171 protein-coding genes, 1 tRNA gene, 1 pseudogene and 1 riboswitch (1 of these 174 only partly in view) are annotated in these 177,229 nt (G+C 64.1%); of the genes and pseudogenes, 90 read left to right on the top strand and 83 right to left on the bottom strand.

The window, feature by feature from the left end:
• The 3 genes from ACLI1C_RS18720 to ACLI1C_RS18710 all read left to right on the top strand — a co-directional run.
• Positions 1-397, top strand: a 397-nt coding sequence (locus ACLI1C_RS18720) for a TOBE domain-containing protein (protein ID WP_411399066.1), incomplete at its 5' end; no start/stop codon positions are given.
• Between the two features lie 3 nt (positions 398-400).
• A complete protein-coding gene (locus ACLI1C_RS18715) occupies positions 401-1,684 on the top strand; it encodes a Gfo/Idh/MocA family protein (RefSeq protein ID WP_411399065.1) in 1,284 nt (427 codons plus the stop codon).
• A 48-nt stretch (positions 1,685-1,732) separates the two neighbouring features.
• Positions 1,733-2,455, top strand: a complete 723-nt coding sequence (locus ACLI1C_RS18710; RefSeq protein WP_411399064.1) for a GntR family transcriptional regulator — start codon at positions 1,733-1,735, stop codon at positions 2,453-2,455.
• Here ACLI1C_RS18710 and ACLI1C_RS18705 read toward each other — a convergent pair.
• The 5 genes from ACLI1C_RS18705 to ACLI1C_RS18685 are packed head-to-tail and all read right to left on the bottom strand — an operon-like array spanning position 2,435 to position 7,620.
• Positions 2,435-3,175, bottom strand: coding sequence for an ABC transporter ATP-binding protein (locus ACLI1C_RS18705; protein WP_411399063.1), 741 nt, complete (start codon positions 3,173-3,175; stop codon positions 2,435-2,437). The two genes, ACLI1C_RS18710 and ACLI1C_RS18705, sit on opposite strands and share 21 nt — an antisense overlap.
• Complete coding sequence (locus ACLI1C_RS18700) at positions 3,172-4,026, bottom strand: ABC transporter ATP-binding protein (RefSeq protein ID WP_411399062.1); 855 nt, start codon at positions 4,024-4,026, stop codon at positions 3,172-3,174. Before ACLI1C_RS18700 ends, ACLI1C_RS18705 begins: the two co-directional genes overlap by 4 nt.
• A complete protein-coding gene (locus tag ACLI1C_RS18695) occupies positions 4,019-4,939 on the bottom strand; it encodes an ABC transporter permease (protein ID WP_411399060.1) in 921 nt (306 codons plus the stop codon). The genes ACLI1C_RS18700 and ACLI1C_RS18695 overlap by 8 nt, the downstream gene beginning before the upstream one ends.
• The gene (locus tag ACLI1C_RS18690) at positions 4,939-5,985 is read right to left on the bottom strand and encodes an ABC transporter permease (RefSeq protein WP_411399059.1); all 1,047 of its coding nucleotides are present in this window, start codon (positions 5,983-5,985) and stop codon (positions 4,939-4,941) included. Before ACLI1C_RS18690 ends, ACLI1C_RS18695 begins: the two co-directional genes overlap by 1 nt.
• A gap of 33 nt (positions 5,986-6,018) precedes the next feature.
• On the bottom strand, positions 6,019-7,620 hold the full coding sequence (locus ACLI1C_RS18685) for an ABC transporter substrate-binding protein (protein ID WP_411399058.1): 1,602 nt from the start codon (positions 7,618-7,620) through the stop codon (positions 6,019-6,021).
• Positions 7,621-7,768: 148 nt separating this feature from the next.
• On the opposite strand from ACLI1C_RS18685, the gene ACLI1C_RS18680 reads away from it, so the two are divergent.
• Together ACLI1C_RS18680 and ACLI1C_RS18675 are read left to right on the top strand one after the other, a co-directional pair.
• On the top strand, positions 7,769-8,704 hold the full coding sequence (locus ACLI1C_RS18680; protein WP_411399057.1) for a dihydrodipicolinate synthase family protein: 936 nt from the start codon (positions 7,769-7,771) through the stop codon (positions 8,702-8,704).
• Positions 8,701-9,840: a mandelate racemase/muconate lactonizing enzyme family protein gene (locus ACLI1C_RS18675; RefSeq protein ID WP_411399056.1), complete on the top strand. Its 1,140-nt coding sequence runs from the start codon at positions 8,701-8,703 to the stop codon at positions 9,838-9,840. Before ACLI1C_RS18680 ends, ACLI1C_RS18675 begins: the two co-directional genes overlap by 4 nt.
• A gap of 292 nt (positions 9,841-10,132) precedes the next feature.
• On the opposite strand, the gene ACLI1C_RS18670 is transcribed toward ACLI1C_RS18675, so the two are convergent.
• Genes ACLI1C_RS18670 through ACLI1C_RS18645 form a run of 6 tightly spaced genes read right to left on the bottom strand, consistent with a single transcriptional unit; the run spans position 10,133 to position 17,539 of the window.
• On the bottom strand, positions 10,133-12,019 hold the full coding sequence (locus ACLI1C_RS18670) for a CocE/NonD family hydrolase (protein ID WP_411399055.1): 1,887 nt from the start codon (positions 12,017-12,019) through the stop codon (positions 10,133-10,135).
• A gap of 34 nt (positions 12,020-12,053) precedes the next feature.
• Positions 12,054-13,628: an ABC transporter substrate-binding protein gene (locus ACLI1C_RS18665; RefSeq protein WP_411399054.1), complete on the bottom strand. Its 1,575-nt coding sequence runs from the start codon at positions 13,626-13,628 to the stop codon at positions 12,054-12,056.
• Between the two features lie 15 nt (positions 13,629-13,643).
• Positions 13,644-14,681 (bottom strand): ABC transporter ATP-binding protein, encoded by a 1,038-nt coding sequence (locus ACLI1C_RS18660; protein ID WP_411399053.1) that lies wholly within the window; start codon positions 14,679-14,681, stop codon positions 13,644-13,646.
• On the bottom strand, positions 14,678-15,646 hold the full coding sequence (locus tag ACLI1C_RS18655; RefSeq protein WP_411399052.1) for an ABC transporter ATP-binding protein: 969 nt from the start codon (positions 15,644-15,646) through the stop codon (positions 14,678-14,680). Before ACLI1C_RS18655 ends, ACLI1C_RS18660 begins: the two co-directional genes overlap by 4 nt.
• Before the next feature lies 1 nt (position 15,647).
• Positions 15,648-16,568 (bottom strand): ABC transporter permease, encoded by a 921-nt coding sequence (locus tag ACLI1C_RS18650; protein WP_411399051.1) that lies wholly within the window; start codon positions 16,566-16,568, stop codon positions 15,648-15,650.
• Positions 16,565-17,539 (bottom strand): ABC transporter permease, encoded by a 975-nt coding sequence (locus tag ACLI1C_RS18645; RefSeq protein ID WP_411399049.1) that lies wholly within the window; start codon positions 17,537-17,539, stop codon positions 16,565-16,567. Before ACLI1C_RS18645 ends, ACLI1C_RS18650 begins: the two co-directional genes overlap by 4 nt.
• Positions 17,540-17,733: 194 nt before the next feature.
• On the opposite strand from ACLI1C_RS18645, the gene ACLI1C_RS18640 reads away from it, so the two are divergent.
• Entirely contained in the window at positions 17,734-18,666 is a 933-nt protein-coding gene (locus ACLI1C_RS18640) for a LysR family transcriptional regulator (protein ID WP_411399048.1), read from the top strand.
• A 138-nt stretch (positions 18,667-18,804) separates the two neighbouring features.
• On the opposite strand, the gene ACLI1C_RS18635 is transcribed toward ACLI1C_RS18640, so the two are convergent.
• Complete coding sequence (locus ACLI1C_RS18635; RefSeq protein WP_411399047.1) at positions 18,805-19,437, bottom strand: tyrosine-type recombinase/integrase; 633 nt, start codon at positions 19,435-19,437, stop codon at positions 18,805-18,807.
• 409 nt (positions 19,438-19,846) lie between these two features.
• Positions 19,847-20,485 (bottom strand): alpha/beta fold hydrolase, encoded by a 639-nt coding sequence (locus ACLI1C_RS18630; RefSeq protein ID WP_411399046.1) that lies wholly within the window; start codon positions 20,483-20,485, stop codon positions 19,847-19,849.
• Between the two features lie 415 nt (positions 20,486-20,900).
• Here ACLI1C_RS18630 and ACLI1C_RS18625 point away from each other — a divergent pair, with 415 nt between their 5' ends.
• The 4 genes from ACLI1C_RS18625 (at position 20,901) to ACLI1C_RS18610 (ending at position 25,320) form a co-directional block, all read left to right on the top strand.
• On the top strand, positions 20,901-22,511 hold the full coding sequence (locus ACLI1C_RS18625) for an ABC transporter substrate-binding protein (protein ID WP_411399045.1): 1,611 nt from the start codon (positions 20,901-20,903) through the stop codon (positions 22,509-22,511).
• Positions 22,512-22,578: 67 nt separating this feature from the next.
• The gene (locus tag ACLI1C_RS18620; RefSeq protein ID WP_411399044.1) at positions 22,579-23,316 is read left to right on the top strand and encodes an HpcH/HpaI aldolase family protein; all 738 of its coding nucleotides are present in this window, start codon (positions 22,579-22,581) and stop codon (positions 23,314-23,316) included.
• Entirely contained in the window at positions 23,313-24,173 is an 861-nt protein-coding gene (locus ACLI1C_RS18615) for an amidohydrolase family protein (RefSeq protein ID WP_411399043.1), read from the top strand. Before ACLI1C_RS18620 ends, ACLI1C_RS18615 begins: the two co-directional genes overlap by 4 nt.
• Before the next feature lie 418 nt (positions 24,174-24,591).
• Positions 24,592-25,320: an MFS transporter gene (locus tag ACLI1C_RS18610; RefSeq protein ID WP_411399042.1), complete on the top strand. Its 729-nt coding sequence runs from the start codon at positions 24,592-24,594 to the stop codon at positions 25,318-25,320.
• Here ACLI1C_RS18610 and ACLI1C_RS18605 read toward each other — a convergent pair.
• On the bottom strand, positions 25,315-26,217 hold the full coding sequence (locus tag ACLI1C_RS18605; protein WP_411399041.1) for a LysR family transcriptional regulator: 903 nt from the start codon (positions 26,215-26,217) through the stop codon (positions 25,315-25,317). The two genes, ACLI1C_RS18610 and ACLI1C_RS18605, sit on opposite strands and share 6 nt — an antisense overlap.
• Positions 26,218-26,321: 104 nt before the next feature.
• Here ACLI1C_RS18605 and ACLI1C_RS18600 point away from each other — a divergent pair, with 104 nt between their 5' ends.
• From ACLI1C_RS18600 to ACLI1C_RS18590, 3 genes are read left to right on the top strand one after another with little or no spacing between them, the layout of a single operon-like run.
• Positions 26,322-26,903 carry an RraA family protein gene (locus ACLI1C_RS18600; protein ID WP_411399040.1) on the top strand — a complete coding sequence of 194 codons (582 nt, stop codon included), beginning with the start codon at positions 26,322-26,324 and terminating at the stop codon, positions 26,901-26,903.
• On the top strand, positions 26,900-27,763 hold the full coding sequence (locus tag ACLI1C_RS18595; RefSeq protein ID WP_411399039.1) for an amidohydrolase family protein: 864 nt from the start codon (positions 26,900-26,902) through the stop codon (positions 27,761-27,763). The genes ACLI1C_RS18600 and ACLI1C_RS18595 overlap by 4 nt, the downstream gene beginning before the upstream one ends.
• Positions 27,763-28,194 carry an HIT family protein gene (locus ACLI1C_RS18590; protein ID WP_411399038.1) on the top strand — a complete coding sequence of 144 codons (432 nt, stop codon included), beginning with the start codon at positions 27,763-27,765 and terminating at the stop codon, positions 28,192-28,194. The genes ACLI1C_RS18595 and ACLI1C_RS18590 overlap by 1 nt, the downstream gene beginning before the upstream one ends.
• A 447-nt stretch (positions 28,195-28,641) precedes the next feature.
• On the opposite strand, the gene ACLI1C_RS18585 is transcribed toward ACLI1C_RS18590, so the two are convergent.
• Positions 28,642-30,249, bottom strand: coding sequence for an ABC transporter substrate-binding protein (locus tag ACLI1C_RS18585; protein WP_411399037.1), 1,608 nt, complete (start codon positions 30,247-30,249; stop codon positions 28,642-28,644).
• A 277-nt stretch (positions 30,250-30,526) separates the two neighbouring features.
• Here ACLI1C_RS18585 and ACLI1C_RS18580 point away from each other — a divergent pair, with 277 nt between their 5' ends.
• Both ACLI1C_RS18580 and ACLI1C_RS18575 read left to right on the top strand, forming a co-directional pair.
• Positions 30,527-31,558: an amidohydrolase family protein gene (locus ACLI1C_RS18580; RefSeq protein ID WP_411399036.1), complete on the top strand. Its 1,032-nt coding sequence runs from the start codon at positions 30,527-30,529 to the stop codon at positions 31,556-31,558.
• Positions 31,555-32,439, top strand: coding sequence for a hypothetical protein (locus ACLI1C_RS18575; RefSeq protein WP_411399035.1), 885 nt, complete (start codon positions 31,555-31,557; stop codon positions 32,437-32,439). Before ACLI1C_RS18580 ends, ACLI1C_RS18575 begins: the two co-directional genes overlap by 4 nt.
• Here ACLI1C_RS18575 and ACLI1C_RS18570 read toward each other — a convergent pair.
• The 6 genes from ACLI1C_RS18570 to ACLI1C_RS18545 form a co-directional block, all read right to left on the bottom strand.
• Complete coding sequence (locus ACLI1C_RS18570) at positions 32,436-33,119, bottom strand: RraA family protein (RefSeq protein WP_411399034.1); 684 nt, start codon at positions 33,117-33,119, stop codon at positions 32,436-32,438. The genes ACLI1C_RS18575 and ACLI1C_RS18570 overlap by 4 nt on opposite strands.
• A gap of 5 nt (positions 33,120-33,124) precedes the next feature.
• Positions 33,125-33,508: a VOC family protein gene (locus tag ACLI1C_RS18565; protein WP_411399033.1), complete on the bottom strand. Its 384-nt coding sequence runs from the start codon at positions 33,506-33,508 to the stop codon at positions 33,125-33,127.
• Positions 33,509-33,594: 86 nt separating this feature from the next.
• The gene (locus ACLI1C_RS18560; RefSeq protein ID WP_411399032.1) at positions 33,595-35,490 is read right to left on the bottom strand and encodes an ABC transporter ATP-binding protein; all 1,896 of its coding nucleotides are present in this window, start codon (positions 35,488-35,490) and stop codon (positions 33,595-33,597) included.
• A 152-nt stretch (positions 35,491-35,642) separates the two neighbouring features.
• A complete protein-coding gene (locus ACLI1C_RS18555; RefSeq protein WP_411399031.1) occupies positions 35,643-36,542 on the bottom strand; it encodes a LysR family transcriptional regulator in 900 nt (299 codons plus the stop codon).
• An 83-nt stretch (positions 36,543-36,625) separates the two neighbouring features.
• Positions 36,626-37,009: a VOC family protein gene (locus tag ACLI1C_RS18550; RefSeq protein ID WP_411399030.1), complete on the bottom strand. Its 384-nt coding sequence runs from the start codon at positions 37,007-37,009 to the stop codon at positions 36,626-36,628.
• Complete coding sequence (locus ACLI1C_RS18545) at positions 37,006-37,671, bottom strand: RraA family protein (RefSeq protein ID WP_411399029.1); 666 nt, start codon at positions 37,669-37,671, stop codon at positions 37,006-37,008. The genes ACLI1C_RS18550 and ACLI1C_RS18545 overlap by 4 nt, the downstream gene beginning before the upstream one ends.
• Positions 37,672-38,057: 386 nt before the next feature.
• Between ACLI1C_RS18545 and ACLI1C_RS18540 the strand changes: the two genes are divergently transcribed.
• From ACLI1C_RS18540 to ACLI1C_RS18520, 5 genes are all read left to right on the top strand, one after another.
• The gene (locus ACLI1C_RS18540) at positions 38,058-39,020 is read left to right on the top strand and encodes an ABC transporter permease (protein WP_411399028.1); all 963 of its coding nucleotides are present in this window, start codon (positions 38,058-38,060) and stop codon (positions 39,018-39,020) included.
• Between the two features lie 19 nt (positions 39,021-39,039).
• A complete protein-coding gene (locus ACLI1C_RS18535; RefSeq protein ID WP_411399027.1) occupies positions 39,040-39,936 on the top strand; it encodes an ABC transporter permease in 897 nt (298 codons plus the stop codon).
• Between the two features lie 209 nt (positions 39,937-40,145).
• Positions 40,146-41,414: an MFS transporter gene (locus tag ACLI1C_RS18530; RefSeq protein ID WP_411399026.1), complete on the top strand. Its 1,269-nt coding sequence runs from the start codon at positions 40,146-40,148 to the stop codon at positions 41,412-41,414.
• A 205-nt stretch (positions 41,415-41,619) separates the two neighbouring features.
• A complete protein-coding gene (locus tag ACLI1C_RS18525) occupies positions 41,620-43,221 on the top strand; it encodes an ABC transporter substrate-binding protein (protein ID WP_411399025.1) in 1,602 nt (533 codons plus the stop codon).
• Positions 43,222-43,351: 130 nt separating this feature from the next.
• Complete coding sequence (locus ACLI1C_RS18520; RefSeq protein WP_411399024.1) at positions 43,352-44,779, top strand: IS1182 family transposase; 1,428 nt, start codon at positions 43,352-43,354, stop codon at positions 44,777-44,779.
• A 305-nt stretch (positions 44,780-45,084) separates the two neighbouring features.
• On the opposite strand, the gene ACLI1C_RS18515 is transcribed toward ACLI1C_RS18520, so the two are convergent.
• The 3 genes from ACLI1C_RS18515 to ACLI1C_RS18505 form a co-directional block, all read right to left on the bottom strand.
• A tRNA-Met gene (locus tag ACLI1C_RS18515) sits at positions 45,085-45,161 on the bottom strand.
• 82 nt (positions 45,162-45,243) lie between these two features.
• Positions 45,244-46,692 (bottom strand): UdgX family uracil-DNA binding protein, encoded by a 1,449-nt coding sequence (locus ACLI1C_RS18510; protein WP_411399023.1) that lies wholly within the window; start codon positions 46,690-46,692, stop codon positions 45,244-45,246.
• Positions 46,692-47,927, bottom strand: a complete 1,236-nt coding sequence (locus tag ACLI1C_RS18505; RefSeq protein WP_411399022.1) for a putative DNA modification/repair radical SAM protein — start codon at positions 47,925-47,927, stop codon at positions 46,692-46,694. The genes ACLI1C_RS18510 and ACLI1C_RS18505 overlap by 1 nt, the downstream gene beginning before the upstream one ends.
• A 285-nt stretch (positions 47,928-48,212) precedes the next feature.
• Between ACLI1C_RS18505 and ACLI1C_RS18500 the strand changes: the two genes are divergently transcribed.
• Positions 48,213-49,163 (top strand): ring-cleaving dioxygenase, encoded by a 951-nt coding sequence (locus ACLI1C_RS18500; RefSeq protein ID WP_411399021.1) that lies wholly within the window; start codon positions 48,213-48,215, stop codon positions 49,161-49,163.
• 117 nt (positions 49,164-49,280) lie between these two features.
• Here the strand turns inward: ACLI1C_RS18500 and ACLI1C_RS18495 are convergent, their stop codons facing one another.
• Together ACLI1C_RS18495 and ACLI1C_RS18490 are read right to left on the bottom strand one after the other, a co-directional pair.
• Positions 49,281-51,122, bottom strand: a complete 1,842-nt coding sequence (locus ACLI1C_RS18495; RefSeq protein WP_411399020.1) for a vWA domain-containing protein — start codon at positions 51,120-51,122, stop codon at positions 49,281-49,283.
• Between the two features lie 200 nt (positions 51,123-51,322).
• Positions 51,323-51,835 (bottom strand): RNA polymerase sigma factor, encoded by a 513-nt coding sequence (locus ACLI1C_RS18490; protein WP_411399084.1) that lies wholly within the window; start codon positions 51,833-51,835, stop codon positions 51,323-51,325.
• Between the two features lie 147 nt (positions 51,836-51,982).
• Between ACLI1C_RS18490 and ACLI1C_RS18485 the strand changes: the two genes are divergently transcribed.
• Positions 51,983-52,183, top strand: coding sequence for a hypothetical protein (locus tag ACLI1C_RS18485; RefSeq protein WP_411399019.1), 201 nt, complete (start codon positions 51,983-51,985; stop codon positions 52,181-52,183).
• Positions 52,184-52,198: 15 nt separating this feature from the next.
• On the opposite strand, the gene mnmA is transcribed toward ACLI1C_RS18485, so the two are convergent.
• On the bottom strand, positions 52,199-53,350 hold the full coding sequence (mnmA, locus tag ACLI1C_RS18480; RefSeq protein ID WP_411399018.1) for a tRNA 2-thiouridine(34) synthase MnmA: 1,152 nt from the start codon (positions 53,348-53,350) through the stop codon (positions 52,199-52,201).
• A 245-nt stretch (positions 53,351-53,595) separates the two neighbouring features.
• Between mnmA and ACLI1C_RS18475 the strand changes: the two genes are divergently transcribed.
• The 3 genes from ACLI1C_RS18475 to ACLI1C_RS18465 all read left to right on the top strand — a co-directional run bounded on the left by ACLI1C_RS18475 (position 53,596) and on the right by ACLI1C_RS18465 (position 56,307).
• Positions 53,596-55,125 (top strand): flagellar hook-length control protein FliK, encoded by a 1,530-nt coding sequence (locus tag ACLI1C_RS18475; RefSeq protein WP_411399017.1) that lies wholly within the window; start codon positions 53,596-53,598, stop codon positions 55,123-55,125.
• A 12-nt stretch (positions 55,126-55,137) separates the two neighbouring features.
• Entirely contained in the window at positions 55,138-55,839 is a 702-nt protein-coding gene (locus ACLI1C_RS18470) for a flagellar hook assembly protein FlgD (protein WP_411399016.1), read from the top strand.
• 189 nt (positions 55,840-56,028) lie between these two features.
• Positions 56,029-56,307, top strand: coding sequence for a DUF1153 domain-containing protein (locus ACLI1C_RS18465; protein ID WP_035102845.1), 279 nt, complete (start codon positions 56,029-56,031; stop codon positions 56,305-56,307).
• Positions 56,308-56,462: 155 nt separating this feature from the next.
• Here the strand turns inward: ACLI1C_RS18465 and ACLI1C_RS18460 are convergent, their stop codons facing one another.
• Positions 56,463-56,996, bottom strand: coding sequence for a dihydrofolate reductase family protein (locus ACLI1C_RS18460; RefSeq protein ID WP_411399015.1), 534 nt, complete (start codon positions 56,994-56,996; stop codon positions 56,463-56,465).
• Positions 56,997-57,117: 121 nt separating this feature from the next.
• Between ACLI1C_RS18460 and ACLI1C_RS18455 the strand changes: the two genes are divergently transcribed.
• Complete coding sequence (locus ACLI1C_RS18455) at positions 57,118-57,603, top strand: winged helix-turn-helix transcriptional regulator (protein ID WP_411399013.1); 486 nt, start codon at positions 57,118-57,120, stop codon at positions 57,601-57,603.
• Positions 57,604-57,632: 29 nt separating this feature from the next.
• Here ACLI1C_RS18455 and ACLI1C_RS18450 read toward each other — a convergent pair whose 3' ends face one another.
• Entirely contained in the window at positions 57,633-58,250 is a 618-nt protein-coding gene (locus ACLI1C_RS18450) for a glutathione S-transferase family protein (protein ID WP_411399012.1), read from the bottom strand.
• Positions 58,251-58,412: 162 nt separating this feature from the next.
• On the opposite strand from ACLI1C_RS18450, the gene fliF reads away from it, so the two are divergent.
• The 6 genes from fliF to flhA all read left to right on the top strand — a co-directional run bounded on the left by fliF (position 58,413) and on the right by flhA (position 65,802).
• Positions 58,413-60,047 (top strand): flagellar basal-body MS-ring/collar protein FliF, encoded by a 1,635-nt coding sequence (gene fliF, locus ACLI1C_RS18445; protein WP_411399011.1) that lies wholly within the window; start codon positions 58,413-58,415, stop codon positions 60,045-60,047.
• Positions 60,048-60,052: 5 nt separating this feature from the next.
• A complete protein-coding gene (fliG, locus tag ACLI1C_RS18440; protein ID WP_411399010.1) occupies positions 60,053-61,129 on the top strand; it encodes a flagellar motor switch protein FliG in 1,077 nt (358 codons plus the stop codon).
• A gap of 3 nt (positions 61,130-61,132) precedes the next feature.
• A complete protein-coding gene (locus tag ACLI1C_RS18435; protein WP_411399009.1) occupies positions 61,133-61,795 on the top strand; it encodes a hypothetical protein in 663 nt (220 codons plus the stop codon).
• A 53-nt stretch (positions 61,796-61,848) separates the two neighbouring features.
• A complete protein-coding gene (gene fliN, locus ACLI1C_RS18430; RefSeq protein WP_411399083.1) occupies positions 61,849-62,139 on the top strand; it encodes a flagellar motor switch protein FliN in 291 nt (96 codons plus the stop codon).
• A gap of 11 nt (positions 62,140-62,150) precedes the next feature.
• On the top strand, positions 62,151-63,518 hold the full coding sequence (locus ACLI1C_RS18425) for a sigma 54-interacting transcriptional regulator (protein WP_411399008.1): 1,368 nt from the start codon (positions 62,151-62,153) through the stop codon (positions 63,516-63,518).
• Positions 63,519-63,660: 142 nt separating this feature from the next.
• Positions 63,661-65,802, top strand: a complete 2,142-nt coding sequence (gene flhA / locus ACLI1C_RS18420; protein ID WP_411399007.1) for a flagellar biosynthesis protein FlhA — start codon at positions 63,661-63,663, stop codon at positions 65,800-65,802.
• Positions 65,803-65,828: 26 nt separating this feature from the next.
• Here the strand turns inward: flhA and ACLI1C_RS18415 are convergent, their stop codons facing one another.
• Positions 65,829-66,026 (bottom strand): DUF2934 domain-containing protein, encoded by a 198-nt coding sequence (locus ACLI1C_RS18415; RefSeq protein WP_411399006.1) that lies wholly within the window; start codon positions 66,024-66,026, stop codon positions 65,829-65,831.
• A gap of 184 nt (positions 66,027-66,210) precedes the next feature.
• Here ACLI1C_RS18415 and ACLI1C_RS18410 point away from each other — a divergent pair, with 184 nt between their 5' ends.
• The 4 genes from ACLI1C_RS18410 (at position 66,211) to ACLI1C_RS18395 (ending at position 70,138) form a co-directional block, all read left to right on the top strand.
• Entirely contained in the window at positions 66,211-67,269 is a 1,059-nt protein-coding gene (locus ACLI1C_RS18410) for a putative zinc-binding metallopeptidase (RefSeq protein ID WP_411399005.1), read from the top strand.
• Between the two features lie 33 nt (positions 67,270-67,302).
• A complete protein-coding gene (locus tag ACLI1C_RS18405; protein ID WP_411399004.1) occupies positions 67,303-67,737 on the top strand; it encodes a GNAT family N-acetyltransferase in 435 nt (144 codons plus the stop codon).
• Positions 67,738-68,063: 326 nt separating this feature from the next.
• Positions 68,064-69,116, top strand: coding sequence for a PRC-barrel domain-containing protein (locus ACLI1C_RS18400; RefSeq protein WP_411399003.1), 1,053 nt, complete (start codon positions 68,064-68,066; stop codon positions 69,114-69,116).
• Between the two features lie 98 nt (positions 69,117-69,214).
• Positions 69,215-70,138 (top strand): PRC-barrel domain-containing protein, encoded by a 924-nt coding sequence (locus ACLI1C_RS18395; protein ID WP_411399002.1) that lies wholly within the window; start codon positions 69,215-69,217, stop codon positions 70,136-70,138.
• Between the two features lie 82 nt (positions 70,139-70,220).
• Here the strand turns inward: ACLI1C_RS18395 and fliJ are convergent, their stop codons facing one another.
• On the bottom strand, positions 70,221-70,634 hold the full coding sequence (fliJ, locus tag ACLI1C_RS18390; RefSeq protein ID WP_411399001.1) for a flagellar export protein FliJ: 414 nt from the start codon (positions 70,632-70,634) through the stop codon (positions 70,221-70,223).
• A 52-nt stretch (positions 70,635-70,686) separates the two neighbouring features.
• A complete protein-coding gene (gene fliI, locus ACLI1C_RS18385; RefSeq protein WP_411399000.1) occupies positions 70,687-72,015 on the bottom strand; it encodes a flagellar protein export ATPase FliI in 1,329 nt (442 codons plus the stop codon).
• A 435-nt stretch (positions 72,016-72,450) separates the two neighbouring features.
• Between fliI and ctrA the strand changes: the two genes are divergently transcribed.
• From ctrA to ACLI1C_RS18370, 3 genes are all read left to right on the top strand, one after another.
• A complete protein-coding gene (ctrA, locus tag ACLI1C_RS18380) occupies positions 72,451-73,158 on the top strand; it encodes a response regulator transcription factor CtrA (protein WP_332687627.1) in 708 nt (235 codons plus the stop codon).
• A gap of 178 nt (positions 73,159-73,336) precedes the next feature.
• Complete coding sequence (locus ACLI1C_RS18375; protein WP_411398999.1) at positions 73,337-74,203, top strand: alpha/beta fold hydrolase; 867 nt, start codon at positions 73,337-73,339, stop codon at positions 74,201-74,203.
• Positions 74,204-74,289: 86 nt separating this feature from the next.
• Entirely contained in the window at positions 74,290-75,561 is a 1,272-nt protein-coding gene (locus ACLI1C_RS18370) for an RNA polymerase sigma factor (RefSeq protein ID WP_411398998.1), read from the top strand.
• On the opposite strand, the gene ACLI1C_RS18365 is transcribed toward ACLI1C_RS18370, so the two are convergent.
• The 4 genes from ACLI1C_RS18365 to ACLI1C_RS18350 form a co-directional block, all read right to left on the bottom strand.
• Positions 75,558-75,701: a DUF2256 domain-containing protein gene (locus tag ACLI1C_RS18365; RefSeq protein ID WP_411398997.1), complete on the bottom strand. Its 144-nt coding sequence runs from the start codon at positions 75,699-75,701 to the stop codon at positions 75,558-75,560. The two genes, ACLI1C_RS18370 and ACLI1C_RS18365, sit on opposite strands and share 4 nt — an antisense overlap.
• 40 nt (positions 75,702-75,741) lie before the next feature.
• Positions 75,742-76,110 carry a response regulator gene (locus ACLI1C_RS18360; protein WP_411398996.1) on the bottom strand — a complete coding sequence of 123 codons (369 nt, stop codon included), beginning with the start codon at positions 76,108-76,110 and terminating at the stop codon, positions 75,742-75,744.
• 78 nt (positions 76,111-76,188) lie between these two features.
• The gene (gene chpT / locus ACLI1C_RS18355) at positions 76,189-76,866 is read right to left on the bottom strand and encodes a histidine phosphotransferase ChpT (RefSeq protein ID WP_411398995.1); all 678 of its coding nucleotides are present in this window, start codon (positions 76,864-76,866) and stop codon (positions 76,189-76,191) included.
• A 98-nt stretch (positions 76,867-76,964) separates the two neighbouring features.
• Entirely contained in the window at positions 76,965-77,432 is a 468-nt protein-coding gene (locus ACLI1C_RS18350) for a YHS domain-containing (seleno)protein (protein ID WP_411398994.1), read from the bottom strand.
• 137 nt (positions 77,433-77,569) lie between these two features.
• Between ACLI1C_RS18350 and ACLI1C_RS18345 the strand changes: the two genes are divergently transcribed.
• The gene (locus ACLI1C_RS18345) at positions 77,570-78,139 is read left to right on the top strand and encodes a DUF1134 domain-containing protein (protein ID WP_411398993.1); all 570 of its coding nucleotides are present in this window, start codon (positions 77,570-77,572) and stop codon (positions 78,137-78,139) included.
• 191 nt (positions 78,140-78,330) lie between these two features.
• Positions 78,331-79,278, top strand: coding sequence for a hypothetical protein (locus ACLI1C_RS18340; protein WP_411398992.1), 948 nt, complete (start codon positions 78,331-78,333; stop codon positions 79,276-79,278).
• 28 nt (positions 79,279-79,306) lie between these two features.
• Here ACLI1C_RS18340 and ACLI1C_RS18335 read toward each other — a convergent pair whose 3' ends face one another.
• A complete protein-coding gene (locus tag ACLI1C_RS18335; protein ID WP_411398991.1) occupies positions 79,307-79,657 on the bottom strand; it encodes a DUF6476 family protein in 351 nt (116 codons plus the stop codon).
• Here ACLI1C_RS18335 and ACLI1C_RS18330 point away from each other — a divergent pair.
• Positions 79,656-80,684 (top strand): RluA family pseudouridine synthase, encoded by a 1,029-nt coding sequence (locus tag ACLI1C_RS18330; protein ID WP_411398990.1) that lies wholly within the window; start codon positions 79,656-79,658, stop codon positions 80,682-80,684. The two genes, ACLI1C_RS18335 and ACLI1C_RS18330, sit on opposite strands and share 2 nt — an antisense overlap.
• Before the next feature lie 207 nt (positions 80,685-80,891).
• Positions 80,892-81,761, top strand: coding sequence for an RNA polymerase sigma factor RpoH (rpoH, locus tag ACLI1C_RS18325; RefSeq protein WP_411398989.1), 870 nt, complete (start codon positions 80,892-80,894; stop codon positions 81,759-81,761).
• Positions 81,762-82,285: 524 nt separating this feature from the next.
• Here the strand turns inward: rpoH and ACLI1C_RS18320 are convergent.
• Entirely contained in the window at positions 82,286-82,948 is a 663-nt protein-coding gene (locus tag ACLI1C_RS18320; RefSeq protein WP_411398988.1) for a thiamine diphosphokinase, read from the bottom strand.
• 62 nt (positions 82,949-83,010) lie between these two features.
• A riboswitch (TPP riboswitch) is annotated at positions 83,011-83,109 on the top strand.
• Between the two features lie 68 nt (positions 83,110-83,177).
• On the opposite strand from ACLI1C_RS18320, the gene thiB reads away from it, so the two are divergent.
• From thiB to ACLI1C_RS18305, 3 genes are all read left to right on the top strand, one after another.
• Positions 83,178-84,185, top strand: coding sequence for a thiamine ABC transporter substrate binding subunit (gene thiB, locus ACLI1C_RS18315; protein ID WP_411398987.1), 1,008 nt, complete (start codon positions 83,178-83,180; stop codon positions 84,183-84,185).
• Between the two features lie 169 nt (positions 84,186-84,354).
• Complete coding sequence (locus tag ACLI1C_RS18310; protein ID WP_411398986.1) at positions 84,355-85,947, top strand: hypothetical protein; 1,593 nt, start codon at positions 84,355-84,357, stop codon at positions 85,945-85,947.
• Complete coding sequence (locus tag ACLI1C_RS18305) at positions 85,934-86,587, top strand: ATP-binding cassette domain-containing protein (RefSeq protein ID WP_411398985.1); 654 nt, start codon at positions 85,934-85,936, stop codon at positions 86,585-86,587. The genes ACLI1C_RS18310 and ACLI1C_RS18305 overlap by 14 nt, the downstream gene beginning before the upstream one ends.
• Positions 86,588-86,631: 44 nt before the next feature.
• Here ACLI1C_RS18305 and ACLI1C_RS18300 read toward each other — a convergent pair whose 3' ends face one another.
• Positions 86,632-88,650, bottom strand: coding sequence for a hypothetical protein (locus ACLI1C_RS18300; RefSeq protein ID WP_411398984.1), 2,019 nt, complete (start codon positions 88,648-88,650; stop codon positions 86,632-86,634).
• A gap of 48 nt (positions 88,651-88,698) precedes the next feature.
• Positions 88,699-89,988, bottom strand: a complete 1,290-nt coding sequence (locus tag ACLI1C_RS18295) for an adenylosuccinate synthase (RefSeq protein WP_411398983.1) — start codon at positions 89,986-89,988, stop codon at positions 88,699-88,701.
• Positions 89,989-90,147: 159 nt separating this feature from the next.
• Between ACLI1C_RS18295 and ACLI1C_RS18290 the strand changes: the two genes are divergently transcribed.
• Positions 90,148-91,092, top strand: coding sequence for a DMT family transporter (locus ACLI1C_RS18290; RefSeq protein WP_411398982.1), 945 nt, complete (start codon positions 90,148-90,150; stop codon positions 91,090-91,092).
• A gap of 57 nt (positions 91,093-91,149) precedes the next feature.
• Here the strand turns inward: ACLI1C_RS18290 and serA are convergent, their stop codons facing one another.
• From serA to ACLI1C_RS18265, 5 genes are all read right to left on the bottom strand, one after another.
• Positions 91,150-92,733 carry a phosphoglycerate dehydrogenase gene (gene serA / locus ACLI1C_RS18285; protein WP_411398981.1) on the bottom strand — a complete coding sequence of 528 codons (1,584 nt, stop codon included), beginning with the start codon at positions 92,731-92,733 and terminating at the stop codon, positions 91,150-91,152.
• 69 nt (positions 92,734-92,802) lie between these two features.
• Positions 92,803-93,978, bottom strand: coding sequence for a phosphoserine transaminase (locus tag ACLI1C_RS18280; protein WP_411399082.1), 1,176 nt, complete (start codon positions 93,976-93,978; stop codon positions 92,803-92,805).
• Positions 93,979-94,186: 208 nt separating this feature from the next.
• Entirely contained in the window at positions 94,187-95,179 is a 993-nt protein-coding gene (locus tag ACLI1C_RS18275) for a squalene cyclase (protein ID WP_411399081.1), read from the bottom strand.
• A 72-nt stretch (positions 95,180-95,251) separates the two neighbouring features.
• On the bottom strand, positions 95,252-95,653 hold the full coding sequence (locus ACLI1C_RS18270) for an OsmC family protein (RefSeq protein WP_411398980.1): 402 nt from the start codon (positions 95,651-95,653) through the stop codon (positions 95,252-95,254).
• A 118-nt stretch (positions 95,654-95,771) separates the two neighbouring features.
• Positions 95,772-96,740, bottom strand: coding sequence for a LysR family transcriptional regulator (locus ACLI1C_RS18265; protein ID WP_411398979.1), 969 nt, complete (start codon positions 96,738-96,740; stop codon positions 95,772-95,774).
• 138 nt (positions 96,741-96,878) lie between these two features.
• Between ACLI1C_RS18265 and ACLI1C_RS18260 the strand changes: the two genes are divergently transcribed.
• From ACLI1C_RS18260 to ACLI1C_RS18240, 5 genes are all read left to right on the top strand, one after another.
• Positions 96,879-97,391 (top strand): TRAP transporter small permease, encoded by a 513-nt coding sequence (locus ACLI1C_RS18260; protein WP_411398978.1) that lies wholly within the window; start codon positions 96,879-96,881, stop codon positions 97,389-97,391.
• Positions 97,388-98,665 (top strand): TRAP transporter large permease, encoded by a 1,278-nt coding sequence (locus ACLI1C_RS18255; protein ID WP_411398977.1) that lies wholly within the window; start codon positions 97,388-97,390, stop codon positions 98,663-98,665. The genes ACLI1C_RS18260 and ACLI1C_RS18255 overlap by 4 nt, the downstream gene beginning before the upstream one ends.
• Before the next feature lie 26 nt (positions 98,666-98,691).
• On the top strand, positions 98,692-99,681 hold the full coding sequence (locus ACLI1C_RS18250) for a TRAP transporter substrate-binding protein (RefSeq protein ID WP_411398976.1): 990 nt from the start codon (positions 98,692-98,694) through the stop codon (positions 99,679-99,681).
• 89 nt (positions 99,682-99,770) lie between these two features.
• Positions 99,771-100,766 carry an AraD1 family protein gene (araD1, locus tag ACLI1C_RS18245; protein WP_411398975.1) on the top strand — a complete coding sequence of 332 codons (996 nt, stop codon included), beginning with the start codon at positions 99,771-99,773 and terminating at the stop codon, positions 100,764-100,766.
• A 152-nt stretch (positions 100,767-100,918) separates the two neighbouring features.
• Positions 100,919-102,049: an iron-containing alcohol dehydrogenase gene (locus tag ACLI1C_RS18240; RefSeq protein ID WP_411398974.1), complete on the top strand. Its 1,131-nt coding sequence runs from the start codon at positions 100,919-100,921 to the stop codon at positions 102,047-102,049.
• Between the two features lie 26 nt (positions 102,050-102,075).
• Here ACLI1C_RS18240 and ACLI1C_RS18235 read toward each other — a convergent pair whose 3' ends face one another.
• The 8 genes from ACLI1C_RS18235 to ACLI1C_RS18200 all read right to left on the bottom strand — a co-directional run bounded on the left by ACLI1C_RS18235 (position 102,076) and on the right by ACLI1C_RS18200 (position 112,720).
• Positions 102,076-104,289: a glycosyl hydrolase family 95 catalytic domain-containing protein gene (locus ACLI1C_RS18235; protein ID WP_411398973.1), complete on the bottom strand. Its 2,214-nt coding sequence runs from the start codon at positions 104,287-104,289 to the stop codon at positions 102,076-102,078.
• Positions 104,290-104,291: 2 nt separating this feature from the next.
• On the bottom strand, positions 104,292-105,350 hold the full coding sequence (locus tag ACLI1C_RS18230) for an ABC transporter ATP-binding protein (protein ID WP_411398972.1): 1,059 nt from the start codon (positions 105,348-105,350) through the stop codon (positions 104,292-104,294).
• 26 nt (positions 105,351-105,376) lie between these two features.
• Positions 105,377-106,420: a LacI family DNA-binding transcriptional regulator gene (locus ACLI1C_RS18225; RefSeq protein ID WP_411398971.1), complete on the bottom strand. Its 1,044-nt coding sequence runs from the start codon at positions 106,418-106,420 to the stop codon at positions 105,377-105,379.
• Between the two features lie 110 nt (positions 106,421-106,530).
• Positions 106,531-108,558 (bottom strand): alpha-amylase family protein, encoded by a 2,028-nt coding sequence (locus ACLI1C_RS18220; RefSeq protein WP_411398970.1) that lies wholly within the window; start codon positions 108,556-108,558, stop codon positions 106,531-106,533.
• 2 nt (positions 108,559-108,560) lie between these two features.
• A complete protein-coding gene (locus ACLI1C_RS18215) occupies positions 108,561-109,382 on the bottom strand; it encodes a carbohydrate ABC transporter permease (protein WP_411398969.1) in 822 nt (273 codons plus the stop codon).
• A complete protein-coding gene (locus ACLI1C_RS18210) occupies positions 109,379-110,344 on the bottom strand; it encodes a carbohydrate ABC transporter permease (RefSeq protein ID WP_411398968.1) in 966 nt (321 codons plus the stop codon). The genes ACLI1C_RS18215 and ACLI1C_RS18210 overlap by 4 nt, the downstream gene beginning before the upstream one ends.
• Positions 110,344-111,645 carry an ABC transporter substrate-binding protein gene (locus ACLI1C_RS18205; protein ID WP_411398967.1) on the bottom strand — a complete coding sequence of 434 codons (1,302 nt, stop codon included), beginning with the start codon at positions 111,643-111,645 and terminating at the stop codon, positions 110,344-110,346. The genes ACLI1C_RS18210 and ACLI1C_RS18205 overlap by 1 nt, the downstream gene beginning before the upstream one ends.
• A 172-nt stretch (positions 111,646-111,817) precedes the next feature.
• Positions 111,818-112,720, bottom strand: coding sequence for an AraC family transcriptional regulator N-terminal domain-containing protein (locus ACLI1C_RS18200; protein ID WP_411398966.1), 903 nt, complete (start codon positions 112,718-112,720; stop codon positions 111,818-111,820).
• A 184-nt stretch (positions 112,721-112,904) separates the two neighbouring features.
• On the opposite strand from ACLI1C_RS18200, the gene ACLI1C_RS18195 reads away from it, so the two are divergent.
• From ACLI1C_RS18195 to ACLI1C_RS18180, 4 genes are all read left to right on the top strand, one after another.
• Positions 112,905-113,213, top strand: a complete 309-nt coding sequence (locus ACLI1C_RS18195; protein ID WP_411398965.1) for a putative quinol monooxygenase — start codon at positions 112,905-112,907, stop codon at positions 113,211-113,213.
• Positions 113,214-113,295: 82 nt separating this feature from the next.
• Positions 113,296-114,246: an alpha/beta hydrolase gene (locus tag ACLI1C_RS18190; RefSeq protein WP_411398964.1), complete on the top strand. Its 951-nt coding sequence runs from the start codon at positions 113,296-113,298 to the stop codon at positions 114,244-114,246.
• 38 nt (positions 114,247-114,284) lie between these two features.
• A complete protein-coding gene (locus tag ACLI1C_RS18185) occupies positions 114,285-115,031 on the top strand; it encodes an SDR family oxidoreductase (RefSeq protein WP_411398963.1) in 747 nt (248 codons plus the stop codon).
• Complete coding sequence (locus ACLI1C_RS18180) at positions 115,028-115,162, top strand: hypothetical protein (protein WP_411398962.1); 135 nt, start codon at positions 115,028-115,030, stop codon at positions 115,160-115,162. Before ACLI1C_RS18185 ends, ACLI1C_RS18180 begins: the two co-directional genes overlap by 4 nt.
• A gap of 44 nt (positions 115,163-115,206) precedes the next feature.
• On the opposite strand, the gene denD is transcribed toward ACLI1C_RS18180, so the two are convergent.
• From denD to ACLI1C_RS18135, 9 genes are all read right to left on the bottom strand, one after another.
• The gene (denD, locus tag ACLI1C_RS18175; protein ID WP_411398961.1) at positions 115,207-116,190 is read right to left on the bottom strand and encodes a D-erythronate dehydrogenase; all 984 of its coding nucleotides are present in this window, start codon (positions 116,188-116,190) and stop codon (positions 115,207-115,209) included.
• A gap of 126 nt (positions 116,191-116,316) precedes the next feature.
• Entirely contained in the window at positions 116,317-117,054 is a 738-nt protein-coding gene (locus tag ACLI1C_RS18170) for a hypothetical protein (protein ID WP_411398960.1), read from the bottom strand.
• A gap of 140 nt (positions 117,055-117,194) precedes the next feature.
• The gene (gene glmM / locus ACLI1C_RS18165; protein WP_411398959.1) at positions 117,195-118,538 is read right to left on the bottom strand and encodes a phosphoglucosamine mutase; all 1,344 of its coding nucleotides are present in this window, start codon (positions 118,536-118,538) and stop codon (positions 117,195-117,197) included.
• Between the two features lie 127 nt (positions 118,539-118,665).
• Positions 118,666-120,597 (bottom strand): ATP-dependent zinc metalloprotease FtsH, encoded by a 1,932-nt coding sequence (ftsH, locus tag ACLI1C_RS18160; RefSeq protein ID WP_411398958.1) that lies wholly within the window; start codon positions 120,595-120,597, stop codon positions 118,666-118,668.
• Between the two features lie 327 nt (positions 120,598-120,924).
• The gene (gene tilS / locus ACLI1C_RS18155; RefSeq protein WP_411398957.1) at positions 120,925-122,199 is read right to left on the bottom strand and encodes a tRNA lysidine(34) synthetase TilS; all 1,275 of its coding nucleotides are present in this window, start codon (positions 122,197-122,199) and stop codon (positions 120,925-120,927) included.
• Complete coding sequence (ybgF, locus tag ACLI1C_RS18150) at positions 122,184-123,236, bottom strand: tol-pal system protein YbgF (RefSeq protein ID WP_411398956.1); 1,053 nt, start codon at positions 123,234-123,236, stop codon at positions 122,184-122,186. Before ybgF ends, tilS begins: the two co-directional genes overlap by 16 nt.
• Positions 123,237-123,419: 183 nt before the next feature.
• Positions 123,420-123,869, bottom strand: coding sequence for a peptidoglycan-associated lipoprotein Pal (gene pal, locus ACLI1C_RS18145; RefSeq protein ID WP_411399080.1), 450 nt, complete (start codon positions 123,867-123,869; stop codon positions 123,420-123,422).
• A gap of 425 nt (positions 123,870-124,294) precedes the next feature.
• Complete coding sequence (locus ACLI1C_RS18140; RefSeq protein ID WP_411398955.1) at positions 124,295-125,071, bottom strand: class I SAM-dependent methyltransferase; 777 nt, start codon at positions 125,069-125,071, stop codon at positions 124,295-124,297.
• A gap of 83 nt (positions 125,072-125,154) precedes the next feature.
• The gene (locus tag ACLI1C_RS18135; protein WP_411398954.1) at positions 125,155-126,522 is read right to left on the bottom strand and encodes an MFS transporter; all 1,368 of its coding nucleotides are present in this window, start codon (positions 126,520-126,522) and stop codon (positions 125,155-125,157) included.
• A 234-nt stretch (positions 126,523-126,756) separates the two neighbouring features.
• On the opposite strand from ACLI1C_RS18135, the gene ACLI1C_RS18130 reads away from it, so the two are divergent.
• From ACLI1C_RS18130 to ACLI1C_RS18105, 6 genes are all read left to right on the top strand, one after another.
• The gene (locus tag ACLI1C_RS18130) at positions 126,757-127,653 is read left to right on the top strand and encodes a LysR family transcriptional regulator (protein WP_411399079.1); all 897 of its coding nucleotides are present in this window, start codon (positions 126,757-126,759) and stop codon (positions 127,651-127,653) included.
• 134 nt (positions 127,654-127,787) lie between these two features.
• Positions 127,788-128,582, top strand: coding sequence for a DUF4386 domain-containing protein (locus tag ACLI1C_RS18125; protein WP_411398953.1), 795 nt, complete (start codon positions 127,788-127,790; stop codon positions 128,580-128,582).
• A gap of 168 nt (positions 128,583-128,750) precedes the next feature.
• On the top strand, positions 128,751-131,417 hold the full coding sequence (locus ACLI1C_RS18120; RefSeq protein WP_411398952.1) for a LuxR C-terminal-related transcriptional regulator: 2,667 nt from the start codon (positions 128,751-128,753) through the stop codon (positions 131,415-131,417).
• A 124-nt stretch (positions 131,418-131,541) separates the two neighbouring features.
• On the top strand, positions 131,542-131,787 hold the full coding sequence (locus ACLI1C_RS18115; RefSeq protein ID WP_411398951.1) for a hypothetical protein: 246 nt from the start codon (positions 131,542-131,544) through the stop codon (positions 131,785-131,787).
• Positions 131,788-131,810: 23 nt separating this feature from the next.
• Positions 131,811-132,500, top strand: coding sequence for a hypothetical protein (locus ACLI1C_RS18110; RefSeq protein WP_411398950.1), 690 nt, complete (start codon positions 131,811-131,813; stop codon positions 132,498-132,500).
• A gap of 155 nt (positions 132,501-132,655) precedes the next feature.
• The gene (locus tag ACLI1C_RS18105; protein ID WP_411399078.1) at positions 132,656-133,570 is read left to right on the top strand and encodes an acetamidase/formamidase family protein; all 915 of its coding nucleotides are present in this window, start codon (positions 132,656-132,658) and stop codon (positions 133,568-133,570) included.
• Between the two features lie 242 nt (positions 133,571-133,812).
• On the opposite strand, the gene ACLI1C_RS18100 is transcribed toward ACLI1C_RS18105, so the two are convergent.
• Positions 133,813-136,113 carry a Tex family protein gene (locus ACLI1C_RS18100; RefSeq protein WP_411398949.1) on the bottom strand — a complete coding sequence of 767 codons (2,301 nt, stop codon included), beginning with the start codon at positions 136,111-136,113 and terminating at the stop codon, positions 133,813-133,815.
• 595 nt (positions 136,114-136,708) lie between these two features.
• Between ACLI1C_RS18100 and ACLI1C_RS18095 the strand changes: the two genes are divergently transcribed.
• The 5 genes and pseudogenes from ACLI1C_RS18095 to ACLI1C_RS18075 form a co-directional block, all read left to right on the top strand.
• On the top strand, positions 136,709-137,716 hold the full coding sequence (locus ACLI1C_RS18095) for an ABC transporter substrate-binding protein (RefSeq protein WP_411398948.1): 1,008 nt from the start codon (positions 136,709-136,711) through the stop codon (positions 137,714-137,716).
• 20 nt (positions 137,717-137,736) lie between these two features.
• Positions 137,737-139,200: a sugar ABC transporter ATP-binding protein gene (locus ACLI1C_RS18090; protein WP_411398947.1), complete on the top strand. Its 1,464-nt coding sequence runs from the start codon at positions 137,737-137,739 to the stop codon at positions 139,198-139,200.
• Complete coding sequence (locus ACLI1C_RS18085; RefSeq protein WP_411398946.1) at positions 139,197-140,138, top strand: ABC transporter permease; 942 nt, start codon at positions 139,197-139,199, stop codon at positions 140,136-140,138. The genes ACLI1C_RS18090 and ACLI1C_RS18085 overlap by 4 nt, the downstream gene beginning before the upstream one ends.
• Positions 140,135-141,079 (top strand): ABC transporter permease, encoded by a 945-nt coding sequence (locus tag ACLI1C_RS18080; protein ID WP_411398945.1) that lies wholly within the window; start codon positions 140,135-140,137, stop codon positions 141,077-141,079. The genes ACLI1C_RS18085 and ACLI1C_RS18080 overlap by 4 nt, the downstream gene beginning before the upstream one ends.
• 94 nt (positions 141,080-141,173) lie before the next feature.
• Positions 141,174-141,392, top strand: a pseudogene (locus ACLI1C_RS18075) (GNAT family N-acetyltransferase); the annotation flags it as partial.
• 56 nt (positions 141,393-141,448) lie between these two features.
• Here the strand turns inward: ACLI1C_RS18075 and tolB are convergent.
• The 4 genes from tolB to tolQ all read right to left on the bottom strand — a co-directional run bounded on the left by tolB (position 141,449) and on the right by tolQ (position 145,104).
• Positions 141,449-142,759: a Tol-Pal system beta propeller repeat protein TolB gene (gene tolB, locus ACLI1C_RS18070; RefSeq protein WP_411398944.1), complete on the bottom strand. Its 1,311-nt coding sequence runs from the start codon at positions 142,757-142,759 to the stop codon at positions 141,449-141,451.
• 61 nt (positions 142,760-142,820) lie between these two features.
• Positions 142,821-143,948, bottom strand: a complete 1,128-nt coding sequence (locus tag ACLI1C_RS18065; protein WP_411398943.1) for a hypothetical protein — start codon at positions 143,946-143,948, stop codon at positions 142,821-142,823.
• Positions 143,949-143,957: 9 nt separating this feature from the next.
• Positions 143,958-144,401 (bottom strand): ExbD/TolR family protein, encoded by a 444-nt coding sequence (locus tag ACLI1C_RS18060; protein WP_411398942.1) that lies wholly within the window; start codon positions 144,399-144,401, stop codon positions 143,958-143,960.
• A gap of 1 nt (position 144,402) precedes the next feature.
• A complete protein-coding gene (gene tolQ / locus ACLI1C_RS18055; protein WP_411399077.1) occupies positions 144,403-145,104 on the bottom strand; it encodes a protein TolQ in 702 nt (233 codons plus the stop codon).
• Positions 145,105-145,476: 372 nt separating this feature from the next.
• Between tolQ and ACLI1C_RS18050 the strand changes: the two genes are divergently transcribed.
• Positions 145,477-146,778, top strand: coding sequence for an NAD(P)/FAD-dependent oxidoreductase (locus ACLI1C_RS18050; RefSeq protein WP_411398941.1), 1,302 nt, complete (start codon positions 145,477-145,479; stop codon positions 146,776-146,778).
• 6 nt (positions 146,779-146,784) lie between these two features.
• On the opposite strand, the gene ybgC is transcribed toward ACLI1C_RS18050, so the two are convergent.
• The 5 genes from ybgC to ruvC are packed head-to-tail and all read right to left on the bottom strand — an operon-like array spanning position 146,785 to position 149,840.
• On the bottom strand, positions 146,785-147,183 hold the full coding sequence (gene ybgC, locus ACLI1C_RS18045) for a tol-pal system-associated acyl-CoA thioesterase (RefSeq protein ID WP_411398940.1): 399 nt from the start codon (positions 147,181-147,183) through the stop codon (positions 146,785-146,787).
• Entirely contained in the window at positions 147,180-147,689 is a 510-nt protein-coding gene (locus ACLI1C_RS18040; RefSeq protein WP_411398939.1) for an NUDIX hydrolase, read from the bottom strand. The genes ybgC and ACLI1C_RS18040 overlap by 4 nt, the downstream gene beginning before the upstream one ends.
• Positions 147,686-148,723 carry a Holliday junction branch migration DNA helicase RuvB gene (ruvB, locus tag ACLI1C_RS18035; RefSeq protein WP_411398938.1) on the bottom strand — a complete coding sequence of 346 codons (1,038 nt, stop codon included), beginning with the start codon at positions 148,721-148,723 and terminating at the stop codon, positions 147,686-147,688. Before ruvB ends, ACLI1C_RS18040 begins: the two co-directional genes overlap by 4 nt.
• Positions 148,720-149,337: a Holliday junction branch migration protein RuvA gene (gene ruvA, locus ACLI1C_RS18030; RefSeq protein ID WP_411398937.1), complete on the bottom strand. Its 618-nt coding sequence runs from the start codon at positions 149,335-149,337 to the stop codon at positions 148,720-148,722. The genes ruvB and ruvA overlap by 4 nt, the downstream gene beginning before the upstream one ends.
• Positions 149,334-149,840, bottom strand: a complete 507-nt coding sequence (ruvC, locus tag ACLI1C_RS18025; RefSeq protein ID WP_411398936.1) for a crossover junction endodeoxyribonuclease RuvC — start codon at positions 149,838-149,840, stop codon at positions 149,334-149,336. Before ruvC ends, ruvA begins: the two co-directional genes overlap by 4 nt.
• Positions 149,841-150,173: 333 nt before the next feature.
• On the opposite strand from ruvC, the gene ACLI1C_RS18020 reads away from it, so the two are divergent.
• Entirely contained in the window at positions 150,174-151,055 is an 882-nt protein-coding gene (locus tag ACLI1C_RS18020) for a GGDEF domain-containing protein (RefSeq protein WP_411398935.1), read from the top strand.
• Between the two features lie 51 nt (positions 151,056-151,106).
• Here the strand turns inward: ACLI1C_RS18020 and ACLI1C_RS18015 are convergent, their stop codons facing one another.
• Together ACLI1C_RS18015 and ACLI1C_RS18010 are read right to left on the bottom strand one after the other, a co-directional pair.
• Positions 151,107-151,853 (bottom strand): YebC/PmpR family DNA-binding transcriptional regulator, encoded by a 747-nt coding sequence (locus ACLI1C_RS18015; protein ID WP_411398934.1) that lies wholly within the window; start codon positions 151,851-151,853, stop codon positions 151,107-151,109.
• A gap of 76 nt (positions 151,854-151,929) precedes the next feature.
• Positions 151,930-152,352 carry an Lrp/AsnC family transcriptional regulator gene (locus ACLI1C_RS18010; RefSeq protein WP_411398933.1) on the bottom strand — a complete coding sequence of 141 codons (423 nt, stop codon included), beginning with the start codon at positions 152,350-152,352 and terminating at the stop codon, positions 151,930-151,932.
• Positions 152,353-152,451: 99 nt separating this feature from the next.
• Here ACLI1C_RS18010 and ACLI1C_RS18005 point away from each other — a divergent pair, with 99 nt between their 5' ends.
• Positions 152,452-152,760: a DUF1272 domain-containing protein gene (locus ACLI1C_RS18005; RefSeq protein WP_411398932.1), complete on the top strand. Its 309-nt coding sequence runs from the start codon at positions 152,452-152,454 to the stop codon at positions 152,758-152,760.
• On the opposite strand, the gene ACLI1C_RS18000 is transcribed toward ACLI1C_RS18005, so the two are convergent.
• The 6 genes from ACLI1C_RS18000 to ACLI1C_RS17975 form a co-directional block, all read right to left on the bottom strand.
• Complete coding sequence (locus ACLI1C_RS18000; RefSeq protein WP_411398931.1) at positions 152,757-153,575, bottom strand: TIGR00282 family metallophosphoesterase; 819 nt, start codon at positions 153,573-153,575, stop codon at positions 152,757-152,759. The two genes, ACLI1C_RS18005 and ACLI1C_RS18000, sit on opposite strands and share 4 nt — an antisense overlap.
• Positions 153,572-154,159: a 5-formyltetrahydrofolate cyclo-ligase gene (locus tag ACLI1C_RS17995; RefSeq protein ID WP_411398930.1), complete on the bottom strand. Its 588-nt coding sequence runs from the start codon at positions 154,157-154,159 to the stop codon at positions 153,572-153,574. Before ACLI1C_RS17995 ends, ACLI1C_RS18000 begins: the two co-directional genes overlap by 4 nt.
• Before the next feature lie 224 nt (positions 154,160-154,383).
• Positions 154,384-154,671, bottom strand: a complete 288-nt coding sequence (locus ACLI1C_RS17990; protein ID WP_411398929.1) for a type II toxin-antitoxin system RelE/ParE family toxin — start codon at positions 154,669-154,671, stop codon at positions 154,384-154,386.
• Positions 154,671-154,928, bottom strand: coding sequence for a type II toxin-antitoxin system ParD family antitoxin (locus tag ACLI1C_RS17985; protein ID WP_411398928.1), 258 nt, complete (start codon positions 154,926-154,928; stop codon positions 154,671-154,673). The genes ACLI1C_RS17990 and ACLI1C_RS17985 overlap by 1 nt, the downstream gene beginning before the upstream one ends.
• Positions 154,929-154,988: 60 nt before the next feature.
• Positions 154,989-155,366: a cell division protein ZapA gene (locus tag ACLI1C_RS17980; RefSeq protein ID WP_411398927.1), complete on the bottom strand. Its 378-nt coding sequence runs from the start codon at positions 155,364-155,366 to the stop codon at positions 154,989-154,991.
• A 4-nt stretch (positions 155,367-155,370) separates the two neighbouring features.
• Complete coding sequence (locus ACLI1C_RS17975) at positions 155,371-155,658, bottom strand: DUF4164 family protein (RefSeq protein WP_411398926.1); 288 nt, start codon at positions 155,656-155,658, stop codon at positions 155,371-155,373.
• 206 nt (positions 155,659-155,864) lie between these two features.
• On the opposite strand from ACLI1C_RS17975, the gene tkt reads away from it, so the two are divergent.
• From tkt to ACLI1C_RS17905, 14 genes are all read left to right on the top strand, one after another.
• Complete coding sequence (gene tkt / locus ACLI1C_RS17970) at positions 155,865-157,838, top strand: transketolase (protein ID WP_411398925.1); 1,974 nt, start codon at positions 155,865-155,867, stop codon at positions 157,836-157,838.
• A gap of 47 nt (positions 157,839-157,885) precedes the next feature.
• Entirely contained in the window at positions 157,886-158,893 is a 1,008-nt protein-coding gene (gap, locus tag ACLI1C_RS17965; RefSeq protein WP_411398924.1) for a type I glyceraldehyde-3-phosphate dehydrogenase, read from the top strand.
• A 138-nt stretch (positions 158,894-159,031) separates the two neighbouring features.
• Complete coding sequence (locus ACLI1C_RS17960) at positions 159,032-159,571, top strand: putative glycolipid-binding domain-containing protein (protein WP_411398923.1); 540 nt, start codon at positions 159,032-159,034, stop codon at positions 159,569-159,571.
• 95 nt (positions 159,572-159,666) lie between these two features.
• Entirely contained in the window at positions 159,667-160,869 is a 1,203-nt protein-coding gene (locus ACLI1C_RS17955; protein WP_411398922.1) for a phosphoglycerate kinase, read from the top strand.
• Positions 160,870-160,955: 86 nt separating this feature from the next.
• On the top strand, positions 160,956-161,636 hold the full coding sequence (locus ACLI1C_RS17950; RefSeq protein WP_411398921.1) for a glutathione S-transferase family protein: 681 nt from the start codon (positions 160,956-160,958) through the stop codon (positions 161,634-161,636).
• Between the two features lie 78 nt (positions 161,637-161,714).
• Positions 161,715-161,990 (top strand): ArsR/SmtB family transcription factor, encoded by a 276-nt coding sequence (locus tag ACLI1C_RS17945; RefSeq protein WP_411398920.1) that lies wholly within the window; start codon positions 161,715-161,717, stop codon positions 161,988-161,990.
• A complete protein-coding gene (locus ACLI1C_RS17940; RefSeq protein ID WP_411398919.1) occupies positions 161,987-162,451 on the top strand; it encodes an SRPBCC family protein in 465 nt (154 codons plus the stop codon). The genes ACLI1C_RS17945 and ACLI1C_RS17940 overlap by 4 nt, the downstream gene beginning before the upstream one ends.
• 136 nt (positions 162,452-162,587) lie before the next feature.
• Positions 162,588-163,616: a class I fructose-bisphosphate aldolase gene (locus ACLI1C_RS17935; protein ID WP_411398918.1), complete on the top strand. Its 1,029-nt coding sequence runs from the start codon at positions 162,588-162,590 to the stop codon at positions 163,614-163,616.
• A 164-nt stretch (positions 163,617-163,780) separates the two neighbouring features.
• Positions 163,781-164,383 (top strand): thiamine phosphate synthase, encoded by a 603-nt coding sequence (locus ACLI1C_RS17930; RefSeq protein ID WP_411398917.1) that lies wholly within the window; start codon positions 163,781-163,783, stop codon positions 164,381-164,383.
• On the top strand, positions 164,380-165,474 hold the full coding sequence (locus ACLI1C_RS17925; protein WP_411398916.1) for a tetratricopeptide repeat protein: 1,095 nt from the start codon (positions 164,380-164,382) through the stop codon (positions 165,472-165,474). Before ACLI1C_RS17930 ends, ACLI1C_RS17925 begins: the two co-directional genes overlap by 4 nt.
• A gap of 122 nt (positions 165,475-165,596) precedes the next feature.
• Complete coding sequence (efp, locus tag ACLI1C_RS17920; RefSeq protein ID WP_411398915.1) at positions 165,597-166,163, top strand: elongation factor P; 567 nt, start codon at positions 165,597-165,599, stop codon at positions 166,161-166,163.
• A 2-nt stretch (positions 166,164-166,165) separates the two neighbouring features.
• Positions 166,166-166,960, top strand: coding sequence for an inositol monophosphatase family protein (locus ACLI1C_RS17915; RefSeq protein WP_411398914.1), 795 nt, complete (start codon positions 166,166-166,168; stop codon positions 166,958-166,960).
• 175 nt (positions 166,961-167,135) lie between these two features.
• Positions 167,136-168,122 (top strand): flagellar motor protein MotA, encoded by a 987-nt coding sequence (locus ACLI1C_RS17910; RefSeq protein ID WP_411398913.1) that lies wholly within the window; start codon positions 167,136-167,138, stop codon positions 168,120-168,122.
• A gap of 3 nt (positions 168,123-168,125) precedes the next feature.
• Complete coding sequence (locus ACLI1C_RS17905) at positions 168,126-169,151, top strand: peptidoglycan -binding protein (protein WP_411398912.1); 1,026 nt, start codon at positions 168,126-168,128, stop codon at positions 169,149-169,151.
• A gap of 145 nt (positions 169,152-169,296) precedes the next feature.
• Here ACLI1C_RS17905 and ACLI1C_RS17900 read toward each other — a convergent pair whose 3' ends face one another.
• Positions 169,297-171,111: an ABC transporter ATP-binding protein gene (locus tag ACLI1C_RS17900; RefSeq protein WP_411398911.1), complete on the bottom strand. Its 1,815-nt coding sequence runs from the start codon at positions 171,109-171,111 to the stop codon at positions 169,297-169,299.
• A 219-nt stretch (positions 171,112-171,330) separates the two neighbouring features.
• Here ACLI1C_RS17900 and rpmE point away from each other — a divergent pair, with 219 nt between their 5' ends.
• Positions 171,331-171,552, top strand: coding sequence for a 50S ribosomal protein L31 (gene rpmE, locus ACLI1C_RS17895; protein ID WP_411398910.1), 222 nt, complete (start codon positions 171,331-171,333; stop codon positions 171,550-171,552).
• Between the two features lie 151 nt (positions 171,553-171,703).
• On the opposite strand, the gene ACLI1C_RS17890 is transcribed toward rpmE, so the two are convergent.
• Positions 171,704-172,210, bottom strand: a complete 507-nt coding sequence (locus ACLI1C_RS17890) for a DUF1465 family protein (protein WP_411399076.1) — start codon at positions 172,208-172,210, stop codon at positions 171,704-171,706.
• Between the two features lie 452 nt (positions 172,211-172,662).
• Here ACLI1C_RS17890 and ACLI1C_RS17885 point away from each other — a divergent pair, with 452 nt between their 5' ends.
• The gene (locus ACLI1C_RS17885) at positions 172,663-172,851 is read left to right on the top strand and encodes a hypothetical protein (RefSeq protein ID WP_411398909.1); all 189 of its coding nucleotides are present in this window, start codon (positions 172,663-172,665) and stop codon (positions 172,849-172,851) included.
• Here the strand turns inward: ACLI1C_RS17885 and ACLI1C_RS17880 are convergent.
• Positions 172,848-173,030 carry a DUF1192 domain-containing protein gene (locus tag ACLI1C_RS17880; protein ID WP_411398908.1) on the bottom strand — a complete coding sequence of 61 codons (183 nt, stop codon included), beginning with the start codon at positions 173,028-173,030 and terminating at the stop codon, positions 172,848-172,850. The genes ACLI1C_RS17885 and ACLI1C_RS17880 overlap by 4 nt on opposite strands.
• Positions 173,031-173,112: 82 nt before the next feature.
• Between ACLI1C_RS17880 and ACLI1C_RS17875 the strand changes: the two genes are divergently transcribed.
• From ACLI1C_RS17875 to ACLI1C_RS17860, 4 genes are all read left to right on the top strand, one after another.
• Entirely contained in the window at positions 173,113-174,126 is a 1,014-nt protein-coding gene (locus ACLI1C_RS17875; RefSeq protein WP_411398907.1) for an NAD(P)H-quinone oxidoreductase, read from the top strand.
• A gap of 144 nt (positions 174,127-174,270) precedes the next feature.
• Positions 174,271-174,999 carry a DUF1013 domain-containing protein gene (locus ACLI1C_RS17870; RefSeq protein ID WP_411398906.1) on the top strand — a complete coding sequence of 243 codons (729 nt, stop codon included), beginning with the start codon at positions 174,271-174,273 and terminating at the stop codon, positions 174,997-174,999.
• 24 nt (positions 175,000-175,023) lie between these two features.
• Positions 175,024-176,868, top strand: a complete 1,845-nt coding sequence (locus ACLI1C_RS17865; RefSeq protein WP_411398905.1) for a monovalent cation:proton antiporter-2 (CPA2) family protein — start codon at positions 175,024-175,026, stop codon at positions 176,866-176,868.
• Positions 176,869-176,891: 23 nt separating this feature from the next.
• Positions 176,892-177,229, top strand: the start of a protein-coding gene (locus ACLI1C_RS17860) for a sulfite exporter TauE/SafE family protein (protein WP_411398904.1). Its footprint extends 430 nt past the window's final position; the window shows 338 of its 768 coding nt (coding positions 1-338); the start codon lies at positions 176,892-176,894; its stop codon lies off the right edge, out of view.

Raw genomic sequence — 177,229 nt, 5'->3', positions numbered from 1 at the left:
ACTCGAGCTCTACAACAATCCCAAGAACCTGTTCGTGGCCGGCTTTATCGGCTCCCCCAAGATGAATTTCCTGACCGCCGCCGAGGATGGCGCTGGGCTCAAGGTGGCGGGCAATATGCTGCAGCTGCCGCGCGCCGTGGCCGGGGCAACCACGCTGGGCGTGCGTCCCGAGCACATCACGCTGCTTGAAGGCCACGGCATCAAGCTCGCCGATGTGCGGGTGGACCTCGTCGAAAACCTGGGCGGACAGACCGTGGTCTATGCCACGACGGCCGACAACCAGCCGATCAATATCGTGCTGGAAGGCCAGCGCGCGGTGGAGCTTGGCTCGACCGTTGCCGCCTATATCGACCCGGCACGCATCCATCTGTTCGATGCACAGGGACAGGCGATCTAGGCCATGAGATACGCAATCGTGGGGACCGGTGGACGCCACCGCATGTTCCGCAAGGCGATCACCGAGACCTATGCGGCGGAGAACGAACTGGTGGCGCTCTGCGACATCGATGCGCATCGCCTGCAACTGTCGGCCTCGACCATCGCCAATTCAGAGGGCATTGCGCTTTACGGGGCCGACGAATTCGACACCATGATCGAGCGGCACCGCCCCGACTGCGTGGTGGTGACGACGCCGGACTTTCTGCATCACGTCTATATCGCCAAGGCGCTGCGGGCGGGCTGCAATGCGATGACTGAAAAGCCGATGACGACCGACCTTGAACGGCTCAAGACAATCGTCGAGGCGCAGGCCGAGACGGGAAAATCCGTCGCCGTCACCTTCAACTATCGCTACTCGCCCGCCCGTACCCAGCTCAAGGAATTGCTACTGTCGGGAGCTATCGGCGAGATCACCGCGGTGGATTTCCGCTGGCATCTCGACCGCGTGCACGGGGCCGACTATTTCCGCCGCTGGCACCGCGAAAAGTCCAAATCCGGCGGACTCCTGGTACACAAGGCGACGCACCATTTCGACCTGATGAACTGGTGGGTCGGCTCGCACCCCACCAAGGTTCATGCCACTGGGCGCCGCGCTTTCTATACGCCGCAGACCGCCGACAGCCTCGGTCTGACGCGACGCGGCGATCGTTGCCGCACCTGCCCGCAATTTGATGAATGCGACTATCATCTCGATATCGCGGCGGACGAAGCGCTGAGCGCGCTCTATCTCGATGCTGAAAATGCCAGCGGCTATATCCGCGACCGCTGCGTTTTCGCCGAGGACATCGACATCGAAGACACCATGCAGGTGCAGATCCAATACGACAATGCCGTCACGTGCAACTATACGCTCAATGCCTATAGCCCCTGGGAAGGCCTTGAGATCAAATTCTATGGCACCAAAGGCGAGCTCAACCACCGCCATATCGAGGTGCACGGCGTCTTTGCTGGCGAGCGCAACCGGGCGGTGGACGACAACGTGACAACCGAGCTGCACCTCTTCGGCCAGCATCCCGAGCGCTTGCCGGTCTGGGAAGGAAAGGGCGTGCATGGCGGGGCGGACCCGATCATGCTCGGCTATCTCTTCGCGCCGCACACCATGCCGCCGGACAAGTATAATCGCAGTTCGGACCAAGTGGCTGGCGCCTGGTCGATTTTGACAGGGATTGCCGCGAACCGGTCGATCGAGACGGGGCAATCGATTGATATTGGCGCGATGCTCGCCGAACGTGGCCTTGTGCTTTGAACCCAGCCGGTTGAAATAGATCGATTGCGCCGTTCCGGAGACTTAGACATGCAGGACCACGCTGTAGCCCGACTTGAACGGTTGGACCCCAAGCTGACGATCACCCTGCGGGACCACGTTCACAAAGCCCTGCGGCTTGCGATCCTCTCCGGCCGCTATGCCCCGCAGGAACGACTGAACGAACGGCAGCTGGCCGAGGAACTGGGGGTCAGCACCACGCCGCTCAAGGAGGCGATGCGGCAGCTGGAAAGCGAAGGCCTGATCGCCACACTCCCGCGGCGCGGCGTCATCGTGCTCTATAGCCGGACCTGGGCCGAGGAAATGATCCTCGCGCGAGCCGCGCTGGAATCCATGATTGCCCACCTCGCTGCGCGCCGCATCGACGACGCCGCGCGACGGAGCCTTGAGGTCACCATGGCTGCCATGACCGAGGCAACCGAGGAGCTGGACCCCGACCGTCTGATCGCGCTCAACGAGCAGTTTCACGACCAGATCCACAAGGCGTCCGAATGCCTATATCTGGGCAAGTTGATCGAGCGGCAGCGCTTCTACGATGCTGGGACGCGACGCATCATCCATTCGGACCCTGAGGAAAAGGCCCGTGCTCTGGCCGAACACAATGCCATCGGCAGGGCGATCATCGAGCGCGACATCGAGGGCGCTGAGCGCGCCATGCGCGACCATGTCGTGCGCTCGGGCGATCATTATCTCCGCCTCGTATTCCGCAACAGCGACCGGCCGAGTTCGGCGCTAAGCCCCGTCGCGGAGTAGTTTTGTATAGTCGTTTTCGACCGTGCCGGCGATCAGCCGGTCGCGGTCGGTAACCTCGACAAACCGCCCCTCGCGCATCACGGCGATGTCGCTGCACATATGTGCGATGACCGCCATGTCATGACTGACCAGAAGATAGGTCAGCCCTTGGTCGCGCTGTAGTGCCTTGAGCAGGTTGAGGATTTCGGCTTGCACCGAAACGTCGAGGGCAGAAGTGGGCTCGTCGAGCAGCAAGAGCCTGGGCGAGAGGATCAGCGCCCGTGCAATGGCAACACGCTGGCGCTGGCCGCCCGACAGCTGGTGCGGATAGCGATAGCGGAAACGCTGCGGCAGACCGACCTGGTCGATCACGTCGGCAATGCGCTTGTCGCGATCCCCAAGGCCGTGGATTTCCAATGGCTCAAGGAGCGTCCGCTCGACCGTGTGGCGCGGATGGAGCGACCCATAGGGGTCCTGGAACACCATCTGCACCTGGGCTCTTTGCGCGAGGGTGCGCTTCGGGGAAAGCGGCGTGCCGTCGATGGTGATCTTGCCCGTCCAGTTGCCGACGCGGCCGGCAATGGTCCCCATGGCGGTCGACTTGCCGCAACCGCTTTCACCGACAAGGCCAAAGGCCGAGCCCGCCGGAATATCGAACGAGATGCCGTCCACGGCACGAAAGGCGCCAGCATGCTGGCCGAAGGTGACGACGAGATCCCTGACGGAAACCGAGGCGGTCATGGGCGGAGCTCCAGCCAGGCCGGGTCGCGCTTGAGCACCTGGAGCAGGTCGCGCGGGGCGTCCATGCGCGGCAAAGCATGCAGCAGGCCTTTGGTATAGGGATGGGTCGCCGCGTCGAGCTCGGCGGCTTTGATGGTTTCAACGATCTGGCCGGAATACATGATCAGAGCGCGATCGCAAAAGCGGCGAACCATGTTGAGATCATGCGAGATGAACATGAGCCCGATGCCGCGCGAAACGATCAGTTCGTCGAGCAGATCAAGGATCTGGCCGCGCACCGAGACATCGAGCGCCGACGTGGGTTCGTCGGCGATGATCAGGGTTGGGGAGGCGACCAGCATCATGGCGATCATGATGCGCTGGCCCATGCCGCCCGACACTTCGTGCGGATAAAGACCATAAACCCGCTGCGGATCACGGATACGGACCTGTTCGAGCATGCTGAAGGTCCGCGCGCGGGCAGCGGACTTGCCTTCGCGCAAATGCAGACGCGCCATTTCGGCGATCTGGTCTCCCACGCTCATCACTGGATTGAGCGAATATTTCGGATCCTGGAGGATCAGGCCGATGCGCCGCCCACGCACCGTCTGCATCTGCTTTTCGCTGGCGCGCAACAGGTCGACATCCTCGAACTGCAACCTATCCGCAGCGATGGTGGCGCTCGGCCCGAGCAGGCGCATAATGGCGCGGCCGGTCATGGACTTGCCCGACCCGGACTCACCGATTACGCCGACCTTTTCCCGACCGATGGTGAAGGATACACCGCGAACCGCCTCGATTGGACCGGCCAATGTGCTGAATTGCACACGCAGGTTCTGCGCTATCAGCAAAGGCGAAGTCTGGTCATGCATTGCGGGGATCCAGGATATCGCGGAGGCCATCGCCCAGAAGGTTGAAGGCAAGGCTGACGAGTAGAATTGACAGACCCGGAATGGTGGTAAGCCACCAGGCATCGAGCAGGTATTGGCGGCCCGAAGCGGCCATCTGGCCCCATTCCGCCGTTGGTGGCTGAACGCCAAGACCCAAAAAGCCCAGGCCCGCGGCGGTGAGGATGATGCTGGCCATATTGAGCGTCAGGCGCACGACGATGGACGGCGCGCAGATTGGCACGATATGGCGCCAGAGAATGCGCAGGAGCTTGGCGCCCTGCAGTTCGGCGGCGGTCACATAGTCGGCGTGGCGGACGGTCATGGTTTCGGCGCGTGCCAGGCGGGCAATGGGTGGCCACACGGTCAGGGCGATGGCGATCACTGCATTTTCGATGCCAGGACCAAGCGCAGCCGAGAACGCGAGGGCAAGCACAAGGCCGGGGAACGCGAGGAAAATATCGGTGATGCGCATCAGGACGATATCGACCCAGCCACCGAGATACCCGGCAGTGGCGCCGACGATAAAGCCAATGGGCGCCACGATGACGGTTACGAGGACGGTCGTGTAAAGCGTGGTGCGCGCGCCAAAAAGGATGCGGGAATAAACGTCGCGGCCATAGACGTCCGTGCCGAACCAATGGGTGCCCGAGGGGGGCTGCAGGGCCTGCGACAAGTCCTGCGCGTTGGGACTATAGGGCGCGAGGAGCGGTGCAAAAATGGCTATGAGTACGAGGAGGAGGATAACGATGGCACCAGCCAGGGCCAGTGGATTGGCAAGCAGCGACAGCCAGAACCGATAGGCGCCGCCAAGGCGGGCCTGCCGGGTGGATGTCACGTCGTCACTGACCAGCCAGTCATGCAGGCTCTGGCCCGGGGCGGAAGTTTCGGCAGACATCAGCGGGTCCTCGGATCGACGAAGCGATAGACGACGTCGGACAAGAGATTGATCACAATGGAAAAGAGCCCGATCACCAGTACTGCGCCGAGGACGGCGTTCATGTCCGCATAGAGCAGCGCCGTGGTCAGGTACTGCCCAAGGCCGGGCCAGGCGAACACGGTCTCGATCAGCACAGTGCCTTCGAGTAGGCCGCAAAAAGCCAGGGTGACGATCGTCAGCAATTGCACGCGGATATTGCGGAAGGCATGGCCCCAGACGACACTGCGCCTGGGCAGGCCCTTGGCGCGGGCGGTCAGCACATATTCCTGGCCCAACTGTTCGAGCATGAAGGAACGGCTCATGCGGCTGATATAGGCCATCGAGGCATAACCCAGGATCAGGGCTGGGGTGATGAGGTGGTGGAGGGCGCTCCAGAACACCTCCCATTCGCCGGCAAGGATGGAGTCGAGCAGCAGAGACCGCGTGGGGCCTTCGACGAGGCCCTCATTGTAGATGTCGATCCGACCGCTGCCCGGTATCCAGCCCAGTTGCGCATAGAACAGCAGCAAGACCAGCGTGCCGAGCCAGAAGATTGGCGTCGAATAACCGACAAGGCCAACGACGCGGGCAACCTGGTCGATCCACTTGCCCTTCTGCGTGGCGGCAACGATGCCCAGCGGAATGCCCAGACCGGCACCGATGAGAATGGAGAGCCCGGCCAGCTCGATGGTCGCGGGCAGGACGCGCGCCAGATCGAGGATCACGGGGTTCTTGGTGAGGTGCGATTGGCCGAAATTGAGGGTCACGACGTCGCGCAGGTAGTTGAAGAACTGCATGTATATGGGCTGATCGAGTCCCATCATGACATAGACGCGCTGATAGGTTTCCCGGTCGGCCTGGTCGCCGATGACGGCGATGACCGGGTCGGCCGGGACGAGCCGGCCGACCACGAAGGTGATGACGAGGAGACCGAACAGGGTCGTGGCGATGATAGCCAGTGACGCAGCCAGCTTGCGGGAGGCAGAAACAAGCCCCGGCATGGCACTCGATGGGAAGTTCGACATCGCTGGACCCTGTTCGATAGGAGGTGTTGCTCGTTAGGACTTGGTAACCGTGTCCCAGCGCGTCAGCCAGGTTGAGTGACCGACATAGCCCTGCACATTGTTGCGGATGGCCTTGGCATCGGTGCGCTGGAACGACGTGATCAGCGCTGGCGAAGCGGCTAGATAGGCCTCGTTGATCGAGGTGTAGATCGCTTCGCGCTTGGCCTGGTCCGGCTCGTGCGCTGCGGCGATCACCTGCTCCTGGATTTCGGCGGGAACATCCCAGGCCGTGCGCCAGGCATTGATACCGGTAAGCTGGGCTTCGTCCGAATTGTCGGCATTGGTCGCATAGGACTGCAGCACGGCATGCGGATCGGGCAGACGATCACCGGAACGGGCCGAGAAAACCTCGAACTCGCGGCCGCGGAACTTGCCGATATGGTCCCCGATCTGCAGATCGAGCGTGATGCCGGCTTCGGCGGCATTGGCCTGCAGCGACTGGGCGACTTCGGCTTCGGGCGTCGCGGGGCTGGCATAATAAGTGAGCGAGAAGCCATCGGCGTGACCGGCTTCTGCGAGCAGTTCCTTGGCCTTGGCGATGTCGAGCTTATAGGGATTGTTGTCGATGGCGCCGACAAGGCCAGCGGGCACGATGGTCTGCTGCAGGTTGCCATAATATTTCATGACGCCATTAGCCAGCCCCTCATAATCGATGAGGTAGCGGAAGGCCTCGCGCACCTGCGGCTTGGCGAGTATCTCGTTTTTCTGGTTGAGGGCGAGATAGTAAAAGCCAAAACCGGGCGTACGCTGGACGGTGGCGACATCGCCATTGTCGAGCGAGGCAAGGTCGGTCGATGACAGGCGCGAGGCGATGTCGATGTCGCCCGCTTCGATCTGGAGGCGCTGGCCGGACGATTCGGGCAGGTGACGCAGCAATACGCGCTTCATGGCCGGAGCGCCCTGCCAGTAGCCGTCAAAGGCTTCGGCGATCAACAGGTCATTGGCGCGCCAGGTGCGCAGGGAATAGGGGCCGGAACCGGCGTCGCTGGTCTGAAGAAATTCGCCACCCATATCGCCGTCCTTGTCCTTGTCGGCAAGGAAGACGCTATCGACGATCGAGGTCGAGAAGCTGGCCAGCGCGTAAAGGATGAGGTTGGCGTTCCACAGCTCGGGCGTCTGAAGCACCAGCGTCGTGTCGTCGGTCGCGGTAATGAGGCCATCGACGTTTTCAGGGGTAAAACCCCACTGCTTTAAGTCGACGGCAGGCGCCAAGCCGCGCTTGACGAGGCGTCGCAGCGACCATTCGACGTCCTTGGCCGTCAGCGGATTGCCCGAATGGAAGGTGACGCCGGAACGAATTTTGAACGTGAAGGTCAGACTGTCCTCGCTAATGGTCCAGCTTTCGGCCAGTCCAGGCTGCGGGTCTGCGAGGTTGTCGGCCGGCAGGACGATCAGGCGTTCATAGAGGTTGGCGACGACCTCGGCCGCTTCGAGCTGGTTCAATTCATGCGGGTCGAGACCGCGCATGGACGACATGTCGAGGCCGATCACCAGTTGATCGGGGGGCGTTGCGGCGAGGGCCGCAGCCGAATGGGCAACAACTGCGGCGGCAACGCCGGCCATCAGGGCGCCCTTGAGCATAGTACGACGATCCATACGAACCTCCTCGTTCGCGGCCCAGTCTGCTGAATTGCATCTGAAGCCCCTTGAAATCTGATATTTCAATGTTCATAGATTGGGTCAGCCGTCAATGAGGTTCGTACATCACGAGTCCAAGTCGGGTTTCAGTAATTGAGGAGCGGTCATGTCGGACGCCATAATTAAAGTACGCGCTGCGCTCGGAGGTGTTTCGGGTGTTCCGGTGACTCCCTACCTGGCAGACGGTGCGATCGATCCACACGGGCTGGCGAGCCTGATCAGGCGGCTGTCGCGCCGTGGCGTGCATAACCTGATGGCCGCGGGCAATACGGGTGAGTTCTTCGCACTGTCGCTAGACGAGATTCGCGAGGTCCATGCGGTGACCATTGAGGCAGCCAGGCAGGGCACCAGCATTGTCAGCGCCGCTGTCGGCCGCTCGCTGGTCGAGGCCAAGGCACTAGCTCGCGACGCCATCGCCGCCGGCGCCGACGCCATCATGGGCCATCATCCGATGGACCCGTTTGCTGCTCCTGCGGCGCAGGCGCGCTACTTTCTGGAATTGGCCGAGACATCGACCATACCGGTCATCGCCTATGTCCGATCCGACACTTTGTCCGTCAGCGATTTCAAGTTGCTGGCCGGGCACGCCAATATCGCAGGGATCAAATTCGCCTCGGCCAATCTGATGCTGCTGGCCGAGGCCATCCGAGCCACGGCCGACCTGCCCGCCATATGGGTCTGCGGGCTGGCCGAAGGCTGGGCTCCAGCATTCTATGCCATGGGCGCCCGGGGATTCACGTCGGGTCTGGTCAATGTGTTCCCCGATCTGTCGCTGTCGATCCTTGCTGCGCTCGAAGAAGGTGATTTTGCCAGAGCGCGCGAGCTGATCGCACCGATCGCCGGGTTCGAAGCCCTACGCACCAAGTATCTCAATGGCGCCAACGTCACTGTGGTCAAAGAGGCCTTGGGCATACTCGGCGAAAGCGTCGGTCCAGTGCGCACGCCCGGTATGGAGGCGCTCAACGAAGACGAGCGAAGTGCGCTTCGCGAGATTGTTTCGCGGGTTAAGGCGAGCGAGCCTCTGCGCGGGTCCTTGTCATGAAGATCACCGCCATTAAGTCCTACATGCAGCGCGTCGACGACCGGCCGCGGCTCCTGGTCAAGATCGAAACCGATGAGGGCGTATCGGGTTGGGGCGAGGCCTATAATCATGGTCCTGATTGGGCGTTGCCACCCATCCTTGACTACATGTTCAACTACCTCGTCGGCGAAGACCCGCGCCGCGTGGAGTATCTGGTTCTCAAGCTCAATCAGCAGTGTCGGTTCCCGCCCGGTGCGCTCGGCCTGGCGGCAATTTCTGTCATCGACCATGCGCTTTGGGACATCGCGGGTAAGGCCGCGGGCCTGCCGGTCTATATGCTGTTGGGGGGCAATGTGCGCGACCGGGTGAAGGTCTATTGCGGCGTCTACACCGCGCCCGACCCTGAGCGTGCGCTCGACCAGACAACCGAACTCAACGAAAAATACGGCTACACCGCTTTCAAGTTGAGCCCTTACCGACGCGACCTGCACAGCAGCCGCTGGGGTGAACTGGTCAAGGAAACTGGCGACTATTTCGGTCGTGTGCGGGAACTGACGCCGAGTCACTTCGAATTTGCCTTCGACGCCCACGCCAAAATTTTCGAGCCCTACCAAGCGGTGCAGCTTGCGCAAGCCATCGCTTCTTATGATCCCTATTTCTATGAGGAGCCAATCCGTCCGGAACACATTCCTGCCTGGAAGGAGCTCAAGTCCAAGGTTGCGGTGCCCTTGGCAACTGGCGAGTCTCTGTACAACCGCTTCGAGTTTTTGGCACTCCTGTCCGCGCAAGGCGTCGACATTATTCAGCCTGACATCTGCGTGGTCGGCGGCGTCAGCGAAATGCGCCGTATCGCTACTCTGGCGGAAGCGCACTACGTGACAGTCGCGCCGCACAATCCTATGGGTCCGCTTGCGACAGCGGTGAACATCCACTTCTGCGCAGCCCAGCCCAACTTCAAAGTGCTGGAATTCAAGCCGCATATCCATGCGCCTTGGGCCATTGACCCCTATATTCCCGTCGATGGGCACATGGAATTGCGTCCCGACCGCCCCGGCTGGGGAATTGAGATCGACGAGAAGGTTCTCGAGAAGGACGATTATGTTCATTGGGAGCGCAAGGTGACGCGCAAGCCCGACGGGTCTACCGCTTATCCCTAGACATCTCTCGGCAGGTCGCCGAAGCGCGTCTCGGGCTCCAGGACTTCGCGCGATCGCTTTGCGCATGGTATCACCCCCAACGCTAACGGCTCCGTGGCACAGGCGGCGAATTGTGGCTTCGTCCCAGTAGTATGAGCCGCCGACATTGGCAGCCAAGCGACGTCTGCTTACGGGCAGTCGCCAATGTTGCAGTAATGGCCGAAATGGGGCGCGAAACCGCCTCGCCTATTGAGGGGATAAGCAGCCTGGTCGGAGCGTTCCAGATGCTGCCCAGCTTGGTACCCTTGATCAATCATCCATTTTGGCGGATGACCGACAGACTGACGTGAGAGGAATGGGTCGCATTCACCAGTACGGCATTGCGGGCGACCCGCTGTGTTCGGCCCATGCCTTCGGGAGCGCCGGTGTTTGGATTGACGTCATATTTCGGGAAGTTCGACGAGGAAATTTCGAGCCGGATGCGATGTCCGGCCTTGAACAGGTTCGCCGTGGCAAACGGCTCGATGGTAATCTCCATGATCTCGCCGGGCAGGCATGGCTCCGGCTGTTCGAACGATTTCCGATAACGGCAGCGGAAAATGCCGTCAGTGAGGATCAGCGCAAAACCGGTGGGATAGTCGGCGCTCGGCGGATGCACGTCGATCAGCTTGGCGGTGAAATCGGTATCGGGGCCATCGGTGGTTACATGCAGCGTCACAGTAACGGGACCGACAATCGCCGTGTCTTCGGCCAGCGGGTCGGTCTCAAAGCTGAGCACGTCCCGTCGCGCCGATAGCGGCAGGCCTGGACGCGTGCAGCCATAGAAGCGCGGCGCCTCGCGCTGGTCGAAGCCGCCCCCCTCAAAGATTGGTTGACCGCTGGTGAGCGCGCCGCCAATGGTCGGCACTGGGTTTGATGGGTCAAAATCATAGACGAGTGGTGGTACATCGGCAGCCGGTGGGGCTGCCGTCAGCCGCCCATCGGTATGCAGGTACAATCGCAAGGTCTCTGCCTCGGGCACCGGCCAGGCAGCGGCGCTGATCCAGCGCCCGCCATGGTCGAGGCGGCCATCGGCGGTCTTGCGGCCCGAGCCGCCACCCATCAGGAACAGGCGTACCGCCGGGTCGGCGTCAATGCCATTGTCGCGCCCCAACAGCCAGCGGTCGAACCAGTGCCGGCGATATTCCAGCCAGCTCGGCGCCACATTACCGCCAATCGGGGCATTGTCGCCGAACGAGACATCGCCGGCGAAGGTGGTGTTGCGATTGCCGTGCAACCCCGGCCCCATCATCAGGCTGAGGTGGCGCGTGCCCGGCAGCGACAGGCCTTCGTAGTTCTCGAAAGTGGTCCTTACGTAAGCGTCGTACCAGCTCGACAGCAGGGCCACGGGAATGTCGGGCAGCGTGTCATAATGACCGGCGGCATAGAGGCCGATCTGCTTCCAATAGTCGTCGAACGTGCCGCGGCGCCACTGGTCGAGCAAGTAGCTCTCATATTCGGGAATCCAGCGGACCGGGGAACGTCCTTCGGCCCAGGGCATGGCCTTGAACCAGGCGTGCAAATCCTCCGCCTCCAGCGCCGAGCGCAGCAGGGGATCGCTCTGCGCCTGGGCGCTTTCATGGGCATTGTTATAGGCCCAGGTGGCCTGCTTGAGCTCGAATGCCCCGCCCTGGCGGATGCCGCAGGTGAAGGCGTTGGAGAAGCCTCCCGAATCCAGGACCATCGTGGCCAGTCCGGGCGGGTTCAGACAAGCCAGCGCCATTTGCGTGTGCGCAGCATAGGACAGGCCCATGGTGCCGATCTTGCCGTTGCACCAGGGCTGTTCGACGATCCAGGCCAGGGTATCAAACCCGTCCGGTCCCTCGGCCAGATATTTGGTGAACTCGCCTTCCGAGCCATATCGGCCCCGACAATCCTGGTAAATCACGACATAGCCATGCCGCACGAAGTGGCTGGCCACCTCGCTGCGGGTCATCGGTCGGTCCATGCCAACCTCGATTTCCGAACGTGAACGCTCGGACTTGCCATAGGCTGTCCGCTCCAGAATGACCGGGAGCGGACCTGCCAATGGGGTGCCGGCTTTGGCGGGACGATAGATGTCGGAAGCCAGACGAATTCCGTCCCGCATCGCGACCATCACGTCGCGATGCACGAAGACACCATCGCCCACCAATTCGGGCTCGGGAAGGTTCGTCGTCATGGCCTTGTCCATCATCGCCTCGGCACCTTCCAGCCTATTCGGTCACGCTGGCATACATGGCGAGCGTGTCCTCGAGCTTGTTGGCGACAAAGCCGATGCCATCGCGGCTGGCCCAGGTGACCTCGGGCCAGTAGAGCGGCAGGATGGCGTGCTCGCCAAAGGCGATGTCGGCTGCCTCGGCCAGTAGAGTGTTGCGCTTGTCGGGATCGAATTCCGCCAGGGCCTCACGCATCTTGGCGTCATAGTCCGGGTTGGAGTAGCGCATGCGGTTGAACGAGCCGGTGCCGGCATCGGCGTCGTTGGTCATCAACACATTGGTCATGCCAGGCGCCGAAGTGGGCGTCGTGGTACCGAACGAGAAGATGAAGGCGCTGAACTCCTGGTTGCCGGCGGCCGTGGCATAGACGTTATAGGGCTGGGTGACGATGCCGTTGACCGTCAACCCGCCGCGCGCGAACAACTGACCGATAGCCTGGGCGATATCGCCATCGCCAGCGAAACGATCATTGGAGGAATGCACGGTTATGCCAAATCCGTCCGGGAAACCCGCCTCGGTCAGCAGGGCCTTGGCCCCTTCGAGGTCGATGGTGTCGATTGGCAGATTGGTCGAATGCCCACCAATGCCCGCGGGAACCAGTTGGCCCGCCGGCTCGCCTGCGCCAGTCAGGATGCGGTCGATCAGCAGTTGGCGATCGATCATCTTGGACAGAGCCTGACGCACGCGCGCATCCTTGAGTGGGTTAGGATTGAGCGGGGCACCATCGGCGCCCACGATCCACGGGCTTTCGTCGCGCGCGCTGTCGAGACCAAGATAGATGATGCGGGCCGAGGCTGTGGAATGCAGTGCAATGCCATCCACCCCTTCGAGGGTCGCCTTGTCGGCTGGCGGCACGGCATCGATCAGGTCGACGTCGCCGGCCCGCAGCGCAGCGACCCGCGCTGCGGCGTTGGAAATCAGGCGGAAGGTTACATTCTCGAATTCCGGAGCATCGCCCCAGTAGCTCTCGTTGGCGGCAAGGGTTAGCCGGTCCCCCGGCACCCATTCCACGAACTTGTATGGCCCCGTGCCAACCGCCGCCGCACCGCTGTTGAAGTCGTCAATGGTCGCCGTCTCTGCCGCGGCCCTGGAGACGATGTAAACCAGGCCAGCCAGTTCCATGAATTGCGGCGTCGGCTTGGTGGTGGTGAACCGCACCGTCAGCGGATCGATCACTTCCATCGACTCAAGCGGCGCCACATTGGCGGTGAAGGGCGCGGGGCTATTGGGGATATCGCCGGCGCGTTCGAGCGAGAACACCACGTCTTCGGCGGTAAAGGGCGAGCCGTCATGGAAGGTTACGCCTTCGCGAAGCTTCACCTCCCAAGTCAGTTCATCGACGTTTTCCCAGGACACGGCCAGCGAGGGCTGGATAGCCAGGTTCTCGTCCGGCTCGACCAGCCGGTTGAAGACGTGCTGGGCGGCTTGCTGGCTGTTGCCAGTGCGCGAGAAATGCGGGTCGATGGCTGCCGGTTCGGTGGACAGGCCCACCGTGAGGTCGATGGCAAAGGCGGCGGAGCTGAGGCTCGTCGACAGGACGAGGGCGGCAAGTGCGGAGCGCAGTCGATTCATTGGTCGTTCCCTTCCTTAGGTGGTTTCGTGCAAGGCACTGGTGTTGCGCGCCGTTGGCGGCGCGTCGTTGAGGTGGCAGGCGCTGACATGGCCTGGTGCGATCTCGCGCAGCACCGGCCGCTCGACGCGGCAGCGCTCGAAGGCGTGCGGGCAGCGGGGATGAAAGTGGCAGCCGCTGGGCGGATGCAGCGGTGACGGGATCTCGCCCTTGACCGGCCGGAACACCCGCCGCCGCTGCTTGACGGTCGGCATCTCGGCCAATAGCGCCTGGGTATAGGGATGGTTGGGACGGGCGAAGAACTCGTCCGCATCGGCGCTCTCTACGATACGGCCGAGATACATGATCGCGACGCGGTCGGAGATGTGCTTGACCACACCCAGATCGTGACTGATGAACAGATAGGTCAGCCCCAGCTCTGTCCGCAGATCCATGAACAGGTTGAGGATCTGCGCCTGGATCGAGACGTCCAGCGCTGAAACCGACTCGTCGCAGATCAGGAAGCGCGGCCGTACCGCCAGCGCCCGGGCAATGCCGATGCGCTGCCGTTGACCGCCAGAAAACTGGTGTGGATAGCGGCTGGCATAGGATGGATCGAGCCCGACGCGCCCCATCAGTTCGGCAACCATGGCGGCGACATCGCCGCGCCGCACCATGCCATGGGCAAGTGGTGCCTCGCCGATGGCCTGCGCCACGGTCTTGCGCGGATTGAGCGAGGACATCGGGTCCTGGAAGATCATCTGCGCGGCGAGTTGGGCCTGCCGGGTCTCGGCGGCCGAAAGCTCGGCCACGTTACGGCCCTCCCAGAAGACATCGCCCGACGAGCCGGGATGGATTCCCGCGAGGACACGGCCCAGCGTGGACTTGCCGCAACCGGATTCGCCCACCAGCCCGAGGACTTCGCCCGGCCGGATCGCCAGGGAGACGCCATCCACGGCGTGAACGGTGCGTTCCTCGAGCCCGGCGCCAAACAGGTTAGCGACACGCTCGGCGACATCGAGCCTGGTCGTGAAGCGCTTGGACAGGTCTCTGGCTTCGATCAGGGGCTGGGTCATGGTGCGGCCTCTGCCTGGGGGTGGAAGCAGCGCCAGGCATGGTCTCCGGCAATAGTTTCAGCCGGCTCGGTGGCGCAGATTTCGGTGGCCGCAAAGCAGCGCAGGCGGAAGGGGCAGCCCGATGGCCGGTTGACCGGGGACGGCGCCATGCCGGGTATGGTTGCCAGCGGCTCGCCGCGCTCAAGATTGGCGGGAACCGAGCGCATCAGGCCAATAGTGTAGGGATGGACAGGGTTATCGAGCACGGTATCGACCGAGCCGGATTCGACGATGCGGCCGGCGTACATGACGGCGATCTTGTGAGCGAGGCCAGCGACGACGCCGAGATCGTGGCTGATCCAGATCAGTGACATGCCGAAGCTCTGCGACAGTTTCTGGATTTCGAACAGGATCTGGGACTGGATGGTGACGTCGAGCGCGGTGGTCGGCTCGTCGGCGATGATGAGATCAGGTCGGTGCAGCAGGGCGATGGCGATCGCGACGCGCTGGCGCATGCCGCCCGAAAACTGGTGCGGATAGGCGGCCAGCCGCTCCTCGGGCGACGGGATGCCGACAAGGCCGAGGGCCTCGACGGCACGGCGCCGCGCCTCCGCCTTGTCCACCCTGTCATGCGCACGCACGGTCTCGACCATCTGGGTCTCGATCGAGAGCACGGGGTTGAGCGTCATCATCGGGTCCTGGAAGATCATGGCGATCTTCTTGCCGCGAATGGCTCGCATCTCGCGCTCAGAGCGACCGACAAGGTCCTCACCCTGGAACAGGATGCGGCCATTGGTGATGCGGCCGGGCGGATCGACTAGGCCGAGGATGGAGAACCCGGTGATTGACTTGCCGGAGCCGGACTCCCCAACGAGGCCAAGGATTTCTCCGCGCTCGACGGAGAGGGAGACGCCATCCACGGCCTTGGCGATGCCGGCGTCGCTGAAGAACTGCGTCGAAAGATTTTCGATGGTGAGCGTTGTCATCTCAGCGCCCCACGAAGCGGGGATTGAGCACTTCGCGTAGGCGATCCCCGACGATGTTGATGGAAAAGACCAGCACCAGCAGCAAAAGGCCCGGATAGACGCTGATCCAGTACTGGCCCGATAGCAGCGTCTGGTAGCCATTGGAAATCAGCAGGCCCAGCGACGGCTCGGTGATCGGCAGCCCGATGCCCAGAAAGGATAGGGTTGCCTCGGCCGAGATGGCGCTTGCCACCTGCAGCGTGCCGACCACGATGATCGGCGCCATGCAATTGGGCAGCATGTGGCCGAACAGGATACGGCGTTTGGAGAGCCCCAGCGATACCGCCGCCTCGATATATTCCTTGCCGCGTTCGATCAGCGCGGCGGCGCGGACGGCGCGGGCAAACTGGGCCCACTGCACCAAAACCAGCGCCAGTACGACCTTCCACATGCCTTGCCCCAGCGTCGCCAGCAGCATCAGCGCGACCAGGATAGCCGGCAGGCCCAGCATCAGATCGACGACGCGCATGATTAGGGCATCGATGCGCCCGCCGAAATAAGCGGCGACCAGGCCCAGCGCCGTGCCGATCAACAGCGCAACCACGCCCGAAAGCAGGCCGACGACAAGGCTGGTCCGCAACCCGTAGATCATGGCGGAGAGCATGTCCCGCCCCTGCCCATCGGTGCCCAGCAGATAGACCGAGCCGGTCATGGATGGAGACATTGGCGGCAGTCTTGCATCGAAGAAATCGATCGCCGCCAGGTCATAAGGGTTCTGTGGCGCCAGCCAGGGGCCGAAGGTGGCGATCAGCACAAGGGCGATGCACAGCACGGCCGCGACCAGCGCCTTTGGGCTGGTGACAGTGCCGTTGAAGGCCCGTCCCATGAGGGTGTCGGAGGATGGCAGGCGCCAGGCGCGCCGTGTGATCGGCTGGTCGGTCATTGTGCGTCCCTCAGCCGGATACGGGGATCGAGCAGCGAGTAGACGATGTCGACCAGGAGGTTGATCAGAATGAACATTGCCACCACGACCAGCAGGTAGGAGACGACCACCGGCCGGTCGAGCACCATGATGGAGTCGATCAGCAGCTTGCCGATGCCCGGCCAGGCGAAGATGGTTTCGGTCACAACGGCGAAGGCGATGACCGAGCCGAACTCCATGCCCACCACCGTCACAACCGGGATCATGATGTTCTTGAGCACATGCACCAGCACGACGCGGCGTTCGCTCAACCCCTTGGCCCGGGCAAACTTGATGAAATCGAGCGGCATGGTTTCGCGCACGCCGGTGCGGGTCAGCCGGATCACCAGGGCCAGCTGGAACAAGGCCAGATTGACCGCCGGCAGGATGAGGTGGGTTACGCCATCCCAGGTGGCCAGGCTGGTGGTGATACCCAGTATCTGCCCGGTGTCGCCACGCCCGCTGGCGGGCAGCCAACCGAGCCCGACTGAAAAGATCATGATCAGCATCATGCCCTGCCAGAAATTGGGTAGGCTGAAGCCGAGAATGGAGCCGGTCATGATGGTTTCGTCTGTGATCGAGCGCGGCTTGAGGCCGGCGATCAGGCCGAGCGGAATGCCCAGGACCAGCGCAATGCCAAGGGCGAGGAAGGCAAGTTCTAGCGTGGCCGGCAGCCGGGCGAAGATCAGCCCGATGGCCGGCTGGTTGAAGACAAAGGAGCGGCCGAAATCACCCTGCAACGCATTGGACAAGAACACCCAGTACTGCTCGGGCAGCGAGCGATCGAGCCCCAGGGCCACAATGGCTGCCTGCCGTTCCGCCTGCGTCGCGTCGGAGGCGATCAGGATGTCGATGGGGTTGCCAATGGCATAGACGCCCAGAAAGACGATGAGCGAGGTGGCCAGCAGGACGCCAAGGCTCTGCAGGATGCGGCGGATGATGAAGACCGTCATCCTCGTCCCTCCGCCGTCGCATCAAACCCGAACCTACCCATCACAGTCCCCTTGGTCGCGCGGCGCACCCGAAACGCGACAACTGGATGACAGCTAAGGAGCTTTGGCGGGAGCGCGCAATCTTATGAAGTTTGCGCATTGCCCAATGCATAAATGGGCTAGGGTCGGAACCGTCCCGCACTCCAGGTCCCGCAATGACGCCAAAGCAACTCGACGTGTTTCGCGCCGTAATGTCCACGGGTTCGACAATTGGTGCGTCGACAGTGCTCAAGCTGTCGCAATCAGCCATCAGCCGGCAGCTCTCCGGGCTTGAGGCCGAGATCGGGTTTGACCTGTTTCATCGCGACCGCGGCAGACTGGTGGCCACGCCGGAGGCTCACCTGCTGTCTCAGGAAGTTGGAGAACTCGCCGATGTGTTGGCCCGACTCAAACGGCGCACCGACGAGCTGGGTGCCGGCCGGTTCGGCAAATCCTTGATAAAGATGGGGTTTCCTCATTCGATGACGACCACCGTGCTGCCACGGCTTATCCGCGACTTTTTGGGTGAAGCCAAGGAGATCAGCGTCGAACTGGTGGCCGGACCGTATGACTATATTGAGCGTGCCGTGATGGGTCGCACCGCCGATTTCGGCTTCGTGCGTCTGCCCACCGAGGATCTGGGATTCGAAGTGATGCCCTTGCTGTCCAGCGGCATGCTGTGCGCCGTGCCTGCGGACCATCACCTGGCCGCGCAGGAGCGGATCGGGGCCGAGGATCTGGTGCGCACGGATCTCGTGCTGCTCGGCCGGCTTCGGCATAACCGCCAGGAGATCGAGGAACGCCTGCGCAACGCTCAAGGCAATGTGCAATGCCGGGTGGAAACCCATTCGGTGGAATCGAGCATTGCCATGGTCGCCGAGGGCGTGGGCATTTCAATCGTCCCCTCGCTGATCGGCAGCTTCATCAATTCGGATAGGGTTCGACTGATCCCGCTTGAGCCCGAATCGTGGAGCGACTACGGCATAATCACCCTGCGGGACTCGCCTCTTTCGCGACCGATGCGCCGCTTTATCGACATGCTTCGGGAAACGCTTCTGAGCCAGGCCCGCCTGACGAGGCCAATCACCGTCGCGCCTGGTGGCCAATAGCAGAGGTTGGCCGCTGGCTGCCTCTGGCGGCGTACTTCTGTTAGGTCCGCTTCTAGGAGCGAGCCACTCCCTATTGAGCGACCGATAAGGGGCGCTTCGCCGACTCCACCGGGATCTTCGTCGGCGAAGTCCCCGAGGTCAGATTTCAGTGGCCTCTGCCAACGAAAGAGCGTCGTCAACGTCCACACCTAGATATCGAACGGTGTTCTCGATCTTGCTGTGGCCGAGCAGTATCTGGATGGCTCGCAGGTTTCCGGTGGCCTTATAGATGAGTGATGCTTTGGTTCTGCGTAGCGAGTGGGTGCCATACTCTTCAGGCGTCAGGCCGATAGCCGTCACCCACTCGTCGACAAGCCTCGCATATTGGCGGGTGCTCAAGTGACCGTTCGAAATAACCCGGCTCGGAAAGGCGAAGTCGTCCAATGTGCCGCCGCGTCGTTCGAGCCAAGCAAGCAGGCTGGCCCGGGTGTCAGGGGATATCTCGAACTGGACCGGTCTTCCCGTCTTTTGCTGAATCACCATGGATCGAGTGCGGATCGCCGCACCAGCCACGAGCGTGCCGATCTTGATCTTCACCAGGTCGCAGCCTCGTAGCTTGCTGTCCACAGCGAGGTCGAAGAGTGCCCGGTCCCTCATCCTGCCTTCGCGGTCGAGAAAGAAGCGGATCGACCAGATCTGTCTGACTTTCAAGGCGCGTTTCGCGCCAACCTGTCTGCCGGCATTCCAGGCAGGCCTACCTGCCGCAGCAGGGTCGTATTGTGAGATACCCATAACCTTTCTCCTTCGGCCAAAGCGGCCGCTGGATGAACGATTATGGCAACCTGACTGGCGGCGAGCGACCCCACTTCAGTCATTACACATATCAAGACCTTACCTGAAAAGCGGACCTCTGCTTGTGATGGGTGTTAGTGGCTGCGGTAGCCAAAAGATCGACCTAGCTTCGCATTTGCTGCTGCCCAACAAATGATGATCCAGCATATCTGCTCTTCGAAGCGAAATTGATTGTGTAAAGGATGGCAAGATACCCCGACGTGTTGCTAACGACCGTTGGTAATGACTGTCTATGAATTGGTAACCATAGGTCACGCGAACATCTTGCCCACGATACAAACTTCGGCGTCCAGCGAATGACCAAGAGCAACGTCCATTAGAACCAACAGCTCTTCCGCTGATAATTGCCTTAAACACCGAGATCGCACAGCCATCGACGCAAGACGAAGGTGGCTTCCTGGGGGCGTTCGAGTACTGGCAGATGGCCGCAGTTGCGCATGACCAGGAATGATGAACGACGCACGCCGAGGTGGATTTCCAGGGCGTCACTGGGCGGCGTCAAGACGTCATTCTCGCCCACCACCACCAGCGTCGGCACGTTGATGTAGGGCAGGAGTGGACGAGAATCGACGCGATCGAGGATAGCTTGTTGCTGCCGCAGGAACGCTTCGCCGCCGACGCGTCCGGCCATGGCCTTGAGGCTTTGGGCTACCGGGCCCTTGGAATGGCTTGGATCGACGAGGGTTTTGAGGATCCTGTTGGTCACCCCGACAAAGCGGCCTTGCTGCAGCGAGGCCATGGCGTCCCGGCGCCTGGCGGCCCTTTCGGGCGTGTCGGGCGCGGCGCTGGTGCTGAATAGGGCCAATGCTTTTACCCGCTTTGGTGCGCGACGCATGATTTCGAGCGCGACATAGCCGCCCATCGACAGCGACACCAGCACGAACTCGTCGGGTGCCATGGCCAGGGCGCGCTCGGCCATGGCGCCGATGCTGTCGTCAAGGGTGAGGTTGGCGATGTTGGGCGAGATGACGTCGGCCAGGTTTGCCACCTGATCGGACCAGAGGGCGTCATCGCAGAGCAGGCCCGGAAGCATCAACGTAGGCAGGCGCGATGGAAACGCGGGGTGTGTCACTTGTCGTGCCTTAATGCGCTGTCAGACTGCAAAGCCTCACGCTTCGGCCCACCCTGCAATTGGACCTTGGTAGATTTGCCGGCAAGCCAGCCCAACGCATGGACGGAATATATTCGTAGTCCAATAAATCGTTTTTTCTGAAGCAGATCCAGGTCTAGCATTTTCCCATGCGCCGAATGGCCGTGGAGGAAGACCTGAAAGTCGACGACTGGGACTGACCCCGCCAGGCACATCCAAGCGCTCGCACCGCAACCTTCAAACAACACCGCTCTCCGCCAGGCATTGGCGAAGACCGCATTCTTTTAGCTTGCTGCAGACCCTGGGAGGGGAAATGACCGATCACTTGCTCATGTCGCCATATACGCGACGAAACTTTATTCGCGACATCGCCATCTACGGCATCGGCGCTGGCGCCGTGCTCGGAATGCCCGGCATCGCTCTTGGCCAGGAAGAGCCAAAGCGGGGCGGCATCCTCAATCTCGTTACCTCCGGTGACCCACCGAACTTTGACCCCTTTGCCAGCACCACATCCTTCGTGCTCCATGTCGTGGCAGCTTGCTACAACAGCCTGATCATGATGGACCCCGACCATCCGGACCAGATCATCGGCGACCTGGCCACCGACTGGGTGCAAGCGGACGATGGCCTCAGTTACACATTCACCATCGTGCAGAATGCCAAGTTCCATGATGGCACGCCGCTGACGTCGGCCGACGTCAAGCACACTTTCGACATCGTGCGCGATCCGCCCGAGGGCATCATCAGCGCCCGCAAGTCCCTGCTTGCAGCCGTCTCCAGCATTGATGCCGTAGACGCCTATACGGTGCGCTTCAACCTGTCGCGGCCAAGTCCTGGCCTACTGGCAAGCCTGGCCACCGGCTGGTTCATCGTCGCGCCCAAGCATGTGCTCGAAGCCAAGGGCACCATGAGCGAGGACGTCATCGGCTCGGGCCCGTTCAAGTTCAAGGAATACATCCGCGGCGTCAGCTACGAGATGGAGCGCAACCCCGACTACCACGTGGCGGATCGCCCATTCATCGATGGACTCAAATACTACATCGTGCCCGATGAATCGACGCGTTTCGCCTATCTGCGATCCGGCCAGATCGATTTCTACGACGGGCTGGCCGGCAAGGATGCTCGCGCCGCCGAACGCGATTTCCCCGATAGTGTGACGATCTATTCGGCGACCTCCTATGTCGGCGACCCCTTCACCATGAATGCCGCGCGGGCGCCGTTCGACGATATCCGCGTGCGCAAGGCCATCGCCTTCTCGGTCAATCACGACGAAGCCCTCAAGGTGCTGATGGATGGCGACGGCCAGGTCGGCGGCCACCTCATTCCCGGCCAATGGTCGATCGGCGCCGAGGAACTGGCGACCTTTCCGGGCTATGGCAAGGATGTCGAGGCCAATCGCGCCGAGGCGAAACGCCTGCTGGCAGAGGCCGGCTACCCCGATGGTTTCGAGACCACGCTCAAGGCGCGCAAGGCGGCCGGCACCCATGAAGCGCGGGCGCTGTTCCTGGCGGACCAGTTCGCCAAGATCGGCATCAAGGCCACCCTCGCCATCCAAGAAAGTGCCGAGTATTTCGAGACAATGAAAAATCGCAATTTCGACATTGCGACCAATGTCATCTCGGCCCTGAGCAGCGATCCGGACTTCATGTTCGGCGCCTTCCACACCAGTGATGGGGCGCTCAACTATTCGGGGCTGCGCTCGCCGGAGATCGACGCGCTGTTTCTAGCCCAGTCCCAGGAAACCGATCCGGCCAAGCGGGTCGAGCTGGCGCGGGAGCTCGAACGCGCAACCCTCAATGTGATTGGCACCGTGGTGCTCTACTTCAAGGGCAAGTTCATCGCCACGTCCAAGCGCGTCAACGGCTACACCATGCATCCCGAGCCGGACAACAATCGCCGCTACCAGAATGTCTGGTTGTCCTGATCACCTCCGTTGAGACGGTCGACCGATGTCGGCCGTCGCCTTCTTGTTAGAAAGCAAATTTCACTCGATGCGAAATCCGGTTCGAGACAGCGCCATCACCCGTGCCATCGCCACCGGCATTCCGGCTCGCGGCTTTCACATGAACGTTGCCGTGCCCCTGCAGATCGAATTGCTCGGCGGGCTGGGCTTCGACTTCGTGTTCCTCGACGCTGAGCACGGGACCTTTTCCCTGCCCGACATTGAGGAATGCTGCCGCGCCGCCGAATTATACGCGCTGACGGTCGTGGCGCGGGTACCGGCGGCGGACGGCAATGGCATTTCCCAATTCCTCAATGCCGGCGTGCAGGGAATCGTCGTGCCGCACGTCGATACGATCGCCGAAGCGCGGCTGGCGACGCAGAGCTGTCGCTATGCGCCGCAGGGTCTGCGCCCCAGTGGCGGATCGCGTGCCTCCAGCTTCTGGCGCGGCGTTGACGACATGAGCGAGGCTCTGGTCCGGGCCAATGCCAATATCACCCTTTCGGTGCAGATCGAGAGCCGCGAGGCGCTGGCGCTGCTCCCCGACATGCTGGCAATGGGCGGCATCGACTACTTCACCATCGGCAAGCAGGATTTGTCGCAAAGCATGGGCTATGCGCGCCTGGCCGATGGCTTCCCCGACGAAGTCCTGGAGGCCGTCGATGCCGCCACGACCCTCATCCACGCTCAGGGCGGCAAGCTCAAGGACGATGTGATGAGCCTCTGCCGGGTCAACAAGCTGCTGCTCGACGGCGCGCGCCAGTTCCTGCGCAAGGCACAGCAATGAGCAAGACCGACCGTTTCTCCCAGGAGCCGCCGGCCGTCGTGCAATCGAGCTGGGTCCTGCCTTCCGGCGCCTGCGACAGCCACGGCCACATCTTTCCGGCCCGCAAGCTCTATCCGACCGACAACGAAACCATGCCGCTGTCGCCTATCGAATTTTATCTCGATGTCCACGCCCAACTTGGTTTCGAGCGTGGCGTGATCGTGCAGGGCGGCGCCTACAAGTTCGACAATTCCGCCATGCTCGATGCGCTGGACCAGCACCGCGATAGCCTGCGTGGCGTGGCCCTTCTCCCTGCCGACACCGCCGAGACGCAACTGGCCGATTATCGATCTCGCAATGTGCGCGCCCTGCGCTTCACGAGCGGCGGCGCCAGCCGGATCGACAATTTTCCTGCCATCGCACCGAAATTGGCCAATCTGGGCCTTCATGCCGAAATGTATATCGGGCTCACCGGCTTTCTCGATCGCGCGACGGCGCTGCTGGGGCAGGTCGTCCCTCTGGTGCTCGATCACCTGGCCGGTCCGTTCGACAGTGCCATCGGCACCGACGATCCGGGCTTCCAGCGTCTGCTTGCGCTGCTGCGGCACGAGGACATCTGGATCAAGCTGACGCCACAGCGCAACTCCGCGCAGTTCCCCCGCTATGCCGACGTGCGGCCGTTTCAGGATGCGCTGATCACCGCCCGGCCGGACCGGCTGGTCTGGGGATCGGACTGGCCTTTCCCCAACATGAGCGAGCAGACGCCGGACCTGGGCGCACTGGTCACCCTGTTCGGCGAATGGGTGACGGACGACACGCTGCGACAGTCCATCCTCGTCGACAATGCCGCTGCCCTTTACGGCTTTTCGCAAAAGTAGATGGCCCGCAAGCTGATCAAGATGCAGGGGGTCCTGCCCCTGCTCGCCGCCAGTCTTTTGGCCCAGGCGGTCGTGCCGCTTGCCCGGGTGCACACCAGTTACCAGGCGCTTGACCTCGGGCTTGGTGCCGAAATCGTCGGTGTGCTCTCGGCGACCTTTGCGATTCTGCCGATCCTGCTGACCATCCTGGTCGGCCGCTTCAACGATGGCGGCTCCGTAGCCCCGGATGAGCCTGGCGGGGCGGTGTGCACCTTGCTGGCTTGTCTGGTGCTGTGGCTGCCGACCCCCTCGTTGCCATCCTTGCTTTTGGGCACCGCCATCCTTGGCATCGGGCAGGTCAAGCTCTTGTCCTCGCTACAGGTCATCACCTCGCTCAGTGCCACCCGCCAGCATCACGATACCGTGCTGGGGCAACTACATGGTCGCCATGTCGCTCGGCCAGGCCGTCGGGCCGCTGTTTTTCGGGCTGCCAAGCGATGGCTGGCTGCTGCCGGCGATCCCGGTCATTGGCAGCGCGCTGCTCATCGTGGCAACGCTTGTGCTGCTGCACGTGGTGCATGTCCGCAAGAGCGCGCGCAAACCGACCAAAGTGCCGTTGCGCGAGATCGCCGCAACGCCCGGGCTGTTGTGGATCGTGCTGACCGGCAGCATCTGCGTGGCGTCGCTCGACTTGCTTTTGGCCTTCCTCCCCGTGCTCGGCGAGGAGCGCGGCATTGCCCCCGCGACCATCGGCCTGCTGCTCAGCATTCGCGCCGCCGCCTCGCTGATTCCCAGGCTGGTCTTCGGCCAGGCGGTCCGGCGGTTCGGCCGCATGCCCCTCATGCTAGCCTCCTCGGGCATGGGCGGCGCAGGGCAGTTGCTGATCGCCCTGCCATTGCCGGTCCGGGAAATGGCCCTGGCGCTCGTCTTGATCGGAACCGGGCTGGGCATCGCCCTCACCAGTTCCGTCGGGCTGACCATCGACATTGCACCTGCCAGGGCCCGCGGCACCGCGCTTTCGATGCGGCTCACGGCGCACCGGCTGGCGCAGTTTTTCCTGCCGCTGGCGGCCGGACTGATCGCGGCGCCGCTTGGTGTCGCCGGTATTTTCGGCGTCACCGGCGCAACCCTGCTGACCGCGCTGTTCGCCCGGCCGCGCGCCCTATGACGGTGTCGTATGGCTTCTAAAATCGCACAGCGCCACCGCGCGCGCCGCGACCAGTGCCGCCACCGGGCTGATCACATCGTCCCGATGCGCCGCCACATAGGTCACCGGCGGTATCTCGAAGTCGGTCTTGATCACCTTGAGCCGACCTGCCGCGATTTCGGCGGCAAACACATCCTGATGCAGATAGGTGATGCCGATGCCATCGATCGCCATGCGGGCCAGCGCGCTCATGCTGGTGCAGGACGTAACGATCCGCAGGTTGATGCCGCGGTCGCGCAGGTGCTGGATAACCAGGTTATTCTGAAACGAGCTGTCACCGTGCCCCAGCATCGGCAATTCCCCCATTTCCGCAGCCGTGAGGATTCGGTCATGCTCGATCAGGCTTGGGCTGGCGACCCACACCCGCTCGGCATCGGCGAGCCTGATGCGCACCAGCGCCTTGTCGAGGTTTCGTTCGGTGCCGATCGCGAGGTCGATCTTGCGCTCGAGCAGCAGCGTGTTGAGATTGATCGATGTATCCACAGTGGAGATGGGCACCAGTCCGGCAAAAGCGTTCTGGATGTCGAGCGAGAACCGCGCCAGCCACGTCAGGGCGACCGCTTCGGTGACGCCGAAACGGAACGGCCCGGCCAGTGCCAGTTCGCTGTTGCCCACCTGCCGCAGGTTCATGTGCACCCGCAACAACTGGTCGCTGATGGCCATGACCTCAACGCCTTTGGCCGTCACTTTGATGGCGCGCTTGGAGCGGTCGAACAATTCCACCCCCAGTGTACTCTCCAGTTCCTGGATGCGTTTGGAAATATTGGATTGGGTGGTGTTGAGGCGGTCTGCTGCGGCGACGAAGCTGCCAAGCTGGCCGCTCCAGTAAAAGGCTTCGACTTGTTTGATGCTGGGCATCGCGACCTCCGCTTTTCATCGCTTATAGCGATTATCGATCCATCCGTTAATTCACTTTTTTACGCGCTTTGGCAACCCTACTCTGGCGATGGGAGGATGCCGATATGACTTTAGACGATAAGGCCCGGGCGCATCTGGCAAAGGCGCGACCAGCCGCGATCAGTGATGCGATGGAACGGCTGGGCATGCCCCGGACCGTCATCGTCGGCTTTGGCGGCACGCGGCCGCAAGGCGGTGCCGTGGTGGGCACCGCCTATACGATAAGGCAGGTGCCCAAGCACTTTCCCGCTCAACACGACCAGCGCCTCACGCGTCACAAGGAGGCAAGCACGTCGCTGGCACAGCCTGGCGATTTCGTGGTGGTCGATGCCAACGCCCGCATGGACATCGCCTCATGGGGCGGCAACCACTCGGCCCGCTGCCACGGGCGCGGCGTCGCTGGAGTGCTGATCAACGGCTGCACGCGCGACAGCGACGAAATCCGCGCAATGGGCTTTCCAGCCTTCTACCTCGGCACCTCGCCCATCGCTTCGCAGTGGAACCAGGAGACCGCCGAACTCAACGGCATCGTTGTGGTCGGCGGCGTGCAGATCCGGCCTGGCGACATCATTGTCGGTGACGGCGACGGGCTGGTGGTGCTCGCTCCCGAGCAGCTCCCCGCAATCCTGACGGAACTCAAGCCATGAGCCAGACCATGCTGCGGCCAGTGCCCAATTCGAGCGGCGTCGAGCCCCCCGTGCTCCCGGTGCCCGCCGGCGCCGTCGACTGCCACCACCATATCTTTGATCCGCGCTTTCCCAAGCTGGGCAAGCCGATGCGGGCCGTCGGCACCGTCGATGACTATGCCCTGCTAAAGCGGCGCCTGGGGATCACCAGGTCGGTCGTCGTCGCGCCAAACAGCTATGGCATCGACAACGCCTGCCTGCTCGACGCACTCGATCGCTTCGGCGACGACAGCCGTGGCGTCGCCATCGTGGCGACCGACGCTCCGCTGGCACAGATGCAGGAACTCGATCGCCAGCGCGTCCGCGGCGGCCGGTTTTACCTGGTCAAGGGCACGCCGGCGACGGCGGAAGAACTTACAGGCTTCAGCCGCAAGGCGGCTGACCTCGACTGGCATATGGAAATCATGCCGTCCCGCGGCGACGCCCTGGTGGACGCCGAACCGATGCTGGCGCAACTGGCCTGCCGGATTGTCATCGACCATCTCGGCTACACCCCGCAGCCGCAAGGCATAGGCCACGCCGCCTTCGCGACGATGCTGCGCCTGCTCGACACCGGCAACGCCTGGATCAAGCTGTCGGGTGTCTACTTTACCTCGGCCAGCGGCTTTCCGGACTACGCCGATGTCGATGACCTGGCGACCCGACTGGTGCAACACCGCCCCGATCGCATGCTGTGGGGTACGGACTGGCCACATTCGGGCGAAGTGACAAAGCCCGACGACGCCAAGCTGCTCGACCAGTCTGCCCGCTGGGCGCCCGACGCGCAGCAGCGCCACGCCATGCTGGTGTCCAATCCCGCCAAACTCTATTGGGGCCATTGATGCCGGACCATTCCGACTGCAAGGCCTGCACTGCCAATGCACGAGCCGACGATCCCTATCTGGTCTGGCGCAATGACCTGTGGGTGCTGCGCCACACCAGGCCGCCCTATGCTGCGCTCGGCTGGATGACGCTGCACAGCCAGCGTCATGCCGAGTCCTTTACCGCCCTTTCGGCGACGGAACTGGCCGACCTGGGACCGACCATGGCGCGTATCTCGACGGCACTCATCGGCGCCACCGGCGCGCTGCGGGTCTACCTCGCCTCGATGACCGAAATGACCCCACATTTTCACGCCCATCTCGTGCCCCGCTACGCCGATGGCCCCAAGGGTTGGGAAACGTTCAAGCTCAAGCAGCAGGCGGCAAGCTCGACTGTGACCGATGAATCCGTGCACGCCGTGATGACCGCCCTACGCGACGCCCTCAGCTGAGCCCAACCGCCTGCCTTCACGTTCCGGCGCCTCCCTCTCCCTGAGGGAGTGTGTTCAGTGTAAGCGCCTCTAGCCCCTCCCCCTTGAGGGGAGGGATTGAGGGTGGGGGTCCATCAGTGACAAGCATGGCCACCCCCACCCCAGCTCCGCTAAGCCTTCGGCCAAGCTTCGCTACCCTCCCCTCAAGGGGGAGGGAGGGACGGAACCGACACGTCGAAGTCCTAAAAGCAGACCCCAAGCCCTCCCCTAAATGTGGAGGGGCTCAGACGCCCTTGCATGCGCCCAACATGAACATTCCCCTCGCAAGGGGGACTGAGATGCCACCCCATGAAAAGCCCTGAACTGTATCACGAGGGGGAGGGGCCGTACAACCAAGAGCGCCCGACCAAGCCAATCGCCCCACCCGAACGTATCGGATGGGGCGATTGGCTTTCGCTATCGAACCATTCAGGCGTCGAGCCAGACCTGATCCATGCGCAGGTTTTGGTCGATATTGGGGTGCAGCTTCATGCCCCGCACATTGGTGGTGATGCCCATGAACCGGTTGCGCCAATACATCACATAGATGCTGTATTCCTTGGCCAGTTCGAGTTCGAGCTGGTTGACCAGCGCAAGCCGCTTGGCCGGGTCCATCTCGACGGCCTGCTGGGCAAACAGGTCCTCGATCACCAGCGAGCAGTCGTTGACGCCACAGAAGGAGTCGTCGCCGAACACGGAGTCCGGGTCTTCCAGGGCATAGGACGCGCCGCTGGCGCTGACCGCATAGTTCTTGGACGAGATCGCTTCGGCGTAGGCAGCATTCTCCTGGATGTCGATGGTAGCGTTGATGCCTAGCTTGGCCCATTGGTCCTTCAGGAACACCCCGACCGGCTCAAACAGCGGGTTCTTGCGCACCAGGATATTGACGTCGAAGCCATCGGGGAAGCCGGCCTCCGCGAGGAGGCGCTTGGCCTTCTCGATATTGGCAGCCCCGTCCGGTCCATAGCCGGGCACGGTTGCCAACTGGTCATCGGGCAGGGCCCACTGACCAGGCACCGCGATCCCGCCCAACTGGCCTTGGCCATTGTAGGTAACGTTGAGCGCTGCGTTGCGATCGACGCCAATCGAGAGCGCCTGGCGGACCTTGACGTTGTCGAAGGGGGCGGCCTTGGTGTTGAAGTTGATGCCGATAAACGACGTCGATGGCTGTTCGAGCACCTCGACATTGCCACCGGACTTGAACGAGCCCGCATCCTGGCCCTGGATCGAGATCATGATCTGCAACTGACCGTTCTGCAGGTAATTCCAAGTGGTGCCGCTATCGGGAATGACATAGGCGGTGATGCCGTCGAGATAGGGCCGGTTGGGCACGAAATAGTCGGGGTTCTTGACCAGCTCGTAGCTGACACCCTGCGAAATCTGCTGCAGCTTGAACGGTCCCGTGCCGACGATGTCCTCCTTCATATGCCCCTTCACTTCGAGGATATGCTTGGGCATCACCAGCATCCAGCAACTGGCCATGCTGGTGAGGAACGACGGCGATGGACGGCCCAGATTGAACACGACGGTGTAGGCGTCGGGTGCATCGATAGAGGTCACTTCGGCCAGCAGTTTTTTGCGCGAGCTGACAGTACCTTCTGGCGGATTGCGGATGGTGTCGAAGGTGTATTGCACGTCTGCCGAGGTCATTGGCTTGCCATCGTGGAACTTGGCGTTTTCCACCAGATGGAACGTATAGCTCAAGCCGTCCTCGGAAATGTCCCATGTCGGGGCCAGGTCGCCGATGATGCTCTGGGGCGACTGCGGATCGAAGCGCACTAGGCCATTGTAGCAAGGGCCAATGACGCACATCACCGTGCTGCTGGTTGCCGACAGCGGATCGAAATTGGGCGGATCGCCGGTCAGGTTGTATGCGAGGACGCCGCCGCTCTTGCCTTCGGCCTGCTCCTGCGCCCAGGCAGCGCCGGAAAACAGGCCAACCTTGCCGATCAGGGCTGCGGCACCAAAGGCGCCGACTCCGCGCAGGAACGTTTTACGCGACATGAAGGCCGCATTGGGTGTTGTGGTATCAGACATGTTTCCTCCTGGCGCCGGATGGCACCGATGTCAGGTGGAGTCGGTTGAACCGCGCCACTTGTTGTTGACGCACGATTATCCTTGCTAGGTCACCCCTCCTACAAGCGACTAATTTTCATAGGCACCCATCGCTTCGAGTGAGCAAGCCTGGTGCAAATCCGCGTCGGGCAAGAACAATTGGAATGGGTAGATCTTCGAAAATTTCGTTTTGACGACCAGGCCGGCGGTTTTATTGCTGCGCTCCAGACGTTGTTCTACAGCGCGGAGGAGACAACCGATGATCATCGACTGCCATGGGCATTTTACCACTGCTCCAGGTGGCCTGCAGGCGTTCCGTGATCGCCAGCTGGCCCGGTTGATCGACCCCGCTCTGGCTGCCCCGACACTGCGCATCGGTGACGACCAATTGCGCGAGACTTTGGAAGCCAACCAGATTGCCCAGCAACGGGCGCGTGGCATCGACATGGTGATCTTTTCACCCATGGCAGGCGGCATGTCGCACCATTCCGGCCCCGAAAGCACCAGTATCGAATGGACCCGCATTTGCAACGACCTGATTCACCGCTGCGTCACGCTCTACCCCGACCGCTTTGCCGGTGTCTGCCAATTGCCGCAGTCGCCCGGCGTTTCACCGGCCAACAGCGTCGCCGAACTTGAACGCTGCGTCACCGAGCTTGGCTTTGTCGGCTGCAACATCAACCCGGACCCCACCGACGGCTTTTGGCGCGATCCACCTCTGACCGACCGCTCCTGGTATCCGTTCTACGAAAAGATGGTCGAGCTAGACGTGCCCGCCATGGTACACGTCTCCTGCTCGTGCAACGCCAATTTCCATGGCGTCGGCGCGCATTATCTCAACGGCGACACCACCGCCTTCATGCAGTTCCTGACCTCGGACCTGTTCAGCGATTTTCCCCAGCTTCGCTTCGTCATCCCCCATGGCGGCGGCGCCGTGCCGTTCCATTGGGGCCGCTATCGGGGCCTCGCTCAGGACATGGGTCGGCCCCCGCTCGGCGAACACCTGCTGCAAAACGTGTTCTTCGACACCTGCGTCTACCATCAGGCAGGCATCGACCTGCTGACCAGGGTTATCCCCGCCGACAATATCCTGTTTGCCTCCGAAATGATCGGCGCGGTGCGCGGCATCGACCCCGAGACCGGCCGCACCTATGACGACACCAAGCCAATGGTCGAAAACAGCGCCTTGTCCGCTGCCGACAAGGAAAAAATCTTCAGCGGCAACGCCCTGCGCGTCTATCCGCGCCTTGCCCCCCACATCGCTGCCGCCCAATCAGGGGCCATGCCATGACGCCGTTGTCCGTTCGCACCCACCTCGCAGACCGGCCAAACACGCATGGCTTGTTCACCGGCGAAATCACCTCTCCCATCGTGACCCTGGACATTTGCGGCCCGGCTTCGGTGTCCAAGGGCTTCAAGCCACTGGTGCGCGAGAACGCCTTTCAGGCGAGCGAGTTGTCGGTGATGACGTTCCTCCAGGCCAAGGCCTACAACAAACCGCTGGTCCTGCTGCCCGCGACGGTGCTCGGCCGCTTTCAGCACGTGTTTCTGGCGGTGCGCGCCGACAGCGACATCGCCGAGCCAGCCCAGCTTGCCGGCAAACGTATAGGCATCCGCTCCTACACCGTCACTACGGTCACCTGGGCCCGCGCCATCCTGCAGGCGCAGTTCGGCGTCGACATCGACAGCATCACTTGGTTCGCCCATGAGGATGGCCACCTCGCCGAATGGCGCGATCCCGCCAATGTGGAGCGTATCGCACTGAACGACGGATCGCTTGAGAACCTGCTGCTTGCGGGCGACGTGGATGCGGTGGTGCTGGCCAGGCCAAACACCAATCCCGCCATGCGCACGCTGTTCGCCGACCCGGCGCGGGCCGCACGTGACTGGTACACCCAGTTCGGCGCGCTCCAGCTCAACCACATGTTCGTGGTCAATGCCGAACTCTCAACCAGGCGCCCCGATGTGGTGCGGGCGATCTACGGCATACTCAAGCGCGCCAAAGCTGCCGCGCCCAAGCTCGAACTTAGACTGGATGCGCTTCCATTTGGCGCCCAAACCAACCGCCGCAACCTCGAAGTCGCCATCGACATGGCCTGGACGCAGCGGCTGTTGCCGCGGCGCCTGGTGGTCGATGAACTGTTCGATGCCACGACCATCGAACTCGACTAGGTCTGGGGCTTGAGCAGGGTCTCGTAGATCTCGTTCATCGCCGCGCTGATCGGCACGCCCCGCGCCAGCGCGGCGCGAATACCGTTCTCGACCGCCAGCATGGCGCGCGCGGTCGCCACAACCTCGTCGAGCCGATCACGCGGAATGATCGCCACGCCACTGCCATCCGCCAGCACATAATCGCTCGGCATGACCGTGATCCCGCCGATGCTGACCGGCTCGTTGGTCGCCACCTCCGACACCCGGTTGCGCGCCGTCACGGGCGTCACGCCGCGCGCGAACACCGGCAGGCCGAGTTCCTCGCTCTCGTCGATGTCCCGCACCAGCCCGTCGACGACGACGCCGGCAACGCCCTTGGCCCGGGCAGCCGTCGACAACAGCCCACCCCAGCCCGCGCAATCGTCGCGCGCGCTATGCTGGATCACAATGACATCGCCGGTCTGCGCCACATCGATCGCCGCCGAACCCAGGTGCCGCTTGGCCACCGTGCCATCGTGCTGCGCCAGCGTCACCGTCACCGCGGCGCCGAAGATGCGCTTGCCCGTCGCCTGCCGGTTGATGCCGGCAATACCCTGCGGCAGCCCCAGACGCTCCAGCGCGTCCGAAACGAGGCACGAGTCAAAGGTCAGCATTTCCTGGCGCAGGGCAATGTCCTGCGCGCTCGCTGCGGTCCTCTCCACGGCAATCAATCCTCGATGCGCGTGGAAATCTGCAGCTTGTTGCCCTGCGGATCCTTGAGATTGAAGATTCGGCGGCCGCTGGACGACGGCTTCTGGCCATACAGCGGGCGGATGAATTCGAACCCCTTTTCCTCATAGTCCTTGAAGGCCGCGTCGATGTCGGTGGCCCGCATGGCGATATGCTGGAAGCCTTTTGGCTCGTCGTCGGACTGGTTGATCTCGAAAATCGGTGCGTCCGGGCCACCCGGGAAACGCAGTTCCACCGAACCGCCGGTATGTTCGGTGCGGCGCGTTTCGGTGAAACCGGCCTTTTTCAGGAAGGCGACCATTTCTTCCAGATTGTCGACGTTAAACTCGATGTGGTCGATGCCGGAAATGTACTGAGACATATTTGCTCCTCTGGGGTTGCGACAGACGTGGGTCAGCGATCGCCGACCACAAGCCGGCGCCGATTTTTGACTGGCAAGACTTCAGATCAGGCCGACTTGGCCCATTCTTCCCCGAAAGCCTGCACCAGGTGGCCGGGGGACACTTCGGTGAAGCCGCGCTGCACGGGGACATAGTCCGGCGGGCGAACCGGGCTCTTGATCTCGTCGTTCGATACCGGCCGCTTGATGTGGCGCCGCGCCGGCTCGGGGATCGGCACAGCCGCCATCAGGCGCCGCGTATAGGGGTGCTGCGGATTAGCAAAGATTTCAGCGCGCGGCCCGATCTCGACGATCTCGCCCAGATACATGATGGCAACGCGGTGGCTGACCCGCTCCACCACCGCCATGTCGTGGGAGATGAACAGATAGGCCAGCTTGAGCTTGGCCTGCAGGTCGAGCAACAGGTTGACCACCTGTGCCTTGATCGACACGTCGAGCGCCGAGACCGCCTCGTCGGCCACGATCAGCTTGGGGTTGAGCGCCAGGGCTCGGGCGATCGAGATGCGCTGGCGCTGGCCGCCCGAAAATTCATGCGGGAAGCGATTGGCCATTTCCGGCGTCAACCCGACCTGCTGCATCAGTTCGGCCACCTTGTCGCGCGCAAAGCGCCTGTCGCCCAGTTTGTGGGTCAGGATCGGCTCGGCCAGTGCGTCGCCCACCTTGATGCGCGGGTTGAGGCTGGCATAGGGATCCTGGAAGATCATCTGGATTTCGGTGCGCATGTCGCGCATCTCCTGTCCGCTCAGCGTGCGCAGGTCCTTGCCGTCGAACATGATCTTGCCGCCGTTGGGCTCCTGCAACCGCAGGATCGATTGCCCGGTGGTCGACTTGCCGCACCCCGACTCCCCCACCAGCGCCAGCGTTTCACCCACGCGCAGGTCGAACGAGATGTTCTCCACCGCATGCACCCGCGCCACCACCTTGCGCATCATGCCCGAATGGATGTCGAAGCGCTTGACCAGGTTGGTCACCTGCAGCAGCGGCGCCCCGACACGGGATACTGTGTCCGGCGTCTGCGTCGGCACGTCGGAAAGGCCGGTCTTCTTGTCGACCACGGCAAAGCGCATCGGTCGTTCGATGCCGGTCATCGAGCCCAGGCGGGGGACCGCCGACAGCAAGGCCTTGGTATAGGGATTCTGCTGGTGAGCGAAAATGGCGTCGGTGGTACCCTTTTCGACGGCATTGCCCTTGTACATGACGATGGTCTTGTCAGCGATTTCGGCGACCACACCCATGTCGTGGGTGATGAACATGACCGACATGCCCTGCTCGGCCTGCAGTTCCTTGATCAGTTCGACGATCTGGGCCTGGATGGTGACGTCCAGCGCCGTCGTCGGCTCATCCGCGATCAGCAGCTTTGGATTGCAGGCCAGCGCCATGGCAATTAGTACGCGCTGACGCATGCCGCCCGAGAAATTGTGCGGAAAATCCTTGAGTCGCGACCGCGCCGCCGGGATCCGCACGCGCTCGAACAGCCGGACAGTTTCGTTGTCGGCGGCCTCGCGGGTCATCCCCTTGTGCTCGATCAGCACTTCGCTGACCTGCTCGCCGATGCTGTAGACCGGATTGAGGCTGGTCATCGGCTCTTGGAAGATCATGGCGATCTCGTTGCCGCGAATGGTGCGCATCTTGTCGTCCGGAAGCTTGAGCAGGTCCCGCCCGCCAAACATCACTTGACCCGACACCCGCGCCTGCTTGCGCTGCAGCAGGCCCATGATGGCAAGCGAGGTTACGCTCTTGCCCGACCCCGATTCCCCGACCACCGCCAGCGTCTCGCGCGGCCCGATATCGAACGAGACGTCGTTGACCACCGGTGTCCAGCCGATGCGGCCGGAATGGTCGATCGTCTGGAACGCGACGTTGAGGTTGGCCACCGACAGGACTGGGGCGGAGCCGGGCGCGACCTGTGCCGAAACGGGTGCCGCTGCACTGATGCTTGCCATGAATTCCTCCGTGTATCGACGATGCACTCGCCTCTGCGGGTGATGCACATCTGGTGTGTTCGGCAATAAGCCGCAGTTAGCGCACCAATGAAAGCGATAAAAACGACGACGTTCCCATAGCGAAAAGGCATAGATGATTTGGCCAAGGCCCGTTACGTCGCCTCGGTTTCCCAGCTCCAGGAGAAGTCGCAGGTTGATTTGGCAATCTCGGCGATGGTTCTGGTCAGCGGGCTGAGTGGGTCGTCGCGGTGCACGGCCACGTATTGCAGCTTGGGCAAGACGATCTCGGTCTGCACTTCGCGCAACCGGCCGAGCCGGATTTCGTCGTCGAATACACCCCTGTGCAGATAGGTGATGCCCATCCCGGCAGCCGCCATGCGGGCCAGGGCGGTGAGGTTGGTGCACGAGGTCACGATACTGGCAGAAACGCCGTAGCCTCGCAGGTAGCGACTGATGATGACCTCGGCCGCTGCCATGTCGCCATGACCCAGAAATGGCAGGCGCGCCAGTTCCTTGGCGGTCAGGACCGCGTCATCGGGCACCAGGGACGGGCTGGCCAGCCAGACACGATCGAGCGATGCCAACTCTGTCACCTCGAAGTCAGAGTCGACCCGCAGCTTGGTGCCGATTGCCAGGTCGATCTTGCGCTCGCGCAGCAGCAAATTGAGCTGGGTCGAAGTATCCACCCGCGAAGTAGGGATGAGGCCGGGAAACGCCGCCGATATGGCTCCGCACAGGCGTGGCAGCCAGGTTAGCGCCACCGCCTCGGTCACCCCGAAGCGGAACGGGCCGGTGGCGGAATGGGCATTGCCGCCGACAGCCGTGACGCCGCTATGGGCGCGCAGGAAATTCTCGCTGGCCTGCATCAACTCCTCCCCCTTGGGGGTGAGCCGGATAGCGCGGCGCGTCCGGTCGAAAACCGAGATGCCCAGCGTCATTTCCATTTCCTGAATGCGCTTGGAAATGTTGGATTGGGTCGTATTGAGCCGATCCGCCGCCGCGACGAAACTGCCGAGCGTACCGCTCCAGTAAAAGGCTTCGACCTGTTTCACGCTTGGCATCATCGGTCCCTCAACTGTGGTCGAGTAGAACTAGCACACCCATCGTCCATGCGGCCATTGCAGCCGGCCCGCCTCTAAGGGCCGTCGACAATCTGCAGCGTCCCCCCTTCGGGATCGGTCAGGTTGATCAGCGTGCGGCCGGTATCGGCGATGGACCTGGGCTCTCCGCGCACCGGAAGACCCTGGTTGCGGAACAGCTCGAATGTCTCGTGAATGTCGCTGGCTCGAAGCGCCATGTGCCGGAGCCCAAGCGGTCGTGCCTTGCCCGCGGCGTCGGTCGGCGACGTCAGTTCCAGGATCGGCTGCTCGCCGTCACCTGGAAAAACCAATTCGATGGAGCCGCCACCATGCGCGGTGCGGCGATGCACCGAAAAGCCCACGCTTTGCAGGAATTGCGCCATGCTTTCGGGATTTTGCACGACGATATCGATATGATCGATGCCAAGCAGCTTGCTCATCGGGCGTCTTCCGGAAATTCGCAGCCTAGGGCACGCAGCACGTCGTCGGACTTTCCGTCCGAGCCGGGCGGCGTATTGGTTTCGTGCTCGAACTTCTTTTCGGCAGCAGTGCACACCGCAGCTGCGTCGCGGATGGGAACGCAGACGAAGCCGTCGTCATCGGCGATGATGATGTCGCCGGACTCAATCACCATGCCGTCGATGGCGATCGGGAAGTTGATTTCGCCGGGGCCGTTCTTGTAGGGCCCGCGATGAGTGATCCCGGCCGCGAACACCGGCATCGTATGGTGCTTGAGCGTGTCGGCATCACGAATAGCGCCGTTGATGATCATCCCCGCCAGCTTGCGCTCATGGGCGACAGTGACCATCCGCTCGCCGATGATGGCATTGGTCAGGTCGCCACCGGCATCGACGACGATGATGTCGCCCGGCTTGGCCAGTGACAGCGCCTTGTGCACCATGAGGTTATCGCCCGGTGCCGTTTTGACCACGAAGGCTGGTCCGCACATCTTGGCGGCACCGATGGGACGCAGGCGCGCGCCGCCGGCGACCAGGCGTCGCATGGAGTCGCTGATACAGGCGACGGGAACCTTGGCAAATCGTTCGATCAACGCCTGGTCGGCACGAATGCGCTCGGCGGCTATGCGAAATCCAATCGGCACTTTGCTCTCCTCGGGCAGCGATACCCGTTGTGTTCGGGCAGGGTTTGGTTGCTGCGAAAAGATTTAGCCTCGGATCCCAATTCCGATAAGCGAATTTATAGCTGGTTAGATCATCGCTATTTGTCGCTCGACATACCGGACCGGCGTGGTTCTAACTATTCATTTTAGCGATGCGAGGGTCAGAAATTTTATCGCTTGTTTAGTTGCTGGCTGGCTCTAGGATTCCGCAATCGTGGCCTGGAAAGCAGGTCGCCGTCCTCAATGAAGGACATGTCATGGCTTCATGACACGGAGGGGACTAGCGTGAAATGGCTTTTGAAGTCACCCGGTGCTCGGCTGTCCAGCTCTGGTCGGTTGAGCCCAGTCGCACTGCTTAGGAGTTCGCGATGATCGGCTATATTGGGCGTCGCCTTTTGGGGCTGATACCGATTCTGTTTGGCATTTCCGTCGTCGTTTTTTTGATCATGCGCCTGCTGCCTGGCGATGTTGCCGCCATGATCCTGGGTGGCGACGAAGAAGGCGGCACCGGCGCCAGCGCGGAGGCCATCGAAGCCCTGCGCATCCAACTCGGGCTCAACCAGCCCCTGTGGATCCAGTATGTCGACTGGATCTGGGGACTGCTGCGCCTCGATGCCGGCAACTCGCTGTGGAGCGGCCGCCCGGTGCTTGTCGAAATCGGCGAACGCATTCCCCTGACCCTTGAACTGGCTTTCATCGCGCTATCCCTATCGATGCTGATCGCCATTCCGATCGGCATCTATTCCGCCGTCCGTCAGGACAGCTGGATCGACTATTTGATGCGCTCGGTCTCCATCGCCGGGCTTGCGGTGCCCAGTTTCTGGCTCGGCACGCTGGTGATCCTGTTCCTGACGCTGTGGTTCAACTGGACACCGCCGCTCGGCTACATGCCCTTCACCCGCAACCCGCTGGTCAACCTGCAACAGCTGATCTGGCCGGCGCTGGTCCTGGGCTTCGGCAACGCCGCCCTGATCTCGCGCATGACCCGCTCCACCATGCTCGAAGTGCTGCGCGAGGACTATGTGCGAACCGCCCGCGCCAAGGGGCTTCGTCCAAAGGCGGTGCTGGGCAAGCACGCCCTGCGCAATGCCGTGCTGCCGGTCCTTACCCTCGGCGCCATCGAACTGGGCGGCCTGCTCGGCGGCACGGTGGTGATGGAGACCATCTTCACGCTGCCCGGCATCGGTCGCTATCTCGTGGATGCGATCTACCACCGCGACTACCCGGTGGTGCAGACCATCATCTTGTTGATGGGCGTGCTCTACGTCGTGCTCAACCTCATCGTCGACATCCTCTATGGCGTATTCGACCCACGCATCCGCTACGAATAGGGATCGGGAATTTACAAAAATGACCATCACTCTCAGCGAACCACCTCAGGCCAACTATAAAGAGGCGCACCGCTCCATCTGGACCAAGCTGCGCCGCGCCGCGCGCCGCAAGCCGCTCGGTGCCGTCGGTGCGCTCATCATTCTGGCCTTCATCTTCGTTGCAGCTTTCGCCCCGCTCCTGGCCCCGCACGATCCGTTCCTGATCGACTCCAATAATCTGTTGGCGTCGCCCAACTGGAACAACTGGATGGGCACCGATGAATACGGCCGCGACATCATGAGCCGGTTGATCTTTGGCGCTCGCGTTTCCATCTTCGTCGGCCTGATGGCCGTTGGCATCGGCAGCACCTCGGGTGCCCTGCTCGGCCTCGTCAGCGGTTATTTCGGTGGCACGGTGGATTACCTGATCCAGCGCGTCATGGACACGCTGATGGCGTTCCCCACCCTGATCCTCGCCCTGGCCATGGTCGCCGTTCTCGGCCCGAGCATCCAGAACGTCATCATCGCCCTCGCCATCGTCAAACTGCCCAACGCCTGCCGCGTCGTTCGCGCCACCACCCTTTCGGTCCGCGAACGCCCCTACATTGTCGCCGCGCGCAACCTCGGGCTCAGCAACGCGCGGATCGTGCTCGTCCACATCCTGCCCAACTGCCTTGCCCCCTTCATCATCCTCGCCACCGCCGGTCTCGGCGCTGCGATCCTCTCGGAAGCCTCGCTCAGCTTCCTCGGCCTCGGCACACCACCCCCAGAACCGTCCTGGGGCGCGATGCTGAGTGGCAAGACGCAGCGCTACATGATGGAGGCTCCCTGGCTCGCCATCGCGCCTGGCCTGGCCATCACGCTCGTGGTCTTTGGCTTTAATTTCCTCGGCGACGCCATGCGCGACCTGCTCGATCCGCATCAGCGCGAAGGTTGAGCCGCATCGACAGGAAATCGCCCCGCATGCCGCAGGCGGTTGCTTGATCTCATTCTTCTCGGGCGCGCAGCACTTCCCTGCCCGCCCGATGACGTTTCGATGACGTAAAGCGATACCAGTCCGGCGATAATTTCGTTTGTTCCCAGCGCAAAACGGGTCCCTTTGCACATCAAGAAAAGCACATCAGGCGCATGGGGGAATTCCAGGTCATGGCGGAAGACGAACAAGTTTCGAGCCTGATGCCCGATGGGCTGACGCCGCCCGCCGACGCCGTGAAAGAACCCGGTAAGCCCAGGTCGCTCAACTATCTGCTCTACGTCCTGACCCGCTCGCTATCGACCCTGGCGATTTCCACGCTCAACCTCGTAGTGGCCTGGACCCTCTACGACGTCACCGGCAACGCCTTTTACCTCGGGCTTGCCGGACTTGTGCTGTTCACGCCGAGCCTTGTGCTGATGCTCGCGGTCGGCATGGTGGCCGATCGCTTCGATCGCCAGCGGGTGGTTGGCTTCTGCTATCTCACCCTTGCCATCGCTGCCGGCGCACTGGCAGTGTTTTCGTCGCAGAACCTGCTCGAACCGGGGCCGATCCTGAGCATGCTGGCCCTGGTCGGGGTGGCGCGCGCCTTTCTCAATCCGACGATCAAGGCGCTGCTGGTCAATCTGGTCGATCGCCGCGATCTGCCGCGCGCCATCGCGCTCAATTCCTCGCTGGCAAAGATCGCCGTGGTCGCCGGTCCCATCGCCGGCGGGCTGCTTTATTCCGTCTCGCCCACCGTTGCGCTCGGCGTCGCCTGCGGCGTTTTCGTTTGCGCCATGGTTTTATCGCTGACCTTGCGAGGCAGCACCCAAGTTCGCGTGTCGACCGCAATCAAGAAAGGCGATCTGCTGGGGGGCTTCGATGCCATCCGCCGCGACCCCACCTTGCTGGGCACCATCGCGCTCGACTTCTTTGTCATGTTCATCAGCGGCGCCACGGCCTTGCTGCCAGTCTACGCCAAGGACATCCTCCATACCGACGCGGTCGGCCTCGGCATCCTGCGCGCCGGTCCGGCGGCCGGGGCGTTTCTGATGGCCGTACTGCTGGCCTGGCGACCCATCACCCGCAACGCCGGCAAAACCATGCTCGCCTGCGTCGCCGGCTACGGCATCACCATCCTGATCTTTGGGCTGTCATCGAGTTACTGGCTCTCCTTTGCCGCCCTGCTGATCGGAGGCAGCTTCGACATGGTCAGCGTCAATGTCCGCGAAAGCCTCGTGCAACTGCGCACGCCCGACCAGTTGCGCGGCCGGGTGACGGCGGTCAACAGCGTCTTCGTCGGCGCTTCCAATGAACTGGGCGATTTCCGTGCCGGCAGTTTTGCCGTGCTGTTCGGGGTCGTGCCCGCGGTGGTTTTTGGTGGCGTCGCCGCGTTGGGCATTGCCGGCTTCTGGTACCGCGCCTTTCCCGACATGCGCAAAATCGACCGCTTGGGATAAGGGGCTAGGTCATCCAAATAGCGATGGATCAGTGCGAACTAAACTCGCTTGAATTGATGGGGCAGGCGTAAGAAATTGCCTCCACCCGAAAGAGCGTGCCAAGCGCCAGTTCGAGGAATTCAAGCCACCTGTACTGCGCTGCGCGGTACCACTTGCGCGGCATGTTGTCATGGCCCGTGCAGTGCTGCCTTCTTGAGGAGAACCTATGACCTATTCGCACGCCAATTTGAGCCGTCGTCGTTTCCTGACAGCCAGCGGCGCCGCCAGCCTCGTTCTTGCCGGCGCGACGCTGCTGCCAGCCTGGGCGCAGGCGCCTGCCCCAGGCAAGGGTGGCGTGCTTAGCTACAATATCGAAAGCGATCCGCCAAACTTCGACCTTCTCTCCAACACCACGTCACGGGTGCTGGATTCGATCGGCGGTTGCTATAACGGTCTGGTCCAATACGATCCGCTCGATCCCAACGCAATTATCGGCGACCTAGCGGAAAGCTGGGACGTCAGCGCCGACGGCCTCGCCATTACTTTCAAGCTGCGCCAGGGCGTAAAATTCCACGACGGCATGCCGATGACATCGGCAGATGTGAAATATACTTTCGACATCACCCGTGATCCGCCAGAAGGCATTGTCAGCGTACGCAAATCGGCGCTTGCGGCCATTTCGGCCATTGACGCACCTGACGACCATACCGTTGTGTTCACGCTCAACCGTCCGTCGCCCGGGCTCATCGCCGGCCTTTGCCCAAACTGGTTTTCCGTGCTGCCCAAGCACGTGCTGGAACAGGGCCAGATGAAGGACGTGGTCGTGGGCACAGGCCCCTTCAAGCTGGCAAATTACAGCCGCGGCAACAGCATCGAACTGGTGCGTAATCCCGACTATTTCGATCCCGACAAGCCATATGCCGACGCCATAAACGTCTACATCATTCCTGAACAAGCCAGCGTCATGGCCTATTTCCGCAGCGGCCAACTCAATATTTTCGAGGGCATGGAAGCCACGCTGGCGCATGAAGCCGAGCGCGACATGGCTGACGAGGCCACAGTGCAAAGCGCTCCGAGCCTCAACGCCATCGCCCTGCACTTCAACCTAGCGGTAAAGCCCTGGGACGACGTCCGCGTGCGCAAGGCTGCGGCACTCGCTATCGACCGTTCGGCGGCAGTTGCGGTGCTGTTCAAGGGTGATGCCGTCTTGGGCGGCATGTCGCCACCCAGTGGAACCTGGGCCTTGCCCGACGAGCAACTTCACGCCATTCCGGGGTTCGGTCCGCAACAGGCACCCGACGCCATCGACGAGGCCAAGGCGCTGTTAGCGGAGGCCGGCTTTCCCAGCGGCTTCGAGACCAGATTGGTCGTTCGCCGCGACGACCGCTTCGGGCCTTGGGGCGTGTTCCTGCAGGATCAACTTGCAAAGGTCGGCATCAAGGTGAACCTGGACCCGCAGGAGGCCGCTACCTATTCGGAGAGCCAGAAGGCCAAGGCCTACGACATCCATGGCGGTAATCTCAGCATTGCCGTCGATGATCCCGACGCCATCTTCGGCAATCAGGTCGTGTCAGGCGCAGGCGGGAATTATTCCCAAATCGCCGACCCGGAAATCGACGCGCTGTTTCTTGCCCAGAGCCAAGAACTTGATCCGGCCAAGCGCAAGGCCATGTCGAACGAACTGGAGGCCCTAGTGCTCGGCCAATACCTGGTCTATCCGGTCGCCTTTTCCTTCCGCTTCCTTGGTACCCGCAATGAGGTGCACGACTACCGCCTGCATTCTCAAACCAACAACAACCGCCGCATGGCCGGTGTGTGGATCAGCTAATTCCGTGTAGCTTAGCCAATCAGTCCGCTTTCCGACCTACCAATCTGAAAGCGGACCGTCCGCAATCCACCCGAGGCTGTGTGAAAACCCCTGATTATGCTATGATCTGGCACTGCTTCGGAGGTGCCATATGGGCGGTTTCGTTGAGGGTGCTGACCGTCACCAGGCGAGTTTTTTGCCGGCGTGTCTCGAAGATTATGTGGATGCTGACAACCCGGTTCGCATCATCGACGCCTTTGTCGATGAACTCGATCTGGCCGGGCTCGGCTTCGGGCGTGTCCAGCCGGCATCGACCGGCAGACCCGGCTACGCACCGGGCACCATGCTCAAGCTCTACATCTATGGATACCTGCATCAGCTGACCTCGAGCCGGAAGCTGGAGCGCGAAGCGGGCCGCAATATCGAGGTGATGTGGCTGACCGGCAAGCTGGTGCCCGACTTCAAGACCATCGCCGACTTCCGCCGTGACAATGCCGGTGCGATCCAGATCGCGTGCCAGCGCTTCGTCTCCATCTGTCGAGCCCTTGGCCTGGTCGGCGGGGGCATGGTTGCCATCGATGGGTCACGCTTGCGCGCGGTGAACACGCACGAGAAGAACTACACCAAGGGTAAGCTGGCGCGGCGGAAGGCCCATGTCGAAGAGAGCATCGCGCGCTATCTGGCCGAGCTTGAGGAAGCCGACAGAGCCGAGACCGGCCCAGCTACACCGCGCATCGAGCACCTGACCGAGCGATTGGCATCACTGCGCGGGCGTCTCGGGGAACTCGAGGCGATTGGTCGGCAGCTGCAAGCGGCACCGGACGAGCAGATCTCGCTCACCGATCCGGATGCCCGCGCCATGGCGACCGGAAGCGACCATCGCGGCGTCGTCGGCTATAATGTGCAGGCGGCGGTCGATACCCAGCACCATATCGTCGTCGCCAATGCGGTGACGAACCGGGGCCATGACCGCTCGCATCTGCTGGAGATGGCCAAGGCTGCACAGGCCGAGATCGGCGCTGCCGAGATGATCGCCCTGGCTGATCGCGGATACTATGAGGGCGAGCAGATCCGCTCCTGCGCCGAAGCTGGCATCATCCCGATGGTGCCCAAGCCCAATACGTCACCGGCTCAGGCAAGAGGCTTCTGGGGCAAGGCCATGTTCGTGCATGAGCCTGAGACTGACACCTATCGCTGCCCAGCCGGCGAGCAGCTGCAAAAGCGGTTTGCCAGAGTGGAGGGCGGCAAGCTCATCAGCGTCTACTTCAACCAGAAGGCCTGTGGTGCCTGCCCATCCCGTCCCCTGTGCACGGCCGGCAAGGAGAAGCGCATCCGCCGATGGGAGCACGAAGCGGTGCTCGATGCCATGGAGCGTCGCCTCGAGGCGATGGCGGTCCGCCGCTGTACGGTTGAGCACGTCTTCGGCACCATCAAGGGCTGGATGGGCGCCACCCACTTCCGAACGCGGGGCCTCACGCACGTCGCCACCGAAGCCAGCCTGGCGATCCTGGCCTACAACATCAAGCGCGCCATCGCCGTCGCCGGCGTTGCCTCGACCCTCAAAGCGATAACGGGGTGAACGGAGCTAACGCGCGCAATCGCAAGCCATCCTCAGCGACGAGCCGTGGCGAGTTATCACACGGCCTCCACCCCATTCCAGACTGCACTGGCTATAGGACGCATGGCCTGATTTCAGGCGCCGGCCAAGGCCGCATAAGCGGCTGAAAGTGGCGAAAGCTGACGCTCTTTGCCAACTGAGCGACCACTGCGCCCGAAGGGGCGCGCCAAAGCCGGTTGCTACCTATTTGCTACCTGGCCTCAAGTACGCGCAACCTGACGCTTATGGCGGAAACAAAAAACCCCCGGTTTCCCGGGGGTTTGAAATGGTAGCGAAGCCCAGATTTGAACTGGGGACACACGGATTATGATTCCGCTGCTCTAACCAACTGAGCTACTCCGCCCCAAGGGGCGCGCGGGTTTCCCCGGCGATATGCCCTAACTAGGTTTAGCATGCCGCGCTGTCAAGACATCAGTCAGCCTCTTTCAGCCTCCGCCGCTTCCGCCCGCCATCGCCGCGCGGACCTGCATCAGGTCGGCCTCGAACTTTGCCTGCTCGCGGGCTTTTCCGGCGGCATCGGGAATGCGCAACAGGTAGGACGGGTGGTTGGTGACAAACAGCAGCGTGCCATCATCCAGCGGGATCGGCGCGCCCCGCGCCTTGCCTATGGTCACCGCGCGGCCCAGCAGGCTTTGTGCCGCCGTCGCCCCCAGCGCCACGATCACTTTGGGCTTGATCAGGCCGATCTCATGCTCAAGCCAGAATTTGCAGGCCTGGATCTCCCCGCCATCGGGCCGCTGGTGGATGCGGCGCTTGCCGCGCGGCTCGAACTTGAAATGCTTGACCGCATTGGTGACATAGACCCGGCCACGATCGATGCCCGACTTTGCCAGGGCGGCGTCGAATACCTGCCCGGCCGGCCCGATGAAGGGCTTGCCCGCCAGATCCTCCTGGTCCCCCGGCTGCTCGCCCACGAACATAACCTCGGCCGTCTCTGGCCCCTCCCCGAACACCGCCTGCGTCGCCTGCTCGTAAAGCGGGCAGCGCTGGCAGCCCTCGACCGCCACGCGCAGGTCGGCCAGGCTCGCCATTGCGCGCTCATCTGCGGCGGCCGGCGCCGCGCGCTCCCTGTGCCGTAGATGGCGCGAGGGTGGTTGTGTCGTGGCGCGTTCGATCATCGCCGCCTCCATCTCCCGCGCTCCCCGGATCAATGGCGCAATGAGTTCCGCCTCGGGCAGGTTGCGCCAGTATTTGACCGGCATCTCCGATTTCATCATCGCCACCTTGAGCCGCGCCGGGTTGAAGATCGATCCGAAATAAGTCTTCCAGTCGCCTTCGACGGCATCGTCCTGCGGCACGTCCGATTTCTGCCCGCCCGGCCCGAAGGCCAGGCTCTCCCCGTCCCAATAGGCGCTGCGATAGGGCGTCACGATGGCCCAGATCATGCCGTCGAACCGCCGCGCAAAGAACGGGGCCGTGGCCTCGAGCGTATAGTGCTCGGGCTCGAACCACGCGGCAAACCGCTCGAGCCCGCTATCGTCCACAATGGCCTTGAAGCGCACGAAGGCCTTCATCTTGTGGCTGTCTCGGCGCACGGCGCTGGCCATGCGCGTCAGCCGCAACAGGTCCGGATCCGACGCCGTTTCGATCAGCCCCCGGTCGGCCAGCAATCGCCACAGCAACCGGTAGAGCAGCGCGAACCGCTCGGGATCGGCATGCAGGATGGCCTGCCGTGCCAGCTCGATAAAGGCCGGTGGCACCGCGCCGACCGGTCGATTGCCATGCGCCTGCATTGCATCCTCGAACAGCCCCGCCACCCCGCCGGGTTCGCGCCACGACACGGCCTCCGGCGCCACACCGGCCGCCAGCAAGGCGCGCGCCTTGTCGCGCCACTCGCCAAAGTCATTGAGCGCCTGCAGCTGGACCACCTGCATCAGAACAGGCTCAATTGCTCGGGCGCCGGCGTCAGCCGGGCGCGCAGCCCGGCATGGTCGGTCAGCCCGCCCGGCGTCCAGTCCGCCGCTTCGATGAAGGGCCGCACCTTGTCGATCGCGCCGGCAATGCGCGCCACATCATCCAGCCGCAGGCTGTGATGCCGGCGCGTGGCCAGCATCCGGTCCACGCTCCGCGTCCCAAGCCCGGGCACCCGCAGCAGCATTTCCCGGTCGGCGCGGTTGACGTTCACCGGAAAACGCGCCCGGTTGCGCAGCGCCCAGGCCAGCTTGGGGTCGATGGCCAGGTCCAGCAACCCATCCTGTCCGCCCGAGATGATTTCCGGCACGTCAAAGCCATAAAAGCGGATCAGCCAGTCCGCCTGGTATAGCCGATGCTCCCGCATCAGCGGCGGCGGCTTGAGCGGCAGCCGGGAGCTAGCATCGGGGATGGGTGAAAAGGCCGAATAATACACCCGCCGCAGCTTGTAGCCCGAATAGAGCCCGGCCGCCCGGTTGAGGATGGCCCCGTCATCGGCCGCATCGGCGCCCACGATCATCTGCGTCGATTGCCCCGCCGGGGCAAATTTCTGCGGGTTGGCCCTGGCCTTGCTGTCCGGCCTCGCCTCGTCCAGCTTGCCGCGCACCCGCGCCATGGCGGTGCGGATCTCGCTGGGCTTTTTCTCCGGCGCAAGCGCCTCGAGCCCGATATCGGTCGGCATCTCGATATTGGTCGATAGCCGGTCGGCCCAGCGCCCGGCTTCCGCCAGCAGTTCCGGCGCGGCATTGGGAATGACCTTGAGATGGATATAGCCGCCGAACAGGTGCTCCTCGCGCAGGCTCCGCGCCACCCGCACCAGTTCCTCCATCGTATAGTCCGGTGAGCGGATGATCCCGGAGGACAGGAACAGCCCCTCGATATAGTTGCGCTTGTAGAAGTCGAGCGTCAGCCGCACCACTTCGGCGACGCTGAACCGCGCCCGCGCCACATTGGACGACGAGCGGTTCACGCAATAGATGCAGTCATAGACGCAGAAATTGGTCAGCAGGATCTTGAGCAGGCTGATGCAGCGCCCGTCCGGCGCATAGGAGTGGCAGATCCCGCTTCCCTCGGTCGATCCGATCCCGCCCGTGCCGGCGCTGCTGCGCTTCTCCGTGCCCGAGGAGGCGCATGACGCATCATATTTGGCAGCGTCGGAGAGGATTGCCAGCTTGCGACGCAGCGTGAGCGCGGCCATGTTCGTTCCCTTTATGTTCACTCAAAGGGATACCGCATGGCGAGGGGTCGGCGCATGTCAAAAAGACAGGTGACGCGATTTTGTGATCACTCGTCCTCACCTCTCCCTCCCCGGGGTGAGGTCGGATCGCTCCTGCGAGCCGGGTGAGGGGGCCTTTCGCAGGCATGGGAGATCGTTCAACGATCGACACCAGTGTGTTGGCATTGTCCGGCTGCCCAAACCGCCCGCTGTCCACTACATCTACCCCAACAGCGGCGCGACGCCGCGTCCATCAGGAGACAGAAAATGACGCTCGAACTCGGAGGCATCCATCACCTCACGGCGGTCACCGCCGAGGCCAAGAAGAACCTTGCCTTCTACACCCAGACCCTGGGCATGCGGCTGATCAAGAAGACCGTCAACCAGGACGACACCACCGCCTATCACCTGTTCTATGGTGACGGCGTGGCCTCGCCCGGCGCCGACCTCACCTTCTTCGATTTCGATGCCCCGCGCGAAAGCCGCGGCAATCACACCGTCAGCCGCACCGGCCTGCGCGTCGATAGCGAGGACAGTCTCACCTGGTGGAAGAACTATCTGCAGAGCCACAATGTCGGCACCAGCGCCATCAAGGAGCGCAATGGCCAGCTCTCGCTCGATTTCGAGGATTTCGAGGGCCAGCGTTTCCGCATGGTGATCGATGCCGCCAACAAGGTCGTGCCCTGGGCCAAGTCGCCCGTGCCGGCCGAACGCCAGATCATTGGCCTCGGCCCGATCAGCATGGCCGTGCCGCGGCTCGACCGCACCGAGGCGGTGCTGACCCAGGTGATGAACATGCGCAAGGTCCGCGAATACGCCATGACCAGCCACACGCCCGAAACCCATGTCTTCGAAATGGGTCCCGGCGGCCCCGGCGCGGAACTGCATGTCGTGGTCGACCCCACCCTGCCGCCCGCCCGTCCCGGTGCCGGTGGCGTGCATCACGTCGCCTTCCGCACGCCCGACCAGGATGGCCTGCGCCAATGGATCGAACGGGTCGGCAAAGCCGGCCTGCGCAATAGCGGCGAAGTCGAGCGCTTCTACTTCACCTCGCTCTACTTCCGCGAGCCCAACGGCATCCTGTTCGAGATCGCCACCGACGTCCCCGGCTTTGCCGCCGACGAGCCGATGGAAACCCTTGGCGAAAGCCTGGCCCTGCCCCCCTTCCTCGAAGGCCGCCGCGCCAGCATCGAAGCAGGCCTCAAGCCGCTGGTTTAGGCACCAGGGTGAGTGCGCTCCGTCATCCCATGCTTCAATGCATCCGGACGGCGCGGCGCCACAAAATGAAGCACCCTCGGGCCAGGCCCGGGGGTGTCCCCTGTAATCTCAGCGTGCTTACTCGCACACTTCCCCACTCACACTCGCATCACATGCATCCGTATCCGGCTTCAGCAGGCTCGCCGCCTCCACCAGCTGGATGAACTCCGCCCGATACCCGCTCTCGTCCGCGCCCCGGCCCGAGCGGGCCAGCGCCTCGACATCGCCCCAGCCCATCGCCGAGCCATAATTGCTCCCCTTGAGCTTCTGCCCGAATGCCGCCACCGCCGCGGCAAACCGCATGTCCTCGCTGGCCTCGGCAATGTCGCCATAGACCACATCGGGCGTCACCGGCTGCTCGATCAGCTGGCTGATATCGCTGTCCGGCAGCTTGTAGCGCATGCGCAGGAATGCAATCTCCCCGCCCGCCACCGGCGTCTCGGTCACCTGCCCATAGCGCAGCGGCTCGATCAGCTCTGCCCCCGAGCCCACCGGCGTGATCTCGTAGAGCGCCGTCACCGTGTGCCCCGCGCCGATATCGCCGGCATCCACCGCATCATTGTTGAAATCCTCGCGGTTGAGCGCACGGGTTTCGTAGCCGATCAGCCGGTATTCGCTCACCACGGCCGGGTTGAACTCGACCTGGATCTTGACGTCCTTGGCGATCATGTCGAGCGTGCCGCCCATTTCCTCAACCAGCACTTTCTGTGCCTCGCGGAAGCTGGAAATGTAGCTGGCATTGCCATTGCCGTTCTGCGCCAGCGCCTGCATCGTCGCATCGTCGAGATTGCCGCGCCCGAAGCCGAGCACCGACAGCGTCGTGCCGCTCTCGCGCTTGGCCTTGATGAAGTCCTCCAGCGCGTCGGGATCATCGATCCCCACATTGAAATCGCCATCGGTGGCCAGGATCACGCGATTGGTGCCGCCATCCACCTTGGCCTGCTCGGCGAGCCGATAGGCCAGTTCGATCCCCGCGGCCCCGGCCGTGCTGCCGCCCGCCGCCAGATTGTCCAGCGCGCCGAGAATTTTCGCCTTCTCGGTCGCCACCGTCGGCTCCAGCACCACACCGGCCGAGCCAGCATAGACCGCGATGGAGACCGTGTCATTGGCCGAAAGCTGGTCGACCAGGAGGCTAAAGGCGCGCTTGAGCAGCGGCAGCTTGTCCGCCTCGTCCATCGATCCCGACGTGTCGATCAGGAACACCAGGTTGCTCGGCCTGTCCTCGCCCGCCGGCGGCACATAGCCCTTGATGCCGATCTGCAGCAGCTGCGTCCTGGGGTTCCACGGCGTCGGATAGACCCCGATCGTCGGCTTGAACGGCACCTCGGCGTTGTCGGCCGGCGCATAGCCATAGGGGAAATAGTTGATCAGCTCCTCGATGCGCACAGCATCGGGCTCGGGCACGAAACCGTCTTCCAGCTGCCGCCGCACATAGGCATAGCTGGCCGTATCCACGTCGATCGAAAAGGTCGAGACCGGCTCGTCCGCCACGGCCTTGAGCCGCTGCTCGTCAAAGCTGGTGAACTGGTCCCCGCTCGGCTCGGTCGCCATCGGCCCGGGCATGGCAGCACTTTCCGCCATCTTGCCGGCGGGCGCCATGGTCGCCATTGGCACCGGAGCCACGACGCCGCGCTGCGGCGCGATCTCGCTGGCCATCTCGGCATCGGCCAGGGCGCTGTCCATCTCGACCGGTTGCGGTTCCGGAGCCACTACCGGCGGCGGCGCCGCGACCGCGTCGCTGGCCACGGTCAATTCCTGCCGCTCTTCCGTCGCCGCCTCGACCGGCACCGGCTCGGGTGCAGGCTGCTGGCGCACCGCCACATCGGCCGGCGTCATCGAGGTCGTCGTATAAAGCTGGTGGCCCAGGGGCAGTACCAGCAGCACAATGGCGGCAGTGCCGAGGGGGAGACGCATGTCCATGATCTTTTTCCCTTTCAAGGAAGCGATGATGGACGTGAGACGCTGGCCCCATGGGTTTCCTTGGGGTGGCGCCGCAGTTTTTTTCTGGCTGGCCTCGAATGCGGCCATGCCGGCCGCCAGCGCCCGCTGCCTGGCCTCCGCGCGCGGGTCCGGCGCCGCAGCGCCCTTTAGGCTCTCGAATGGGTCGTGCATGTCGTCGCTCATAGCAGCCCCCTCAGGGTCTTGCGTGCCTCGTGCACATGGAAGGAAACCGTGGCTTCCTTGATGCCCATGATCTCGGCCGCCGCCGCGTGGGAAAGGTCCTCCGCATAAACCAGCAGCACCGCGTCGCGCTGCTTCTCCGGCAGCCGCCGCACCGCCTGCCACAGCTGCCCGCTCGTGGCAGCCTCCTCCTGCTCGGCCGCCTGCTGCTCGGGCGCCACCTCGGCATAGGCATCGGCATGCCGCGCCCGCCGCACCGTGGATCGCTGCAGGTCCCGCACTGCATTGAGCGTGATACGATAGACCCAGCTCGAAAACGCCGAACGTCCGTCGAACTGGGCAATGGCCTGGCCCAGCTTGACGCAGACATCCTGCGCAATGTCCTCCGCATCGGTCCGGTTGCCACACCATTTCCACGCCGTGCGATGGATGAGGTCGTAGTGATCCGCGATCAGCTCGCCGAAGGCCTGGGCATCACCATTCTGCGCGCGCACGACCAGCGCCCGCGTCACCGCGTTCGCCATGTCACCCTGGGATGCGGCATCGCGCTCCATCAACCCATGCACCTGCGCCTTACCTCCGGCACGATTGTAGTGGTAAGACGCCCCTGCCCGGGACTTCCTTGGGTGGTTTTGCAGATTTATTTGAAGGCCGGTCCCATGGACGAACCCAAGCTCAGCCCTTTCGCCCTCAATCGCGGCCGCATCGTGCTGCTGATCCTGGGCGCCTTCCTGGTGCTCATCGCCATTTCCACCTCGATGGGCGGCATCAACGACTACCAGCAATTGCGCGAGGCCAATGCCGCGGCGACGTCAGCAACACAGGAGCAAACGACGGTGGAGCCTACCCTCTCCCCTTGAGGGAGAGGGTAAAGATCAGGCCACCAGCACCTGCGGCACGGCCTCGGCGATGAACCCGCCGCCCCAGACTTCCGAAGTCGGCGTGTCATCGGCATAGAAGACACAGGCCTGGCCGGGTGAAATGCCATATTCGCCGCTGACCAGCGTCACGAACACCGCGCCATCCCGCTCCTGGATCACTGCCGGCTGCGGCCCGCGCGTCGAGCGCACCTTGACCTCGACCGGCGCGCCATTGCCGGCGCTCAGCTCTGCCAAGGGACGCGCGCCCAGCCAGTTCACGTCGCGCAGGCGCACCGTATGGGTCTTGAGCGCCTCGCGCGGCCCCACGATGACCCGCCCGCTCTTGTGCTCGAGCTTGATGACATAGAGCGGCTCGCCCGCTGCCACGCCCAGCCCTTTGCGCTGACCCACCGTGTAGTTGACGATCCCCTCATGCGTGCCCAGCACGCGACCGTCGAGATGCACGATCTCGCCCGTCGCCACCGCCTCGGGATGCATCTTGCGGATGATGTCGGCATATTTGCCCTGCGGCACAAAGCAGATGTCCTGGCTGTCGTGCTTCTCGGCGATTTCGAGCCCCATCTCGCGCGCCAGTTCGCGCACCTCCGCCTTGCCCATGCCGCCCAGCGGGAAGCGCAGGTAGTCGAGCTGGTCCTGCGTCGTGGCGAACAGGAAATAGGTCTGGTCGCGCTCCGCATCGACCGGCCGGAACAGCTGCCGCCGTCCATCCGCGCCGAGCCGCGACTGCACATAATGCCCCGTCGCCAGCACGTCGGCGCCCAGGTCCCGCGCCACCTCCATCAGGTCGACGAACTTGACCGACTGGTTGCAGGCAATGCAGGGCACGGGCGTCTCGCCCTGCTGATAGGCATTGGCGAAAGGCTGCATCACGCTCTTTTTGAAGCGCTCTTCATAGTCCAGCACATAGTGGGGAATGTTGAGCGTCGCCGCCACGCGGCGCGCGTCATGGATATCCTGCCCGGCACAGCACGCCCCCTTGCGATGGGTGGCTTCGCCATGGTCGTAGAGCTGCAGCGTAACGCCGACCACGTCATAGCCCTGCCGGGCCAATAGGCCCGCCACGACCGAGGAATCCACGCCCCCCGACATCGCGACGACGACGCGCGTGTCTTCGGGACGCTTGGCAATATCAAGCGAGTTCAGCATCTTTCTGGTATCCGGTTGGGTTCAAGGGCCAGCGGACGAATTCGAATTCGGGCTAATACGACTTTCCCGCTGCGCCCGCAACATTTGCCCGGCAGCTTTTGCCGCTCTGCCCCACCGGTCGCGCCATCTCTCCGCGCGCTGTCCCGCCAAGCCATTGCAGCACCACGTTTTTCCTAAGCCGCGGCACTTGGCATCCGGCTTGCATCGTCTTCAGCGGATTAGTCTCATTATGTAGGGCCGCTTTCGTGGCATCACACCTGACCGTTACGACCAGCACCGCCGGCGTCACCTCCACCAAACCCTTTGGCGCAGGCGCCGAAGCCGAGGGCGGCTCCGACATTTTTGCAGCCCTGCTGGGCATTTCCGGCCAAGCGACACCAGCGACGGCCCCCGCCGCCTCCGAGGCCGGCATCAACCTGGCCAATGCCATCAACATGTCCCTGAGCTTTGGCGGCGATGGCGCCGAGCAGAGCGAAGACCCCGAAGCTGTCGCCGCCGCCATCGACGCCGTCATTCCCGTCGAGACGCCGGCTGACCCGGCAGCGGACCTGACCGCCATCATCGAGGGCCTTGCCGATCTCAAGGACAGGCTCGATGCCGGCGAACTGCTCGATCCCAAATCCCTGGCCGATCTCGAGGCCGCCTTGGCCGATCTGGCCGAGACGCTGGATATCGATCTTGAAACCCAGCCGACCTTCGAGGAGCTGGCAGCCCTGACCGCCGGCATCCTTCCCGACGATACCAGCCCCCTGGCCCAGCTGACCGCCGCGCTGGCGCCGCTGGCCAAGACCCTGCTGGACGGCTCGGCCGCGTCCGGCACCGATGCGGCAGTCGATCTCTCGGCCCAGCTCAAGGCCATGGGCGACAAGCTGGCAGCCCTGCTGCAGGCGCTCAACACCGGCGAAATCGACGCCGAACAACTGGCGCAGCTGGGACTTGATGCCGATGCCGCGCCCGACGCCGAGCTCGATGCCGCAATCGCCCGGCTGCTCAACCCCGCGCCCAGGGTCGATGCCAGTGCCGCAGCGCCCGTCCTCGCCACGCCCGAGCTCAAGCTCACCGAGCCGGTTCTGACCGGCAAGGCCAATGCCGACGCGGCTGCGGCCATCGAGCAGACCGGCGACACGCCCGACGCCGCCCCTGCCACCTCTGCCGCCAATACCGAGACCGGCGATGACAGCGCCGATGCCCGTTCCGATGAGCGCAAGGCCGAAAACCGGACCGCGCCCGCACCGGCGGCCGCCATCGACCAGCCCGGCGAACCGCAGGCCGCCCTGCAGCAGGCCCCGGCGGCACGCGTCGATATCGTTGCCGCGCCCCGCGTGGTCCAGGCCGGCTACCAGACCAGCCAGCAGCAGCTCAACCTGCCCCAGCTCGCCTTCGAGCTGGTGCGCCAGGTCAATGATGGCAATACCCGCTTCCAGATCCGCCTCGATCCGCCCGAACTGGGCAAGATCGACGTCAAGCTCGACATCGACGCCTCCGGCCAGGTCAATGCCCGCCTGACGGTGGAAAAGGCCGAAACGCTCGACCTGATGCAGCGCGACCAGCGCGGCCTTGAACGCGCCCTGCAGCAGGCCGGCCTCGATGGCGCCAAGACCAATCTCGAATTCTCGCTCAAGCAGAACCCGTTCAGCGGCGGCGAGCAGGGCCGCGACGGCAATGGCCGCCCCTTCTTTGGCGATGAAGCCACGGCCGAAGAAGAAGACGTGCCGCCCACAGTCAATCTCTACCGCGCCAGCCTCAGTGCCAGCGGCGTCAACATTATTGCGTAAGGAGTAGGTGCCATGGCAGTCGACGGCGTATCCGGTACATCCACCAGTCAGATGTCGTCCTCGCGGGCGACCATCGCCGACAATTTCGACACCTTCCTGTCCATCCTGACCACCCAGCTCAAGAACCAGAACCCGCTCGATCCGATGGATACCAACCAGTTCACCCAGCAGCTGGTGCAGTTCACGGGCGTCGAGCAGCAGCTCAAGACCAATGAATTCCTCGAAACCCTGATGCTGTCGGGCCAGAACACCGCCAAGTCCGACGCCGTGTCCTATATCGGAAAGGAAGTGACCTCATCGGGCAAGACGGGCGAATTGACCGGCAGCAATGCGGCCTTCTGGGCCTATAGCGCCGAGGCCAACGCCGCCAACGCCACCATCACCATCAAGGATGCCAGCGGCCAGACGGTCTACAACCAGACCGGCCCGCTCCAGTCCGGCCCAGGTACATTCCGCTGGGATGGCAAGGGCAGCGACGGCAACATGAAGCCCAATGGCATCTACACCATCGACATCAAGGGCAAGGACGCCAACGGCAAGGACGTCAAGATCAGCACGGCCTCCATCGGCATCGTGACCGCCGTCGACTTCACTGGCGACGTGCCTGTCCTCACCGTCGGCAGCCGCCGCGTCACCATCACCGACGTCACCGACGTGCGCATCCCCGATGTGACGGCGCCTGTGGAAGACGACGATACAGACACCGCCGCCTAAGACTTGCCGTCAGCGCCTGAGACCAGCACCCCCGGGTCATTCCGGGGGTGTTTTGCCATCCGGCAAGACGTCAATACAGTGTCCGATAGTCCCGACCATTCTTAACCTGTTGTAAGTTTCCCCTTAGTCGAATTTTAAGGCCGTTGGCCTACTCTCTTCCTCATATGGTCAGGTTGAGTAGAGAGTAAAATGACCGTACAAATGCGTCCTCGCGTTAAGTACGTTATCGGACCGGACGGAAGTCCGCTTACGATTGCAGACCTTCCCCCCGCCAATACGCGGAGGTGGGTCATCCGCCGTAAAGCCGAAGTCGTCGCTGCCGTGCGCGGCGGGCTGCTCAGCCTCGAAGAGGCCTGCGACCGCTACACATTGAGCGTCGATGAATTCCTGAACTGGCAGGCTGCCATCGACAAACATGGCCTCGCCGGTCTGCGCACCACCTGGATCCAGCACTACCGCGAGGGGTGAGGGGCGACGGGCATAGCCCGTCAAATCGCTCCGGTGGAGCGATTTGAGCCGCGAACGCCCCGAGCCTTGCGAAGGGCCGGGCCGAAGGTGGAGAGCCACCAAATTTCAAAGCCCGCCGGGGAAACTCGGCGGGCTTTGTGTTTTGGATTGGCAGATCAGGTTGGCACGTAGCTGAGCCGCATGACGTTGTCGTCGATCTGCTCGTTGCCGGCCAGACGTAGTGGCGGTCGCGCCGCGGCAAAGAACGGCGTTCCTTTGCCAAGCACTTCCGGGTGCAGATATATGCGATATTCATCGATGAGGCCGAGCTCGGTCAGGCTGTGCGCGAGCTTGGGGCCGCCAACTTCGATCTCACCACGCACCTCGGCCTTCAGCCGGCGGACTTCCCCCGCAAGGTCACCCTGCACCAGCGTTGCATTGGGCCCGACTGCAGTCAGCGTCCTTGAGACCACCCACTTAGGCGACTTGCGCCAGGCCACGGCAAAGGCGTGATGGTCGGCATCCCAGTCGGGTTGGTCGTGGTCCCAATAGCGCATAAGCTCATAGAGATGGCGGCCATAAAGGCTGCCTGCAAGCCCATCCGTCTGTTCGACAAAATGACGAAAAAGCTTCGGGCTCGGTGGCAGCATGGCCATATGGTCGACGTAGCCATCCAACGACTGGTTCATTCCAAAGAACAGCTTGGCCATCTTGCGCCTCCCACTGTTGGCAGACACCGCGTCACGCCACGTTCAGTTGTTCGCAAGGCTGTGGTAGCAGTCAGCCTGACGCGAAAACCACCCCTATTTTGCAACTGGTTTGGGACGACACATGAGAGCTGGACGGTCAGGATGCCCGATCAACCTCACCCTTGAGACCTTTGGCGATCGGTGGAGCCTGGTCATCCTGCGTGACGCAATGTTCGGAGGGCGTCGTCGCTGCTTTCGATCGTTTCTGACAGAGAGCCTTGAAGGTATCGCGTCCAACATCCTGGCCGACCGCCTGCAGCGATTGACCGCAAGCGGTCTGCTCACGCGGGCTTCCGATCCTGGCCACAAGCAGAGGATTGTCTACAGCCTGAGCGAAAGCGCCATCGAGCTTGTTCCCCTGATGGCCGTCATGGGCAGCTGGGGGGTGCGACACGCACGACCATCCATCGAGCTGTCAGCGCGCGCGCAGGTTCTCGAAGAGGGCGGTCCGGTGCTCTGGGCCGAGTTCATGGATGAACTGCGCCATATCCACTTGGGATCACCAGCACCGGTCTCCTCCGCCCTGGCAAAAATGCAGGCGGCGTACGAAGCCTCGATGCGCGCCTAGCACTTGGCGGCAGCTCGCCGCCGCCATCCCTACGGCGTCTCCTTCCCCATCCACCGCGCCCCCGCTTCCCGACCCTTCAGCCGCTCGTAATACTCCGCCACCGCCGGCAGCACCGGCTTGTCCGCCGCGATCGACATCCAGCGATGCACCGACAGGCCCAGCGCGATATCGGCAATGCTGAACTCGCCCGCTACAAAGCCCGTTTCGCTCTTGGCCAATTGTGCCTCCAGCAGGTCCATCTTGGCGCCCCACCGCGTCATGGAGTCCGCGATCTTGGCCGGATCGTCATAGCCCGGTGTCTTGCGGATCAGCGCATTGACGGCATAGCCCCAGGGCGGATTGAGTTCGCTGGTCTGCCAGATCAGCCATTGCAGCGCCTGCGCCCGCGCCTCCAGCTGCCGGGGCAGCAGCTGGCCCTCGCGCTCGGCCAGGTAGATCAGAATCGCATTGCTTTCCCACAGCACGAACCCGTTCTCGACCAGCACGGGTACCTGCCCGTTCGGATTGAGCGCCAGGAATTCCGGCACCTTCGGATCGCGCAGCGGCAGACCCCAATCTTCCCGACTAAAGTCCAGGCCCAGTTCGTCCAGCGCCCAGAGCACTTTGCGCACATTGATCGAGGTCACCCGACCGAGAATCTTCAGCATCCGCATTCATCCTTTTTCAACGTCAATCGGCATTTTGTGCCGGAATTCGCAAACTGCAACCGAGAGTTAAGACAATGTTTACCATCAGCTAGGTAATTTTTGCCCAGCGGCCGGCACGTGTATCTGCGTAGCCATGGTCACCCCTTCTAACCGAGTGCCGGCGTGGATAACCTCTCCCAGTTGATCAACCGCATAGGCCTGCCGCGTCTGGCAGCGATGGCGGTTGTGGCCGTGCTTATGCTGGGCTTCTTCGGCTTCCTCATCATGCGGGCGCAGACGCCCAACCTCGCCCCGCTCTATACCGGTTTGAGCCTCGAGGACTCCTCGGCCATCGTCACCGAGCTGCAGACGCTGAACGTACCCTACGAGCTGCGCGGCGAAGGCGACACCATCCTGATCCCGCGCGATCAGATCACCACTGTCCGCATGACCCTGGCCGGCTCGGGCCTGCCCCAGCGTGGCCAGGTCGGCTACGAGATCTTCGACCAGCAGTCGACCCTGGGCGCCACGAGCTTCGTCCAGAACCTCAACAATGTCCGCGCCCTCGAGGGCGAACTGGCACGCACCATCACCTCGCTGACCCGAATCAAGACCGCCCGGGTTCATCTCGTCCTGCCCGAGCGCGAACTGTTCCGTCGCGAGCGCAGCGATCCGTCCGCCTCCATCGTGCTGGCCGTGCGCGGCGAGCTGTCCAACAGCGAAATCCGCGCCATCCAGCACATGGTGGCCTCCGCCATCGAGGGCCTCACCCCGGCCCGCGTCTCCATCGTCGACGATCAGGGCAACCTCTTGGCCTCGGGCAGCGGCGACGAGGCCGAGGGCGCCATGGCCGGCGACGCCGCCGAGCGCACCCTCAGCTACGAAAACCGCCTGCGCACCCGCGTCGAGGACATGCTGGCCAATGTCGTGGGCCCCGGCCGGGCGCGCGTCGAAGTCAGCGCCGAGATCGACTTCAACCGCTCCACCACCACCGAGGAACGCTTCGACCCCGAAAGCCAGGTCGTCCGCTCCAGCCAGCTCCGCGAGACCGAGAACCTCACCGCCGGTGCCAATGGCCAGGTCACCGTCGCCAACGAACTGCCCGGCGCCAGCCAGAACAATGGCGGGGCCGGCGCCACCGAACAGGGCACCTCGACCGAGGAAGTCACCAATTACGAGATTTCCAAGACCACCCAGACCGCCGTCACCGAAGCCGGCTCGGTCAAGCGCCTCTCCGTCGCCGTGGTTGTCGATGGCGTCTACGCCGCCGATCCTGCGGTCGGCACCGACACCTATACGCCGCGCTCCGCCGATGAAATCGCCCAGATCCTGACCCTGGTCCGCTCCGCTGTCGGCTATTCCGCCGAGCGTGGCGACAGCGTCGAAGTGGTCAATATGCAGTTCGCCGAGCGCCCCGAACTGGCCGTGCCCGGTACCGATGCCAATGGCGGCCTGCTCGACTTCACCCGCGACGACCTGATGAACGGCGCCGAAATGGCCGTCACCCTGCTCATCGCCCTTGCCCTGGTCTTCTTCGTCATGCGCCCGCTGCTCAAGAAGGTCATGACCCCCGAATCCCAGCCCCTGGCTCTGCCGTCCGCTGCCGAACTCGGCCACCATGGCGTGCTGAGCGCCGATGGCCAGGTCATTCCCGACGCCGCCGAGGAGCAGCGCGACAAGACACCCGCCTGGGTCGCCAATGCCAAGTCAATGGGCGAAACCCAGCTCCAGACCCTCAAGATGGTCGGCAATCTCGTCGAAGAAAATCCCCGCCAGGCCGCACTGATCGTGCGCGACTGGCTGGGTAGTGCAGCGTAACCGCCATGGCCCTGGTTTCCCAATCCGATCAGACCGAAGCCACCAAGGCAGCCAGCCAGCTGGTCGTCAGCGATGCCACCACCACGCGCGTCCTCAAGGGCGACGAAAAGGCGGCCGCCTTGCTGCTGGCGCTGGGTCCCGACTATGGCAAGCCCATCTTCGACGAACTCGACGAGCTCGAGGTCAAGCAGCTCAGCCGGGCCATGGTGCGCCTCGGGCCGATCACCCAGGAAATGCTCGACGACCTGATGATCGAGTTCGTCACCACCGTCTCGTCCAACGGTTCGCTCTCGGGCAATACCGATTCCACCGAGCGCCTGCTGCTCAGCTTCCTGCCGCCCGACAAGGTCGATTCCATCATGGAAGAGATCCGCGGTCCCGCGGGCCGCAACATGTGGGAAAAGCTGTCCAACGTGCAGGCCGACGTGCTCGCCGCCTATCTCAAGAACGAATATCCCCAGACCATCGCCGTGGTGCTGTCCAAGATCGCCACCGACCACGCCTCCAAGGTCCTCGCGGTCCTGCCCGAGGAACTCGCTATGGACGTGGTGCAGCGCATGCTCGGGCTCGACCCGGTGCAGAAGGAAATCCTCGAAAAGATCGAGACCACCCTGCGTACCGAATTCATGTCGACCCTCAACCACTCCAAGCGCCGCGACAGCCACGAGCAGATGGCCGAGATCTTCAACAGCTTTGACCGCCAGACCGAGGCGCGCTTCATCACCACGCTGGAAGAGCACAGCCGCGACGACGCCGAGCGCATCAAGGCCCTGATGTTCACCTTCGAGGACCTGGCCAAGCTCGAATCCTCGGCCATCCAGACCCTGCTCACCAAGATGGACAAGAAGGACCTCGCCATGGCCCTCAAGGGCGCCAACGAGCAGGTCAAGGAAACCTTCTTCAAGAACATGTCCGGCCGCACCGCCAAGCTGCTCAGGGACGATATGGAAGTCATGGGCCCGGTCCGCCTCAAGGATGTCGACGAGGCGCAGGGCCGCATGGTCTCGACCGCCAAGGATCTCGCCGCCAAGGGCGAAATCCTCATCATGAAGTCCAAGGTCGACGACCAGATGGTGGCGTAACCCATGGCATCCCCTGCCCGCTTCACCTTCGATCTGGATCTGTCCCAACGCGTTGCCTCGGCCAAGCCAGCGCCGCCGCCGATCCCGACCGTGCCCGAGGATCTGGTCGCCCAGCTCATCGCCCAGGCCCGCGAAGAGGCCTATGCCGAGGGTCTGACAGCCGGCGAGCGCAATGCCACCAGCATGGCCGCCCAGACCATGGCCGCCGCTGCCGCCACCCTGGCCACCCAGACCGCCGAAATGACGGCCGCCCTCGATGATGCCTCTGCCCTTGCCCGCCGCGAGGCCGTCGAGCTGGCCGCCAGCATCGGCCGCAAGCTGGCGCTGCATCTGCTGGCCCGCTACCCGACGGTCGAGCTCGATGCGCTGATCGCCGAATGCATGCAGAATCTCGGCGGCGTGCCGCACCTGGTGGTGCGCTGCCACCCCTCCATCGCCGATGGCATTCGTGACGTCGCCACCGCGCATATGCAGACCTCCGGCTTTGCCGGCCGCCTGATCGTGATGGGCGACCCCGACCAGCGCCTGGGCGACGGACGCCTCGAATGGGTCGATGGCGGCCTGGTCCGCGACATCGGCGCCGTCTCCAAGGATATCGACAGCAAGATTTCGGCCTATCTCGCCGCCCGCAGCGGCCAGGCCAAACCAGAGGAGAGCGACCATTGAGCGCTTCCGATCCCGACGACATCACCACCACCGAGGAAATTTCCTTCGAGGAGATGCTGGCCCCCGGCAAGCCCGAAGGCCCCGAATCCCATGTCGAGCGCAACGCGGCCGATCTCGAGGCGGTGTTCGACGTTCCCGTCCGCATTTCGGTCGTGCTCGGCCGCACCAAGATGGCGGTCAGCGAACTGCTCAAGCTCGATACCGGCACGGTCATCGAGCTCGACCGTCAGGTCGGTGAAGCCGTCGAGATTTTCGTCAACGACCGGCTCGTCGCCCGCGGCGAAATCGTGCTGGTCGAGAGCAAGCTCGGCGTCACCATGACCGAAATCATCAAACCACAATAAGGGAGGCCAGGATGCGTCTGCTCATCATCGGAGCCCTCGAGGGCCAACTCAGCACCGCCACCAAGATGGCAATGGACGGCGGCGCCAAGGTGGCCCATGCCCCCTCCGTCGAAATCGCCCTGGCCGCCCTCCGCGCCGGGCGCGGCGCCGACCTGCTGCTGGTCGATGTTGCCATGGACATTGCCGGGCTCATCGCCGGGCTCGAAGCCGAGCGCATCGCCATTCCGGTCGTCGCCTGCGGCGTCGAGGCCAATGCCGCCGCCGCCGTCAACGCCATCCGGGCCGGCGCCAAGGAATACATCCCCCTGCCGCCCGATGCCGAGCTGATTGCCGCCGTCATCGCGGCTGTGGCCCGCGACAGTTCCGAATTCCTGTTCCGCGATCCCGCCATGGAACGCGTCGTCAGGATGGCCGACCAGATTGCCGGCTCCGACGCCTCCATCCTGATCACCGGCGAAAGCGGCACCGGCAAGGAAGTCATCGCCAAATACGTGCATGCCAAGTCCAAGCGCGCCAACAAGCCCTTCATTTCGGTCAACTGCGCCGCCATTCCCGAGGCCCTGCTCGAATCCGAGCTTTTCGGCCACGAGAAGGGTGCCTTTACCGGCGCCGTCGCCCGTCGCATCGGCAAGTTCGAAGAGGCTTCCGGCGGCACCCTGCTGCTCGATGAAATCAGCGAAATGGATGTCCGCCTCCAGGCCAAGCTGCTGCGCGCCATCCAGGAGCGGCTGATCGACCGCGTCGGCGGCGGCAAGCCGGTGCCGGTCGATATCCGCATCCTCGCCACCTCCAACCGCAACCTCAATGAGGCCGTCCGCGAAGGCAGCTTCCGCGAGGACCTGCTGTTCCGGCTCAACGTCGTCAATCTCAAGCTGCCGGCTCTGCGCGATCGCCCGGGCGATATCGCCGCCCTTTCCGAGCACTTCGTCGCCAAATATGCCAAGGCCAATGGCCTGCCGCCGCGCGAGCTTTCTCCCGAGGCCCGCTCTGCCCTGCTCAAGGCCCCCTGGCCGGGCAATGTGCGCGAGCTGGAAAACACCCTCCACCGCGCCGTGCTGCTCTCCTCGGGCGACATCATCGGCCCCGACGCCATCGTCCTGCCCGACGGCATGGGCCTGACCGAGGCCGCCTCGACCAGCTCGCTCTCCGCCCAGCTCGCCCAGACCGCCGAAACCATGAGCCGCGCCATGGTCGGCCGCACCGTGGCCGACGTCGAGCGCGACCTGATCCTAGACACGCTCGATCACACGCTGGGCAACCGCACCCACGCCGCCAATATCCTGGGCATCTCCATCCGCACCCTGCGCAACAAGCTCAACCAATACGCCGACGAAGGCACCCACGTGCCCGACCCCGGCGAACGCCGCAGCGTGGCTTGATGGCACACTGGGCCAACAGCAGCGCACCCACCTCTCCCTTTGGGGGAGAGGTCGACGCGAAGCGGCGGCCTTTGGCCGACCTCTCCCCCAAAGGGAGAGGCAAGACCCCCCTTATCCGTCCTGCGGGAATTCGGCGTAGCCCATGAGCGACCTCCCCACCGGCCGCGTCCGCGCCCCTTTCAAGATCCCGACCGCCACCTCGGTCATCGACATGCTGCGCTCGGGCGATATCGCCCTGGCCGCCGGCGTCATGGGCCTCATCGTCATCCTCATCGTGCCGATGCCGGCCCTGCTGGTCGATCTGCTGCTGGCCATCTCCATCGTCTTTTCGGTGATGATCCTGATGACGGCCCTGTTCATCCAGAAGCCGCTCGAATTCTCGTCCTTCCCCACCGTGCTGCTGATCGCCACCATGCTGCGGCTGGGCCTGAACCTGGCCACCACGCGCCTGATCCTCTCCGACGGCCATGAAGGCACCCATGCCGCCGGCCACGTCATCGAGGCCTTCGGCAATTTCGTCACGCGCGGCAATTTCGTCATCGGTATCGTCGTCTTCATCATCCTGGTGATCGTCAATTTCATCGTCATCACCAAGGGCTCCGGCCGTATCGCCGAAGTGGCCGCCCGCTTCAGCCTCGATGCCATGCCCGGCAAGCAGATGGCCATCGACGCCGATCTCAGTGCGGGCCTCATCGATGAAGACACCGCCAAGCGCCGCCGCGCCGAGCTCGAAGGCGAAAGCGCCTTTTTCGGCAACATGGACGGTGCATCCAAATTCGTGCGCGGCGACGCCATTGCCGGCCTCATCATCACCTTCATCAACGTCTCGGCCGGTGTGCTGATCGGCATGATGCAGGAGGGGCTGAGCTTCCAGGAAGCCGGCAACGTCTATACCCTGCTCACCATCGGCGATGGCCTGGTTTCCCAGATCCCGGCGCTGATCGTCTCCACCGCCGCCGGTATCCTGGTCTCCAAGTCCGGCGTCACCGGCTCGGCCGACAAGGCCCTTTCGGCCCAGTTCACCGGCTATCCGCGCGCGCTGGGCATGTCCTCGGCGGTCATGGCCCTGCTGGCCCTGCTGCCGGGCATGCCGGTCCTGCCCTTCCTGGCGCTGGCCGGCGGCGTCGGCTATGTCGCCTGGCGCGCCGCCCGCACCAAGGACGAAAAGGCCGAGGATGCCCTCGCCAAAACGGCGCTCGACGCCCCCGCCAATCCGGCCGGTGGTGGCGGCGGCAGCGCGTCCGACGCACCGATTTCGGAAAGCCTCAAGATCGACGAGCTCAAGCTTGAACTCGGCTATGGCCTGCTGAGCCTCGTCAAGGAAGACGAGAACGGCTCCGACCGCCTCACCGAGCAGATCAAGGCGCTGCGCCGCCAGCTGGCCATGGAACTCGGCTTCGTCATGCCCCCGGTCCGCATCCTCGACAACATGCAGCTCGAGCCCAATGCCTATAAGGTCCGCATCAAGGAAGTCGAAGCCGGCGCCGGCGAGATTTATGCCAACCAGCTGATGGTCATGGACCCCTATGGCAACCAGATCGACCTGCCGGGCACCCACACGACCGAGCCCACCTTCGGCCTGCCCGCCACCTGGATCGAGCCCGCCCTGCGCGACGAGGCCGAACTGCGCGGCCTCTCCATCATCGATCCCTCGACCGTCATCTCGACACACCTCACCGAAGTGCTCAAGGCCAATGTCGCCGACCTGCTGAGCTATGCCAACGTCCAGACCCTGCTCTCGGGCCTCCCCAAGGAACAGCAGAAGCTCGTCGAGGATATCGTTCCCGGCCTCATCTCGGTCTCGGGCGTCCAGCGCGTCCTGCAGACCCTGCTCAACGAGCGCATCTCGATCCGCGATCTCTCGACCATCCTCGAAGGCATTGCCGAGATCGCCGGCCCCGGCCGCTCGGTCCAGGTCATTGCCGAGCATGTCCGCAGCCGCCTCGCCCGCCAGATCTGCGCCGCCCATCTCGGCCCGGACGGCAACCTGCCGCTGCTGACCCTGGGCCCGCAATGGGAGCGCGACTTTGCCGAGGCCATGGTCGGCGACGGCGACAACCGCCACCTCGCCATGGCCCCCAGCCGCCTACAGCAGTTCATCGCCGGCGTGCAGCAGGCCTATGAGCGCGCCGCCCAGCAGGGCGAGTTGCCCGTGCTCATCACCTCGCCCTCGATCCGCCCGCATGTCCGCTCGATCATCGAGCGCTTCCGCCCGCAGACCGTCGTCATGAGCCAGAACGAGGTGCATCCCCGCATCCGCCTCAAGACGGTCGGCAGCATCTAGTCCGGCTGGGCCTTGGCCTCAGTCTGTCAGTGCGTCGGCAGCCCGGCCGGCGGCGTCGGCTGGGTCAGCTCCGCGGCCTGTTCCGAGCTGTCGACATCGGCCTGTTCGGCCAGTTCCCGCTCGGCGCGATGCCAGAATTCCTGCTCGCGGCCTTCGGGCGAGCCTTCCTCCTGCCAGAGGGCATAGGCGCGGTCGCGGATTTCGGCTTCCTTGTGCGTGTGCATGTCACTCTCCCTTTCTGCTCAACTCTCAATGCAGAGTCAGGCGCACAAGTTGCCTGTCCAATGCGACTGGCACGCGACGCTTTGTTGAATTTGCGCCGCGCTCGCCGCATCCCTCTCCTGCATCTTGGCCACGGAACGTGCCACATTCTCGCGCATTACTGCCCAGCCAACCCCGGGGCCCCTCATGAAACTCTTCGCCTGCGACCATTGCGGCAACACCGTCTATTTCGAAAATGCCCGATGCGAGCGCTGCGGCCATCAGCTCGGCTACCTGCCCGACAAGAACGCACTGGTGTCGCTGGTGCAGAGCGATGGCCAGTGGTCGACGCCTGCCTTTGCCGGCGAAAGCTATGTCTTCTGCGAGAATGCCCGCCATGGCGCCTGCAACTGGCTGATCCCCGCTCGCGAGGGTGGCGACATCTATTGCGCCGCCTGCCGTCACAACGAGACCATCCCCGCCATCGAGGATGCCCTCAATCTGCGCCGCTGGCAGGTCATCGAGCGCGCCAAGAAGCGCCTGTTCTATTCCCTGTTGCGCCTGCGCCTCCCCCTGGAGACGCGCAACGAAAATCCGGGCCACGGCCTCTCCTTCCGCTTCCTTGCCGATATGCCCATCGCCGCCGGCCCGGTCCTCACCGGCCACGAGGAGGGCATCATCACCATCGCCCTGGCTGAAGCCGATGACGCCGAGCGCGAATCCCGCCGCACCCGCATGGGCGAGCCCTATCGCACCCTGCTGGGCCACTTCCGCCACGAGATCGGCCACCACTATTGGGATCTGCTGGTCGCCGGCCTGCCCGCCCTCGACCGCTTCCGCGCCCTCTTCGGCGATGAGACCGCCGACTACAACATGGCGCTGCAGGCCTATTACGCCAATGGCGCCCCCGCCGGCTGGCCGCAGACCCATATCAGCGCCTATGCCACCGCCCACCCCTGGGAAGATTTCGCCGAAACCTTCGCCCATTACCTGCACATCACCGATACGGTGGAAATGGCCTCGGCCTTCGGCGTGCGCGCCCGCCCCCGCACCGAGGATGCCAACCTGGCCGTCCGCGTTGATTTCGACCCCTACGCGGCCGCCAATGTGCAGACCATCGTCGACAACTGGGTGCCGCTGGCCAGCATGCTCAACAATCTCAACCGCGCCATGGGCCACCCCGACGCCTATCCCTTCATTCTCACCCCCCAGGTGATCGAAAAGCTCGGCTTCGTGCATGATCTGGTGCATGGCAGGACGCAGTAGCAGCCACGCCCGACCTCGGCTATCTTGCCTGCCATGCCCGCCACCATCCTCACCGTCCCGCCCTTTTCCACCCTGTGCAATGCCGCCTTCGCGCTGCGCCGCGAGGTCTTTGTCTGGGAACAGAAAGTGCCGGAGGCGGACGAGCATGACGCCGACGACATGACCGCTACCCACTTCGTCGCCATCCTTGAGGGCGAGGTCGTGGGCACCCTGCGGCTCATCGACAAGCCCGAGCATATCAAGATCGGCCGCGTCGCCGTGCGCCAGGCCTTTCGCGGCCAGGGCATTGCCCGCCAGATGATGCTGGCCGCGATGGACCACGCCCGCGCCATGGGCCGCGACCGCTTCTTTCTCACCGCGCAGACCGACAAGCTGGGCTTTTACGAGCGGCTCGGCTTTACCGCCTTCGGCCCCGAATTCGACGATGCCGGCATGCCCCACCGCGCCATGCGGACCTATGCCTGGTGAACGGCCCGCCGCGTTAACCAGTTAGCGACCCCTTAAGCCTCTTTGCCATGAGGGCATGCCCTGCCCCGCCCTTTGCGCTATTGTCTGCGATGTCGGGAGGCCTGCGCACCAAGTGCTGCGCGGCATCTGGAACAATAACCGCCAGGGAGGCGGAGAAGGCCGGTCTCGCTTGCGAGTGCCGGCCTTTTCAATTCAGCGACAAATCGGATCGGAACGTCTGCGCAGGTCGTTGCGTTGTCGAGACATCATGGGCCGCACGGTACTCTACCGGCAAGTTTTGCACCGCGCGGCCCGTTCACCTCAACGATGAACCATCGGAGCTTACTATGATCCGCACCCTTCTGGCCACTACGGCCCTTGCAGCCCTGCTGACCTCTGGCGCCATTGCCCAGGATGCAGCCCCGGTTGATCCGGCTGCTGCCCCAGCCACGACCGAGGCCCCCGCTGATCCGGCAGCTCCCGCTGCTACGGATGCTGCCACCGGCGGCGACGTCGAATCCGGCGCCATGGAAGAAACTGACATCAACGAGCCCTGGGACATGTCGGCCGGCTATGTTGCCGCTGACACCGACAATCTCGGTTCGCGCCTGATCGATCAGCCCGTCTATTCGTCCGCTGGCGATGACGCCGAAGAAATCGGCAACATCACTGACCTGGTCTTTGACGAAAGCGGCCAGATCACCGCTGTTGTGATCGGCGTTGGCGGCTTCCTCGGCATTGGCGAAAAGGCCGTTGCCGTTGACTTCCAGGACCTCGAATTCACCCTGGCTGCCGACAATACCGAACGCTGGGTTCTCCCCACCTCGGCTGATGCCCTGACGGCCGCTCCCGACTTCGTCTGGGAAGAAGATGAGCCAGTTGATGGCGACGAGGCCATGGAACCTGTTGACGGCGCCGCTGTGACCACCGATCCGGCAATGGCTCCGGCCACCGATGATGCGATGGCTCCTGCCGCTGACAATGCCATGGCCCCTGCCACCGATGCTGCGGCTCCTGCCGCCACCACCGATGCAGCCCCGGCTCCCATGGCTATGCCGCGTGAAGGCTACGAGCCCCTCGAAATGGAAGCTCTGACCGCCGATAACGTCACCGGCGCGACCGTGGTCGGCCCGGACGGCAATGACATTGCCGAGGTCGAAGACATCCTGCTGACCCAGGATGGCCAGATCGACGCCATGCTGGTTGATTTCGGTGGCTTCCTTGGCCTCGGCCAGAAGACCGTTGCCGTTGGCATGGAAAACCTCGAATTCGCTGCCAATGAAAATGGCGACCTGCTGGTCTATAGCGACTTCACCCGCGAGCAGCTCGAAGCCGCTCCGGAATATGACGAAGCCGCCTATGCCGCCGATCCGGCGACCCAGCGCGCCAACGACATGTAATCTGGTCGGTTGCCACGTCGGCAACCAACTGATCCCTCGCGGATTATCCACGAAGGGCCGGCCCTCGGGCCGGCCCTTTTGCGTCATAGGAGACTGCCATGCTGCGCCCGCTCATCACCGCCTCTGCCCTTGCTTTGCTTCTGGCCGCACCGGCCCTGGGCCAGGCCCCGGCCGCCAGCGCGCCAAGTGAGTTGGAGCAAAGCGGCCTGACTCCGCCCACCGTCCTCTCCGAAGGCTATGCCACCGGTGGCGAGGATGTGCTGGTCACCCAGCTCCTGGGCGAAACGGTTTTCTCCGCGCTCGACGATACGGCCGAGGAAATCGGCACCATCACCGATATGGTCGTGACCTCCGGCCAGGGCATATCCGCCGTGGTCATCAGTGTCGGCGGCTTTCTCGGCGTCGGCGAAAAGGATGTTGCCGTCGATTTCGCGCAGCTCTCCTGGCTGCGCCGCGATGACGGCTCGCGCCGCTGGGTGCTCGAAACCACCGTCGAGACCCTGACCGATGCGCCCGCCTTCATCTGGTCCGACAGCGAACTGGTTACCGGCGACCCGGCCCTCACCACCCAGCAGGAAGAAGACCAGCTGGTCGAGTTCGATCCCAATGCCGCCCCGGTCGATCCCGACCTCACCACCGACCAGCCCGGCCGCCAGACCATCAGCACGCCGGTCGATCGCTCCGGCTTCACCGAGTTCGACGAAACGGGCCTGGCCGCCGACGAACTGCGCGGCATCGGCGTCTACGGCATCAATGACGAGCAGATCGGCACGATCGGCGACATCGTCATCACCCCCGATGGCAGCTTCGACGCGGTGATCGTCGATGTCGGCGGCTTCCTGGGCCTTGGCGCCAAGCCGGTCGCCGTCGGCTACGACAACCTGATCTTCTCCACCGACACCCTCGGCAACCGCTACCTGTTCCTCAACGCCAGCCGCGAACAACTCGAAAACCAGCCCGCCTACGACCCGGCCACCTACAACGCCGAACGCGAAGCCCAGCGCATGGTGATCACGCCCTGATCAGAGGGCAGGCTTGCCTGAATCCGCGCAAACAAAAAGGCCCGCCAAGGCGAGCCCTTTTCGTCTCGGCTGACGCTTGATCTTACTGCCCGCGGAACCGCAGCCGGCCGATCTCGTCATATTCGCTCTGTTCCACCTTGAGCTGTTCGGCGGCTTCGCGCTGATGCTCGCGCTGGTCCAGCAGCTCGACCTTCTTGAGGTCTTCGATGGCCTCGGCCAGTCCATCCTGGGCCGCTTCGAGCTTGCCCTTCATGTCATTGGCTGAATTGAGCAGGTTGTCGCGGCGGGTCATCGCCGCCTTGGCAAAGGTCGAATAGGCGAAGTGGGCCACATCGGAAATGCCGGTCTTGGTCTGCTCGATTTCGATCTGCTGATCGAGTTCGGACGCCATGCGCTCGAAATCGCTGATCATCATCTCGATCTGCGCGACCTGACGGCGCTTCTCGTCCACCTGGAACTTCTTGAGCCGAATGAGGCTCTCGCTGCGCGATTTCAAGACCTGTACTCCTTACACACCAAGTCAGTTCCGGGGCCTGAACAGCGCCCCATCAGCCTGCCGCGCCCGCCTCGTCCACCACCGCCTTGAGCATTTTATAGCCCTCGGCAATCGTCGTCGTCTCTTCCCGCTCCTGGCTCAGAAAAGCCTCCAGCGCGGGATAGATGGCGATCGCGCGGTCCACTTTCGGATCTGACCCTTTCCGGTATGCCCCAAGCCGGATCAGTTCCTCCATGTCGGAATAGATCGACATGAGCTCGCGCGCCTTGGCCAGAACCGGTCTGAAATCGACCGGGACACACCCTGGCATGGTGCGCGATATGGACCGGAGCACGTTCACCGCCGGGTATCGTCCCCGCTCGGCAATTCCGCGCTCCATTACGATGTGCCCATCAAGAATGCCGCGCACGGCATCCGCAATGGGCTCATTGTGATCATCACCTTCAACTAAAACGGTAAATAGACCGGTAACGGAGCCCGTTGTCGGCGTACCCGGCCCCGCGCGTTCCAGCAGGCGTGGCAATTCGGTGAAAACCGTCGGTGGATAACCCTTGGCCGTCGGCGGCTCGCCCACCGCCAGCCCGATCTCGCGCTGCGCCATGGCAAAGCGGGTGAGGCTGTCCATCATGCACAGCACGCGCTTGCCCTGGTCGCGGAAATATTCGCTCAGCGCCAGGCTCATATAGGCCGCCTGCCGCCGCATCAGCGCCGCCTCGTCGCTGGTGGCCACCACCACCACGGCGCGCGCCAGGCCCTCTTCACCCAGATATTCCTGGATGAACTCGTGCACCTCACGGCCACGCTCGCCGATCAGCCCGATCACCGACACGTCGACATCGGTATTGCGTGCCAGCATCGACATCAGCACCGACTTGCCAACGCCAGAGCCGGCAAAGATGCCCATGCGCTGGCCCTCGCAAAGCGTCGTGAACGTATTCAGGCAGCGCACGCCCAGATTCAGCGGATCGCCCACGCGCACGCGATCATGCGCCAGCAGCGGGTCCTGCCGGAGCGGAAAGGCCTTGGCGCCGCGCGGCAGCGGGCCCTTGCCGTCGATCGGCTCGCCATTGGCATTGACCACCCGGCCGAGCCAGCCCTCCGAGGGGAACACCGCCCCGTCATGGCGCTGGAATACCGCCTTGCAGCCCAGCCGCACCCCGCTCAACTGCCCGAACGGCAGGCACAGCGCATGGCCGTCCTTGAAGCCGATGATTTCCGCGGCCAGGAATTCGCCATTGACCGTTTCGATCTGCACGCGGCCGCCCACGCGCAATTCGCGCACCGGCCCGACGATTTCGATCAGCAGGCCCTGCACCGATTTGACGCGGCCGAACACCTCGATGTCGTCGATCGCCTCTATGGCAGAGATCAGCGCCTTCATGCTCGTTCATTACCCGTTCATAGCGGTGACCGAATTATGGTTTCCGCGCCCGTCGAATCGTAACTAACCTCGAATCAGACAGTAACCGAACATTAAGCAAATGGCGCTATTTCAAGCGTTGGACCGCTCCGTCCGTGCTCCGGCACCGACCTTGGCCAAACCCCCGTCACAGTCCTGATTGCACGAGTCAAGTGAGTCGCTTAGAACGGCTACTTAAACCATTTTCTTAAGAAAAATGGATAAGATTAACCCTTATATTTCAATGAGTTAGACTTAATTTATCCTAACGTCGTTTGCGTATTGCCCAACCGAATTAAACTTTGTTAACTATTGGGGGTTAGGGTTCAGTCATATCCAGTAGGGTTGGAGTGAGGCGGCGTCCTGGTCGCTCTGCCTCACGGGTTCCAGCAGGAACGAAATGGCAAGGGGAATATAATGCGGGTACTCCTTATTGAGGACGACAGCGCTACGGCGCAGAGCATCGAACTGATGCTGAAGTCCGAAAGTTTCAACGTCTACACCACCGATCTCGGTGAAGAAGGCGTCGATCTCGGCAAGCTTTATGACTACGATATTATTCTGCTGGACTTGAACCTGCCCGATATGAGCGGTTACGAAGTCTTGCGGACATTGCGCGTCGCCAAGGTGCAGACGCCAATTCTGATCCTGTCCGGCCTGGCCGGCATCGAAGACAAGGTTCGTGGTCTCGGCTTCGGCGCCGACGACTACATGACCAAGCCCTTCCACAAGGACGAACTCGTGGCCCGCATCCACGCCATCGTCCGCCGCTCCAAAGGCCACGCCCAGTCGGTCATCCAGACCGGCGACCTGACGGTCAACCTCGACACCAAGACGGTCGAAGTGATGACCCAGCGCGTCCACCTGACGGGCAAGGAATACCAGATGCTCGAGCTGCTCTCCCTCCGCAAGGGGACCACGCTCACCAAGGAAATGTTCCTCAACCACCTCTATGGCGGCATGGACGAACCCGAACTCAAGATCATCGACGTGTTCATCTGCAAGCTGCGCAAGAAGCTTTCCGTTGCGACCGGCGGCAAGAACTACATCGAGACCGTCTGGGGCCGCGGCTATGTGCTGCGCGAGCCCGATGACGTCGAAGGCTATTCCGAGAACGTCGCTTAAGACAATTCTCCTCCCTCCTGCCCCGTGCGACACCCGTCGCGCGGGGCTTTTTTGTTTGCGCCGTCAACAGGATGAGTGCGCGATGCGCCAAATTGGCGGACGCCTGTCGAAATGTCCCCCACCCGCTCGTCGTCCCCGCAGAAGCGCCACTGCTGGCGCACCAACAGGGAGACGCTCAATGTTCCGCACCGCCATCACCCTCGCCGCCACGCTGCTGACCACCGCCGCCTTCGCCCAGCCCGCGCCCACAGCCGCCACAGTCGAGGTCAACGGCATGCAGCTATATTATGAGGTTTCGGGCCAGGGCGATCCGCTGATCGTGCTGCACGGCGCCTATATGAACATCCCCACCATGGGCGGGATCATCCCGAAGCTGGCCGAGACCCACACCGTCTATGCGCTGGAATTCCAGGGGCACGGCCGCACCACCGACATCGACCGCCCCATCACCTATCCCGCCCTTGCCAATGACGTGGCTGCCTTCATGGACACGGTCGGCATCGATAAGGCCGATATCTTCGGCTATTCCATGGGCGCCGCCGCCGGTCTGCGTCTCGCCATCGACCACCCCGAAAAGGTCGATCAGCTTGTGGCCGCTTCCGTGTCCTATGATGCGTCGGGCTGGCAGCCCGCTTTCGTCGAATTCATCCCCCAGATGGTGCCCGAGCTCTTCATCGGCACGCCCATGGAAGAGGAATGGAAGAAGCTGGCGCCCAATCCGGACCGCTTCCGCGATGTGGTCGAAAAGCTCATCGCCCTCGAGCACGAACCCATGGCCTGGGAAGAGGAGGTCAGGCAGCTCAAGACGCCCATCCTCATCATTGCCGGTGATGCCGACGTCACCACGCTCGAGCACAATGTCGCACTGTTCCGCCTGCTCGGCGGCGGCGGCATGGGCGACATGGGCGCGCCACTGCCTGCTTCGCGCCTGGCCGTGCTGCCGGCGACCTCGCATACGGCCGTCATCAACCAGACCGACCTCCTTTACGGCTTCATCGAACCATTCCTGCAGGGCGAAACCCCTGCCGGCTTCATGGGCCAATAGAGGTGTCGGCGAAGGTCGGCGTGTCCTCTAGCCGTCCTTCACGAAGCGGTTGCGGGTGGACGCCGATACTGGTTTCATCCGCAACCATGCAGACCGAGTCCGACACCCACCGCGCCATCAACACGGTCTGGAAGATCGAGCAGCCCCGCCTGATCGCCAGCCTGACCCGCATGGTCCGCGACATTTCCCTGGCCGAGGAACTGGCGCAGGATGCTCTCCTGGTCGCCCTCAAGGCTTGGCCGCAATCGGGCGTGCCCAACAATCCCGGCGCCTGGCTGATGCAGACGGCCAAGCGCCGCGCCATCGATTATTTCCGCCATCGCAAGATGGCCGCGACCAAGCTCGAGGAAGTCGGCCGCATCATCGAGGATTACGCGCCCGACCATGAGGCCGAGCTGGTCGAGGCGCTGGACGACGATGTCGGCGATGACCTGCTGCGCCTCATCTTTACCTCCTGCCACCCCATCCTGCCCGCCGAGTCCCGCGTGGCCCTGACCCTTCGCCTGCTGGGTGGCCTCACCACCGAGGAAATCGCCCGCGCCTTCCTCGCCGCCGAGCCCACCATCGGCCAGCGCATCGTCCGCGCCAAAAAGACCATTGCCGAAGCCGGCATTCCCTTCGAGGTGCCGCGCGGCGAGGAGCGCGCCGAACGCCTCGGCTCGGTGCTGGGTGTGCTCTATCTCATCTTCAACGAGGGCTATTCGGCCACCGCGGGCGAGGACTGGATGCGGCCCCAGCTCTGTGCCGAAGCCATGCGTCTCGGCCGCATCCTCGCCCGCCTTTCGCCCGACGATTCCGAGGTCCACGCGCTGGTGGCGCTGATGGAGATCCAGGCCTCGCGCACCGATGCCCGCACCGATGCGCAGGGCGAGCCGGTGCTCCTCCTCGATCAGGACCGCTCCCGCTGGGATCAGTTGCTGATCCGCCGGGGCCTTGCCGCGCTGGATCGAGCCATCGAACTGGGTGGCGCCAACGCCCCCTATGCGCTGCAGGCATCCATTGCCGCCTGCCATGCCCGTGCCCGCAAGGCGGCCGATACCGACTGGGCCCGCATCGCCGCCCTCTATGCCATCCTCGCCCGGCTGACCCCGTCGCCGGTGATCGAGCTCAACCGGGCCGTGGCCATTTCCATGGCCGAGGGTCCCGCCGCGGCATTGCAGCTGATCGATACCATCAAGGACAGTCCGGCGCTCAAGAGCTACCACCTGCTCTATGGCGTGCGCGGCGACATGCTGAGCAAGCTGGGCCGCCACACCGAGGCCACCCTGGAATTCCGCAAGGCCGCCGAACTCACCCGCAACACTCGCGAGAAAGCCTACCTGCTGGGGCGGGCCGGCCTCAACGGCGGCGAGCCCTAGGACTTTTCCTTGGCCGTCCGGCGGCACCGCTCCGAGCAATATTTGATCTCATCCCAGGCCCGCGCCCACTTCTTGCGCCAGTCAAAGGGGCGCCCGCAGCTGGCGCAGATCTTGCTGGGGAGGGTGGGCTTCTTGTGCATGTGACCTTGGCTTCCAGCACAAGTGCATAGCCGCAAATGGCTATGCAGCCTCGCTGCGCATCTCGAACTTGGATTCGAGCACGCTGCGGTCGAACGGCTTCATCATATAGTCGCTGGCGCCGGCCTTGAGCGCCATGGCGATGGCGCCGATGTCATTCTCGACCGTGCAATAGACGATATGCGGCTTGTCGCCGCCGACATAGGCCCGCAGCAGCTTGAGAAATTCGAGTCCGCTCATGATCGGCATGTTCCAGTCGAGCAGGATGGCATCCGGCATCTCCTGGCGGCACTTGTCAAAAGCGTCCTGCCCGTCCTCGGCTTCCTCGACGATATAGTCCATGTCCTCGAGTATACGTCGCGCCACTTTGCGCACGACGCTCGAGTCATCGACGATCAGGCAGGACTTCATGCCGGGGGGCTCCGCAGAGGCTAACGCTGCAGTCGATTATGAATGTCACATCCTACAGATTGGTTAGCAAAGTCCTGACTATTCTGCCGCGGGCTGCTCGCTCTTGGGCGTGGCGGTGAAAAAGAACTTGTCGTCTTCCAGCCCGATCTTGATGTCCATGTCGGTCATGCGCGCCAGTATGCCCGTATAGAACGGCTGGATGCCCCGCGCATCGACAAACCCCTCGTCGGGCGTGCCCGCCAGCAGGCCCGCGCAACCCGATGGCACCAGCGTCTTCTGCCGCTTTTCCGGATCGCTCTTGGAGGTGAATTCGAACCGCTCATTGCCTGCATCACCCAGGATCGCGGCCGTCACCTGCCCGCCGCGCGGCACCGACATGGCGGCGATCAGCAGCATGTTCATGAACAGCTTGGCCTTGTGCTTGGGCAGAAGGATCAGCGGCACGTTCCATTCCAGGTCGGCCTTTTCGATCTCGAACAGGATCCGCGCCACCCGCTCGCATTCGCGCGTGTCGATATCGGTGCCCGAGGTCGAGGATGCGCCATAGGCCAGGCGCGCGAATTCCAGCTTGGCGCGGCTCTGCTTGGCAGCGCTGGCAATAAGGTCGCGCGCGCCCTCCGCCATTTCGGTCTGGTTGGGGTCGGCCAGCACTTCGAGCCCGTTGCCGATCGCGCCGATGGGGTTGATCAGGTCATGGCAGACGCGGCTGCACAGCATGGCCGCCAGGTCGGTTGCCTTGAGCTCGATGATGTCCATCTGGGCAGTCTCCGTAAGAATCAGTTTTGCCGACATTAGAGGGTGATCCGCCAAAGTGGACAGATGTTTTGCGCCCCCGATCGCGTTGCGGGTGGATTTCAGTTGATGGACAGGCCCTTGGAGAGTTCGGGCCAGCGCGCCTCGGCCTCCCGCGCCGCCTCGTCCGGGGCCAGCAGGAAGGCCTCCCGGTTGGCAGCCGAATAGAAGAGATAGAGCCGCTGCTTGAACACGGTGTAGATGGTGGGATTGCTGTCCGAGACATAGCCCCGCGCAATCCCCATCGCCCCGTGCCCCCCAAACTGCGGCGCATAGATTTCCGGCGCACCCTCGAAGATGTCGCGATTGGCCGCGGTGGCAAAATGCCAGGGCACCTTGTTCCAGATATACTCGAAATCGGCCCGCCCCGGCAGCGGCTCGGCCTCGGTGAAATAGCTCACCGGATCCCAGCCATAGATGCCCACCCCGGTCAGCGGATCGGTCACGATCAGCGTCACCACCGACTGTGCGCGCACCCCCGGAATGGCAAGCGAAACCATGCCCAATAGCGGCAAAACAAAGGCAAGCATGGTTAAGATTTGTTTAGAGGTTTGCTTCATCATCGACCCAATGATCGGCACGCTGGCGACCAAATGTCCGCCACAAAGGTACGGTTGAAGCCTTAACGACTTCGTAACCGCCGGCCTGCCCTCCCTGGGAGACTTCGATGTTCAAGCGCCTTGCCCTTCTCCTCGCTCTCGTGATCGCAATGGCGGCGCCCGCACCGGTGGCATTCGCCCAGGGATCGCTCAGCGACACCTATTCCGGCGACGACCTGGTCGATAACGGCAAGGCCTTTTTCGGCTCGACCTCGCAGGGCCTCGCCTCGCTGGTCGAGCGGGCCGTCAGCCAGTTCGGCCTGCCCAATGGCTATATTCTCGGCGAAGATGCCGGCGGCGCCCTCTTTGCCGGCGCCCGCTATGGCGAGGGCGTGCTCTATACCCGCAATGCGGGCGAGTTCAGCGTCTTCTGGCAGGGCCCCTCGATCGGCTTCGATATTGGCGGCGACGGCTCCAAGGTCATGGTCCTGGTCTACAATCTCAACCAGATCCAGGACGTGCTGGGTCGCTTTGCCGGCGTCGATGGCTCGGCCTATGTGCTGGGCGGCTTCGGCATGACGGTGCTCAAGCGCTCCAACGTCGTCATGGTCCCCATCCGCTCCGGCGTCGGCGCCCGCCTCGGCCTCAATATCGGCTACCTCAAGTTCACCAACGAACCCACCTGGAACCCCTTCTGATCCAGCCGCAAACGCGCGGCTGCAGCTGGCAGCAGGCCTGATCACGCTTGTGCAAGCGCCCCAGTCTGGCCCGTGACGGAACGCTCGCGACCCGTTAGGGTTAGTCACTGGCAAATGTGGCATCAGCCGCGCTGAGCTGTCAGAATGCAATTGCTCGTATCGCGTGCTGATGCGGTGCCGGAGTTTGGCCGATGGTCATCGAGAACATCCTCTATTTCGCGCTGGGCCTGCTCGTGGCCGGCCTGGTCTCGCTGATCATCCTGCCGGCGGTGTGGAAGCGCGCCGTGCGTCTCACCAAGCGCCGCATAGAGGCTGCCACCCCCATCACAATGGCCGAGTTCCGCGCTGACAAGGATCAGCTCCGGGCCGAATTCGCGCTGTCGACCCGCCGGCTGGAGGTCCATGTCGAGACCCTGCGCCAGCGCCTTGCCGAACAGCTTGGCGAGGTCAATCAGGCGCGCAGCGATCTCGGCCTGCTCAAGGCCGAGCGCGAAAAGAACGCGGCCATCATCAGCGAGCTCGAGGCGCGCGAGGCCGAGCTGCGTACCCGCCTGGCCGAACTCGAGCGCGAGGGCACCGATCTGGCGCAGCGGCTGCGCATGCGCGACCGCGAATTCGAGGCTCGCAATGAGGAGCTGGAAAAGCTCCGCGACGCTCTGGCCGGTCGCACCGACGAGAAGGTGGCCGATGCCGAAAACCTGGTCATTGCCGAAGCCCGCATTGCCAGCGCCGAGAACCGCCTCAATGCCCTGCTGGCCGAAACCAGCCCTGTAGTGGACGCGGCCGACCAGTCCCTGGCCGATCGTCTCAACCTGGAAGACGACGTCGAGACGCTCCGCAAGCAGGTGCTGGACGTCGAAAATACCATCCTGTCCGATTGGGACACCGAGCGGGTCGACGAAACCGCGCTGCGCGAAAAGCTCAACGACATTGCCGCAAATGTCAGCCGGCTCGTCTACGCGGTCGATACCGAAACCCCGGCGCCCAGCGCCGAGCCGGAAAGCCTCTTTGATCGCGTGCAACGCTTCGCCGCCGATGACGAGGCCAGCGACGCCCTCCCCATCGATCCGCCACCCCGCGACCGCCGCGCCTCGGTTTCCGACCGCATGACGGCTCTGCGCGAGATTCAGAGCCGCTAGCCCTCCCAGTAGAGGAGGCCGGGTGGGGCTACTGCCCGATCACCACTTGCCGCGTCATCTCGCCCGTCGTCTGGTCGAACAGCGCCAGCGTGGTAACGCCGTCCAGCACATAGGTGACATTGATCGCCCCCTCGCTGAGTTGCGCCGAGACCACTTCGGCCCCGGCGGGCAGCGCAACCGCCTCCGCCACCACTGGCGGCGGGGCGTCGCGCATCACGCGATAGACAAGGGCGATGCCAATCGCCATAAAGCCCAGCAACAGGATGCCGATCGATATCCCGAACGACCGGCGCGCCTTGCTGAACATGGCCAGCGCCTCGGGGGACAGCGGGGCATCCGCCTTGGGGCCGTCTGGCCCAGTCTCGTAAGGATCGCTCATGGCCGAAAATACCGCTGAAGAGTTTGAGGGCGACGAAGTCGAGGTCGTTGTCGATGCCGACATGGCCGGCGGCAGGCTGGATGCCTCGCTGGCCAAGGTGCACACCGTGCTCAGCCGCAACCGCATCAAGGATCTGATCCTGGGCGGCGCCGTCACGATAAACGGGGCAACCGTCAGCGAGCCCAAATACCGGCTTAACGCGGGCGAGACAATCGTCCTTCTTGCCCCACCCCCAGAAGACGCCGAACCGCATCCGGAGAATATCCCGCTCGACATCCTTTACGAGGATGACCAGCTCATCGTCATCAACAAGCCCGTCGGCATGGTGGTCCACCCCGCTCCCGGTTCGCCAGATGGCACGCTGGTCAATGCTCTGCTCTTCCATTGTGGCGATAGCCTGCAGGGCATTGGCGGCGTCAAGCGCCCCGGCATAGTGCACCGGCTCGATCGCGACACGTCCGGCGTCATGGTAGCGGCCAAGACCGAGCGGGCGCATCGGCACCTGTCCGACCAGTTCGCCGACCACGGCCGCACCGGGCCGCTGCACCGCGCCTATATCGCCTATGTCTGGGGCTCGACCGAAACCGCCAAGGGCACGATCGACGCTCCGCTCGGCCGCGACCAGAACAATCGCCTCAAGCAGACCGTGCGCCAGGATGGCCGCGAAGCGATCACCCACTATTTCGTCGAGGCGCGTTTTGGCGATCCGGGCTGGGACATTACCCGCGTGCAATGCCACCTTGAAACCGGCCGCACCCACCAGATCCGCGTCCACATGGCCCATATCGGCCATCCGCTGGTGGCCGACAGCGTCTATGCCTCGGGCTATGCCACCAAGATCAACAAGCTGCCACCCGACGTTGCGGCGCCCATCCAGGCGCTCGGCCGGCAGGCCCTCCACGCCGCCGAACTGGGCTTCGAGCATCCGGTGACCAAGGAAGAACTGTTCTTCGAGGCGCCACTCCCGCCCGATCTGCAGGCGCTGGACGATGTCCTGCAGGACTATGACAAGGCCTTTGCGCGCTAGAACAGATTGAGGGCAAACTGCAATCTTCGCGCAAGGTTGGTCGCCCATAGTGCAACCCATGGGCGACAGCGACGTTTGCAAGGGTTGACCTCTTACAAAAGACAAAATGTCGCCTATATATCCATCGTAGTCTGACGATGGTCCGAAAGGGCATCGCGGACTCATGTCCGCCCGCGTCATGCGGGGGAGCCAGAAAGGGGTGCGCATATGGCCCAGACAAATCTTCCCGTCCTCTCCACCGAAGGGGGCTTGAGCCGCTATCTTCAGGAGATCCGCAAGTTTCCCATGCTGGAGCCGGATGAAGAATACATGCTGGCCAAGCGCTACAAGGAACACGCCGATCCCGGTGCCGCACAGAAGCTGATTACCAGCCACCTGCGTCTCGTGGCCAAGATCGCCATGGGCTATCGCGGCTATGGCCTGCCCATCTCCGAGGTGATTTCGGAAGGCAATGTCGGCCTGATGCATGCCGTCAAGCGCTTCGAGCCCGAAAAGGGCTTCCGCCTGGCCACCTACGCCATGTGGTGGATCCGCGCCGCCATTCAGGAATATGTCCTGCGCAGCTGGAGCCTGGTCAAGATCGGCACCACCGCCGCCCAGAAGCGTCTGTTCTTCAACCTGCGCAAGGTAAAGGGTCAGATCGCCGCGCTGGAAGACGGTGCGCTGCATCCCGACCAGATCAAGCAGATCGCCACCACCCTCAAGGTCACCGAGGACGACGTGGTGTCGATGAATGCCCGTCTCTCGGGTGACGCCTCGCTGAACTCGCCGATGCGAGCCGACGAAGGCTCGTCCGAATGGCAGGATTGGCTGGTCGACGACACCCCGAGCCAGGAAACCAGCCTGGGCGAAAGCCAGGAATTTTCCGAGCGCATGGGGCTGCTCAACAATGCCATGGACGTGCTCAACGAGCGCGAACGCGCCATCTTCCAGGCCCGCCGCCTGCAGGATAATCCCGCGACGCTCGAAGAGCTGGCCCAGCAATATGACGTCAGCCGCGAACGCATCCGCCAGATCGAGGTCCGCGCCTTCGAAAAGGTCCAGGACGCCGTCAAGGAAGCCGCCGCGGCCCACTGAGCCAGGCAAGGAATGTACAAAGGCGGGCAGCAATGCCCGCCTTTTTGTTTTGTCTGTCTAACGGACAACGCCTGCCTCAGTCGTCCTTCCCTCCCCCTTTGAGGGGAGGGGCTTGGCTCCTGGCCCCCACCCACAGATCGTCACCCTCGGGCTTGACCCGAGGGCTCTTCACTTGCCGAACGTCGTTAAGTGCAGTCCCCTCGGGTCAAGCCCGAGGGTGACGACCGTGATTGCTGGGGTGTGCGGCGGCCGGCACCAACTTATCCCCCTCGCCAAAACCCATGCCATAATCTCCCCATCACTCCGCATGGGCGGCCTGCAGGCGAACAGTGGCTGGGGTGAGCCGGGCGCGGGCTTTGCCTCTCGCGCAGGTTCGAGACCTGGCCGCAGCATGGCGAGCGATCATGCTGCGCGATAACCGGGACTGTTCCAAAAACCGGCGCCCCGAGGCGGCTAACGTCTCGTTTTTAAATTTCCAGAGGCGATAGCCGCCTCGGGGTCCGTCTCTTCAATGATAACCGCGTTCAGGCGGCGCTTTGGCACGCCTCGATCATGTCCCAGAGCCGTTCCTTGCCCAGGATCAGCAGCCAGGGCGTCTCATCCTCCGGCACGATCTCGATGCGCCCACCTGTCCCCTCATTGGAGGTCCCGATCAGCCCGCCGGGCTCCAGCATCAGCCCATCCATCGGATAGAACAGCCCCCTCGATCGCATGAAGCGGATTGGCAGCAGCGGATGGATCGATACCCGCTCCCGCGCCGCTGCCTCGAAGGCGATCGGCCCCACCACGGCCAGGGCCACATCCACCTCGTCCACCAGCAGCAGCTTGCGGGTCGGCGCATATTCGAGCACCGCGCTCAGCGCCGCCAGCGTATGGTCGAGCCGCTTGCCGGTCATGCCCAGCGCCAGCGTCACCGGCGCCCGGGTCGAATAGAGCGACTTCTGGAAATCGGTGGTGAGCTGCTCGGCAATATGGATGACCCGGCTCCGCGCCTCCCATTCCGAGCGGTCGGCAAGCGAATCGAGGTCCCCGATGATGGCGGCTGGCAGCAGGCCCGCATCGCCGATCGCATCGGCACCGCCGTCGGCGCCCACCAGGGCGATCCCCCGCGCCGCCAGCTCCACCAGCAGGGCGGGGTCCACGGCGCCGCCGCCGACAATGGCAATGGGGCGATCGAATACGACCATCGGCGCATCCGCAGCCGGCACGGAAGTGTCTTGCACTGTCACAAAGCTCTCATTAAGTGTGAGGCGTCTCGCTGGGGTGTTCCGGAAGTCTCCGGAGCTGAGAATTACCCATTGAACCTGAACCAGGTCATGCTGGCGGAGGAAGCTCGAGATGGCAAGGGCATCTCGCCGCCCTCACCATTGACACCCCCTTCACTCATGGCCGTGACACCATTGAAGGGAATGACCCATGGTCAAATTCACCCGTCTGGCGCTTGCGGTCCTCACCGGACTGTTCGCCACGCCCACGCTCGCCGAAGAGGTGCCGATCCTCAAGATCTACACCTATGACAGCTTCGCTGCCGAATGGGGCCCCGGCCCCGGCCTCAAGGCCGGCTTCGAAGCCATCTGCGGCGGCTGCATCGTCGAGTGGGTCGCCACCGACAGCTCCATCGGCGCCCTGCGTCGCGTCCAGCTCGAGGGCGAAACGACCGAAGCCGACCTCATCGTCGGCCTCGATACAGCCATTGCCGGCGAGGCTCGCGCCACCGGCCTCTTCGCTGACCACAGCCTCGACCTTGCCGCGCTCACCCTTCCCGAGCCATGGACCGACGCGCAGTTCGTGCCCTTCGACTACGCCCATTTCGCCTTCGTCTACGACACCGACAGCGTCACCACGCCGCCCAAATCCTTCGAAGAGCTCATCGCCCTGCCCGCCGACTTCAAGATCGTGGTGCAGGACCCGCGCTCGGCCACGCCGGGCCTCGGCCTCGTTCTGTGGATCCGCGCCGCCTATGGTGACCGCGCCCCCGAAATCTGGGCCGGCCTCAAGCCGCATATCCTCACCGTCACCCGCGAATGGAGCGAGAGCTACAACCTCTTCCTCGAAGGCGAAGCCGACATGGCCCTGAGCTACTCGACCTCGCCCGCCTACCACATCAGCGCTGAAGGCGATGACACCATCCACGCTGCCCTGTTCGAAGAGGGTCATCTGGCCCAGACCGAAGTGGCCGGCATTCTCAAATCCTCCGACAAGCAGGAACTGGCCAGGGAGTTCCTCGCCTACCTCGCCTCCGCCGAGGGCCAGAAGGTGATCCCCACCACCAATTGGATGTTCCCCGTCATCGACCTGGGCGCCGACCTCGACCCGGCCTTCGCCACCCTGCCGCAGCCAGCCAGGACCCTGACGCTGACCGACGCCGAAATCGAAGCCAACAGCCAGGCCTGGATCGACGAAATGCTGGCAGCGGTCCAGTAGGCACTGAAGTGACCACAAGCACGGAGCAGCACCTCCCCCTTGATGGGCTCCGACCCGTCCCGCAGGGCAAATCGCTCCAGTGGAGCGATTTGAGGAGAGGAGGCTGGGAGGGGGTGACGGCCAGGCACGATGCCTTGGCTTGGCCCCTCCCGGGGATCGGTCGAGATCAATGCTGACCCTACCCCACCGGCCCTTGCGCATCGGGGCTGCCATCACCCTGGCCGCCGCCATCGCCACCCTGGTTGCCCTCGTCCTCTGGGCCATCCTGGCGGCCACCACCGGCGCCGAGGGGAACGCCTCGCGCATCGACATCCCGCACCTGCTGCGCATGACCTCGATCCAGGCCGGCCTGACCACCGTACTTTCCCTCGCGGTCGGCACCGCGCTCGCCTGGTCGCTCAATCGACTGCGCTTTCCCGGTCGGGACCTCGTGGTCGGCCTCTTCGCCTCGGCCATTGTCACCCCCGGCATGGTCGTCGCCTTCGGCCTTCTCTCCATCTGGGGCCGCAATGGCTGGATCAACCAGTTGAGCGAGGCCCTGTTCGGCGTCTCCATCGGCAATCCGGCCTTCGGCCTCTCGGGCATCCTCTTCGCCCATGTCATCCTTGATGGCGCCTTCGCCGCCCGCATCCTGCTGGCCCGGCTCGACGCAATTCCCGCCGCCCGTCTCAAGACCGGCCAGTCGCTCGGCCTCACGGCCTGGCAGCGCTTCGCCATCATCGATTGGCCTACCCTGCGGGGGACCATGCCCGGCCTTGCGGCCATCATCTTCCTGCTGGCCTTCACCAGCTTCCCCATCGTGCTGCTGCTGGGCGGCGGCCCGGCCAACCAGACGCTTGAAGTCGCCATCTATGCCGCCGTTCGGCAGGATTTCGATCTCGCCGGCGCGGTGCGTCTGGCCGCCACCCAGATCGCCGTCTGCTCGGCCGTCATTCTGGCGGCATCTGCCATGGGTCCCATTCCCACCAGTCTGGGCACTTCGGCCGCGCCGCGCTGGCGCGATGCTGCCCCTGCCCGCCTGCTCCAGGCACTTGTGCTGGCGCTCTGCATCCTCGGCTTCGCGCTGCCGCTGCTGTCGGTACTGTTCGATGGCCTGGCTTCTGGCCTGGGCAGCCTGCTCGCCCGGCCGGCCTTCTGGTGGGCTGCCGCGAGCAGCCTGTTGATTGGCGCTGCCTCAGCCATACTGACACTCGTGCTGGCCATGCTGCTCGCAATGGGCCGCGGCGCCACCGCCGACGGTCCGCTGCGCACCCTGCTGGGCATGCCGGCCTATGCCTATCTGGCCGTGCCTGCCGTCGTCCTCTCGCTCGGCTTCTTCCTCCTGGTGCGCCAACTCGGCATCGCCCCCGCCACGGCCGCGCCCTTCGTCGTTATCCTGGCCAATAGCCTCCTCGCGCTGCCCTTCGCCATGGCCACGCTTGGCCCGCCGCTCGAAGCCATTGCCCGCAGTCGGGGCAAGCTGATCCGCTCGCTTGGCCTGTCCGGCTGGCGTCAGTTCGCTGCCGTTGAATATCCTCTTCTGGGTCGCGATATCGGCGTCATGCTGGCTCTGGCATTCTGTTTCTCGCTGGGTGACCTGGGCGTCATCGCGCTATTCGGCACCCAGGATTTCCAGACCCTGCCGCTGATGATGTTTCGCGCCCTGGGCTCCTACCGCAGCAATGATGCCTCGGCCATTGCCGCCATCCTGCTGATCGGCACCATCATCGCCTTTATCGGCCTGCCCCGGCTCGTTGAAAGGATCGCCAATGCTGCGCGTTGAGAACCTGACCTTCGCCCATCCCGGCCAGGCGACGCCCTATGTCTTCTCGTTCGAGGCTGATGCCGGCGAGATCACCGCCATTTCAGGCGTCAGCGGTTCCGGCAAGTCCACCCTGCTCGACCTTTTGGCCGGCTTCCTCGAGCCCACCAGCGGGAAGGTGACACTGGATGGTCAGGACCTGCTGCCATTGCCGCCCGAGGCGCGGCCGGTCTCCCTTCTTCTGCAGTCGGAAAGCCTGTTCGATCATTTGAGCACCACCCGGAACATTGCCTTGGGTCTGCCTTCGCGCACTGACAAGGCACAGGCCCTTCAGCGCGTGGCCGATGCGCTCGCCGAAGTCGGTCTTGAAGGCCTTGGCGATCAGCAGGCCGCGACGCTGTCGGGTGGGCAGAAGCAGCGTGTCGCCCTCGCCCGAACCCTGCTGCGCGCCCGGCCGATCCTGCTGCTCGATGAGCCCTTCTCGGCCCTGGACGACGAGACCCGCTCGGTGATCCGTGACCTCGTACGCACTCTCACCACGCGCCATGGCTGGCACACGATTCTGGTCAGCCACCACGCCGATGATGTCGAAGCGCTCGCCAATCGACGCTACGTCCTTGAGAGCGGACGGCTGTCACCAAGTGGCGAGACCAAAAAGTAATCCCCGGACCAGGTCCGGGGATCTAGACTGCCGCCATGAGCGAGTTATTCAGCCCAGGTGGCAAAGACCTTGTCGAACAGTGCCTGCGCCGTCTCATCCTTTTCCAGGGTGATAATGGCGTTGCGCCCCGTGCCATAGACCACAGCAAGGTCCATCCAGCGGCGGTTTTCCAGAAGCTCGGCATTGGTGGTCGCATCGGCCGGCGTGGCGCTCAACGCGAACAGGAACGAATTGCCCACCACCCGGGCGGACGCGCCGACCAGGGCGGTGCCGGGCACCAGTTCCTCATTCTTCAGCAGCACGCCCGGCAGGTTGGCGATTGTGCCACCGATAAAGGTGTCGCTCACCCGGAAGTCGACTTCCATCAGATGGCTTGCCGGCAGGCTGGGATCGGAATTCTTGCGAATGGTGATGTCCACGCCCAGATTGCGCGCCGGGATGCTGGCCGTCGCCTTCAGCGTCGGCAGGCCGAGCTCGTCGACCCCTTCGCTCCATTCCACTGTGCCCGAGAAGGGCACGGCGCCAGTGGCACCATCCTGGCTGGCTTCCAGCAGCAGGGACTGGCTGCCCGCCAGCACGGCCGGATCGACCGAAGCAGCGGGGTCGTTTGCCGCGAGTGCTGTAGCATCCTCGCCCGGCAGGCGTTCCTCGCCCTTGTCCTCGCCAGCATTCACATCGGGAAGTACGGACTCCGTGCCTGTCGGCTGCACGGGCTCTGGCGTCGGCTCGAGGCGATCCTCAATCTGCACGCCGTCCAGTTCGGTACCGGCCAGGCCATTGGTCGTGGTTGGCGAGGTGTTGCCCGGGCCGACCGCGGCATCGGTACCGGTATTGGCCGGCTGAACCGGGTCCAGCGTTGGTGTCGTGGTCGTCGCATCGGCTGTCTCGGTCACCGCAACCTGGCCGAACATCTGGTCGAGATCGACATAGCCCTCGCGCCAGGCCCAGAAGCCCGCGCCGCCGGCGCCGGCCAGCAGAATGGCAAACACGACGAGGAATATGGTCAGCCCGGAGCCGTTGTTCTGCTGCAGAGGTGCATCGGCAAAGCCCGAATCGTCGGCATCATCGGCGGCCTGCATCGCGGCAGGCGCACCAGCCATGGAGTCGGGCACTGGTGTAGCCGTCTCGCCGCGCGCTTCACGGTCGAGGGCCTCTATGGCGCGTTCGATCGCCCCTTGCGCTTCACTCGGATCGGGCTCGACCTCGACTTCGCGGACGCTCGACAGGGCCTTTTCGACCGGCGGCGCTTCCAGCACGGCAATAGGCGCTGTCACCTGTTGCCGCGCCACGGCGTGATTGCCCATGGCCGGCTCGACACGCACAGGAGACCGCACGATTTCGCTGGTCGAATTAGCAGCCAGCGGCGGGGGATCCCGGCGCAGCTCGAAACTTGGTCCCTTGAGCGGGGCTTCCATGGACCGGACATTGGACGCCGGCTGCAGCGGCGAGCTTGGCCCCGTCTTGGACGCCTCGGCGCGGGCAACGATCGAGGGCATCGACCGCAAATCGGACTTCAGCTCGGGCTTTTCGGACGGCTTTTCTTCGTCCTTGACCAGCTTGACCGGTGCTCCGGTCGTCTCGGCTGCCTGCGAGATGATGTCCTCGATAGACATGTTCTCTTTGGCAGGCGCAGCCTTGTCCTCGGACTTGGGCACATCGACGGGCGCTGCAGGGCCCGCCGACAGGGAAGCATCAGCAGACACCGGTGTGTCAGCGGGCTTGGGAGTATCGACTGGCTTGGGCTGTGCAGCGACCGGCGCCGGAGTCGGCTCGGGAGCAATCGGCGCGGGGTCGGCCGGCGCTGCCGCATGCCGCGAACCCAGCACGTTCTCACGACCGAGCGTTATGACGGCTTCACTGGCTTCCTGCTCGACCTGGCGGATGCAATCTTCGAGCTGCAGGCGATGCTGGGTAATATCGCGCGCCGGCAATGGGGGCGTGATGGCGCGCAATTGCCCCACAAGGGCGGAACGCGCCTTCTCATAGACAGCCCGGCGGGCGGCCCCATTGTTCTCCGGAAGCGCCGAGATGGCCCGGCGCAACAGCTCCTTGTAGTCCGCCATTGGTTACTTGGTACTCACAATTGCAGCGACGTCTTGTAGCAAAAAAAATCAGTCTTGGAATGGGTCAACGACAAGGATGGTATCGAGCCGCTCGGGGCTCGTCGACAGCATGGCCACCGGCGCCCCGATTTGTTCCTCGATATACCGGACATATTTGACTGCCTGCGCCGGTAGATCGGCCCAGCTGCGGGCGCCGGCAGTCGTCTCGGACCATCCTTCAAGGGTCTCGTAAATCGGCTTAACCCGCGCTTGTGCCCCCATTGAGGCAGGCAAATAATCAATCCGTGATCCGTCCAGCTCGTAGCCGACGCAGACCTTGATCTCCTTGAGGCCGTCGAGCACGTCGAGCTTGGTCAGCGCGATGCCCGAAATGCCGGAGGTCTTGACCGTCTGCCGCACCAGCACCGCGTCGAACCAGCCACAGCGGCGGGGCCGGCCGGTATTGACGCCGACTTCGCGGCCGACGGTAGCCAGGTGCCGGCCGATATCGTCGTCGAGCTCGCAGGGGAACGGGCCCTCGCCGACGCGGGTCGTATAGGCCTTGGTGATGCCGAGCACATAGCCGATCGCCGTCGGCCCCAGGCCCGAACCAGCCGCGGCCTGGCCGGCGACGGTGTTGGAAGAGGTCACGAAGGGATAGGTGCCATGATCATTGTCCAGCAGCGCACCCTGGGCGCCCTCGAACAGGATGCGCGCGCCGGCCTTGCGCTTGTCGTCCAGCACCTTCCAGACCTGGTCCATGAACGGCAGGATTTCTGCGGCAACGCTGGTCAGCTCATCGTAGATCTTCTGCGCCTCAATCTCGACCAGGCCCATGCCGCGGCGCAGCGCATTGTGGTGGCCGAGCAGGCGCTCGATCTTGACCATCAGCGTATCGGGCTCGGAAAGATCGATCAGGCGGATGGCGCGGCGGCCGACCTTGTCTTCATAGGCCGGGCCGATGCCGCGCTTGGTCGTGCCGATCTTGAGACCGGAATTGGAGTCTTCCCGGATCGCGTCCAGCTCGCGGTGCAGCGACAGGATCAGCGGCGCATTGTCGGCAATGCGCAGGATCTCCGGGGTGATCTTGACCCCCTGCCCGCGCAGCTTGGCCATCTCCTGGACGAAATGGTGCGGATCCACCACCACGCCATTGCCGATGACCGAGAGCTTGCCCTGCACGAGACCGGAAGGCAGCAGTGCCAGCTTGTAGCTGACCCCGTCGATGACCAGTGTGTGGCCGGCATTGTGGCCGCCATGATAGCGCACCACCACGTCGGCGCGCTCACTGAGCCAGTCAACAATCTTGCCCTTGCCCTCGTCGCCCCACTGCGAGCCGACGACAACCACATTAGCCATAGAAATACCTTCTCCAGGATAGGCGTGACACAAAGAGCGTGGCGCAATCGCCGCACCCTTCTCCCTTTGGACGTCTGTCCTCCCGGCCACCTTGGGTGTGATTTTGATCGTGGCCGAATAACTGCTAAGTCCGATTGTCCTTACATCACCCGGGCGACGATGACAAAGCCGCTAGACCACGAAAATCGCGGCATTTCGGCCCGCCTGCTCGACCAGCCCTACCTCCTGCTGATTCTGGCACCACTGTTCTGGGGCGGCAATGTCGTGGCCGCCAAGCTGGTCGTGGGCGAAATCGACCCATTTCTGCTGCTTGCGGCGCGCTGTGTGGGTGCAACGCTGTTCATCCTGCCCTTCGCCTGGCCCTACCTCAAGGCAGACTGGCCCGTGATCCGCCGCACCTGGCCGCTGGTCATGAGCTTTGGCGCCTTGGGCTATGCGCTCTACAACGTGCTGCTCTATGTCGGCCTGACGACAACGACGGCGGTCAATTCGTCGATCGAAACGGGCGCGCTGCCTATGATGATTCTGGCGGCAAACTTCATCGTCTTCCGGGTGCGGGCCACCTGGCTGCAGATCGTCGGCGTCCTGATCGCGATCACCGGCGTCATGCTCACCGCCACCCACGGCGATCTCACCCGTCTCCTGACCCTCGACATCAACGTTGGCGACGGCTTCGTGCTGCTCGCCTGTCTCACCTACACGGCCTACACGCTGGCCCTGCGCTTTCGCCCGGCTATCCACATGATGAGCTTCATGGGCGTCGCGTTTATGGGTGCCGCCATCACCGGCCTCGTGATGTTGCAACTCTTCGGCCCGGGCATCGGGTCCTTTTCCACCATTCCAGCCATGTCGCCCACCGTCTGGGCGGTCCTGGTCTATGTGATGATCTTTCCGTCCATGTTCAGCCAGGTCTTCTACGCCCGCGGCGTCGACCTGGTCGGCCCCAACCGCGCCGCGCCAAGCCACAACCTGATCCCGGTATTCGGGGCAATTGGCTCGGTTCTGATCCTCGGGGAGCGGCTGGAACTCTACCATTACCTCGCCGCGGCGATCATCATCGGTGGCATCGTCCTTGCCGAATGGGCCGCCCGGCGGCGACGCTAGAAATGCAGAAGGCCGACGCAAAGCGCCGGCCCTCCAAGCGATAAACGCCCTTGGCCTCTAGAACCGCAGGGACTTGGCCTGCTTGACGCCTTCGAGCGACGCGATCTCGGCCAGCTGGGCCTCGGTCAGCGTCCCGTCGATGGAGACGAGCGCAATGGCGTCCGATCCCACCTCGACGCGACCGAGATTGAAGTTGGCGATGTTGATGCCAAGCTTGCCCAGCAGCGTGCCGAGACGGCCGATATGGCCCGGCTTGTCCTCGTTGGTGACATAGAGCATGGACGGCGAGAGTTCGGCTTCCATGTTGATATCCTTGACCTGGATGATGCGCGGCTTGCCATTGGCAAACAGCGTACCCGCCACGCCGCGCACCTGGCGCTCGGTGGTGACGGTCAGCCGGATGTAGCCCTCATAGGCGCCCTGACGGTCACGCGTGGTGGTTTCCACCGTGATGCCGCGATCCTTGGCGATCTGGGGCGCCGAGACCATGTTGATGTCGCCCAGCGATGGCTTGAGCACGCCATTGATGGCGGCCGCAATCATCGGCTTGATATTGAGCTGGGCCACATTGCCCTCGAACTCGATCTTGACGCCGCTGATCGCCGTTTCGGTCAGCTGGCCGGCAAACAGGCCGAGCGTTTCGGCCAGCTTCACCCAGGGGGTGAGGATCGGGGCTTCCTCGGCCGAGATGGACGGGAAGTTGAGCGCATTGGTGATCTCGCCAGTCATCAGATAAGCCGAAATCTGCTCGGCCACCTGCAGCGCCACGTTCTCCTGCGCCTCGGTGGTCGACGCGCCCAGGTGAGGCGTGCAGATCACGTTGGGCAGTTCGAACAGCGGATTATTCGCGGCCGGCTCCTCAAGAAACACATCCAGCGCCGCGCCGGCGACCTGGCCGGACTTGAGCGCCTCATAGAGCGCCGCTTCATCGATCAGGCCGCCGCGGGCGCAGTTGATGATCCGCACGCCCTTCTTGGTCTTGGCCAGGGCCTCGGCATTGATGATGTTGCGCGTCGCATCGATCAGCGGCGTATGCAGCGTGATGAAGTCGGCACGGCTAAGCAGTTCATCCAGCTCGACTTTTTCGACGCCCATGGTCTGGGCACGTTCCGGCGTCAGGAACGGATCGAAGGCGACGACCTTCATCTTGAGGCCGATGGCGCGGTCGGCCACGATCGAGCCGATATTGCCTGCCCCGATCAGACCCAGCGTCTTGTTGGTCACCTCGACGCCCATGAAGCGGTTCTTCTCCCACTTGCTGGCGCGGGTCGAGGCATCAGCCTCCGGCAGCTGGCGGGCCAGCGCGAACATCATGGCGATGGCGTGTTCGGCGGTGGTGATGGAATTGCCGAAGGGGGTGTTCATCACGATGATGCCCTTCTTCGTCGCTGCCGGAATATCGACATTGTCGACGCCGATGCCGGCACGGCCGATCACCTTGAGATTGGTGGCCGCGGCGATGACCTTCTCGGTCACCTTGGTGGCCGAGCGGATCGCCAAACCGTCATAGTTTCCAATGACTTCGAGCAGCTTTTCCTTGTCCTTGCCCAGATCGGGCAGGTAGTCGACCTCGACGCCATTGTCCTTGAAAATCTGGACCGCGGTGGGGCTGAGCTTGTCGGAAACGAGAACCTTGGGCATGACGCCCTCCTTGATTCCGTCACATCTGTGAACGGTGAATGAATGTATCGATCGGGGGAATACAATGGCTCAGGCGGCAGCCTGACCCAGCGCGGCCTTTTCCTCGGCAAAGGCAAAGTCCAGCCACGGCACCAAAGCGGCGAGATCGGACGTCTCGATGGTCGAGCCGGCCCAGATGCGCAGGCCCGAGGGCGCGTCCTTGTAGGCGCCGATATCATAGGCGACGCCCGCCTTGTCGAGGCGCGACACGATGGCCTTGGCAAAGGCTGCCTGCTTGTCGGCATCGAGGGCCGTCACCGCCGGATCGACGATGGAGAAACAGACCGAGGTGTTGGACCGGTTGGCCGGATTTTTGGCCAGGAAGTCGACCCAGTCGGTCTTGGCCACCCAATCGGCCAGCACCTTGAAATTGGCATCGGCGCGCGCCTGCATGGCCGAAAGGCCACCCAGCGACTTGCCCCATTCCATGGCGTCGATGGCGTCTTCGATGCAGATCATCGACGGCGTGTTGATGGTCGCGGCCTCGAACACTTCCTCGAGCAGCTTGCCGCCCTTGGTGAGGCGGAAGATCTTGGGCAGCGGGCGATCGGGCTTGAAGGTCTCGAGCCGCTCGACGGCGCGGGGCGACAGGATCAGCACGCCATGGGCGGCCTCGCCACCCAAAGCCTTCTGCCAGGAGAAGGTGACGACATCGAGCTTGGCGAAATCGAGATTCTGCGCAAAGGCCGCCGAGGTGGCGTCGCAGATGGTCAGGCCCTTGCGGTCGGCGGCGATCCAGTCGCCATTCTCGACGCGCACGCCCGAAGTGGTGCCATTCCAGGTAAAGACCACGTCGCGGTCGAAATCGACCTGGGTGAGGTCCGGCAATTCGCCATAGGGCGCCTTGAGGATGCGCACGTCGTCCAGCTTGAGCTGCTTGGATACATCGGTGACCCAGCCCTCGCCAAAGCTTTCCCAGGCCAGCATGTCGACGCCGCGGGCGCCGAGCATCGACCACAGCGCCATTTCGACGGCGCCGGTATCCGATGCCGGGACAATGCCGATGCGGTAATCGGCGGGAACTTCGAGCAGTTCGCGCGTCAGGTCGATGGCGCGCTGGATGCGGGCCTTGCCCGGCTTGCTGCGGTGCGACCGACCGACCAGCGCATTGGCCAGCGCTTCAACCGTCCAGCCAGGACGCTTGGCACAGGGGCCCGACGAAAAATTCGGATTAGCCGGTTTCACCGCCGGCGCGGTCAGGGGCATTGCAGCCATCTTCAGCGACCCTCCCAGGTCTATGCGTCTCGCGTTAGGGCGAGATGTCCTGAGGCGGGAGATACGCCCGATGCCGGGGCGCCGTCAATAGCGCATTTGGAGGGTGTCTGTTGGTGTGTAACTCAGCGTGTCAGCCAATGAGGTTGGCAACGGGTGCGGGGCGGTTCGACAGCTTGCGGCCGGTCGCGAAAGCCGACGTTCAGCCCGATCTTCTTTCGGCATGCAAGCCGTCCCACCATCGCAGCACTCTGAGCGCTCTGAGCGTGATCCATGGCGAAGGTTTGCCAGGCCCATCGTCCATGTGAAACCAGACCCGCCCGGGGGTCTGCCAGTCCAGAAACCAGGCGCCGCTTTCATCCCGCTTGGACCGGAGAATCCCTATCGCTTCGCCGAGGCGCTCGTCGGGCTGGGCGCCGGGGGACTGCATGCCGCTTGCGCGAAAATAGTGCAGCCCTCGCAGGATGTCGTAGCGCCAACGGTTGGGATAGAGGAGAGCAAGGAACGCCTGATCTGCAATTTCTCCCGTTTCGGCACGCCGGAACAGGCTCCGCTTGAGGAGGTACTCTTCTCCCGACTTGCGGGCAGCCCTCGACGCTTCCGTTCCGCCGGTGGCGATCTCGTATTCAAGCAGTCCCTCGAGCACGTTGATCGTCGTAGCAAAGGAAGACCGGCGCGACCCATTGCAGCGCTCACAGTTCCAGCCGCCGTCCGGCTGAACCTCACCGACCAGCCTTTCAACGATGGGTGTCACGTCGACACCGAAATAGGCGCCGTCGGCGACAGTTCGACCGTTGATGCACTCCTCGACCTCTCCCTCCCAGTAAGGCTGACTGCCTTCCTCCCAGCGAGAATGCCTGCCGATCAGCTCGACGGTACGCCGCGCCCGGTCCGATGCCGGGTCGAGACCGAATTCGCGAAGCTGCGTCAGTGCAAAGCAGGTCGCCGTCCACGGTTGTCCCAGCGTCTTCCACCTGGACCAGTCGAAATCGCTTGGGGCGAAGGCGCCACCCGCCCACTGGCCATCGTCGTCCTGCAAGGCCAGAAGACGGGCGCCCCAGCCCTCGGTTTCCACCTTTCCGCGCTCGGCGCGCCACGCGGTTTCCGGGGCGTCCAGGAGGTCGCGCATGACCTGCCATCGAAGCGCCGGATCGGTATCGGAAAGCCAACCAATCACATGATCATGATCTGGCATTGATGTGGACTTTGCAGGGGGCAATGCGGCCACTCTAACATCATGCGGTGATGTGGCAACGCGCGCGGACGCCTAGTCGTTCAGCGTAACCGATATGCCCCTGTTCAGTGAATTCATGGCCATCGATATCTCACTCGTTCGCCGGATCAAGTCGGCCGCGTCGGAGCCATCTTCCATCTGTACCGAAACACGCATTGCCGCATTGGTGGCTATGAGAGGCTCACCCTGCAAGGTCACCTCTACCTCTATGCCAATATCCTTTATCTTGAGGCCCGCATTGGCAGCGACGTAGCGCAGATCATTGGCAAAGCACCCGCCAATTGTCAGGCCCAGCAACTGGGCACCGTTGAAACCCAGCCCAAGACCGCCCGCTCGGCCTTGAGGCCTGTCGATGACAATGGTGTGGCCGTCTGCCCATCCCAGTGCGGCTTCCGTGCCTGCCACATTTCTGATCTCGATCGTTGAAGTCTGCATGGGCTTCGTCCTCCAATGTTGCATACTGCAGGCATCCAACAAGGGTTGTCAGCTATGCGAGAGTTTCGCGCCTGACGTCCGGTGACATGCGCTCCGTGGAGCGCTGCCCCGCCCCCAGTCACGCCAGAACCAGCTCCGCCACCCCCGCCTGCGCTTCGGGCACCGCGTCGGTGCCGACGAGCTGCTCGATGAACATCCGCATCACCGGCGATTCCGTCCGGTCCCAGCGCGTGACCAGCATATAGGGCTCCGACCGGGTGCGCAGGGTCACGGGGAGCACGCGGACGGCGGCCGACTGCGAGAAGAAATTGCCGACATCGGTGGAGAGCAGCGCGACCATCTGGTGGCTATGCCGCATCAGCGACATGGTGGCGAAGGCCGAGGTGGTTTCCACCAGGTTGGTGGGGAACTGCAGGCCATATTCGTTGAATTCGCGCTCCAGGAGGCGCCGCATCGGCATATTGGCCGAGCAGACCACCCAGGGGTAATCGGCCACATCATCGAGGGTCACCGCGCTGAGTTTGGCGCAGGGATGCTGCACGCTGACGGCGATGCACAGCTGCTCATCCTTGACCTTGACGGTGCGGTATTGCTCCGGGCGATGGCTGACGCTGGTGCGGCAAATGGCGATGTCGAGCCGCCCGTCATCGATGAGGTGGAGCAGCCGGGCGCTGGTATCCTCGTGCACCTGGACCGAAAGCTGGGGCTGCTTCTGCAAGAGGCGCGACAGGCCCTCCATGGCCAGCGGCACCGCACCCATGATCATGCCGATCGACAGCCTGCCGCCCACGCCTTCGAGCACCCCCTTCATCTCTTCGCGCAGGTGCTGCATGTCGGTCATCACCAGCCGCGCATAGCGGATCACGCAATGGCCCAGCTCGTTCGGCTCGAGGCCGCGATGATTGCGGATGAACAGCTGCTCGCCCATGGCGGACTCGATTTCCTGCAGCGCCTTGGTGGCCCCCGGCTGGGTCAGCGCCACCGCCTCGGCGGCCTTTTGCACCGAACCATGATCGTCAATGGCGATGAGCAGGCGGAAGTGGCGCAGCCGCAGGCGGGCGGCCATGGAATCGAGGGTCGGCAACATGGGTATAACTCCTCCTCATACCTCTATCAGAACCCATCATTATACAGGCCGTCTGCGGGCCGCTAGAAAATCCGTCATGCGCGAAAGCCGAGAACCGCCATAGTAAGGCGAACCCGATCGTGCATGAGGAGACTGCTGGTGGAGAAGCCCAAATTCTTCGTTTTTCGCTGGATGGAGCACCTGCTCGTCCTGGGCATGACCATGATGTGCCTGCTGGTATTCTGGAACGTGGTGCTGCGCTACGGCCTGCGCTCAGGCATTCCCATTTCGGTGGAACTGTCGCGGCTGATCTTTGTCTGGATCATCATGCTGGGCAGCGTCGTCGCCCTGCGTGAAGGCATGCATATTTCCGTCGACGCCGTGATCAACCGGCTGTCGCCGCGCCTGCGGGTGCTGTCTCTGTGGCTGGCGCATCTGCTGATGCTGTGGTGCTGCTGGCTGGTGTTCCAGGGCAGCCTGCGCCAGGCCCAGGTCAACTGGAGCAACCACATGCCGCTGTCGGGCGTCTCGGTGGGCTGGATGTATGCCGCAGGCATCGCCGCCGCCGTGTTCTGGGCGGCCATCCTGCTCTTCAACCTCTACCGCTCCCTGCGCGGCGATCACAGCCAGCTGCAGCCCAATGCCCTGCCTGTCGAGGTGACCACGCCATGAGTGCCCTGATCTTCCTCGGCTCGCTTGGCGCCGCCATGGCCATTGGCGTTCCCGTCGCCTTCGCCCTCATGGTCTGCGCCATCGCCATGATGTGGATGCTGGGCATGATGGACGCCCAGATTCTCGCCCAAAAGATGATCGATGGCGCCGACAGCTATCCGCTGATGGCCATTCCTTTCTTCATGCTGGCCGGCGAACTGATGACGGCCGGCGGCCTGTCGCGCCGCATCGTCGACGTGGCCATGGCCCTGTTCGGCCACCTGCGCGGAGGCCTGGGCTATGTGGTGATCGGCACTGGCGTGGTGCTCGCGACGCTGTCGGGCTCGGCAATCGCCGATACGGCCACGCTCGCCATCATGCTGCTGCCCATCATGCTCAAGGCCGGCTATCCGGTCGGCCGCTCCACAGGCCTGATGGCCGCAACGGGCATCATCGCCCCGGTCATCCCGCCCTCCATCGGCTTCGTCGTGCTGGGGGTGACCGCCAATCTCTCGATCGTCCAGCTGTTCCTGGCCGGCATCGTGCCGGGCCTGCTCATGGCCAGCAGCCTCGTGGTGGCCTGGTTCATCGTCTCGCGCCACGACAAGACGCCCACCCTGCCGCGCAAGAGCCTCAAGGACGTGCTGCGCGCGCTGCGCGACGCCGTCTGGGCGCTGTTCCTGCCCGTCATCATCATTGTCGGCCTACGCATGGGTGTCTTCACGCCCACCGAGGCGGGCATCGTGGCGGCCGCCTATGCGCTGTTTGTCAGCATGGTCATCTACCGCGAGCTGACCCTCAAGGACCTCTACGGGTGCCTGCTGGCCTCGTCCAAGCTGACCGCCATCATCATGCTGCTGGTCGCCGCCTCCAGCGTCACGGCCTTCCTCATCACCGTCGCCAATGTGCCGGCCCAGGTGATCGGGTTCCTCGGCCCCTTCATCGAGCAGCCCATCCTGCTCATGGCGCTGATGATGCTGGGCGTCTTCATCATCGGCAGCGTGCTCGATTTCACGCCGGCCATCACCATCCTGGTGCCGGTGCTAATGCCGGTGGTCAAGGCGGCCGGCATCGATCCGATCTATTTCGGCGTGGTCTTCATCATCTGCGCCGCCATCGGCATGATCACCCCGCCGGTCGGCGCCGTGCTCAACACGGTGAGCGGCGTCGCCCGCATCCCGCTCGAAAAGGCCGTGGTCGGGGTCATGCCCTTCCTGCTCGCCGAAATTGCCGTGCTGGTCCTGCTGATCCTGTTTCCAGGCATCATCACCGGCCCGCTCGACCTCTTCTACTGAACCGAACAACACACCGGAGGAAACCCATGAAACTGTCCCAACTGCTTGCAGCCACCGCCTTGGTACTGGCCACGGCCAGCCTGCCCGCCGCGGCCCAGACCGCCCGCATCGGCTATGTGCCGGTCGAGGAACACCCGGTCGGCCAGGGCGTCAACAAGTTCGCCGAACTGGTCGCCGAAAAGACCGGCGGGCGCATCGAGCTGCAGAAGTTCGGCAATGGCACGCTCGGCAACGAACCGCAGATGCAGTCGTCCATCCAGGGCGGCATCCTCGAGGTCATGGTCGGCCCGACCTCCAACCTCGTCGGCTCGATCCCCGAATTCCTGATCTTCGACCTGCCCTTCTTCTATCCCGATTTTGCCGCGGTCGATAAGGTCATGGACGGCCGCGTCGGCGATGCGCTGTTCGAAAAGCTCGACGCGCTCAACATGGTGGGCCTGGCCTATTGGGACAACGGCTTCCGCCACATGACCAATGCGGTCCGCCCGATCAATTCGGTCGACGATGTCGCCGGGCTCAACATCCGCGTCATTCCCAACCCGCTGTTCATCTCGACCTTCACCGCGCTCGGCGCCAATCCGGTGCCGCTGCCCTATCCCGAGCTGTTCACCGCGCTCGAGACCCGCGCCGTCGATGCCCAGGAGACTCCGGTCGGCCTCATCCACTCCAGCCGCTTCTATGAAGTGCAGGACCATCTGGCCCTGACCGGCCACGTCTACACGCCCTACCTGCTGCTCGCCAGCAAGGCCTGGTTTGATGGCCTTTCGGCCGAGGACCAGGCGCTCGTGATGGAGGCTGCCCATGAATCTGCTGTCTATCAGCGCGACCTGTCGCGCAATGACGCGGACCGGCTGATCGGCCTGCTCGAAGAAGAGGGCATGGAAGTGACCCGTCTGTCGGACGAAGAAATGGCCCGCATGCGCGAGACCGTTGCGCCCGTCGTCGAGGAATTCACCGAAACCATCGGCGCCGACCTGATCCAGCAGGCACGCGAGGACATGGGCACCGCCAACTAAGGCGGACCCGGCGGGAGGCGGCTGGCCGCCTCCCCACCTGGACGGCCCCCATGGGGTCGTCCCTTTTTCAAGGATAGCGGAGTATTTTCATGCGGCTGATTCAGTTCGAGCCCACCGATGGCGCACGCGCTGTGGGCGTGGTTGATGGCAATAGCATTCTCACCCTCAACGGCACGACCACGGTCCGCCAGCTGGCGCTGGACGCCATTGTCGCCGGCCGCTCGCTGACCGAAGAGGTCAAGGTCCGCGGCACGGGCAAGGCGCATGACTATGACGCGCTGATGGCCGAAGGCCGCGTCCTGCCGCCGCTCGACCACGAAGACCCCGCCCATACCGTGATCGCCGGCACGGGCCTGACTCATACCGGCAGTGCCGCGGCGCGCAGCCAGATGCATGCCAAGATTGCCGGCGCAGAGGCCGAGCTCAACGACTCCATGCGCATTTTCAAATGGGGTGTCGAAGGTGGCAAGCCCGCGGCCGGCCAGGCCGGCGTCCAGCCGGAATGGTTCTACAAGGGCGACGGCTCGATCGTCTCGCGCCCGGGCCAGCCCCTGCCCATGCCCGACTTCGCCCAGGATTCGGGCGAGGAGCCCGAAGTGGTGGGGCTCTATGTCATTGCGCCCGACGGCACCCCCTGGCGCGTCGGCTTTGCGGTGGGCAACGAGACCACCGACCACGTCACCGAAAAGAAGAACTACCTCTACCTGGCCCATGCCAAGCTGCGCTTCTGCGCCTATGGCCCGGAGCTGTTCGTCGGCGACCTGCCGCCAAATCTGGTCGGCCAGGTCCGCATCCTGCGCGACGGCGCAACGCTGTGGGAAAAGTCATTCCCAACCGGCGAGGACAATATGTGCCACTCGCTGGCCAACCTCGAATATCACCACTTCAAGTATGACCAGTTCCTGCGCCCGGGCGATGTGCATGTGCAGTTCATGGGCACCTCGGTCGCCTCGTTCGGTGACGGCATCAAGACCCAGGTCGGCGATGTCTTCGAGATCAGCATTCCCGAATTCGGCCGCCCCCTGAGCAACGCCATCTCCCTGGTCCCGTCCAGGAACGGCCTCAAGCCGATCAAGTCGCTCTAGCGATACCGGCCTCGCATCCGTTCGCGATGCGGGGCCATCCAGCGGCTCGACCCGACCATGGGGCATGGCCGTCGGCCGCGACCTTTGCTAGCAATTGTCGAGCCGGGTCTTTGTTGCACCGGGCCGTTCGGCGACAGAATAGGACAAACCCAATGGCCCTGATCCAGTATCTGACACGCATTCAGTTCGAAGCCGGCGCCATCGCCTTGCTCGCCGAGGAGCTGAAGCTGCTCGGCGTGTCCCGTCCCCTGATCGTGACGGACAAGGGAATCGTTGCCGCCGGCCTGCTCGCGACCGCGCTGGCCAAATCCGGGCTTCCGCAAGACACGTCCGTGTTTGACGATACCCCCGAAAACCCCACCGAGGCTGCGGCACTGCGTGCCGTCGAGCTGTTCAGGGCAGCCGGCTGCGACAGCATCGTGGCGCTCGGCGGCGGCTCGGCGATCGACCTGGGAAAGGCCGTATCGCTCCTGGCCACCCACGAGGGACCGCTGGAACACTATGCGGCCATCCTGGGCGGAATGGGCCGGATCACCCCAGACAAGCCGCCGGTCGTTGCAGTGCCGACCACTGCGGGTACCGGCAGCGAGGTGGGGCGGGCCGCGCTGCTGACCCTGGAGGATGGCCGCAAGCTCGGCTTCATTTCTCCCCACATGATCCCGAATGTGGCCCTGTGCGATCCCGACCTTACCCTGGGCCTGCCGCCCTATCTCACGGCGGCAACCGGCATGGATGCCGTCACCCATTGTATCGAGACGTTCCTGAGCCCCAGGTTCAACCCGGTGGCCGATGCAATCGCCCTCGATGGACTGACGCGCGCGGCACGCTGGATCGAGCCCGCCACGCGCAACGGCAGTGACCCGGCGGCGCGGCAGGAAATGATGATGGCCGCCCTGCAAGGCGGCCTGACCTTCCAGAAGGGACTGGGCGCTGTGCACTCGCTGTCCCATCCGCTGGGGGGATTGAAATCGTTGAGGCTTCATCACGGCACGCTCAATGCCGTGCTGCTGCCGGCGGTGCTGCGTTACAACGCCGTGGGCAATGAAGACAAATATGCCCGCCTTCGTGCCGCGCTGGGCCTTGCGGCACAGGCCGATCTGGGCGCGGAGATCGCCGCCCTTGCCCAGCGGCTGGGCCTGCCGGGGACGCTCGGCGCGATGGGCCTAACCGCAGACTGCTTCGACCAGATCGCCGAGCACGCGGTCAAGGATCACTCGACGGCCTCCAATCCTCGCCCCATCGGCGCTCCGGACTTCCGTCGCATCCTCGAAGAAAGCCTCTAGGGCACCACCGGAGCAGTTCCGCGCCCTCAGGCGCCCATCGGAATTCTCATCTCCCGGCCCAGACCGAAACTGATTGTGCCGCGATAGGGCACTGCCCCCTCGATGTCATAGGCAGTGACCCGGCCATCGGCCCATTCCAGGTTGACGCTGATGCCCCCGCGCGCCCGGAGCCCGCGAATGCGACCGGAGGGCCAGGCATCGGGCAAGGCGGGCAACAGGGTAATGCCGGCCTCGTCGGACTGAACCAGCATTTCGAGAATGCCGGCAGCACCGCCGAAATTGCCGTCGATCTGAAACGGAGGGTGGGCGTCGAACAGGTTGCGGTAGCTGCGCTCGGGATGGATCAGCCGACGGACGACGGAAAAGGCGCGGTTGCCATCACCCAGTCGCGCCCAGAGATTGATGCGCCACCCGATCCCCCAGCCTGTTGCATCGTCACCGCGGATGTCGAGCGTCCGGCGCGCTGCTTCGGCGAGCTCGGGCGTCGTGTGCGGGGCAATCTGCAGCGAGGGGTAAAGCGCATAGAGATGGGATACGTGGCGGTGATGGATTTCGGGAACATCGGCGTCCCAGTCCTCCATCCATTCCTGGAGTTGCCCCTGCTTGCCGATCCGGTCGGCAGGCAGGCGTGCCCGGGCGGCGTCGATCTCGCTGACCAAGGCTGCGTCGCGGTTCAGCCGCTGGGCAGCCGCGCGCGTGGCCGCAAACAGATCGCGCAGGATCTGGCTATCCATGGCCGGCCCAAAGCACAGCGTTGCCCCATGCGGATGAACATTTTCCGGCGAAACCGAAGGCGCGGTCACCAGCAGGTCACTGCCCGGCAGCGGCACGAGAATATCGAGACAGAACCGCGCGGCGCCAGCCAGCAGGGGATAGAGCCGCTCGACCAGCGCATCCGGGAAGCCGGCGAAACGCGCGTGATCCCACAGCTGCGCGCAGAGCCATGCGCCACCCATGGGCCACAGCCCCCATTGCGCGCCATCGATGGGACCCGTCGCCCGCCACAGGTCGGTATTGTGATGCAGCACCCAGCCGCGCGCGCCGTAGTGGATCCGCGCCATCTCCGCGCCGGTCACCGCCAGGTCTTCGACCAGTCCGATGAGCGGCTCAAAGCAGTCTGCCAGATTGGCGGCATCGGCCAGCCAGTAGTTCATCTGCAGATTGATATTGGTGGTGTATTTTGACCCCCAAGGCGGCCGGATCTCCTTGTTCCATATGCCCTGCAGATTGGCAGGCTGCGTGCCGGGACGGCTCGAGGCAATGGCCAGGTAGCGCCCGTAGCGCACATAGAGCGCGGCCATGTCGGGGTCGTTGCCCTCGGCGAAGGCGGCAATCCGCTCATCGGTCGGGAGCGCCGCATTCGACGTTCGGCCCAGATCGATCTCGAACCGGTCATAAAGCGCCTTATGGGCGGCGACATGATCCGCCCGCAGCGCTGACAGCGATTTTGCCGCCGCCCGCTCAAGACGCTCGTTGATCAGCGTCTGCGGATCGCCGGTCACGTCGTCGAAGCGCCGATAGCTGGTTGCGATGTCGATCAGGATCGTCACGGCATCGGCCTGGCTGACAAGGATGCGGCCATCCTCGGCCGTCAGCGCTCCACCGGTATGCAGGACCTTTGCGCGGAAAGCCCAGTTGAGCCGCGCGGCAATGCCGTTTTCGGACCGGTTGCGACCGATATAGCCAAGACCATCCGGATGAAGGGCGGCCGTGCCGGGTTGTTCGGAGACGAAATCGACAGCAAGGCTGATCGCGGCCGGCTGGTCGGCGGTCAATGCGATGACGAGGACGCCATCGGCGGCCGAAATGAAACTCTCCCGGACAAAGCCCGTGCCCGCAACGCTGTAGCGGGTGGTGGCGATGGCAGAGGCGAGATCGAGGCTGCGCCGGTAGTTCGAGAACAGCGTCGCGTGGTTGCAGTCGAGCAGCAGCCGGCCGGCGGGTTGATAGGAGGTCTGCATATAGGGCCGCCCCATCAGGGTCTGGTTGGCCAGGGTCTGCGCGCCCGCATAGTCACCGGCAAAGAGGCGCTGGCGCACCGCATCGAGATGCCCGGGGGCGTCGGGATTGGCGGGCTGGTATGGTCCGCCGGACCACAGCGTATCCTCGTTCAGCGCGAATTCGTCGCGTGTCACGCCGCCAAACACCATGGCGCCGAGCCGCCCATTGCCCAGCGGCAGGGCGTCGGTCCACTCGGCCGCGGGCGAGCGGTACCAGAGGCAATGGGTCGTGTCGTCCATGCTCAATGTGCCTTCCGGATCCGTGCGCCATCGGCATCGAAATAGTAGGCCCGCTCCGGCGCAAAGCCGATCGGCACCACGTCTCCCGCCTTGAGCCCGGGGCGGTCGCGCGCCTCCACCACCAGCGTCGTGCCATCGGCCAGGGTACCGTAGAGAAAGCGTGTGCCACCCAGATTCTCGACGACATCGACCGTGAGCGAGAAGCCCGCTGCGCCTTCCCCGACGGTGAAATGCTCCGGACGGATGCCGAGCTGCACAGGGCCGTCGGCGCCGGGCAATGCTGCCGTGAACGGGCTGCCAGCGACTTCGAGCCGGCCGGCCCGGAGCTGGGCGGGAATGAAATTCATGCGCGGCGAGCCGATGAAGCCGGCCACGAAACTGTTGGCGGGGTCCTCATAGAGGTCGTCCGGCGAGCCGGCCTGTTCGATGCGGCCGGCCCGCATCACCACGATCTTGTCGGCCAGCGTCATGGCTTCGGTCTGGTCGTGGGTGACATAGATCATGGTCGAGCCGAGCCGCTGGTGCAGCCGGGCGATCTCGACGCGCATCGAGACGCGCAGTTCGGCATCGAGGTTGGAGAGCGGCTCGTCGAACAGGAACACCTCGGGCTGGCGGACGATGGCGCGGCCGATGGCAACGCGCTGCCGCTGGCCGCCGGACAGTTCGGCCGGCCGGCGCTTGAGCAGCGGCTCGATCTGCAGGCTCCGCGCCGCCTCCGCCACATGTTGGCTGATGGCCGATTTCGAGAGGCCGGCCATGCGCAGGGAAAATCCGATATTCTGCTCGACCGTCATATGCGGATAGAGTGCATAATTCTGGAATACCATGGCCACGCCGCGCTCGATCGGCTCGGCTTCGTTGACCCGGCGCGCATTGATCCGCACCTCCCCCCCGGTAATGGGCTCGAGCCCGGCAATCATGCGCAGCAGCGTCGATTTTCCGCAGCCCGACGGGCCAACAAAGACCGTGAAACTGCCATCCTCGATCGCCAGGTCGAGGTCGCGAATGACCTCGATAGCGCCGTAAGCCTTGCTGATGCCTGCGAGTTCCACATGGGCCATGACGGATCCTTTTCAGTGACCGGCGCTCAGGTTCTGAGGCGCCTGGTCGAGCCTCTCAAGATGATGTCGCAATCGATGGTGACGAGCCGCCGGCCCAGGCCGGCCGGATCGGCCAGCCGCTGGGACAGGACGGTGGTGATGGTCTCGGCCAGCCGTTCGATGGGCTGGCCGACGCAGGTAATGCCCGGATTGTGCACCGAGAAGGCCGGCACATCGTCGAAGCTGACGACGGACAGGTCCTCGGGTATGCGCAAGCCGAGTTCGCGCGCCGCGATCAGCGCACCGATGGTCATGTTGTAGTTCGCCGAAAACAGGGCTGTCGGCGGCGCCTCGAGGGCCATCAGCGTGCGCAGGGCATCGTAGCCTTTCGACTGCTGCCAGCCGGCATCGACGACAAGCTCGGGAATGATCTCCAGCCCATTGTGCTCGTGGGCCTCGACGAAGCCGGCCAGGCGCTCGCGTGCCGCGCTGTCGCGCAGATGGCCGTGGATAGTGGCGATGCGCTTATGCCCCAGGTCGATCAGGTGATCGACCGCCCGCGCGCTGGCGGCCCGGTTGGCCGAGAACACCCGGTCGACCGGCAGGTCCTCGATGTCGTTGTCGTAGAGCACGACGACCAGCCCGTCCTCGATATGCTTGAGCACGGCCTGGCGCAGATGCGGCTCGCCATCCATCACCACCGCATCGACCCGATGGGAGGCGAAGAATTCGAGCCCCTCCTGGATCGTGCGCAATTGCTGGTCGTGGCAGAAGGTCAGCACGGCCCGGCCCGACTGGCGCATCTTGCGGGACAGCTGGTCGAGCAGGCTCGCATGAAACTCGCTGATCGCCGGCATCATGAGACCGACGATATGGGTCGTGTCGGTCTTCATCGAGACGGCGATCGAATTGCGCCGGTATCCCAGCTCGGCAATGGCCCGCTCGATCTGGTCGCGGTTGGATGCGCGCACGGGAAGGCCATTGAGATGGCGCGATACCGTACCGATGGCCACGCCGGCCACCGCCGCCACATCGATGATGGTGGGGTTGCGTTTGCGCAATATGGCGGTGTCGAGCGGGCTGGCATGCATAATTCTGGCGTTCCTGCAGGGACTTCTCCGGCCCCTGGCCGGATGTGAACCGCATAGATAGCGGGGGCGCGGCGTCGATGTCACCCTTTGTGGCGCCGCGCCCCCAGTCATTAGAGAGAGCCGTCGAGAACGATGGCGGAATGGATGCGCAGGCCGGGCAGGGAAACCGCGATACGGCCGTCGGACAGTTCCTGCCAGGCGACGTCGGCATTGGTCAGCGCATCGAAGACGCGGCTCGGCCTCCGGGGCAGCCTGAGCGTGGCCGTGACGGGGCCGATGGCGGGAATATCCTCGATCATTTCCATGACGCGGACACCGTCGCCATTGGGCACGCCCTTGCCGCGCACCTGGGGCGGTCCATAGAGCAGATGGAGCACATGCCGACCCTGTGCATCCTGCCGGACCAGCGTCGCGCGCCCGGCCGACGGCAGGTCGGTCTCCAGCGCCCTTTCCGGCAGCATGCGGGCCAAAAGGCCACGCAGGACATACTTGTAAAGCGGCTGCCCCATGGCGTGGTAGATGGCAAAGATCGGATAGGCGATATAGCCCACATTGCCCGCAAGGGTGACGGCCGGCCCGAGCGGGGGCGCATCGGGATCGTCCGGCGTATGGGCATGCGACGAGAAATGCCTGTAGGACCGGTTGAAATAGGGCCGGACGATCTGCGCCAGCACCTCGGCACCGGCTGCTTCCACCTGCTGGGCCGTGCCGTAGACGACAAAGGGTGTCGTCGTCATCGCGGGATCGAGCGCCTTTCCTGCCACCATGTAGGACGGCGTGAAGGCCACGGTTGATCCGGTGGCCGTCAGGCCCGCCGGGATCGCAAAGGCGCCTGCTGCATCCTGCCCCGACGTGCCGCTCAGGATCAGCTTGCCGCCGCCATCGACATAGCGGCGGAAGCGGGCGGCGAGATCGGCATCCAGCGTGATGTCATCGGGCAGGATGATGAGGCGATAGGTCGAGAACTCCGCCGAGGGATCGATGACATCGAACGGCACCTTGAGCTCGAGCAGCATCTGCGCGGCGCCATCGTCGCTGTCATTGTTGCGGGCGCCGACCGGGTGGAAATATTCCGCCGAGAGGATCGCCACTTCGGAAACCTGCCGCGCGCCCTCGAGGAACGGCTCGAGCTTTTCGACGCGCGCATAGGCCGGGCCGATCGAGGCATAGGTATCGGGATTGATCGCGCCATTGGGATGCAACTGGTCTCCCACGAGGCATTTCGACCCCAGGGCGACCATCTGGGCGGCTTCATATTCGAGCGCGTCGGGATGCTTGAAACCGCCGAACTCGCCCCAGCTGGTGTGGAATTTGCCGGTATGGGCAACGAAGTCGAGCCCGAGCGTCGCGGCATAGCGGGCGCTCGAAGGAAAATGGTCATAACCCCAGCCGCCGGTGGGCAGGCTCTCGAGCTCGAGATGGCTATAGGTGGCAAAGCGCTTGGGGCCCTGCTTATGGATGTGCCCGCAATTGTAGAAGATGCGCAGCCCGGGAAACTCGGCCCGCAGTGCCTCGGTGGTCTCGCGCCGGAAACGCTCATTGACCCATTCGTCATTGGCCAGCCGGTCCGCCGGATTTTCCGGGTCGAGCCCATGCTCCTCCATGCTGGCGATGCATTCGGCGCAGACGCAGTCGGGGGTCAGCACGATGTCAAAGAAGATGCCCGGCGTTTCATAGCGGCGCGCCACTTCGCGTGCCTGCTCAAGCAACTCGGCGCGATAGGCCTGGTGATTGAGGCACAGCGTGTGCCAGCCCGCGGTCAGCTGGCTGGGATCGAACCGGTTCTCCGTGGCGCTGCGGGCGCGCCATTCGGGATGGATGCGCGCATTGCGTTCGTCCCACTGTACCGAGATGTAGATCGGGCATTCGATATCGGCGGCATTGAGCGCCGTCACCATCTCGCCCAGCAGGTCGGGTCGGGCCAGCTGGGGATGGGGCGCGCCAACTTCGGTGGGGTAGTAGGACCAGCCATGGTGGCACTTGGCAAAGATGGTCACGCTGTCGACATGGGCAGCCTTGAAGGTCTGCACGAAGGCCTCGGGATCGAAGGCAGCGCCAATGCCGGGAATATGCTCGGACGTATGGAAGTCGAGGTGGATCTGGCGGTAGCGCAGCGGCTTGTTGGGACGGGTGTCCATGACTACTCCTTGGCGCCGGTCCGGGTCTGGGAGCCCGAGGCGAACTGGCGTTGAAACACGAGAAAGATGACGAGGGGGACGATGGTCGTGACGATCGCGGCGACCGAGCGCAGGTCCCAGTTGACGTCGTAGGTCCCCGAAACCCGCGTCAGCAGTACCGGCAGCGGCACATTGCTGCGCAGGTAGAGCATGGGCAGCAGCAGCGCATTCCAGGTCCAGAGGAACTGCAGGATGCCGACCGCAAAGACCGGGCTGAGCGTATTGGGCAGCACCACATGCCGGAAGGTCGACAGCGCGCCGCAGCCATCGATCTTGGCCGCCTCGATCAACTCGCGCGGAAAATCCTCGAGGAAATTCTTCACGAGAAAGATCGACCAGGCAAAGCTCATCCCGACATAGGGAATGAGCACGGACAGGAAATTGTCGATCAGGCCCAGCTCGCGCCAGAGCTGGAACAGCGGGATGATCACCACCTGCTGGGGAAGCACGAAGGCATTGATGATGATGATCAGCAGCAGGCGCCGGAACGGGAATTTGAGGAAATGGAAGGCGTAGGCGGCCGCCGGGGTCAGCAGCATGGTGGCGATCGTCGCCATGCCGGCCAGCTGCGCGGTGACCCAGAAGGCATTGGCCAGCGGATAGGCCTCCCATACGCGCTGCCAGGCACTGAGGGTGAAGCTGACCTGGTCGAGCCGCCACCAGCCGAGCGTCACTTCGCTGGGCGGCCGAATGGAGGTGACGACAATGCCCAGGATAGGCACGATCCAGATCAGGGCAACAATGCCAACCAGGGCGGTGGTCCAGAAGGGGGCGCGGCCGATCATCTGGCACCTGCCGTGCGCTGGATGATGGCGGGGATGGAGATGACCAGCACGGCCACGAGCAGCACGACGGTCGCGGCCGCGCCATAGCCGAGCTTGAACTGCGTCATGGACTCCCGGTACATGAAATAGCCGACGGTTTCCGTCGAGCGCACCGGCCCGCCCCCCGTCAGCACATAGATGATGTCGAAGGCGCGCAGAGCGCCCAGCAGGTTGATGAAGATGGCCACCCGGACCCCAGGCAGCGACAGCGGCACCATGATGTGGCGCATGATCGAGAACGGGCGCGCGCCATCCATATAGGCGGCCTCGAGCACGCTTTTGGGGATCGACTGCACCGCGGCAAAGCACAGCATCAGCGGCAGGCCGACCCCGCTCCAGCAGGCAGCGACGATGATCGCCCACAGCGCCGTATTGGTGTCGCCGAGCCAGGGATGGGCAAAGCCGGGTGAGAACAGGCCAATTACGGTATTGAGCAGGCCGCCGGTATCGGGGCGCAGGATGCCGATCCACATATAGCCGCTCACGGCTTCGGAAATGCCGAAGGCGGCAAAGATCATGACGCGGAAGGGCAAGGTCTGCTGGGGCGCGAAGGCGCACAGCATGGCCAGCGTCCAGCCCAGCCCCACCGAAATGGTCGTCGTGGCCAGCGTGAAGATCAGGGTCGTGACCAGCGTGTTGCGGAAGGCCGGATCGGCGAACAGGTTGATGTAATTGGCCGGGCCCACAAAGCTCGGTGGCGCCAGGCCGACAATGTTGAAGAAGCTGAGCCTGATTGTCTCGATGAGCGGATACAGCACGGAGATCGTGAACAGCACGATGACCGGGGCAATGAGCAGCCAGGCCGCAGGCGTGTCCTTGAGCCTCCAGCCGCGGGCGGCAAGCGCGATATCGCGCCCGTCGCCCGCCTGGGAGATCAGGGAGGGGCCGCGGCCCACCGCAACGGGTGCAGTGGGCCGGGCCATCAGTAGAGGCTCGCGGCCTTGGCCTCGATGGCCGCAAGCACGGTGTCGATATTGCTTTCGGACGGGTCCTGCAGGAAGCGCTGCAGCTGGACGCGATATTCATCGCCCAGGTCGCCGGGCAACAGGTCACCCAGCACGAACTGCACCTTGGAACTGGCGACCGCTGCCGTTGCGGTCTGCTGCACCGGCCCCAGCTTGCTGGTATCGGCCTCGCTGCTGGGCGATGCATAGCCATAGTCCGCCAGGATATCGGCAGCCGTCTTGGACACGATGAAGTCGAGGAAGGCGTCGGCCACTTCCGGGTTGGCGCCGTTGGTCGTGACGTTGAGTTCCTTGGCATCGACCGATGACGTGTCGTCATGGCCCATGCCCAGCGCGGGGAACTGGAAGAAGGAATAGTCCTCCCCTTCCGTCAGATCATAGTCGCCCAGGGCGCGCGCATTCATCCACATGCCGATGAGCAGATAGTTCTTGGCGTCGGCCTGGAAGATCTGGTCGGCCTCGCCATCCCAGTCATTGGCGAACATCACGGCAGGATCGCCGCAGCAGCCGGCATTGAGCATCTCGGCATATTTCATCAGCGCGGTCTTGACCGCCGGGTCGGTCCAGGGAATTTCGTGCGCTGCGAGCTGGGCGGCCACTTCGACGCCCGCCGTGCGCAGCAGCAAGGTCTCGAACCATTCCGCATGGGCCCAGTATTTGCCGGGCATGGCCACCGGATACTGGTAGCCGGCCGCCTTGAGCGCGTCGAAGCTGGCCAGGAACTCTTCCCAGGTCGCAGGCGGGGCCGCGATACCGGCCTTTTCCATATGCTCGGTCTTGTACCAGATGCCGGAGCGGTCGCCATAGGTATAGGTCAGCCCATAGGGCACGCCATCGATCGAGCCAAGGTCGCGCCAGGACTGGGAGAGCTGCTCGTCCCAGCCAAAGCTCGCCCATTGCTCTTCGATTGGGCGCAGAATGCCCGCCTGCATCAGCTCGGCGCGGAAGGCGGGCCAGGTGTTGATGATGATATCGACGGTTTCGCCACCCAGCAATGCGGTCCGAATGCCGCCGCGCGCATCGCCCTGCGCGGTGATCTCGAGTTCACGGATCGTCACGCCGGGATTGGCCTCGGTGAAGGCGGCTTCAAGCACGTCCCACATTTCGCCATCCACGCCGCCCTGCCAGTTCAGGATCACGAGCTCGCCGCTCAGATCCTGCCCGAACGCCAGCGGCGCGGTGCCGGTCATCAATGCAAGGCTTGCAGCCGCAAGCACGAGGCGCCGTCCCACGGACGGGCCGTTAAAGATGGTGGTCATTGACTTCTCCTCCCTTGGATCAACCGCCATTTTTGGCTGGTTCGATCAAGTAAGTTGAAACGTTATCAACTTTCCGACGATCGTCAAGCACCCTGTGCGCACCACGAAAACACAGCCACGCGAGCGCCCTGCGACCCCTGTGTAGCGGCCCTTCGGCAGCTGTCCGATAGAGCTAGACCGCCCCCGTGGCGGGGAAGGCGGTGACGCTGCGCAACCTGAGCGCGTCCTGGCTGGGCGGACAGCCGAACTGGCGCCGGTATTCCCGGCTGAACTGGGATGGGCTGTCATAGCCGACGCGATAGCCGATGGAGGCCACGTCCTCCGGCTGGGCCGCCAGCATCAGGCGCGCCTCCTGCAGCCTGATCTGCTTTTGAAACTGGATCGGGCTCATGGCCGTGGCCGCATGGAAATTGCGGTAGAAGGCCGAGGCACTCATGCCGCAAATCTCGGCCACGTCTTCGACGCGAAAGGCGCGCGCATAGTGCTCGCGTATCCAGCGCACGGCCCGGGCAATGTGGCTGAGATTGCTGTCGGCCAGTCCGAGTTGCCGAACGGCGGCCCCCTGCTCTCCCGTAATCAGCAGCCAGAGGATTTCGCGCTTGATCAGCGGCGCGAGCACGGCAATGTCGCGTGGGGAATCGAGCAAGCGGAGCAGGCGCAGGACCGCGTCGAGCAACTGCGCTGACGCCGTGCAGACGGCCATGCTGCCAGGCGGACTGCCGCGACCGTCACGAAAATCGGCCGCGCCGGCCTGCAGCAGCAATTCGGCAATGCTGGCGGGGTGCAGCATGAGGCCGACGCCGAGGGCGGGACGATCGGGGCTTGCATCGATGAACTGACCGGTGACCGGCAGATCGAGCGACGACACCAGATATTCTCCGGCGCCATACTCATAGACCCGGTCGTTGAGCGCGAGGCGCTTCACGCCTTGCACGATCAGGGCCATGACCGAGCCGGACATCGAGGGCTCGAGCACCGAGACGTCCTGTCGGGCGATCAGCACCCCCTCGATTGGCGTTGTCATATCAGCGCTCGCATGGCGGCCGATCAGGATGCGCAGTTCTTCAAGGGGCATCGCTCACCTCGCTTGGGTCTGTCACGCTGATAGCACAGCCCATTGCCGCCATGCTTGATTTTCTCTGTTTTGGTAGGATTGTGCAAGAGCTTGATAGGATGGTCATAACCATGCGGACCGGGATGGTGGTTCATTGCCTCATCGGCTTGCGACAGCAGCCGCCCCGCAATGAGAAGGAACTCCGATGTCCATTGAGCATGGCTTTCACGCCACCATTACCGCCCATCCCGGCCAGGGCGGCGCCCTTGTCGATCTCCTGCTTTCAGCCCCGTCGCTGACCAATGACGACTGCCTCGTCTTCCTCGTCAGCCGCTCCGCCAGCAACCCGGATGTGGTGAGCGTCGCCGAAGGCTGGCGCAGCCAGCAATCCCATGGCCAGTTCTTTGCGAGCCCCGCGGCGCAGGCCTTCATTGCCCAGCTGGCCCCACTGGTCATGGCTGATTCCATCTACACCGACGCCGTTCCCACCGGCGGCAAGGCTGTCCTCGGCTAGTCCATCACGCCTCACCTCATCGCTGATCGCTCACGCCCCCGTCGAGGCGCTGGCCTCTGCACGCCCATTCAAGGAAAACACCATGTCCCTGCCTCGCCCTGCCCTCGACCCGGAATTGCGCGACAAGCTCGCCGCCTTCCCGCTCGGGGTCGATCTCGATTCCGAAATCCTGGCGCAGATGCGCCAGTACCTGGTGCCGGCCGAAACCTATCTCGAAGGCCGCGCCGTGGACCGGAAGGACTTTCAGGTGCCCTCGACCGACGGCGCCGCGCTGCCGGTCTCGGTGTTCAGGCCTGTCGCGCCCGTCGCCAATGCACCCTGCATCTACTGGCTGCATGGCGGCGGGATGGTGATGGGCGACCGCTTTGCCAATCTCGACATTCCGCTCGAATGGCTGGCCCAGCATGGCGCGGTGGTCGTCACCATCGACTATCGCCTGGCCCCCGAAGTCGGCGGCACCACGCTTGTCGAGGACTGCTACCAGGGCCTGCTGTGGATCGCCGCGCATGCCGGCGAACTCGGCATCGACCCCGGCCGCATCATCATTGCCGGCGCCAGTGCTGGTGGTGGCCTGGCGGCCGGGACGACCTTGCTGGCGCGGGACCGCAATGGTCCGGCCATCGCCGCGCAAATCCTCATTTGCCCGATGCTCGACCATCGCAATGCGACGGTATCCAGCCAGCAATATGCCGGGGACCCCGGCGTCTGGACGCGGGAGAAGAATATCTTCGCCTGGCAATCGGTGCTCGCTGGGCACGCGGGCGAGGTCCCGAGCAGCGTCTCTCCGGCCCTCGAGCGCAACCTGGCCGGCCTGCCGACCACCTATATCGACGCCGGCAGCGCCGAACTGTTCCGCGATGAGGACGTCGCCTATGCCAGCGGCATCTGGGCCGCGGGCGGCCAGGCCGAATTGCATGTCTGGGCCGGCGGCTTCCACGGCTTCGACGCCATGTTCCCCCAGGCCGACGTCTCCACCGCGGCCCGCTCGGCCCGCAGCGCCTGGCTGAGCCGCGTCCTCAACGCCATCGCCTGATCCCTCCTCCTCCACTTCGAACTCAAAGGAAACGCACCATGAAGACCGTTCTCATCACCGGCACCTCCTCAGGCTATGGCCTCGAAACCGCCCGCCACTTCCATGCCCAGGGCTGGAAGGTGATCGCGACCATGCGCCGTCCGCAGCCCGACCTGCTGCCGCAGTCCGATCGTCTCACCGTGCTGCCGCTCGATGTCACCGATCCCGACAGTATCGAGACGTGCCTGGCGGCGGCCGGCCCCATCGACGTGCTGGTCAACAATGCCGGCATCGGCATGGTCGGGGCCTTTGAGGCCTCGCCCATGGCGCAGGTTCGCCGGCTGTTCGAGACCAATACGCTTGCCGTGATGGCGATGACGCAGGCCGTCCTGCCGCTGATGCGGCAGCAGGGGAGCGGGGTGATCGTCAATGTCACGTCGAGCGTCGTCCTGGCGCCATCGCCCTTCGCCGCGGCCTATACCGCGACCAAGACCGCCATCGAAGGCTTTTCCCGGGCGCTGGCCAGGGAGCTGGTGGCCTTCGACATCGGCATCAAGCTCGTCGAGCCAGGCTATGCGCCGACCACCCGGTTTGGGGCCAATACCGAACTGCCGATCGAAGACCTGATACCCCCGGCCTATGCCGACTTCGCCCGGCCGATCTTTGAGGCCTTCGCCACCCCCTCCGTGACGACCCGCGAGATCGACGTGGCCGAAGCGGTCTGGCGGGCCGCCAATGACACATCCGGCCAGCAGCGCTTCCCCGCCGGTCCCGACGCCGTCGCCCTCTGGGAAGCATCGCGATGAGCACGCGCGCGATCCTGACCACGACCCTGCGCTGGCATCTGCACAAGGCGCGGCGGCTCTATCGCCTGGCCGTCGGGGCTCTGGCCCGCCCGGGTGAACCGACACCGCATGCCGGTGTCCGCTGGGGCTAGAACGAGACCGGGCCGGGACGCAGTCAGCGTCCCGGCCAATCGTATCAGCCGAGGCGGCCGCCCAGCTCATCCTCGATATGGATGCGGATGATCTCGTCGAAGCTGCTGTCGGCGGTAAAGCCCAGCGCCCGGGCGCGCCCGGCCTCGAAGGCCTGCGGCCAGCCGGCGACGATGCGGGCAATGGTTTCGTCGGGCTGGCGGCGGATCAGGGCCGTGGCCCGGGGGCCGGCAACCCGCTCCAGCGCCGCGATCTCATCGGCGACGGTGGCGGCAAGGCCGGGCATGGTGAGATTGCGCTGATGGCCGAGGAGGCCGGTAACCATACCCGCAGCGTGCAGCAGGAAACCCACAGCCGCGCGCGGGCTGGCAAACCAGTGCCGCACCGTATCGGCAACGGGCAGCAGCGCCTCCTGCCCCGCCAGGGGCTCGCGGATGATGCCGGAGAAAAAGCCGGACGCCGCCTTGTTGGGCTTGCCCGGCCGCACCACGATGGTGGGCAGGCGGATGCCGACGCCATCGACAAAGCCGCGCCGCGAATAATCGGCCAGCAGCAATTCGCAGATCGCCTTCTGGGTGCCGTAGCTGGTAAGTGGGGTATGCTCCTGCATATCCCCGATCACGGCGGGCAAGGGCTCGCCGAAGACGGCGATCGACGAGGTGAAGATCAGCCGCGGCCGGTAGGGTGCTGCCTGCCCGGCCAGGCGTATGGCCTCCAGCAGGTGCCGCGTCCCGTCGAGATTGATGCGATAGCCCTTCTCGAAATCGGCCTCGGCCTCGCCCGAGACGATGGCGGCGAGATGAAAGATCAGGTCGGGCCGGTCCTGCACCAGGCGCTCTGCCACCTCGGGTACCGAAAGATCCGCCGCGCTGGTCGTGATGGCAATGGTCGAAGCCGGCGCGCTGGGCGCGATCACATCGGCCAGGGCGAGGCCGGTGATGGCCTGCTCCCCGACACGGCCGCTTGCCAGCAGCGCTGCCACCAGCTTGCGCCCGACCATGCCGGCTGCGCCGATTACCAAGACCTTCATGTCATCCCCCGCGTGTTTTGCGCCAGCTTAGCGCGTTCACCGGAGTCGGGGACAAAAGAAAATCGGCGCCCTTCTGGACGCCGATTGTTCGCATAGCGGGTCGTGGCTATCCCGCCACGTCTGATCTCAGTTGAAGCGGTAGCGGACGGTGCCGCGCACTTCATGCACCCAGGCATGGTCGATACGGTAGGGGTAGGTGCTAGAGGTATTGGCAATCTGGTTGATGTAGAGGCCGCGATAGCCCACATCGGCAACCACCTGACCGAAGTCATAACCCACGCCGACCATGCCGGCCGCGGCGAAGCTGGTATTGCCGCCGCGCGTATCAGGCAACGCGGAACCGGTAGTGATCACGTCGTTGAAGGCGACACCGGCACCGGCACCGACATAGCCGAAAGCACCGCCGGCTGCACCGTAGCCGCCATCGCCGAAACCGAAGTCGTAATAGGCATTGGCCAACAGGACCGTGGAACGGAGGGACAGCTTATGTGGCCCCCGAGTCAGGGCCGGATTTGCCGAAGGCTGAATAGTCGCCTGCATTCCTTCGTTGGCCAGGTAATCCAGTGTCGCGTCGACTCGCAGCCCGGTGCCAGTTTCGTAGCCCAACCCCGCACCGACCGAGTAGCCGTAGCCCCAAGCGTCGATGGCGTGAACATTGCCTGTTGCTAGCGTGGTGTGGACAACTTCCTTGGCCCACATGCCGTTCAGGCTGGCGCTACCGCGCAGGTAGAACGAGCCCTGAACACCATAATCCACATCAGGGATTTCGATGATCGGGGGATATTCGGGGAAGTCGGCGGCGACTGCCGAGCCGGCAACGAGGGTGGCTCCTGCCACCATGATCGCTGCAATGAGTTTACGCATGTGAAACGTCCTTGGGTTGCCACGACACCAGTCGATTGCGCCCAATATCGGACAATTTTCTTAAAAGCCGCTTAACCTAAAGATTTAACCCTAACAATATTGGCACCGGCCAATGGTAGTTAACGCAAAGTAAACGCAGATCAGGCGACCTCGCGGATGGCCGCCTCGATCTGCGACACCACGGTGGTGACCAGCGAGGCATCGTCGGCCTCGCCCATGACGCGGATCACCGGCTCGGTGCCCGAAGCGCGCACCACCAGCCGGCCGCCCGTGCCCAGCATGGCCTGGCCATCGGCAATGGCCTGGATGACCAGCTTGTGCTCGAGCGGCTTGCCGGACTTGAACTTCACGCTGCGCAGCAACTGCGGCACCTTGGTAAAGCGCGCGCAGATCTCGGACACGCTGCGATCCTGCTGCTTGAGCACCGACAGCAGCTGCAGCGCCGCCACCAGGCCATCGCCCGTCGTGGTGAAATCGGACAGGATGATGTGGCCCGATTGCTCGCCGCCGACGTTGAAGCCCTTGGCGCGCATCGCCTCGAGCACATAGCGGTCGCCCACCTGGGTGCGCTCGAGTGTGAGGCCCAGCGAGGTCAGATAGCGCTCGAGGCCCAGATTGGACATGACGGTGGCGACAATGCCCCCGCCCATCAGCATCTGGCGCTCCAGCCAGCTCTGGGCGATCACGGCCATGAACTGGTCGCCATCGACCACTTCGCCCTTTTCGTCGATGATGATGACGCGGTCGGCATCGCCATCCAGCGCAATGCCGATATCGGCGCGCACTTCCTTGACCTTGGCCGACACGGCCTCGGGTGCGGTGGAGCCCACCTTGTCGTTGATATTGAAGCCATCGGGCTTGTCACCGATGGTGAAGACCTCGGCGCCCAGTTCCCACAGCGCGATCGGGGCGACCTTGTAGGCCGCGCCATTGGCGCAATCGAGCACCACGCGCAGGCCCGCCAGGTCCGCGCCCCGCGGCAGCGTGCGCTTGGCATATTCGATATAGCGGGTACGGGCTTCCTCGTCGCGATAGGCGCGACCGATGTCGCGGCCATGCGCCAACAGGCCCGTCATGTCGCTGTCCATCAGCCGCTCGATCTCTTTTTCGACATCGTCGCTGAGCTTGTAGCCATCGGGACGGAACAGCTTGATGCCGTTGTCGTCATAGGGATTGTGCGAGGCCGAGATCATGACGCCCAGATCGGCGCGCAGCGAACGCGTCAGCATGGCGACGGCGGGGGTGGGCATCGGCCCGAGCAGGTAGACATCCATGCCCACGGCGGTGAAGCCGGCCGTGAGGGCCTGCTCCAGCATATAGCCCGAGCGCCTCGTATCCTTGCCGATGACGACACGGTTGCGATGGTCGCCCCGCACGAATTTCTGCCCGGCAGCCATGCCGACGCGCAGTGCCAGTTCGGGGGTCAGCTTGTCGCCATTGGCGAGCCCGCGGATCCCGTCCGTGCCGAAATACTTGCGTACCATCTGTCTGTCCCCTCGCCCGGCCCGGCTCTGCCGGTCGCTTCGGATAATACCACTTTCGGGCGGAATAGCGGAAATTGCGCGCAGGAAAAAGGGCCGCCTTGCGGCGGCCCCATCAAATCTGCACCGGCTAGCTGCCCGGCTGTGGCTCAAGACCGCTTTCGGGCGGCGCATCGGGACGCTTCTTGCCCGCCTTGCCGGCCGACGGCACACCGCTCGCCTTGGGGGCGGCAGGACCGCTATCGTCCGGACGCACGGGCTGCTGCCCATCCATCAGGGCGCGCAGTTCATCGCCGGTCAGCGTCTCGTATTCCAGCAGGGCCTGGGCAATCGCCTCCCACTGGTCGTGGTGGGTGGTGAGGATTTCGCGGGCCGAAGCTTCGCCATCCTCGATCAGCTTGCGCACTTCCTGGTCGATGATGCGGGCCGTGTCATCCGACATATGCTGGCTCTGCGTCACCGAATGGCCCAGGAACACTTCTTGGTCGTTCGACTTGTAGCGCACGCGGCCGAGCTTCTCGCTCATGCCCCATTCCATGACCATCGAGCGGGCCAGGTTTGTGGCCATCTGGATGTCGCCCGAAGCGCCGCTCGTCACCTTTTCAGGGCCGAACTTGATGATCTCGGCCTCGCGGCCACCGAACAGCATGGTGAGGCGGGCCAGGGCCTTCTCGCGGCTGAACGAATAGCTGTCGCTTTCCGGCAGGGTCATCACCATGCCCAGGGCCCGGCCGCGCGGAATGATCGTCGCCTTGTGGATGGGGTCGATGCCCGCAACCTTGAGTGCGATGATGGCGTGACCGGCTTCGTGATAGGCGGTGAGCTTCTTTTCGTCCTGCGACATGGCCATGGTGCGGCGCTCGGCGCCCATCATGATCTTGTCCTTGGCGTCCTCGAACTCGGCATGGGTGACGAAGCGCTTGTTGCGCCGCGCCGCCATCAGGGCCGCCTCGTTGACGAGGTTCATCAGGTCAGCGCCGGAGAAGCCGGGCGTACCGCGGGCCAGCACCTTGAGGTCCACATCGGGAGCCAGCGGCACCTTGCGCACATGGACCTTGAGCACCTTCTCGCGGCCGGCAACATCGGGGTTCGGCACCACGACCTGGCGGTCGAAGCGGCCGGGACGCAGAAGCGCGGGATCCAGCACGTCGGGACGGTTGGTCGCGGCGATCAGGATGATGCCTTCATTGGCCTCGAAGCCATCCATCTCGACCAGCAGCTGGTTGAGCGTCTGTTCGCGCTCGTCATTGCCGCCACCGAGACCGGCGCCACGCTGGCGGCCGACGGCGTCGATTTCGTCGATGAAGATAATGCAGGGTGCGTTCTTCTTGGCCTGCTCGAACATGTCGCGGACGCGGGACGCGCCGACACCGACGAACATTTCAACGAAGTCCGAACCCGAAATGGTGAAGAAAGGCACATTGGCTTCGCCGGCGACCGAACGGGCCAGCAGCGTCTTACCGGTACCCGGAGGGCCAACCAGCAGCACGCCGCGCGGAATGCGGCCACCCAGGCGCTGGAACTTGCCCGGATCGCGCAGGAACTCGACGATTTCCTCAAGGTCCTGCTTGGCCTCGTCCACGCCGGCCACGTCCTCGAACGTCACCTTGCCGTGGCTTTCGGTCAAAAGCTTGGCGCGCGACTTGCCAAAGCCCATCGCGCCGCCGCGGCCCCCGCCCTGCATCTGGCGTATGAAGAAGAACCACACGCCGATGATGACGATGAAGGGGAGCCAGGAGGAGAGCAGGATCGACCAGAACGGGCTGGATTCCGGCGCCTGGGCGGTGATCGACACGCCCTTGTCCTCGAGCCGCGAAATCACGTCCGCGCCGGCAGGCAGCACGGTTTCGAACCGCGTGCCGTCGCGCAGGGTACCCGACACGATATCGTCGGTGATGGTGACGCTGGTCACGCTGCCGGCTTCCACATCGGTGACGAACTGGCTGTAGCTCTTATCGGCCACGGAAATCGAGCGGGTCGAAGACTGGAAGACCTGGAACAGGCCCATCAGCATAAAGAGAATGACCAGCCAGATGGCGAAGTTGCGGAAATTTCCGTTCATCAATCCTGTCCCGGAGAAGCGGCGCCAAGCAAGCGCGGCGCGTGAGCCGAATGTATGTCCGGCATTGGGGCGTTACAAGGGCCAGACCTGCGGCCCTTTGCGCGCTCCGTCCAGTCATATTGTCGCGATTGGGTTAATACGCCGTGGGGATCGGGAAGGTTCCGCGGAGGCGTGGAAGCGCTGGCTGGATCGCGGTTATGGAGAGGACAGACCAGGGATAAGGCGGGGGCGATGTTTCAGTCGACACCCTCCCCCTTGTGGGGAGGGATCAAGGGTGGGGCGATGTTTGGCCCCGATATCGGGGCTCCTACATCCGGTGGGTAGAGTTCAATCGATCAGCAACTGCACCTTGATGCGATCGTCGAACGACCAGCCGCCCAGGGACAGCACGCCACCGGCCGCGTCGCGGACGATGGGGGCGGTGCGGATGGCTTCGGCGGGGGCGGTGACCTTGAAGCCGAGGAATTCCTCGAGCCGATGGCGCGGCAGGTAGTCGGCGACGCTGGCGGTGAGACCCCCCTCTTCCGAGGCATTGACGATGCGGAAGCGCTCGTCCCAGACCAGCTCGCCATGCGGGGCCAGCTGCGCATCGGGCGGCAGCGCGCGGCCGGGCTCGCGGGCCACGGCAATGGCGCCATCCTTGAGGCGGACGACGCAACCGAGCACGGTCATGGACTTGGCCAGCGCACCCTCGGCAATCGCCTGGCGCAGGCGCTCGACCTGGCCCAGGGCGCGGGGCTTCTGCCGTCCGCCCACAATGTTGAGCGTGCGCCCCAGCAGGCGCGTCGAAATGGCGGGGCTGAGCCCAATGAACGGCGCCAGCTCGATGCGCGCGGCGCCAAAGCCATCGAGACGCACGATCTCGCTGAAACAGCCATCGGCGATCTGGGCGATGGCGGCATCGGCCTCGGCCATGCGCTCGGCAAAGACCGAGAGGGCGGCGCTGTCGAGACCGAGCGAGGCCAGCTGTGGCAGCACCTGGCGCCAGCGCACCCGCTCATAATGCGGATCTTTATTGGATGGGTCCTCGGCCGGGACCAACCCTGCCGCGTCGACGACGGCACGCAGGGCGGCCGGTTGGACGCCGAGCAGCGGGCGATGCACCGGCACGCCTTCGATCTCGGCCATGGCACTCATGCCCTTGAGGCCCTCGATGCCGCTGCCATGCGCCATGCGCATCAGCACCGTCTCGGCCTGGTCATGCCGGTGATGGGCGGTGAGCAGCACAGTCGCGCCATCCTCGGCCATGGCTGCCCCCATAAGACGATAGCGGGCGATGCGCGCGGCTTCCTGCACCCCGCTGGCCGGCTTGGCGCCGGCCCAGACGAGCCCCCGCGCCGGCAGGCCGAGCGCCTGCGCGGCCGCCAGCACACTTGCGACCTCCCCGGCCGCTTCGGGGCGCAGGCCGTGATCGACCGAATAGACGTGAAGGACCGGCGGATTGGCCAGGCTCGAGGCCCAGCGCTGCGCCAGCAGCATCAGCGCCAGGCTATCGGCGCCACCCGAGACGGCGAGCGCGATGGCGGGTTGCCCCGCCACCGCGGCAAACAGAGCCTGCAGCTCTGCCGGCGTCTCGAGCCCCGGCGTCATGCGGGCGGGCATTCGGCCCGGGACTTTTCCTCGCCCAGCCGGGTCAGGAAGGCCGGCGTCAACGTGGTGTAGCGCTTGTCGATCTCGGCAAAGGTGCGGCAGGCAGTCTCGCGCTCGCCGGCGCCCGACAGCGACATGCCCAGCTTGAGCAGCAGGTCCGGCGCCCGCGGATTGTCCGGCGCCTTCTGGAAGGCGGTCAGCAGCACTTCGGCCGCCTCGTCATAGGCCGACCGGTGGATCAGCGCATCGCCGAGCCAGTTGGCAGCGTCGGTTGCCTGCGGATTGTCCGGATAGAGCGCGATGAACTGGCTGAACTGATCCTCGGCAAAGGCATAGTCGCCCTTGACCAGGGCATCATAGCCCGCCGCGAACTGGGCATCGGCGTCGGCATTGCCGGTCGCGGCTGCGGCCGGGTCAAAGCTCAGGTTCAGCGGCTGGCCGGTGGCCAGATCCACCCCGCCCGTGGCGCCGGTGCCCACCAGCGGATCGCCGGATTCGCCGAGCGTATCGGCGGGCGCCGCGCTGCCATCGTCAAAGGTCGGGTCGAACTCGACCTCGCCGGGCAGCGGCTGCACGCCCTGCTCGGGAATATCGGTCATCGGCACGGCATCGGGCGCCACTTCGGGCGCAGCACCGGGGTCCTGCGGCAACGCCTCGGGCTGCGTCACGCCGCCCGGTTGGGTTGCCGCATCAGTTTTTCCCGGCGCACCGCCTTCGAGCGCCTGGAAGCGGAACTCATTGTCTTCGGCCATCCGGTTGACGATTTCCTGCAGCTGCGTGAGCTGGAAGGTCAGGCCCTCGATCTGCCCGTTGAGCAGGCGATTCTGCTCTTCGAGCTGCTGCAGGCGCACCATCAGCTGCGCGGTATCCTGCGCCTGGGCGACATGGATGCGCGGGGCCTGGGGGGCATTGGTGAAGGTCAGTCCACCCAGCTCGGCCGGTGGCAGGCTCGTCGACTGGGCCGACATGCTGGCGCCGGTAAACCCGAACGCGACCGCGACCGTGCACAGCGCCACCCGTCCCCTTCTTGCGATTGCCGATAACTTCAAACGACGCCTCCAAAATGCTGGACCCAAGTGACACCCAACATGGTGCCTGAGGCGCTGCCGATAAAGGGCAATTTTGGTCAAAAGAAAGCGCCCGGGCCAAATTGTGGCTCCGGGCGCTCTTGCCTCCAGTTTGCACTGGATCGGTGTGGGCCTCGCCCCGTGGGGAAGAGCCGCTTTTCTTGGCTACTGGACGACCGTGACCGCGCGGCGGTTCTGGCTCCAGCAGGAAATGTCGTTGCAGATCGCCACCGGGCGTTCCTTGCCGAAGGACTGCGACGTGATGCGCTGCTGGTTGACACCGCGCGACACGAGGTAGTTCACCACCACCGAGGCGCGGCGGGCGCCCAGGGCGATATTGTATTCGCGGGTGCCGCGCTCATCGGCATGGCCTTCGATCATGATGCGGTAGTTCTGGTACTGGTTGAGCCAGGCCGCCTGCTTGTCGAGCGTGGCAGAAGCCTCGGCGGTCAGCGAGCTAGAATCGGTTTCGAAGAAGACGCGATCGCCGACCGACACCAGGAATTCCTGCTGGCTGCCCGGTGCGCCGCCGCCCGGCCCCAGATTGCCGACACCGGTCGGCATGGTATTGGGCGTGCGCGAACAGGCCGCGATGACCACGACGAAAAGCAGCATTGCGGCAGCACGCAATGCGGTGTTGAGGGGTGCGGTGATGACCACGGAAAGCTCCTGAAAGGCGAAAATCTTAAGCACGGCATTTACCGCGCTTAGTCTTAAGGCCGGGTTTGCCGACGTGGTTAATCTTTGCCTATCGCGGCGCGAATGTGGCAGGAATCCTGGCTTTTCTGTGATGATGCATATCCGTCACAGGCGTGGCGAGGGATCACGTTAAGGTTAAGTGGGGGGCACTCTTTGGGCAGCGGGCAGGCACACCCGGAATGCCACGATCACCGCTTCGGCTCCGATGTTGTCCGGCGTAGGCCGCTTGCCGACGCTACCGCTTCATTTGACAGCGCTTGGGAGCCAATTGGCGCAGGTTGCGGTCAGGCAGCCTAGGATCGCAGGTTGCAGGGCCATCTGGCGGAAAGACCCTTCGCAGTTCAACCCCCCACTCTTCCGCTGATCGCGTTGGCGCTTGCACGAAGGACTACAGGCTCGGGCACCAAGCTCCGCGTGGTGTCCTTCAGTAAAGCGAGTTGATCCGGTGCAAGGTCGCCCAGGACTGATGCGAGGCGGGGAGAGAGGACACCGACCTGCCAATAGTGGTCGAAATCGCGAAAGGTACGCGACACGGAAATCTGACGTTGCCGGATATTCTCGAGGCCCGCGGCCGTCCATAGGCGATGCATTTCGTCGGCATTGCCAGCCTCGGGATGTGGTGGACTTGGCGTCTCGAAGTCCATCGCCAGCATTGCGCGATGCATCGCCTCATAAGGAAAGCCGCCCCCTTCGAGATCCCAGGTATAGGCGGCAACGAAGCCTCCGGGGCGGACTATGCGGGCCATCTCGCTCACGCCGCGCAGTGGTTCCGGCATGAAGTGCAGAACAAGCGCGGCGATAGCTACGTCGACAGAGTTATCGGGGAGATCGATCTGCATCGCATCGCCTGTCTTGAACGTAGCCGCAGGCCCGAGTCCGCGACCGCGAGCGAAGTTCAGCTGTCCTTCCGAAGGATCGATGCCCAGCAGCGAAAGGGGAGCGCAGCGTTCAACTACGAGGCCAGAAAAAGCACCGCTGCCACACCCGACGTCCAGCCACGCCAGTCCGGGGGGCGGTTTCAGCCAGTCCAGAAAGTCAGCGCCGGCATTCCTGCTCCATTCGCCCATCAGAAGTTCGTAACTGGCGCCATCGCCAAATCTGATCTGCGCGCCCACCATGACAACCTCCCGCCGGCATTGGCCGACAGGAAGTGTAGCCCAGCAATGCCGACCGCGGGAGAGCTGTGCGTGCTCCCGTGCCGCTATCTGGAGGCCGACTTGCCTGTTGCCCAGGTCGACAGGCCGAGCGCAAGGGCAACGAATGCTGTGGCAGCCGCGAAGACAAGTTGAAGGCCGAACCCGCCGCCATGATCCGTGGTGCCCGAGCCAAGGGCGAACAGCGCTCCCATGGCCGAGGCGCCGGTAATCAGTCCCGAATTCCTGCCGAGAGCCAGCAAAGCCGAAGTCACGCCACGCTGGTCCTTTTCCGCGCCAGCCATGAGCGCGGTATTGTTGGCAGTCTGGAACAGGGCATAGCCCGAAGTGATGAGGATCAAGCTGAGAACATATCCGGCCAGCCCGACCTGGCCTGGAAGGATCATCATGGCAACGGTGCCGGCGAGAAGCGCGAACAGCCCGACATGGCTGGCAACAGTCGAGCCGTTGCGATCGACCATCCGCCCGGCCGGAAGACCGACGATGGCGGAAACCGTGGGCCCTACCGTCATCACAAGACCGGTGGTCACGGTATCCAGTCCGAGCACGCCGGTGAGGTAGAAGGGCCCCACCACGAGAGTCGTCATGACGATCGCCGAGACGAGGCCGATCGAAAGCAGCCCGGCGGCGATGACTGGCCGCTTCAGAACGTCAAGCTGCACCAGGGGCGCTGAGGCCCGACGCTCGATGGAAACGAAAGCTCCCGCACCCAGCAAGGCAACGCCGGCGAGGATTGCATTGACGAAGGTGAAGGGGCTTAGCGTGGTCGCCAGCGCGAAGGCTGCAACGGTCAGCATGAGAGTGAATGCGCCGGGCAGGTCGAAGGTCGGCCGGCGATTGCCGGACGGGGCGGCAGGCAGTTGCGTGCTCACAAAGAGCGCGGCGACCAATCCGGCACCCGCCATCAGCACGAAGATCGAGGGCCAGCCGAACGCATTGATCAACAGCCCACCCAGCGAAGGACCGGCCGCCGTGCCGATTGCGGAAACGGTGCCGAGCAGTCCCATTGCAGTGCCCGAGCGCTCCGCCGGAATCGCGTCGCCGACCGCCGCGACGGTGAGCGACATCATCATCGCGGCACCGGCTCCCTGAACGGCTCTGGCCAAAACGACCACCCAGATGGTGGGCGCAACCATGGCGGCCATTGATGCAACCGAGAAGATGCCGATGCCGGCGAGGAGAAGCGGCTTGCGGCCGAGCAGGTCGCCCAGTCGGCCGGCCGTGACCAGGGTCGAGGTGACGACTACCAGATAGGCGATGACGACCCACTGCGCCTGCTGATTGGTCGCATTGAAGGCGACCTGCAGGCTGGGAAGGGCAATATTGGCGACGCTGATGCCCAGCGACGGCAGCAGCATCGCCAGCGACAGCGAGGCGAGGCTTCTGGCCTCTTGTTTGGAGGAGGAACGCATCATCGAGCTAGCGCGAGACCGGCGCTGGCGCCTTGACGAGCACACCGACCAGGCGCCGGTCGAGCGGGAACGAAATCAGCGCCGTGAGGACAAAGCCGAAGAGAGTTGGGGCATAACGAGCTGGCATTTGCAGATTCCTGAAAGTGGATGCCAACGAGATACGCCTGCCGCAGCTATTGCGGAACGCGCAGCGTTCGCATCATATTCGTGCACCAGACGCCATATCCGAGGAAGCTGATGCCCGACTTCAACCTGCTGGTAACGCTGGACGTCCTGCTTGCCGAGGGCAGTGTTGCAGGCGCAGCTAGGCGGCTGCGGCTGAGCCCATCCGCGATGAGCCGGGCCTTGGCGAGACTGCGCGAGGTGACCGGGGATCCTCTGCTGGTCCGCGCTGGCCGCAGCCTGGTTCCAACGCCGAGGGCGCTGGAACTTCGTGCCCAGGTCGGCGCAGTAGTGGATGGGGCGCGAGCGATCCTGCGTCCCGCCGAGAAGCTCGACCTCACCAGGCTGGAGCGTCGCTTCGTCGCGCGTACGAGCGAGGGCTTCGTCGAGACCTTCGGCCCGCGTCTCATCGCCCTGATGCGTGACGAGGCACCGGGAGTAACCCTGCAGTTCGTGGCCAAGCCCGACAAGGAAAGCGCCCCCCTTCGCGAGGGAGAAGTCGACATCGAAACCGGCGTGATCGACGCGACCACGGCGCCAGAGATGCGCGCCTTGCCCCTGTTCGAGGACCGGTGGGTCGGCGTGGTGCGGGATGGGCACCCCGCCTTGGGTGCCCTGGACTCACTGAAGGGCTACGGGGCAGCCGAACACGTGCAGATTCTTCGCAGAGGCCTGCACAGCTCCGAGGTCGAAGAGGCAGCTCTGGCGGCTGGGGCCCGGCGGCGCATCGGCGTTGTCGTCAATGGCTTTGCGGCCGCCATTAGCCTATGCCGCGATACCGACCTCGTCGCCACTGTGCCGGAGCGGCACACCGAGGGACTGCGTCGCGGGGTCAGTACCTTCGCGCTACCCTTCGAGATCGCCGGGTTCACCATTTCCCTGCTGTGGCACCCACGAATGGACGGGGATCTGGCCCATAGGTGGCTGCGCTCATGCCTGCGCAGCGTATGTTCTCCTGGCAAGACCCGCTGACATCTGCGTCTCGCGATCCGCCGATACATGGCGTCCTGTGCACGAATAAGGTGCAAACGGTGCGCGTTCCGCACGGCCGGAGTGTGTCTTAGGAAGGTGGTGTTCACTTCACCACCTACCCATGAGGGCTCTAGATGACTACGATCACTACGACGGCCCCCGCCGTCGACAACTTCCACCGAAACGCAACGACTTCAGACCGGCGCCCGACTGACGGTGCTGCCGAGCGCCACAAGGACTCTCAGCTTCTTGGCCGCCTCACCGGCCTATTCTTCCTCATCACCTACGCCACATCCATTCCGCCGGTCCTGACACTCTATGTTCCGGCGCTGAGCGATCCGGCCTTCGTCCTTGGTGGGCCATTCAACGCCGGCGTGACGTGGGGCGTCATCCTCGAGCTCCTGCTCATCGCCGCCAACATCGCCTCGGCCCTCACGCTCTATCCGGTGCTCAGGCGGCGCTTTCCCGTGCTGAGCCTCGGCTTCGTCACCGCGCGTGTCATGGAGAGCGCGTTCATTGCGATTGGCATCATCTCGGTTCTCGCCCTTGTCACTTTGCGGGCGACCGCCGGCGACGCCGACCCAGCCGCGCTAGCCGTGGTTGGACAGGCTCTGGTCGCCGTCCATGACTGGACGTTCAAGATGGGGCCCGGTGTCGTGGTCGGCGTCGGCAATGGCCTGATCCTCGGGTACATGATGTGGAAGACCCGGCTGCTGCCGCGCTTCCTCTCGATACTCGGTCTCATCGGTGGCCCGGCCCTCCTCCTCGGCAGCTGTGGCGTGTTGTTCGGCCACTTCGAGTTCGGCTCGACCATCCACAGCCTATCCGTTGCCCCCGAGTTCTTCTGGGAACTGCTGCTTGGCATCTGGCTGCTGGTGCGTGGCTTCAATCCCGCGGCCTTTGCTGCACTGGACACCGATCAGTCGTGAGGTCGGCCGAACCGACATCCAACCTCCGACGGCCAGCGATGTCGCGTCTCGTCGTAGCGGGACATCGCCGATCTCACGACTGGAGAGGGAGGGCCCGGGCCTTCCCTCTCGTTTGCCTGCCACTTGCTTCGGCACCCGGCCAGGCCCAGAAATGGCGGAGACATGGCCTTGCCACTCGTTACCACCAAACTGAACTTGCCCCTCCTGCGACCCCGTGTCGTGGCGCGACCGCGGCTTCGCGCGCTGCTCGACCGCTGCCTTGAGACCAGGCTCACCCTGATCTCGGCGCCGGCGGGCTTTGGCAAGACGACGTTGCTCGCCGATTGGTTGGCCAACTCGGCGCCGCCAGGTCTGGCGGTCGCCTGGCTCTCGCTCGATGAAAGCGACAGCGAGCCCTCTGCGTTCTGGCCCCACGTCGTCGCCGCACTGCAGGCGGCCTCTGCCAGGGCTGGCGCGGCGTTTCCCGATCTGCCCTCGGCGATGCAACCGGACCAGGGCTTCGTGGCGATCCTCCTCAACCAGCTCACCACTGGTGAGATACCCCTCGTCCTGATCCTGGACGACCTCCACCTGATCGACAGGCGGGACATCCACGAGCAGCTCGGATTCTTCATCGATCACCTGCCGCCCCACGTCCATGTCATCATCGGCACGCGGGCCGACCCCGGCCTGCCCCTCGCCCGGCTCAGGGTGCGCGGCGACCTGGTCGAGATACGCTCGGCCGATCTGCGCTTCACCGCCGAGGAGGCTGCGGCATACCTCAACGATGTCATGCACCTCGGCCTTTCCCCCGCCGACGCGGCGACGCTGGACCGGAAGACCGAAGGCTGGATTGCGGCGCTACAGCTTGCTGTGCTCTCCCTTGAAGGCCGTGACGACGCGGCGGCGTTCATCGAGGATTTTGCCGGCAGCGGACGCTACGTCTTCGACTACCTCATTGATGAGGTACTCGCGCGTCTCCCCGACGATCTTCACGACTTCCTCCTGACGACATCGGTCCTGCGCCGCATGAGTGCGCCCCTCTGCGACGCCGTCACGGACGAGCCGGGCAGCAGCCGGAACATGCTCGACCGTCTCGAGCGCCAGAACCTCTTCCTGGTTCCGCTCGACGCCCACCGACAGTGGTTTCGCTACCACCACCTGTTCGCCGATGTCCTGCGCACCCACCTCACCGACACGCAGACCGAGGCGTTCCCCGCACTCCATCGCCGGGCTAGTGAATGGTACGAATCCCACGGCGAGCGGGCCGAGGCGATCCATCATGCCCTCGAAGCGCGGGACTACGAGTGGGCAGCCGAGCTGATCGAGCGCGCGATCCCCCAGATCCGCAAACACCGCCAGGAGGCGCTTTTCCGAGCCTGGATGCAGCCGATACCCGACGCCATCGTCAAGAAGCGCCCGGTCCTCGGCGTTGCCTATGCCGGTGTGTTGGTGTCGCTCGGTGCCTTCGACGGCATTGAGGACCGCCTCCGCACGGCCGAAGCCGAGATCGTGAACCTCGCGGATCCGAACCCCTTGCTCGCCCACGTCGAACTCTACCGGACAGCCCTCGCGCAGGTGCAGGGCGATGTCGTGGCAGCCGCCGAGCATGCTCATCGGGTGCTGGACCTTGCCCCGAAAAGTGACCATCTGACCCGGGCCGGCGCTGCGGGCTTCCTCGGGATCGTATCGTGGACCAAAGGCGACCTCAACGACGCCGCGCGCTTCTGGACCGAGTGCCGGGACCGCATGCGCGAAGAGGGGCACGTCGCCGACGTCCAGGGCACCACGATCGCCCTCGCCGACATAAGGAATACCCAAGGCCTGCTGACCGAAGCAATGCAGCTGTGCGAGGCGGCCCTCTCCCTCGCCACCGACAACGGCCGCCCGATGGCGCGCGGCGCTGCCGACACCCACGCCAGTCTCGCCTTTCTCCACCTTGAGCGCAACGAACTCACCAGCGCCCGCGAGCACCTGGACCGCTGCCGCGAGCTCGGCGAGGTCTGGGGCCTGCCCCAATTCCCCTACCGCTCCCGGGTCGCCCAGGCGCGTCTCGACCTGGCCGTGGGAAGGGCGGCCGAGGCCCTCGAACATCTGCGCGAAGCCGAGCGCCGCTATGTCAGCGACTTCTTCCCCAACGTGCGGCCCGTGCCGGCGCTCATTGCCAATGTCCACATCCGGCTGGGCCAGCTCGATGCGGCCGAGCGCTGGGTGAAGGAAGCTGCAATCGGCGCCGACGATCCACCGGCCTACCCGCGCGAGTTCGAACACGTTACCCTTACCCGCCTGCTCGTCGCGCACGGCGACAGCCACTCGCTCGACACCGCGCTGCGCCTCATCGACCGTCTGGCCCATGCGGCGTCGGAAGGTGGGCGCGGGCGGAGCCTCGTTGACCTCCACATCCTCGCAGCACTCGCGCACCGCGCTCGCCATGAGCTCCCCGCTGCCATCGAGGCGCTGCGCCGGGCGATCGCGCTGGCCGAGCCCGAGAGCCTCCGCCGCCCCTTCCTCGACGAAGGCGACGCCCTTGCCCCACTGTTCAAGTTGCTGAGCAAGCGCGAGGTCACATCGGTCTTCGCCCGCAGCATCGTCTCGGCAGGCGCGGCAGTTGCCGAACCCGCCCCACCCCTTCACCACGATCTCATTGAGCCTCTCAGCGACCGCGAGAGAGACGTCCTCCGCCTGCTGCGCTCCGATCTCAGCGGCCCCGAGATCGCCGACGAGCTCGCGGTTTCACTCAACACCCTGCGCACCCACACCAAGAACATCTTTGAAAAGCTGGGCGTGAACAGCCGTCGGGCCGCGGTGCGCCGCGCCGAAGAAATGCAGCTCTTCGCCCGGGACGCCCGCGACTAGCGGCAGAAAAAGCAAAAATCACCATGTCTGCTCACCACATCTGGTGAGCCGGGCTCACCATGTCCTCCGACATAGTCCTCCTCAGCGAACCCGGTTCGCGCCAGCACGAACGCTGAGGAGCACCATGACCACGCGCAATCCGCACCCCGAGCATGCCGGGACCTATGACATCCGCCTGCGCGGCCAGCTCGACCATCACTGGGCCGAACGGCTCGGCGTCCCCGAACTGATCCACGAACCGGCCGGCACCACGCTTCTTCGCGGCGTAGCCGCCGATCAGGCGGCGCTGCACGGCCTGCTTCAGCGCATCCGCGATCTCGGAGTGTCTCTGATCTCCGTGACTCCTGTCCCGCCCCCCACGAGCAATTGACCAATCGACTTGAGGAGACCGCCATGACCACGACCGCCAACCGCCTGCTCACCTCCGACACGCTCATCCGCAGTACCGGGCCCTTTGCCATCCTTGCCGGCCTGATCTACGCCGGCATCCAGCCGATCCATCCGCCCGACTTTCTCGCCTCGGTCACGGCTCCGAGCTGGACAATCTTCATGTCGCTCAAGCTCGCGATGTGCCTGTTCTTTATCATTGCCATCACCGGCCTCTATGTCCGGCAGGTCGGAAGGTCAGGCTGGACGGCCCTCGCAGGCTTCGTCCTGTTCGGGCTCGCCTGGTGGCTGCAGACCGGATTCATCTTCGCCGAGCTGTTCATCCTGCCGCCGCTTGCCACGGTCGCCCCGCAGTTCATCGACAGCTTCCTCGGCATCGTGAACCAGCACCCGGGCACGATGGACATTGGCCCCATCGTGCCGACCTACAGCGTTCTGGGCGTGCTCTATCTGCTGGGAGGCATCCTGCTCGGCATCGGCACCCTCCGCGCCGGCGTCCTGCCGCGGGGACCCTCGGCCCTGCTGGCCGTCGCCGCGCTGGTAACGCCCGCCGCCGCCCTCTTGCCGCACGAGTTCCAGCGCTACGCCGCGATCCCGGTCGGCCTTGCCTTCATCTGGCTCGGCTTCGCCCTCTGGTTCCCGCGCAAGGCCTCCGCCAACGTCGCCGGCGACCTCAGCCAGGCCGTCACCGGCTAGGCCTATCTGGCGAGCGGCCCGACCGCCGCTCGCCTTTCCTCCATCAGGAGATCGCCATGCCTCCCGTTTCAACCTTGCCGTCGCGGCGGCGCTGCCTTGGTCGCGGCGCCGACATCGCTCTGGACTCGATGGCACCATTCCAGCAGGATCGCCGCATGACCCTGCATCGCTTTGTTCCCACCAATTATTACAACGTCATCGGCACATTTCCGCCAGCGCTAACCATTGCCAATGGCGACAGCGTCATTACGCAAACCATTGATGCCCGCGGGTTCGATGCCGAGGGCGTACAGCGCAAGCACGGCCCAAACCCGATGAACGGCCCGATCCATGTCGAAGGCGCCGAACCCGGCGATGCACTCCGGGTGGAGATCATCGACATGACGCCGACCCGCGACACCGGCTGGACTGGCAATGTCGTGTCTGCCGGTGTGGTCGATCCGGAAACGGTGCGGGCGCTGCCACCGCGGGCGACAACGACCTGGACCATCGATCGTGAGGCGCTGACCGTTCGCCTTGCAGAGCCGGTCAAAGGTCTCGAGAACTTTGTTTTGCCCTTGGCGCCGATGATCGGTTGCTTCGGCGTTGCGCCAAAACTGGGCCAGGCCATCTCTACGGCGACCAGCGCCGAATTTGGCGGCAATATGGACTATCGCCTGTTTGGGCCGGGGACCACGGTCTGGCTCCCAGTCGCCGCGCCCGGCGCGCTGTTCTTCCTTGGCGATTGTCATGCAACCCAGGGCGACGGTGAGATTGTCGGCACTGGCATAGAGACGACGTTCGAAGTCACCATTCGGCTGTCGGTCGAAAAGCGCAGCCCCATCGTCTGGCCACGTGGGGAAACAGAAACGGACATCTTTACTATTGGCAATGCTCGCCCGCTCGACCAAGCGCTGCAGCACGCCACGACCGAAATGCTGGCCTGGCTGGCCAGCGACTTTGGCCTCGATACCATTGCCGCAAGCCACCTGCTCGGCCAAGTGGTGCGATATGACGTCGGCAACGTCTATGACCCCGCCTATACCATGGCTTGCCGGCTCGAAAAGAAGTGGCTCACCCGGACGCCTTGATGGGTCTCGTTCGCTGCTATGATAACCCCGTCCGCCTTCCCGGGTGAGTTCTCAGGCAACTAGAATTGGCGCCCGGGGCAAATGACCAAACGGACTGGAAACCCGCCGATCGGCAACGCGCCCCATGCCGGACACTCAGGTTGCGTGCATAGCTTCTCGAAGGCAGCCGGTATTGGCCTGCTCCAAGGTTGCCCCGCAAACCATGCCAGGTTGCCGGTCCCTCGCGGGACTATCATTGTGCGCTACTTCTTCTTGCGCATGGCGGCGTTGAGCATCTCGCCCAAGGAACCGGTACTGCCGGGGGCTAACTGAGCTGGGCGCTGGTTGGCCCGGACGGGTGGGTCGCGGGGGCGTTCACGCGGGGCGGTGTTGTCGCTTTCCTTGCGCATAGTGAGGCCGATACGCTTGCGCGGCACGTCGACTTCCACCACCCGGACCTGCACCACGTCGCCCGCCTTGACGACCTCGTGGGGATCCTTGACGAATTTGTCGGCCAGCTGGGAAACGTGCACCAGCCCGTCTTGATGCACGCCGATATCGACGAAGGCACCAAAGGCCGCGACGTTGGTGACGGTGCCTTCCAGCATCATGCCGGGCACAAGGTGTTTGATATCGTCGACGCCCTCGGCAAATGTCGCGGTCTTGAAGGCGGGGCGGGGGTCGCGGCCGGGCTTTTCCAGTTCCGCGAGGATGTCGCGCACGGTCGGCAGGCCGAAGCGGTCATCGACGAAGCTTTTTGGATCGAGGCCGGACAGGGCCGATTTGTCCCCCATGATGGTGCGGAGGTCACGGCCGCAGGCGGCGACGATCCGGCGGGCCACGCCATAGGCCTCGGGGTGCACCGACGACGCATCGAGCGGCTCGGCGCCGTCGGTGATGCGCAGGAAGCCGGCGCTCTGTTCGAAGGTGCGCTGGCCGAGGCGCGGCACGTCGAGCAGTGCCTTGCGGGAGCGGAATGGGCCATTGGCGTCGCGGTACGTGACAATGGCTTCGGCGACGGAGGGGCCAAGGCCGGAGACACGTGCCAAGAGCGGGGCCGAAGCGGTGTTGAGGTCCACGCCCACGGCGTTCACGGCGTCTTCGACCACAGCGTCGAGCGAGCGGTCGAGGCGGTATTGGTCGAGGTCGTGCTGATACTGGCCAACGCCGATCGCCCTGGGCTCGATCTTGACCAGTTCGGCCAGAGGATCCTGCAAACGGCGGGCGATGGAGACAGCCCCGCGCAGCGACACGTCGAGATTGGGAAACTCGGCCGCGGCCAGCGCAGACGCGGAATAGACCGAGGCGCCGGCCTCGGAGACGATGACCTTGGTCGGCTTGGGCGCGGGCAGGCGCTCGATGAGGTCGGCGACCAGCTTTTCGGTTTCGCGGCTGCCGGTCCCATTGCCGATGGCGATGAGTTGCACGCCGTGCTTTTTGATCAACGCCTGAATGGCGGCCTGTGAGCCCATCACGTCGTTGCGCGGCTGGAAGGGGTAGATGGTCTCGGTATCGAGCACTTTGCCGGTGGCGTCGATGACCGCGACCTTGACGCCGGTGCGGATGCCGGGATCGAGCCCCATCGTGGCGCGGGCGCCAGCGGGGGCGGCCAGCAGCAGGTCCCTGAGATTGCGGGCGAAGACGCCGATGGCCTCGACCTCGGCGCGCTCCCGCAGTTCCACCATCAGGTCGATGGAGAGCGTGATGCGCAGGCGCGTCCGCCATGCCCAGCCAGCCACTTCGCGGAGCCATCTGTCGCCCGCGCCGTTGCCCTGCTGCGCATTGAGTGCGGCAGCGACGAAGCGCTCGGCGGGTTTGATCGGATCGGTGACGTCCGCATCCACCTCGATATCGAGGCCGAGGAAACCCTCGTCACGGCCGCGCATCATGGCGAGGGCGCGGTGGCCGGCGACCTTGTTCCAGCGTTCGGAATGGGCGAAGTAGTCGGAGAATTTGGCGCCCGCGTCTTCCTTGCCCTTCAGCACCTTGGCGCTGAGCATGGCCTTGTCGCGCATATAGGTGCGGAGTTGGCCAAGCAGGGCTGCGTTTTCCGATAGACCCTCGACGACGATGTCGCGCGCGCCTTCGAGCGCTTCCTTGCTGCCGAGCACTTCTTCAGTGATGTAGCCTTCGGCCAGCAGCACGGGATCGGCGCCGCGATTGGCAAGGATGGCGTCGGCCAGTGGACCCAGACCGCGCTCGCGGGCGATTTCGGCCTTGGTGCGGCGTTTGGGCTTGAACGGCAGATAGAGGTCTTCAAGCTCGGCCTTGGTGGCGGCGGCGATGATTGTGGCGGTCAGCGCGCTGGTGAGCTTGCCCTGCTCCTCGATGGACTTGAGGATCGCAGCGCGGCGGGATTCCAGCTCGCGCAGATAGGTCAGCCGCTCGGCCAGTAGCCGCAACTGCGTATCATCCAGCCCGCCGGTTGCTTCCTTGCGGTAGCGCGCGATGAACGGCACCGTTGCCCCGCCATCGAGCAGTTCCACGGCGGCACGCACCTGATCGGGGCGGGCGGAGACTTCGGTGGCGATCTGAGTGGCAATGCGGGTGTCTAGTTGGGACATGAAGCTACTTCTTGGTTCGGCTGGCGCGACCATAGTCGCCTGGAGCCAAAGGTCACACCCAGCCCGGGACGATTTCCTCAGTTGAGAGGCAAAGACGACGCGTCCGCGCAAACACTCAGACGTCTCCTCGTTCGGGACCGCACTGGGCCCGAAGCTGGCATTGAGGCTCCCAATGTCGCGTCACGCGTTTGTCGATGGCAGTTTAGGCTCGGCAAACCCGGTCGGTAATGCTGGGGCAGCAGATCTGCCTGCGTTACATCCGTCTCAAGACGTCAACAGACCAGACCAGCTGGCAACTGGCGGCGGGCGGCGGGCGGCGGCATCGAACCCCCTAGCCATGGCAGCCGTTGGGCAGACCTAGTCGCTTCCCACAAAGCTGACATCGCGCGCGCAGCTGTCGATCCATCTTGATAAAGCTGTTGCCCCGTTCAGTTGGCGCCGACCTTTCGCGAGCTTTATCTATGAGAGACAATTGACTGCAGTCATTGCCCCTGATTGCATGCAAATGCGAGTTGCACGCTCGACGTTAAAGATCGAGGCACTCTCGCGGGCCGCCACGGGCCGGCGGTTGAAAAAGGGCCCTAGGGAGGACAACATGAAGCACTTTGTCGTTATGACGGGTCTTACCGTTCTGTTGACGTCGACCGCCCTGGCTGAGACCTCGGCCAAGCGCATCGCGCTATCCAATAATTATGCCGGCAATTCGTGGCGCCAAGCCATGTTACAGAGCTGGGAGACGATCACCAAACCGGCTGTTGAGGCAGGCATCGTAGCCGCTGCAGATGCTTTCACCACCGCCGAAAATCAGGCCACCGAGCAGGCTGCCCAGATCCAGAACATGATCCTGGAGGGCTATGACGCGATTGTGGTCAATGCCGCCTCGCCCACCGCTCTCAATGGCGCAGTCAAGGAAGCCTGCGACGCCGGCATTACCGTCGTGTCGTTCGACGGCATCGTCACCGAACCCTGCGCCTGGCGCATCGCGGTGGACTTCAAGCAGATGGGCAAGGACCAGCTGACCTATCTGGCCGAAAAGCTTCCTGAGGGCGGCAAGCTGCTGGAAATCCGCGGCCTTGCCGGCGTCTTCGTCGATGACGAGATTTCCGCCGGCATCCATGAAGGCGTCGCCGAAAATCCGCAGTTCGAGATCGTCGGATCGGTGCATGGCGACTGGGCGCAGGACGTGGCGCAGAAGGCCGTTGCCGGCATCCTGCCGAGCCTGCCTGAAGATATTGTAGGCGTGGTCACCCAGGGTGGCGACGGTTATGGTGCCGCCCAGGCATTTGCCGCGGCGGGTCGCGAGATGCCGCTCATCATCATGGGCAACCGTCAGGACGAACTGGCCTGGTGGAAGGAACAGAAGGACGCCAATGGCTACGAGACCATGTCCGTTTCCATCGCACCGGGCGTCTCCACGCTTGCCTTCTGGGTGGCACAGCAGATTCTGGACGGCCAGGACGTGCCCAAGGAACTTGTCGTGCCCTTCCTCCGGATCGATCAGGATGGCCTCGAGGCGAGCCTCGAAACCACTCCTGCCGGCGGCGTGGCCAATGTGGAATACAGCCTTGAGGACGCCCAGGCAGTCATTGCTGCAGCCAAGTAGGGCTATCAATCCACAAGATCATGACGATCCAGAAAGACAACCCGGTCTTGACCGTGGACGGCGCCAGCAAGAGCTTTGGCGCCGTCCGTGCCCTCAATGGGCTGAGCTTTGTACTTGCTGCTGGCGAATGCGTTGGCCTTGTCGGGCATAACGGCGCAGGCAAATCCACGCTCGTGGGCATCATGAATGGGGGCACCCGCCCAGATACAGGGACGATCCGTATCGAGGGGAACGAAGGGACCGGACGCTATTCCGTCGCGGTGGCGCGAAAGCACGGTGTGCGCTGCGTTTTCCAGGAACTGTCGCTCTGCCCGAACCTGACTGTCACCGAGAATGCCCGCATTGCGCATGCCTCCATCCGCGGCTTCGCCTGGCGCCGCCGCGCCGAACGCGTGGTTCGCAGCAAGCTGGACGAGATCTTCCCCGATCATGGCATCGATTGCGGCCAGTCCGTGGGCATGCTGGGCATCGCCCAGCGCCAGATGGTGGAAATCGCCATGGCGTTTTCCGAGAGCGATGGCCCGGCGCGCATCGTGATCCTCGATGAGCCGACATCCTCGCTCGACGCCAGTATTGCGCGCCAGATGCTCGCCTATATCCGCAAATTCGTGGCCGCGGGGGGCTCGGTCGTCCTCATCTCCCATATCCTGAACGAAATCCTGACCACCGCCGACCGCATCGTCGTGATGAAGGACGGCAGCGTGGTGGCCAATGGACCATCCAGTGGTTTCACGCTCGACACCCTCGTGGGTGCCATGGGGAGCGTGGTTCGCCCTCGCGACGCCGCCGCTCCCCCGCGTGATCGCACCGATACAAAGCCCATACTATCCAGGCGCGGCAGCGACAGTGCTCCCGAATTCCGCGCCTATGCCGGCGAAATCGTCGGCCTGGCCGGATTGGGGGGCCACGGCCAGACCGAGACGCTGGTCGAACTGTTTCGTGGCTTCGGCGGCGACTGGAAGGCGCGGACCAATATCAGGGCAGCCTTCGTGGCGGGGGACCGCCACGTTGATGGCAACCTGCCGATGTGGAGCATCCTGCGCAACATCTCGATCACCCTTTTGACCGACCTGACCCGGGCCGGAATTGTCCGCGAGCGGAATGAACGTGCCATTGCCCAAAGCTGGCGCGAGCGCATTGGCATCCGCACCGACAGCCTCGACAATCCGATACTGTCGCTTTCTGGCGGCAACCAGCAGAAGGTGCTGTTCTCCCGGGCGCTGGCGACGCGGGCGCCCATCGTGCTGATGGACGACCCCATGCGAGGCGTAGATATCGGCACCAAGCAGGAGGTTTATTCGCTGTTGCGCGCCGAGGCCGACCAGGGCCGGACCTTCGTCTGGTACTCCACCGAAATCGACGAAATCTGCCAATGCGACCGCGTCTATGTGTTTCGTGAAGGCCGGATCGTCGAAGAACTTGCCGGCGACGACATTCGCGAGGACAGGGTGCTTGCCGCTTCTTTCTCGACCGAGGCCGCATGACCTGGTTCACCGCCGACCGTCTTCGACTGCTGGTGCCCGCTCTGTCGCTGGCGGTGCTGCTCGCCGCCGTCTTCTGGGTGCAGCCGCGCGCCATGAGCTATACCGGCCTCAACCTGCTGTTCAATCTTGCCGTGCCGATAGCGCTGGCGACCATTGCCCAGATGCTGATCATGACGGTCAACGACCTCGATCTCTCCATGGGCACATTCGTCAGCTTCGTCGCCTGCGTCACGGCGACCTTCCTGCAGTCCAATCCGGTGGTGGGCGTGCTCATTCTTGTCGGATGTGTTGGCGTCTATGTGGTTCTAGGCATGGTCATTTACCTGCGGAACCTGCCATCCATCGTGGTCACCCTGGGCATGAGCTTCGTCTGGGGCGGATTGGCCGTGCTGCTGCTGCCGGCGCCCGGTGGCGTCGCGCCTGACTGGATCCGCGCCGTGATGGTGAGCAAGCCTCCGCTCGTGCCCATGGCAATCATCGCCAGCGTCCTGATCGCGGCAGTCGCCCATTGGATCGTCATCCGCTCGGCATTCGGCGTGGTCATTCGCGGCGTTGGCGGCAATGAACGTTCGGTGACCAGGGCCGGCTGGTCGGTGCTGCGGGCCCGTGCGGCCGCCTATGCTCTAGCCGCAGTCTTCGCGGTTCTCGCTGGCATGTGCCTGGTGGGGCTCACCACTTCGGCTGATGCCAATATCGCCCTGCGCTATACGCTGCTCTCTATTGCGGGGGTAATCCTGGGCGGTGGTGAGTTTGTCGGCGGGCGCGTGTCTCCCATCGGAGCCGTCATTGGCGCGCTGACGCTGACGCTGGCCGCCTCGTTCCTGTCTTTCCTCAAGATTTCGCCCGATTGGCAGATCGGGGCACAGGGGGCCATCCTCATTATAGTCCTTGCGCTGCGACTGGTCCTCAATCGCCGCGAAGGCTGGGTGGGCAAATGACGTCCCTTCGAACCCTGTTCGCCAAACCCTGGATCTGGTCCTTTCTGGCGGCGGCCGGCGTCTGGCTCATCACCATCGTCTTTACCGGCGGTGCCTCCGCGGCCGGCCTGTCGCAGGCAGCGCTGACCTTTGCCGCCTTTTCCATCATTGTCGGCATCGGCCAGATGTTCGTCATCACCCTTGGTCCGGGCAATGTCGACCTCTCCATCCCCGCAACCATGACGCTTGCCGGTACGGTCGCCCTGAAGATCATGGATTCCAGTAATGGCCTTATCCTGGTGGGACTCCTGGTCACCCTGCTGATCGGGCTTGCGATCGGCATCATCAACTACGCGCTGATCAAGCTGTTGCGGATACCGCCGATCATCGCCACGCTCTCATCAAGCTTCATCATCCAGTCTGCGGCAATCTCGCATAACAGAGGGCTGCGCATCAAGCCGCCTTCCGCCCTGGCCGAGTTCACCACCGCGACGACTCTGGGCATTCCCAACCTGGCCTATCTGGCGCTGGCGGTATCGGTGGCGGCCTGGGTCGCGCTCGAAAAGGGCATCTATGGCCGCTGGGTTTCGGCCGTCGGTCAGAACATGCGGGCCGCGCGGATGGCCGGCGTGCCGGTGGACGGCGTCCGGGCCGCAACCTACCTGCTCTGCGCCGTGCTGGCTGCGCTGGCCGGCCTGCTGCTGAGCTGCTTTTCGGGCGGTGCGGCACTCAACATGGGAGCAGAATATCTCCTCGCATCGATTGCGGTAGTGGTGATCGGCGGTACAGCCGTGGCCGGCGGTTTCGCCAACGTACCTGGCATCTGGGGCGCTTCGCTGTTTCTGTTTCTGGTCGTGTCGATGCTCAACACCTATGGGGCCGCTGCCGGCATCAGACTGCTGCTGACAGGCACAATCATCATTGCTGTTATCATCGCAGCCAGTCGCGGGCCCCGAACCTAATTCGAGCGAGGCCACCACCCGCCACCTCGCCAGGCACGACGACGAGCGCTGTGGGCCTGTTCGAGACCTTGGCCCCACTGACCAGTGCAGTGTCGGCCGGGGCATCGGCACGGCGCTGATCAGCGAACTGGTCGATATGGCAGACAACTGGCTCGATATCCGGCGGCTGGAGCTCAATGTCTATACCGACAACAGTGTCGCTATCCGTCTCTACGAGAAGTTCGGCTTCCGGCGCGAGGGCGTCTTCGTCGGCTATGCCTATCGCGAGGGCGCCTATGTCGACTCGCTCGCCATGGCGCGCCTTCGGGCATGAGAAGGGCGTCATTCCGGCGGGAATGACGCCCCCAAAGGCGCAGCGGCGGGAAGCGGCTAGGCCCGCAGGCCTGACCAGGCCGGATCGCTGGCATAGCTCTCGGTGGGGATGGTGATGAGGTTGCGGCCCCAGATGTCGACGCTCATCAGCTTGGGGCCGTCATTGCCGCCCGGATCCTGGAAGAACATGATGACGCGGCCATTGGGGGCCCAGGTCGGGCCTTCGGCATGGAAGCTCGAATAGAGCATGCGCTCGCCCGAGCCATCGGGGTTCATGATGCCGATATTGAACTGGCCGCCGGACTGGCGGGTAAAGGCGATGAGATCGCCCTTTGGCGCCCAGACCGGCGTGGAATAGCTGCCCTGGCCGAAGCTGATGCGCTGCGCATTGCCGCCGCCGGCGCCCATCATGTAGATCTGAGGCGAGCCGCCCCGATCGCTCTCGAAGACGATGCGGCTGCCATCGGGCGAGAAGGACGGGCCAGTATCGATGGCCGCGCCGGAGGTGAGCTGCATCGGCGTGCCGCCACCCGTGCCGACCGAATAGATATTGGTGGCGCCGGCCTGCTCGACCGAGAAGACCACGGTGCCGCCATCGGGCGAGAAGCGCGGCGCGAAGGTCATGGCGCCGACATTGGCCAGCTTCTGCTGCTGGCCGGTCGACAGCTGCAGCAGATAGACCTGCGGATTGCCCTCGGCAAAGTTCATATAGGTGACCATGTCGCCGTTGGGCGCAAAGCGCGGCGTCATGGCCATGGTGCTGCCATCGGTCAGATACTGCACATTGGCGCCGTCCTGATCCATGATGGCGAGGCGCCGCACGCGATTGGCCTTGGGGCCGCTTTCGGCGGTGTAGATGACGCGGGTATCGAAGTAGCCCGTGCCGCCGGCCAGCGATTCATAGATCGCGTCCGAGATGATATGGGCCACGCGGCGGGACGAATTGGGATCGGTATTGTAGCTCTTGCCAACCACCTGGGCCGCCTGCTGGGTATCCCAGACGCGGACCGACGAGGAGATCGTGCCGCCGCGCTCGACGCCACCCATCACCAGCGCATCGACATTGGCCGTGCGCCAGATGGTGAAATCGGGCGCATTGTTGACATCGCCCACCTGCACCGGCAGCGAGGCCGGATCGAGCGGCAGGAACAGGCCCGAGCGGCGCAGATTGGCGCGCACGATATCGGCGATCTCCTTGCCGAAGGTCGGGTCGGACGAGGCAAAATCGGGGATGGCGATCGGCAGCGGCTGGAAGTTGGCGCCCTCCACCACGATGCGCAGCTGCGCCATCGCCAGCGAAGAGCCGGCGAGCAGTGCCCCGCCAGCCAGGCCGAGCTTGAGCGCATTGCGCCGGGTCATAAGGGTCATATCAGGTCTCCGTTCTCGCCGTTGGCCGCCAGTGTGCGCGCCGAACAGCCCAAATTCAAAATCATGGCCGCAGTTCCACTTCGATCTGCCGCCATTCGTCATAAGCATCCGCCGACAGCATCTCATAGGGCCCGCAGGCCGTCACCGCGCGCTGCGCCGCCCGGGCAACCGCCCCGCCCGCTGGCGACGGATCGGCCGAGACCACCTGGGTATTGGCCACAGTGCGATCGGCATTCATGGACACGCGCAGCGTCACATTCAAGCCGCTGTTGATGTCGCTGGGCAGCAGGTTCCAGCAGGTTTTGATCCGCGCCACGAGCCCGTCGATCGCCGACTGGCTCAGCCGCGCCGAGGTGCCGTCGGTATCGCCCAGCGTGGGCGTACCACCCTGCCCGGTCGTGCCGCCCGTGGTGGTATCGGTGTTGATGATGGCAGAAATATCATCGGCCAGCGATGCATCGAGCTGCGCAGGCGCCGGTTGCTGGGCTGCCGCGGCGGCTGCAGCGGCCTGGCGCTGGCGCTCTTCCTCTTCGCGCCGCTCGCGTTCGGCCTCAGCCGCGGCGAAGCGCTCGCGCAATTGTGTGAGGTTGCTCGGGCGCGACGCCGGTACCGGCGCGGCCACCGCCGGGGTCACCGGCTCCGGTGTCGGCTCGGGCTCGGGGGCCGGCGCGGGCTCTGGCGTCGGCTCGGGGGTGGGCTCAGGCTCGGGTGTCGGCTCCGGCTCGGGAGCTGGAACCGGTTCCGGACGCGGCGCCGGCACGGGTGCCGGGACCGGCTCGGGGGTCGGCTCGGGCTCGGGCGCTGGTGTGGGTTCGGGAATGGGCTCGGGTTCCGGCTCCGGCTCGGGTTCCGGCTCGGGCGCCGCCTCGGGGGCGGGTGCCGTATTGGTAACAGGTGCCGGGGTCGGGATATCGGCCGGCGACGGGGTCACCTGGTCTTCTTCGGTATTGCCGGTGGGCTGCGCCAGTTCGGCAACCTGGTCATCCTCGACGATGGATGGCGTATCGGTCTCGACGATTTCGCTGTCGAGCTGGCCGGCGCGGATATTGGAATATTCCTCGATCGGCACCAGATCGACCGAGATCGACTCGACCGCCGGTGTCAACGGCTCCGCCAGCCCCAGATTGATGAGGCCGATGGCAAGCACCGCGATATGGGCCAGGATCGAGACGGTTACGCCGGTACGCATCGGGCTGGACTATGGATCCGGCTGCGTGATGAGGCCGATTTTCGAAAAGCCTCCGGCCGACAACAGGCCCATGACCCGCATGACGGCGCCATAATTGGCGCTGGTGTCGCCACGCAGGAAAATGCGGTCCTCGGCGCCGTTGACGCCCATCGTATTGAGCTGGGCAACAAGCTCGGTCTCGGCGACCGGCGTCTCGTCGATGAAGATGGCGCCTTCCGGCGTGACGCCCACCGTCACCGGATCGGCCTGGTTGGGCATTGCCGCAGCGGCCGAATTGGGCAGGTCGATCGGCACGCCGGCCGTCATCATCGGCGCCGCCACCATGAAGATGATCAGCAGCACCAGCATCACGTCCACCATGGGGGTGATGTTGATTTCGCTCATGATTGCCTTCTTGCGGCCGCGGCGGCGACGTCCGCCGCCTCCGCCACCGGCTGAAACACCCATGCCCATGTCAGCGGCTCCGCGCTTCGAGCTGGCGGCTGAGAATGGTGGAGAATTCGTCGGCAAAGCCCTCGAGCCGGCCGATCATCTTGGCGGCGTCCGAGGAAAGCTTGTTATAGGCGATAACCGCCGGAATGGCCGCGACCAGGCCAATGGCGGTCGCAAACAGCGCCTCGGCGATCGGGCCGGCCACGACGGCAAGGCTGGTATTGGACGAGGCGGCGATGGCGGTAAAGGCATTCATGATGCCCCAGACCGTGCCGAAGAGACCGATGAACGGCCCGGCCGAACCGATGGTGGCGAGGAACCCCAGGCGCTTTTCCAGATGCTCGCTCTCGCGCGCAATGGCCACGTCCAGCACCTTGTCGAGGCGCTGCTGCATGCCCACAAAGCTCGCCGCATTCTGCTCGTGGCTGCGCTTCCATTCCTTCATGGCCGCGACAAACACCGCGCCGAGCCCGCCTGACGGCTTCTCGGCCTGCTGCTGATAGAGCTCTTCCAGCGACTGGCCCGACCAGAAGGTCCGCTCGAAGCGGTTCATTTCGGCATCGGTGCGCCGATAGGTGATGGTCTTGTCGATGATGATGGCCCAGCACCAGATCGAGGCGCCCAGCAGCCCGAGCATGACCGACTTCACGATCCAGTCGGCGGCCCAGAACAGGCCCCAGATGGACAAGTCGGCATGCGGGGCGGCCGCCCCTACAGCATCCATGGCTTCCATGTAGTGATCCTTTTCGGCCCGGTTCACGCACCCGACCCTCAAGCATCAGGCGATGGGGTCGAAATCTGTCAAAATTAAGAGAAATGCCCGGCAAACCGGCCCTTTGGCAGGGTGGTGCCGGACACGTGTTCGCTTTGCCGCAATTATGGTCAAGGACTGGTTAACAAAGGCTCTCATCCCGGTCCGCAACTGACGCATTGCACCCATGCAAAAAGTAGTTATATTCTAATGTACTAATGTTTTGGCTGCGCGATTTGTGAGTTGCGTTGCGCCAGATCAACGACGTTCGCCGGGGCTTTTGCCAGGCTGCCGACATGGCAGTGGCTCGCAAGCGGGCCTCGCGCGACAAGGGAGTGGACTGCAGTGTCACATATTGTTGTACTTGGTGCCGGCCTGGGCGGCACGATCATGGCCTATGAATTGCGCGACCGGCTCGGCCTCGAACACAAGATCTCCGTCATCAACAAGGGGCCGACCTATTCCTTCGTCCCGTCCAACCCCTGGGTCGCCGTGGGCTGGCGCGAGCGGCAGGATGTCGAGATCGATCTCGCCCCGGTCTTTGCCAAGCGGCAGATCGACTTTCACCCGCAGGGTGCCAGGCGGCTCGACCCCAGCGCCAAGCGCATCGAACTGCTCGACGACAGCGTCCTGGACTATGACTACCTGGTGATCGCCACCGGCCCCGAACTGGCCTTTGACGAGATCGAGGGCTTCGGCCCCGCGCACGAGACGCAGTCGGTCTGCTTCGTCGACCATGCCGTCTCGGCCAAGGGCGCCTTCGACCGGCTGATCGCCAATCCCGGTCCTGTCGTAGTCGGCGCCGTGCAGGGCGCCTCCTGCTTCGGCCCGGCCTATGAGTTTGTCTTCATTCTCGACAAGGCCCTGCGCGACGCCAAGGTGCGCGATCGCGTGCCGATCACCTTCATCACCTCCGAACCCTATATCGGCCATCTCGGGCTCGATGGCGTGGGCGACACCAAGGGCCTGCTCGAAAGCGAGATGCGCCAGCGGCACATCAAGTGGATCTGCAATGCCAAGGTGGAGAAATTCGCCGGTGGCAAGGTGTTTGCGGCCGAGATCGGCGAGGACGGCGCCGCCCTGCGCCAGCATGAAGTGCCCTTCTCCTATGCCATGATGCTGCCGGCCTTCCGCGGCGTCGCAGCCGTCCGCGACATCGAGGGCCTGACCAATCCGCGCGGTTTCATCCTGGCGGACAAGTATCAGCGCAACCCGGCTTTCCCCGATGTCTTCTCCATCGGCGTCTGCGTGGCCATTCCACCCATCGGCAAGACGCCCGTTCCGGTTGGCGTGCCCAAGACCGGCTTCATGATCGAATCCATGGTGACGGCCACCGCGCATAACATCGCCAACCTGGTGGCCGGCAAGCCGCCCGAGGCCGAGGCAACCTGGAATGCCATCTGCCTGGCCGATTTCGGCGATGGCGGCGTGGCCTTCGTGGCGCAGCCGCAAATCCCGCCCCGCAACGTCAACTGGGCTAGCTCCGGCAAATGGGTGCATACCGCCAAGGCGGCCTTCGAGAGGTATTTCCTGCACAAGATCCGCTCGGGCACATCCGAGACCTTCTACGAGAAGCTCGCCCTGCAGGTGCTGGGGATCGACAAGCTCAAGGCCATCAAGCTCGACGAGCCGGCCCAGCCGAAATAGCGCCGGTCAGCGGGCCGGCGCGAACCGCTCAAGCACCGCCTTGGGCAGGCGCGCCGGGCCGCCCGAGGTCTTGATTGCCGCCACCACGACGCTGGCGCGGGTCAGCACCGTCTCGCCCCGCAGGATCGTCTGGGTGAGCGTCAGCCGCGCGCCGGTGACGGCCGCCACCTCCGTGGTGACGGTCAGCAGGTCATCGATATGGGCCGCGCCATCGAAGGCGATCTCCATCGAGCGCACCGCGAAGGCGATGCCCTGCCCTGCCAGTTCGGCATGATGGATGCCCTCGGCGCGCAGGAACTCGGTCCGCCCGCGTTCGAAGAACTTGAGATAGGCGGCGTGATAGACATTGCCGGAAAAATCGGTGTCTTCGTAATAGATGCGGACGGGAAAGTGGTGCCGGCTCACGCGGCCGGCTCCGGCGCGCGGAAGATCACATGCTGCCGCAGCCCGGTCGCCGAAAGCAGCCGCTGCGGAATCCATGGCGGCTGCAGGCTGGCCTCGGTCAGGGCTGGCCCCTCCAGCGGCAGCCAGGAAAACTGCAGCAGGTGCCCCTCGTCCTCGCGAACCAGAAACGGCTGTGCCCCGCCGGGGCGAATGTCCTCGGGCAGTTCGATCGCATAGATGAAGCCGAGCTCATGATAGCGGTCGCCCGCCCGGCCGTAGAAACTCTCATAGGTAAAGAGCAGCTCACCCATGCTGACGGGCATGGCCAGCTCTTCGGCCATTTCGCGCAGCAGTGCGAGGTCCGTGGCCTCGCCCATTTCCACCCGGCCACCTGGCAGCATGCAATAGTCGTCATCGTCCTCGCGGCAGACCAGCACATGGCCGTCGCGAATGGCAGCGCCGGCGACGCGGTGGTTGAAGCGCATGCCGCCACCTGGAAAACTGAGAACCACGCGTTCCACGCTCATTCCTCGGGCTCCTCGAACAGGCTCTGCTGCATGCCGACAAAGCCCTGCGGCACCGTCTTGCCCAGATGCTGGAAGGCGGCGCCGGTCAGCATGCGGCCGCGCGAGGTGCGCTGGATGAAGCCCTGCTGCAGCAGATAGGGCTCGACGATTTCCTCGATGGCGTCGCGCGGTTCGGAAAGCGCCGCCGCGATGGTCTCGATGCCCACCGGGCCGCCACTGTAGAATTCGGCAATGGTGGTGAGATAGCGCCGGTCGAGCTGGTCGAGCCCGCGCGCATCGACATCGAGCCGCAGCAGCGCCTTGTCGGCAATGGCGCGGGTGATCTCGCCCGAACCATCGACCAGCGCAAAATCGGTGACGCGGCGCAGGAGGCGCCCGGCAATGCGAGGGGTGCCGCGGGAGCGACGCGCGATTTCCATGGCCCCGTCCGGCGCCATCGGCATGCCCAGGAGCCGTGCGCCGCGCTGCACGATCTGCACCAGTTCCTCGGGCGTATAGAAATTGAGCCGCACGGGAATGCCGAAACGATCCCGCAGCGGCGTGGTCAGCAGCCCCGCGCGCGTGGTGGCGCCAACGAGGGTAAAGCGCGCCAGGTCGATCCGCACCGAACGGGCGGCCGGCCCTTCGCCGATGATCAGGTCGAGCTGGAAATCCTCCATCGCCGGATAGAGGATTTCCTCGATCGCCGGATTGAGCCGGTGGATCTCGTCGATGAACAGCACGTCGCGCTCTTCGAGATTGGTCAGGAGGGCCGCCAGGTCCCCAGCCTTGGAAATGACCGGTCCGGACGTGGCGCGGAAACCGACGCCCAGCTCACGCGAGATGATCTGCGCCAGGGTGGTCTTGCCCAGGCCCGGCGGGCCGACAAACAGCACATGGTCCAGCGCCGTGCCACGCTGCCGGGCGGCCTTGATGAAGACTTCGAGGTTGGCGCGCGCATCGGCCTGGCCGACAAACTCGGAAAAGCCCGAGGGGCGGAGGGAAACGTCGAGCGGATCGTCACGGCCGGCGGCGGGGGAGGTCAGGTCGGTCAACTACTCAACTCCCGCAGGCCCATCCGGATCAGCGTTTCGGTCTTCACCCCATCCCCCTCGCGGGCGACGATGCGCGCCAGGGCCGCCGAGGCCTGGGCGCTGGAATAGCCCAGATTGGTGAGGGCCGAGACGGCATCGGCAATGGCGGTGGGCGCGACGCCTTCCCCCAGGGCCGCCTGCAGCCCCAGCGTGCCGGCATCGATGCCCCCGCCGGTTGGCACCTTGCCCTTGAGTTCGGTGACCAGCCGCAGCGCCAGCTTCGGGCCAACGCCATTGGCGCGCCCGACCATGGCCTTGTCCTGCAGCGCGATGGCGCTCGACAGTTCGGACGGCGACAGCGCCGAGAGCAGGCCCAGCGCCACGCGGGCGCCCACGCCCTGCACCGTCATCAGCAGGTTGAACCAGGCCTTTTCACTCTCGCTGGCAAAACCATAGAGCCGGATCATGTCCTCGCGCACGATGGTCTCGATGAACACCACGGCGGCATGGCCCACCTGCGGCAGCGCCTGCAATGTACGGCTGGAGCAGAAGGCCTCATAGCAGACCCCGCCACAGTCGATCAGCACGTAATCGTCGCCGAAACTGTCCACCAGCCCCTTGAGCTTGCCGATCATGCCATGGCCCTCAGCCGTTGATTGGCGACGCGGTGATGCGCATGGCAGATGGCGATGGCCAGCGCATCGGCGGCGTCGGCGCCCTTGAAATCGGCCAGTGGCATCAGCGTCTTGACCATCAGCGCCACCTGGCCCTTTTCGGCATGGCCGGTACCCACCACCGACTTCTTGACGAGGTTGGCGGCATATTCGGCGACCGGCAGGCCGCGCGCCGCCGGGGTCAGCAGCGCCACGCCGCGCGCCTGGCCCAGGATCAGCGCCGAGCGGGCGCCGGCATTGATGAAGGTTTCCTCGACCGCGGCCTCCTGCGGCGCGAACCGATCGAGCACCTCGCCCAGCCCGGCAAACAGGATCGCCAGCCGCTCGGCCAGCGAGCCATCGACCGGCGGCGTCACCGTGCCGGCCGCCACGAAGGTCAGCCGGTTGCCCAGGGTCTCGATCACCCCCCAGCCGCAGCGGCGCAGGCCGGGATCGATGCCGATGATTCGCGTAGCAGCACTCATGCGCCCATCCTTAATGAAGCCGCAGCAGCCTACCAAGCCCGATGTGAACAAAAAGGCAACAAGCCCGGTGTAAAAGTCGGGGATCGATAAAATTGCGGCCGACACGCAAAGATCGTCTTCACGCCCCCTGCTTAGCCTCACCCGTGGGATGGCAGGGGCAAACAATGACGGAACTTCGCACGGAATTACCCAGGCGAGCGTGGCGGCGCATTGGCCGCCTCATCTGTCGATGATTTTTGAGCAGTTTGAATATGTGAATTTCTGCGCGGGCTTTACCGCAAGGCAAACCAATACCGGATCGCGCGGCCACGATGCAGGCCGCCTGATCGCGGCGTGACCACGCCAGCCGCATCGCCCTGGACCCGCCAGGCATCCGCCTTCCCTGCCGATGGCAGGGAAACGATCCGTCACTCCAGCCGCGAGAGCCGCGCGATGTTGCCGTCCAAGACTTTGACTGGTTTGCACAGCTGGTCCAGCGTCCGCCGCTGGACGCTCTTCGGCACCCTGGCCTGCGTGGCGGTCTCCGTAGCATTCAACGCCACCATATTCGGCGATCTGGGCGAAGCGGCGCTCCGCCGCTCGATTGTCAGCGCCGTGGTCCTGCCCATCCTGCTTGGCGCGCCGCTGTTTCTCTACATGAGCCTGCGCATGCGCGGCCTGGCAATAACCAATCTGCGGCTGGGCCTCGTCGCACGGACCGACAGCCTGACCGCCTGCCTCAACCGCGGCGCCTTTACCAGCAAGGTCAGCACGATCCTCGCCCAGAACCCGGGCTCAACGGGCGGCGCGCTGCTGATGATCGACGCCGACAACTTCAAGGCCATCAACGACCAGTTCGGGCACAATGCCGGCGACGAGGCGCTGACCGTCATCGCGCGCTCGATCCGCACCATCCTGCGCGCCGGCGATCTGGTTGGGCGCATGGGCGGGGAGGAATTCGGCGTCTACCTGCCCGATGTCGACCAGAAGAACGCCGAAGCCATTGCCGAGCGCATCCGCCGCTCGGTGAACCTGGCCGTCTTCGCGCCCGAAGGGCAGCAGCGCCCCCTCTCCGTCAGCATTGGCGGCGTGGTGTTCGAGGGCGAGGCGAGCTTTGCCGAACTGTTCCGCATCGCCGACCAGCGGCTCTATGGGGCCAAGCAGGCCGGTCGCAATCGCGTTGCCATGGTCCATGCGGACGATCATCCGGCAATCGTCCTCAAGCGCAGCGCATGAAAAAGGGCGGCGCCGCGGCACCGCCCTCAAACAACTGAAACTGAGCTTGAATCAGGCTTCGAGCTTGGCCGCGTCTTCGTCGCTCATCTCGAAATTCGAATAGACGTTCTGCACGTCATCGTCTTCCTCGAGCGTGGCGATCAGCTTCATCAGGGTCGCGCCCTTTTCGGCATCGATCGGCGTATTGGTCTGCGGCTTCCACACGGCCTTGACCGATTCGGCTTCGCCCAGCACCTTTTCCAGCGCCGCCGCCACCTCCACCATCGCTTCGAACGTGGTGGTGATGTAGTGGCCTTCCTCATCGCTTTCGACGTCGTCGGCGCCCGCCTCGATGGCGGCTTCCATGACCTTGTCTTCCGAGCCGGCGCTCAGCGGATAGGTGATCTCGCCTACCTTGTCGAACATGAAGCCGACCGAGTTGGTTTCGCCCATGGCCCCGCCATGCTTGGAAAAGTAGGAGCGAACATTGGAGGCGGTACGGTTGCGGTTGTCGGTCAGCGTCTCGACGATCAGCGCCACCCCGCCCGGGCCATAGCCCTCGTAGCGGATCTCGTCATAGTTATCGCCGTCCGAGCCGATGGCCTTCTTGATGGCGCGGTCGATATTGTCCTTGGGCATGGAGAGTGCGCGGGCATTGGTCACCGCCAGGCGCAGCCGGGAATTGAAGGCCGGATCGGGCATGCCCATCTTGGCCGCGACGGTGATTTCGCGCGCCAGCTTGGAGAAGATCTTGGAGCGCACCGCGTCGGACTTGCCTTTGCGGTGCATGATGTTTTTGGCGTGTGAATGGCCGGCCATCGGTCACTCCCCTCGTAGCTGGAATTTTGGATTGGTGGCGCGTTATAGGCAAGCGCGGCAAAAAAGTGAAGCGGGGCTAACGGGCAAACCGCTGCACCATCACGGGCATGGTCACGACGCCGGTGACGCCCTCGGTGGCCGCAACCCGATCACGCACCGCCTGCAGTGCCGCCGCGTCGCGTCCCTCGACAGTCAGCACCATGTCGGTTTCCCCCGCCACAGAGTCACAACGGACGATCTGGGCAATGTCGAGCAGGCGCGGGGCGACAGACGCGCATTGGGCGCCGGAGGTGGTGACCAGCATATAGGCACGAGCCGTCGTCTCCACGGCGCCGCGGCGGATGGAGAACCCTTCTATCGTGCCGTTGGCGACCAGCCGGGCGATGCGCTCCTGCACACTGGATGCCGACAGGCCCACCAAAGCGGCGATCTGCTTGAGCGGTGCCCGGCTGTCGGCGCTGAGGGCATCGACAATGGCAGCATCCTTGGCATCGGCCATGGCTGGTTCCTCCGGAAAACATCCGGCCCGCGCCGGACATTATCCGGATTTAGCCAAGCCGGCGCCATGCCACAAGCATTGGTATCACCGGAGGCCCCAATGCTCGAACTCAGACCCAATTGCGAATGCTGCGACACGGACCTGCCACCCTCATCGGCCAATGCGCGCATCTGCAGCTATGAATGCACCTTCTGCGGCGACTGTGTGGACAACGTCCTCCACAATGTCTGCCCCAATTGCGGTGGCGGTTTCGTGCCACGCCCGATCAGGCCAGCAGGTGAGTGGCGTCCCGGGGAGGGCCTTGGCAATCACCCGGCAGGAACGAGGCGGCGCCAGCTGCGGTTCACCGCAGAAGAAGTCGCAGCCCTCAGTGACAGGTTGCGCGCCGTGCCGCCCGCCGAACGCTAGTCAAACACCGGCTCGGCCTGCGCCAGCGTGCCGCCGAGGCGGACCGGCAGCACCTTGACGGCGAGGCCGCTGCGCGGATCGGTTTCCACGGCCACCCCGCACAGGGTCGCCTCACCCTCGGCGGGCGTGAACCGTCCATTGGCAATGCCGGTGAGGAACCGGTTGAGCGGCTCTTCGGCATCGACGCCGATGATGGAATCGAAATCCCCGCACATGCCGGCATCGGCCATCAGCGCCGTGCCGCCCTTGAGGATACGATGATCGGCAGTGGGAATATGGGTATGCGTGCCCACGACGAGGCTCACCCGCCCATCCATGAAGAAGCCCATGCCCTGGATTTCCGAAGTCGCCTCGGTATGGAAGTCGACAATGATGGCGTCGGCCTGCTCGCCCAGCGGACAGGCCGCCACCGCCGCCTCGACGGCGCGGAAGGGATCGTCGGCCGGCCCCATGAACACGCGGCCCAGCGCATTGATGACCAGCACGCGGTGCCCATTGCGTCCCTCGACGAACATGGCGCCACGCCCCGGCGTGCCGGGCGCCATGTTGAGGGGACGGATCAGCGTGGTTTCCCGCTCGATGAAGGAAAGCGTGTCACGCTGGTCAAAGGCGTGGTCGCCCAGCGTCACGATATCGGCGCCCGCATCGCGCAGGCCCTTGAAATGCGGCTCGGTCAGGCCGCGGCCATGGCTGGCATTCTCGCCATTGACGACCACGAAGTCGAATTTGTAGCGATCGATGATGCCCGGCAGGCGCTCGGCAACCGCATCCCGGCCGGACCGGCCCACTACATCGCCCAGAAACAGAAACCTCATGCCGCAGCGCCGAAATGGCGCACACCGGCTTCGGTGACGATGGTATCGAGCGGCACGTCATGCGCGTCGCGCGGAATATGCTCCAGCTCCTGGGCGGCAAAGGCCAGGCCCACCAGCCGGGGCTTCTTCTTCATCCTGGCGAGTGTGCGATCATAATAGCCGCCACCATAGCCCAGGCGCGTCCCCTGGCTGTCAAAGCCGAGCAGCGGCATGATGACGATGTCGGGCTCGGCCTTGGGCGCCAACTCGGCCGGTGCCAAGGTGCCGAAGCCGGCCTCGTAGAGCGAGGCGCCCTGCTCCCAGACCCGCAGGTCGAGCGGCGCCTCGGGGCCGAGCACGACGGGCAGCACCACGGTCTGGTTGCTGTCCATCAGCCTGACCAGGATGGGCTGGCAGTCGAGTTCGTCGCGGATACGCCAATAGGCGGCGACCACATCGGATGGCCTGAGGGCAATGCCGTCGAAGAAATGTTTGGCCGCCGCGCGCGCCGCTTCGGCGCGCTCCTGATGGTCCAGCGCAGCCCGGGCCGCATGGGCCCTGATGCGCAGCGCCGCCTTGGCTTGCTCGATCGTCTCGTCAACCATGGGGCGTACTGCAAACCTGCTTCAACAATAAGGTGCCGCCCTGGCCGTGTGATACACGATCCCGGGAACCTACTTTACGTAGGTGGGCGCCGTATGTCTGAGCCCAGGAGCCCAGTCAGGGACAGCTCCCTTAGGATCGTTAAGGCCCCGGGGATATAGGTATCCATCACGCGCCGGGCAGCCAATGAGATATAGGCGCTTTGGCTGGCCATGCAAAGGGTGTGTTAGAGGAGTTCCAACCAGTCTTGGCTCTGGTGGAAAACGCGCATGATAACGACCTCGTCCTCAATCAGCTGATAGACAAGAAGATGGGCGCTGAAGTAGCGCACACGCAGCGGAATAGAAATTTCGGTTCGTTCCGGTGAAGCAAGCGGATGATCAGCCGCGAACTGCGCTGCGTTCAGCATGATGTCGAAGTAGCGGTCTGCAGCGCGCTGACCAAACTGAATCAGGCTGGCTTCATATAGCGCTTCGGTATCGAGAATGGCCCGCTCCGAAAAGCGATACCCCATCAGGCAGCGTCCGAAGTCTTTACGCCTGCCTTCCGACGAGCGTTAGCGAAGACTTCTTCTGGCGTCAGCGGACTAATGCCACTGTCAATGCCCTCTTGAACAAGACGTTCAAATTCGGCCAACTTCGCCGCTCGCTCCTGATCCCTGCGCACCAGATCACGCACATAGTCGCTGCTATTGCCGTAGCGTCCGGTCTGGACCTGTTCTTCCACCCAGGCTTTCATCGCATCGGGGAGGGAAACATTCATCGTGGCCATGGCGGGTCTCCTTTGGCCGGAGACTAGCAAAATTGGCAAACTTTGCCAACAATGCCCGAATTAGCCCTGCGGCACGGGCGCGGCCTCATCCAGCACGCTCGCCACGCCCTCCAGCGTCCTGGCGGCTTCGCTCAGCCTCGCGGCAAACTGGCCCTCGAGCGACTCGATCTCGGCGGCAACTTCCTGGCCGGCCCGCGTCAGCACCAGAACGTCATTTTCCAGTGCCTTGATCTTGCGTTCGGCCTCGGCCAGCTCGTCCACCACGGCAATGCCGGCCATCACCGTCAGGCGGTTGTCGCCGATCTCGCCGACCGCGCCCTTGAGCTGTTCGACATGGGTGTTGAACCGCTCGGCCAGCCCGATCAGGTGCTGCTGCTGGCCCTCTTCGCAGGCCATGCGGTACTTGCGGCCATTGATCTCGACATTGACTTCGGGCACCGCGCTACTCCGCCTTGGCCAAAACTTCGCGGACGGTTTCCATCGCCTCGACCAACCGGCGCGACACGTCATGCGCGCTGTCGTCGAGCCGCTTGGCCCGCGCCGCGGTCTTGTCGAGTTCGGTCGCCAGCCGGGCGCGCTCCTGCACCAGCCGCTGCGTATCGACTTCGATGCGGTTCTGCTGGCGCATGCGCGTGCCGAGATTTTTCACGCTCTGGTCCAGCCGCGCCATGGCGCGATCGAACCGCGCGGTGGCGGCGGTCAGCCCGTCCTCAAGTTCCGTCTCACTCATTGCTACTACGGTCCTCAGCGTGCGACGATTCCAGCGCTTGCAGCGTGCCCCAGCACCGGCCGTATTGCAACCGGCACGCCACGCGAAGCGGTGGGCCTTGTCATTGACACGATAGGCGAACCTGTTATGCCTCGAACCCGCCTTTGGGAGGAGGCTTCTGGCGCCTCTTCTCCCCAGATTTCAGCCCTGACGAAAGCGCGAGCCCGATGACGAACACCGCCCAGCAGAACGACTTGGCCAATGCGATCCGTTCCCTCTCCATGGACGCGGTCGAAAAAGCCAATTCCGGCCATCCCGGCCTGCCCATGGGCTGCGCCGACATTGCGACGGTGCTGTTCACCAAGGTGATGAAGTTCGATCCCGCCGACAGCAAATGGGCTGACCGCGACCGCTTCATCCTCTCGGCCGGCCACGGCTCGATGCTGCTCTATTCCTCGCTCTACCTCCTGGGCTACGAGGACATGACCATCGACCAGGTCAAGAATTTCCGCCAGCTTGGCTCCAAGACCGCTGGCCACCCGGAATACCATTTCGCCCAGGGCATCGAGACCACGACCGGCCCGCTCGGCCAGGGCCTCGCCAATTCGGTGGGCTTTGCCGTCGCCGAAGCCAAGCTTGCCGCCGAATTCGGCGCGGACCTTGTCGATCACCACACCTGGGTCCTGGCCGGTGACGGCTGCCTGATGGAAGGCATTTCCCAGGAAGCCATCGCGCTGGCCGGCCACCTCAGGCTCAACAAGCTGACGGTGATCTGGGACAATAACTCGATCACCATCGATGGCGCCGTCTCGAACTCGGACAGCACCGACCAGATCGCCCGCTTCAAGGCCGTGCAGTGGAACACCATCGAGATCGATGGCCACGACCAGGACGCCATCGAAGCCGCCCTGCTGGCCGCCAAGAAGAGTGACAAGCCGACCCTGATCGCCGCCAAGACCACGATCGGCTTCGGCGCGCCCAAGAAGGCCGGCACCGAAAAGGTGCATGGCGCCCCGCTCGGCGCCGAGGAACTGGCCGGCGCCAAGGCCGCGCTGGGCATCACCTATCCCGCGTTCGAAATCCCGACCGAAATCCTCAACACCTGGCGCGCCGCCGGTACACGCTCGCAGAATATCCGCGGCGAATGGCAGTCCCGCCTCGCCGCCTCGCCGCACAAGGCCGAGTTCGAGCGCCGCATCAAGGGCGACCTGCCGACCGACTTCAAGTCCGCCATCGACGCCTTCAAAAAGAAGCTGGTCGAGGACAAGCCCAAGGTCGCGACCCGCAAGTCCAGCCAGATGGCGCTCGACGTCATCAATGCCGCCCTGCCCGAAACGCTGGGCGGCTCGGCCGACCTGACCCATTCGAACCTGACCAACACCAAGGAAATGGTGCCCTTCCAGGCTGACAACCGCCTCGGGCGCTACATGATGTATGGCATCCGCGAGCACGAAATGGCCGCGGCCATGAACGGTGTCGCCCTGCATGGCGGCCTCATTCCCTATGGCGGCACCTTCATGGTCTTTACCGACTATGCCCGCCCCGCCATCCGCCTCGCCGCGCTGATGGAACAGCGCGCCATCTATGTCATGACCCATGACTCGATCGGCCTGGGCGAAGACGGCCCGACGCACCAGCCGGTGGAACACCTGACCGCGCTTCGCGCCATTCCGAACCTGCTGGTCTTCCGTCCGGCCGATGCCGTGGAAGCCCTCGAATGCTGGCAGCTGGCGCTGGAATCCACCACCGCGCCGTCCATCCTGGCCCTGTCGCGCCAGAACCTGCCGGCCCTGCGCACCGAATACCAGGCCGAAAACCTCTGCGCCAAGGGCGCCTATGTCATCGCCGGCGACAAGAATGCCGATGTCGTGATCTTCGCGACGGGCTCGGAAGTGGCCATCGCCGTCGAAGGCCAGAAGCAGCTGGCCGAACGGGGCATTGCCGCCAAGGTCGTGTCGGTGCCGTCCATGGAACTGCTGGCCAGGCAGTCCGACGCCTACAGGGCCGAGCTCTACGGCAATGCCCGGGCACGCGTCGCCATCGAGGCGGGCATCGAGATGAGCTGGAGCAAGCTGCTGGGCGACAAGGGCCGCTTTGTCGGGATGAACAGCTTCGGCGCTTCCGGCCCGATCGATGCGCTCTACGAGCACTTTGGTATTACGGCCAAGGCCGTGGTTGAAGCTGTCACAGCACAGTTGTAAGACAGCCCCGCCCTCCCTCCCCCAACTCCCCTCTAGGAGCGTCTAATATGGCAGTTCGCGTCGCCATCAACGGATTTGGCCGCATCGGCCGCAACGTCCTGCGCGCCATCATGGAATCCGGCCGCACCGACATCGAAGTCGTGGCCATCAACGATCTCGGCCCGGTCGAGACCAATGCCCACCTGTTCCGCTTCGACAGCGTGCATGGCCGCTTCAACGGCACCGTGACCGTCGATGGCGACACCATCGACGTGGGCCGCGGCCCGATCAAGGTGACCGCCGTGCGCGATCCGGCCGAGTTGCCGCATGCCGCCATGGGCGTCGACATCGCGCTCGAATGCACGGGCATTTTCACCAGTAAGGAAAAGGCCAGCGCCCATCTCAAGGCCGGCGCCAAGAAGGTTCTGATCTCGGCCCCCGGCGATGGCGCCGACCTCACGGTCGTCTACGGCATCAACCACGCGCAGCTTTCCAAGGACCACATCGTGGTCTCCAACGCCTCCTGCACCACCAACTGCCTGGCGCCGGTGGCCTATGTGCTGCACAAGGAATTCGGCATCGAGAAGGGAATGATGACCACCATCCATTCCTATACCGGTGACCAGCCGACGCTCGACACCATGCACAAGGATCTCTATCGCGGCCGCGCGGCTGCCCTCTCCCAGATCCCGACCTCGACCGGCGCCGCCAAGGCCATTGGCCTCGTGCTGCCCGAGCTCAAGGGCAAGCTGGACGGCGTCTCCATCCGTGTGCCGACCCCCAATGTCTCCTGCGTCGACTTCAAGTTCATCACCAGCCGCGATGTGACCGCCGACGAGATCAACCAGGCGATCAAGAAGTACGCCGACGGCGAGCTCAAGGGCATCCTGGGCTATACGACCCAGCCCAATGTCTCGATCGACTTCAACCACGACAGCCACTCCTCGACCCTGGCCTTCGACCAGACCAAGGTGATGGGCGGCAACTTCGCCTCGATCCTGAGCTGGTACGACAATGAATGGGGCTTCTCCAACCGCATGGCCGACACGGCCGTTGCGCTGGGCAAGACGCTCTAGCCAACCATTGCCTGGCAAAGGCCCCGTCGCTCCGCGGCGGGGCCTTTGTCTTGCCCAGGAAACTCAGCCGCCGGCACTGTCTTGTCAGATCACCCTGCACAGGCAATGGTTTGGCCGGACCAGCAACGGCGAGCGCATATGAGTCTTGATCGATCCATCCGCTGGCGCGGCCTCGACCCCGCCACGCTCGAACACTGCCACGTCATCTCCACCCCGCGCGACACCCGAATTCGCGGCACCGTCATCACGCCGGCCTATGGCCTCTTCTACCGCATCAAGCTGGACGACAGCGAACATGTCCGGACCGTGCGGCTCGAACGCACCGATGGGGCGACGCTCGAACTCTTCTCCGATGGCGCCGGCAACTGGTCCGATGATCGCGCCGAGCCCCTGCCCGCCCTCAGGGGCTGCATCGATATCGACATCTGGCCAACGCCTCTGACCAATTCCCTGCCGCTCTGGCGCTGCCAATGGCAGATCGGCGCAGCCCAGCGCTTCGCCATGGCCTGGATCGACGCCGATGCCATGACGGTCAAGCGCAGCGAGCAGGTCTATACCCAGCTCGATGCCACCCAGTTCCGCTTCCAGTCCGCCGACTTCGAGCGCGTGCTGGACGTCGATGCCGACCGGCTGGTGGTGACCTATCCGGGCCTGTTCGAGCGCGCGGAGGAGCGCTGAACGGCCTGGCCGCCAGAGATTCTTCCCGCTCCCGCTTCCCCCCTTCGCCCTGCTCTGCTACGCCACGGGCGACGACCTAGACCCGGGAGACCTTCATGTCCGCGACCTTCAAGACCCTCGACGAGCTCGACCTCAAGAACAAGCGCGTGCTGCTCCGGGCCGATCTCAACGTTCCGGTCGCCGATGGCAAGGTCACGGACGCCACCCGCATCGAACGGCTGGTGCCCACAATCCGCGAGATCGTCAAATATGACAGCAAGGTCATCCTGCTCAGCCATTTCGGCCGCCCCAAGGGCAAGGTCGATCCGCAATTCTCGCTCGAACAGGTCTGCGAGGCCGTCGCCAACCAGACCGGCCATCCGGTGGGCTTCGTCGCCACCGACTGGGTCGATATGGCCGACGCCCAGAAAGCCATCGAGTCCGCTCCGCCCGGCTCGGTGCTGATCCTCGAAAACACCCGCTTTCACCCGGGCGAAGAGACCAATGACCTCGAGCTCGCCAAGCGCATGGCGAGCCTGGGCGATGTCTATGTCAACGACGCCTTCTCGGCCGCCCACCGTGCCCATGCCTCGACCGAAGCGCTCGCCCACCTGCTGCCGGCGGCGGCGGGCCTGGCCATGCAGGCTGAACTCGAAGCGCTCGAATCCGGCCTCGGCAAGCCCAAAAAGCCCGTGGTTGCCATTGTTGGCGGCGCCAAGGTCTCGTCCAAGATCGACCTGCTGGAAAACCTGGTGACCCGCGTCGATGGCCTCGTCATCGGCGGCGGCATGGCCAATACCTTCCTGCACGCCCAGGGCTATGGCGTCGGCAAGTCGCTCTGCGAAAAGGACCTGGCCGATACCGCCCGGCGCATCATGGACAAGGCCATCGACAGCGGCTGTGCCATCATCCTGCCGATCGACGCGGTCGTCGCCTGGCACTTCAAGGCCGACACCCCCACCCGCCTCTATGGCGTCGACGCCATCGACAATGACGGCATGATCCTCGATATCGGCCCCTCCTCGATAGAGCGCATCACCGGGGCCATCGACGATGCCCATACCGTGGTCTGGAACGGCCCCATGGGCGCCTTCGAGATGAACCCCTTCGATGCCGGCACCGTGGCCATCGCCAAGCATGTCGCCAAGCGCACCCATGACGGCAAGCTGGTCTCGGTGGCCGGCGGCGGCGACACCGTCTCCGCCCTCGCCCATGCCGGGGTCAAGGACGACTTCACCTATGTCTCGACCGCGGGCGGCGCCTTCCTCGAATGGATGGAAGGCAAGCCCCTCCCGGGCGTGGAAGCGCTGAAGAAGTAGATAGTTTCAAAGTTCTGAAACTTTGCCTTGCAGAAAGGGCGGTCAGCAGATAGTTTCCGATATCGGAAACTATTGGAGCACTTTTCGTGTCGCTGACCCTCTATCTGCATCCCTTGGCCTCGTTTTGCCACAAGGTCCTTATTGCGCTCTACGAGAGTGAGACGCCATTCACGCCAGTGACAGTCGACCTCGCCGACCCCAACTCCGCGCGGCAGGTGACCGACCGCTGGCCCGTGGGCAAGATTCCGCTGCTGCATGACAGCACCGGTAATCGCGTGATCCCCGAGACCACGATCCAGATCGAATACCTGGACCAGCACTATCCCGGTCCCAACCCGCTTGTACCCACCGACGCCGAAGCAGCACGCGAGGCGCGGCTTTGGGACAGGTTCTTCGACAATTATGTGCAGATCCCGATGCAGAAGATCGTCGGCGACCGCATCCGCCCCGCTGGTGCCACCGACCCGCACGGTGTGGCCGATGCCCGCCACACCCTGCGCACCGCCTATGCGATGATCGATGGCCAGCTCGCGGGCCGGACTTGGGCGACGGGTGACGCCTTCACCCTGGCCGACTGCTCAGCAGCCCCGGCCTTGTTCTACGCAAGCATAGTCGAGCCCTTCCCCGCCGAGCACACCTTTCTCGCCGCGTACTTTGAGCGCCTGCTGATACGCCCCAGCGTCGCAAGGACACTTGCCGAGGCGCGACCATTCTTTGCTATGTTCCCCTATCGCGAGGCGATGCCCCAGCGATTCCTGGCCGACTGACGGAGACCGCCGCTGCAACAAGAGCCGGCCCAGCTTGATCGTCTCTTCCATGCGCTTGCCGACCCACATCGGCGGGCCATGGTGTCGCGTCTCGTGCAGGGACCGGCCTCGATGAAAGAACTGGCCACGCCACTGAGCCTGGCACTGCCATCGGCGCTCAAGCACCTGCAGGCGCTTGAGATCGGGGGAATCGTTACCTCCAGCAAGACTGGCCGGGTGCGCACTTTTGCCATTCGGCAGGATGGCCTGCGCACCATCCAAACCTGGCTGGCGGACCATCAGCGCGAACTCAATGCTGGCTTTGACCGGCTCGAGGCAGCGATGCGCGCCACGCCCGAGGAGACATCGGAATGAATACAGTGCAGCATTCGAGCTTTACCGTCGAGCGCCTGCTTCCTGCCCGCCCCCAGCATGCCTACCGCTTCTGGGCCGACCCGGCGCTGAGGGAGCGCTGGACCAGTTGCCATCCCGATTGGTCGCTGCTCGAAGAGACGATCGATTTCCGGATCGGCGGACAGCATCTGACGCGCATGCGTTCCCCCGGTGGCAGCGTCCAGACGGTCGATATCCGCTACCTCGACCTGCTCGAAGGCCAGCGCATCGTCTATGCCTATTCGATGCATCTCGACCACCAGCCTCTGTCTGCCTCGCTGGTCACCATCGAACTCCTGCCCGGGCAAGGCGGGACACGGATGGTCTATGTCGAGCAGCTCGCCATGCTGAGTGGCGACCCGGAGCTGCGCCGCCAGGGAACTGACGACGGTTTTGACCGCCTCGTGACCGCGGTCGAGCGTGACGTGGCAGTGCTGCAATAGCTCGTGCCGTGACCTTTGGGCCTGCCGACCGATCTTCCATACAAGATTAGCCTTTCGTCGCATAAACGCAGGTCTAATCGCCGTCGCCGTAACGAAAGTCTAATCTGGGACCAATCCCTGATACCGAGGTTGGACCATGACGAAGTCGCTCAATGCCATTGCCAAGAAGCTTATGGAGCCGGGAAAGGGGATTCTGGCAGCCGACGAATCCGAAGGCACCATTGCCAAGCGCTTTGCCAAGATCAACCTGCCCAACTCGCTCGATCTGCGCCGCGACTATCGCGAAATGCTGTTCCGCTCCACCGAGGCGATGACCAACTATATATCCGGCGTCATCCTCACCGAGGAAACGCTGGAGCAGCATGCCGCCGACGGCACGGCCTTCCGGTCCATCCTGGCCGATGCCGATGTCATTCCGGGCATCAAGGTCGACCGTGGCGCCTTCCCCATGCCCGGCGACAATGGCGAGAAGATCACCGAGGGCCTTGATGGCCTGCGCCAGCGCCTCGAGCGCTATGCCAGCCTCGGCGCCGGCTTTGCCAAGTGGCGCGCCGTCATCACCATCAATGACGTTGCCCCCACCCGCAACAATATCCGCGCCAATGCCCATGCGCTGGCCCGCTACGCCATTCTCTGCCAGGAAGCCGGCATTGTGCCCGTCGTCGAGCCCGAAGTGGTGGGCGATGGCGATCCGGGCAACCATTCGATGGAGCGCTGCGCCCAGGTGACGGGCGACGTGCTGGAAAACACGTTCAAGGAACTGCGCCTGGCCGGCGTCGAACTCTCGGGCATGCTGCTCAAGCCCAATATGGTCCTGCCCGGCATCAATTCGCGCGAGCGCCCCTCCTTCGAGGACGTCGCCCGCCGCACCGTCGAAGTGCTGCGCGAGCATGTCCCGGCCGCCGTGCCCGGCATCGCCTTCCTTTCCGGCGGCCAGACCGATGAGGAAGCCACCGCGCATCTGTCGGCCATGAACCAGATTGCCGGCAAGCCCTGGCCGCTGACCTTCTCCTATGGCCGCGCGCTGCAGAACGTTGCCCTGCGCACCTGGGCCGGCCGTCGCGAGAACTTCCCCCAGGCCCAGGCCGCCTTTACCCACCGCGCCCACATGAACTCGCTGGCCGCCCTGGGCACCTGGACCGGCGAGCTCGACCGCGCCGCCTGACACCGATCTACCTGACGTCCCAACGTCACCACTGATGCGCATCCTCCTCCCGGGGATGCGCATTTTTCTTTGCGCCTGCTGGGGGCTTCGCCTATTGGAAGGCGACCTCTTTGTCGCCAAAATGGCCAGACAAGAAGACGTCTCGCGTCGAGTACCCGGAAGCCATGGCCCCCCAGCTTTATCTGATCACTCCTGCCACCGCCGTTCCGGAGACGTTCCCCGCCACGCTGATGGCCGTGCTCAATGCCGCCGCGTTTTCCGCGCTGCTGGTCAGCCGCGGCACGCTCGATGACGCTGCCTATGCCCGGCTCGCCGCGGCCATCATCAATGTCGGCCAGGGCGCCGGCTGCGCCGTGCTGATTGAGGACGATATCGCGCTGGCAAAGCGCCTCGGCGCCGATGGCGTGCATGTGACGGGCGGCCCCGAGGCCATTGCCGATGCCGTGGCGGCCCTCAAGCCGTCCATGATCGTGGGTGCCGGCAATGTGCATTCCCGCCATGACGCCATGACGGCGGGCGAGATGGACATCGACTATGTCTTCTTCGGGCCGCTCGAGGGCGCCACCGACCCGCAGGATGCCGACCTCGCCCAGTGGTGGGCGGAAACCTTCGAAGTGCCCGGCGTGCTGAGCCTGCCCGACGCCGCCCCCGGCGCGGCCGACGCGCGTGGCGCCGAATTCCTGGCGCTGTCGCACAGCCTGTGGACCGCCGCCTCGCCCGCAGCGGCGATGCGCGCCATCGCCGACGACCTGGGAGTTTCCGCATGATCGCGCGCCTCTTGCTCGCGGCGCTCCTGGCGCTGACCTCCCTGGCGGCCATGGCACAGGATGCCACCGACAGCCCGGAAGCCACCGAGAGCCCCGCCGACGCCATCTCCGACGAGATCTTCGGGCCGCGCGTACCGACCGACTATGCCTTCGGCGCCTTCCAGCGCGGCTATTTCCTGACGGCGCTCGAACTGGCACTGCCGCGCGCCGAACAGGGCGACCCGGCCGCCCAGACGCTGATTGCCGAGCTCTATGCCAAGGGCCTGGGCGTGGCCCAGAACGACCAGCGCGCCGCCGGCTGGTACCAGCTTGCCGCCAATGGCGGCGATCGCCTCGCCATGTTCGAACTCGCGCTCTATTACCAGGACGGCATCGGCGTGCCCAAGAACCGCGCCCGCGCCGCCGACCTGTTCCGCCAGGCCGCCGAGGCGGGCTATATCCCGGCCAAGTACAATATGGCGCTGCTCCATGTCGAAGGCGTCCATGCCGCGCCAAGCCTGGTCACCGCCGCAACCCTGATGAAGGAAGCCGCCGATGCCGAACTGCCCGAGGCGCAGTATGACTATGGCAGCATGCTGATCGAGGGTGCCGGCGTTGCCCCCAATCCCGAGGAAGGCGCCCGCTATATTGCGCTGGCCGCCGAACAGAACCTGATCGCCGCCCAGATCGACTATGCGACACTGCTCTATCTCGGCCAGGGCGTGGACAGGAATGTGGAGGAAGCTGCTCGCTGGTATGGCATTGCGGCCGAGGCCGGCAATGCCGTGGCGCAGAACCGCTACGCCAAGCTGCTGGCCGTGGGCGAAGGTGTGCCGCTCGATCTCGAGGAAGCCGCGATGTGGCGGGCGCTGTCGCGGCGCCAGGGCCTGTCCGACCCTGCGCTCGACCGGCTGCTGGTCTCCATACCCCAGGCAGACCTCGCCAGCGCCGAGGAGCGCGCCCGCTTCTGGCCCTCCACTCCGCCGCAGATCGAAACCGTGCTGGAGATCCCCAGCGTCGATGCGCCAGCCAGCGACAGCCCTGCTTTGCCTGCCCCCACCGACGCGGGCGAGGCACCCGCCACCGCGCCCGTCGAAGCGCAAGACCCTTGAACCCAAGGGCGTTCTGAGGCAATAAGCCCGCCACGCCCTCAAGCCCAATCAACCTTCGGCCAGCCGCATCCGGCGCGCGTGGCCCGAACCGACAATTTCGCGCACCCGAAAGCATCACCCGCATGGCCAAGATCAACGGCAACGAAATCCGCCCCGGCAATGTCGTCAACCACCAGGACCGGCTCTGGGTCGCGGTCAAGGTCGATCACGTCAAGCCCGGCAAGGGCGGCGCCTATGCCCAGGTCGAACTCAAGGCCATCCTTGGCGGCACCAAGCTCAATGAGCGCTTCCGCTCCGCCGAGACGGTCGAGACCGTCGAGCTCGAATTCCGCGACTTCACCTATCTCTACGAGCAGGGCGACAGCCTGGTCTTCATGGATCAGGACAGCTACGAGCAGGTCGAACTGGCCAAGGACTTTGTCGGCGAACGCGCCGCATTCCTGCAGGACGGCATGAAAATCACCCTCGAAATGCACGAGGAAACCCCGCTCGGCATCAAGTTCCCGCCCAATGTGATCCTTGAGGTTACCGAGGTCGATCCCGTGCAGAAGGGCCAGAGCGTTTCCAGCCAGTTCAAGCCGGCAATCCTGGCCAATGGCCTCAAGGTCATGGTGCCGCCCTTCATCGCCGTCGGCGAGCGCATCGTCGTTGACACCACCGAAGCCACCTATATGCGCCGGGCCGACTGACCATGGCACGTTCTGCAATCCTCAATGTCATGGTCAACGCCGCCATCAAGGCCGGCAAGTCGCTGACCAAGGACTTCAACGAAGTCGAAAACCTGCAGGTCTCCCGCAAGGGTCCCGCCGACTTTGTCTCCAAGGCCGACCTGCGCGCCGAACAGATCGTTTATGACGAACTGCTCAAGGCCCGCCCGACCTATGCCTTCCTGATGGAAGAGGGCGGCGAAGTCGCCGGCACCGATGGACAGCACCGCTGGATCATCGATCCGCTCGACGGCACCACCAATTTCCTGCACTCGATCCCGCTCTTTGCCGTGGCGATTGCTCTCGAACGCGCCAACGAGATCGTCGCCTCGGTGATCTACAATCCCGTGATGGACGAGCTCTATACCGCCGAAAAGGGCGGTGGCACCTGGCTGAACGACCGCAAGCGCCTGCGCGTGGCCGGCCGCAAGTCGCTGGCCGATGCCGTGGTCTGCACCGGCATCAAGACCCAGGGCACGGCCAATGACGGCCTGCAGCTGCGCCAGCTGGCCCATATCAACCCCGCCGTCGCCGGCATCCGCCGCTCGGGCTCGATCTCGGTGGACATGGCCTGGCTGGCCTCGGGCCGCTACGACGCCATCTGGGAAGCCGGCCTCGCCCCCTGGGACGTGGCCCCCGGCCTGCTGATGGTCAAGGAAGCCGGTGGCTTCGTCTCCGACTTCGCCGGCAGCCCCGGCTCGGTGTGGAACGGCCAGGTCGTCGCCGGCAACGAGACATTGCAGGCCGCCCTGCTCAAGCAGCTCAAGCCGATCGCCTAGCCAGAGCGGGTTTGCCGGCAAACCGCAAGAAAACTACAGGCATGCTTGCGGCATGCCTGTAGCAAGCTGGCGCGTGCATGCTGTTCCCGTTAACCTTTTGCATTGCCCCCGTCGTCCGCGCTGACTAGTCTGCAGCCTTGTGATTTGCGCGTGAGGGGCGAGGTTTGAGGCACAGATGACGCAAGGCTACGATCCCTACCACCTCGCCAGTCCTACCGTTTACCTCGTCAAGATCGTGATTTTTCTGGTGTTGGTGGCCCTCGTCGGGGCGATCCTCTTCGCCAACATCGTCACCTTCTTCTGGGCCAATCCGTTCATCAATTCGATGATCTTCCTGGCCCTGTTCATCGGCATTTTCCTCAGCTTCCGCCAGGTTATCCGGCTGTTTCCCGAGGTAAAATGGGTCAATTCCCTGCAGGAAGGCACCACCACCAATGTGCGTCCGCCCATCCTGCTGGCCCCGGTCGCCGGCATCCTGCGCGAGCGGATCGGCGAGGCAGTCATTACGCCCTCATCCATGCGCTCGATCCTCGATTCCGTCGGCAACCGGCTCGACGAGGCCAAGGACACTTCCCGCTATCTGACCGGCCTGCTGGTGTTTCTCGGCCTGATGGGCACCTTCTACGGCTTGTTGGAAACCGTGAGCTCGGTCGCGGGCGTGATCAATGCGCTGGACGTCACCTCGGCCGACACCACCGCGCTGTTTTCTAACCTCAAGGAAGGCCTCGCCGCGCCACTGGCCGGCATGGGCACGGCCTTCTCGTCATCGCTGTTCGGCCTCGCCGGCTCGCTGGTGCTGGGATTTCTCGATCTCCAGACCAGCCAGGCGCAGAACGCTTTCTATACGGACCTGGAGGACTGGATGACCTCGATGACCGAGCTCGACCACCCGGTCACCGCCATGCAAGTCAATGCCGGCGGCCCCGACATGCAGGCCATGTTCGACAAGCTGGGCGACAGCATGCAGAACCAGAATTCGAGCCAGAACGCCATCCGCGCCATGGCCGAACTGGCGCGCGGCATCGACGGGCTGGTCAAGCATATCCGCACCGAGCAGGACGATCTGCGCCGCCATATCAACGAGCAGGGCGAGACCAACCAGAAGCTGCGCGAACTGATCGACGCCGTGCTGACGCAGGCCGATACCGAGCGGCGGAACTGATCCATGCCGGGAGCCCGTTCCCGCCGGCGTATCGAGGCCAATTACTGGCCCGGCTTCGTCGACGCCCTGTCGAGCCTGCTGCTCGTCATCATCTTCATGCTGAGCCTGTTCATGCTGACCCAGTTCTTCCTGGGCCAGGAGATCCAGGGCCGCGACACCGCGCTTGCCCGGCTCAACAGCCAGATTGCCGAGCTGACCGACCTGCTGCAGCTTGAGCGCGCCAATTCGGACGACCTGTCCAGCCAGATTGCCACCCTGACCGCCACGCTCAGCAGCGCCCAGGCCGACAATGCGAGCCTCTCCAGCCAGCTGGCCGGGGTCGGCGCCGGCCTTGGCGACAAGGACGCGACCATTGCCGGCCTGCAGGATGACCTGCTGTCGGCCCAGGAGCTGTCCGACGAGGCCAATGCCCAGGTCGCGCTGCTCAACCAGCAGCTCGCGGCTTTGCGCACCCAGATCGGCGCCCTCGAAGCGGCGCTCGAAGCCTCCGAGGCGCGCGACACCGAGAGCCGCACCCAGATTGCCGATCTCGGCCGGCGCCTCAACCTGGCCCTGGCGCAACGCGTGCAGGACCTGACGCGCTATCGGTCCGACTTCTTCGGCCGCCTGCGCCAGATCCTCGAGGGCCGCGCCGATGTGCGCGTGGTGGGCGACCGCTTCGTCTTCCAGTCAGAGGTCCTGTTCGATCCGGGTCAGGCCGACATTTCCCCAGAGGGCACGCCGGATCTCGACGCGCTGGCCGCAGCCATATTGCAGCTCGAAACCGAGATTCCGCCCGATATCAACTGGGTGTTGCGCATCGACGGCCACACCGATATCCGCCCGATTTCCAACGAGCGCTTCCCCTCCAACTGGGAGCTCTCGGCGGCCCGCGCTATCTCGGTCGCGCGCTATCTCGTCACCAAGGGCGTGTCTCCCAATCGTCTGGTGGCAGCCGGTTTCGGGGAGTTCACCCCGCTCGACCCGGCCGAGAATGACGACGCCTACCGGCGCAACCGCCGCATCGAGTTCAAGCTGACGGAAGGCTGATCGGCTCACACCTCTCCCTTGGGGGAGAGGTCGACCCCTCTTGGGGGCGGGTGAGGGGGCCTTCCCCACGCACCTCACCCAGTAAAGGCCCCCCACCTGGCGCTGCGCGCCGACCTCTCCCCCAAAGGGAGAGGTAAGGCAAGCACTAGCCCGGCAGGTCATCCAGCCGGAACTGCAGCTTGGCCAGTTCGGCATAGCGCCCGCCCTTGGCGACCAGCTGCTCATGGGTGCCCTGGTCGATGATGCGGCCGCCGTCCAGCACCAGGATCTTGTCGGCATCACGGATCGTCGCGAGGCGGTGGGCAATCACCAGCGTGGTGCGCCCCTCCATCAGATGCTCCAGCGCCACCTGCACCAGCCGCTCGCTCTGCGCGTCGAGCGCACTGGTCGCCTCGTCGAGCAGCAGAATCGGGGCGTTCTTGAGGATGGCGCGGGCGATGGCGAGACGCTGCTTCTGCCCGCCGGACAGCATCACGCCGCGCTCGCCGACCAGCGACTGGTAGCCCAACGGCAGGTCGAGCACGAAGTCATGCACCAGCGCTGCCTTGGCTGCCGCCTCGACCTCGGCATCGCTCGCCTCGGGTTTGCCGAAGCGGATATTCTCGGCAATGGTGCCGGCAAAGATGATCGGCTCCTGCTCGACATAGGCGAAACGCTGGCGCAGATCGCTGAGCCGGACATCGCGGATATCGATGCCGTCGACCAGGATGGCGCCGGCCATGACATCATAGAAGCGCTGCAGCAGCGACAGGGTCGTCGACTTGCCCGATCCCGAGGCCCCGACCAGGGCAACCGTCTCGCCGCGCCCCACGGTGAAATCGAGCCCGTGCAGCACCGGCTCGGTACCATTGTAGGAAAAATCCACATTGTCGAAGGTGACTGTACCCAGCGCCGGCACCGGCAAAGCCTTGGGCTGTGCGGCCTCGCGGATGGTCGTCTCGGTATCGAGGATTTCCGTCAGCCGTTCGGTCGCGCCGGCCACAGATTGCAGCGTGCCCAGGACTTCGCTGACATTGGTCAATGCCCCCGAAGCCATCAGCGCATAGACGAGGAACTGCGCCAGCTGCCCGGCGGTGACCGTGCCCTCGAACACCGAGCGGGCACCCCACCAGACGAGGAAAACCAGCGCCGCCGTGCCCAGGAAGATCACCATGCCGACCAGCACCGAGCGGGCCAGCAGCCGCTTGACTTCGGCCCGGTAGCTCGCCTCGCTGCGCTCGTCATACTGGGCAGCCTGGATCGGCTCCTGGGTAAAGGACTTGACCGTGCGCGTGGCGCCCAGCATCTCGGTCGCCATGGCGGAGAGGTCGGCCAGCGCATCCTGGGTCTTGCGCGACATGCCGCGCAGGCGGCGCGCAAAGGTAATGACGGGAAAGAGGATTGCCGGCGCCGCGATGACCACGGCCAGGGTCAGCACCGGGCTGGTCAGCAGCATCATGGTCAGCGCGCCGATAATGGTGACCATGGAGCGCAGGGCCAGCGAGAAGCTCGATCCCACCGCGCCACGGATCATCGCCACGTCGCCATTGAGCCGACTGGTCAGCTCGCCCACGCGATGGGTATCGAAATAGCGCGCGTCAAGGCTCAGCAGATGCGCGAACACCGCCTGGCGCAGATCGGCGAGCACGCGCTCGCCCACCACCGAGATGAAGTAGAACCGCGCCCCGCTTGCCACTGCCATGACGGCTGCGACGGCGATGATGATCCAGCCATAGCGGCCGACATTTTCCAGATTCTGCGCGACGAAACCCTGGTCGATGGCACCGCCCAGCAGCGCCGGAATGGCCAGCGACGACACGGTCGAAATCAGCATGAAGGCCACGGTGAGGCCCAGCCGCCATGGATAGCGCAGCATGAAGGGAACGAGCTTGCGCAGGGGCTGCAGCTTGCGCGGGTTGACCACCGGGGTCAGCGCGATTGTTTCGGGATCAGCCTCAACCGGGACGGCCTGGTCTGTCATCGCTCGGTTACGCCATTGTGCTTTGGGTCCGCGACGGGGCTGGACCGCGTTGAGGCTTCGATATAGGCACTAGGCGCTGGAGCGGCAACCGCTTTGTCTGGCGTGAAATTGCCGCGCCCGCGCCCTTGCGGAATGCCCGGCCTTTCTGTATGAAGCCGCCAACACCAGTTTAGATGCTCTCCGGGCGCCACGGCGCCCGTTTGATTTGAGGCGACACCGATGAAGGCAGATACCCATCCGGACTACCACATGATCACCGTGGTAATGACCGACGGCACCAAGTACGAGACCCGTTCGACCTACGGCAAGGCCGGCGATACGCTGCAGCTCGACATCGATCCCAACACGCACCCGGCCTGGACCGGCGGCACGGGCCAGCTGCTCGACCGCGGCGGCCGCGTCTCGCGCTTCAAGGAGCGCTTCAAGGGCCTCGGTCTCTAGGACCAGTCCTGATCGTAATTCGAAGAGCCCGGCCATCGAGCCGGGCTTTTTGTTGTCGCGCCTCAGCAAATTGCCACGACCTCGTCCGTCAACAGGCTCAGGTTGAGGGGCTACTGGGGGTTGAGTAGGGTGTGGTCAAGCCACGAATGCCCTAGCGCCCGAAGGCCGCCTTGAGCCGTGCCAGCTGGTCGGCGATGCCGTTGGCGGTGCCGGGGTCGAGCTCAGGCATCTTGCCGCGTTCCAGCGTGTCGAACTGCATCACCCGATCGAACAGCCGGTCGCCCTTGTCGATATAGCGACGCAGCGTCTCGGGAAGCTGGTCATAGCCCGGCCCGCCACGTTCCGATGGCGTGGCCGAGAACTTGACCTTCTCCTTCTCGGAGCGGGCATTTTCCTTGGTGATCTCGCCTTCGTTGACCGCCCGCTGCAGCAGCAGCCAGGAGGCCAGCTGCATCAGGCGTGTGGTCAGGCGCATGGATTCGGTGGCGTAGAGAAACGAGGCTTCGCGCGACAGGATGCGGCTATCGGCGCGGCCCTCGGCATCGAGATAGGTCGCGACCTCTTCGATCAGGCCCATGCCCTCGCGATAGAGCACGTCAAAGCCCCCCGACGCCACGATGCGCGGCCCGATGGCAATCGCCGGTCCCGTTTCTTTCACATCGCTCAAGCCGTGGCTCCTCTCATGCGCGCCATGGTAGGCGCAAACCGGTGGGGCGTCATCCCTCGGGGTCAATCAAGCTGAAAAGAGCTTTAAGAACAGGGCCGTACGATGGCAGCAGACGCCCAAAAAGAAAAAAGAGCGGCACGAAACCGCTCTCGAAGTTAACAGGGAGGCGTCAAACAGAGGGAGAAACCACTCTGCAAAATCCAGAACAATCTGAATAATCCAAGGTTACCGGGAACAGATTAATTGCACGTTAACAGCACTCGATTTCTTAACCCTGCCGGTTGCCGAATCGTTGACTGCAAGGACCGCCCGGTTCACCGCAAACCAGCTTGAATGGTCCTGCGGCACCCGGTGAATGAAACATGAATGCGTCGTTCCAATCTCATGCAGATGCCGTGGTGTCTCATCCCGCCATGGCAGCATGCCAAACGGGAGAGGAAACGATGACCACACTGTCTGCTGGAGCCGCCGCCGGCCTGCTTGTCGCGCTCATGGTGATATCCACCACCGACGGCCACGAGGGCGGTCCCATGCCCGCCGCCAGAAAGGCTGACCGCCTCCTGCACCCCGGAGAGGCGCGCGGCTTCAATCCCCAGCCTGATCCGCCCGTCCAAGCACCTGCGCAGCGCTAGAGCTTGAAGGCCGATTCGGCGGCCTTGCGCGTCGCGTCCCGCGCCGCGATGGCAGCCTTGAGCCGCGCAATCTCGGCCTCCAGCAGGCCGATGCGCTCAGCCAGTTCCTCCACCGATATGGTGTCGATGGACATGCCCACTTCATGGCCTTTGGGCTTTTTGATTTCCTCGTCGAACATGGAAAGCCTCCTTCGCCAGCTTTGCGCACCAGCTTAGCCGCAAAGGCTTGCGGAGCAAATCGGCATCAGCCAGCATGGCGGCATGACCCTGCCCGCAGACATGAATGCCATTGTCATCGCCCGCCCAGGTGGCCCGGAGGAACTGGAACTCCAGCGCTACCCCCTGCCCGCCTGCCGCGATGGCGAGATGCTGATCCGCATTGCCGCCGCCGGCGTCAACGGCCCCGACCTGGCGCAGCGCCGCGGGCATTACGACCCCCCGCCTGACGCCTCGCCCCTGCCGGGGCTGGAAGTGGCCGGTGAAATCGCCGCGCTCGGCCAAGGCGTAGCCGGTTGGCAGCAGGGCGACCGGGTCATGGCGCTGACCAATGGCGGTGGCTATGCCGAGTATGTCGCCGTGCCGGCCGGTCAGGTCCTGCTCGTGCCCGACAACTGGACATTGCGGGAAGCGGCGGCCCTGCCGGAAACCTGGTTCACCGTCACCCAGACCCTGGTGATGCGCGCCGGGCTCGAGCCGGGCATGACGGTTCTGGTCCATGGCGCAGCTGGTGGCATCGGCGGCGCGGCCATCCAGATCGCGACCATATTGGGGGCCAGCGCCATCGCCGTGGTCTCTTCCCCCGCCAAGGCGGACTATGCCCGCCGTCTCGGCGCCATCGCCACCATCGACTATACCCGTGAGGATATCGTCGCCCGCGCCCTTGCGCTGACGGGCGGCACCGGCGTGGACCGCGTCCTCGACATCATTGGCGGGCTGATGGCCGAGCGCAATATTGCCGCCTCTGCGCGGGGCGGCCACATCGTGCAGGTCTCGACGCTCGATGGCGCCTCTGCCAGCATCTCGCTGCGCGCCATCATGGCAAAGCAGCTGACACTGTCGGGCTCGACGCTGCGACCGCAGACGCCGGCCACCAAGGCCGCCATCGCCGACCGCATCCACGCCGACCTGCTGCCCGCCCTGTCGCGGCCCGGCTTCGTCAAATCGGCCGTAACCAGCTTCCCGCTGGAGGCAGCGGCGCAGGCCCACCGCGCCATGGAGGCGCGCAGCCATGTCGGCAAGATCGTGCTGGAGACCGCGTTCGGGGCGGAGCGATAACGGATACGCGGTGAGCAACCACCCACATTGTCATTGCGGATCGGCCCTCAAAGCCATATATTACAGACTGTTCCCCCTCAGCATGAAGCAAAGAGGCGGAGCGGCCCGGTGGAAAACCGGCCGCGCCTGCAGGAGAGATTTACCATGACCCAGCCCCTGTTGATGCCCAAGGCGACCGCTGTCTGGCTCGTCGACAACACTGCGCTGTCGTTCGAGCAGATCGCCGCCTTCTGCACGCTGCACCCCCTTGAAGTCCAGGGTATCGCCGATGGCGATGTCGCCGGCGGCATCATGGGTGCCAATCCGATCCAGAACGGGCAATTGACCCGCGAGGAGATCGAAAAGGCCGAGGCCGATCCCGAATACCGCATGAAGCTGAGCGAGCCCAAGGTTCGCGTCGCCGCGGCCAAGCGCAAGGGTCCGCGCTACACGCCCATTTCGCGCCGCAACGAGCGCCCCAATGCCATCAAGTGGCTGGTGCGCAACCATCCCGAGCTCAAGGACGCCCAGATCATGCGCCTGGTCGGCACCACCAAGTCGACCATCGATTCGGTGCGTGAATCCACCCACTGGAACTCGGCAAACCTGGCCGCCATGGACCCGGTGACGCTGGGCCTCTGCAGCCAGATCGACCTCGACCTCGAGGTCAAGCGCGCCTCCAAGGGCTCGACCGGTCCCGATGAGGCCGAAGAAGGCACCATGCTGATGACGGCGGAGGAAGCCCTGGCCCGCTCCGGTGGCCGCGGCCATGCCGAAGGCGAAGAAAACGAATTCGCCGCCAATGACCACCGCCCCGAACAGGCACAGGACGATTTCGACGCGGACTCGGTCTTCGCCAAGCTCAAGTCCGTCAAGAGCGACACCGACAACTAGAAACGGCGCCAGCAGGAGCATTCGTTGGAAAACAACCTCCTGCTGGCTATTTTCGTTCTTCTGGCAGCCAGCGTCGCGCTGGTGCCGCTTGCCAAGGCCGCCGGCCTTGGCACCGTGCTGGGCTATCTCGCCGCGGGCGTGCTGATCGGCCCCTATGGGCTGGGCCTGGTTTCCGACAGCGAGCTGATCCACCAGATCGCCGATTTCGGCATTGTCATGATGCTGTTTCTCATCGGCCTCGACCTGCAGCCCACCGAACTCTGGCGCATGCGCAACAAGGTGCTTGGTCTGGGCGTGACCCAGATGCTGGCCACCTCGACCATCATCGCGCTGGCGCTGCTGGCCACCGGCTTTGCACCCGGGGTCGCCGCGATCATCGGCATGGCGCTGTCCATGTCTTCCACCGCCATTGCCATGCAATCGGCCCAGCAGCGCGACATCACCCGCACCGATGCTGGGCGCGCCAGCCTTGCCGTGCTGCTGGTGCAGGATGTGTCGGTCATTCCCATCCTGGCGGCGGTGCCCCTGCTCGCCATGTCGATTGTCGCGCTCGACATCGAGGTGGCCGAGGCCGTCGAGGCCATGGCCAATCCGCTCGACTGGATAACCCCGCTCATCATCATCGGCGCCTTCATCGCCGCCGTGGTGGCAGGCCGCTACCTGGTGCGGCCGCTGCTGGGCTTCGTCGCCCGCACGGGCGTGCGCGAGGCCTTCACGGCGCTGGGCCTGGCCATGGTGGCCGGGGCGGCGCTGCTGGCTCAGGCGCAGGGCTTCTCGCCGGCCCTGGGCGCCTTTATCGGCGGGGTACTGCTGGCCGACAGCGAATATCGGCACGAAATCGAGAGCAATCTGGAGCCTTTCAAGGGCCTCCTGCTCGGGCTGTTCTTTATTTCGGTAGGCATGTCGATTGCCTTCGACGTGCTGTGGTCCGAGCCGGTCCGGCTCGTGGCGCTGGTTATCGGCTTCGTCGGCATCAAGATCGCGGTTCTCTTCACCCTCACCAGCATCTTCCGCATGCATCTGGCCGATCGGCTGCTGGTCGCCATCCTGCTGAGCCAGGCCGGCGAATTCGCCTTTGTCATCTTCCAGTTCGCCGAGCGCGCCGGCGCCATGACCAGCCAGGACCATGCCCTGCTGGCAGTAGCGGTGGCGCTGTCGATGGCCACGACGCCGCTTCTGCTGCTGGCCTTCGACCGGCTGGTTGCACCGCGCATCGATGCCCGCAAGCAGGCCAAGGCGCATGACCCGATCGACGAGCACCGCAATATCGTCGTGCTCGGCTATGGCCGCTTCGGCCAGATCATCACCCGAATGCTGCGCAGCCAGGGCTTCGAGATGACGCTGATCGACGATGATCCGGCCCAGATCGAGCTGGTGCGCAAATTCGGCGTCAAGGTCTTCTATGGCGACGCATCCCGGCTGGGCCTGCTGCATGCCGCCGGCGTGGCACGGGCCGATCTCGTCGTAATCGCCGTGGGCGGCCATTCGCGCATTCTCGACATTGCGCGGACCCTGCGCCGGCATTTCCCCGATGTCCCGGTCGCCTCGCGCGCCATCGACCGGGGCCATGCCCATGAGCTGATGGCGCTGGGCGTCGAGATCTTCGAGCGCGAGACCTTCCTGTCGGCGGTGAGCCTGGGCGCCAAGGTGCTGACCCAGCTCGGCATCGCGCCTATCGACGCCATGCACATGGCCCAGGCCTTCGAGCGCCACGACAACAAGCTGCTCGAGGAGAGCTTTGCCGTGCGCAACGACGATGCAGCCTATCTGGGCATGGTGCGCGATTCCATGGGGCTGCTCGACGACGCCATGCGCGGCGACAAGCCTACCATTCCAGTTGACATTACAGTCCCGAAGCGTACCGAGTAGTACGACCCTCCCCGGACTGCCCCATGCCCATTATCGATCCCTATTTCGTCACGGTTGCCGTGATCGCCGTGCTTATCGTTGGCCTCAGCAAGGCCGGCCTGCTCGGCAGCCTCGGCATGGTCGGCGTGCCGCTGCTGACCTTGGTCATGCCCGCCCGCGACGCTGCCGGCATGATGCTGCCGGTGCTGCTGGCCATGGACGCCATCGCCATCTATGCCTATCGCAAGGAGGTGAACTGGAAGATCCTGTGGATCATGCTGCCGGGCGCCGCCATTGGCACCCTTATCGGCTGGGTGCTCTGGGCCTTCGTCTCCGATGCCGCCGTGCTGCTCTTCGTGGGCGTGGTGACGCTGCTATTCAT

The sequence above is a fragment of the Devosia sp. XGJD_8 genome (genome assembly GCF_046614475.1).
GTDB lineage: Bacteria > Pseudomonadota > Alphaproteobacteria > Rhizobiales > Devosiaceae > Devosia.
This window is presented reverse-complemented; position numbering and strand designations above follow the sequence as displayed.

Bases quoted from the DNA above. Each gene is read 5' to 3' on its own strand.
- ACLI1C_RS18715 (WP_411399065.1), top strand. From the start codon at position 401: ATGAGATACGCAATCGTGGGGACCGGTGGACGCCACCGCATGTTCCGC.
- ACLI1C_RS18710 (WP_411399064.1), top strand. From the start codon at position 1,733: ATGCAGGACCACGCTGTAGCCCGACTTGAACGGTTGGACCCCAAGCTG.
- ACLI1C_RS18705 (WP_411399063.1), bottom strand. From the start codon at position 3,175: ATGACCGCCTCGGTTTCCGTCAGGGATCTCGTCGTCACCTTCGGCCAG.
- ACLI1C_RS18700 (WP_411399062.1), bottom strand. From the start codon at position 4,026: ATGCATGACCAGACTTCGCCTTTGCTGATAGCGCAGAACCTGCGTGTG.
- ACLI1C_RS18695 (WP_411399060.1), bottom strand. From the start codon at position 4,939: ATGTCTGCCGAAACTTCCGCCCCGGGCCAGAGCCTGCATGACTGGCTG.
- ACLI1C_RS18690 (WP_411399059.1), bottom strand. From the start codon at position 5,985: ATGTCGAACTTCCCATCGAGTGCCATGCCGGGGCTTGTTTCTGCCTCC.
- ACLI1C_RS18685 (WP_411399058.1), bottom strand. From the start codon at position 7,620: ATGGATCGTCGTACTATGCTCAAGGGCGCCCTGATGGCCGGCGTTGCC.
- ACLI1C_RS18680 (WP_411399057.1), top strand. From the start codon at position 7,769: ATGTCGGACGCCATAATTAAAGTACGCGCTGCGCTCGGAGGTGTTTCG.
- ACLI1C_RS18675 (WP_411399056.1), top strand. From the start codon at position 8,701: ATGAAGATCACCGCCATTAAGTCCTACATGCAGCGCGTCGACGACCGG.
- ACLI1C_RS18670 (WP_411399055.1), bottom strand. From the start codon at position 12,019: ATGACGACGAACCTTCCCGAGCCCGAATTGGTGGGCGATGGTGTCTTC.
- ACLI1C_RS18665 (WP_411399054.1), bottom strand. From the start codon at position 13,628: ATGAATCGACTGCGCTCCGCACTTGCCGCCCTCGTCCTGTCGACGAGC.
- ACLI1C_RS18660 (WP_411399053.1), bottom strand. From the start codon at position 14,681: ATGACCCAGCCCCTGATCGAAGCCAGAGACCTGTCCAAGCGCTTCACG.
- ACLI1C_RS18655 (WP_411399052.1), bottom strand. From the start codon at position 15,646: ATGACAACGCTCACCATCGAAAATCTTTCGACGCAGTTCTTCAGCGAC.
- ACLI1C_RS18650 (WP_411399051.1), bottom strand. From the start codon at position 16,568: ATGACCGACCAGCCGATCACACGGCGCGCCTGGCGCCTGCCATCCTCC.
- ACLI1C_RS18645 (WP_411399049.1), bottom strand. From the start codon at position 17,539: ATGACGGTCTTCATCATCCGCCGCATCCTGCAGAGCCTTGGCGTCCTG.
- ACLI1C_RS18640 (WP_411399048.1), top strand. From the start codon at position 17,734: ATGACGCCAAAGCAACTCGACGTGTTTCGCGCCGTAATGTCCACGGGT.
- ACLI1C_RS18635 (WP_411399047.1), bottom strand. From the start codon at position 19,437: ATGGGTATCTCACAATACGACCCTGCTGCGGCAGGTAGGCCTGCCTGG.
- ACLI1C_RS18625 (WP_411399045.1), top strand. From the start codon at position 20,901: ATGACCGATCACTTGCTCATGTCGCCATATACGCGACGAAACTTTATT.
- ACLI1C_RS18620 (WP_411399044.1), top strand. From the start codon at position 22,579: ATGCGAAATCCGGTTCGAGACAGCGCCATCACCCGTGCCATCGCCACC.
- ACLI1C_RS18615 (WP_411399043.1), top strand. From the start codon at position 23,313: ATGAGCAAGACCGACCGTTTCTCCCAGGAGCCGCCGGCCGTCGTGCAA.
- ACLI1C_RS18610 (WP_411399042.1), top strand. From the start codon at position 24,592: ATGGTCGCCATGTCGCTCGGCCAGGCCGTCGGGCCGCTGTTTTTCGGG.
- ACLI1C_RS18605 (WP_411399041.1), bottom strand. From the start codon at position 26,217: ATGCCCAGCATCAAACAAGTCGAAGCCTTTTACTGGAGCGGCCAGCTT.
- ACLI1C_RS18600 (WP_411399040.1), top strand. From the start codon at position 26,322: ATGACTTTAGACGATAAGGCCCGGGCGCATCTGGCAAAGGCGCGACCA.
- ACLI1C_RS18595 (WP_411399039.1), top strand. From the start codon at position 26,900: ATGAGCCAGACCATGCTGCGGCCAGTGCCCAATTCGAGCGGCGTCGAG.
- ACLI1C_RS18590 (WP_411399038.1), top strand. From the start codon at position 27,763: ATGCCGGACCATTCCGACTGCAAGGCCTGCACTGCCAATGCACGAGCC.
- ACLI1C_RS18585 (WP_411399037.1), bottom strand. From the start codon at position 30,249: ATGTCTGATACCACAACACCCAATGCGGCCTTCATGTCGCGTAAAACG.
- ACLI1C_RS18580 (WP_411399036.1), top strand. From the start codon at position 30,527: ATGATCATCGACTGCCATGGGCATTTTACCACTGCTCCAGGTGGCCTG.
- ACLI1C_RS18575 (WP_411399035.1), top strand. From the start codon at position 31,555: ATGACGCCGTTGTCCGTTCGCACCCACCTCGCAGACCGGCCAAACACG.
- ACLI1C_RS18565 (WP_411399033.1), bottom strand. From the start codon at position 33,508: ATGTCTCAGTACATTTCCGGCATCGACCACATCGAGTTTAACGTCGAC.
- ACLI1C_RS18560 (WP_411399032.1), bottom strand. From the start codon at position 35,490: ATGGCAAGCATCAGTGCAGCGGCACCCGTTTCGGCACAGGTCGCGCCC.
- ACLI1C_RS18550 (WP_411399030.1), bottom strand. From the start codon at position 37,009: ATGAGCAAGCTGCTTGGCATCGATCATATCGATATCGTCGTGCAAAAT.
- ACLI1C_RS18540 (WP_411399028.1), top strand. From the start codon at position 38,058: ATGATCGGCTATATTGGGCGTCGCCTTTTGGGGCTGATACCGATTCTG.
- ACLI1C_RS18535 (WP_411399027.1), top strand. From the start codon at position 39,040: ATGACCATCACTCTCAGCGAACCACCTCAGGCCAACTATAAAGAGGCG.
- ACLI1C_RS18530 (WP_411399026.1), top strand. From the start codon at position 40,146: ATGGCGGAAGACGAACAAGTTTCGAGCCTGATGCCCGATGGGCTGACG.
- ACLI1C_RS18525 (WP_411399025.1), top strand. From the start codon at position 41,620: ATGACCTATTCGCACGCCAATTTGAGCCGTCGTCGTTTCCTGACAGCC.
- ACLI1C_RS18520 (WP_411399024.1), top strand. From the start codon at position 43,352: ATGGGCGGTTTCGTTGAGGGTGCTGACCGTCACCAGGCGAGTTTTTTG.
- ACLI1C_RS18510 (WP_411399023.1), bottom strand. From the start codon at position 46,692: ATGCAGGTGGTCCAGCTGCAGGCGCTCAATGACTTTGGCGAGTGGCGC.
- ACLI1C_RS18505 (WP_411399022.1), bottom strand. From the start codon at position 47,927: ATGGCCGCGCTCACGCTGCGTCGCAAGCTGGCAATCCTCTCCGACGCT.
- ACLI1C_RS18500 (WP_411399021.1), top strand. From the start codon at position 48,213: ATGACGCTCGAACTCGGAGGCATCCATCACCTCACGGCGGTCACCGCC.
- ACLI1C_RS18495 (WP_411399020.1), bottom strand. From the start codon at position 51,122: ATGGACATGCGTCTCCCCCTCGGCACTGCCGCCATTGTGCTGCTGGTA.
- ACLI1C_RS18485 (WP_411399019.1), top strand. From the start codon at position 51,983: ATGGACGAACCCAAGCTCAGCCCTTTCGCCCTCAATCGCGGCCGCATC.
- mnmA (WP_411399018.1), bottom strand. From the start codon at position 53,350: ATGCTGAACTCGCTTGATATTGCCAAGCGTCCCGAAGACACGCGCGTC.
- ACLI1C_RS18470 (WP_411399016.1), top strand. From the start codon at position 55,138: ATGGCAGTCGACGGCGTATCCGGTACATCCACCAGTCAGATGTCGTCC.
- ACLI1C_RS18465 (WP_035102845.1), top strand. From the start codon at position 56,029: ATGACCGTACAAATGCGTCCTCGCGTTAAGTACGTTATCGGACCGGAC.
- ACLI1C_RS18460 (WP_411399015.1), bottom strand. From the start codon at position 56,996: ATGGCCAAGCTGTTCTTTGGAATGAACCAGTCGTTGGATGGCTACGTC.
- ACLI1C_RS18455 (WP_411399013.1), top strand. From the start codon at position 57,118: ATGAGAGCTGGACGGTCAGGATGCCCGATCAACCTCACCCTTGAGACC.
- ACLI1C_RS18450 (WP_411399012.1), bottom strand. From the start codon at position 58,250: ATGCTGAAGATTCTCGGTCGGGTGACCTCGATCAATGTGCGCAAAGTG.
- fliG (WP_411399010.1), top strand. From the start codon at position 60,053: ATGGCCCTGGTTTCCCAATCCGATCAGACCGAAGCCACCAAGGCAGCC.
- ACLI1C_RS18435 (WP_411399009.1), top strand. From the start codon at position 61,133: ATGGCATCCCCTGCCCGCTTCACCTTCGATCTGGATCTGTCCCAACGC.
- fliN (WP_411399083.1), top strand. From the start codon at position 61,849: ATGCTGGCCCCCGGCAAGCCCGAAGGCCCCGAATCCCATGTCGAGCGC.
- ACLI1C_RS18425 (WP_411399008.1), top strand. From the start codon at position 62,151: ATGCGTCTGCTCATCATCGGAGCCCTCGAGGGCCAACTCAGCACCGCC.
- flhA (WP_411399007.1), top strand. From the start codon at position 63,661: ATGAGCGACCTCCCCACCGGCCGCGTCCGCGCCCCTTTCAAGATCCCG.
- ACLI1C_RS18415 (WP_411399006.1), bottom strand. From the start codon at position 66,026: ATGCACACGCACAAGGAAGCCGAAATCCGCGACCGCGCCTATGCCCTC.
- ACLI1C_RS18410 (WP_411399005.1), top strand. From the start codon at position 66,211: ATGAAACTCTTCGCCTGCGACCATTGCGGCAACACCGTCTATTTCGAA.
- ACLI1C_RS18405 (WP_411399004.1), top strand. From the start codon at position 67,303: ATGCCCGCCACCATCCTCACCGTCCCGCCCTTTTCCACCCTGTGCAAT.
- ACLI1C_RS18400 (WP_411399003.1), top strand. From the start codon at position 68,064: ATGATCCGCACCCTTCTGGCCACTACGGCCCTTGCAGCCCTGCTGACC.
- ACLI1C_RS18395 (WP_411399002.1), top strand. From the start codon at position 69,215: ATGCTGCGCCCGCTCATCACCGCCTCTGCCCTTGCTTTGCTTCTGGCC.
- fliI (WP_411399000.1), bottom strand. From the start codon at position 72,015: ATGAAGGCGCTGATCTCTGCCATAGAGGCGATCGACGACATCGAGGTG.
- ctrA (WP_332687627.1), top strand. From the start codon at position 72,451: ATGCGGGTACTCCTTATTGAGGACGACAGCGCTACGGCGCAGAGCATC.
- ACLI1C_RS18375 (WP_411398999.1), top strand. From the start codon at position 73,337: ATGTTCCGCACCGCCATCACCCTCGCCGCCACGCTGCTGACCACCGCC.
- ACLI1C_RS18370 (WP_411398998.1), top strand. From the start codon at position 74,290: ATGCAGACCGAGTCCGACACCCACCGCGCCATCAACACGGTCTGGAAG.
- ACLI1C_RS18365 (WP_411398997.1), bottom strand. From the start codon at position 75,701: ATGCACAAGAAGCCCACCCTCCCCAGCAAGATCTGCGCCAGCTGCGGG.
- ACLI1C_RS18360 (WP_411398996.1), bottom strand. From the start codon at position 76,110: ATGAAGTCCTGCCTGATCGTCGATGACTCGAGCGTCGTGCGCAAAGTG.
- chpT (WP_411398995.1), bottom strand. From the start codon at position 76,866: ATGGACATCATCGAGCTCAAGGCAACCGACCTGGCGGCCATGCTGTGC.
- ACLI1C_RS18350 (WP_411398994.1), bottom strand. From the start codon at position 77,432: ATGCTTGCCTTTGTTTTGCCGCTATTGGGCATGGTTTCGCTTGCCATT.
- ACLI1C_RS18345 (WP_411398993.1), top strand. From the start codon at position 77,570: ATGTTCAAGCGCCTTGCCCTTCTCCTCGCTCTCGTGATCGCAATGGCG.
- ACLI1C_RS18340 (WP_411398992.1), top strand. From the start codon at position 78,331: ATGGTCATCGAGAACATCCTCTATTTCGCGCTGGGCCTGCTCGTGGCC.
- ACLI1C_RS18330 (WP_411398990.1), top strand. From the start codon at position 79,656: ATGGCCGAAAATACCGCTGAAGAGTTTGAGGGCGACGAAGTCGAGGTC.
- ACLI1C_RS18335 (WP_411398991.1), bottom strand. From the start codon at position 79,657: ATGAGCGATCCTTACGAGACTGGGCCAGACGGCCCCAAGGCGGATGCC.
- rpoH (WP_411398989.1), top strand. From the start codon at position 80,892: ATGGCCCAGACAAATCTTCCCGTCCTCTCCACCGAAGGGGGCTTGAGC.
- ACLI1C_RS18320 (WP_411398988.1), bottom strand. From the start codon at position 82,948: ATGGTCGTATTCGATCGCCCCATTGCCATTGTCGGCGGCGGCGCCGTG.
- thiB (WP_411398987.1), top strand. From the start codon at position 83,178: ATGGTCAAATTCACCCGTCTGGCGCTTGCGGTCCTCACCGGACTGTTC.
- ACLI1C_RS18310 (WP_411398986.1), top strand. From the start codon at position 84,355: ATGCTGACCCTACCCCACCGGCCCTTGCGCATCGGGGCTGCCATCACC.
- ACLI1C_RS18305 (WP_411398985.1), top strand. From the start codon at position 85,934: ATGCTGCGCGTTGAGAACCTGACCTTCGCCCATCCCGGCCAGGCGACG.
- ACLI1C_RS18300 (WP_411398984.1), bottom strand. From the start codon at position 88,650: ATGGCGGACTACAAGGAGCTGTTGCGCCGGGCCATCTCGGCGCTTCCG.
- ACLI1C_RS18295 (WP_411398983.1), bottom strand. From the start codon at position 89,988: ATGGCTAATGTGGTTGTCGTCGGCTCGCAGTGGGGCGACGAGGGCAAG.
- ACLI1C_RS18290 (WP_411398982.1), top strand. From the start codon at position 90,148: ATGACAAAGCCGCTAGACCACGAAAATCGCGGCATTTCGGCCCGCCTG.
- serA (WP_411398981.1), bottom strand. From the start codon at position 92,733: ATGCCCAAGGTTCTCGTTTCCGACAAGCTCAGCCCCACCGCGGTCCAG.
- ACLI1C_RS18280 (WP_411399082.1), bottom strand. From the start codon at position 93,978: ATGCCCCTGACCGCGCCGGCGGTGAAACCGGCTAATCCGAATTTTTCG.
- ACLI1C_RS18275 (WP_411399081.1), bottom strand. From the start codon at position 95,179: ATGCCAGATCATGATCATGTGATTGGTTGGCTTTCCGATACCGATCCG.
- ACLI1C_RS18270 (WP_411398980.1), bottom strand. From the start codon at position 95,653: ATGCAGACTTCAACGATCGAGATCAGAAATGTGGCAGGCACGGAAGCC.
- ACLI1C_RS18265 (WP_411398979.1), bottom strand. From the start codon at position 96,740: ATGTTGCCGACCCTCGATTCCATGGCCGCCCGCCTGCGGCTGCGCCAC.
- ACLI1C_RS18255 (WP_411398977.1), top strand. From the start codon at position 97,388: ATGAGTGCCCTGATCTTCCTCGGCTCGCTTGGCGCCGCCATGGCCATT.
- ACLI1C_RS18250 (WP_411398976.1), top strand. From the start codon at position 98,692: ATGAAACTGTCCCAACTGCTTGCAGCCACCGCCTTGGTACTGGCCACG.
- araD1 (WP_411398975.1), top strand. From the start codon at position 99,771: ATGCGGCTGATTCAGTTCGAGCCCACCGATGGCGCACGCGCTGTGGGC.
- ACLI1C_RS18240 (WP_411398974.1), top strand. From the start codon at position 100,919: ATGGCCCTGATCCAGTATCTGACACGCATTCAGTTCGAAGCCGGCGCC.
- ACLI1C_RS18235 (WP_411398973.1), bottom strand. From the start codon at position 104,289: ATGGACGACACGACCCATTGCCTCTGGTACCGCTCGCCCGCGGCCGAG.
- ACLI1C_RS18230 (WP_411398972.1), bottom strand. From the start codon at position 105,350: ATGGCCCATGTGGAACTCGCAGGCATCAGCAAGGCTTACGGCGCTATC.
- ACLI1C_RS18225 (WP_411398971.1), bottom strand. From the start codon at position 106,420: ATGCATGCCAGCCCGCTCGACACCGCCATATTGCGCAAACGCAACCCC.
- ACLI1C_RS18220 (WP_411398970.1), bottom strand. From the start codon at position 108,558: ATGGACACCCGTCCCAACAAGCCGCTGCGCTACCGCCAGATCCACCTC.
- ACLI1C_RS18215 (WP_411398969.1), bottom strand. From the start codon at position 109,382: ATGATCGGCCGCGCCCCCTTCTGGACCACCGCCCTGGTTGGCATTGTT.
- ACLI1C_RS18210 (WP_411398968.1), bottom strand. From the start codon at position 110,344: ATGGCCCGGCCCACTGCACCCGTTGCGGTGGGCCGCGGCCCCTCCCTG.
- ACLI1C_RS18205 (WP_411398967.1), bottom strand. From the start codon at position 111,645: ATGACCACCATCTTTAACGGCCCGTCCGTGGGACGGCGCCTCGTGCTT.
- ACLI1C_RS18200 (WP_411398966.1), bottom strand. From the start codon at position 112,720: ATGCCCCTTGAAGAACTGCGCATCCTGATCGGCCGCCATGCGAGCGCT.
- ACLI1C_RS18195 (WP_411398965.1), top strand. From the start codon at position 112,905: ATGTCCATTGAGCATGGCTTTCACGCCACCATTACCGCCCATCCCGGC.
- ACLI1C_RS18190 (WP_411398964.1), top strand. From the start codon at position 113,296: ATGTCCCTGCCTCGCCCTGCCCTCGACCCGGAATTGCGCGACAAGCTC.
- ACLI1C_RS18185 (WP_411398963.1), top strand. From the start codon at position 114,285: ATGAAGACCGTTCTCATCACCGGCACCTCCTCAGGCTATGGCCTCGAA.
- ACLI1C_RS18180 (WP_411398962.1), top strand. From the start codon at position 115,028: ATGAGCACGCGCGCGATCCTGACCACGACCCTGCGCTGGCATCTGCAC.
- denD (WP_411398961.1), bottom strand. From the start codon at position 116,190: ATGAAGGTCTTGGTAATCGGCGCAGCCGGCATGGTCGGGCGCAAGCTG.
- ACLI1C_RS18170 (WP_411398960.1), bottom strand. From the start codon at position 117,054: ATGCGTAAACTCATTGCAGCGATCATGGTGGCAGGAGCCACCCTCGTT.
- glmM (WP_411398959.1), bottom strand. From the start codon at position 118,538: ATGGTACGCAAGTATTTCGGCACGGACGGGATCCGCGGGCTCGCCAAT.
- ftsH (WP_411398958.1), bottom strand. From the start codon at position 120,597: ATGAACGGAAATTTCCGCAACTTCGCCATCTGGCTGGTCATTCTCTTT.
- tilS (WP_411398957.1), bottom strand. From the start codon at position 122,199: ATGCCCGCCCGCATGACGCCGGGGCTCGAGACGCCGGCAGAGCTGCAG.
- pal (WP_411399080.1), bottom strand. From the start codon at position 123,869: ATGCTGCTTTTCGTCGTGGTCATCGCGGCCTGTTCGCGCACGCCCAAT.
- ACLI1C_RS18140 (WP_411398955.1), bottom strand. From the start codon at position 125,071: ATGGTGGGCGCGCAGATCAGATTTGGCGATGGCGCCAGTTACGAACTT.
- ACLI1C_RS18135 (WP_411398954.1), bottom strand. From the start codon at position 126,522: ATGATGCGTTCCTCCTCCAAACAAGAGGCCAGAAGCCTCGCCTCGCTG.
- ACLI1C_RS18130 (WP_411399079.1), top strand. From the start codon at position 126,757: ATGCCCGACTTCAACCTGCTGGTAACGCTGGACGTCCTGCTTGCCGAG.
- ACLI1C_RS18125 (WP_411398953.1), top strand. From the start codon at position 127,788: ATGACTACGATCACTACGACGGCCCCCGCCGTCGACAACTTCCACCGA.
- ACLI1C_RS18115 (WP_411398951.1), top strand. From the start codon at position 131,542: ATGACCACGCGCAATCCGCACCCCGAGCATGCCGGGACCTATGACATC.
- ACLI1C_RS18110 (WP_411398950.1), top strand. From the start codon at position 131,811: ATGACCACGACCGCCAACCGCCTGCTCACCTCCGACACGCTCATCCGC.
- ACLI1C_RS18105 (WP_411399078.1), top strand. From the start codon at position 132,656: ATGACCCTGCATCGCTTTGTTCCCACCAATTATTACAACGTCATCGGC.
- ACLI1C_RS18100 (WP_411398949.1), bottom strand. From the start codon at position 136,113: ATGTCCCAACTAGACACCCGCATTGCCACTCAGATCGCCACCGAAGTC.
- ACLI1C_RS18095 (WP_411398948.1), top strand. From the start codon at position 136,709: ATGAAGCACTTTGTCGTTATGACGGGTCTTACCGTTCTGTTGACGTCG.
- ACLI1C_RS18090 (WP_411398947.1), top strand. From the start codon at position 137,737: ATGACGATCCAGAAAGACAACCCGGTCTTGACCGTGGACGGCGCCAGC.
- ACLI1C_RS18085 (WP_411398946.1), top strand. From the start codon at position 139,197: ATGACCTGGTTCACCGCCGACCGTCTTCGACTGCTGGTGCCCGCTCTG.
- ACLI1C_RS18080 (WP_411398945.1), top strand. From the start codon at position 140,135: ATGACGTCCCTTCGAACCCTGTTCGCCAAACCCTGGATCTGGTCCTTT.
- tolB (WP_411398944.1), bottom strand. From the start codon at position 142,759: ATGACCCTTATGACCCGGCGCAATGCGCTCAAGCTCGGCCTGGCTGGC.
- ACLI1C_RS18065 (WP_411398943.1), bottom strand. From the start codon at position 143,948: ATGCGTACCGGCGTAACCGTCTCGATCCTGGCCCATATCGCGGTGCTT.
- ACLI1C_RS18060 (WP_411398942.1), bottom strand. From the start codon at position 144,401: ATGGGCATGGGTGTTTCAGCCGGTGGCGGAGGCGGCGGACGTCGCCGC.
- tolQ (WP_411399077.1), bottom strand. From the start codon at position 145,104: ATGGATGCTGTAGGGGCGGCCGCCCCGCATGCCGACTTGTCCATCTGG.
- ACLI1C_RS18040 (WP_411398939.1), bottom strand. From the start codon at position 147,689: ATGAGCGTGGAACGCGTGGTTCTCAGTTTTCCAGGTGGCGGCATGCGC.
- ruvA (WP_411398937.1), bottom strand. From the start codon at position 149,337: ATGATCGGCAAGCTCAAGGGGCTGGTGGACAGTTTCGGCGACGATTAC.
- ruvC (WP_411398936.1), bottom strand. From the start codon at position 149,840: ATGAGTGCTGCTACGCGAATCATCGGCATCGATCCCGGCCTGCGCCGC.
- ACLI1C_RS18015 (WP_411398934.1), bottom strand. From the start codon at position 151,853: ATGGCCGGCCATTCACACGCCAAAAACATCATGCACCGCAAAGGCAAG.
- ACLI1C_RS18010 (WP_411398933.1), bottom strand. From the start codon at position 152,352: ATGGCCGATGCCAAGGATGCTGCCATTGTCGATGCCCTCAGCGCCGAC.
- ACLI1C_RS18005 (WP_411398932.1), top strand. From the start codon at position 152,452: ATGCTCGAACTCAGACCCAATTGCGAATGCTGCGACACGGACCTGCCA.
- ACLI1C_RS18000 (WP_411398931.1), bottom strand. From the start codon at position 153,575: ATGAGGTTTCTGTTTCTGGGCGATGTAGTGGGCCGGTCCGGCCGGGAT.
- ACLI1C_RS17995 (WP_411398930.1), bottom strand. From the start codon at position 154,159: ATGGTTGACGAGACGATCGAGCAAGCCAAGGCGGCGCTGCGCATCAGG.
- ACLI1C_RS17990 (WP_411398929.1), bottom strand. From the start codon at position 154,671: ATGGGGTATCGCTTTTCGGAGCGGGCCATTCTCGATACCGAAGCGCTA.
- ACLI1C_RS17985 (WP_411398928.1), bottom strand. From the start codon at position 154,928: ATGGCCACGATGAATGTTTCCCTCCCCGATGCGATGAAAGCCTGGGTG.
- ACLI1C_RS17975 (WP_411398926.1), bottom strand. From the start codon at position 155,658: ATGAGTGAGACGGAACTTGAGGACGGGCTGACCGCCGCCACCGCGCGG.
- tkt (WP_411398925.1), top strand. From the start codon at position 155,865: ATGACGAACACCGCCCAGCAGAACGACTTGGCCAATGCGATCCGTTCC.
- gap (WP_411398924.1), top strand. From the start codon at position 157,886: ATGGCAGTTCGCGTCGCCATCAACGGATTTGGCCGCATCGGCCGCAAC.
- ACLI1C_RS17960 (WP_411398923.1), top strand. From the start codon at position 159,032: ATGAGTCTTGATCGATCCATCCGCTGGCGCGGCCTCGACCCCGCCACG.
- ACLI1C_RS17955 (WP_411398922.1), top strand. From the start codon at position 159,667: ATGTCCGCGACCTTCAAGACCCTCGACGAGCTCGACCTCAAGAACAAG.
- ACLI1C_RS17945 (WP_411398920.1), top strand. From the start codon at position 161,715: ATGGTGTCGCGTCTCGTGCAGGGACCGGCCTCGATGAAAGAACTGGCC.
- ACLI1C_RS17940 (WP_411398919.1), top strand. From the start codon at position 161,987: ATGAATACAGTGCAGCATTCGAGCTTTACCGTCGAGCGCCTGCTTCCT.
- ACLI1C_RS17935 (WP_411398918.1), top strand. From the start codon at position 162,588: ATGACGAAGTCGCTCAATGCCATTGCCAAGAAGCTTATGGAGCCGGGA.
- ACLI1C_RS17930 (WP_411398917.1), top strand. From the start codon at position 163,781: ATGGCCCCCCAGCTTTATCTGATCACTCCTGCCACCGCCGTTCCGGAG.
- ACLI1C_RS17925 (WP_411398916.1), top strand. From the start codon at position 164,380: ATGATCGCGCGCCTCTTGCTCGCGGCGCTCCTGGCGCTGACCTCCCTG.
- efp (WP_411398915.1), top strand. From the start codon at position 165,597: ATGGCCAAGATCAACGGCAACGAAATCCGCCCCGGCAATGTCGTCAAC.
- ACLI1C_RS17915 (WP_411398914.1), top strand. From the start codon at position 166,166: ATGGCACGTTCTGCAATCCTCAATGTCATGGTCAACGCCGCCATCAAG.
- ACLI1C_RS17910 (WP_411398913.1), top strand. From the start codon at position 167,136: ATGACGCAAGGCTACGATCCCTACCACCTCGCCAGTCCTACCGTTTAC.
- ACLI1C_RS17905 (WP_411398912.1), top strand. From the start codon at position 168,126: ATGCCGGGAGCCCGTTCCCGCCGGCGTATCGAGGCCAATTACTGGCCC.
- ACLI1C_RS17900 (WP_411398911.1), bottom strand. From the start codon at position 171,111: ATGACAGACCAGGCCGTCCCGGTTGAGGCTGATCCCGAAACAATCGCG.
- rpmE (WP_411398910.1), top strand. From the start codon at position 171,331: ATGAAGGCAGATACCCATCCGGACTACCACATGATCACCGTGGTAATG.
- ACLI1C_RS17885 (WP_411398909.1), top strand. From the start codon at position 172,663: ATGACCACACTGTCTGCTGGAGCCGCCGCCGGCCTGCTTGTCGCGCTC.
- ACLI1C_RS17880 (WP_411398908.1), bottom strand. From the start codon at position 173,030: ATGTTCGACGAGGAAATCAAAAAGCCCAAAGGCCATGAAGTGGGCATG.
- ACLI1C_RS17875 (WP_411398907.1), top strand. From the start codon at position 173,113: ATGACCCTGCCCGCAGACATGAATGCCATTGTCATCGCCCGCCCAGGT.
- ACLI1C_RS17870 (WP_411398906.1), top strand. From the start codon at position 174,271: ATGACCCAGCCCCTGTTGATGCCCAAGGCGACCGCTGTCTGGCTCGTC.